This window comes from Enterobacter sp. R-25, from assembly GCF_049913205.1.
Lineage (GTDB): Bacteria > Pseudomonadota > Gammaproteobacteria > Enterobacterales > Enterobacteriaceae > Enterobacter > Enterobacter ludwigii.
The window spans coordinates 1150094-1380779 of the sequence record NZ_CP183982.1 but is presented as its reverse complement, the minus strand read 5'-3'; the positions used below and the strand labels follow the sequence as shown (position 1 = coordinate 1380779).

The window sequence follows — 230686 nt, the reverse complement described above, 5'->3', positions numbered from 1 at the left end:
AAAGCAGTGTAAACGATTCCACTATTTTATCCCATGTCACACTTTTCGCGTCTCTGTTATGCTATGGTTATTACATACCATAAGCCCAATGGAGCGAAATATGCGAGTTCTGGTAACAGGTGGTAGCGGTTACATTGGTAGTCATACCTGCGTGCAGCTGCTGCAAAACGGTCATGATGTCATCATCCTCGACAACCTGTGCAATAGTAAGCGCAGCGTGCTGCCTGTGATTGAACGTCTTGGCGGTAAACAACCAACCTTCGTGGAAGGCGACATCCGCAATGAAGCGTTGATGACCGAGATCCTTCACGACCATGCCATTGAGACGGTGATCCATTTCGCCGGCCTGAAAGCGGTGGGTGAATCCGTCGCGAAACCGCTGGAGTATTACGACAACAACGTCAACGGTACCCTGCGTTTGATCTCCGCCATGCGCGCAGCGAACGTCAAAAACTTTATCTTCAGCTCTTCCGCAACCGTCTACGGCGATCAGCCAAAAATCCCTTACGTTGAAAGCTTCCCGACCGGTACGCCGCAAAGCCCGTATGGCAAAAGCAAACTGATGGTGGAGCAGATCCTCACCGATCTGCAAAAAGCACAGCCTGAATGGAGCATCGCCTTGCTGCGCTACTTCAACCCGGTTGGCGCCCATCCGTCAGGCGATATGGGTGAAGATCCACAGGGCATCCCGAATAACCTGATGCCGTACATCGCCCAGGTGGCCGTTGGCCGCCGTGAGTCTCTGGCTATTTTCGGTAATGATTATCCAACCGAAGACGGTACCGGTGTGCGTGATTATATCCACGTCATGGATCTGGCCGACGGCCACGTGGCGGCAATGCAGCAGCTGGCCAATAAGCCAGGCGTGCATATTTACAACCTCGGCGCCGGGATCGGCAGCAGCGTGCTGGACGTCGTGAATGCCTTCAGTAAGGCCTGCGGTAAGCCTGTGAATTATCACTTCGCACCGCGCCGTGAAGGCGACCTCCCGGCTTACTGGGCCGATGCCTCCAAAGCCGATAAAGAGCTTAACTGGCGTGTCACCCGCACGCTTGATGAAATGGCACAGGATACCTGGCACTGGCAGTCTCGCCATCCACAAGGTTATCCGGACTAAGGATCCGTCATGACTTCGTTCAATCCCGTCGATCATCCGCATCGTCGTTTTAACCCGCTAAGCGGGCAATGGATTTTGGTTTCTCCGCATCGCGCCAAGCGCCCCTGGCAGGGGGCGCAAGAGACGCCTGCAAAACAGACGCTTCCCCAGCACGACCCGGACTGCTTCCTGTGTCCGGGCAACACGCGTGTGACGGGCGATAAAAACCCGGACTACAAAGGCACCTTCGTTTTCACCAACGATTTTGCCGCCCTGATGACCGACACGCCCGACGCGCCGGATAGCCAGGACCCGCTGATGCGCTGTCAAAGCGCGCGCGGCACCAGCCGTGTTATCTGTTTCTCGCCCGACCACAGCAAAACGCTGCCGGAGCTGAGTGTTGACGCGCTGAAAGAGGTCGTCAGCACCTGGCAGACGCAAACTGCTGAGCTGGGTCAGACCTACCCGTGGGTACAAGTGTTCGAAAACAAGGGCGCGGCAATGGGCTGCTCTAACCCGCACCCGCACGGTCAGATCTGGGCCAACAGTTTTCTGCCAAACGAAGCCGAGCGTGAAGACCGTCTGCAAAAAGCCTATTTCGCGGAAAACGGATCGCCGATGCTGGTGGATTACACCCGTCGTGAACTGGCCGATGGCAGCCGAACGGTGGTGGAAACCGAGCATTGGCTGGCCGTCGTACCTTACTGGGCAGCATGGCCATTTGAGACGCTGCTTCTGCCAAAAGCACAGGTTATGCGCATCACCGATCTGAGCGACGCACAGCGCGATGACCTCGCCCTGGCACTGAAGAAACTGACCAGCCGTTATGACAACCTGTTCCAGTGCTCCTTCCCCTACTCAATGGGCTGGCATGGCGCTCCATTTAACGGTGAAGAGAATCAACACTGGCAGTTACATGCCCATTTCTATCCGCCGCTGCTGCGCTCTGCGACGGTACGTAAATTCATGGTGGGCTATGAAATGCTGGCAGAAACCCAGCGTGACCTGACGGCAGAACAGGCTGCAGAACGCCTGCGTGCTGTGAGTGACGTCCATTATCGCGAATCAGGAGTCTAAAAAATGAGTCTGAAAGATAAAACACAATCCCTGTTTGCTGAGAAATTTGGCTACCCTGCCACCCATGTCATTCAGGCGCCTGGCCGCGTGAACCTGATTGGTGAACATACCGACTATAACGATGGTTTCGTTCTGCCGTGTGCCATTGATTACCAGACGGTCATTAGCTGCGCTAAGCGCGATGATCGCAAAGTCCGCGTTATTGCAGCGGATTACAACAATGAGACGGATGAGTTTTCCCTCGATGCCCCCATCGTTACCCACGACAGCCAGCAATGGTCTAACTACGTGCGCGGCGTGGTAAAACACCTGCAGAAACGTAATAAAAACGTGGGCGGCGCTGATCTGGTCATCAGCGGAAACGTGCCTCAGGGCGCCGGGTTAAGCTCGTCCGCGTCGCTGGAAGTCGCCGTGGGTACCGTCTTCCAGCAGCTTTATCATCTGCCGCTGGACGGGGCACAAATCGCCCTGAATGGTCAGGAAGCGGAAAACCAGTTTGTGGGCTGTAACTGCGGCATCATGGACCAGCTGATCTCTGCGCTGGGTAAAAAAGAGCATGCCTTGCTTATCGACTGCCGCTCTCTGGGCACCAAAGCCGTTCCCTTGCCAAAAGGCGCAGCTGTGGTAATTATTAACAGCAACTTTAAACGCACGCTGGTGGGCAGCGAGTACAACACCCGCCGCGAGCAGTGTGAAACAGGCGCACGTTTCTTCCAGCAACCTGCGCTGCGTGACGTTTCGCTCAACGAGTTCAATAAAGTGGCGCACGAACTGGATCCGGTAGTGGCGAAACGCGTTCGTCATGTGCTGACGGAAAATGCCCGTACCGTTGAAGCGGCGTCCGCGCTGGCGAAAGGTGACCTGAAACGTATGGGTGAACTGATGGCAGAATCTCACGCCTCCATGCGCGACGATTTTGAAATCACCGTTCCGCAAATCGATACCCTGGTGGACATCGTCAAAGCCACGATTGGCGATAAAGGCGGCGTGCGCATGACCGGCGGCGGCTTCGGTGGCTGCATTGTTGCCCTGATGCCGGAAGAGCTCGTCCCTGCCGTCCAGCAGGCGGTGGAAAAACAGTACGAAGCGAAAACAGGTATTAAAGAAACTTTCTACGTGTGTAAAGCATCACAAGGAGCAGGACAGTGCTAAACGAAACGCCAACCCTTGCCCCGGATGGCCTGCCGTATCGCCTGTTAACCCTGCGCAACAGCGCAGGAATGGTGGTTACGTTAATGGACTGGGGTGCCACTTTGCTATCCGCTCGCGTACCAATGCCTGATGGCAGCGTACGTGAAACCCTGCTTGGCTGCGCGTCGCCTGAGCAGTATGTCAATCAGTCCGCCTATCTTGGCGCGTCTGTCGGCCGTTATGCTAACCGCATCGCGAAAAGCGCTTTCGAACTTGATGGCGAGCGTTACTCGCTGCTTTCCAGTCAGGGCGAAAACCAGTTACACGGTGGACCTGAAGGGTTCGATAAGCGCCGCTGGAAAATCGTTCAGCAAAACGACCGCGAAGTGCTGTTCTCACTAGACTCGCGTGACGGTGACCAGGGATTCCCCGGTAACCTCACCGCGTTCGCGCATTTCACGCTGACTGACGATAACCGTATCGCCATTGAATATCGCGCGAAAGTTGATAAGCCGTGCCCGGTCAATCTGACCAACCACGCTTATTTCAACCTGGACGGCAACCAATGCGACGTGCGTAATCACACGCTCCAGATCCTGGCCGATGCCTATCTGCCGGTGGATGAAATGGGGATCCCGTATCAGGGACTCAAGGCCGTCAGCGGTACCAGCTTTGATTTCCGCAGCGGAAAAACCATCGCACAGGATTTCCTGAGCGATGACGATCAGCGCAAGGTGAAAGGCTATGACCACGCGTTCCTGCTGCAGGCGAAAGGTGATGTGACTCAGCCTGCCGCGCAGGTCTGGTCTGCGGATGAGAAACTGCAGATGACGGTCTACACCACGGCCCCTGCCCTGCAATTCTATTCAGGCAACTACCTTGGCGGTACCACGGCACGCGAACATGAAGAGTACAGCGACTGGCAAGGTCTGGCGCTGGAAAGCGAGTTCCTGCCGGACAGCCCGAACCATCCAGAATGGCCACAGCCGGACTGTGTGCTGCGCCCGGGTGAAGAGTACGTTAGCGTGACAGAATATCATTTCATCCCGCATTCATAATTCCCAGCCCTCCTTCCGGAGGGCTTTTTCTCTCCGTCTTGCTGAAAATAGCGCCGATCGCAGACAAAATCATAACCCTGGATTCACAAGCATCTTACACTCAGAGACTATTTTCGCTATGGTTAGGGTTAAGCGTTGCTGCTGGCACTGTCACGGCAATATAATGAGAATTGTTATCATTCAATAAAGCTTATGAGGAGTACGATATGGCTGTAACTAAGCTGGTCCTGGTGCGTCATGGCGAAAGCCAGTGGAACAACGAAAACCGCTTTACCGGTTGGTACGACGTTGATCTGTCAGAAAAAGGCGTAAGCGAAGCAAAAGCAGCAGGTAAACTGCTGAAGGCTGAAGGCTTCAGCTTTGATTTTGCTTACACCTCTGTGCTGAAACGTGCCATCCATACTCTGTGGAACGTTCTGGACGAACTGGATCAGGCCTGGCTGCCGGTTGAGAAATCCTGGAAACTGAACGAGCGTCACTACGGTGCGCTGCAGGGTCTGAACAAAGCGGAAACCGCTGAAAAATACGGTGACGAGCAGGTTAAACAGTGGCGTCGCGGCTTCGCGGTAACCCCACCAGAGCTGACCAAAGATGACGAGCGCTACCCGGGCCACGACCCGCGTTACGCGAAACTGACGGATGCTGAGCTGCCAACGACCGAGAGCCTGGCGCTGACCATCGACCGCGTTGTGCCTTACTGGAACGAAACCATTCTGCCACGCCTGAAAAGCGGCGAGCGCGTGATCATCGCAGCTCACGGTAACTCCCTGCGTGCGCTGGTGAAATACCTGGACAACATGGGTGAAGACGAGATCCTCGAACTGAACATCCCAACTGGCGTTCCGCTGGTGTATGAGTTCGACGAAAACTTCAAACCAATCAAACATTACTATCTGGGCAACGCTGATGAGATCGCTGCAAAAGCCGCGGCTGTAGCGAACCAGGGTAAAGCGAAATAATTTTCGCTGGACATAAAAAAAGCGTGGAGCAATCCACGCTTTTTTATTTGGCTCCGGAAACTCAGCCGCGACGCGCTTTTACCGCATTCGCCAGCTGGCGCAGAAGGGCATCCGTATCGTCCCAGCCGATGCAGGCGTCCGTGACGCTCTTACCGTAGACCAGCGGCTCGCTGCCTTCCAGATTCTGGTTACCTTCCACCAGATGGCTTTCGATCATCACGCCAATGATCGCGTTCTCACCGCCGGCAATCTGCTGACAAACATCGGCGCCGACTTCCATCTGCTTTTTAAACTGCTTGCTGGAGTTGGCATGGCTGAAGTCGATCATCACCTGTTGTGGCAGACCCGCTTTTTCCAGCCCGACCTTCACGTCTGCGACATGTTTTGCGCTGTAGTTCGGCTCTTTACCGCCACGCAGAATAATATGACAGTCACCGTTACCGCTGGTATTCACAATGGCGGAGTGACCCCATTTGGTGACGGACAGGAAGCAGTGCGGTGCCCCGGCGGCATTGATGGCGTCAATTGCCACCTTAATGGTGCCATCGGTACCGTTTTTAAAACCAACCGGACACGAGAGACCTGACGCCAGTTCGCGGTGAACCTGAGATTCTGTAGTACGCGCACCGATTGCACCCCAGCTCATCAGGTCCGCCAGATATTGCGGCGTAATCATGTCGAGGAACTCACCGGCAGCCGGCAAACCGCTGTCGTTGATCTCCAGCAGCAGTTTGCGCGCAATACGCAGACCGTCGTTGATCTGGAAACTGTTATCCATATGCGGGTCGTTAATCAGCCCTTTCCAGCCAACGGTCGTGCGCGGCTTTTCAAAGTAAACACGCATGACAATTTCCAGCTCGCCTTGCAGTTCTTCGCGAAGCTGGAGCAATCTTGCTGCGTACTCTTTGGCCGCAGCAGGATCGTGAATTGAGCAAGGGCCAATCACCACCAGAAGACGATCGTCATTACCTTTCAGGATCTTATGGATCGCTTTACGAGCATGAGACACCGTGTTTGCGGCATTTTCAGTGGCGGGGAATTTCTCAAGGAGTGCTACAGGAGGTAATAACTCATTGATCTCTTTAATACGTAAATCGTCGTTCTGATAATTCATTTTCTTTCCAGCTCTGCCATATCTTTAGTAATGAAAGCAATCCTTTCAATCTAACTTGCCGACCAGAAAGTGTAAACACGGTTTTACACTTCACGCAGATAATTCCTGGAATTCACCTAAAAATCGCCACAAAATAGCGAAAAACGAGATCTAACCTAAGCTTTTTAACTGTAACAACCACTTTTGTTTGATTAAACGCGATTCCATACTGACGTAAGTCCGTATGACGGAATCTTTCGCCTCTGAAAAAGATGCACTGTTGGAAAATGTTATCCAGCGTAACGACAAGAACAGGAGCACCAAGATGAAAATGACGAAACTGGCAACCCTCTTCCTCACAGCCTCCCTCACCCTGGCAAGCGGCAGCGTCCTTGCTGCTGAGACGGGCTCAACAGATAACAACGGTGACGCGAATGCCGCGGCGGCGGCGGGACAAGTCGCCCCTGATGCAAAACAGAATATCGCCCCGAATAATGTCGATAACAGCCAGATCAATACCGGGAACACCAATACCGGAGGCACGATGTTGCATCCGGACAGTAGCGGCTCTGGCACCATGAATCATGACACGATGAGTACCGATGAGATGCATAAGAACACCATGTGCAAAGACGGTAAGTGTCCGAATTCGAATGACAAAGTGGGCGACGATGCCAATACCAAAACGGATGGCACAACCCAATAATCCGTGACGGATGTAAACGTAAAAGGAGAGCTCTGGCTCTCCTTTCTTTTTGGAGTAAGCCATTAAAAACGCTACACTAAAAACAATAACAAAAAGGAAAGCTGATATGGCGCACACGCATTCACACACCCCGTCTCCTGGAGATGACAACGCTAAACGCCTTATGCTGGCCTTCGGCGTCACGGCAACGTTTATGGTTATCGAGGTCATTGGTGGCCTGGTTTCCGGCTCTCTGGCGCTTCTGGCGGATGCCGGACATATGCTTACCGATGCCGCCGCCCTGCTCTTTGCCCTGTTGGCCGTGCAGTTTGCCCGTCGTCCGCCTAACGCGCGTCATACCTTTGGCTGGCTGCGACTGACCACTCTGGCGGCGTTTGTTAACGCTATTGCTCTGGTGGTTATCACCCTTCTTATCGTCTGGGAAGCCATACAGCGCTTTCGTCACCCACAGCCAGTCGCCGGAGCGACAATGATGGTTATCGCCGTAGCAGGTCTGCTGGCGAATCTTCTGGCGTTCTGGATTTTGCATCGCGGCAGCGGGGAAAAGAACCTCAACGTGCGCGCTGCGGCTCTGCATGTTATGGGCGATTTACTGGGTTCCGTCGGTGCTATTGTGGCCGCGCTGGTGATCCTTTATACCGGCTGGACGCCCGTCGACCCGATTCTTTCCGTGCTGGTATCGTGTCTGGTATTGCGCAGTGCCTGGCGGCTGCTGAAGGAGAGCGTGAATGAACTGCTTGAAGGGGCACCGGCATCCGTGGACATTGCCGAGCTTAAACGCAACCTGCGTCGTTCCGTACCCGAGGTGCGCAATGTGCATCATGTTCACGTCTGGCTGGTGGGTGAGAAACCGGTCATGACATTGCACGTCCAGGTGATCCCTACCCATGACCATGATGGCCTGCTTGAGCGCATCCAGCACTTTCTCGAACATCACTATGAGATTGGCCACGCCACCATCCAGATGGAGTACCAGCCCTGTAACGGCCCGGACTGCCACCTGAACGAGGCGCAGTCCGGCCATTCACATCATCACCATCATTAGTTCGAAAGCGCGCGAGAGCCTCGCTCACGCGCGCTGTTAATCCACATCCGGCTCCCGTTCAGGGCAATGAAGGTCAGCAGCAGATACTCCAGCGACATCGCATAGACGCCCTGAAGTGCAAAAATAACCACGCTAATGACGTTAATGACGACCCAGAGCAGCCAGTTCTCAACGTATTTACGGGTCATCAGGATCATCGCCGCAATCGATAGCACCATCATGCAGGAGTCCCAGAACGGGAAAGCATCCGGCTGGAGTGATGGCATAGCGACATTCAGCCCGAGGCCAGACATGACCGACACCGCGACACGGGTCAGGAATGCAAACACCGGGTTGATATAGACGGTCATTAAACCAATGGCGACAACGCAGGCGACAAACCAGGCGATAGCTTTCGGTAAGGGCAGCCAGCGGATTTGCAGCTCTGCCTCCTGCTGGCTGTTCTGCCGCGACCACGCGTACCAACCGTAAATGTTCGCCGCAAAGAAGAACAACTGCAAAAGCAGGCTGGCGTACAGCTGGATCTGGAAGAAGATAATCGCAAAGAGCGTAACGTTAATTAACCCGAACGCGTAGTTGCTGATCTTCTCCAGGCTTGCCAGCCAGATACACAATAACCCAGCCAGCGTACCCACGGCCTCAATCCATGACAGGTCATAGCCACCTGCACCAATCGGTATATGAACCAGAATGTTCTGTGTGCTAAAAAAATCCATCTTTTCCCCAGGGCGTATTGAATTAAGTACGTAGTGTAGCCGCAAAATCCAGCATGCGGTTAAGCGGAATTAACGCACCTTCACGCAGAGCAGCATCCACATGGATTTCATGCGTTGCTCCGCCTTTCTCCAGCCCCTCAGCGATAGCTTTCAGGCCGTTCATCGCCATCCACGGGCAGTGCGCGCAGCTACGACACGTCGCCCCCTCGCCCGCCGTTGGTGCTTCAAGCAGCTCTTTCTCAGGCACGGCCTGCTGCATCTTATAGAAGATACCGCGGTCGGTTGCCACGATGAGCTGCTTGTGCGGTAGCGTCCTGGCAGCATTGATAAGCTGGCTTGTGGATCCCACTGCATCCGCCATGTCGACAATGGACTGCGGTGATTCCGGGTGAACAAGGATCGCAGCGTGCGGGTAAAGCGCCTTCATGCGCGAGAGCGCCTGCGTCTTAAATTCGTCATGAACAATACAGGCACCCTGCCAGCAAAGCACGTCAGCGCCGGTCTGCTTCTGCACGTAATGACCGAGATGGCGGTCAGGCGCCCAGATGATTTTCTCGCCCAGGCTGTCCAGATGCTCAATCAGTTCAACGGCGATGCTTGATGTCACGACCCAGTCTGCCCGCGCTTTCACTGCGGCAGAGGTATTGGCATAGACCACCACGGTACGGTCCGGATGGGCATCGCAGAAGGCCGAGAACGCATCAATCGGACAGCCGAGGTCGAGTGAACACTCCGCATGGAGCGTTGGCATCAGAATGGTTTTTTCAGGGCTGAGAATCTTTGCGGTTTCCCCCATAAAGCGAACGCCTGCGACCAGTAACGTGGAAGCAGGATGTCTGGCACCAAAGCGTGCCATCTCCAGAGAGTCAGAGATGCAGCCCCCGGTCTCTTCCGCCAGTTGCTGGATTTCCGGGTCGGTGTAGTAATGTGCAACCATCACTGCATCTCGCTCTTTAAGAAGATGTTTGATCTTCTCACGGTAAAACTGCTTCTCATCCTGACTCAGCGGGACAGGCTTTGGCGGGAAGGGATAGATTGCGGCTTCTGGATCAAACATCACGCTCATTATGGCTTCTCGTTTTACTGGCTTAACATTATTGCCTTTCTTTTGCATGACATAGCAAAACGGACGGCAAATGTGTTTTGTATACTAAACAAGATAGCGAATTTGCGAGAAAAAGTCACTGGAAATAGGTGTGCGTAGCACGCATCGGATGGCGACTTCGCCGGAGCCGACCTGCAAGGTCAAAATATGCGGAATACAGATAGCAAAAAAGCGCCTTTAGGGCGCTTTTTTACATTGGTGGGTCGTGCAGGATTCGAACCTGCGACCAATTGATTAAAAGTCAACTGCTCTACCAACTGAGCTAACGACCCCTTGCGGGATGTACTGCAAATCTATTCAGGCTGGTGGGTCGTGCAGGATTCGAACCTGCGACCAATTGATTAAAAGTCAACTGCTCTACCAACTGAGCTAACGACCCGCTTGGGTGTTGCCTGAATTTTTACTCATACCAATAACCTGGTGGGTCGTGCAGGATGACTCGGCTTTGCCTCGCCCTACGGGCCGTTGCTGTTGCAACGTTATCCTTCACGTTTAACATCTGAGTAAGACATTAAAATTGGTGGGTCGTGCAGGATTCGAACCTGCGACCAATTGATTAAAAGTCAACTGCTCTACCAACTGAGCTAACGACCCGGAGTGGTGGGTGATGACGGGCTCGAACCGCCGACCCCCTCCGTGTAAAGGAGATGCTCTACCAACTGAGCTAATCACCCACTCTGTACTACCGGAACTGCTTTAAGTGGTGGGTCGTGCAGGATTCGAACCTGCGACCAATTGATTAAAAGTCAACTGCTCTACCAACTGAGCTAACGACCCACTTTTACGCTGTTTTCACGTTGTTTGATATCCCGTGGCAACGGCGGCATATATTACTGATTTAAGAATTCAGCGCAACAAAAATTTCGATGAAGATCACTTAACTGCTTACGAATCATGCTGCACGACCAGAAATAACGCGATTTCTGGTCATGCGATAATCATCCCATCGAATTCAGACGTTTTTGCGCCTGCTTCGCACCTTCGGTGCCAGGGAATTTAGCAACCACCTGCTGATAAACCGCTTTCGCTTTCGCAGTGTCACCTTTGTCCTGCATGATGACGCCGACTTTAAACATCGCATCAGGCGCTTTTGGCGATTTCGGGTAATTTTTCACCACTGAGGCAAAATAAAACGCCGCATCGTCCTTTTTACCCTTGTTGTAATTCAGCTGACCCAGCCAATAATTTGCATTTGGCAGATAAGTGGAATCAGGGTATTTCTTCACAAAGTTCTGAAACGCAGCGATAGCGTCATCCTGACGAGATTGATCCTGTACCAGGGCAATGGCCGCGTTGTAGTCCGTATTCGCGTCACCGCTCTGAACAGGCGCTCCCGTCGAGGCCGAAGCATCTGCCGCAGGAGCAGGGGTTGACGTCGCCGCACCGCTCTGATCGCCTGCTGCTGGCTGCGCAGCTGCGCCACCGCTGCTGAGGCTATCCATCTGCAGCAAGATTTGCTTCTGACGTTCCACAACCTGGTTAAGCTGATACTGGCTTTCCTGAATCTGACCACGGAGAGAGTCAATATCGTTTTGGTTGTCGGAAAGTTGTTGCTGGAGTTGGGTTAAAAGCTGACTGTGAGCGTTAGAAATACGCTCGAGTTGAGTGACCCGGTCTTCTACCGAGCCTGAGCCGACACTACTGATTGGTGCCTGAGCAAAAGCGGCCCAGGGGGCCGCTATTCCAACCAGTAACGACAGACTCAACAGATGATGTCTGAAGTTACTGCTCATGCAATTCTCTTAGTAAACCAGTACGGCACGACGGTTTTTGGAGTAAGCCGCTTCGTCGTGACCCAGTACTGCAGGTTTTTCTTTACCGTAAGAAACGATGGAGATCTGGTCAGCAGAAACGCCTTTACCCTGCAGGTACATTTTAACGGCGTTAGCACGACGTTCACCCAGGGAGATGTTGTACTCTGGCGTACCACGTTCGTCCGCGTGACCTTCTACGGTGACTTTGTAAGACGGGTTGCTACGCAGGAAGTTAGCGTGAGCATCCAGCATCGCAGCGAAGTCAGAACGGATGTCGTATTTATCCAGATCGAAGTAAACGATGTTGTTCTGCTGCAGCTGCTGCATCTGAAGACGCGCTTGCTCTTCAGAAGACATGTTGCCATTGCCATTCGCGTCCATACCGGTACCGGCACCCATCATGCCTTCGCCGCTCTGGTCATTGCTTGCATTCTTGTTAGAAGAACACGCTGCGATTGCCATTACAGGCAGAGCGATCATCAGCCCCTTCAGCACTTTGTTCAGTTGCATTTCTATGATTCCTTTAGTAATCAATTAATTATTATTTACAGATACGGCGACCAGGCAGGTGATTTTACCTGTCCATCAGTTGCCGGAATACGCGCTTTGAAACGCCCATCTGTAGAAACCAGATTCAGCACAGATCCCATCCCCTGAGAAGAGCTGTAGATTACCATAGTGCCGTTAGGTGCCAGACTTGGCGTTTCATCCAGGAACGTTGACGACAGAACTTGAACGCCACCCGCTACCAGATCTTGTTTGGCAATGTGCTGCTGCCCACCGTTGGAGCTGACCATTACCATAAATTTACCGTCGCTGCTCACGTCCGCGTTTTGGTTCTGCGAACCTTCCCAGGTAATACGCTGTGGAGCACCGCCGTTGACGTTCACTTTATAGATTTGTGGACGACCTGCCTGGTCAGACGTAAATGCCAGGTTCTGGCTGTCCGGGAACCAGGACGGTTCGGTGTTGTTGCTGCGACCATCGGTCACCTGGCGAATTTGACCAGAGCCAATGTCCATCACGTACAGGTTCAGGCTACCGGTTTTAGAGAGCGCAAACGCCAGTTTGGTACCGTCCGGAGAGAACGAAGGCGCACCGTTGTGACGAGGGAACGACGCAACCTGGCGAACAGCACCGTTAGCCAGCGTCTGGATAACCAGCGCTGAACGACCGCTTTCGAAGGTAACATAAGCCAGTTTAGAACCGTCCGGAGACCAGGCTGGAGACATCAGCGGCTGAGAAGAACGTTTCACCAGGAACTGATTGTAACCATCGTAGTCAGATACGCGCAGCTCATACGGGAACTGACCGCCATTGGTCTGTACCACATAAGCAATACGGGTACGGAACGCACCTTTAATGCCGGTCAGTTTTTCAAATACCGCATCGCTGGCAGCGTGTGCCGCGTAGCGCAGGTACTGTTTAGTGACCTTGTAAGAGTTCTGTGCCAGAACGGTACCCGGTGCACCGCCGGTATCAACCAGCTGCCATGCAACGTTGTAAGAGCCGTCCGGGTTAGGTGTAACCTGACCAACAACGACAGCATCGATACCGAGCGCAGACCATGCGGCAGGCTGTACTTCCTGCGCGCTGCCCGGCTGCTGAGGCAGACGAGAACGATCTAATGGGTTGAATTTACCGCTGTTACGCAGGTCAGCCGCAACGATGCCACCGGCATCTTCAGGCGCAGCGCCAGGACCGGCCCACTGGAACGGAACAACACCGATTGGGCGTGCCGAATCCACCCCCTGGGTGATCTCGATACGTACTTCTGCGTGCAGTACTGCTGCCCACAGCATTAAAAAACCAAATGCTACACGTAATGCCTGCTTCATCATATCTCCCTTATCCGGGTAACCTTACCCACGATAATTTAGCAGAATGTTAACAAACCCAAATAGACAAAACTACTAAACACTCGTTAGGACAATAGACTGTTTTTCATACTTCCGTAAGGACAGTCGATTACAGTTTAAAGTCCAGTTTGGCATCTTTTATCCGTTCATAAACAGCCTCACTAGGCGGTTTAGGAATGTTCGCCGACCTTGCAGCGGCCAATGCTGCCTGACAAAGCGCAGGATCGCCCCCTTCAGAGGTCACGCTTTTCAACCTACCGTCTGGCGCAAGGTTGATATGCAGTACACATTGTTTGCCCTGATAGATGCTTGCATCAAACAGGCGGTTCTGAATCGCAACCTGAATTTGCTTAGCATAAGCGCTGATATCAGCACCCGTCGCCCCACCATTGGCTCCAGAAGTACCACTGTCTTTAGAGGGCTGACCACTGCCTTTCGCACCACCGCCCGCTTTCGGCGCATTCTTACCAGAACTCAGGTCGCCCAGGAGATCGTCAACGCCAGCGGCATCCGCGGCTTTCTCAGCGGCGGCCGCTTTTTTGGCGGCGGCTTTCTCTGCAGCAGCTTTCTTATCGGCAGCGGCTTTTTCTGCTGCAGCTTTTTTGTCAGCAGCCGCTTTCTCGGCGGCGGCTTTCTTCTCTGCTGCGGCTTTTTCAGCAGCGGCCGCTTTTTCTGCTGCAGCCTTCTCGGCAGCAGCCGCTTTCTTCGCAGCATCGGCAGCAGCTTTCTTCTCTGCTTCCTGAGCAGCTTTCTTCGCGGCTTCCGCTTCAGCTTTTTTCTGAGCATCAGCAGCAGCTTTTTTTGCCGCTTCCGCTTCAGCTTTCTTCTGAGCATCAGCAGCGGCTTTCTTCGCCGCTTCGGCTTCAGCTTTCTTCTGAGCATCGGCTGCGGCTTTCTTCGCCGCTTCCGCCGCTAATTTTGCCTGAGCATCAGCTTGTGCTTTCGCGTCCGCCGCGGCTTTGGCTGCCGCCTCTTCCGCCTGCTTCTGCTGTTCCTGAGCTTTCTTCGCGGCCTCTTCAGCTTGCTTCTGCTGTTCCGCCTGCTCTTTCGCCGCTTCCTGCGCCTGCAAACGTTCTTTCTCAAGCTGCTTCAGTCGCTCCTGCTCAGCGGCCTGCTTTTCACGCAGTTCTTCCGCTTGCTGTTGCGCCTGTTTTTCACGCTGCTCTTCAGCCCGTTTTGCACTCGCCTTCTGCTGTTGCTCGCGGTTATAGTTCTGCACTACCGCACCGGGATCCACCATGACGGCGTCAATGGAAGAGCCTCCACCGCCGCCCGATGATGCATCAATGTGCTCGTCGAACGAACTCCAGATCAGCACTGCAAAAAGAATAACGTGCAGCACTGCGGAGACGATTATCGCTCGCTTAAGCTTGTCGTTCTGTTCGGTTGCCTTTGACACTATCGGTTCCCAAAAACTACGCAGATGATCAAATAGGCTGAGTCATTAAGCCAACTGACTTAACGCCCGCGCTATGTAGCAAGTTCAGCGCTTTAATAATTTCATCGTATGGTACGTCTTTCGCGCCACCGATTAAGAAGACCGTTTTCGGATTTGACTCCAGGCGTCGCTGCGCTTCAGCAATAACCTGCTCAGGTGGCAGTTGATCCATACGATCTTTTTCTACCACTACGCTGTATTGCCCTACACCGGAAACCTCAATGATGACCGGAGGATCGTCATTGGTGCTTACCGCCTGTGATTCTGTCGCATCCGGCAAATCAACCTCCACGCTCTGGGTAATGATGGGTGCTGTCGCCATGAAGATCAGCAGCAGTACCAACAGAACGTCCAGCAGTGGAACGATATTGATTTCGGACTTGAGCTCGCGACGATTTCGTCCACGCGATCTGGCCATGGTTTACCCCTTGTTACTCTCGGTACTGGTAAACGCCTGACGGTGCAGAATCGCGGTGAACTCTTCCATAAAGTTGTCGTAGTTCAGTTCCAGTTTATTCACGCGCTGGTTCAGACGGTTGTAAGCCATAACCGCCGGGATCGCCGCAAACAGACCGATAGCGGTCGCAATCAGTGCTTCTGCAATACCCGGGGCAACCATCTGCAACGTCGCCTGCTTCACCGCCCCCAGGGCGATAAAGGCGTGCATAATCCCCCAGACCGTACCAAACAGACCGATATACGGGCTGATGGAACCAACGGTTCCCAGGAAAGGAATATGCGTTTCAAGGTTTTCCAGCTCGCGATTCATGGAGATACGCATCGCACGCGAGGCACCTTCCACAACCGCTTCAGGCGCGTGGCTGTTTGCGCGATGCAAACGAGCAAACTCTTTGAATCCGCTATAGAAAATCTGTTCGGAGCCTACGAGGTTATCACGGCGTCCCTGGCTTTCCTGATACAGACGAGAAAGCTCAATACCCGACCAGAACTTATCTTCAAACGCTTCTGCTTCACGGCCAGCCGCATTGAGGATACGCGTTCTCTGGATGATGATGGCCCAGGATGCGATTGAAAAACCAATCAAAATCAACATGATAAGTTTAACCAGAAGGCTTGCCTTCAGGAACAAATCAAGGATATTCATGTCAGTCACTGCTTAAACTCCGCGACAATAGACTTAGGAAGCGCACGAGGCTTCATTATGGTTGGATCAACACAGACGATCAGGACTTCAGCTGAGTTCAGTACCGTATTTTCTGCATTGACTATCCGCTGCGTGAAAACCATTGAGGTTCCGCGCATTGATGTAATTTCAGTTTGGACTTCGAGCATATCGTCGAGTCTGGCAGGCGCAAAATACTCAAGCGTCATCTTGCGAACCACGAAGGCAACTCGCTCAGCCAACAGCTCCTGTTGACTAAAGTGATGATGGCGCAGCATCTCTGTGCGTGCCCGTTCATAAAAAGCAACGTAGCTGGCGTGGTAAACCACACCCCCGGCATCGGTATCTTCGTAATAGACACGAACCGGCCATCGAAACAGCGTTGTATTCACTTTACATCCCAGTAATGCAACAAAAGTTAGAGCTTTTAAACTTCGCTACTATACGCGCGGGAAAGATGGTTTGGAATGGGAGAAAGTAAACGGAGAGTAAATTTTTATGGGCCAGGGTAAGCCCATATCATTAACGGACATTTCTTATTCAGAAGAAGAAGAAAATCAAGCCAGCGAGAAGCACCAGATCGGCGATAAGTGGGCAGAAAATCCCCTGCCAGTGCAGCGCTTTCGGACGAAAGCCTACGCCGTGGATCACACCTGCGCACACCGCCCACATAATGAGGAAGCCGTGCCAGATCTCAAGCTCGCTGGTCTTCGCTGCAAAGCGCGAAGGGTCCCAGAAGATACAACCTGCCAGCAGTAATGCCATCACTAAAGAAAGCGCCCTTAACGGGCGCTTATCCATTACCGCGTAAAGCGTCGCGATAATGTTCATTAGTGTTTGTCTTCACCTGCTTTAGACGCTTCGACGTGCTCAAGCGCCAGGGCAGTAATGACACCAAATGCACAGGCAAGAAGCGTCCCTAAAATCCATGCGAAATACCACATATTCAGCTCCTTACTTAGTACAGAGAATGAGTGTTGCTTTCAATATCTTCTTTCGTGATACGACCGAACATTTTCCAGTAACACCAGGCGGTGTACAGCAGGATAATCGGTACGAACACGCAAGCAACATACGTCATCAGGTTAAGCGTCAGCTGGCTGGACGTTGCATCCCACATGGTCAGGCTTGCATTCATCATCGTGCTGGACGGCATGACGAATGGGAACATCGCGATACCCGCAGTCAGAATAATGCACGCCAGCGTCAGTGAGGAAAATACAAATGCCAGGGCACCTTTTTCCAGACGTGACGTCAGTATCGTCAGCAGCGGCAGCAACACACCCAGAGCCGGAATAGCCCACAGAACAGGCATATTGTTGAAGTTCACCAGCCACGCGCCAGCCTGACGTGCCACTTCTTTCGTCAGCGGGTTAGACGGTGCCGTGTGGTTAATTGCAGACGTAATGACATAACCGTCGATACCGTACATCACCCATACGCCGGCCAGTGCGAAGCACACCAGGGTAATAAGCGCAGCAACCTGCGCCGTTGCACGAGAGCGAAGATGCAGTTCACCTACGGTACGCATCTGCAGATAGGTCGCACCCTGAGTAATGATCATTGCCACACTCACCACGCCTGCCAGCAGACCAAACGGATTCAGCAGCTGGAAGAAGTTACCGGTGTAGTAAAGACGCATGTATTCATCGATGTGGAACGGTACACCCTGCAGCAGGTTACCGAACGCCACGCCAATCACCAGCGGTGGAACGAAGCTACCAATGAAGATGCCCCAGTCCCACATGTTGCGCCAGCGGGTGTCTTCAATCTTGGAACGGTAGTCGAAACCAACCGGACGGAAGAATAAAGAAGCCAGCACCAGAATCATCGCCACATAGAAACCGGAGAACGCAGCCGCGTAGACCATCGGCCAGGCAGCGAACAGCGCGCCGCCTGCGGTGATCAGCCACACCTGGTTACCGTCCCAGTGCGGGGCGATGGAGTTAATCATGATTCGACGCTCGGTGTCATTACGACCGAGGAAACGGGTGAGCATCCCCACCCCCATGTCGAAACCGTCAGTGACTGCGAAACCGATCAGCAGAATACCGACCAGCAGCCACCAGATAAAACGCAATACTTCATAATCGATCATTTGATGACTCCTGTCTTAGCGTGCCGGCTGAGTAGTCGCACCGGACTGCTCGTAGTGATAGCGACCGGTTTTCAGGCTGCTTGGGCCAAGGCGCGCGAACTTGAACATCAGGAACAGTTCAGCCACCAGGAACAGGGTGTACAGACCACAAATCAGCAGCATGGAGAAGATCAGATCGCCTGCAGTCAGAGAGGAGTTCGCTACCGCCGTTGGCAGCACCTCACCGATCGCCCATGGCTGACGGCCATATTCCGCAACAAACCAGCCGGATTCGATAGCAATCCACGGCAGTGGGATACCATACAGCGCGGTACGCAGCAGCCATTTTTTCTCACCGATGCGGTTACGAATCACGGACCAGAAGGACGCCGCAATGATCAGCAGCATGATGATGCCGCAGCCAACCATGATACGGAATGCGAAGTACAGTGGCGCCACGCGTGGAATGGAGTCTTTGGTCGCCATCTGGATTTGCGCTTCCGTCGCGTCGGAGACGTTCGGGGTATAGCGTTTCAGCAGCAGACCGTAACCCAGATCTTTCTTCACATCGTTGAACTGGTCACGCACGGCCTGGTCGGTAGAACCCGCACGCAGCTGCTCCAGCAGCGCGTAAGCTTTCATACCGTTACGGATACGGCCTTCATGCTGCACCATCAGCTCTTTCAGACCCGTCACCTGCTTGTCGACGGAGCGGGTGGCAATGATGCCGAGCGCGTAAGGAATTTGAATGGCGAAGCGGTTTTCCTGTGCATCCTGGTCGGGAACACCGAACAGAGTAAAGGCAGCAGGCGCGGGTTGGGTTTCCCATTCGGCTTCGATAGCGGCCAGTTTGGTTTTCTGCACGTCACCCATTTCGTAACCGGATTCATCACCCAGCACGATAACAGAGAGGATTGCAGCCATACCGAAGCTTGCAGCGATAGCAAAGGAGCGCTTAGCAAACGCGAAGTCACGACCACGCAGCATGTAGTAAGAGCTGATGCCCAGTACAAACATCGCGCCGCACACATAGCCAGACGCCACGGTGTGAACGAATTTAACCTGTGCGACCGGGTTCAGCACCAGTTCGGCAAAGCTGACCATCTCCATACGCATGGTTTCGAAGTTGAAATCAGACGCGATAGGGTTCTGCATCCAGCCGTTCGCGACCAGGATCCACAGTGCGGACAGGTTCGAACCGAGTGCCACCAGCCAGGTCACCGCCATATGCTGGACTTTGCCCAGACGGTCCCAACCGAAGAAGAACAGACCTACAAAGGTGGATTCGAGGAAGAAGGCCATCAGACCTTCAATGGCCAGCGGCGCACCGAAGATATCCCCAACGTAGTGAGAATAGTAAGACCAGTTAGTCCCGAACTGGAACTCCATGGTCAAACCGGTAGCCACGCCCAGTGCAAAGTTGATACCAAACAACTTGCCCCAGAACTTGGTCATATCTTTATAAATCTGTTTGCCGGAGAGGACGTAGACCGTTTCCATGATGGCCAGCAGGAACGCCATACCGAGCGTTAGTGGCACAAACAGGAAGTGGTACATCGCGGTCAAGGCAAACTGTAAGCGCGACAGTTCGACTATATCTAACATCATGACTCCTTGCTCATCGCATGAAGACTCCGAGAGTGAACCCCGTTAGAAAAGGATTCACACACATGCCCCAATACAAATTATTCGCATCCATGTCGTCGCGCTTAGCCTGAGAAAGGATAAAAGCAATGACGATAGGTTACAAATACGTTAATAAAAAACTCAAATTGATCCCGCAAATATAATACGCTGCAAAACCCTTACAATAAACAGGTTTTTATTGAATCACATTTACGTTTTTCGACGGCGATCAATTTATAGCAAAATTACCACTTTTCAGCCATTTTGATCGGGGACAATTTACCGCCTTTCGACACCTTTTTCCAAGGATTAAACTTTGATTTAAATCAAAAAGCACCGTTTCTGTTAACCATGTTTAAATGTGGTGTAAATGGTAAAAACCTTGTTAATGCTATGTGTACGACGAGATATTTGGAGTTATCAAAAGCAAGAAAGAATATAAACAGACGTGATTTATTTTAACGCTGAAGAACAACGCATCTTTACATTCGCGTTAACGTATAAAGGTAGTCGTCAGCGCGTTTTTTTTCCATTGTGCGACGACAGCCGCAGATAATTACATTTATTTTACCTGCAACACGCTTAAAATTAACACCTCAATGTGACTATTCAATAAAAAAGGCTGCCCTGCGCGCAGCCTTTTGTTCACTTCAGACGCTACCTTTCCGTTTTCAGGCTAAAAGTCCGCGATTGCCCAGGCCTGAACAGGCCCGTAATGCCCTTTTCTTCTCCCCTGCCTGCCAGCACCTGTTCATTTAAATCCGTCTCGCAACAGCCTTTAAGCGCCTGATTCCACGATAAAAAGGCATCACAGGACACAGATTCCGACGGATTGAACAGGCGAAGGATAAGCGCGTCCCGATCCTCCGCCTTTTTTATCGCGCTCATAACACAGCCTGCCGGCGAAAGGGTCAGCAGGCTGTATCTGTCCGGCGTGCTGAACGGCGCACGGTTAAGCTTCATGGCATCCCAGGGGATTTTGTTATAACACTGGACGGGGGTAAGCCACGCTTTCGCCTGCTGAGCAACGCCGGAGTTCTCGGGAGAGCCGCTAAAACTCAGAAGGCTAAAACGGCAATCGAGCCGGCCCCGAAGCTGCGAGTCCGGAACGGCCATTTTTATGCCGGACGGTCGGCCCGGGCGCAACAGCAAATCTTCCTTTCCCAGCACGCCCACACCGCGTAGAAGGGTCAGAGCAAACGCTTTTTCCGCCTCCCCCACCACTTCAAATTCGCGTAACCCTTCTGTGAACAGGGCGAGCCCGTTTCGTTCTTGCTGCAGCACGGCGTAGTTAAGTAAATTCCAGACGGGAACCGGTGCCTCTTTCCAGCCCTCTTCTTGCCAGTTAGCCATCGCGTCATCGCGAACCGGGCGCGTTATGGAGCCAAACTGCGTATCTGACAGTACCTGCTCCGTCATAAACGGCGTCGGGATAAGCACGCGGACCCGGTGATCGTCAGCCTGATTATCCAGACGCGCCACAACATCTACACGTCTGCTGTTATGGCTGAGAGTGACCTCAAATTCCACCGCAAGAGCGCCATTGCGCAGGCGGGCCGACCGCTCGGCCAGGTTTGCCGGAACGGCGATGCGATGCTGGATCACCGCCCTGCTCTGCCAGGCTTCCTGTATCACCTCAACATGATGCTGCCCGTGCGCTGAAGTGAGCCGCCACTCTTCCCGGGAAGGCGAGTAGTCGTACTCATCGCCATCATCCGACCCCTCTTCAATTTCCAGTACGCGGTCATAAATAAGTCCGGATTCTTTATCACGCAGGCGCAGCGTGCCATCGTCATTTATATCAATTTGCCAGAAGGCATTTTCCAGCAAAGCATCCGTTTTTGCCCTCGCGGGAAGCCTCTTTTCAGGAGCCTGGGGCTCGATGTAAAGCGTGCGGTATCCCATCGCGGGCAGGATCTGACAGATTTGGATATCAAACTCCATAAACGGATCGTAATTACCATAGTGCACGATTTGCCGGTCAATCAGCCCCGGGTCTATTTCCCGGGCGCGGCGAATAAAACAGGGGATCTCATTGCCTTTATCATCCCGCAACCGGAACTGGCTCGCGCGCAGACGAAGGGTGGTGTTAATCACCTCTTCACGGGGCCAGGGCATCAGATTGAACATCACCAGCTTATCGGCCTCGCTTTGCGGCATATTGTCGACAATCTTGCGCATCGAGAAGCGCGTGAGGTTATCGGCCATGTCTTCAGCGAGCGCAAACCGGGCCATAATCTCACGATGCACTTTGTCGCTGCAGCAGCAGCCAATACTGTCGTGAGCATGATTCTTGAGGATCTCTTTCCACATTTTCTCCAGCAAACCGTGGTGATACTCGAAGCCCAGCATCCAGGCGAGCGCCGCCAGCGGTTCGAGGATATTCACGATTTTGTTTTCAATGCGGGCATGAGCAATTTTGATGTCCATCCGTGTGGAGCCGATTGTCCGGTGTACACGCATGTATTTGCCGTCGATAAACTCCCCTTTCAGCGTCGCCAGTTCGTCACGGTGCGCTTCAGTATGTTCAAAGACCTCCTCAAATCGGCTCATCACAAATTTCCGCTGCGGGTACATCTTTCGAAGGGTATCCATCACCGCGAAAATGTTCTGCTGGAGGGGCATCTGGTCGTGACCGTTAGGCAGCAGAATCTCTTTCGTCACGGAAGCGTTCTCCAGCAATGTAAGCCAGGTATCGAGCCGTTTACGCAGCCCCGCTTCATCCTCCGGTAAGTACTTACCAATCGCGTAGCCCAGCGGTAGTACCTGCGCCGTAACTTCGCTGCCGTCTGCGCTCTGCCATAAAAATTCTGTTTTATCGGTGCCGTGACGCTCAGAACATCCGCGCCAGAACAGCGTGCGGGTGATACCAAAGCCGTTATAGATATGCGGAAGTTGCCCGGACATGCCAAACGAATCCGGCAGATACCCTATTTTCATCGGCTCACCGAATTCCATGCAGTCGCGCATCCCATACATCAGATTGCGAACGATCGATTCGCCGCTGACTATCGTGGTGTCGGTCTGGGTATACCACGGCCCGATAATCAGCTTTCCGCGCTCAACCAGCGCTTTTACCCGGGGCCGGTTGTCCGGCACAACGGCGAAGTAATCCTCCAGTACCGCGGTCTGTCCATCAAGAACGTAGTATTTATACTCTTCGTCCTGCTCCAGACGGTTCAGGATCTCCTCCATGTTATTGACCAAAAGGATCCGCGACGCTTCGGTGGTGAAATACCACTCACGGTCCCAGTGCATATGTGGCGTGATATGAACGCGAGATACAGCTTTCATCTTCGTTTCCTGTAAATGAATTTATGGCGTGACGTCTTCCGTCAGGTATTTGCCTTTTTTTACGCCCTGACGTCGCCAGAACAGTAAGATGAGCGTAGAGAGCGTCGTTCCCGCCAGCGCAGCGCCAAACCAGCCTGCCGCCGCGATCGCGCCACCCATCCCCGCGTCATGCAGTAAAAAGAGAGAGAAGATGCCCGCCCCCGGCGTAGACAATCCGATACCCATTGCACCGATAATCGCCCCTGTTGCCATCGAGCCAACAACAAACGAGCCAATCACCCGCAGCGGATCTTCAATGGCCATCGGAATTGCCCCTTCGGTGATGCCCGCAAGGCCCAGCAGCCACGTCGACTTGCCGGTTTCGATTTCAAACGGTTTAAAGAGATGCGGTGCCAGCATGGTTGAAGCCGTGACGGTAAAAGCCGAGACCATTTTGACGGAAGCAAAAATGGCATACGGCCCGTAAACGCCGTTGGCCATCGCCCCCAGACAGAACGCATAGGCCGCTTTGTTGACCGGTCCCCCTAAATCGAACGAGCACATAAAACCGAGCAGAGTGCCCAGTAGCAGCGCATTGGCACCGGAGAGCCCGTTAAGCCATGCCGTGAGGGAGGTGTTGATCCACGCGACCGGCTCGCCGATCACGAACAGCATCAGGCTGCCCGCGCCCAGCACGCCAATCACCGGGTAGAGGTAATAGGTTAAAAAACCGTTATAGCGCTGACTCAGACGGATATGGTTTTTCACCCAGCGCATCAGATAGCCGGCAATCAGGCCACCTGCAATCGCCCCTAAAAAACCTGAACCGATCATATTGGCGGCAAGACCGGCCGCAAAACCCGGCGCCAGAGCAGGTTTATCTGCCAGCGAGTAGGCGGTATACGCGGCCAGCACCGGCACCATTAACGTGCCTAACATCCCCCCGCCGAGTTTGCGATACATCCACAGCCATGAGTTCTCTTGCTCAAACAGATGCTGTAATCCCAACATCTGTGCCAGCAATACCGCGACGGCCAGCACCGTGCCTCCCGCCACAATCAGCGGCACGGCAAAGGAAATACCGCTGAGCAGGGCCTGCTTAAGCTCCGTTTTAAGGCTTTTGCTCACATCATTGCCGGTTTGCACATGGCGATGCGTTCCCTCGGGGGGTAAGGCCAACGCACGCTTAATAAGCGCTTCGGCATGGCGAAGCGGTTCCGCGACCGGCACGGACAGCGTCGGGATACCCTGAAAACGCTCGCTCTCTTTGAGGGCCACTTCTGCGGCAATGATACAGGCCTGCGCAGTACGTAACTGCTGCGCGGTCAACCGCCCTTCGATACCGTTCGCCCCCTGCTTTTCCACCACCACGTTTACGCCAAGCTTACGCCCCGCTTTTTCCAGATACTCAGCTGCCATATAGGTATGCGCAATGCCGGCGGGGCATGCAGTTACACAAACGATGGTTGGCGCATCCACGAACGCGACAACGCCATCTTCCTGTGGCACGTCGTCCAGCGCGGCGAGTAGCGCTGCTGCCGTGGTAGCCGCCATGACGCGCGCCCGAAGAGTTTCATCCGCCAGACGAGAAGTAAGTTCCGTCAGCACCTGGATATGGGTTGAGCCAGCTTCAGCCGGCGGAATGGCAAGCAGGAAAATCAGCTCGACATTTTCCGGGCCATCCACACCTTCCCAGCTCAGCGGTTCACATAGGGTGGCTACGGCAAAAGCCGCCTCTTTCACCACCGCTGATTTACCATGCGGGACTGCCAGCCCTTCGCCGAGCGCGGTAGGGCCTAGCGATTCCCGATGAAAGACTTCGGTTAAAAACGCATTGCCGTCGGTAATTTTGCCGAGCGTCACCAGCCGCATCGTGAGCTGGCGTATTGCTTCATCACGACTGGTGTACTGCGCCTGCACGCAGACAGCGTCGGGATGGGTCAGGGTCGTCAGGTTCATCAGGATCCTCACACTCAAGGGTAATTGTTCAGAATCGATTGTGACAGACGGACTGATACCTTTATGTGATCATTTTCACTAACACCAACAATTTGTATTTAATTTGTATTATTTACAAATTCTGTGCTGGAGGCATAATTCCGTGAAAAGGTATTAGAAGGCAGACGACATGGGCAATAAACCGATGTACCGGCAGATAGCGGATGCGCTTCGCGAGAAAATTACCGCCGGTGAGTTAAAACCCGGTGATGCGTTACCGACGGAATCCAGCCTGCAGGAGACATTTAGCGTCAGTCGCGTCACGGTGAGGCAGGCACTGAAACTCCTCACTGAAGAGCAGATTATCGAGAGCATTCAGGGCAGCGGCTCCTATGTGAGAGAGGAGCGCGTCAATTACGACATTTATCAGCTTACCGGCTTTTATGAAAAACTGGCGGACCGAAACGTCGATACCCACAGCGACGTAAAAACATTCGAAGTGATCAAAGCGGATGTGAAACTGGCTGAGACGCTTAACATTCGCCCGGATGACAAAGTGTGGCATGTCAAACGGGTCCGCTTTATTAAGCAAAAACCGGTGAATCTGGAAGAGACGTGGATGCCGCTGGCGATGTTCGCCGACCTCACCTGGGAGGTGATGGAAAATTCCAAATATCACTACATCGAACAGATCAAGAAGATGGTTATCGATCGCAGTGAACAGGAACTGGTTCCGATCATGCCCTCACAGGAGGCGATCGACGCGCTGGCGCTGGATCCGGCAAAACCGATACTGGAAAAGGTGTCACGCGGCTTTCTGAAGGATGGGCGGGTGTTTGAATACAGCCGTAACGTGTTTAACAGCGACGATTACAAATTCACGCTGGTCGCGAAACGCAGGCATTAAAAAAGGCCGCTTTACAGCGGCCAACCATGTCGAAACGGACACTTATTACTTCAACGCTCCCTTTTACAGGGAGCAGAGAGGATTTACTTAATGATGGATTTCAGTGCTTCGCCGATATCCGCCAGGCTGCGAACGGTTTTCACGCCTGCGGCTTCCAGCGCGGCGAATTTCTCATCAGCCGTACCTTTACCGCCTGCGATAATCGCGCCTGCGTGACCCATACGCTTACCTTTCGGCGCTGTCACACCTGCGATATAACCGACGACCGGCTTGGTCACATGTTCTTTGATATACGCAGCCGCTTCTTCTTCTGCGCTACCGCCGATCTCACCGATCATCACGATCGCTTCGGTCTGCGGATCTTCCTGGAACATTTTCAGGATATCAATGAAGTTAGAACCTGGGATGGGGTCACCACCGATGCCCACACAGGTGGACTGGCCAAAACCGTAGTCGGTAGTCTGCTTAACTGCTTCATAGGTCAGCGTACCGGAACGGGAGACGATACCCACTTTACCCGGTTTGTGAATGTGACCCGGCATGATGCCGATTTTACATTCGCCTGGGGTGATAACGCCCGGGCAGTTCGGGCCGATCATGCGCACGCCAGCTTCATCCAGCTTCACTTTCACGGTCAGCATATCCAGCGTCGGGATACCTTCGGTGATGGTGATGATGAGCTTGATGCCCGCGTCAATCGCTTCCAGAATCGAGTCTTTGCAGAACGGAGCCGGAACGTAGATAACGGTCGCGGTCGCGCCCGTCGCTTCAACTGCTTCGCGCACGGTGTTGAATACCGGCAGGCCCAGGTGCGTGGTGCCGCCTTTACCTGGCGTTACACCGCCAACCATCTGCGTGCCGTAGGCAATCGCCTGTTCGGAGTGGAAAGTCCCCTGGCTACCGGTGAAGCCCTGGCAGATAACCTTGGTATCTTTATTAATTAAAACTGACATTATTTCCCCTCCACTGCGGCAACAACCTGCTGAGCTGCATCCGTCAGACTTTTCGCTGCAATAATATTCAGGCCGCTGTCAGCCAGTTTTTTCGCGCCGAGTTCAGCGTTGTTACCTTCCAGACGCACCACAACCGGGACGTTAACACCCACTTCTTCTACCGCACCGATGATACCGTCTGCGATCAGGTCGCAACGCACGATACCGCCGAAGATGTTAACCAGCACGGCTTTGACGTTGTCGTCAGAGAGGATGATTTTGAACGCTTCGGTTACACGCTCTTTGGTTGCGCCACCGCCCACGTCGAGGAAGTTTGCAGGCTCACCGCCGTGCAGCTTAACGATGTCCATGGTGCCCATCGCCAGGCCTGCGCCGTTAACCATGCAGCCGATGTTGCCATCCAGCGCCACGTAGTTCAGTTCCCACTGTGCAGCCTGCGCTTCACGCGGGTCTTCCTGAGACTGGTCGCGCATTTCACGCAGATCCGGCTGGCGGAACAGTGCGTTGCCGTCAGCGCCCAGTTTGCCGTCGAGGCAGATCAGGTCGCCCTGAGTGGTGATGACCAGCGGGTTGATCTCGATCAGCGCCAGATCGCGCTCCAGGAAGATGGTGGCCAGACCCATGAAGATCTTGGTGAACTGCTGAACCAGCTTGCCTTCCAGACCCAATTTGAACGCCAGCTCACGGCCCTGGTAAGGCATTGGGCCTGCCAGCGGATCGATCGCCACTTTGTGGATCAGGTGTGGCGTCTCTTCTGCCACTTTCTCGATTTCCACGCCGCCTTCGGTAGACGCCATGAACACCACACGACGGGAGCTACGGTCAACAACCGCGCCCAGGTACAGTTCTTTCGCGATGTCAGTTGCAGCTTCAACCAGGATCTGGTTGACAGGCTGACCGTTCGCATCTGTCTGGTACGTTACCAGACGCTTGCCGAGCCAATGTTCAGCAAACGCACGAATCTCTTCTTTACTCTTAACAACCTTCACACCGCCCGCTTTACCACGGCCACCAGCGTGAACCTGACACTTAACTACCCAAGGGCCGGAACCGATTTTAGATGCGGCTTCTTCTGCTTCACGCGGGGTAGTACAGGCATAACCCACCGGAGCCGGTAAGCCATACCGGGCAAACAGCTGTTTGGCCTGATATTCATGTAAGTTCATGTGTTCTATCCATCCTTCAGGTAATCGTTAGGTAGTGCTTTTGTAGGCCCGGCAGACAACGCGCCGCCGGGCAAGACTGCTAAAACTAGACGTCCAGCAGCAGACGCGTTGGATCTTCCAGCAGCTCTTTAATGGCAACCAGGAAGCCCACGGACTCGCGGCCGTCGATCAGACGGTGATCGTAAGAGAGTGCCAGATACATCATTGGCAGGATCTCCACTTTGCCGTCTACCGCCATTGGACGATCTTTAATGGCATGCATACCCAGGATCGCGCTCTGCGGCGGGTTGATGATCGGGGTAGACATCAGTGAACCGAAAACGCCGCCGTTGGTAATGGTGAAGTTACCGCCGGTCAGATCGTCTACGGTCAGCTTGCCGTCGCGACCTTTTACAGCCAGCTCTTTAATCTTTTTCTCGATGTCAGCCATACCCAGAGTATCGACATCACGCAGAACCGGGGTAACCAGACCGCGTGGCGTAGAGACTGCCATGCTGACGTCGAAGTAGTTGTGGTAAACCACGTCATCGCCATCGATAGAGGCGTTAACTTCCGGGTAGCGTTTCAGCGCTTCAACAACTGCTTTCACGTAGAAGGACATAAAGCCCAGACGGATACCGTGACGTTTTTCAAACGCGTCACCGTACTGCTTACGCAGGTCCATGATTGGCTTCATGTTCACTTCGTTGAAGGTGGTCAGCATCGCGGTGGAGTTTTTCGCTTCCAGCAGACGCTCAGCCACACGCTTACGCAGGCGAGTCATCGGCACGCGTTTTTCGCTACGGGCACCCAGCGCAGGCTGTGCTGCCGGCGCCGCTGCCGCTGCTGGCGCTTTAGCTTCTGCCTGAGCAGGGGCTTTCGCCAGGTGTTTCTCGATATCTTCACGGGTCAGACGACCACCGACACCGGTGCCTTTAATGGCAGCCGCATCCAGGTTGTGCTCGGCCAGCAGGCGACGGATCGCCGGGCTGAGCGCGTCGTTAGTCTGCTCTTCCAGAGAGGCCTGCTGACGCTGGGCTGGGGTAGACGCTTTTTCGTCAGACTTCGCGCTGGACTCTTTGCCCGCGCTGTTGCCTTCACGCAGGCGACCCAGGATCTGACGGGAGGTTACGGTTGTCCCTTCGTCTTCCAGGACTGCATCCAGAATGCCATCCGCTGAAGCCGGTACTTCCAGTACCACTTTGTCAGTTTCGATTTCTACCAGCACTTCATCGCGCTTAACGCTATCGCCCGGTTTTTTGTGCCAGGTGGCGACGGTCGCATCTGCTACGGACTCAGGCAGGTCGGGAACAAGAATATCTACGCTACTCATTATGTATCCTTTAATTAATCGACGTTCAGCGCGTCATTGACCAGATCTTGTTGCTGCTTCTGGTGAACGGACATATACCCTACCGCCGGAGAGGCGGAGGCCGGGCGACCTGCATAACGCAGGGCAGACCCAAATGGAATGACTTCACGGAAATGATGCTGACTGCAGTACCAGGCGCCCTGGTTGAGCGGCTCTTCCTGGCACCAGACAAAATCATGCACGTGAGCATACGGTTTCAACGCTTCCTGCACCGCCTGGTGCGGGAATGGATAAAGCTGTTCGATACGCACGATGGCGACATCTTTCTGGTCGTTCTTACGGCGCTGTTCCAGCAGGTCGTAATAAACCTTACCAGAACACATCACAACACGCTTAACGGCCTGCGGATCCAGTTCATCAACCTCACCGATGGCAGGCAGGAAGGTGCCGTTCGCCAGTTCGTCCAGGCTGGACACCGCCAGCGGGTGGCGCAGCAGGGATTTTGGCGACATGACCACCAGCGGACGGCGCATACCGCGCAGCGCCTGACGACGCAGCATGTGGTAGACCTGAGCCGGAGTGGACGGCACGCAGACCTGCATGTTCTGCTCAGCGCAGAGCTGCAGATAACGTTCCAGACGGGCGGAGGAGTGCTCCGGACCCTGACCTTCGTAACCGTGTGGCAGCAGCATCACCAGGCCACACATACGGCCCCATTTCTGCTCGCCGGACGAGATGAACTGGTCGATAACGACCTGGGCACCGTTGGCGAAGTCACCGAACTGCGCTTCCCAGATAGTCAGGGTGCGCGGTTCCGCGGTGGCGTAGCCGTATTCGAATGCCAGTACCGCTTCTTCAGACAGGACGGAGTCCCATACCTTGAACTGACCCTGACCGTTATGGACATGCTGCAGCGGAGTATAGGTTGAACCGTTAGTCTGGTTGTGAACTACCGCGTGACGGTGGAAGAAGGTGCCACGGCCCGCATCTTCACCGGACAGACGAACAGGAATGCCTTCATCAACCAGCGTTGCGTAAGCCAGTGTTTCCGCCCCGCCCCAGTCGAACAGCTTCTCGCCCGCTGCCATTGATTGACGGTCAGCATAAATTTTCGCTACGCGAGACTGCATCTCGATAGCGTCTGGTACGGTGCTGATACGTTTAGCCAGCTCCTGCAGGCGCTTCATCTCTACCTTGTTCGGGTAGCTCTCATCCCACTCGTGGTTGAGGTACGGCGACCAGGTAAAGGAGTGCATGTTCATCGGGCGCAGCTCTTTCACTACGCATTCACCCGCATCCAGCGCGTCGCGGTAGAGGTTGACCATTTCGGTCGCATCTTCCAGCGTCGTCACGTTGTCGCCTTCCAGCTTGTCAGCATAGATTTTGCGTGGCGTCGGGTGTTTTTTGATTTTCTGATACATCAGCGGCTGCGTTGCACTTGGCTCGTCAGCTTCGTTGTGGCCATGACGGCGGTAGCAGAACAGGTCGATGAACACATCGCGTTTGAAGGTGTTACGGTAGTCCAGCGCCAGACGGGTGACGAACGCCACGGCTTCCGGGTCATCCGCGTTAACGTGGAAGATCGGCGCCTGAACCATCTTACCGATGTCGGTGCAGTACGGGGTAGAACGCGCATCCAGTGGGTTAGAAGTCGTGAAGCCCACCTGGTTGTTGATAACAATGCGAACGGTACCGCCCACTTCGTAACCACGCGCCTTGGACATGTTCAGCGTTTCCTGAACCACGCCCTGCCCTGTGACCGCCGCGTCACCGTGAATGGTGATTGGCAGGACTTTGTTGCTGCTCGGCTCGTCCAGACGATCCAGACGCGCACGTACAGAACCGATAACCACCGGGCTCACGATTTCCAGGTGTGACGGGTTAAACGCCAGCGCCAGGTGAACCAGACCGCCTTCGGTTTCGATATCAGACGAGAAGCCCATGTGGTACTTCACGTCACCGGTGCCGAGGTGTTCTTTATGTTTGCCCGCGAATTCGTCGAACAGGTCCTGCGGTTTTTTACCCAGCACGTTGACCAGTACGTTCAGACGACCGCGGTGCGCCATACCCAGCACCACTTCACGGGTACCGCTTTTGCCCGCGTGACGAATCAGCTCTTTCAGCATAGGTACCAGCGCGTCGCCGCCTTCCAGCGAGAAGCGTTTCGCACCCGGGAATTTCGCGCCCAGATAGCGCTCAAGGCCTTCTGCTGCGGTCAGTTCGCTGAGGAAGCGTTTTTTCTCTTCAGCAGAGAAATTCGCGTGGCCCGCCACAGATTCGATGCGCTGCTGGATCCAGCGTTTCTCTTCTGTAGAGGTGATGTGCATATATTCCGCGCCGATGGAGCCGCAGTAGGTTTGCTTGAGCGCGTCAATCAGCTCGCCCAACTTCATCGTGTCTTTGCCGATGGCAAAGGAACCTACGTTAAAGCTTTCCTGGAAATCGGCCTCGGTCAGATCGTGATACGCCGGATCGAGATCCGCCACACGATCTTGTTTCCACAGTCCCAGCGGATCGAGATTCGCATGCTGGTGACCACGGAAGCGATAAGCGTTGATAAGCTGCAGGACTTTAACCTGCTTCGCATTGGTGTCAGGGTCGGAAATCGCAGAAGAGTAACGTGAGGCATCCTTCGCCAGACGACGGAAATAATCACGTGTTTTGGAATGGAATTGATCCGGTTTGACTCCAGTGCCAGGTAACTGCTGGAACATGGAACGCCAGTTTGCGTCCACTGAGTCAGGATCGGTTAAGAAGTCTTCATAGAGCTGTTCTATCCAGCTCTGGTTTGAACCAGAGAGGTAAGAAGAGTCCAGCCAGGCTTTCATTGCGCCGTTCTGCATCGTGATCCCTTAAGCATTTTTATGCTTACTTTCGCCGTAGAAACTACCACGTACAACACGTACGTGCCGGGGTTCACCTGCGAGCTCTTATGTTGTCTTGGGCTCGCGAAGGAACCTTTAAAAACTGTCTGCACCTCGGGGCAGTTTTTAGAGGTTTCCTACATTTTATCCCCTCTCCTGTCAGGAGAGGGTCAGGGTGAGGGGAACAACGCTCCCCTCCTGTTACTTATGCACTGCGCTGCAGCAGCATCGACTTAATATGGCCGATGGCGCGCGTCGGGTTCAGTCCCTTAGGACATACACTGACGCAGTTCATGATGCTATGGCAGCGGAATACGCTGAAAGCATCACTCAGTCCTTCCAGACGACTGTCGGTTTCGGTGTCGCGGCTATCGATCAGGAAGCGATAGGCAGCCAGCAGACCGGCCGGGCCGATAAACTTGTCCGGGTTCCACCAGAACGACGGGCAAGAGGTCGAGCAACATGCACAGAGAATACACTCGTACAAACCGTCGAGTTTTTCACGCTGCTCAGGAGACTGTAAGTGCTCACGAGCCGGTGGATTTTGCCCATTATTCAATAAGTAAGGCTTAATCTTCTCATATTGTGCATAGAATTGCCCCATGTCTACCACCAAATCACGAACGACTGGCAGACCAGGCAAAGGACGGATAACAATTTTCTGACCCGCGCGCTGCAACGCTGAAATTGGCGTGATGCAGGCCAGACCATTTTTACCGTTCATGTTCACACCGTCAGAGCCACAAACGCCTTCACGGCATGAGCGACGGAACGACAGTGTCGGATCTTTTTCTTTCAGCTGGATTAAGGCATCCAGCAGCATCATGTCACGGCCTTCTTCCGCTTCCAGGGTGTAATCCTGCATACGCGGAGCATCATCTACATCCGGGTTATAACGATAAACTGAGAATTCGAGTTTCATTATCCTGTCTCCGCATTAGTAAGTACGAATCTTCGGCGGGAACGCCGGACGCAGTTTCGGTTCCATATTGACGCTACGACGCGTCATGGATTCCGACTCTGGCAGATACAGGGAATGGCACAGCCAGTTTTCATCGTCACGATCCGGGAAGTCGAAGCGGCTATGCGCGCCACGGCTCTCGGTACGGAAGTTTGCCGACATCGCGGTAGCGAACGCCGTTTCCATCAGGTTATCCAGCTCCAGACACTCAACGCGCTGGGTATTGAACTCGCTGGACGTGTCGTCCAGACGGGCATTTTTCAGACGCTCGCGGATCGCTTTCAGCTGCTCAAGACCTTTGGCCATCGCATCCCCTTCACGGAATACCGAGAAGTTGTGCTGCATACATTCCTGCAGCGCTTTGCGGATTTCCACCGGATCTTCACCATTACGGTTGCCGTTCCAGCGGTTCAGACGCTCAAGCGACGCATCAATTTCATCGTCGGTGGCATCACGCAGCGCACCCTGCTCGGCAATAGACTCTTGCAGATGCAGACCTACCGCACGACCAAATACCACCAGGTCAAGCAGGGAGTTCCCGCCCAGACGGTTTGCACCGTGTACGGATACGCAGGCAATTTCACCGACGGCAAACAGGCCCGGGATAACAACGTCTTCACCCTGCTCGTTCACGGTCAGCGCCTGGCCGGTCACTTTGGTCGGAATACCGCCCATCATGTAGTGACAGGTTGGGATTACCGGGATGGGCTCTTTCACTGGATCGACGTGCGCGAAGGTACGAGACAGCTCCAGAATGCCTGGCAGACGTGATTCCAGAACCTCTTTACCCAGATGGTCGAGTTTCAGCTTCGCGTGTGGACCCCATGGGCCGTCACAGCCGCGGCCTTCACGGATTTCGATCATGATGGAACGCGCCACCACGTCACGACCCGCCAGGTCTTTCGCATTCGGGGCATAACGCTCCATGAAGCGCTCGCCGTGTTTGTTCAGCAGGTAACCCCCTTCACCACGGCAGCCTTCTGTTACCAGCACGCCAGCACCGGCGATGCCGGTTGGGTGGAACTGCCACATTTCCATATCCTGCACCGGTACGCCGGCGCGGATAGCCATACCTACGCCGTCACCGGTGTTGATGTGGGCGTTGGTGGTAGATTGATAAATACGGCCTGCACCGCCGGTCGCCAGCACGGTAGCACGCGCTTTGAAGTAGACCACTTCACCGGTTTCAATACACAGCGCGGTACACCCCACAACGGCGCCATCGGCGTTTTTCACCAGATCCAGCGCATACCACTCGGAGAAAATAGTCGTGTGGTTTTTCAGGTTCTGTTGATACAGCGTGTGCAGCAGTGCGTGACCGGTACGGTCAGCCGCAGCTGCAGTACGTGCCGCCTGCTCGCCGCCGAAGTTTTTCGACTGGCCGCCAAACGGACGCTGATAAATGGTGCCATTTTCCAGACGGGAGAACGGCAGCCCCATGTGGTCCAGCTCCAGAATCGCTTCCGGGCCAGTCTTACACATATATTCGATAGCATCCTGGTCGCCGATGTAGTCGGAACCTTTGACCGTGTCATACATGTGCCATTCCCAGTTATCTTCATGGGAATTGCCCAGCGCAACGGTAATACCGCCCTGCGCGGAGACAGTGTGGGAACGGGTCGGGAAGACTTTAGAGAGCAGCGCACAGGTCTGGCCGCTCTGGGAAATTTGCAGTGCTGCACGCATACCTGCGCCACCAGCACCAATCACAACAGCATCAAATTCTCTGACTGGCAGTTTCATTACACACCCCACACCACAACGAATCCATAAATAACGTAAACCACCAGTGCAACGACAATGACCAGCTGCAGAGGAAGGCGAATCGCCAGCGGTTTAACGTAATCGGTCAACACCTGCCACATACCAATCCAGGCATGAATAAGGATGGAGAACAGAGCCAGCAGGGTGAACACTTTGGTGAAGGCAGATCCGAAGAACCCACTCCAGATTTCCCACGTCAGCGTGCCGCTGGTCGCGAAGAAACCAATCATATAGATGATATAAAGGGTGAGAACGATGGCGGTAGCACGGACCAGAATGAAGTCATGTACGCCGTTGCGTCCTAATGCGGAGGCGTTGCTTACCATACGAGAACTCCTGCGAGAAGTGAAAGCACGACAGTCAATACAAATGAAATATTAGCGGAGCGTTTACCGGCTTCGAAAGTCTCTTCCAGGTAGCCAAAGTCCATCAGCATATGACGAATGCCCACGACAACGTGGTACGCCAGCGCAGTCAGAATGCCCCACATGATAAATTTCACGAAGAAGCTGTTCATGATGGCAGAGGCCTGGAGGAATCCTTCAGGAGAAGAGAGGCTGGTACCCAGTAACCACAGCAGAATGCCGACCGCCACAAACGTAATCACACCAGAAACGCGGTGCAGAATGGACGCTATTGCTGTTACAGGGAACCGGATCGTTTTGAGATCCAGATTGACAGGTCTTTGTTTTTTCACATTTCTTATCATGAATAACGCCCACATGCTGTTCTTATTGTTTCCTTCCTCCGGACTGCGATGCGGGTCAGACAGCGTTCCTTTTCTATAACTGCGCGTCATGCAAAACATTGCTTCCAAATGCTAAAACGACACGTTACAACGCTGGGTGGCTCGGGATTGCAGGGTGTTCCGGAGACCTGGCGGCAGTATAGGCCGTTCACAAAATCATTACAATTAACCTACATACAGTTTGTCGGGTTTTCTCTGGAACAGTGATCAGGGTCACGATAACAACATCTTTTTAATTTTTAATCATCTGATTTGACAAATGTTAAACAATATTGTTACAAACGTCATCAGAAAAGGCATATAATGCGCAAAAGTTATGAGGTCTCACTTTCACCTGACAAATAGTTATGTAACAGTGTGATGGTATTGACCGAAGTTATCAGGACAGTTATTAGTGATATACAGGTTTGAATAATTCGGACTGCGAAGACACTGATTTGCTGTTGTTTCACTGATTTTTCATGTTTTTACCTGCAAGGCGCCATAGCTCTGTACCCTGGTTTCTCCTCGTGAGCTGAGCGGTAAGCCAAATAACAAACTGGTAACGGTGAGAAATCAGCAGAATGCAAATCCGGTAATTGGCAGTCTTAAGCAATAAGGCGCTAAGGAGACCGTAAATGGCTGATACAAAGGCAACGCTCACCCTAAATGGTGACACTGCTGTTGAACTGGATGTGCTAAAAGGCACGCTCGGTCAGGATGTTATTGATATCCGTACGCTGGGTTCTAAAGGTGTATTCACCTTCGACCCTGGATTTACCTCTACCGCATCTTGCGAATCCAAAATCACCTTCATTGATGGTGACGAAGGTATCCTGCTCCATCGCGGCTTCCCCATCGATCAGTTAGCCACCGAATCCAACTATCTGGAAGTGTGCTACATCCTGCTGAACGGCGAAAAACCGACGCAGGCACAATACGATGAATTCAAAACCACCGTCACCCGTCACACCATGATTCATGAGCAGATCACCCGTCTGTTCCATGCTTTCCGTCGTGATTCTCACCCAATGGCGGTGATGTGCGGTATTACCGGTGCGCTGGCAGCGTTCTACCACGACTCGCTGGACGTGAATAATCCACGTCACCGCGATATCGCGGCGTTCCGCCTGCTGTCCAAAATGCCGACAATGGCAGCGATGTGTTACAAATACTCCATCGGCCAGCCGTTTGTTTATCCACGTAACGACCTCTCCTACGCCGGTAACTTCCTGCGCATGATGTTCTCCACGCCATGTGAAGAATACGAAGTGAACCCGGTACTGGAACGTGCGATGGACCGTATTCTGATCCTGCACGCCGACCACGAACAGAACGCCTCCACTTCCACCGTCCGTACCGCAGGCTCTTCAGGCGCGAACCCGTTCGCCTGTATCGCTGCGGGTATCGCCTCCCTGTGGGGACCGGCGCACGGCGGCGCGAACGAAGCGGCACTGAAGATGCTGGAAGAGATCAGCTCCGTTGAGCACATTCCTGAATTCGTGCGTCGCGCGAAAGACAAGAATGACTCCTTCCGTCTGATGGGCTTCGGTCACCGTGTGTACAAAAACTACGACCCACGCGCTACCGTTATGCGTGAAACATGCCACGAAGTGCTGAAAGAGCTGGGTACAAAAGACGACCTGCTGGAAGTGGCGATGGAGCTTGAGCACATCGCGCTGAACGACCCGTACTTCATCGAGAAGAAACTCTACCCGAACGTCGATTTCTACTCTGGCATTATTCTGAAAGCGATGGGCATTCCGTCTTCCATGTTCACCGTGATCTTCGCCATGGCACGTACCGTTGGCTGGATTGCGCACTGGAACGAAATGCACAGCGAAGGCATGAAAATCGCCCGTCCTCGTCAGCTGTATACTGGCTACGAGCAGCGTGATTTTAAGTCAGATCTGGCTAAACATTGATTTATTCAGCTCATTAAAAAACGCGCCCTTGGGCGCGTTTTTTATTAGTTCAAATTATATTTAAAACCTATGCGGATCTGGTATTCGCTCTTCGTGTCATCCCCGTCTTTATATTCATCAAGATAACCCAGTTCAAAGAAAGGGTAGAATCGCGGTGATGTATGAAAATTAAACACAACGTTATGCTGAAGGGTATGGTTTTTACCATTTGCATACACAAATTCATCTGAATGGGTTTTGCTATAATATGTAGGGTTATATTGCACCCAGAAATTTGGTGTAAAATATTTCGTCAGATAAATATCCACGCGATGTTCAGAAGAGTCATCCCAGTCGCCATGGAGCGTCTTGCTATCATGATTCTGGTGATTATAACGATAGCGAAGCACTGCCCCCAGGGTCGGGTCAAAATGATATCCAATGCCAATATAAGGATCGATGCGCGACCCTGCGTCTTCCCAGTGGAATACGGTTCCAGGTTCCAGCCAGAATGCGGTTGAACCTAACGGGAAAGGTTTATTGAACTCCGCTTCCTGGTAGCTACTCTTCCATTGATCCATGTGCTTACCAAGATCGGCATCCGTCTCAAAGCTCCAGTACAGATTTTTCAGTATGCTCTCTGGATCCTGTACAACTCCCGTTAACATAAGACGCTGTAAAAATGTCTCACTGGCAGTACGGTATTGAGTACGTGGCGCAAAAAAGACAGTGGTAAAGGGCATCGATTTTAGCGGAACTGCAGTCACTAAATCATTATTTTTCGCACATATACCCAATGAGGAAAACATTATTGCAGCTATTAATATGACACAATTTATATTCACAATATTATCCTTTTCCATGACAGAGATAAGCGCTCCCCTGCCTAATAAAAAGCATTATTTATCGACAGTAAGAGCGGGATATTACCAGTAACTATTCCATAAAGACGTAGCCCGGGTGATCGCCTCCATCAGGAAATAATCACCCCAGGCGCAGCATTCATTTACGCCAACGTTACCTTTAAAATAATAAACAGAGTGTTTGAGTAATCCTTCTCCAGGCTGATGGGTCTGATTGAGATAATACTCAATAAGATTGTCAATTATCTTTAGCCCCAGAGCCTCGTAACTCTCACGGTCCGGATGGGTCACCGGAAGCTGTTTTACCAGTTCCAGCAGAGCGCAGGCGAGAATAGCACTGGCGGAGCTGTCCCGCTCGGTGGTCGGGTCGGTCAGAGCCAAATCCCAGTAGCAAATGAAGTCGTCCGGCAGTCGATTGATAAAGTAATTTGCCAGAGTCAGGCTCAACTCAAGCAACTTTTTATCACCGGTATAGAGATAATTCAGCAGGAAGCCATACACTCCCCAGGCCTGCCCCCGAGACCAACACGAATCATCCGAGAACCCCTGGTGAGTATTACCAAAGCGCGGTTGGCCTGTTTTGACATCCATATAATAGGTATGAAAAGTCGAGCCATCTTGACGCACAATATAACGCCGCGCCTGTTCAATATGACTTTTAGCCGCGTCGGCATACCGTGCATCACCCGTTGCAAGACTTGCCTGATATAACAACGGCAAATTCATATTGCAATCAATGATCATCCTTCCCTGCTGATCGGGATTATCCAGTTCTCCCCACGCCTGAATGATGCCACAAATGTGATTATACCGTTCCATCAGAGCATCTGCGGCCTGTAGAGCGATGTATTTCGCCTGCCTGTCCCCGGTTAACTTGCTGGCCGCAATACATGAGAGGCTATACAGAAAACCCAAATCGTGATGATTCGTATGATCGCGTTTTGCAATGCGCTCGCCGAAGGAGCGGACATGCTGCCCGGCGAGCTCACGAAAGACCTCATTACCGCTCCATTCCCATGCTAACCATAACTGCCCGGTCCAGAAACTGGTGGTCCATTCCTGATTATCAATCACCGGATAGATTCCGTTACAACAGGCCGCATCGGGAAAGCGCCCGCCAAAAAAGGGCATATTTCGCTCAACTGCGCTGACAATACATAGTCTGGCATCCTGGAGCTTCCTGGCAATCGCCGCACGCTCACCGTTGCGTAGTACAATGGGAATAATTGGTTCTTTGTGGATATTTTCAGACATGATTTTCTCGTTCTCGTGGTATCAATGAAGGGCTTCTTGACCCGAGGCTGGACGTTCCCGGTTCTTTTTGTGCTGATAACAGGTAGAAAGGGTGAACGCAGAGATGCTCGTAAACACCAGTGCAATTATTCCCATAATCAGATAAGTACGTTCGAATCCTATCGTTTGATAGGCATATCCAGCTGGCGGCGCAACGACAATAGACCCTACATAGATCATCGCCTGATAGCCTAACAGATACATCGTGGCGTTGACCCTCTTATCAAAATGCTCGGCGATGTACTTAAACACCGAGACCAGAATCAAAGCGATTTCGATGCCGTACAGGGGTTTGATAAGACAGATAATGAGCGGGTCGCTAGTCATCCCGGAGACGATCAATCGGAGGCTTATGACTAACCCGGTCAGTAGCATCCCCTGCTTAGCACCAATCCGGTTAATAATGGTGGGTACCAGCATCATGCCGAAAAACTCTGCAGCAGACTGGGTAGTACTCATATAGCCAAACATGGCATTCCCCTCTTCTTTGGTGTTGAAGAAGGTGACGAAGTAACGGGAAAACTGCTGTTCAGCGATAAACATCATCCATGCTACGCCGCTGATATAGAGCGCAAAAGTCCAGAATTTCCGGTTACGTAACAGTTGGAAAACATCGCCAATGACAATTTTCTCTTTCGACAGTACGTTGTTTTCTTCCTGACCGAAATGATCGACTTTGAGTGTCAGCAACACCGCAAACATACAAACCGCGGAGCCGCTGCTGATAACAAAGTTTATCTTTGGGGATATGTTATAGAGATACCCTGAAAATGAGGAGGCAGTGGCCCAACCGAGTGCCGCCCACATACGGATACGACCAAACTCCATGTCATATAACCGGCTGAAGCGGTCAACATAAGACTCTTCCGCTGCCACACCCGCATACCAGCCGAGGCTGAAGAACAGAGCACCCACAATCATTCCGCTGATGAAATGCGTCTGCAAAAGCGGCAAATAGCACCAGATAAAAAACGGTGCCATCAGAGCGGAAACCGCGCAGACAAAATAGAGCAAATGTTTCTTCATGCCCATTTTGTCCATGATATAGCCATACACAGGCTTAAAAATTACGGCAAAGACACCGTTTACAGCGAACACGGTACCAATTTCAATACCGTCTAACCCCGCTTTATCCCCCAGCCAGATTGCATAGAGACCGAAGCTGGCAGCCCAGGTAAAGGTAAAGAGAAATACAAAGAGGCTTAGCTTTATATAAGCCGAACGTGTTGATTGAACAGGATTCATGTTTTTTCTCCGCACGCGTATCGGGTGCGCCAGTTATTTTATGTGTAGGGTTTTGTGGTTCAGCGTGAGCATCTGGTTTTGCCTATCGAAGACCGGCGTCACCGGTGACGGCAGGAAAGAGGCTAACGTTGCCGCGACAGCGCATACGAGCCAATGTGTACCCGGCTCCAGCGAGGAAACCAGGCAAGGGATCTCCCCCGGGGAGGCGTGTAAAATATGGCAGTTCGGTGGCGTCGTGACGGTCATCGCTCGTCGCTCACAGAGAAGATCTGCAATCTGGCTAGCCCCTGACGAAGTAATGAGCGTGACCTCATTAGCTGAGAGATGCGTTTCGGTAAGCAAATGGCCGTTGACGGCAAATCCCCCCTCCACGCAGTCAAGCGAGCGTCGGGTCTCCACCCGATGAAGCCGGACGTGACCTTGCTCATGCGCAATGAGCCAGGTGGTGACATGCACATCTGACCAGGGCTGCCAGGTACTGCGGATCCCGTTATCGAACATTTCAACAGAGGTACATTCTTGACGTCCGCGCCAGCGGTTATCCTTCTCGCTAAACATCAGCATCGAATCACATGCCACATGATTCAGGCGATCTCCACGCGCAAGCGTGAAGCCAAAATGGCTTGAATAGGCAAATTTCGCGTATTTAGAGTCGAAGTTGACGAAGTTATTGCGATCGTACTGCCCCGACATCAGCATCCATGCGTGCCGGTTCTCATCAGCATGGACGATGATTTGCCCGGCCTCTTTAATCGGGTGGATAGTTTCAAGCGCAGGGAGAGGAGCAGGTTTGGCTTGCCAGAATGGGCTCTCTTCCGGCAGCGCCAAAACCAGCAGCGCTTTACATGCCCAGTAAGGTGAGCACGGACTGTTATAGTCCTCGGTCATGACCAGATTCGGGTAGGTATAACCAAGGGTAAATAATCCGTCATGATCGATGAAGGGCTGAACGATCCACCAATTGAGGTGCCGAACGATCAACCCTTTTACGATCCCAGGCGTAAAGACATCAAGTCCGGTATAGGCTACCGCACTCCAGAAGGCACCCTGTACGAAGCGATAGGTCAGGCTGCGCCCAAACGGAATGGCATTCCCGTCGCATGTAAAATAGTGCACATAATCGTTCGCAAACTGACGTGCCCGCTGGCGGTAAAGCTGGCAGCGCGTGGGATCAACATCCTCCATAAAGTGGCTATACAGCAGACTATAAAAATGGAAGCCGCTGGAAATATAGTAATCTCGCGGTTTTCCGACACCGTCAGAATACCAGCCATTACCCAGCCAGAAATTGTCGACTGCATCCAGATGTTTGTTGATCACCATCATGTCGTAATGACGTCCTGCCCGCTTCAGACCAACCTGTACCAGCACCGGGAAGAAATGCCAGTTATTGTCCGGGATCCGTATCTCAGCGCTCTGGCGCAGCCATCGTTCAAGATTGTCCTGTTCTATTGCCGACAATGCTTGCCATAGCCCCGTATCCGGTAAAGCCAGAGCAAGTCCAAATGCCGCCATTTCGACGCAGCGCTGATCGTTGTCAGTAAGATCCCCCCAATAGTCCGGATGTTCAGGATCGCAACCGCATCGTATGCCATGCAGAAAAGTGTCCCGGTACGTCTGCGCCTCGCCCCCACTCAACAAGGGAGCAAAGGCCCACAGGAGTCGAGCAAATCCTTCAACACCCGCAATATCAGCTGAGTACTGCGCTGCTGTCTCCCCAATATGCAACCGCGTGTTTTCCCGAATCAGACGAGATACGGCAGCGGCGATCCACTCCCGTGCTACATCACAATATTTGTCTCTTCCTTGCATAATGAAACCCCGTTTCATTTGATGATTTTGGGGCATCATAAGGAGTAAGATGAACAGACAAATGTGATAATTGTCTTATTTTTAAACAGGACGAGTGATAAAGAACAACATTGACTGCAATTCCGGCGGGAAAATTTGGTTAAGATGATAAAAGTTTAAGTTTATTCACCTCTCTCCTCCGACGTCGTCAAGGGCCTGGCATGCAGCGTTCAGAAGACAGTAGCTATCTCGAACATATCAACCTTACAGAAAGATCGGTTTACTTTAATCGCATGAAAGATATGCCAGCAAACTACTACCACTGGCATCAATGTGTTGAGATTTTATCGGTCTCTCAGGGAGTGGGGATCGCTTTGATGGAGCATCAGCAATATACGGTCAAACCCGGACGTATTTTTATTTTCCCTCCGGGTAAGTTGCATAAGATCTATGTCGAGCAGGATGAACGGAACGTTTACCACCGCACAACATTGCATTTTAACGGTTCGGCGATTGAGCACTACTTACGCGATTTTCCTCGACAGCAAAAATTGCTTCGCCAGCTCTGCGGCCGCGGGGAAAAAGCGCGGGTATTTGACGTTCTGGAGGTGCAGCCCGTCATCGAAAACGTGCTGGGACGCTTTGAAGCGCTAATGAAAAGCGACACCTTCAGCATCAGCGACACCGCCTTTCTGGTGATGCAACTGATCAGCCTATTGCCATATCAGGAACAAGCCACCGGTCAGAATACTTTTTCGGCTAATATCATTCGCTGGATTGAAACCCGCTTTCATCAGCGTTGCTCGCTGGAAGAGATCGCCCGGACTATGGGATGTTCCCGCGGGCATGCTTCTCGCCGGTTTCACGATGAAACCGGCGGGACGATCCAGGAATATCTGATGATGAGACGTATACGCCAGGCCTGTGAGTTGTTGTTGCATACCAGCGCGTCGGTGCGTGAGATTGCAAGTCAGGTTGGCTTCTCAGAGTACGCCTGGTTTATTACCTGCTTTCGCAAAAATATGGGGAAAACACCTTTGCAATATCGCAAGACCTACTCCTCAACCTGAGATCATTTCTGGCAGTGCGGACACCAGTAAAACGGTCTCGACGACAGCGTGGTTTTCGCAATTAACCCGCCGCACCGCTCACACGCCTTCCCTTCACGATGAAACACCTTAAAGCGGAACAATGCCCCATGGTGCTTGTTGTCATCCACCACGCCACGCGTGTTGTACGACAGGCGCGGGATATCCAGCAGCGCGTGGGATAACGCCTCCAGCTGTTCATCACTGAGTTGCGATGCCTTATGCTGCGCCGCCATGCCCACTTCCCAGAGGATTTCCACCCGCAGGTAATTTCCTAATCCAGCCAGAAACGCCTGATCGAGCAACAGTCCGGAAAACTGTCGGTTACGAAACCGAGGTGACACCAGACGGGCTTTCACCTCGCCCGGGGTCAGGCTCATATCCAGCACATCCGGCCCGACGCGCTGCAGGAACGGATGAGTGAGCAGCTGCTCTGGCGTTAACATTTCGATATCGGACGCGCTGTAGAGCAGAATCGCGTTGTCTGCCGTCTGTAGCCTGACGCGCAGCACGCGGGTTGTTTGCGGCTGCTCGTTTGCCTTCACCACGCGCCAAACGCCGTACAGCTGATTATGGCTATATAACGTCAGGTTATGGGAGAAATGCGTGAGCAGCGCTTTGCCGCGCGTTTCAATGTGCGTCACCGTCTGCCCCACCAGCTGGGCTTCAAACGGTTTCAGTTGAGGAAAAGCAAACCAGACATCCGTCAGCGGTTTGCCCTTTATCGCCGCCTCGAGGCTATCCGCTGCACGGCGGATCTCCGGGCCTTCAGGCATTTTTCTGTCCTTATCGTTATGTCATGCACTCACGAGAATACCCTGCTCCGCAAAGGCCGCCCGTAAGCGGCGTGCAAACTGCAGCGCATGCTCACCATCGCCGTGTAAACACACCGTATCCGCCTGGACTCTGGCCGTTGAACCATCAATTGCCTTTACCGACCCCTCACATACCATCGCCAGCGTTTGCGCCAGCGCCTGTGATTCATCGGTAATAAGCGCACCGGGCAGTGAACGGGGAACCAGGCTGCCGTCCGGCTGGTACCCTCTGTCAGCAAAAACTTCCTGACGGGTGGTTAACCCCAGCCGCTGTCCCGCACGAATAAGCTCGCTCCCCGCCAGCCCCACCAGGATGAGCTGCGGGTTGCAGTCCCGCACCGCGCGGGCAATGGCATCTGCGAGAGCCGGATCTTTGGCCGCCTGATTGTAGAGCATGCCGTGGGGTTTCACATGGCGCAGCACGCCCTGCTGGGAACGCACAATCGCCTCCAGCGCGCCCGTTTGATAGAGCGTCTGGGCATACACCGTCTCAGGAGGGAGATCCATTGCCGTGCGGCCAAAATTATCCCTGTCAGGAAAACTGGGATGTGCCCCTATCGCCACGCCGTGCTTAATCGCATTACGCACGCTGACCAGCATGGTTTGCGCGTCACCCGCGTGAAACCCGCAGGCAATATTGACCGAAGAGACCAGCGTCATCAGTTCAGCATCGGCACTTCCGCCCTCACCCAGATCGGCGTTTAAATCAATCTTTGCCATCGAGCCTCCATGCCAGTTGTTCCAGATAACGCTGCTGATCCTGGCGTGCCTTCAGCGCTTCCTCCAGCGAACATTGCACAAAATGAATCGGCTGTCCGAGAGGAATTTGCGCCAGATGGTAGCGATCCGCTTCAATAATGCAGGCAATACGCGGGTATCCCCCCGTGGTTTGCGCATCGTTCATCAGCACGATCGGCTGACCGTTACCCGGCACCTGAATGACGCCAGGCAATAAACCGTGTGAGAGCAATTCCCGATCTGTCGTACGGGTCAATGGCTGCCCCTGCAGGCGGTATCCCATACGGTTACTTTGCGGGCTGATCTTCCACGGCGAACGCCAGAACGTCTCCTGAGCGACTTCATTGAACTCCTGATATTCCGGCCCCGGTAAGGCACGGATCTGGTTGGTCCATAACAGCTGTTTTACCCCCTGGGCCGTCGAGAAGTGGCGCGTTGAGGGTTTAACCGCCAGACGATCGCCGTCACGCAGCAGGCGCCCTTCATGACCGCCAATACCGGCTTTCTGATCGGTGCTGGATGAACCCAGCACCTCTGGCACATCAATCCCTCCTGCGACCGCAAGATAGCTTCGCACGCCGTGCACAGGACGTTTAAGGGTCAGACGCTGCCCGGCTTTCGCCCGCAGCCGCCAGCCTGTCCAGACCGCTTTGCCATCCAGCTCGGCGTCACAAGCGGCCCCGGTTAAGGCAAACCAGGTCTCCTCGCCGAATTCAATCACACACTGGCCAAGCGTAATTTCGAGTGCCGCCGTGCTGCCAGGGTTGCCCACCAGCACGTTAGCAATCTCCAGCGCAGGCCTGTCCAGCGCACCACAGTAGCTCACGCCCGACTGACGCATGCCAAAGCGGCCGGCATCCTGTACGGACGTGTAAAGCCCGGCGCGAATCAGCGTTAACATACCCCCTCCTTCTGCGGGATAAAGCGCAGAGTATCGCCGGGACGAAGGAGTATGGGAACCTCCTGCCCTGGTTCAAATAACGGCCTGGACGTATGCCCGATAAGCTGCCAGCCCCCCGGTGACGTCAGAGGATAAATGCCGGTCTGTTCACCACCGATAGCCACCGTGCCCGCCGGCACGCTCAGGCGGGGTTCGGCGCGACGCGGCGTATGCAATTGCGGTGAGAGCCCCCCCAGATAGGGGAAGCCCGGCTGGAAACCTAAGAACCAGACCACGTAATCAACGCAGGCGTGCAATTCAACCACCTGCTTTTCCGTTAATCCGCAGTGTTCCGCCACTACGCCAAGATCGGGTCCATGCTCGCCGCCATACACCACCGGGATCTCAATTGTCCGGGAATCCGGCTCCAGCGCCTCGCTCTCTTCCCACCAGCTCTGCAAACGTTCAATAGCATCCAGCGCCAGCGTATGCGGATTACGCAGCACCACGGTGATGTTATTCATACCCGGAATCGCTTCAACCACTTCCGGCACATCGGCCAGGCGCTGCGTTAGCCGCCAGATACGCTTTTGCGTGGCAAAGGTCACTGGCGGTTCCAGCTCCAGAACCACTGCCGTTTCGCCCAGAAGATAACAACGCGCTCGCTGCACTCAGATACCTCTCATCAGGCCGGGTTAGGGATATCAATAAACGTGACATCCAGATCGGTATTTTCGGTCAGCCATTCACTGAGGGCGCGAATTCCGCCACGCTCGGTGGCATGGTGACCTGCCGCGTAAAAATGCAGACCTTGTTCACGCGCCGAATGGACGGTCTGCTCGGACACTTCTCCAGTGATGAAGGCGTCGACACCAAAGCGTGCCGCGCTGTCAATAAAGCCCTGACCACCACCAGTACACCAGGCAACCCGCTTCACCGTATCCGGACCGGTGTCACCGCACCAGAGCGGACGGCGTCCCAGACGCGCTTCAATCCAGGAAGCCAGCTCCAGGCCGGGCACCGGCATGGCCAGCTCTCCCCAGGGCACCAGCGGCTCAATTTCACCCATGACGGTAATCCCCAACAGCTGCGCGAGCTGTACGTTATTGCCCAGCTCCGGGTGCGCATCCAGCGGCAGATGGTAACCGTACAGGTTGATATCATTTGCCAGCAGCGTTTTCAGGCGGTTTCGCTTCATACCGCGAATGATCGGTGCTTCGTTTTTCCAGAAATAACCGTGATGGACAATAACGGCATCCGCTTCCTGACGGACGGCTTCGTCCAGCAGCGCCTGGCTTGCCGTCACGCCAGTGACAATTTTCTGCACCGTTTCGCGTCCTTCAACCTGGAGGCCGTTCGGGCCGTAATCGCTGAAGGAGGCGCTGTTCAGTTTTTCGTTAATCAGGCTTTCCAGTTCGCTGTTTTTCATCATCACTCTCTTAAGCTTTGCGGGCGGCCTCGTACGCCGCCAGCGTGGCGACACGCGCCTGTTTATGGTCAACAATCGGACGGGGATAATCGAGCTTCACACCCTGTTTATCCGCCCATGCCCACGGGTCGTGGATCGCTTTTGCAGGGACATTGCTCAGCGCGGGCAACCAGCGGCGGATAAACTCGCCGTCTGCATCAAATTTTTGTCCCTGCGTGGCAGGATTAAAAATACGGAAATAGGGCGCGGCGTCGGTTCCAGTGGACGCCGCCCACTGCCAGCCGCCGTTATTCGCCGCCAGATCGCCATCGATCAGCTGAGAAATAAAATACCGCTCCCCGACACGCCAGTCGATAAGCAGATCCTTCACCAGGAAGCTGGCGGTAATCATTCGCAGCCGATTGTGCATCCATCCGGTTTCATTGAGCTGGCGCATCGCGGCATCAACAATCGGGAAGCCCGTTTCGCCTTTCTGCCAGGCCTGTAAGTGGCTCTCGTTGTGTTGCCATTTTACGTTATCAGTCCAAGGTATAAACGGACGATGCTTACATAAATCAGGGTGATACGTCATCAAATGGCGATAAAATTCGCGCCAGATAAGTTCGTTAAGCCAGACGGAGCCGGGCCCCCCGTCCAATGCCTGCGGTTGTTCCGCCAGAAGACGATGCAGGCACTGGCGCGGAGAGAGCACACCCAGTGCCAGACAGGCCGATAAACGGCTGGTGCCCTCTGTCGCGGGAAAATCCCTGCGCGCGTCGTAATCGCCAGCCCCCGCTTTACAAAACTGGCGCAGCTTCGCGATAGCGTTTTTTTCGGTAGCCGGGAACAGAGTCTCATCAAACGCCTGTTGCGGATAGTCAAACTCCCGCTGGGGTATCTCCGTTATGGCCTCTCCCCTCACGGTGGGTGCAGCCACGCATTCCGGCAGTGCCTCCTTCAGTCTTTTAATGAAGGCATTTTTAAACGGCGTAAAGACTTTATACATCTCGTGGTTGCCGGTCATGACACTGCCCGGCGGCAGCATGACGCTGTCATCAAAACCCTGACACTCTACATCCTGCAGGATTTTCTCCAGCTGACGATCCCGCTGACGTTCATTGAATTCGTACTGATAGTTGTAAAAAAGGTGGGTGACAGCGTACTGCTCACAGATCGCCTGCACGGCCTGGCATTGTGCGGAGAAGTCACTGACCTCTTTATAAATGAGCGGGATCCCTTTTTCGGCAAGCGAACACTGCAAGCCATTCAGATGTGAGCTGAGGTAAGCCGCCTGGCGTGGTGCCATAGCATGCTGCTGCCACTGCCCGGGGGTGGCGATAAACACCGCCAGCACGCGGGCTTCCGGGGAGCGGCAGGCAGCCGCAAGGGCGAGATTGTCATGTACGCGCAGGTCCGCGCGAAACCAAACCAGATGGGTGGGCATAAAACTCCTGGCAATTATCCATTATGTCCGTAAGGCCATGCCACTAAAGAGAAAATGCGGCTGGCTTTTATCTACTTTGCCATGAAGTGTAGACGCGATGAAATAAAAAAGGCCGCCCGGGGCGGCCTTAACGCTACGTGTCCTGCGCCATCATGGTAAAAGCAATAAACAGTGTCGGTTCATCACGTCTTACCACGAGTACGCTGGCGACAATGAACGCAATGCAAAAAGAGCGTTTCATCATGCGGCCCCTGCTGCTAACCGCTCCACCGTTCACCACCGGTGATAAGTCGGTGGACACACGCTCTGACGAGAGCCCAAAAACGGCCCAACGGACCGCGGACCCTGAGGAATAAAAAAAACCGCCACATTGCTGTAGGCGGTTTTTTTTATTGCTGTGTGTCGTCTTCGTATCAGTAAAAATCGCAGGTCGCTTTCTCGGCCTGATCCATCCACACCGGCTTCTCGCTGGTTTTGGCCCAGACGCGGTGCAAATAGCTATAAAAACGTGCGCGGTCTTTCCAGAAGAGCATCACCGGCAGGGCCAGCACGCCAGCCACTACGGCGAAAGTGCGACGCATGAAAACGATATGAGCCGGATACGCTTTATAAAGATCCATATTTTCTCCCCTATAGTTGGCCGGAAACATGCTCCGGAAAATTTGAAATCTGTGATCTGGCTAAAATAATACCGCTTTGTTTGTAATTTTACTACTCATCAGACCAGTTATTTTCATCCATTTAGTGAATATTTACATTTCCGCCGTAAGTAAGTTACAAAAAAGTTAACGATTTACTTACCAATAGTTAAATTGTGCCTTTTCCATTTTTATACTTTTTTTACACCCACCCTGCCGATTTTTGCGAAATCTTTGCGCAATAAATCCTACCGTTAACACAAATACAAATGTCACTCGGAGGTGGATTGTGAGTGCAGGTCTGATTACCGGCATCGTGCTGGTGTTGCTGTTATTGGGTTATCTGGTCTACGCCCTGATTAATGCGGAGGCCTTCTGATGGCTGCTCAGGCGTTTTTACTTATAGCCAGCTTTTTACTGGTCTTATTGGTGCTTGCAAGACCGCTGGGAACGGGGCTCGCGCGGCTGATCAACAACGTGTCCTTACCGGGTACGGGAAGTATCGAAAAAGGGATCTGGCGCGTACTGGGAATACGCGATCAGGAGATGAACTGGCGTCAGTATCTGGTCGCTATTCTGCTGCTGAATATCGTTGGGCTGGTCGCGCTCTTTGTCATGCTGATGTTGCAGGGTAGCCTGCCGCTGAACCCGCAACAGTTACCGGGCCTGTCCTGGCATCTTGCGTTTAATACGGCCGTCAGCTTTGTCACCAATACCAACTGGCAATCCTACGCCGGCGAAACCACGCTGAGCTACTTCAGCCAGATGGTGGGATTAACCGTACAAAATTTCCTCTCAGCAGCCAGCGGCATCGCGGTTGTCTTCGCGCTGACGCGTGCGTTTGCACGTCAGAATATGGGTACGCTGGGCAATGCCTGGGTTGATCTCACGCGCATTACTCTGTGGGTCTTACTTCCGATTGCTCTGCTCATCGCGCTGTTCTTTATTCAGCAAGGTACGCTGCAAAACCTGCTGCCTTACGCCCCTTATACCTCGCTTGAAGGGGCAAAACAGCTTCTGCCGATGGGGCCTGTGGCCTCACAGGAAGCCATTAAGATGCTCGGTACGAATGGTGGCGGTTTCTTCAATGCCAACTCATCGCATCCGTTTGAAAACCCAACGGCACTGACCAACGCAGTGCAAATGCTGGCGATCTTCCTGATCCCCGCAGCGCTGTGCTTTGCTTTTGGCGATGTGGTGAACGATCGTCGTCAGGGTCGCACCCTGCTCTGGACCATGTCGCTCATCTTTGTCGTCTGTGTTGCGCTGGTGATGTGGGCCGAATGGCAAGGTAACCCGCATTTCCTGACGCTGGGCGCTGACGGCACCATGAATATGGAAGGGAAAGAGAGCCGCTTTGGCATTCTCGCCAGTAGCCTTTATGCCGTGGTCACGACGGCGGCATCCTGCGGGGCGGTCAATGCTATGCACGACTCCTTCACGGCACTGGGCGGCATGATCCCGATGTGGCTGATGCAGATCGGTGAAGTGGTATTCGGCGGCGTAGGCTCGGGTCTTTACGGCATGCTGCTGTTTGTTCTGCTGGCGGTGTTCATTGCGGGCCTGATGATTGGTCGCACCCCGGAATATCTGGGCAAAAAAATCGATGTCCGTGAGATGAAGTTAACCGCGCTGGCGATTCTGGTCACCCCCGCCCTCGTGCTGGCGGGTACCGCACTGGCACTGATGACGGAGGCCGGACGCAGCGGCATCTTCAACCCTGGCATCCACGGCTTTAGCGAAGTGCTTTATGCCGTCTCTTCTGCTTCTAACAATAACGGTAGTGCCTTCGCAGGCTTAAGCGCTAACTCACCGTTCTGGAACTGTCTGCTGGCGTTCTGCATGTTCGTGGGCCGTTTCGGGGTCATTGTGCCGGTGCTGGCGATTGCCGGGTCGCTGGTGAGCAAAAAAATTCAACCGACCACCAGCGGGACGTTGCCGACCCACGGCGCGCTGTTTATCGGACTGCTGGCCGGTACCGTGCTGCTGGTCGGCGCCCTGACCTTTATCCCCGCCCTCGCGTTAGGCCCGGTCGCGGAATACCTCTCTTTACGCTGATTTTGCGGAGAATTTGTCATGAGTCGTAAACAAATGGCCCTGTTTGAACCGTCGTTAGTTCGACAGGCCCTCATGGATGCGGTGAAAAAGTTGAGCCCGCGCGTGCAGTGGCACAACCCGGTGATGTTTATCGTCTGGATAGGGAGTTTACTCACCACCGCGCTGGCGATTGCCATGGGAACGGGTCATCTGCAGGGGAATGCAATGTTCACCGGCGCTATCAGCCTGTGGCTGTGGTTCACCGTACTGTTTGCCAACTTTGCGGAAGCGCTGGCGGAAGGCCGCAGCAAAGCGCAGGCCAATAGCCTCAAAGGGGTGAAAAAGACCGCTTTTGCGCGCAAATTACGCGAACCGAAATACGGTGCCCAGATGGACCATGTCCCGGCAGATGAACTGCGTAAAGGTGACGTGGTGCTGGTCGAAGCCGGGGACATTATCCCCTGCGACGGTGAAGTCATCGAAGGCGGCGCGTCGGTAGATGAAAGTGCCATCACCGGGGAATCCGCTCCCGTCATACGTGAATCCGGGGGTGATTTCGCCTCCGTGACGGGCGGGACACGCATTCTCTCCGACTGGCTGGTGATCCAGTGTAGCGTCAACCCGGGTGAAACCTTCCTTGACCGTATGATTGCCATGGTGGAAGGCGCGCAGCGTCGTAAAACACCAAACGAAATTGCCCTGACCATCCTGCTGGTGGCGCTGACGATTGTCTTTTTGCTGGCAACCGCCACGTTGTGGCCATTCTCCGCTTACGGCGGTACCGCGGTCACCACCACCGTTCTGGTGGCGCTGCTGGTCTGCCTGATCCCGACTACCATCGGGGGGCTGCTGTCGGCCATCGGTGTGGCCGGTATGAGCCGTATGCTGGGCGCGAACGTCATCGCGACCAGCGGACGTGCGGTCGAAGCCGCAGGGGATGTGGACGTTCTGCTGCTGGATAAAACCGGGACAATTACCCTCGGTAACCGCCAGGCGTCAGAGTTCTTACCTGCCCCCGGCGTGGATGAAAAAACGCTGGCGGATGCGGCGCAACTCTCTTCCCTCGCCGATGAAACGCCGGAAGGCCGCAGTATCGTGATCCTCGCTAAGCAGCGCTTTAACCTGCGCCAGCGCGACGTTCAGAGTCTCCATGCGACTTTCGTTCCCTTCACGGCACAAACCCGAATGAGCGGCATCAACATTCAGGACCGCATGATCCGTAAAGGCTCCGTCGACGCAATTCGTCGCCACATTGAAGCCAACAATGGTCATTTCCCACCAGAAGTGGACAACCTGGTCGAGAGCGTGGCACGTCAGGGCGCGACGCCGCTGGTGGTGGCTGAAGGGGCACATGTGCTGGGGGTGATTTCGCTGAAGGATATCGTAAAAGGCGGGATCAAAGAGCGCTTTGCCCAGCTGCGGAAAATGGGGATCAAAACGGTGATGATCACCGGGGACAACCGTCTGACCGCCGCCGCGATTGCTGCCGAAGCGGGCGTGGATGATTTTCTCTCGGAGGCAACGCCTGAAGCCAAGCTGGCGTTAATTCGTCAGTATCAGGCGGAAGGCCGCCTGGTGGCGATGACGGGTGATGGCACCAACGATGCCCCAGCCCTTGCGCAGGCCGACGTGGCGGTGGCCATGAACTCCGGTACCCAGGCGGCGAAAGAGGCGGGCAACATGGTCGACCTCGACTCGAACCCGACCAAGCTGATTGAAGTTGTGCACATCGGTAAGCAGATGCTGATGACGCGTGGTTCACTGACAACGTTCAGTATCGCCAACGACGTCGCAAAATACTTTGCCATCATTCCCGCAGCGTTTGCGGCCACCTATCCGCAGCTTAATGCGCTGAACGTGATGCATCTGCACTCGCCAGCATCAGCCATTCTCAGTGCGGTTATTTTTAACGCCCTGATTATTGTCTTCCTGATCCCGCTGGCGCTCAAAGGGGTGAGCTATAAACCGCTGACCGCGGCCGCCATGCTGCGCCGCAACCTGTGGATTTACGGGCTGGGTGGGCTGATTGTCCCCTTCATCGGTATCAAGGTTATCGACCTGTTGTTGACGCTGTTTGGGCTGGTTTAAAAGGTGAATCAAATGACGATGTTACGTCCCGCTATACTTCTGTTTATTCTGTTGTCGCTTATTACCGGCGGGCTTTACCCGCTGGTGACCACCGCGCTGGGCCAGTGGTGGTTTAAGGATCAGGCCAACGGCTCGCTGATCATGCAAAACGGTGAAAACCGCGGTTCGCGTCTGATTGGACAGAATTTTACCGACGCCCGTTACTTCCAGGGACGCCCTTCCGCCACTGCCGAAAGCCCGTATAATCCGATGGCATCCGGTGGCAGTAACCTGGCCGGCAGCAACCCGGAGCTGGATAAAGCCATTGCCGAACGTGTAGCCGCCCTGCGCGCCGCAAATCCACAGGCCAGCCGGGAGGTGCCTGTGGAACTGGTGACGGCCTCTGCGAGCGGGCTGGACTACAGCCTGACGCCGAAGGCGGTGGCATGGCAGATCCCCCGCGTCGCGGCGGCCCGTCAGTTGACGGTGGAACAGGTGAGCAAGCTGGTCGCAGAGCATACGCAAAAACCGCTGGTCAGCTTCATCGGCATGCCCGTGGTGAATATTGTTGAGCTGAATCTGGCGCTGGACGCGCTAAGGAAAAACTAAATGACCGACGAGCCCATGCGCCCGGATCCGGACAGGCTGCTCGAACAGACGGCTGAAGCCCATCGCGGCAAACTGAAAATCTTCTTCGGCGCCTGTGCTGGCGTCGGGAAAACCTTCGCCATGCTGACAGAAGCCCAGCGGCTTCGGGCGCAGGGGCTCGATATTCTTATCGGCGTGGTGGAAACCCACGGCCGGAAAGAGACGGCAGCACTGTTGAAGGGGCTGGCGACACAGCCGCCTCGCCGTATCAGCCATCGTGGGCGTCTGGTCACGGAGTTCGATCTCGACGCCGCCCTCGCCCGCAGGCCCGCGCTTATCCTGATGGACGAACTGGCACACAGTAATGCTTCAGGCTCGCGCCACCCCAAACGCTGGCAGGACGTTGAAGAGCTGCTTGAAGCAGGCATTGATGTTTTCACCACGGTAAATGTTCAGCATCTCGAAAGCCTGAACGACGTGGTCAGCGGCGTGACCGGGATTCAGGTTCGCGAAACCGTACCCGATCCCTTTTTCGACTCTGCGGACGAAGTGGTGCTGGTCGATCTGCCTCCAGACGATCTGCGCCAGCGACTGCATGAAGGAAAAGTCTATATTGCAGGTCAGGCCGAACGCGCCATCGAACATTTCTTTCGCAAAGGCAACCTGATAGCCCTGCGCGAGCTGGCCCTGCGTCGCACGGCGGATCGCGTGGACGATCAGATGCGCGCCTGGCGTGACCTGCAAGGGCAGGAGCGCGTCTGGCATACGCGGGATGCCATTCTGCTGTGTGTGGGTCACGGTAGCGGCAATGAAAAGCTCGTCCGCACCGCAGCGCGCCTGGCGGCCAAGTTTGGCAGCGTCTGGCATGCGGTCTATGTCGAGACGCCGCAGCTTCACGCGCTGCCTGAAAACCAGCGCCGCGCGATCTTAAGTTCGCTTCGTCTGGCACAGGAGCTGGGCGCAGAAACCGCCACCCTCTCCGATCCCCAGGAAGATAAAGCCATTCTGCGCTACGCGCGTGAGCACAACCTCGGGAAAATTGTCATTGGCCGTCGTCAGCATCGTCGCTGGTTTAGCCGCGAATCCTTTGCTGACAAACTGGCCCGGCGTGCTCCCGACCTCGATCTGGTGATTGTCGCACTGGATGACAAACCCACCCCTTTACCCAACCGCGCACCGGACAGCCGCACTTTTAATGATAAATGGCGAATTCAGATCCGCGGCTGTCTTGTCGCCGTCGTGCTCTGCGCGCTGATCACCGTGATTGCCAGCCACTGGCTGATTGCCTTCGACGCGGCCAATCTGGTGATGATCTACCTGCTCGGCGTGGTCGTGGTGGCGCTCTTTTACGGGCGCTGGCCCTCGGTACTGGCAACGTTCATCAACGTCATCAGCTTCGATCTGTTCTTTATCGCGCCCCGCGGAACGCTCGCCGTTTCGGATGTGCAGTACATTCTTACCTTTGCCGTGATGCTCACCGTTGGGCTGGTGATCGGTAATCTGACGGCGGGTGTGCGCTATCAGGCCCGTATCGCCCGCTACCGCGAACAGCGCACACGGCATCTTTATGAGATGTCTAAATCGCTGGCGGTTGGCCGTACGCCGCTGGATATTGTGCAGACCAGTGAGCAGTTTATCCGCTCGACCTTTCACGCCAGCAACCTGATTTTACTTCCGGACGAACATGGGAAACTGCGCCCGCTGACCTCGGCCTCAGGTATGACGCCCTGGGATGAAGCCATTGCGCGCTGGAGCTTTGATAAAGGACTCCCTGCGGGTGCAGGGACGGACACCCTGCCCGGCGTACCGTATCAAATTCTGCCGCTGCGCAGTGCCGATAAAAATCAGGGGCTGGTGATCGTCGAACCTTCGAATCTGCGCCAGCTGATGATCCCCGAACAGCAGCGATTGCTGGAGACATTTACCCTGCTGGTGGCAAGCGCGCTGGAACGGCTGGCGCTTACCGCCAGCGAAGAACAGGCCCGTCTGGCAAGCGAGCGCGAGAGCATTCGTAACTCATTGCTGGCCGCCCTCTCCCACGACCTTCGCACCCCACTCACCGTGCTGTTTGGCCAGTCAGAAATTTTGACGCTGGATTTGGCAGCGGAAGGCTCGAAACATGCGTTGCAGGCCAGCGAGATCCGCCAGCATGTGCTGAACACCACACGCCTGGTAAATAATCTGCTTGATATGGCGCGTATTCAGTCGGGCGGATTTAACCTCAAAAAAGAGTGGCTCACGCTCGAAGAGGTGGTGGGTAGCGCCCTGAAAATGCTGGAGCCAGGCCTCGGTGGACGCCATATTGCGCTGAACATGCCCGAACCGCTGACGTTAATTCACGTTGATGGCCCGCTGTTTGAACGCGTGCTGATCAATCTGCTGGAAAATGCCGGCAAATACGCAGGAGCAAACGCCCGGATTGGGGTGGATGCCACGGTGGAAGATCACACGCTACGGCTTGACGTCTGGGATACCGGGCCGGGTATCCCTGCCGGACAGGAGTTCGCTATTTTCGAGAAATTTGCCCGCGGTAATAAAGAGTCGGCCATTCCCGGCGTGGGTCTGGGTCTGGCGATTTGCCAGGCGATTATTGACGTTCATGGCGGTACCATTTCGGCGGAGAATCGCCCGGAAGGCGGCGCACGTTTTTGTGTTAAACTTCCTCTGGAAGCCCCGCCAGAACTTAATGAATTACCAGAGGATTTGTGATCAACGTTCTGATTGTTGAAGATGAGATCGCCATTAGCCGGTTTCTGCGTGCTGCGCTGGAAGGCGATGGCCTGCGCGTTCATGACGCCGGCACGCTCCAGCGGGGTTTGATTGAAGCGGCCACGCGCAAACCTGATCTGGTGATCCTCGATCTCGGCCTGCCGGATGGCGACGGCATCGATTTTATTCGTGAGGTTCGACAGTGGAGTCAGATGCCCATTCTGGTGCTGTCAGCCCGTACCGAAGAGTCGGATAAAATCGCGGCGCTGGATGCCGGAGCGGATGACTATCTGATTAAGCCTTTTGGTATTGGCGAACTGCAGGCTCGCCTTCGTGTCGCGCTGCGTCGTCACAGCGCCACCACCCCTGCCGACCCAACATACACGTTTGGTGATATTCGGGTTGATCTGGCAGCACGGCGCATCGCTCGCGGTGAAGAGGAAATCCATCTCACCCCCATCGAGTTTCGGCTACTCGCCGTTTTGCTCAATAATCACGGTAAGGTACTCACCCAGCGCCAGCTGTTGAGTCAGGTGTGGGGGCCAAACGCCGTGGAACATAGTCACTATTTACGCATATATATGGGACACCTTCGACAAAAACTGGAAGTTGACCCCGCGCGTCCTCGTCATTTATTAACTGAAACCGGTATCGGTTATCGGTTCATGCTTTGAATAACTATTCAGTTTATTTTTAAATAAACGCCTACCCTCCCATAAAATACGCGCAAAAATAATCTCCGGGTTATTTTTTGGTGTATTTATGTCCATTCAGCACATTCATAACACAATCCGTTAACGCAACATCAACATATCAGCATTTTGATCTGCGATATTCATCAAAAGCGAATATTTATTTCTGATTTGATCGGTTAACGGTGATCTGTTTCACAGTTAATCGCTTTTTCCAGGATAAAATGTCCATGCTTTCAATTACTGAAAGGAAATGAAACATGGAAAACAATAATCGTTTAATGCCCCATATAAGGCGGACAACTCATATCATGATGTTTGCCCACCGAAACTGTTTTGACTTTCATATCTTTAATGCCCGGTAGTCCTTCGACTTCTGGCGCACCCGCTTACAGGTTATCCTGAAACACCCTATTTTACAGGCCTTTGCCTGTGAACCCGTGCGCTCATTCATCTTAATTCAGGCTCATCCGCGACCGGGCGGACTGAATTCTATTCAGCAAAAAACGCATTACTGATTTTTTAATCAGCGGCCTCCTTTTGCTGTTTTCCGGCATATTATCGATTTCTTTTCTGCAAGAAATCGAGGGAATGTTATTACCTAAAATAAAGAGAGAAAGATGAAAAGTTTAAAAATTGCAGCCAGCCGCGCCTGCCCTGATTGCTTTACCACTCACCGTGAACTGGTGGATATCAACGCCACGGATTATATTGATGTTGCCGCCATTGTTCTGGCCGTCAGCGATATTTTCACTGGTCGTATAGAAGAAATAGAAGCAACCGGATTTGGCATTCCTGTTTTTGTCGCGACGCATAAAGAAGAAATTATTCCGGCAGAGTATTTATCGCGGATCCACGGCGTATTCGAAGCATCAGACACCAGCAACGACTTCCACGGACGCCAACTGGAAGCGGCCGCGCAGAAGTATGAAACCCAACTGCGGCCGCCGTTTTTCCGGGCTCTGGTCGACTATGTCAAACAGGGTAACAGTGCCTTCGACTGTCCGGGTCACCAGGGCGGGCAATTCTTCCGCCGTCACCCTGCCGGCAATCAGTTTGTCGATTTCTTTGGCGAAACCCTTTTCCGCTCAGACCTGTGCAACGCCGACGTGGCGATGGGCGATCTGCTGATCCACGAAGGGGCACCCTGCATTGCGCAGCAGCATGCGGCGAAAGTCTTTAATGCCGATAAAACCTACTTCGTGCTGAACGGAACCTCATCGTCCAACAAAGTGGTGCTCAACGCCCTTCTCACTCCGGGCGACCTGGTCCTGTTCGATCGCAACAACCATAAATCCAACCATCACGGGGCACTTCTTCAGGCGGGCGCAACGCCGGTCTATCTGGAAACCGCACGTAACCCGTACGGCTTTATTGGCGGCATCGACGCCCACTGCTTCGAGGAGAATTATCTGCGTGAGCTGGTGTCCGAAGTGGCGCCGGGCCGTGCCCGCGACGCGCGTCCGTTCCGCCTGGCGGTGATCCAGCTGGGTACCTACGATGGCACCATCTATAACGCTCGCCAGGTCGTGGATAACATCGGCCATCTGTGCGACTACATCCTGTTTGACTCTGCCTGGGTGGGTTACGAGCAGTTTATACCGATGATGGCCGATTGCTCTCCGCTGCTGCTGGAGCTGAATGAAAACGATCCGGGGATCCTGGTCACCCAGTCAGTCCATAAACAGCAGGCCGGTTTCTCGCAGACCTCGCAAATCCACAAGAAGGACAGCCACATCAAAGGCCAGCAGCGCTATGTTCCGCATAAGCGGCTGAATAACGCCTTCATGATGCACGCGTCCACCAGCCCGTTCTATCCGCTGTTTGCTGCACTGGATATCAACGCCCGCATGCATGAGGGACAGAGCGGCCGCAACATGTGGATGGACTGCGTGGTGACAGGTATCGAAGCCCGTAAGCTGATCCTGCAGAACTGCCAGTATCTTCGCCCATTCGTGCCGGAACTGGTTGATGGCCGTCCGTGGGAAAGCTGGGACACCGCTGAGATTGCCACGGACCTGCGCTTCTTCCACTTCGTGCCCGGTGAACACTGGCACGCCTTCGAAGGCTATGCCGAACATCAGTATTTTATCGACCCGTGCAAACTGCTGCTGACCACGCCGGGTATTAACGCCCGGACCGGTGAGTACGAGGATTTCGGCGTCCCCGCCACTATTCTCGCCAACTTCCTGCGTGAAAACGGCATCGTGCCGGAAAAATGCGATCTCAACTCCATCCTGTTCCTGCTCACGCCTGCCGAGGATATGGGCAAACTGCAGCAACTGGTCGCGCAACTGGTGCGCTTCGAAAAACTGCTCGAGACGGATGCCCCTCTAAAAGAGGTGCTGCCTTCTGTCTGTAAACAGTATCCGGAGCGCTATGCAGATTACACCCTGCGCCAGATTTGCCAGGAAATGCATGAGCTGTACGCCCGCCACAACGTGAAGCAGCTGCAAAAAGAGATGTTCCGCAAGTCTCACTTCCCGCGCGTCATGATGAACCCGCAAGAGGCGAACTATGCCTACCTGCGGGGTGAGGTCGAGCTGGTCTCACTGCGCGATGCGGAAGGTCGCATTGCCGCCGAAGGCGCCCTTCCTTATCCACCGGGGGTATTGTGCGTTGTGCCGGGTGAAGTCTGGGGCGGTTCCGTGCTGCGCTACTTTGCTGCGCTGGAAGAGGGTATCAACCTTTTACCGGGCTTCGCGCCGGAACTGCAGGGCGTTTACGTTGAGGAGTGTGACGGTCGTAAGCAGGTTCGTTGTAACGTCATCAAACACGCTGCCGCTCAGCCATCGCTGCTGAAAGGAGAAAAATTATGAGCAAGTCCAATAAAATGGGCGTGGTGCAGCTGACCATTCTCACCATGGTAAACATGATGGGGTCCGGGATCATCATGCTGCCCACCAAGCTTGCGGAAGTAGGAACCATTTCGATTATCTCCTGGATGGTGACCGCAGTGGGGTCAATGGCACTGGCCTGGGCATTCGCCAAGTGCGGTATGTTCAGCCGCAAGCCCGGCGGGATGGGCGGCTACGCCGAATATGCCTTTGGCAAATCCGGTAACTTCATGGCCAACTACACCTACGGCGTCTCTTTGCTGATCGCTAACGTGGCGATTGCCATTTCCGCCGTGGGTTACGGTACGGAGCTATTCGGTGTGGCGCTGACCCCGGTGCAAATCGGGCTGGCCACCATCGGCGTGCTGTGGATCTGCACCGTGGCAAACTTTGGCGGCGCGCGCATTACCGGACAGATCAGCAGTATTACCGTCTGGGGGGTTATTATCCCGGTGGTTGGGCTGTGCATCATCGGCTGGTTCTGGTTTAGCCCCACGCTGTACGTCAACTCCTGGAACCCACACCATGTTCCGTTCTTCACCGCAGTGGGCTCTTCCATCGCCATGACGCTGTGGGCCTTCCTGGGGCTGGAATCTGCGTGTGCTAACGCCGAAGTGGTGGAAAACCCGGAGAAGAACGTACCGATTGCCGTGCTTGGCGGTACGCTGGGCGCTGCGGCCATTTACATTGTCTCAACCAACGTGATTGCAGGGATTGTACCGAACATGGATCTTGCCAGTTCCACGGCACCGTTCGGTCTGGCCTTTGCGCAGATGTTTACGCCGGGTGTCGGGAAAGTGATCATGGGGCTGATGGTGATGTCCTGCTGCGGCTCGCTCCTCGGCTGGCAGTTCACCATTGCTCAGGTCTTTAAATCATCCGCTGACGAAGGGTATTTCCCGAAAATCTTCTCCCGGGTCAGCAAAGCAGAGGCACCGGTTCAGGGCATGCTGGCGATTGTTATCTTCCAGAGTGGGTTATCTTTGATGACCATCAGCCCGTCGCTGAACAGCCAGTTCAACGTGCTGGTCAACCTGGCAGTAGTGACCAATATCATTCCATATATTCTGTCGATGGCGGCGCTGGTCATCATTCAGAAGGTGGCGAAGGTGGACGCAGGCAAAGCGAGGGTGGCGAATATTGTGGCGCTGATTGGGGCAATTTACAGCTTCTATGCGCTCTACTCTTCCGGCCAGGAAGCCATGCTGTATGGTGCGATGGTGACCTTTATGGGCTGGACGCTGTACGGTCTGGTATCACCGCGGTTTGAATTGAAAAATAAACACAGTTAATGCAAAAGCAAAACGGCAACCCTGGGGTTGCCGTTTTGACTGCATCGTGAGGGCATCAGCCCACCGCGATTTACGCGTTTTTCAGCACTTCGCTGACAATCTCTACCGCTTCTTTCTCAATCAGCTTACGGTGTTCGTCGCCGAGGAAGCTCTCACAATAGATTTTATATGCATCTTCCGTACCGGATGGACGCGCGGCAAACCAGCCGTTTTCGGTCATCACTTTCAGACCACCGATTGAGGCACCGTTACCCGGGGCCGCCGTCAGACGGGCCGTGATAGGATCACCGGCCAGCGTGCTGGCACTGACCATCTCCGGAGAGAGTTTAGACAGCGCCGCTTTCTGCGCGGAGGTCGCGCCAGCCTGAATACGGTTATAGCTTGGCGCGCCAAAGCGTGCCGCCAGCTCGTTATAGTGTTCCTGCGGATTTTTACCGGTGACAGCGGTGATTTCCGCTGCCAGCAGGCACATGATGATCCCGTCTTTATCGGTAGACCATGGCGTGCCGTCAAAACGCAGGAAGGATGCGCCCGCGCTCTCTTCACCGCCAAAACCGAAGCTGCCGTCGTGCAGACCGTCAACAAACCATTTGAAGCCTACCGGTACTTCCACCAGCTTACGGCCCAACGCCTCAACCACGCGGTCAATCATCGCCGAGGAGACCAGCGTTTTACCTACAGCCACCTCTTTGCCCCACTGCGGACGATGCTGGAACAGGTAGTTGATGGCAACCGCAAGATAATGGTTCGGGTTCATCAGCCCTGCCGGGGTGACAATACCGTGGCGGTCATAATCCGGGTCGTTGGCAAACGCCAGGTCGAATTTATCACGCAGCGCCAGCAGGCCCGCCATCGCGCACTCGGAAGAGCAGTCCATACGGATGGCGCCGTCTTTATCCAGGTGCATAAAGCGGAAGGTCTGATCAACGTGATCGTTAACGATGGTCAGGTTCAGCTTGTAATGCTCTGCGATGCGTTTCCAGTATTCGATACCGGAGCCGCCGAGAGGGTCAACGCCCAGCTTCAGACCGGCTTTCTGGATGGCCGCCATATCGACGATATCCGCCAGACCTTCCACAAATGGCTGTACCAGATCCTGCTCTTTCACATGGCCGGACGCCATGGCCGCATCCAGAGAGAGGCGTTTCACCCCTTTCAGGCCATCCGCCAGCAGCGCATTGGCACGATCTTCAACCACTTTCGTGACGTTCGTGTCTGCCGGTCCACCGTTAGGCGGGTTGTATTTGATCCCACCGTCTTCCGGCGGGTTGTGTGATGGGGTGATCACAATCCCGTCAGCCAGCGCGCCGCCTTTTTTGTTGTGGACAAGGATCGCGTTAGAGACCGCAGGGGTCGGCGTGAAGCCGTTATTTTCCTGAACAATGACGTCAACGCCATTCGCCGTCAGCACTTCCAGCACGGAAATGAACGCCGGTTCAGACAGAGCATGGGTATCTTTTCCCACATAGCACGGACCGGTAACGCCGTTTTTAGCGCGCTCTTCCGCGATGGCCTGAGCAATAGCCAGAATGTGCGGTTCGTTAAAGCTATGGCGCGCCGCGCTACCACGGTGGCCAGATGTACCAAACTTCACTGCGTGTTCTGCGTTGCCCACGACCGGTTTCAGCACGTAATACTGCGCGGTCAGCTGAGCGACGTTAATCAAATCGCTTTGTTGTGCAGGTTGGCCTGCACGGCTGTGATTTGCCATTACCGGGTCCTTCTGATGCAAGGGTTAAATTGTACCGCAAACCTTTTCAATCAATTCCGCCGGGAACTGCATGGACTGCATGATGTGTTCAACCATGCTGCACTTGCGGCCCGTATTGGTATTGGTGATGACCCAGTACGGTGTGCCCGGGACATGTTTAGGTTTGGTTTGGTTGCCATTTTGCAGCAGCGTTTGCTCGTCGCCTGCGAAATAGACGCGGGTACGACCGTGCAGCGACTCGGTCGCTTCAGCAAACGCTTTGTTATCCAGTGAATAGAGTGTAGACAGCACCAGCATGAAGCGGTTAACCGCTTTTTTCTGCTCGGCGTACTCATCAGAGAGCAGCAACTCGCGCATCGCACGTACTTTGTCTTTCACTTGCGCGACGGCAGGTTTTGCTTGTGCAACAACGTTTTGTTGAGACACGACATCTTTAGTGACTGGGGTAGCAGGCTGTGAGGCGGCGGAAATTTTAAGCATGCGCCGTAAAATGTCGGACGCACTCTCCCCGATATGCCGCGTCTGGCTGGCAATATACTGATAGAGTTCGTCATCAACTTCGATTGTTTTCATCTTAATCCAGTGCGATATCTTATCTGAATACAAGTCGTTGGGATTATAAAGTTAAATTCCAACAGCGGATAGCGTCAAACCAGGTTGGCGGCAAAAGTCAGATTAAACTGGAACCTTGCAGCCGGGCGGCAGAATGGTCAACATGATACCCTAACCTGACATACGTAAAAAAAGAACTTTGCCATGAAATTGAATACCCGAGCGCAAACTGCACAATCGCCGAACAATAATTCTCCCATCGTACTGGTTCACGGGCTTTTTGGCAGCCTGGATAACCTGGGGGTGCTGGCGCGCGATCTGGTTACCGATCACGATATTCTGCAGGTCGATATGCGAAATCACGGTCTTTCCGGGCGTTCAGAGGAGATGACCTACGCGGCAATGGCCCAGGATCTGCTCGATACGCTTGATGCCAACCATCTTCAGAAGGTGACGCTCATCGGGCATTCTATGGGCGGCAAGGCGGTAATGGCCCTGACGGCGCTGGCACCGGACAGAATCAACGGTCTGGTCGTGATCGACGTTGCCCCGGTGGATTACGACGTGCGCCGTCATGACGACATTTTTGCTGCCATCACTGCGGTGACAGAGGCTGGGGTTTCAACCCGCCAACAGGCCACAGCCGTCATGCGCGAACATCTTAATGAAGAAGGCGTTATTCAGTTTCTGCTGAAGTCGTTTGTCGACGGCCAGTGGCGTTTCAACGTGCCGGTACTCTGGGCGCAGTACAACAACATCGTCGGCTGGGATACGGTGCCCGCCTGGCAACACCCTACCCTCTTTATTCGCGGCGGTAACTCCCCTTATGTCACCGACGCCTACCGCGACACCTTGCTGGCGCAATTCCCGCAGGCGCGCGCCCATGTCATCGCCGGTGCCGGACACTGGGTTCACGCGGAAAAACCTGACGCCGTGTTACGCGCCATCCGCCGCTATCTCTCTGATACTGCGAATTGATTAAAAAGAGAGCGACTGGAAGGTTGCGGGCTTCCAGTCGTTGGCGTGCCGTTTTTGGTGATGTATGATGGCGCGCTCATCGCCCGGGCAATAGCAGGGCGGCTTGTTTCCCCCGAAGTCTCAGAATCATGGCCAAAGAACAAACGGACCGTACGACACTAGATCTGTTCGCGAATGAGCGTCGACCGGGACGACCGAAAACGAATCCGCTTTCGCGCGATGAACAGCTGCGTATTAATAAACGCAACCAGCTTAAACGCGATAAAAATCGTGGGCTTAAGCGTGTCGAACTGAAGCTCAATGCCGACGCCGTCGATGCGCTTAACGAACTGGCTGAAGCGCGTAATATCAGCCGTAGCGAGCTCATTGAAGAGATGTTGATCGCCCAGCTTGAGACGTTGCGCCGCCAGGCATAAGTCTGAAAATCCCCTTTCTTACCCTTTTCATGTAGCACAGAGTGCAGTCCTGCGCGATAGCTGTTTCCGCGGGGTTGCCAGTTCTGCTATTATTGCCCTTATCCGTGGACAAATTGCGCCACCATACCATTAAGTTTCAAGAGGTTATTTTACTCATGGCAATCATCGGCATTTTCTTCGGCAGTGATACCGGCAATACCGAAAATATCGCAAAAAACATTCAAAAACAGCTCGGTAAAGACGTTGCCGATGTGCATGACATCGCCAAGAGCAGCAAAGAAGATCTCGAAGGCTATGACATCCTGTTGCTGGGTATCCCAACCTGGTACTACGGTGAAGCCCAGTGTGACTGGGATGATTTCTTCCCGACGCTGGAAGAAGTGGACTTCAACGGCAAGCTGGTCGCCCTGTTTGGCTGCGGCGATCAGGAAGACTACGCTGAGTACTTCTGTGACGCGCTGGGCACTATCCGCGATATCATTGAACCGAATGGTGCAGTTATCGTAGGCCACTGGCCGACTGCAGGTTATCACTTCGAAGCGTCTAAAGGCCTGGCCGATGACGACCACTTCGTGGGTCTGGCGATCGACGAAGACCGTCAGCCAGAACTGACCGCAGAGCGCGTTGAGAAGTGGGTGAAGCAGATCCGCGAAGAACTGCACCTGGACGATATTCTTAACGCCTGATTGTTAGTGTGGCGCAACCCCGGTTGCGCCCAGGAACCGGGTCAAACGATTAAATTAATCGCTACAATCTTTTAACTTTTTCGCCCAGACCTGTACAATGTCTCCCAGGTAAAATGGGGTGCCATTGAGTAAGTTTGTCGGTGATACCACGTTTTTATAAGCATACTTTGCCTGAGACTTGCAGTTTTCATTTAGCCATGGCAGTTCTATAATGAGACGCATTATTCCAGGTGCATTTTCTGTCACTTCCTCCAGAAGTGAATCGTTTAGCAACAGGACAGATTCCGCATGACTGACAACAATACCGCATTAAAGAAGGCTGGCCTGAAAGTTACGCTTCCTCGGTTAAAAATCCTTGAAGTGCTTCAGGGTCCAGACAATCACCATGTCAGTGCGGAAGACCTTTACAAGCGTCTTATCGACATGGGTGAAGAGATTGGGCTGGCAACCGTCTATCGCGTGCTGAACCAGTTTGATGACGCGGGCATTGTTACCCGTCATAATTTCGAAGGCGGTAAATCTGTATTCGAACTGACCCAGCAGCAGCACCACGATCACCTGATCTGCCTGGATTGTGGCAAGGTCATTGAATTTAGCGATGATTCCATCGAAGCACGTCAGCGTGAAATCGCTGCTCGTCATGGTATCCGCCTGACCAACCATAGCCTGTATCTGTATGGTCACTGTGCTGAAGGTGATTGCCGCGAAGACGATCACGCACACGACGCCAAATAAGTCGAACTTTCATACTCTGAGCCAGCCGCAAGGTTGGCTTTTTTTTGCCTGTCACCCGGCGAAAAAAAAGCCCGGTAAGCACAGCGCCACCGGGCCTTAACACGCTTAATTAATTTCCGTTGTTACTGCGTATTTCCTTCCAGATCTGGTCGCAACGCTTCGCCACTTCCTGATCGTTACCGGTTTTACGCGCCTGAATACAGGCCTGATAGTCCATTACGCGAACATTTTCCTGCGTCGCAAACTGCTCATGCGCCTTCTCTTTCTTCAGCACATTCAGCACGCTCTGGCAGGCTTCAATTTTCTCCGGTGAGCCTTCAGCGGTGTTAATGCAGGCGCTGTAAGCCTCCTTCAGGCGAGAATCTTCTTTCGGTGCCGGGTCCTGGGCGCAAGCCACCAGCCCCGAGGCCAGCAACGCGACGATTACCATTTTTTTCATCATGTGCAGTCTCCTTTCCGGCGGGACGGAACCCGCCGGAGCGATCATCAGAAGATAGTGAATGGTGCGATAACCATGAATTTCACGTCACGTTCATCCTGGAAGATGTTGCCGTAACCGCCCGCGTAGCTTGGAATATCAGAGTGGTTGTCATACTGCGTGAAGTGCAGCTTGAACATCGTGCCTTTCGCACGTCCGTCCTGCACGGTATAGATGGCATCCAGGCTGTAAGAGGACTCTTTCAGACGGTAGTTCGGATCGTAGTACGCATCCGGTGTGGCCATGTCGCCCGGTTTGGCGTCCCAGGCATACGCGTAGGAGGCGCCCACCGCCCAGCCCGGCAGGTTCCAGTTTTTCAGGTCATACATTGCGCCGAAGAAGACCGCTTTTTCGCCATCGGCGTTGAAGTCAGAGCGGTTATCCCACCAGATATCCAGACGACCGTTGGAAGATGCGTAAGTCGGGGTCATACGCTGCAGGAAGTAGCCCTGCTGCCCTTCCGCCTTCACCCATGTCCCTTCCAGACGCAAATCCACCTGCCCCACTTTGTAGCCAAAGGTCAGCGCCTGCAGCCAGGCCGTGCCGTCATAAATATCGTTGACGCCACCATCGCTGACTTTGTCTCGCGTTCCATAGAACTGGTAACTGGTACTCAACGGACTCCCTGCGATATCAAACTTGTAGCTGGCTTTGGCAAAATACTGATCGATATAGCCTTCAGCCTGACCAAAGGCGGCTTCTAACACGAGGTCGTTTTTAAAATCGTACTTCGCACCCAGCGAGTGGAGGTAATCCACTTTGGTCTTTTTATCGTTCTGGTAAAACTTATCCATTTCGATATGCCACGGGGCTTTGTATTCGTTGGTCCACATATAGGAGAAACTCAACGCACCCGCATCACCGTAGTCAAAGTTAGCGCCAGCTTCAGCGCCCTGGTAAGTACCAGGCATAAAACTCCAGTGTGGCGCTAACAGGGTTTGGCCAGTTGGCTGAATATATCCGCCGCGCGCCCAGACTGGACCATATTTGAATTTTGCAGCGGCTTTATACAGACTGATACCGCTTTTATCGCCGGACCAGTCTTCTTTATAGGCCTTATTGCTGGACGAGAAGGCAATTTCGTTCGGGTGTCCGCTGTCGCCATTTTCCGCCATTTCAATTGCCGTGAATGCGGCAATATCCAGGCCGAACATATCGGCGGCATAGCCTGACTGGAAGTCGAGGTTGGCGTTCCAGGTAGAGTGAGAAAGGTTGGTTTTGTATTTGTCTTCGGTAACGTCTTTACGGTCACGTTCACGCTGCCAGTAATAAATACCGCCCGTGAGGGTAGAATCTTCGATGAAACCTGCTGCCTTAGCCTCTGGCGCAATCACCAGGCCTGACATTGCTGTCACACCGGCGATAGCCAGCGCCAGCGCACTACGTTTGCCACTGAACGTACGCATAGATTATTCCTCTTTGACGAATTAAAACGCCTGAACGGCGAAAAAGATAAAAGACCAAAAGGTCAGGGGTAGTCAGAAATACCCTCGAATTAACTACCGCCTTTAGGTTATTTTTCGCGACGCGAATTATCAATGCTTTTCCGTGGGCAAAAGTCAGGATTATGACGAAGTGCACATAATTAGTAGTGCTTTGTAACATTTAGCGGGAGACGAGATTTGGCGGGGCAAGTCATTAAATTTAAGTCAGTAATTGTGTAAATTACTGGTTATTTTCAGGCCTTCACTATTTTCAGAAATATACAAACTTTTTTTAGAAAAATAAGTAGCACCACATTGACCTGAATATTGCGCAGACATTATTTTTGCTCGCGCTTAACGATATGATCATTCAATAAAAAAACGCCGCATTACGCGGCGTTTGTCTCTCATTGACCAGAGCAGCGTTATTATTCGCCGACTTTAGTCCAGGTATCACGCAGACCAACGGTACGGTTAAACACCGGTTTTTCCGAGGTACTGTGACGGCTGTCGAGGCAGAAGTAGCCTTCACGTTCGAACTGGAACGCTTTGCCCGCTTCAGCGGCTTTCAGAGACGGCTCAGCATACCCCTGCTTGATGACCAGAGATTCCGGGTTGATTGTCGCCAGGAAGTCTTCTGCTGCACCTGGGTTAGGCACGCTGAACAGACGATCGTACAGGCGAATTTCAACCGGCAGCGCATGTGTTGCACTTACCCAGTGGATCACGCCTTTCACTTTGCGGCCATCTGCCGGATCTTTGCTCAGGGTTTCAGCGTCGTAAGAGCAGAAGATGGTGGTGATATTCCCTTCCGCATCTTTCTCAACACGCTCAGCTTTGATCACGTATGCGTTACGCAGACGCACCTCTTTACCCAGCACCAGACGCTTGTACTGCTTGTTCGCTTCTTCGCGGAAGTCAGCACGATCGATCCAGATTTCACCGCTGAACGGCACGTCACGGGTGCCCATTTCCGGTTTGTTCGGATGGTTAGGCATGGAGACCATTTCGCTCGCGCCCTGCGGGTAGTTTTCGATAACCAGTTTAACCGGATCGATGACGGCCATTGCGCGAGGCGCGTTGTCGTTCAGATCTTCACGGATGCAGGATTCCAGAGAGGCGATCTCAATGGTGTTATCCTGCTTGGTCACGCCGATGCGCTTACAGAACTCGCGAATAGACGCTGCAGTATAACCACGGCGACGCAGACCCGAGATGGTTGGCATACGCGGATCGTCCCAGCCCTCAACGTGCTTGTCGGTCACCAGCAGGTTCAGCTTACGCTTGGACATCACCGTGTATTCCAGATTCAGACGAGAGAATTCGTACTGACGCGGATGCACCGGGATGGTGATGTTATCCAGAACCCAGTCGTACAGACGGCGGTTGTCCTGGAACTCCAGCGTACACAGGGAGTGCGTAATGCCTTCCAGCGCATCGCTGATGCAGTGGGTAAAGTCGTACATCGGGTAGATGCACCACTTGTTACCGGTCTGATGGTGTTCAGCGAACTTGATACGGTACAGAACCGGATCGCGCATCACGATGAACGGTGATGCCATGTCGATTTTGGCACGCAGGCACGCTTTACCTTCCTCGAAGCCACCCGCACGCATTTTTTCAAACAGCGCCAGGTTCTCTTCAACACTGCGATCGCGGAACGGGCTGTTTTTACCCGGCGCGGTCAGCGTGCCGCGGTATTCGCGGATCTCGTCAGCAGACAGCTCGTCGACATACGCCAGACCTTTATTGATAAGCTCGACCGCATAGGCATACAGCTGATCAAAATAGTCAGAGGAGTAGCAGATATCGCCAGACCAGTTGAAGCCCAGCCATTGCACGTCATTCTTAATAGACTCAACGTATTCGATGTCTTCTTTTACTGGGTTGGTGTCATCGAAACGCAGGTTGCACTGTCCCTGGTAGTCTTGCGCGATGCCAAAGTTCAGGCAGATCGATTTTGCATGACCAATATGCAGGTAGCCGTTTGGCTCCGGCGGAAAACGGGTATGAACTGTGGTGTGCTTACCACTGGCCAGATCTTCATCGATGATCTGACGAATAAAGTTACTCGGGCGGGCTTCAGCCTCACTCATCGTGGATTCCTCAAAGCGTAAACAACGTATAACGGCATATGATCTTATAAGCCGGACGTAGTGACAACCCTTAAAACGTCTCTGAAGAAAATAATGGGGGCAATTGCTGCAAAAAAAAGCGGCGGAGGAAAACCCCCGCCGCTTAAGGCATGACTCTACTCAGGAGCGATTACTTGCCTTTAATCTCATACAGTGGCGTCTGGCCCGCAACAACCTGACCTTTCGCCTGAATCACCAGGCCGCTGAAGTCGTCGATATTGCTGCAAACTACCGGGCTAATCATGGAGCGCGCGTTAGCGTTCAGGTAATCCAGATCCATTTCCAGAATCGGCTGACCTGCCACCACGTCGGCCCCCTCTTCCACCAGGCGAGTAAAGCCCTGACCGTTCAGCGCGACGGTATCGATACCCATATGGACAACGATCTCCGCGCCCTTTTCAGTTTCGAGGCAGAACGCATGGTTGGTGTTGAAGATTTTAACGATGGTCCCGGCAGCAGGAGACACCACGGTTTTGTCCGTTGGTTTCACCGCCACACCGTCACCGACAGCTTTGCTGGCAAACGCTTCGTCAGGCACCTGCTCAATCGCAACCACTTCACCAGTAATCGGTGAAACCAGCGCGGCAATGGTCGTTGCGTTAGGGACGGCCTGCGGTTTTGCCACCGGGGCTTCCGTCACTGGCGCGCTGTTCGCTGCAGAAGCCGCGATCGGTCCACGGGCAACCACTTTCTTCATTTCATCGCCAATCGATTCCGCTTTCGCACCCACGATAACCTGGATGGTCTGCTTGTTCAGTTTCACCACACCGGATGCGCCAAGGCGTTTACACATGGCATCGTTAACGCGCGCAGAATCACCTACCGTCAGGCGCAGACGGGTAATACATGCATCGATAGCTTTCAGGTTATCCGTACCGCCTACTGCGGCAATATAATTGGTTGCCAGCTGGGTCAGCCCTTCTTCGGTATTGCTGTTAGCTTCGCCAGTAACGATGTCGTCTTTCGTATCTTCGCGGCCTGGTGTTTTCAGGTTAAACATACGAATGACTGCGCTGAACAGAACGAAGTAGATAACGAAGAACACCAGACCCATTGCGACCAGCATCCAGACGTTCTTGCTCGCCGCGGGCAGGTTGTACATCAACACGTAGTCGATCGCGCCGGCGGAGAAGGAGAAGCCCGCATGGATACCCAGCAGCGTTGCAACAAACAGGCTAATACCCGTCAGCACAGCGTGCATGAGGTACAGCAGCGGAGCCAGGAACATGAACAGGAATTCCAGCGGCTCAGTAACACCGGTCAGGAACGCGGTGATGGCAACTGACAGCAGCATCCCGCCAACCATTGGACGACGCGCTTTCGGTGCGGCCAGGTACATAGCCAGCGCCGCGCCCGGCAGACCAAACATCATGATAGGGAAGAAGCCCGACATGAACATGCCCGCGGTGCCGTCACCTGCGTAGAAGCGGTTGATATCCCCGTGGAATACCGCGCCCGCGGCGTTGGTAAACTCACCAATCTGGAACCAGGCAATGGTGTTCAGCACCTGATGCAGGCCGGTTGGGATCAACAGACGATTGATGAAACCGAAGATACCCGCACCCACTGCGCCAGCGGAAACAATCCACTCACCGCCCGCATGGATAGCGTGCTGCACCGGTGGCCAGATGTAGCCAAAGATCGCGGCCAGAATCAGACAGAAGAAGCCTGTCGCAATCGGCACAAAACGTTTTCCACCGAAGAAGCTCAGGAAGTCTGGCAGTTTGATCCCCGCCCAACGGTTATAAACAGCCCCGCCGACCAGACCGGTAATGATACCTGCCAGAACGCCCATGTTAATTTCTGGGTTTATCGTCACCATCGCTTTCGTCAGGATGAAGTAACCGACAGCCCCGGCCAGCGCCGCTGCACCCGCGCTGTCTTTTGACCAGCTGGATGCCACACCGATGGCGAAAATCAGCGCCAGATTGTCAAAAATCGCGCCACCCGCTTGCGCGATAAATGGCACATTAAGCAGATCGGGTTGCCCGAATCGCAGCAGCAGTGCTGCAACCGGTAGCACGGCGATAGGGAGCTGCAAAGCCCTACCGAGGCGCTGGAAAAAACCTAAAATATTCATCCTATTCCCCCTACGAGACCCTTATTAAGGCTCGTGCATAAACTATGTTTTTATTGTGTCGACAACGATAAATACAGTTGATGATTCACTGGCATTGTGAGTGTGTGAAAAATTAATTCGTATCGCAAATTAAACACGTATTTTTTGTGATTTTTGTCACCAAATATCGTTAACAACCCTCCCTTTCTCTGGCTAACAGTGAAAACTTATTTTATCATTCAAAAAATCAAGACGGATTGATCCGGCCTGAAAGGTTCCAGGTTACGCTTAGTTCAGGTTCCGATAGCCATCCGCCCACTCTTCTACTTTAACTCTTGAGGTGAACAATGAGACTGATTCCCCTGGCAACTGCTGAACAAGTCGGTAAATGGGCCGCCCGTCATATCGTTAACCGTATTAACGCGTTCAAACCCACCGCCGATCGTCCTTTCGTTCTCGGCCTTCCTACCGGCGGCACGCCGCTGACCGCGTATAAAGCCCTGGTTGAGATGCATAAAGCAGGCCAGGTTAGCTTCAAACATGTTGTGACCTTCAACATGGATGAGTATGTCGGCTTACCCAAGGATCATCCGGAAAGCTACCATAGCTTTATGCACCGTAATTTCTTTGACCACGTTGATATTCCGGCTGAAAACATTAACCTGCTGAATGGAAACGCGCCTGATATTGACGCAGAATGCCGTCAGTATGAAGAAAAAATCCGTTCCTACGGTAAAATCCACCTGTTCATGGGTGGCGTGGGCAACGATGGTCATATCGCGTTCAACGAACCGGCCTCTTCTCTGGCTTCCCGTACGCGTATTAAAACCCTGACCCATGACACGCGCGTGGCAAACTCCCGCTTCTTTGACGGTGATGTTAACCAGGTTCCAAAATACGCCCTGACCGTAGGCGTAGGCACCCTGCTGGATGCCGAAGAAGTGATGATTCTGGTTCTGGGCGGCGTGAAAGCGCAGGCGCTCCAGGCTGCCGTTGAAGGCAACGTTAACCACATGTGGACCATCAGCTGCCTGCAGCTGCATCCAAAATCAGTCATCGTGTGCGACGAACCGTCCACGATGGAGCTGAAAGTGAAAACGCTTAAATACTTCAACGAGTTAGAAGCTGAGAACATCAAAGGTCTGTAATTGAATAACCGCCTCTTCATCAAGAGGCGGCCGTTTTTTTTAACCGGGGGTCGTTATGTACGCTTTAACCCACGGTCGGATTTATACCGGCCATGATATTCTGGATGACCATGCGATTGTTATCGCCGATGGCCTGATTGAACGTGTTTGCCCGCTGGCAGAGCTGCCGCCGGGGATTGAACAGCGCTCACTCAATGGAGCAGTAATCTCCCCCGGTTTCATCGACGTACAGCTGAACGGCTGCGGCGGTGTGCAATTTAATGACACGGCGGAGGCGGTGACGGTCGACACGCTGGAAATCATGCAGAAAGCCAACGAGAAATCGGGCTGCACCAGCTATCTGCCAACCCTCATCACCAGCAGTGATGATCTCATGAAACAGGGTATCCGCGTGATGCGCGACTACCTGGCAAAACACCCTAATCAGGCGCTGGGTCTGCATCTTGAAGGACCGTGGCTGAACATCGTGAAAAAAGGAACGCATAACCCGGATTACGTGCGTAAACCTGACGCTGAGCTGGTCGACTACCTGTGTGCCAACGCCGATGTGATCACCAAAGTGACGCTGGCTCCTGAAATCGCGGGACCTGACGTTATCAGCAAACTGGCCGCCGCCGGGATTGTCGTTTCTGCGGGCCATTCAAACGCAACGCAAAAAGAAGCGAAAGCAGGTTTCCGCGCCGGCATTACCTTTGCGACGCACCTGTACAACGCGATGCCGTATATCACCGGTCGTGAACCTGGGCTGGTCGGGGCAATTCTCGATGAGCAGGACGTTTACTGCGGCATTATTGCTGACGGCTTGCACGTCGATTACACCAACATTCGCAACGCCAAGCGCCTGAAAGGTGACAAACTCTGTCTGGTAACCGATGCCACCGCACCGGCAGGAGCAAATATTGAGCAGTTCATTTTTGCCGGTAAAACAATATACTACCGCAATGGACTGTGTGTTGATGAAAACGGTACGCTGAGTGGTTCCTCCCTGACGATGATTGAAGGGGTGCGTAACCTGGTTGAACATTGCGGGATTGCGCTTGATGAAGTCCTGCGTATGGCGACCCTTTATCCTGCGCGCGCGATGGGCGTAGATAAACAGCTTGGCGGAATTGCACCAGGTATGGTTGCAAACCTGACGGCATTCACACACGATTATAAAATTATCAAGACCATCGTTAATGGTAACGAGGTCGTCACTGAGTAAGTAAAAGTATGACACCAGGCGGACAAGCTCAAATCGGTAATGTCGATCTCGTTAAACAACTTAACAGCGCGGCGGTTTATCGTCTGATTGACCAACACGGGCCAATCTCGCGCATTCAGATAGCCGAACAAAGCCAGCTTGCTCCCGCCAGCGTGACAAAAATTACCCGTCAGCTCATTGAGCGCGGACTGATCAAAGAAGTCGATCAGCAGGCCTCCACCGGAGGCCGCCGCGCCATCTCCATTATTACCGAAACCCGCAATTTTCAGGCGATCGGCGTCCGTCTTGGTCGTCATGACACCACCCTTACGCTCTATGATCTGAGCAGCAAAGCCATCGCGGAAGAACACTACCCGCTTCCGGAGCGCACTCAGGAGACGCTGGAACACGCGCTGCTGAATACCATTGAACACTTTATCGAGAGCTGTCAGCGCAAAATCCGTGAACTGATTGCGATCTCGGTGATCCTGCCAGGCCTGGTAGACCCCGAAAGCGGCGTGATCCGTTATATGCCCCATATAAAGGTTGAGAACTGGGGGCTGGTAGATGCGCTGGAAAAACGCTTTAAAGTGACCTGTTTCGTGGGGCACGACATCCGCTCTCTGGCCCTGGCAGAGCACTACTTTGGTGCGAGCCAGGATTGTGAAGATTCGATTCTGGTGCGCGTACACCGCGGGACAGGGGCAGGCATCATCTCTAACGGGCGCATTTTTATTGGCCGCAACGGTAACGTCGGTGAGATTGGTCATATTCAGGTAGAGCCGCTTGGCGAACGCTGCCACTGCGGAAACTTTGGCTGTCTGGAGACGATTGCCGCCAACACGGCGATTGAACAGCGGGTGCGCCATCTGCTTGAACAGGGTTACCAGAGCCGCGTCACGCTGGACGATTGCAAGATAGGGACTATCTGCAAAGCCGCCAACAAAGGCGACGCGCTGGCCTGTGAAGTTATTGAGCAGGTGGGTCGCCATCTGGGTAAAACCATCGCCATCGCCATCAACCTGTTTAACCCGCAAAAAGTGGTGATCGCCGGTGAGATTGTGGAGGCCGAGAAGGTCCTGCTGCCCGCCATTGAAGGCTGCATTAACACTCAGGCGCTGAAAGCCTTCCGCCAGAACCTTCCCGTCGTTCGTTCTAAGCTTGACCATCGCTCAGCGATAGGCGCATTTGCGCTGGTTAAACGCGCCATGCTCAACGGTATTCTGTTGCAACATTTGCTGGAAAGTTGATCGGGTCTTATAGTAACGCCTTCTTTTTTTGATGTCGGAATGTCCATGACCATTAAGAATGTAATTTGTGATATCGACGGCGTGCTGATGCACGACAACGTTGCTGTACCAGGTGCTGCGGAATTTCTTCACCGCATCATCGACAAAGGAATGCCTCTGGTTCTTCTCACGAACTACCCTTCTCAGACCGGTCAGGACCTGGCAAACCGCTTTGCCACAGCAGGCGTCAACGTGCCGGACAGCGTGTTTTATACCTCTGCCATGGCCACCGCTGATTTCCTCAAGCGCCAGGAAGGAAAAAAGGCCTACGTGGTGGGTGAAGGGGCGCTGATCCACGAGTTATATAAGGCAGGGTTTACCATCACTGATGTGAACCCGGACTTTGTGATCGTTGGCGAAACGCGCTCCTATAACTGGGAGATGATGCACAAAGCCTCCTACTTTGTTGCCAACGGTGCGCGTTTTATTGCCACCAACCCGGATACCCACGGCCGTGGTTTTTACCCTGCCTGCGGCGCGCTGTGTGCCGGTATCGAAAAGATCTCTGGCCGGAAACCATTCTACGTGGGCAAGCCCAGCCCGTGGATCATCCGTGCCGCGCTGAACAAGATGCAGGCCCACTCTGAAGAAACGGTGATTGTCGGCGACAACCTGCGCACCGATATCCTGGCCGGATTCCAGGCGGGACTAGAAACCATTCTGGTGCTTTCCGGTGTCTCCACGCTCGACGATATTGACGCCATGCCCTTCCGGCCGAGCTGGATTTATCCCTCCGTCGAAGAAATTGATATTATCTGATCCCAAACCACGCCTCAGCGCGTGGTTTTTTATTTTCACGCCCGATAAACAAACCCACATCTAACAAAACAGCCGATTTATTGCATAATCATCAATAAAAGCGTTCATGACGTACTCGTTTTTCACTATTCGGCAATCAGCATTGCACTATTTCCGTTTTATCCCGTAAAACCCTTGCGCGTCCTCCCCCTTTGCGGCATTTTCATAAGCAAGCAACATTACAAAGCAACAGGGTTAACGGAGAAGGTTATGTGTTCAATTTTTGGCGTACTGGATATTAAAACTGACGCAGGCGAACTGCGTAAAAAGGCACTCGAATTGTCCCGCCTGATGCGCCATCGCGGCCCGGACTGGTCCGGCGTTTACGCCAGCGATAAAGCCATCCTGGCACACGAACGTCTGTCCATTGTTGACGTCAACGCCGGTGCGCAGCCGCTGTATAACGAGAAAAAAACACACGCGCTGGCTGTCAACGGTGAAATCTATAACCATCAGGCGCTACGCGCCGAGTACGGCGACCGTTACGCCTTCCAGACCGGTTCTGACTGTGAAGTGATCCTGGCGCTGTATCAGGAGAAAGGCCCGGAATTCCTCGATGATCTGCAGGGTATGTTTGCCTTCGCCCTGTACGACAGCGAAAAAGATGCCTATCTGATTGGCCGCGACCATATTGGTATTATCCCGCTGTATATGGGTCACGATGAACACGGCAACTTTTATGTCGCCTCAGAAATGAAAGCCCTGGTGCCGGTTTGCCGCACCATTAAAGAGTTCCCGGCAGGAAGTTACCTGTGGAGTAAAGACGGCGAGATCCGTCAGTACTATCAGCGCGACTGGTTCGACTATGATGCGGTTAAAGACAACGTGACTGATAAAGCCGAACTGCGTCAGGCGCTGGAAGATTCTGTTAAAAGCCACCTGATGTCAGATGTGCCTTACGGTGTACTGCTCTCCGGCGGGCTGGACTCGTCCGTGATCTCCGCGATCACCAAGAAATTCGCCGCGCGTCGTGTTGAAGATCAGGAACGTTCAGAAGCCTGGTGGCCGCAACTGCACTCCTTTGCTGTGGGTCTGGAAGGCGCACCGGATCTGAAAGCCGCGCAGGAAGTGGCAAACCATCTCGGTACCGTGCACCATGAGATCCACTTCACCGTGCAGGAAGGGCTGGATGCGATCCGCGATGTTATCTATCACATCGAAACCTACGATGTGACCACCATTCGCGCTTCCACACCGATGTACCTGATGTCGCGTAAGATCAAAGCGATGGGCATTAAGATGGTGCTCTCCGGTGAAGGATCTGACGAAGTGTTTGGCGGCTACCTCTATTTCCACAAAGCGCCGAACGCAAAAGAGCTGCACGAAGAGACAGTACGTAAACTGCAGGCGCTGCATATGTTTGACTGCGCACGCGCCAACAAAGCGATGTCTGCCTGGGGTGTGGAAGCCCGTGTTCCCTTCCTGGATAAGAAATTCCTCGACGTGGCAATGCGCATCAACCCGCAGGACAAAATGTGCGGCAACGGCAAAATGGAGAAACATATCCTGCGTGAATGTTTCGAATCCTACCTGCCGGCGAGCGTGGCATGGCGTCAGAAAGAGCAGTTCTCTGACGGTGTCGGGTATAGCTGGATCGACACCCTGAAAGAGGTGGCGGCAAAACAGGTTTCCGATCAGCAACTGGAAACCGCGAGCTTCCGCTTCCCGTACAACACGCCAGGCTCCAAAGAAGCGTATCTGTACCGTGAAATTTTTGAAGAGTTGTTCCCGGTGCCGAGTGCGGCGGAGTGTGTTCCGGGCGGCCCGTCCGTTGCCTGTTCTTCGGCTAAAGCCATTGAATGGGATGAATCTTTCAAGTCAATGAACGATCCATCAGGACGTGCGGTAGGCGTACACCAGTCTGCCTATAAGTAATCGAAAAGCATCCAATCAGGCCCTGCGGGGCCTGATTTTTTTTGCCCCCTATTTCACTCCCCAAAAACGATAAATAACCAATAATTGCCGAATATTCGGTCACGCTGTTCGCAACCTAACCAAACAGTCACATTCCGGCTATTTTCGTTGAAAAAGGTGTTGACGCTGCAAGGGTCTATACGCATAATGCGCCCCGCAACGCCGATAAGGTAACGCGAAAAAAAGATGGCTACGTAGCTCAGTTGGTTAGAGCACATCACTCATAATGATGGGGTCACAGGTTCGAATCCCGTCGTAGCCACCATCTTTTTTGCGGGAGTGGCGAAATTGGTAGACGCACCAGATTTAGGTTCTGGCGCCGCAAGGTGTGCGAGTTCAAGTCTCGCCTCCCGCACCATTCCCAGATAAGCGTTGCACGGATGGGGTATCGCCAAGCGGTAAGGCACCGGTTTTTGATACCGGCATTCCCTGGTTCGAATCCAGGTACCCCAGCCATATTTCTTCGATTTTGCGGTTCTCCGCGGTATTGGGGTATCGCCAAGCGGTAAGGCACCGGTTTTTGATACCGGCATTCCCTGGTTCGAATCCAGGTACCCCAGCCATCGAAGATTGCAGTACTGGCTACGTAGCTCAGTTGGTTAGAGCACATCACTCATAATGATGGGGTCACAGGTTCGAATCCCGTCGTAGCCACCAAATTAATCATCTGTCGAATGATTCGGTAGACGAGAAAAAATTGTTGGGGTATCGCCAAGCGGTAAGGCACCGGATTCTGATTCCGGCATTCCGAGGTTCGAATCCTCGTACCCCAGCCAATTTAAAAAAGTCGTTAAGCGCATTGTTTAACGCAATTGGGGTGTCGCCAAGCGGTAAGGCTCTGGTTTCTGATACCAGCATTCCGGGGTTCGAATCCCTGCACCCCAGCCACTTAGTAACAAAAAAGCCCGCTCTGCGGGCTTTTTTGTTTTTGTTGGATTATGTACCGCATCCGAAAGCCCTCTCCCGCAGGAGAAGGCACTCAGATTAAAGGCCTAACGCGTACTTCAGCGCCTGACGCTTCAGCCCACCGGCACGCTCCGCCGCCATCAACCCAATGTTACGCAGAATGCGCACCGGACCAAGATCGTTACTGAACCCGGCGTAAAACAGATCCATCCCGGACTGCATGATAAAGTTATCCGCCATACGCCGCGTCTGGTAACGTTTCAGTACCGGATGGCTGGCCCAGGCCTCCGCGTGAGCGCGCGCATTGCCCAGCACATCCAGTAAAGCCTCAACGTCACGGTATCCCAGGTTCACGCCCTGCCCCGCCAGCGGGTGAATGGTGTGTGCCGCATCCCCCACCAGCGCCAGCCCTGCACGGGCATACTGCAATGCATGGCGACGGGTAAGCGGAAACGCCCCGGCGGCAACCGGCATGACGTTGCCCAGACGGCGTGGGAAGTGCTGATGGATCTCTCGCTGCAACTGCTCCATTGAAAGCCCCTGCAACTGACGAATGCGCGCCGGTTTGTCATACCACACCAGCGACGCCCAGCGATCAAACAACGGTAAAAAGGCATGCGGGCCATTCGGGGTAAAGTGCTGCCAGGTGCTCTCACCCGGGTCATTCTCACACTGCACGGTGATCAGCATGCACGCCTGCTGGTACTGCCAGGCATGAAAACCAATTCCCGCCATTTGCCTGACCTGTGAGTTGGCACCATCCGCTCCGACAACCAGCTTCGTGGCCAGCTCATCACCCTTATCCAGCTCAAGCAAATACCCGCCTTCGTGGGGATGCAGTGCTTTAAGTGACGCCGGGACGCGCAGCGCCACTTTCGGATGCGCCTCCAGGGCCTGCCAGAGCGCCAGCTGGAGGACCGTGTTTTCCACCATATAGCCCAGGCGGGGCAGCTTCAGTTCAGCGGCATCAAACGCGACATGCGCATTCTCCCACTCCCAGGTTTCGAGACGGCTGTAAGGGTGCGCGCGCATCCCGAGCACGGCATCCCAGACGCCCAGCCCGCGCAGCAGATCGACAGAGGCGGCGCTGATAGCTGAAATTCGCACATCCGGCTTTGCCGTCGGGTCAAACGCAACAGGGGCAGCCTGCTCGATAACCGTCACCTCAAATCCCTGCTGCGCCAGCCCCAGCGCGAGTGCGCCGCCGACCATACCGCCGCCGACAACGGCAATTTCGGTTTGTTGGTGAGTCATGGTCAATTATCCTTAATGGTATATACCTTAAGTTTACCGGATTTTTTCGGTCTTGAGGTTGACAACCTTCATACTGGTCACAACCGCAGCAAAGCATTACAATACGCGCCCTGCATTCCTGAGCATGAGCAAGTCGATGACAAAAAAACTCCATATAAAAACCTGGGGCTGTCAGATGAACGAATACGATTCATCCAAGATGGCCGATCTGCTGGATGCCACGCACGGGTATCAACTGACTGACAACGCGAACGAAGCGGACGTGTTGCTGCTCAATACCTGTTCGATCCGTGAGAAGGCGCAGGAGAAGGTGTTCCATCAACTGGGCCGCTGGAAGCTTATCAAACGCAAAAGACCCGATGTGATCATTGGCGTGGGTGGCTGTGTGGCCTCTCAGGAAGGCAAACTGATCCGCCAGCGTGCTCACTATGTTGATATTATTTTTGGCCCGCAGACGCTGCACCGCCTGCCGGAGATGATCAACGCCGTTCGCGAGAATCGCCGCCCGGTGGTTGACGTAAGCTTCCCGGAAATAGAAAAATTTGACCGTCTGCCAGAACCACGCGCGGATGGTCCAACAGCCTACGTCTCCATTATGGAAGGCTGTAACAAATACTGCACCTATTGTGTCGTACCGTATACCCGCGGCGAAGAAGTGAGCCGTCCGACCGACGACATTCTGTTTGAAGTGGCGCAACTGGCGGCACAGGGTGTGCGTGAAATTCATCTGCTGGGCCAGAACGTCAACGCCTGGCGCGGCGAGAACTACGACGGTACCACCGGCAGCTTTGCAGAACTGCTGCGCCTGGTGGCCGCGATCGACGGCATCGACCGCCTTCGCTTCACCACCAGCCACCCGATGGAATTTACCGATGACATCATTGATGTGTATCGCGACACGCCAGAGCTGGTGAGCTTCCTGCATCTGCCGATTCAGTGCGGTTCCGACCGCGTGCTGAACCTGATGGGACGTCCACATACGGTACTGGAGTACAAATCCATCATCCGCAAGCTGCGTGAAGCCCGTCCTGACATCCAGATTAGCTCCGACTTTATCGTTGGCTTCCCGGGCGAAACCACGGATGACTTTGAGCGCACGATGAAGCTCATTGGCGAAGTGAATTTTGACGTCAGCTACAGCTTTATCTTCTCAGCGCGTCCAGGTACTCCTGCGGCCGATATGGTCGACGATGTGCCGGAAGAAGAGAAAAAGCAGCGTCTGTATATTCTGCAGGAGCGTATCAACCAGCAGGCCAACGCCTGGAGCCGTCGCATGGTCGGCACCGTCCAGCGTATTCTGGTGGAAGGCACCTCCCGTAAGAGCATTATGGAACTGTCAGGACGCACCGAAAATAACCGCGTCGTGAACTTTGAAGGCACGCCAGACATGGTCGGTAAATTTGTGGACGTAGAGATTGTCGACGTGCTGACCAACTCCCTGCGCGCGAAAGTGGTCCGTACCGAAGACGAAATGGGTCTGCGCATCGCACAGTCGCCGGAATCCGTCATGTCCCGCACCCGCAAAGAAAGCGACGCTGGCGTCGGTATTTACCAGCCATAACGCCATCCGGCCTGCCGTTTCGGCAGGCCTTGTATTTCCTCTCATCGCCCCCAATATCTTCCGCAACGCTTGCGCCTTTATTCTATGGCGTGAATAATTTCGGTAATGACCGTTTTATTACGCCAGGTGGCACCGGGTCAGTTAAACAATCAAAGAGGAACAGCTTGAACATAGATACGCGTGAAATTAGCCTTGAGCCAGCAGACAACGCTCGCCTGCTGAGCCTGTGCGGGCCGTTTGATGACAACATCAAACAACTGGAGCGACGTCTGGGTATCGAAATCAATCGTCGCGATAATCATTTCAAACTCACCGGACGCCCTCTCTGCGTCAACGCCGCTGCGGATATTCTGCGTAGCCTGTATGTGGATACCGCCCCAATGCGCGGTGAAATACAGGATATTGAGCCAGAACAGATCCACCTCGCGATCAAAGAGGCGCGCGTGCTTGAGCAAAGCGCAGAAAGTGTGCCGGACTATGGCAAGGCCATCAATATTAAGACCAAACGTGGCGTCATTAAGCCGCGTACGCCAAACCAGGCGCAGTACATCGCCAACATTCTCGACCATGACATCACCTTCGGTGTGGGCCCGGCGGGTACGGGTAAAACCTATCTGGCCGTTGCCGCGGCGGTTGATGCGCTCGAACGCCAGGAGATTCGTCGCATCCTGCTGACCCGTCCGGCGGTGGAAGCGGGTGAAAAACTGGGCTTCCTGCCAGGCGATCTGAGCCAGAAGGTTGACCCTTACCTTCGTCCGTTATACGACGCGCTGTTCGAGATGCTCGGCTTTGAGAAAGTTGAGAAGCTGATTGAGCGTAACGTTATTGAAGTTGCCCCGCTCGCCTATATGCGCGGCCGTACGCTGAATGATGCATTCATTATTCTCGATGAAAGCCAGAACACCACCATCGAACAGATGAAAATGTTCCTGACACGTATCGGCTTTAACTCAAAAGCGGTTATTACCGGTGACGTCACGCAGATTGACCTGCCGCGCAGCACCAAATCGGGTCTGCGCCATGCCATTGAAGTGCTGGCCGACGTCGACGAAATCAGCTTTAACTTCTTCCACAGCGAAGACGTGGTCCGTCACCCGGTTGTGGCGCGCATCGTTAACGCTTATGAAGCATGGGAAGAAGCAGATCAGAAGCGTAAGGCCGAACTGGCCGCAGAACGTAAGCGCGAAGCGCAGGAGCAAGAACAAAAATGAGTCAGGTGATCCTCGATTTACAACTGGCATGTGACGATAATTCCGGCTTGCCAGAAGAGGCACAGTTTCAGACATGGCTGGATGCGGTTATCCCCCAGTTTCAGGAAGAATCAGAAGTCACGATTCGTCTGGTGGATGAAGCCGAAAGCCATGAGCTTAACCTGACCTACCGCGGGAAAGATAAGCCGACCAACGTGCTCTCTTTCCCCTTCGAAGCCCCACCGGGAATTGAGATACCGCTGCTGGGCGATCTGATCATCTGCCGCCAGGTCGTGGAACAGGAAGCTAAAGAGCAGCAAAAACCGCTGGAAGCCCACTGGGCGCATATGGTGGTACACGGTAGCCTGCATCTTCTCGGCTACGACCATATTGAAGATGACGAAGCGGAAGAGATGGAGTCCCTCGAGACAGAGATAATGCTTGCTCTGGGCTATGAGGATCCGTACATTGCCGAGAAAGAATAGTCAGTCGACCGACTGACTAACATGCCGCCGCGTAGGGAAATAGCGCGGCGGTAAACGTTGAACTAACAAGAGAACCCTTAACAAACGCCATGAGCGACGACAATTCACACAGTAGCGACACGACAAACACCAAAAAGGGATTTTTCTCCCTCATTCTGAACCAGCTTTTCCACGGCGAACCTAAAAACCGTGACGAACTGCTGGAGCTGATTCGTGATTCCGGGCAAAACGACCTTATCGATGAAGATACGCGCGAAATGCTCGAAGGGGTAATGGACATCGCCGACCAGCGCGTTCGCGACATCATGATCCCCCGCTCGCAGATGATCACCCTGAAACGTAACCAGACTCTGGACGAGTGCCTCGATGTGATCATCGAATCCGCACACTCGCGTTTCCCGGTCATCAGCGAAGATAAAGATCACATTGAAGGGATTTTGATGGCGAAAGATCTGCTGCCGTTTATGCGCAGCGATGCCGAAGCCTTCAGCATGGAAAAAGTGTTACGCCAGGCCGTGGTTGTGCCGGAAAGTAAACGTGTGGATCGGATGCTGAAAGAGTTTCGCTCTCAGCGCTACCACATGGCGATTGTTATTGATGAATTTGGTGGCGTTTCCGGTCTCGTCACGATCGAAGATATCCTTGAGCTGATCGTGGGCGAAATCGAAGATGAGTATGACGAAGAAGAAGATATCGACTTCCGTCAGCTTAGCCGTCACACCTGGACCGTTCGCGCGCTGGCCTCGATTGAAGACTTTAACGACGCTTTTAGTACCCATTTCAGCGATGAAGAGGTCGATACTATTGGCGGGCTGGTGATGCAGGCCTTTGGCCACCTTCCGGCACGCGGCGAGACCGTTGACATCGACGGTTACCAGTTCAAAGTGGCAATGGCCGACAGCCGACGTATTATACAGGTTCATGTCAGAACGCCGGACGACTCACCGGTGCCAAAACTGGAAGATTAATGTAAATGGCATTTGCCCCATTACTTGAACGCCAGCGCGTACGTTTGCTGCTGGCGCTGTTACTCGGAGCCAGCGGAACGCTGGCTTTTTCTCCTTACGATATCTGGCCTGCAGCCATTCTCTCCCTGATGGGACTTCAGGGTTTAACCCTGAATCGTCGTCCCGTCCAGGCGGCAGCGATTGGCTACTTCTGGGGACTGGGGCTGTTTGGCTCCGGCATCAACTGGGTCTATGTCAGCATCGCTCAGTTTGGCGGTATGCCAGGACCCGTTAACGTCTTCCTCGTGGTACTGCTGGCCGCTTATCTCTCGCTCTATACCGGTCTGTTCGCGGGTATCCTTTCTCGCCTGTGGCCAAAAACCACCTGGCTGCGCGTTGCCATTGCTGCGCCGGTTGTCTGGCAAATTACCGAGTTCCTTCGCGGCTGGGTACTGACTGGCTTCCCGTGGCTGCAGTTCGGTTACAGTCAGATTGATGGCCCGCTAAAGGGGCTTGCTCCGGTAATGGGCGTTGAAGCGATTAACTTCCTGTTGATGGTGGTGAGCGGACTGCTGGTCCTGGCGCTTGTCACACATAACTGGAAGACGCTGGTCGTGGCGCTGGTGTTGGTTGCCCTGCCTTTCCCACTGCGTTATATCCAGTGGTACAGCCTGGTGCCAGAGCGCACTACACAGATTTCAATGGTGCAGGGGAATATCCCTCAGTCAATGAAATGGGACGAGAAAGAGCTGCTGAACACGCTGAAGATCTACGCTAACGCCACCGAGGCGGTCATGGGTAAATCGCAGCTGATCATCTGGCCAGAGTCGGCGATTCCGGATCTGGAAATTAACCAGCAGCCGTTCCTGAACATGATGAACGATCTACTGCTGGCTCGCGGCAGTACGCTGGTTACCGGGATTGTCGATGCGCGTCTGAATCAGCAGAACCGCTATGACACCTACAACACCATCATTACGCTGGGTAAAGACAGCGAATACAGCTACAACTCCACTGACCGGTATAACAAGAATCACCTGGTACCGTTTGGCGAATTTGTACCGCTGGAGTCCATTCTGCGCCCGTTAGCACCGTTCTTTGACCTGCCGATGTCCTCATTCAGCCGTGGCCCGTACGTTCAGCCCCAGCTGCATGCGCACGGTTTTGCCCTGACGGCGGCCATCTGCTACGAAATTATCCTCGGCGAGCAGGTGCGCGATAACTTCCGTCCGGACACTGACTTCCTGCTGACTATCTCCAACGATGCCTGGTTTGGTAAGTCGATTGGCCCGTGGCAGCATTTCCAGATGGCGCGGATGCGCTCCCTGGAGCTGGCGCGCCCGCTGCTGCGTAGCACCAACAACGGCATTACCGCCGTGATTGGCCCGCAGGGCGAAATCCAGGCCATGATCCCGCAGTTCACCCGTGAAGTGCTGACGACCAACGTCACGCCTGCGACGGGCCTGACGCCTTATGCCCGCACCGGCAACTGGCCGCTGTGGATCCTGACCGCGCTGTTCGGATTTGGCGCGGTGCTGATGAGCTTGCGTCAGCGTCGTCGATAATTTCCCCTCCCTTCCCCTCTCCCGTTGGGAGAGGGCATTTCTGGCACGTCTCTTGCTTTATTTCCCCACGTAAACGCAGTTTGGCTTAACGTGCAACTTCGTCGCACCAGCGTAGATCACCGGTAGCACCGAAACGGTGCAACGAGAGATATTTGCCTCTGATTGGTGCGGCGCGCTTCGCAAAAATAAACAATAACGCAGCAAAATCTTTACATTAAGCCAGACTAAATGTTAACAAGCTTGCATAACACTGCACTCGCATAGCGCGAGATATAACAACATCACAATGGGTATCAATGCGTCACTGGCGCTGATAAGAAAGGAGTTGGGTATGCAATTACGTAAACTGGCCACAGCAATGCTGGTTATGGGGATGTCGGCAAGCGTCGTTCACGCTGAAGATGCTCCGGCTGCCGGGAGCACTCTCGACAAGATTGCCAAAAACGGCGTGATCGTGGTCGGCCACCGTGAATCTTCTGTCCCGTTCTCTTACTACGACAACACGCAAAAAGTCGTGGGCTATTCACAGGATTACTCCAACGCTATCGTTGAAGCTGTGAAGAAAAAGCTGAACAAACCTGACCTGCAGGTGAAGCTGATTCCAATCACTTCACAAAACCGTATTCCACTGCTGCAAAACGGCACGTTCGATTTTGAGTGCGGTTCCACCACCAACAACCTTGAGCGTCAGAAACAGGCTGCCTTCTCTGACACCATCTTCGTCGTGGGCACCCGCCTGCTGACCAAGAAAGGCGGCGAGATCAAAGACTTTGCGGACCTGAAAGGCAAAGCCGTCGTTGTTACCTCCGGTACCACTTCCGAAGTGCTGCTGCACAAGCTGAACGACGAGAAGAAAATGGATATGCGCATCATCAGCGCGAAAGATCATGGCGACTCTTTCCGTACCCTGGAAAGTGGCCGTGCTGTGGCGTTTATGATGGATGATGCCCTGCTGGCAGGCGAACGTGCAAAAGCGAAGAAACCAGACAACTGGGATATCGTCGGCACGGCGCAATCTAAAGAAGCGTACGGCTGTATGCTGCGTAAAGACGATCCGCAGTTCAAGAAGCTGATCGATGACACCATCGCTCAGGTTCAGACCTCCGGTGAAGCGGAAAAATGGTTCGATAAATGGTTCAAGAACCCGATTCCACCCAAAAATCTTAACATGAACTTCGAACTGTCTGACGACATGAAAGCGCTGTTCAAATCACCAAACGACAAGGCTCTTAACTAATTAGAACAACAGGGGCGGGATCTCCTGCCCTCTCGATTGTCGGGAAGCATGGACAGACTATACGTTGAGTGGTCGTTCCCCACTCAGCGCGAAAAATGAGCTTCTCACCAATCTTCGAGGGTAGCGCTGCTACCCTTTTTTTTCTGGAGTTTATTATGTCAATAGACTGGAACTGGGGCATATTCCTGCAACAAGCCCCGTTCGGCAACACCACCTATCTTGGCTGGCTGTGGAGCGGTTTTCAGGTTACCGTCGCCTTATCGATCACGGCGTGGATTATCGCGTTTCTTGTCGGTTCACTGTTCGGTATTTTGCGCACCGTGCCTAACCGTTTTCTCTCATCTCTCGGCACCCTGTATGTGGAACTGTTCCGTAACGTTCCGCTGATTGTGCAATTTTTCACCTGGTATCTGGTCGTCCCGGAACTGCTGCCGGAAAATATTGGCATGTGGTTTAAGTCGGAACTGGATCCGAACGTGCAGTTCTTTGTCTCCTCCATGCTCTGCCTGGGGCTCTTCACCGCCGCGCGCGTTTGCGAGCAGGTGCGTGCCGCCATTCAGTCACTGCCGCGCGGACAAAAAAATGCTGGCCTGGCGATGGGCCTGACGCTGCCACAAACTTACCGCTATGTACTGCTGCCTAACGCTTACCGCGTCATTGTTCCACCGATGACGTCTGAGATGATGAACCTGGTGAAAAACTCGGCCATCGCCTCGACCATCGGTCTGGTGGATATGGCCGCACAGGCGGGCAAGCTGCTGGATTATTCCGCCCACGCGTGGGAATCCTTCACGGCGATCACACTCGCCTATGTTCTGATTAACACTTTCATCATGCTGGTGATGAACCTGGTTGAACGCAAAATCCGCCTGCCGGGCAATCTGGGGGGCAAATAATGTACGAATTTGACTGGAGTTCTATCGTTCCATCCATGCCTTACCTGCTGGATGGCCTGCTGATCACCTTAAAAATCACCGTGATTGCTATTGTGGTGGGTATCGTCTGGGGCACCCTGCTGGCGGTCATGCGCCTGTCGGCCTTTAAACCGTTCGCCTGGTTTGCCACCGCTTACGTTAACGTTTTCCGCTCCATCCCACTGGTGATGGTACTGCTGTGGTTTTACCTGATTGTTCCCGGCTTTCTGCAAAACGTGCTGGGGCTGTCGCCGAAAACCGATATCCGCCTGATCTCCGCGATGGTCGCGTTCTCAATGTTTGAGGCTGCTTACTATTCAGAGATTATCCGCGCGGGTATTCAGAGTATTTCCCGTGGGCAGTCCAGCGCCGCGCTGGCGCTGGGGATGACGCACTGGCAATCCATGCAGCTCATTATTCTGCCGCAGGCGTTTCGCGCCATGGTTCCCCTCCTGCTGACCCAGGGCATCGTACTGTTCCAGGATACCTCTCTGGTCTACGTACTGAGCCTGGCAGACTTCTTCCGTACCGCGTCTACCATCGGTGAACGTGATGGTACGCAGGTCGAAATGGTGCTCTTCGCGGGTGGCGTCTATTTTGTGATTAGTTTAAGCGCGTCGCTGTTGGTCAGCTGGCTGAAGAAAAGGACTGTATAATGATTTCCCTGAAAAATGTTTCTAAATGGTATGGGCACTTTCAGGTGCTGACCGACTGCTCAACCGAAGTGAAAAAAGGTGACGTGGTGGTGGTATGTGGGCCATCCGGCTCCGGTAAATCCACGCTGATCAAAACCGTTAACGGCCTGGAGCCGGTGCAGCAAGGAGAGATCCTCGTCAACGGCACCAAAGTCAATGACAGGAAAACCAACCTTGCTCAGCTGCGTTCCCACGTCGGCATGGTGTTCCAGCACTTTGAGCTGTTTCCGCACCTCTCCATTATCGAGAACCTGACGCTGGCGCAGGTAAAAGTGCTGAAACGCGATAAAAAGCTCGCGCGCGATAAAGGTCTGAAGCTGCTGGAACGCGTGGGGCTCTCTGCGCATGCTGATAAATTCCCGGCGCAGCTCTCTGGCGGTCAGCAGCAGCGTGTGGCTATTGCCCGGGCCCTGTGTATGGATCCGGTCGCCATGCTGTTTGATGAACCGACTTCTGCTCTCGATCCCGAGATGATCAACGAAGTGCTGGACGTAATGGTTGAGCTGGCGCACGAAGGGATGACGATGATGGTGGTGACCCACGAAATGGGCTTTGCCCGCAAAGTGGCGAACCGCGTGATCTTCATGGACGAAGGGAAGATTGTTGAAGACTCGCCGAAAGAAGAGTTCTTCGCCAATCCAAAATCCGAGCGAGCAAAAGACTTCCTCGCCAAAATCCTGCACTAATCTCCCCGGTGCGCAATCTGCGGATTGCGCACTGCTTCACGCTTTAGCTCTCTTCTTCTCGTCGGCGTCACATTGCAGCGTTAACCTTGTCACAAAATAATGCTACGTATGGAGCACGCTATGGCACAACCTATCCTTCTCGATTGCGACCCGGGTCATGATGACGCGATCGCCCTCGTCCTTGCACTTGCCTCCCCTGAACTGGACGTCAAAGCCGTTACGTCCTCTGCCGGAAACCAGACCCCGGAGAAAACGCTGCGTAACGTCCTGCGTATGCTGACGTTGCTCAAACGCACCGATATACCGGTCGCCGGTGGTGCCGTCAAACCGCTCATGCGCGATCTGATCATTGCCGACAACGTGCACGGTGAGAGTGGGCTGGATGGCCCGGCACTGCCCGAACCGGGGTTTGAAGCGCAACCCTGCACCGCCGTAGAACTGATGGCGAAAGTGCTGCGTGAAAGCGCGGAACCGGTCACGCTGGTGGCCACCGGCCCGCAAACCAACGTTGCGCTGCTGCTGAACAGCCATCCGGAATTGCACAGTAAAATCGCCCGAATCGTGATCATGGGCGGCGCAATGGGACTCGGGAACTGGACGCCAGCGGCGGAGTTCAACATTTTTGTCGATCCGGAAGCCGCAGAGATTGTCTTCCAGTCTGGCCTGCCGATTGTCATGGCCGGCCTGGATGTCACCCATCGCGCACAAATAATGGCGCACGACATTGCGCGCTTTCGTGCCATTGGCAACCCGGTGGCGACAACCGTCGCGGAGTTGCTGGACTTCTTTATGGCGTATCACAAAGCCGAGAAATGGGGTTTTCACGGCGCGCCGCTGCACGATCCGTGCACCATTGCCTGGCTGCTCAAACCGGAGATGTTTACCACGGTAGAACGGTGGGTGGGCGTGGAAACCCAGGGGAAATACACTCAGGGTATGACGGTGGTGGACTACTATTCGCTGACGGGCAATCAACCCAATACCACGCTGATGGTGGATATTGACCGGGAAGCGTTCGTGGATTTGCTGGCGGAAAGACTCAACTATTACAGCCAGGCCCGGTAAGCGAAGGCCACCGGGCATGATAGACTGCTCTGCGGCCTGATGCCCTCCCCCTGGCCTGCAGGGAGAGGGAGGCTTTTACTTAGGGCTCAAACGGCCGACGCTGGAACTGATCGTGTCCACACTTTGGACACAGCGGCAACACATCCGGCGTATAGACCGCAATGTGGTGATGGCATTTCTCGCACACCAGATTCCCCAGTCCGACCACTTCTCCGCTGTGATAGACCCCGTGGTGGTTGAGATCCTGAAAGACTTCACGCCACTCCAGCTGCGTTTTATCGGTGATATCCGCCAGCTCCTGCCACAGGCTTTCTTTAATTACCCGCATAAAAACGCTGTCGGTAACCTCGTTCTGACTCTCTTCGTAGCTTCGCGCAAACTCTTCCAGGTCGCGGCGTACGGCGCGCGTCACCTCTTCCACTTCGGTTCGCGTTAACTCACCCGTTTGCGTCACGCGGGCCCGCGCCTGTTCCACCAGCGCATCGATATCACGCTCGCCGTTACGCAGCCGTTCCGTCAGTGTTGACACCAGTTCTCGGTAAAATTGAGCAACCTTGTTCATCATTTTGCCTCCCGGGTAAGTAACTGACTCTAATAATAGACCTTATTTAGCCACCGCTTTGCCAGATGAACCACAGACCCGACAAATTCCTCACGCGCGCATTTGTGCGAAAGGCTGTTTTGGCGCGGGCGTTTGGGCTATGCTATGCGGATCTGAATTACCACATCCATTGGCTACATTTGTAGCTGTATTGAAAACAGGACCACTGGCTGCCATGCAAGAGCAATACCGCCCGGAAGAGATAGAATCAAAAGTCCAGCAACACTGGGACGAGAAGCGCACCTTTGAAGTAACCGAAGACGAGAGCAAAGAGAAGTATTACTGCCTGTCGATGCTTCCCTATCCTTCTGGTCGACTACACATGGGCCACGTGCGTAACTACACCATTGGTGATGTGATTGCCCGCTATCAGCGTATGCTCGGCAAAAACGTCCTGCAGCCAATCGGCTGGGATGCGTTTGGTCTGCCTGCAGAAGGCGCGGCGGTCAAAAACAACACGGCACCTGCCCCGTGGACGTACGACAACATCGCGTACATGAAAAACCAGCTCAAAATGCTGGGCTTTGGCTATGACTGGAGCCGCGAGCTGGCGACCTGCACCCCGGAATACTACCGCTGGGAGCAGAAATTCTTCACCGAGCTGTACAAAAAAGGCCTGGTGTACAAGAAGACCTCTGCCGTTAACTGGTGCCCGAACGACCAGACCGTACTGGCGAACGAGCAGGTTATCGACGGCTGCTGCTGGCGTTGTGATACCAAAGTTGAGCGTAAAGAGATCCCGCAGTGGTTTATCAAAATCACCGCCTACGCTGACGAGCTGCTGAACGATCTGGATAATCTGGATCACTGGCCTGATACCGTCAAGACTATGCAGCGTAACTGGATCGGCCGTTCAGAAGGCGTGGAGATCACCTTCAACGTTGAGAACGACGATCGGACCCTGACCGTCTACACTACCCGTCCGGACACCTTCATGGGTGCGACCTATCTGGCCGTGGCCGCTGGTCACCCGCTGGCGCAGAAAGCCGCGGAAAACAACCCGGAACTGGCGGCCTTCATCGACGAGTGCCGCAACACCAAAGTGGCCGAAGCCGACATGGCGACGATGGAGAAGAAAGGCGTTGATACCGGCTTTAAGGCCATCCATCCCCTGACGGGCGAAGCAATCCCTGTCTGGGCAGCCAACTTCGTGCTGATGGAGTACGGTACGGGCGCCGTCATGGCCGTTCCAGGCCACGATCAGCGTGACTACGAATTTGCCACCAAATATGGCCTGACCATTAAACCTGTCATCCTCGCGGCTGACGGTTCTGAGCCAGACCTCTCCGCACAAGCCCTGACCGAAAAAGGCACCCTGTTCAACTCGGGTGAATTCAGCGGTCTGAGCTTTGAAGATGGCTTCAACGCGATTGCCGACAAGTTAGCGTCGCTGGGCGTCGGTGAGCGTAAAGTCAACTACCGCCTGCGCGACTGGGGTGTCTCTCGCCAGCGCTACTGGGGAGCACCTATCCCAATGGTGACGCTGGAAGATGGTACCGTGATGCCAACGCCAGAAGATCAACTCCCGGTGATCCTGCCGGAAGATGTGATCATGGACGGTATCACCAGCCCGATCAAAGCCGATCCTGAGTGGGCAAAAACGACCGTTAACGGCCAGCCAGCGCTGCGTGAAACTGACACCTTTGATACCTTTATGGAATCGTCATGGTACTACGCGCGTTACACCTGCCCGCAGTATCAGGAAGGCATGCTGGATTCCAATGCAGCAAACTACTGGCTTCCTGTGGACATCTACATCGGTGGTATTGAACACGCCATCATGCACCTGCTCTACTTCCGCTTCTTCCACAAGCTGATGCGCGACGCAGGCATGGTCAATTCTGATGAACCAGCAAAACAGCTGCTGTGTCAGGGAATGGTGCTGGCAGATGCCTTCTACTACGTCGGGGCGAACGGCGAGCGTAACTGGGTGTCTCCGGTTGACGCGATCGTTGAGCGCGACGAGAAAGGCCGTATCGTGAAGGCGAAAGACGCCGAAGGTCATGAACTGGTTTATACCGGCATGAGCAAGATGTCGAAGTCTAAAAACAACGGCATCGACCCTCAGGTGATGGTTGAGCGTTACGGCGCAGATACCGTGCGTCTGTTTATGATGTTTGCCTCTCCGGCTGACATGACCCTGGAATGGCAGGAATCGGGCGTTGAAGGGGCTAACCGCTTCCTGAAGCGTGTCTGGAAACTGGTTTACGAGCACACCTCTCAGGGTGATGCTCCGGCAGTGAACGTCGCGGCACTGACTGAAGATCAGCAGGCGCTGCGTCGTGATGTTCATAAAACGATTGCAAAAGTGACCGATGATATTGGTCGTCGTCAGACCTTCAATACCGCAATTGCGGCTATTATGGAACTGATGAACAAGCTGGCAAAAGCCCCGCAGGACGGCGAGCAGGATCGTGCCTTAATGCGTGAAGCGCTGCTGGCCGTCGTTCGCATGTTGAACCCGTTCACCCCGCACGTCAGCTTCACCCTCTGGCAGGAGCTGAAAGGCGAAGGCGATATCGACAACGCACCGTGGCCAGTGGCTGACGAATCCGCGATGGTGGAAAACACCACGCTGGTTGTGGTCCAGGTTAACGGCAAAGTTCGCGGTAAAATTACCGTGGCGGTCGATGCTACCGAAGAACAGGTTCGCGAACGCGCAGGCCAGGAACATCTGGTTGCGAAATATCTTGAGGGCGTTACCGTACGTAAAGTGATCTACGTACCGGGTAAATTGCTGAATCTGGTCGTTGGCTAAGCGCGGGAGGAAACGTGCGACAACTGGCAACAATACTCTTATCTCTGGCGGTGCTTGTCACCGCTGGTTGTGGCTGGCATCTGCGCAATACCACGGCAGTGCCTGCTGAAATGAAAACGATGATTTTCGACTCATCGGATCCGAATGGTCCACTCAGCCGGGCAATTCGAAACCAGCTGCGGCTTAACGATGTTGAGTTGATTGAGAAAGGGACGTTACGTCAGGATATTCCATCCCTGCGCGTTCTGAGCTCAGCCTTAGCTCAAGACACGGCGTCCATTTTCCAGGACGGCCGTACCGCGGAGTATCAGATGGTTCTGTCGGTTAATGCCGCCGTCCTGATCCCGGGTAAAGACATCTACCCAATCAGCACGAAAGTGTACCGTTCGTTCTTCGATAACCCGCAGACGGCTCTGGCAAAAGACGCCGAGCAGCAGATTATCATCAAAGAAATGTACGACAAGGCCGCAGAGCAGTTGATCCGTAAGCTGCCGGGCGTTGCCGCGTCAACGAAACAGGGTTCTGACATCATCGAAAAACCGGATGCCACCACGCCTCCTGTTTCTGCCTCCATGGGTAACTGATGATCAGGCTGTATCCTGAACAACTCCGCGCGCAGCTCAATGAAGGGCTGCGCGCGGCGTATCTGCTTCTCGGAAACGATCCGTTATTACTTCAGGAAAGCCTGGATGCCGTCCGACAGGCGGCGGCCGCGCAGGGCTTTGATGAACACCACACCGTCCAGTTGGATAACAACACCGACTGGAATGCCCTCTTCTCGCTTTGCCAGGCGATGAGCCTCTTCGCATCGCGCCAGACCATCCAGATCCTGCTGCCGGAGAATGGCCCTAACGCGGCCATCAATGAACAGCTGGCAACGCTGGTCAGTCTGCTGCACAGCGATCTGCTGTTTATTGTGCGCGGCAACAAGCTCACCAAAGCGCAGGAAAACGCGGCCTGGTTTACCCGGCTCGCGGCCAATGCGGTTATGGTGACCTGTCAGACGCCTGAGCAAGCCCATCTGCCAAAATGGGTCGCGACAAGAGCGAAGCAAAACAATCTTCAGCTGGACGACGCCGCAAACCAGCTCCTCTGCTACTGCTATGAAGGCAACCTGCTGGCACTGGCTCAGGCGCTGGACAGGCTCTCCCTGCTCTGGCCAGACGGTAAGCTGACACTGCCACGCGTGGAGCAGGCCGTTAACGATGCCGCGCACTTTACGCCCTTCCACTGGGTGGATGCGCTGCTGGCAGCGAAAAGCAAACGCGCCCTGCATATACTGCAACAGCTGCGCCTGGAAGGTAGCGAACCGGTTATTTTGCTGCGCACCCTTCAGCGTGAATTATTACTGCTGATTACGCTCAAGCGTCAGTCTGCACATACGCCATTACGTTCGCTGTTTGATAAACATCGGGTGTGGCAAAACCGTCGGGCGATGACCACCGAGGCCATCAACCGCCTGAGTCATGAACAGCTGCGTCAGGCCGTGCAGCTTCTGATGCGCGCTGAGCTTACGTTGAAACAAGATTATGGTCAGTCGGTCTGGGCGGAGCTGGAAAGTCTCTCTTTGCTGCTCTGCCATAAGGCGCTGGCAGACGTATTTATCGATGGATAGTATGCATTCTTTACAGGCCCTGTACGGTGGTACCTTCGACCCGGTCCATTACGGACATCTGAAGCCGGTTGAAATTCTGGCGAATCTGATCGGCCTTCAGCGCGTAATCATCATGCCCAATAATGTGCCGCCACACCGTCCGCAACCTGAGGCGAGCAGCGAGCAGAGAAAAGAGATGCTCGCTCTGGCCATCGCGGATAAACCGCTTTTTAGCCTTGATGAGCGAGAACTGCGCCGCGACACACCGTCCTGGACGTCGCAAACGCTGCAGGAGTGGCGAGCGGAGCAAGGGCCGGACACGCCGCTGGCCTTTATTATTGGTCAGGACTCCCTGCTCAATTTTCCCACCTGGCACCAGTATGAAACGATCCTGGAAAACAGCCACCTGCTTGTCTGTCGCCGTCCGGGCTATCCGCTGACCATGCGAGAAGAGCAGTATCAGCAGTGGCTTGAGGCGCATCTCACAGACAATATTGAAGACTTGCACAACCAGCCTGCCGGGAAGATTTATCTGGCAGAGACGCCGTGGTTCGATATTTCTGCGACCCTCATTCGCGAGCGTCTGCAGCAGGGATTAGCCTGTGACGATCTGCTGCCATCAGCTGTGCTGGACTACATTCACGCGCATGGGTTGTATCAGAAAAGCGCAGACGCATAGCGGGGGCGCATGAAAAAGCGGCGTAATGATTATCCTGCCTTGACAGGTTAAGCCATACTGTTATCCTCCGCTGCCAGACTTTCCCGCCGATCATTGCTTTACAGAAATTGTTTTACAAAAATGGCGATGCAATCTCAGGCGGAGGGTGGGATGATACCCGCCTTCAAAAGCCCGGCCGGAGACATTTGTCCCGACACTGGCGTCAGTTCAGGTATACTGTCTGGCCACGAATTCATAGTTATACAATCTCATTCACCCCAGGGGGAAAACTTGCAGGGTAAAGCACTCCAGGATTTTGTTATCGACAAAATTGATGACCTGAAAGGTCAGGACATCATCGCTATCGACGTTAAGGGTAAATCCAGCATCACCGACTGCATGATTATCTGCACCGGTACTTCAACGCGTCATGTTGTTTCGATTGCCGACCACGTTGTTCAGGAATCGCGTGCAGCAGGCCTGTTACCGCTTGGCGTTGAAGGTGAAGCGACCGCTGACTGGGTGGTTGTCGATCTCGGCGATGTGATTGTCCATGTCATGCAGGAAGAGAGCCGTCGCCTGTATGAGCTGGAAAAACTCTGGGGTTAATGCGTGAAGTTGCAACTGGTCGCCGTCGGCACCAAAATGCCGGACTGGGTACAAACCGGTTTTACTGAATATCTGCGTCGTTTTCCAAAAGACATGCCGTTCGAACTGGTGGAAATTCCCGCCGGGAAACGCGGCAAGAACGCCGATATCAAACGTATTCTCGATAAAGAGGGAGAGCTGATGCTGGCTGCCGCAGGCAAAAACCGCATCGTCACCCTCGATATTCCAGGTAAACCCTGGGATACGCCGCAGCTGGCGCACGAACTGGAGCGCTGGAAGCAGGATGGTCGTGACGTCAGTCTGTTGATTGGCGGGCCTGAAGGGTTATCTCCTGCCTGCAAAGCGGCGGCAGAACAAAGTTGGTCTCTCTCCGCGCTGACGCTTCCCCACCCGCTCGTTCGGGTACTGGTGGCAGAAAGCCTGTATCGCGCGTGGAGCATTACTACCAACCACCCATATCACCGCGAGTAGTGACTGACCAGGGTAGATTAAGCAGCGGATGAAACTACAGAATTCTTTTCGCGACTATACGGCTGAGTCCGCGCTGTTTGTGCGCCGGGCGCTGGTCGCCTTTACGGGGATTTTGCTGCTTACCGGCGTGCTGATCGCCAACCTCTATAATCTGCAAATTGTCCGCTTTACCGATTATCAGACGCGTTCAAACGAAAACCGTATCAAGCTGGTGCCCATCGCGCCCAGCCGCGGCATTATCTACGACCGTAACGGCACTCCGCTGGCGTTAAACCGCACCATTTATCAAATCGAAATGATGCCGGAAAAAGTCGATAATGTGCAGGATACGCTTGAAGCGCTAAAAGGCGTTGTCGATCTGACCGACGATGATATCGCCGCGTTCAAAAAAGAGCGTGCCCGCTCCCACCGTTTCACCTCAATCCCGGTTAAAACGAACCTGACGGAAGTCCAGGTGGCCCGCTTTGCCGTGAACCAGTATCGTTTTCCCGGCGTGGAAGTGAAAGGTTACAAGCGTCGCTACTACCCTTATGGTTCCGCGCTGACGCATGTCATTGGTTACGTTTCCAAGATCAACGATAAAGACGTTGAACGCCTCGATAAAGACGGCAAACTGGCGAACTACGCAGCGACGCACGATATCGGTAAGCTGGGGATCGAACGCTACTACGAAGATGTCCTGCACGGGCAGACCGGCTATGAAGAGGTTGAAGTTAACAACCGTGGCCGCGTCATTCGCCAGCTCAAAGAAGTGCCACCGCAGGCGGGGCATGACGTCTACCTGACGCTCGACCTCAAGCTGCAGCAGTATATTGAAACCTTACTGGCGGGCAGCCGTGCTGCCGTTGTCGTCACCGATCCGCGTTCCGGCGGCATTCTGGCGATGGTGTCCATGCCAAGCTACGACCCGAACCTCTTTGTCGATGGTATCTCCAGCAAAGACTATTCCGGTCTGCTCAATGACCCGAATACGCCGCTGGTGAACCGCGCCACACAAGGGGTTTACCCGCCAGCGTCAACGGTAAAACCGTACGTGGCGGTCTCTGCGCTGAGCGCGGGCGTCATCAACCGCAATACCAGTCTGTTTGACCCGGGCTGGTGGCAATTACCAGGCTCTGAAAAACGCTATCGCGACTGGAAAAAATGGGGCCATGGTCACCTCAACGTTACCAAATCGCTGGAAGAGTCTGCGGATACCTTCTTCTACCAGGTTGCGTATGACATGGGCATTGACCGCCTGTCAGAGTGGATGAGCAAATTCGGCTATGGACATTACACCGGCGTTGACCTTTCAGAAGAACGTTCCGGTAACATGCCAACCCGTGAGTGGAAGCTGAAGCGCTTTAAGAAGCCGTGGTATCAGGGTGATACCATTCCGGTGGGTATCGGTCAGGGCTACTGGACGGCGACCCCGATTCAGATGAACAAAGCGATGATGATCCTCATCAACGATGGCGTAGTGAAAGTTCCGCACCTGCTGCAAAGTACGGTTGAAGACGGCAAAAAAGTGCCGTGGATCCAGCCGCATGAAGCCCCGGTGGGTGACATTCATTCCGGTTACTGGGAAATTGCCAAAGACGGTATGTACGGCGTGGCGAACCGCCCGAACGGGACCGCACATAAGTATTTCGCCGGCACACCGTATAAAGTGGCCGCCAAATCCGGTACTGCGCAGGTCTTCGGTCTGAAAGCCAATGAAACCTATAACGCGCACCGCATTGCTGAACGTCTGCGTGACCATAAGCTGATGACGGCCTTTGCCCCTTATGATAACCCGCAGGTTGCGGTGGCGATGATTCTGGAAAACGGCGGCGCAGGTCCGGCCGTGGGGACCATCATGCGCCAGATCCTCGACCACATTATGCTGGGTGATAACAACACCGAACTGCCGGCTGAAAACCCGGCCGCCGCTGCGGCGGAGGACCAATAATCATGACGGATAATCCAAATAAAAAATCGCTGTGGGATAAAATCCATATCGACCCAGCCATGCTGCTGATCCTGCTGGCTTTGCTGGTTTACAGCGCCCTGGTTATCTGGAGCGCCAGCGGCCAGGACATCGGCATGATGGAGCGCAAAATCGGCCAGATCGCGATGGGCCTGGTCATTATGGTGGTCATGGCGCAGATCCCGCCGCGGGTCTATGAAGGCTGGGCACCGTATCTGTACATATTCTGTATTGTGCTGCTGGTTGCGGTAGATGCTTTTGGGGCCATCTCTAAAGGCGCGCAGCGCTGGCTGGATCTGGGCGTTGTCCGCTTCCAGCCCTCTGAAATAGCCAAAATAGCGGTTCCCTTGATGGTGGCGCGTTTTATTAACCGTGACGTCTGCCCGCCTTCGCTGAAAAATACCGCCATTGCGCTGGTGCTGATTTTCCTGCCGACGCTGCTGGTTGCGGCGCAGCCTGACCTCGGTACCTCGATTCTTATCGCCCTCTCCGGCCTGTTTGTCCTGTTCCTGTCGGGTTTAAGCTGGCGTCTGATTGGCATTGCAGTCGTGCTGGTGGCAGCGTTCATCCCGATTCTCTGGTTCTTCCTGATGCATGATTACCAGCGACAACGCGTCATGATGCTGCTCGATCCGGAAACCGATCCGCTGGGTGCGGGCTATCATATTATTCAGTCCAAGATTGCGATCGGTTCCGGCGGCCTGCGCGGTAAAGGCTGGCTGCACGGCACCCAGTCCCAGCTGGAGTTCTTACCGGAACGTCACACCGACTTTATCTTTGCGGTTCTGGCGGAAGAGCTGGGCCTGGTTGGCATCCTGATTCTGCTGGCGCTGTATGTGCTGTTGATCATGCGAGGGCTGTGGATCGCCGCGCGTGCGCAAACCACCTTTGGCCGCGTGATGGCAGGCGGGTTGATGCTGATTTTATTCGTTTATGTCTTCGTAAATATTGGTATGGTGAGTGGTATTCTGCCGGTTGTTGGCGTCCCGCTCCCGCTGGTGAGCTACGGAGGCTCGGCACTGATCGTGTTGATGGCCGGGTTTGGTATCGTGATGTCGATCCATACCCACAGAAAAATGTTGTCAAAAAGCGTATAAAAATAAGGGGATCGGAATGCGTAAGCAGTGGCTGGGGATCTGCATTGCGGCAAGTTTACTTGCGGCCTGCACAAGTGATGATGGTCAGCAACAGGCAACCGTCGCGCCGCCGCAGCCTGCGGTTTGTAATGGCCCGATCGTTGAAATCAGCGGTGCCGATCCCGTTTATGAACCGCTCAATGCCAGCGCGAATCAGGATTACGAGCGCGATGGCAAAAGCTACAAAATTGTTCAGGATCCCTCCCGCTTTAGCCAGGCTGGCTTTGCCGCCATTTATGATGCCGAGCCAGGCAGCAACCTGACGGCGACCGGCGAAGCGTTCGATCCGATGCAACTGACGGCGGCTCACCCGACCCTGCCTGTCCCGAGCTACGCCCGTATCACCAACCTGGCGAATGGTCGTATGATCGTGGTACGCATTAACGATCGTGGCCCCTACGGTAACGACCGGGTGATCTCCCTGTCACGCGCGGCTGCAGACCGCCTGAACACCTCGAACAATACCAAAGTCCGTATTGACCCGATTATCGTGGCGCAGGATGGCACCCTCTCCGGGCCAGGTACCGCGTGTACGACGGTGGCGAAACAGACTTACGCCCTTCCTGACCGCCCGAACCTGGACGGCGGCATGGGAAGCGTCTCTTCTCCGGCAGAGCCTTCTCAGCCAGCAGGAGAAGTGCGCCCAATCAGCAATGATACGTTGCAGAGCGAAGACACGACGGGTGCGCCAGTAAAGAGTAGCGGCTTCCTTGGCGCGCCGACAACGTTAGCCACCGGCGTGCTGGAAGGCAGCGAACCTACGCCAGCACCGGCTCCTGTTGCCGCTCCTGCCACAGAGCCTGCGCCCGTAACGGCTCCGGCGACGACGCAAAGCACACCGGTTGCGGCTCCAGCGGCGGCCAGCGGCGGCTTTGTGGTTCAGGTTGGGGCGGTAAGCGATCAGGCCCGTGCGCAGCAGTATCAACAGCGTCTGAGCCAGACGTTTGGTGTTCCGGGACGCGTTGCGCAAAACGGCGCAGTATGGCGTATTCAGATGGGGCCGTTTGCCAGCAAATCGCAGGCAGCGTCTCTGCAGCAGCGCCTGCAAAATGAAGCCCAACTACAATCATTTATCGCTGTTGCGAAATAATGAACTGGCGGCATCCAAAGTGTCAATTTGTGTAAAACACATTCACAAACTCATGCTTAAAGTCGGATGCCTGCCTGAATAGCATTTGCTATAGTAAGGCACTTTTTTTAATTCCATCACGGATGTCGTTGTTCTGACCATGAAGACCACTTTTTCTGCTCGTTTTGTGCAGCGCATGGCGCTGACCACGGCCCTTTGCGCAACTGCTCTCTCTGCAGCTCACGCCGATGACCTGAATATCAAGACCATGATCCCTGGCGTTCCGCAAATCGACGCGGAATCGTATATCCTGATCGACTACAACTCTGGCAAAGTGCTGGCTGAACAGAATGCCGACGCCCGCCGCGATCCGGCCAGCCTGACCAAAATGATGACCAGCTACGTTATCGGCCAGGCCATGAAAGCAGGGAAGTTCAAAGAAACGGATCTGGTCACCATCGGTAACGATGCGTGGGCAACCGGCAACCCGGTATTTAAAGGTTCATCATTGATGTTCCTGAAACCGGGCATGCAGGTTCCTGTTTCTCAGCTGATCCGTGGTATTAACCTGCAATCCGGTAACGATGCGTGCGTGGCAATGGCCGATTTCGCCGCAGGAAGCCAGGATGCCTTCGTCGGTCTGATGAACAGCTACGTCACCGCGTTGGGTCTGAAGAACAGCCATTTCCAGACCGTACATGGTCTGGACGCAGATGGTCAGTACAGCTCCGCACGTGATATGGCGTTGATTGGTCAGGCGCTGATCCGTGACGTGCCGAACGAATACTCCATCTATAAAGAGAAAGAGTTCACCTTTAACGGTATTCGTCAGACCAACCGTAACGGCCTGCTGTGGGATAACAGCCTGAACGTTGACGGCATCAAAACTGGCCATACCGATAAAGCTGGCTACAACCTGGTTGCTTCTGCCACCGAAGGTCAGATGCGTCTGATCTCTGCCGTGATGGGCGGTCGTACCTTCAAAGGTCGTGAGACGGAAAGCAAGAAACTGCTGACCTGGGGCTTCCGTTTCTTCGAAACCGTGAACCCGTTGAAAGCCGGTAAAGAGTTTGCTTCTGAGCCAGTCTGGTTCGGTGATAACGACCGTGCTTCCCTTGGCGTGGATAAAGATCTGTACCTGACCATTCCTCGTGGTCGCATGAAAGATCTGAAAGCCAGCTACGTGCTGAACACCACTGAGCTGCACGCGCCACTGCAGAAAAACCAAGTGGTGGGCACCATCAACTTCCAGCTGGATGGTAAAACCATCGATCAGCGACCGCTGGTTGTTCTGCAAGAAATCCCGGAAGGCAATTTCTTCGGCAAAATCATTGATTACATTAAATTGATGTTCCATCACTGGTTTGGCTAAAAATTGAACACTTGAAAGTGTGATTTTGATCCCCATATACTAGATATCCTGATAACTCCCACCTGTCGTGGGAGTTATTCTTTTTGACGTTACGCCGGAGCTGACATGAAAACCAAACTTAACGAACTGCTTGAATTCCCTACCCCGTTTACCTACAAAGTAATGGGTCTGGCGAAACCTGAGCTGGTTGATCAGGTGGTTGAAGTGGTACAGCGCCATGCGCCGGGTGACTACTCTCCGTCAGTAAAACCAAGCAGCAAGGGCAACTACCACTCGGTATCCATTACCATTACCGCAACCCACATTGAGCAGGTTGAGACGCTGTACGAAGAGCTCGGCAATATCGAAATTGTTCGTATGGTGCTGTAGTCCCTCTGCGGTTACCCGGTTTGCCGGGTAACCCGCCTCCCCGCTTGTGATATACTCTCCCTCACCTTTTGTCCCTCGTCTTCGGAGACGTCCTTTTGTATCAGGATAAAATTCTTGTCCGTCATCTCGGGCTGCAACCTTACGAGCCTGTCTCCCAGGCCATGCATGATTTCACCGATTCACGCGATGACACCACCCCTGATGAGATCTGGCTGGTTGAACACCTGCCGGTATTTACGCAGGGACAGGCGGGAAAAGCGGAACATTTATTGATGACGGGTGATATCCCGGTAATTCAAAGCGATCGCGGTGGGCAGGTCACGTACCACGGGCCTGGGCAGCAGGTGATGTACGTTCTGCTGAACCTGAAGCGCAGAAAGCTCGGCGTTCGCGAACTGGTTACCCTGCTGGAACAAACCGTGGTTAACACGCTGGCGGAATACGGTATTGAAGCCCATCCGCGTGCCGATGCGCCGGGCGTCTATGTGGGAGAAAGTAAGATTTGCTCACTGGGGCTGCGTATCCGCAAAGGCTGCTCCTTCCACGGGCTGGCACTGAATATTAATATGGATCTTACCCCTTTCCAGCGCATAAACCCCTGCGGCTACGCCGGAATGGAGATGACGCAAATGTGCCAGTGGGTTGAAAGCGCAACGCCCGAGAATATTCGTCCTGTGCTTTTGAAGAACGTTTTAGCCCTACTTAACAATCCATCTTACGAATATATCACTGCTTAATATATCATGCATCATGGCTCGATTATTTGACGGGCCACTGTTTATTTACCGCTTTTACGCTTTACAATAATCCGCTTATTCTATATTTTCGAAGCGCCCGAATATTACCGCTACATATTATTTAGCCTCCAGCCAGAACTGCATACAGGGCGTAAGTAACTTGCGTGATAATCACACAACTGTTTGTTTTTGATAAACAAGTGAAACAAAACCAACACTTTACGAATCTCTACAAGCATAATAAATAAATTCAACTATCATTCATAATGTGAATGTATACGGAGTGAAAGCGTGGAGTATAATAATTTACCAGCCAAACGACTGAATGACCCAGGTGGTGAGGACAAGCCACAAATTTTTCGGACTTTACGTAATATTGATCTCAATTTGTTGACTATTTTTGAGGCAGTATATGTCCATAAGGGTATCGTTAATGCTGCGAAAATTCTTAATCTCACGCCTTCAGCAATAAGCCAGTCAATTCAAAAACTGCGCGCTATATTTCCCGACCCGTTATTTATTCGTAAGGGCCAGGGGGTTACGCCCACGGCCTACGCCACCCATCTGCATGAGTACATCAGCCAGGGGCTGGAGTCGATTCTGGGTGCGCTGGATTTAACCGGCAGCTATGACAAACAGAGAACCATCACTATCGGCTGCACCCCGTCTGTCGGCGTGCTGGTGATGCCCGCTATTTTTCAGGCGATAAAAGAGCATGTTCCCCAACTCCTGCTGCGAAATGTACCGCTCAACGAGCCTGATATTCAGCTTGCTCAGTTTCAGACCGACCTGATTATAGAAAGCGGCAGCTTTAGCGCCCGAGCGCTCGGACAACATGTCCTGTATGCGGATAACCTGGTGCTGGTGTGCCGCCAGCAGCATCCCGCCCTGAGCGGGCCGTTGACCATTGAAAATCTGCGTAACTATGATCATTCGTCTTTCATGACCGAAGGACAGTCCAATCATGCGCTGCGTCAGCGAATCGATGAGATATTCCCGGAACGCCAGATCAGCTTCAGTAGTTACAATATGTTCACCACTGCCTCCCTGATTGGCAGCAGCGACATGCTCTGCATCATGCCTTCGCGTCTGTATACCTTGTTGCGTAAATGTTGGCCGCTGGAGAGCATTCCTCTCAACCAGCTCAATGCGGAATCTATCGAGATTTCACTGCATTACAACAAACTCAGCTTGCGCGATCCGGTGCTGGAAAACGTTATCCGCGTCATCCGCCAGGCCTTCTGACTGGTTGATACAGCACAAGCCCCTGCCCCCTGCCGGGCAAAACGCACAAAACAACAACTATTTTACAAATTGGCGACCTGGCAGGCTGCTTTACTGACCGTTTCAATGATATACTGCCTGTCGTTCGTTCAAAAATAGTTGATAAATACAACATTCCCTTGAATAGAAACGCTTTCCTTCGATATTCGCAACTGGAACACGCACGCTATGAGTAAACCCATTGTGATGGAACGCGGTGTTAAATACCGCGATGCCGATAAAATGGCCCTTATCCCGGTTAAAAACGTGGCTACAGAGCGCGAAGCGCTGTTAAGAAAACCGGAATGGATGAAAATCAAACTTCCGGCTGACTCTTCGCGTATCCAGGGGATCAAAGCGGCGATGCGCAAGAACGGCCTTCACTCCGTCTGTGAAGAAGCCTCTTGCCCGAACCTTGCTGAATGTTTCAATCACGGTACCGCGACGTTTATGATTCTGGGTGCCATCTGTACCCGCCGCTGCCCGTTCTGCGATGTGGCTCATGGCCGCCCGGTAGCGCCCGACGCTAACGAACCTCAGAAACTGGCACAGACCATCGCCGATATGGCGCTGCGTTATGTCGTTATTACCTCCGTTGACCGTGACGATCTGCGTGATGGCGGTGCTCAGCACTTCGCTGACTGCATTACCGCTATTCGCGAGAAAAGCCCGAACATCAAAATTGAGACGCTGGTTCCAGACTTCCGCGGCCGTATGGATCGCGCGCTGGACATCCTGACCGCGACGCCACCAGACGTGTTTAACCACAACCTGGAGAACGTGCCACGTCTCTACCGTCAGGTACGTCCTGGTGCGGACTATAACTGGTCTCTGAAGCTGCTGGAGCGTTTTAAAGAAGCGCATCCCCATATTCCAACCAAGTCAGGCCTGATGGTTGGTCTCGGTGAAACGAATGCTGAGATCATCGAAGTGATGCGCGATCTGCGCCGCCACGGTGTGACCATGCTGACGCTGGGACAATATCTGCAGCCAAGTCGCCACCACCTGCCCGTGCAGCGCTACGTGAGCCCGGATGAGTTTGATGAGATGAAAGCCGAAGCGCTGGCGATGGGCTTTACCCACGCAGCCTGCGGCCCATTTGTTCGCTCCTCTTACCATGCCGATATGCAGGCAAAAGGCGAAGAAGTGAAATAAGACTGTAATATTCACTTACAGTAATACAAAAAAACCGGCCTCTTGAGCCGGTTTTTTTTCGCAAGCCCTCAGGCATTGCCGTTACTCTTTGTGAGAAAGCTTCTCTGCCGGGATGTCACCCTCGGCGCTTTTCTTCGCAGCCGCATCATCGTCGTTCATCGCTTTCTTAAAGCCTTTGATGGCGGCACCCAGGTCACCACCCAGCGTGCGTAACTTCTTGGTACCAAACAGCAGGACGACCAGTGCGGCAACCACCAGCAGTTTGGTAATACTAATCTCACCCATAGATACCTTCTTTACATAAACCAGGCTGCATTCAGCGCCAAAAACCTGATTGTATTAACGGTCATTTGACGCGTGCACACAATAGCAATCTGTAACAAGGTGAATCAAGCATTGTTGAAAAAAACATCACAATAATTGCGGTGGCGCAAACCGACGGTTGCGAAGAACCGGTAATTGCTGCCGTGCAAGCGTAATCCTCTCCCGCTGTAACTCTGTCATCAGCAAAACCGGGGCCTCCGCCGCAGCGGCTATCGTAACTCCCAGCGGATCCACCACCCTGCTCTGCCCAATGTTCTTATTGCCGCACTCCCCCGAGGCCACAACATAACAGGTTGTATCCAGCGCACGCGCTGCAAGGAGCGTTGCCCAGTGCTGCTCTTTAAGCGGCCCCTTGACCCACGCGGCAGGCACTACCAGCACGTCAGCCCCCTTTAACGCGAGCGTAAGTGCCAGCTCAGGAAAACGCAGGTCGTAGCAGGTCATCAACCCAATCTTAAAGCCATCGACATCAAGCAGCGGTGGGATGCTGTCTCCCGGATCCACCCGCCGCGATTCCTGAATGCTGAAGGCATCATAAAGATGGAGTTTGGCATAGCGCGCAACGATCGCGCCGTCACGGATGGCCACGAGCGTATTTACCGCCCGTCCCGTCGTCGAGGGGACATGCACCGTAAAGAGGGTGGTCAAACCATTGCCCACGCTTTCCGCCAGCAGGTGCTGCAAAAATCCGCCGTCCAGAGGCTGGGCAGACTTCACCGACAGGTCCGGGTCGTGGTCATCTCTTGCCAGCAGCGCCTCCGGCAGCACCAGCAAGGATGCTTCTTTCAGGCGGGCCTGCCTCATCAGAGAGACACATCTATCTGCATTCTCTTGCCAGTCAGGCGTAACCGCAAACTGTCCTACCGCAACATACATATTTGTCCCCTCAGCAAAAACCGCGTTAAACTCGCCACTCTTACACATCAAATAGCAGGTATTTACAGTGTTACAACTACTTTTAGCCGTTTTTATTGGTGGGGGTACGGGTAGCGTTGCGCGGTGGTTTTTGAGTATGCGTTTTAATCCCCTGCATCAGGCTATTCCAATGGGTACGCTGGCGGCTAACCTGATAGGTGCTTTCATTATTGGCGTGGGGCTGGCCTGGTTTAACCGTATGACGCATATCGATCCCGTGTGGAAGCTATTGATTACCACCGGCTTTTGCGGCGGTTTAACCACCTTCTCCACGTTCTCGGCGGAAGTGGTTTTCCTGTTTCAGGAAGGGCGTGTCGGCTGGGCGCTGATGAACATTGCGATTAATATGCTCGGCTCCTTTGCGATGACGGGGATCGCATTCTGGCTATTTTCTTCCGCCACGACGCACTAACAGACGCTGCGTTAATGTTGGCTTAATTTTTCTCTGTCACTCTGAACGCAATACTGAACGAGGGTGACAGAATGAAACAGAACCTGATGAGCGCAGGTGTGGTGTTGTTGAGCGTGCTGATCGTTGCCAGCTTCCTCAAAATGTATCTGCTTAGCTGATTCAACGCGAAAAAAAACCCGCTCAGTGAGCGGGTTTTGAAATTCTTGCTGACGCGTCTGAATTACAGAGCGATTACGTTAGCAGCAGAAGGGCCTTTGGCACCGTTAGTGATTTCGAACTCTACACGCTGACCTTCAGCCAGAGTTTTGAAACCATTAGACTGGATTGCAGAGAAGTGTACGAACACGTCTTTGCTGCCATCTTCAGGAGTAATGAAACCGAATCCTTTGGACTCATTAAACCACTTAACGTTACCTTTAATCTTAGACATCAAAATTACCTTTACATTAAAAAACGACACAAATGCTGTGTCGGGTACCAGTACATCAATTGTGGGACCTTTTGTCCAGCGGTTCTTTGATAAAAAGTGACTAAAGTCGCGTTAATTTCTGCTGACGGTTTTTTATCTCAACGGAATCAACGGCTGCGCATTTTTTCACCACCACGTGACGTTTTTTCAGTTAAAACTGAAAACGCATCCAGGCGAAGTAAACGTTACCGTTGTTGTATGTCCCCGGGATATAGGTCATCTGGAACGTTGCCGGACCATAGCCGATAGAGGCCAGAGGCAGCAGCACCGGAATCGGAATGTAGTTCCAGTTGTCGCGTGCGGTCACACCGGCGGTGTAGCCCAGCCCCACATGGAAGTTTTCATCGGCTAACGGACGCCAGGTTTTCTCCCAGCCATAACCCCCGATTGGTTCCCACTTGTTAAAGGAATCTTTAAAGGCCATCAGATAGATGCCATGCCAGTTCCCTTTTTCGTCCCAACGCGACTGACCAAAACCAGCCCCCCACGGGCGCTCGTTATATTTGTCAGTCTTTTCTTTGTCATAGGCAAAACGCGCATGCCACGTTATTGCCGGAACATACAGGTCATAATGCTCTGGCGCAGTCCAGGTCTGCGACACATTATCAGTGAAGGTGGAGAACCAGCCTTTATCGGTTGCATTGCTCTCGGCGTGTGCAACAGACGACAATGCTAACTGCCCAAAAATAAACAACAAAATGAGGAAAAATTTATTACGTACAATCACAATGCAATTACCATTCTTAGTATTCGAGGCAAAGTTTACCATAAAATAGTTTAATCAAAGCTTAACAGCATCAGCGTTATTCCTAATTAATCAGCGTCTTCCTGGGAATATTCTGAGAGGAACATACCTTCACCCCATAATAAGCACAATAAAAGTAAGCCTTTATTAGGCTTTTATACGCTGGACAATCCAACCAACGCCAGCAATGACGGTCTCCAGGGCCCGTCCTGGAGGGCTGCCGGCAGCCATTAAAAACCCAGTTCCCAAAGGGTTTTTGCTTTTTCTTTCTGCGGCGAATTTAAACCCACAAAATATTTAACAACCCATTATCATTTAATTGACATATAGTGATATCTATACCGGTCAATATGCGCATGAGATAAATGCCGGGGCGATGGCAAAAATACCGTTAATATCTTCTTTAGTAGTCTGTTTATTGATTTTAATCAGCAAGGACAGAACATTAATTCGGCACATTTCATCCTTCTTTTTTATTGATTATTTGTGCTCTCGGGCAGCAAGGATACAGGGGAAACCATGCTTACGTTTATCGAGCTCCTTATCGGAGTCGTCGTCATTGTCGGTGTAGCGCGCTACATCATTAAAGGTTACTCGGCCACAGGGGTGTTATTTGTCGGCGGGCTAACCCTGCTCATTATCAGCGCCATCATGGGCCATCAGGTGTTACCGGCCAGCGCAGACAGTACGGGCTACACCGCCACTGACATTGTTGAATACATTAAAATCCTGCTCATGAGCCGCGGTGGCGACCTGGGTATGATGATCATGATGCTGTGCGGTTTTGCGGCGTACATGACCCATATCGGCGCGAATGATATGGTGGTTAAACTGGCGTCCAAACCGCTGCAGTACATTAACTCCCCGTATCTGCTGATGGTCGCGGCCTATTTCCTTGCCTGCCTGATGTCCCTCGCCGTGTCGTCCGCCACCGGTCTGGGCGTACTGTTAATGGCCACCCTGTTCCCGATTATGGTTAACGTCGGTATCAGCCGCGGCGCGGCCGCCGCGATTTGCGCCTCGCCGGCCGCCATTATTCTTTCCCCCACCTCCGGTGATGTCGTGCTCGCAGCCAAAGCCGCTGAGATGTCGCTTATCGACTTTGCGTTCAAAACCACGCTGCCCATTTCTATCGTCGCCATTGTCGGCATGGGCATCGCGCACTTCTTCTGGCAGCGCTATCTCGATAAAAAAGAGAACATCAGCCACGAGATGCTGGACGTGAGTGAAATCACCACCACCGCGCCAGCGTTTTATGCCATTCTGCCGTTCACACCTATTATTGGCGTGCTTATTTTTGACGGTAAATGGGGCCCGCAGCTGCACATCATCACCATTCTGGTGATCTGCATGCTGCTGGCCGCCCTGCTGGAGTTTGTGCGTGGGTTTAACACGCAGAAAGTCTTCTCGGGTCTGGAAGTGGCCTATCGCGGTATGGCGGATGCGTTTGCAGGGGTCGTTATGCTGCTGGTTGCAGCAGGCGTCTTCGCCCAGGGCCTGAGCACCATCGGCTTTATTCAGAGCCTGATTTCCATCGCCACCTCGTTCGGCTCGGCCAGTATTATCCTGATGCTGGTTCTGGTGGTGCTGACCATGCTGGCCGCCATGACCACCGGTTCAGGTAACGCGCCGTTCTACGCCTTTGTTGAGATGATCCCGAAACTGGCTCACTCCTCAGGCATTAACCCGGCCTATCTCTCCATCCCCATGCTGCAGGCGTCTAACCTCGGTCGCACCATTTCGCCGGTATCGGGTGTGGTTGTAGCCGTTGCCGGGATGGCAAAAATCTCGCCTTTCGAAGTGATCAAACGCACCTCCGTCCCCGTGATTGTAGGGCTGATTATCGTGATTATTGCCACGCAGGTGCTGGTACCCGGCGCAGCTTAAGCTAAATTCCTGATATCCAGAAAGCGCCTGCGGGCGCTTTTTGTGCTTTAATAATTTCCAGAAATTATTCATGCTCATTCGATCAGGAAATCACATGTTCAGGAAGGATATCGTTATTCCGTCTGGCGCAATCGCGCTGGCACTCTGTGTATTCTCCGCACAGGCCGACCCACTCAAGGCAACGCAGTATGGCGATTTTGATCGCTACGTTCTGGCTCTTTCCTGGCAAACCGGGTTCTGCCAGAGCATGGCCGACCGTAACCGCAACGAGCCCGAAGAGTGCCGTTTACAAAAAGAGAGTGATAACAAAACCGATTTTCTGACCGTGCACGGATTATGGCCGGGGCTGCCAAAATCTGTTGCCGCACGGGGGGTGGATGAACGTCGCTGGATGCGTTTTGGCTGCGCAACCCGTCCAATCCCGAACATGCCGGAGGTGAAGGCCAGCCGCAAATGCGCTGCCGCCGAAACCGGACTGTCGCTTTCAGGTGCTGCGAAGCTGAACAGCGTTATGCCGGGTGCTGGCGGTAACTCCTGCCTGGAACGCTACGAATATGCCAAACACGGCGTGTGCTTTGGTTTTGATCCTGACGCGTATTTCGGCACGATGGTGCGCATGAATCAGGAGATAAAAAACAGCGCGGTCGGCAAGTTCCTCGCCGATAACTATGGAAAAACCGTAAGCCGCAGCGACTTTGACAGCGCCGTGGCCAAAGGCTGGGGCAAGGAGAATGTCAAAGCGTTCAAGCTTACCTGTAATGGCAACCCGTCCTACCTGACTGAAATGCAGATCTCACTGAAGGCAGACACCATTAATAACCCGCTTTCTGCGACCTCATTTGCTCCGCAGCCACACCCGGGTAACTGCGGAAAACAATTCGTCATTGATAAAGCCGGTCACTGATTGACGATCGGTCGGGTCATGTCAAACCGGTGCTCGTCACTGATGCCATAGTAAGCCGTCGGCCCACCCGCACGCAGGATGGGCTGCGCTTTCGCCGTCTGATAAATCCCCTCTTCCAGCAACGTTTCGGCGATGTGAATACCCACCACTTCGCCGAGCACCAGCCAGGTATCAACCGGTGTGCCGTCGGCCCCGGTAAGCTGAATACACTGCGACAGGCGACACTCAAAGTTAACCGGGCTTTCTGCCACCCGCGGGGCGTTCACCAGCTGGCTGGCCGCTGGCGTTAATCCCGCAAAGGTAAATTCATTTTCATCGTGGGGAAGCATAGCCGAGGTCGCATTCATCGCTTCAGCCAGATCGCGCGTCGCCAGGTTCCAGACAAACTCGCCGGTTTCGGTAATATTACGCACGCTGTCTTTCCAGCCGTTGCTGGAAAAACCGATGATGGGCGGACGATAGTTAAAGCAGTTAAAGAAGCTATACGGCGCGAGATTCAGCTGACCGGCGTTGTCGCACGAGGAGATCCAGCCAATCGGGCGTGGGCCAATAATCGCGTTCAGTGGGTCATGCGGCAGGCCGTGTCCCAGAGAAGGTTGATAGAAATACATAGTGCTCTCTTAATGGTGGGGCAGAATGGTGGGGCAGACACGAATTGCGTTTCGCTCAGTACCCTGGATCAGGACACTCAGCGTAACGCAATCCGCCAGGAATTAAGACTGAATAAATTTCAGCAAATCGTCATTGATCTGGTGCTTATGCGTGGTGCATATGCCGTGAGAACCCCCGGCATAGACCTTCAGTTCAGCGTTCGGCAGGATCTCTGCAGCCACCCGACCACAGGTCTCGATCGGGACTATCTGGTCGTCGTCGCCGTGGATCACCAGCGTTGGGATAGTCATCTTTTTCAGATCTTCACGCAGATCGGTTTCAGAGAACGCTTTTACGCAGTCATACAGCGCCTTGATCGACCCCTGAAGCCCCTGCTCAACGAAGCTCTCCCGCACCGCTTTGGACTCTTTCGCCCCCGGGCGGTTATAGCCATAAAACGCCTCGGTCAGCGCATAGAAGAAAGCTGCGCGATCGTTAATCACGCCTTCCCGAATACCATCAAACACCTCTTTCGGCACACCGTTCGGGTTGAAATCGGTTTTGATCATAATCGGTGTCACGGCACCAATAAGTACCGCTTTCGCCACGCGATCCGTACCGTGGCGACCAATATAGCGCGCCACTTCGCCACCGCCGGTTGAATGCCCCACGTGAACAGCGTCTTTCAGATTCAGACGCGCCGTCAGCTCAGCCAGGTCGTCGGCATACTGATCCATATTGTGCCCATCCCACGGCTGCGCTGAGCGGCCATGTCCGCGGCGGTCATGTGCAATTACGCGAAATCCTTTTGATCCCAGGTATAACATTTGGTCTTCAAAGGCATCCGCCGTCAGCGGCCAGCCGTGGCTAAACACCACGGGTTGCCCGCTTCCCCAGTCTTTAAAATATAAATAACTGCCGTCTTTCAACGTAATTTTGTCGTAATCGCTCATGAGATCTCCTGAGAAGAAACACTGAATGCGGATAGTCGCCCACAGGGGGCGCTTAAAAAGAATAATGCAAATTGGCAAGGGAGCACGTTTTTCACCGAAAATTCATATGACCCATGAATGTGACCTGTATCACTTCAAAGTTGTGCGCTCAGCCAGTATCATCAGAAGAGTTAAACCCTCGCTGCCAGACGGCGAGGGTTTTCTTTTGGATTGGTTTCTGCGTTACACGCAGCATTAACGACATGGAGTAAAAAATGTCCAGACCCACCATCATCATCAATGAGCTTGACGCAGAACGTATTGACAGACTGCTGGAAAAAGCAGAATTCGCTTCGCTTCCGGTGGCTGACGCCCTGAATGAAGAGCTTGACCGGGCGCAGATGTGCACGCCTGAATCCATGCCTCACGACGTGGTCACCATGAACAGCCGGGTTAAATTCCGTAACCTGGCCACCGGTGAAGAGCTGACCCGAACGCTGGTCTACCCGGCGCAGATGACCGACAGCAGTGCACAGCTTTCGGTCCTTGCTCCTGTGGGTGCCGCGCTTCTTGGTCTGCGTACGGGAGACACCATCAACTGGGCGTTGCCAGGCGGTGCCGCGGCGCATCTGGAAGTGCTGGAGCTGCTCTACCAGCCAGAAGCCGCGGGCGACTACCTGCGTTAACCCCATCTGAACAAACGCTCCCGCGTTGCACAGAGGATGCACCCGCATCCTCTTTCCGCAAATTCACCCGATTATCCTATATCGCCCGAAAACCCCTTAACCCACGCTTAATCTGTTTGGGTGCCGCGGGGACGGTCATGAGTGAGATAGTGGTTATCACACTTATTTTTCTCATTATTCTGGCGATCATCGTCATGGCGGTGCTTTATCTTGAGCGTCATCGGTAAGCGATAATCTCACACCACCCCACCCGGGAAAGCATTGACCAGGCCTTTCACCTGCTGTGCTGCCGCGTCAGGCGTTTCCGCCCCCGGCACCAGAATGACCTTGCGGCACTCCTCCTCCCGTTTTTCGAAAATCTTGTAGGCGCGTTCCGCATCCGCCAGCGGCAGATAGTGGGTCACAATCTCCTCCGGCGTAAGCAGCCCTTTTTCGATAAGCGGCAGCAACTCGCCCAGCCAGGCGTGGACGTGTGTCTGCCCCATCCTGAAACTCAGCCCTTTATCGAAGGCATCGCCAAACAGGAAGCCGTGAATAAACCCGGCGTAAACGCCAGGGACGCTGACAACGCCGCCGCGCCGGACAGCCGCGATACACTGACGCAGCGCTTTGCCGCTGCTGCCTTCAATTTTAAGGTTGCTGAGGATTGTTTCCGTGGTGCTGCCTTTGGCTTCGAACCCGACGGCATCAATCACCGCATCGACACCACGCTGGCCGGCAGTTTGCTCAATGATTTTTTCGGCGGCATCGTTATCATCATCAAAGTTGACCGGGATTGCGCCGTAGCGCGCCTGAGCGAATCGCAGGCGATACGGGTGATGGTCGATGACGAAGATCTGTTCCGCCCCGAGCAACCGCGCGCAGGCAATGGTCAGCAACCCCACCGGCCCGGCGCCGAACACGGCCACGCTCGATCCTTTTTCGATCTGCGCATTTTTTGCCGCCTGCCAGGCGGTGGGTAAAATATCTGACAGGAACAGCGCTTTGTCATCGGACAACAGCGGCGGCACCTTGAACGGACCAACGTTCCCCTTCGGTACGCGAACATATTCCGCCTGGCCTCCCGGCACGCCGCCGTAGAGATGGCTATAGCCAAACAGCGCGGCTGGCGCGGGAATCTGCTTTTTGTTCAGCGCGGCGCCCTGCCCGGCGTTGGTCGTCTCGCAGGCCGCGTATTGCTGCAGACGGCAGAAGAAACAGTCACCGCAGGCAATCACAAACGGGATAACCACGCGATCGCCCTTCTGTAAATTCTTCACCTCCCTGCCACACTCAACGATTTCCCCCATAAATTCATGACCAAAAATATCGCCGTGTTGCACCTTCGGGATTTTGCCGCGATAGAGATGCAGATCGGACCCGCAAATCGCCGTAGCCGTGACCCGCAGAATAATATCGTCTGGCTGTTCAATGATGGGATCGGGGACATTCTCGACGCGAACATGATGCGGGCCGTGATACGTGAGTGCTTTCATGCAACCTCCGAAAGGATCCAGGACAGTGTATAAAGGGTAGCTACCCCAGAAGACTTGCCTGTGATGACGGATCTTTTGAGATTTTTCCTGGCGAGATCAAAAAGTGGCGCCGCGCTTACAGAAACCATTCATATTTTGTGGTTGAATGAATTCAGCGTTTATAAACAAGGAGAAACGGGTATGTATCAGACAATCATTATGCCGGTTGATGTTTTCGAGATGGAGCTGAGCGACAAGGCCGTACGCCACGCGGAGTTCCTGGCGCAGCAGGACGGGATCATCCATCTTTTACACGTGTTACCGGGTTCCGCCAGCCTGAGTCTGCACCGCTTTGCCGCCGATGTACGTCGCTTCGAAGAGCATCTTCAGCACGAAGCTGAAAATCGTCTACAAACCATGGTCGGGCATTTCAGCATCGACCCTTCACGTATCAAAACTCACGTCAGGTTCGGTAGCGTGCGGGATGCCGTTAATGAACTGGCCAATGAACTGAAAGCAGACGTCGTGGTGATCGGTTCCCGTAATCCTTCCATTACCACCCACCTGCTGGGCTCTAACGCGTCGAGCGTGATCCGCCACACCCACATTCCGGTGATGGTCGTCAGGTAAAAAAAAGAGGCCACCTTTCGGTGGCCTCTTGCTGTTGCAGGTGTAGTCTTGCTTTCTTTTTATGCCGTTTTGGTGCGAATCAGATAATCGAACGAGCTCAGAGACGCTTTCGCCCCTTCACCGGTGGCAATGATGATCTGTTTGTACGGAACCGTGGTGCAGTCCCCTGCCGCGAACACCCCTTTCACGCTGGTTTCGCATTTCGCATCGATAATAATTTCGCCCATGCGGTTGCGCTCAATCGCGCCGTCCAGCCAGGTGGTGTTTGGCAACAGACCAATCTGTACGAAGATCCCCGCCAGCGCCACGCTATGCACGTCACCGCTCACGCGGTCGCGGTATTCCAGACCGGTCACTTTGCTGCCGTCACCTTTCACTTCCGTGGTCTGCGCATTCAGCACGATATCGACGTTTTTCAGGCTACGCACTTTGTCCTGCAGCACCTGGTCCGCTTTCATCTCTGGGGCGAACTCCAGCAGGGTGACGTGTTCAACGATACCCGCCAGGTCAATCGCCGCTTCCACACCGGAGTTACCGCCGCCGATCACCGCCACGCGTTTACCTTTAAACAGCGGGCCGTCGCAGTGCGGGCAGTAGGTGACGCCTTTGGTGCGATACTGATCTTCACCCGGGACGTTCATGTTGCGCCATTTGGCGCCGGTGGCAATGATAATGCTGCGCGCTTTCAGCACCGCGCCGGAGGCGGTTTCAATCTGGTGTAACCCCCCTTCAACCGCGGCCGGAACCAGCTTGCTGGCGCTCTGGCTGTCGATCACATCCACTTCATAATCGCTGACGTGCGCCTTCAGTGCGCCAGCCAGTTTCTGGCCTTCGGTCTTCGGCACAGAGATGTAGTTTTCGATATCCACGGTGTCGAGCACCTGGCCACCGAAGCGTTCGCCCATCAGTCCGGTACGAATGCCTTTACGGGCGGAGTAAACCGCCGCCGCCGCGCCCGCCGGGCCGGAGCCGACAATCAGAACATCATACGCGTCACGTTTGTTCAGCGCTTCTGCCGCACGTTTTTCGGCACCCGTGTCCACTTTGGCAACGATTTCGGTCAGCGTCATACGGCCCTGGCCAAACTCCTGACCGTTCATAAAGACCGCCGGAACGCCCATGACGTTACGGTCGGTGATTTCGTTCTGGAACGTACCGCCGTCAATCGCCGTGTGCTTAATGCGCGAGTTCAGCACCGACATCAGGTTCAGCGCCTGCACCACGTCCGGGCAGTTATGGCAGGAGAGTGAGTAATAGGTTTCAAACTCAAAATCGCCGTCAATGTCGCGGATCTGCTCGAGCAGCGCCTGCGCCTCTTTTGACGGATGACCACCGGTCCACAGCAGTGCCAGCACCAGCGAGGTAAATTCGTGGCCCAGTGGAGAACCGGCAAAACGCGGCCCCTGGTCAGAACCCGGATTGGTGATCAGGAAGGAGGGCTTGCGCACCGCCAGATCGTTATCTTCTTTGAAGGTCACGTTCGGTGACAGTTCGGCGATCTCTGCCAGCAGTTCCTTGATCTCTGCCGATTTAGCGCTGTCGTCCAGCGTGGCAATCAGCTCAACAGGTTTGGTCAGTTTCTCAAGGTAGGCCTTGAGCTGGGTTTTCATATTGGTGTCGAGCATTGTTCTTCCCTCTCTAAAAACGTCATCATGCAAGCTGCCTTATTCGGGCGGCCTGAATGCAACTTGCATCATGGTGCTGGAATAAAATGGGCGCGGGCGCGCCCATTACGACTGTCATTTCCGGAGCCTGTCGCGTCAGAGCAGGCGATGCTCTGCGCGAAAGACGGCGGGAAACTTAGATTTTGCCAACCAGGTCTAAAGACGGTGCCAGAGTCGCTTCGCCTTCTTTCCATTTCGCCGGGCAAACTTCACCTGGGTGAGAAGCAACGTACTGCGCCGCTTTCACTTTACGCAGCAGGTCAGAAGCATCACGGCCGATACCTTCAGCGGTAACTTCGATTGCCTGGATAATGCCCTGCGGGTCAACAACGAAGGTAGCACGGTCAGCCAGGCCTTCATCTTCACGCATGTTGTCGAAGTTACGGGTCAGGGCGCCAGTCGGGTCGCCGATCATCGCGTATTTGATTTTCGCGATGGTTTCAGAGCTGCTGTGCCATGCTTTGTGGGTGAAGTGGGTGTCGGTAGAAACAGAGTAAACGTCTACGCCCAGCTTCTGCAGTTCGTCGTAATGGTCTGCAACGTCACCCAGTTCGGTAGGGCAAACGAAGGTGAAGTCAGCCGGATAGAAGAAGAAGACGCTCCAGCGGCCTTCGGTATCTTTCTCGGTCACTTCGATGAATTCACCGTTTTTGAACGCCTGGTTTTTGAAAGGTTTAATTTTGGTATTAATCAAAGACATCTGTACTTCCTCCGTGTTTTCGTTGAGATGTAAGGTAACCAACTTTCGCCGGGTGGGCTAATGCGTTTGCTTTATCAAATCAATCAGCCATACCTAACAACCCGAACAAGACAACGTGATGAACTGAATTAACGAAAAGCCAAAAGTAAAAAGGCCGCCCTGGTGGGCGGCCCTGATACCTGAACTTTCCACAGGAACTTTCAGTGCCAGCAATTGCTGGCGTTGCGTTGCGCTCTACATACCTCATATCAAGGCCGTAACAGCGCCTTGATTACAACACCCGCACAGCGCGAGGGCAATGCACATGAGCGCCAATCGTATCTATGGCTGTGATAGGTTTCATCGAACACGGTTTATCGCGCAGAACGTAAGACGCGCCGGCGAGGATTAATAAAAATGAATGATAATTATTTGTCTATATATAATTGAGACTATTTTAATGCAAACACCCTCGCAGTTTTAGAGATAAAAATATCTTAATATTCATTGAAGCTCTATTTTATAAATCTGCCATCGTGATATATTAAGTCAACATACAACTCTAATTAAGTAAGTTAATTGCATGGATGGTAAATGATTAACTTCCTTCTATAGTTATCAGTGATGTGTTAACGCAACGCAGTCCACTCAGGATGAAACATGGCTAATCTCTACGATCTAAAAAAATTTGATCTTAATCTGCTGGTAATTTTCGAGTGTATTTATCAGCACTTAAGCATCAGCAAGGCAGCAGAAACGCTCTATATTACGCCCTCGGCGGTCAGCCAGTCGCTGCAAAGGTTGCGTAATCAGCTCAACGATCCCCTGTTCATTCGTTCCGGGAAAGGGATTACGCCCACCACGGTAGGCGTGAATCTGCACCATCATCTTGAGCAAAACCTCAACCAGCTTGAGCAGACGATTAACATCATGCATGGCTCAACGCTAAAAAAGAATTTTGTGGTGTACAGCCCGCAAATCCTGACCACAGAAAACCTGCTGGGCCCGCTTAAATTATTGATGCGAGAGCACAATTACGAGATTGAACTGCATGACATGCTGCTCTCTGCTGACTCCGCAGAGGATCTGCTGGCATACCGTAAAGCAGACTTAATTTTCTCAATGGCCCCGGTTAGTAACCGTTCAATGATTTGTGTGCCATATGCATCCTATTCCGTCCTGCTGGTCTGCAGCCAGGATCATCCGCGGATGAAAGAGGTGGCCACCATGGAAGAGCTTCAGGAAGAGAAGTTTACGATATTCCTCAGTGATGAGCCGGGCGTTAAAACCTATCAATCGATGGCAGAAAAAGTGCATGCGGAAAAGACAATCGGTTTTCGCTGTGACTCTGTATTTACTATTATTTCGATGATAAGTGCCTCTCATTTAATTGGTTACGTACCCGAAATTTTATTTGATAAATACAGTGAAGTGCTAAGACTCAAAAAAATCACTGCACCGTTCACCCTTCCCTCGCTTGACATTTTTATGATTTATAACCGCTCGGCATTAAACAGTACGGCATTCGCGAAATTCATTAACGAAGTAACAGAAAAATAACAGCGACGGGCTGTGTCGCTCACAGCCCGTTTTCTCTGTTAATACATAATTCTGACTTATATTTTATAACGCGCTTTCGCGTTATTTTGACTGATATTACTCTCACTTATTATGCGCAGACCGCCGTTATTCTAACGTGAGAGGGATGACACGCTCAGAGTGTATTCAGCCGCTCCGCCGCCGCGAGAAGCGTCGATTCCTGTTTCGCAAAACAGAGCCGGATCAGCTTATGCGGGAACGGGTCGTCGCAAAATACGGACAGCGGAATGGCAGCAACGCCCACTTCTTTTGTCAGCCACTGGCAAAAACTCACGTCATCCCGATCCGAAATCGCGCTGTAGTCCGCCAGCAGGAAGTAGGTCCCTTCGCAGGGTAAAATCTCCAGACGGCTCTGGCTTAGCGCATTCACAAACAGATCCCGACGCTGACGGTAGAATGCCGGCAGGTCGCGGTAGTGCTCCGGTTCGGCACGCAGCATATCAGCCAGGGCCAGCTGGGCCGGCGTATTTACGGCAAACGTCAGGTACTGATGTACTTTACGCAGCTCAGCGCTGATGGCCGCGGGAGCCACGCAGTACCCCACCTTCCAGCCGGTCATGTGATAGGTTTTACCAAATGACGATACCGCCACGGCACGCTCGCGAAGCTGCGGATGGGCCAGCACGCTGGCATGCCCTTCCTGCGCAAAACAGATGTGCTCATACACTTCATCGCTCAGCACGTAAATTTCACGCCCGGCAATCGCCTGCCAAAGTTTTGCGAAATCGGCTTTCTGCCATGCGGTCGCCGACGGGTTGTGCGGAGTATTGATAATAACCAGACGGGTTTTGTCGCTCAGCAAGGCAGCAAACGCCTGCCAGTCCGGACGGAAATGCGGTGGCTGTAGCGCGATACGTTTCACCACGCCGCCGGAGAGTTCAACCGCCGGCGCGTAGCTGTCATAACTCGGGTCAAAGCAGATCACCTCATCACCCGTGCGCACCAGCGCGGTAATTGCGGCATACAACGCTTCGGTCGCCCCTGCCGTCACCGTGATGTCGCTGGTAGCGTCTGGCTTATAGCCATACAGCTCAGCCGTTTTGTCTGCTATGGCGTCCCGCAGTGCCTGCACACCCGTCATCGGTGCATACTGGTTCGCCCCCTGCGCAACGTGGTACGCCAGACGTTCCTGCAAATAACGCGGGCCATCAAAATCAGGGAACCCTTGCGAGAGATTAATGGCGTTGTGCTGCTGGGCCAGTGCGCTCATTTGCGTAAAGATGGTGGTACCAAGACTGGGAAGTTTACTCTGAGGAATCAATGCGTTATTGCTCATTGTGTTGTGCCTGCATGTAATACTTATGTTGCTGACACTATAACACGATGTTAGTCTTTGGCAATCAAGACGCTTAGACGTCTAAACAATATGAATATTCCTGACCGAGAGGGAAAAAGGAAGATGACCGACAACCTGCAACTCACACACCTGGTCGACGCCTGCCGCTGGATCGGCGCCAAAGGCTGGGCTCCCGCGACCGGAGGTAACATGTCCGTGCGTCAGGATGCACATCTGTGCTGGCTCAGTGAATCCGGTAAAGATAAAGGCAGCCTGACCACCGACGATTTTCTGCAGGTGGAGATTGCGACCAACCGTGCACCGTCTGGCCGCACGCCGTCGGCTGAAACCGGGCTTCACACGCTCATCTATCGTCTGTTTCCCGAAGCCAACGCGGTTCTGCACGTCCATACCGTCAATGCCACGGTCTTGTCGCGGCTGGTCAAAGAGCCTGAGCTGAAGATCACCGGCTTTGAGATGCAAAAATCCCTCTCCGGGCAGAGCACGCATCTGGATACGGTCGCCATCCCGGTGTTTGATAACGACCAGGATATCGACGCACTCGCCGTGCGCATTGCCGAATACGCTCAGGCGCACCCGTTTAATTATGGTTTTCTTCTGCGCGGTCATGGCTTAACCTGCTGGGGACGCGATGTGGCCGAGGCCCGCCGTCATCTGGAAGGACTGGAATTCTTATTTGAATGCGAAATGCGTTTACGACACTGGGAGAGAGTATGATTCGCGCGATTGTGACGGATATTGAAGGGACCACCAGCGATATCCGTTTTGTCCATGATGTTTTGTTCCCCTACGCGCGTGAGCGTCTGGCGGCCTTTGTGTCCGCGCAGCAGTACGCCGAGCCGGTCAAATCGATTCTGGACAACCTGCGTGATGAAATTAACCACCCGCACGCCAGCGTAAGCGACCTTATCGACACACTTTTTACGTTTATGGATGAAGACCGCAAGTCAACCGCGTTGAAGGCGCTACAGGGGATCATCTGGCACGACGGCTACGTTAACGGCGATTTTACCGGCCACCTCTACCCGGACGTACTGCCTGCGCTGGAAAAATGGAAAGCGCAGGGTATTGATCTCTATGTTTATTCCTCAGGCTCCGTCGCGGCGCAGAAACTGTTATTTGGCTACAGCGACGAAGGTGATATTACTCATCTGTTCAGCGGCTATTTTGATACCCACATCGGTGCCAAGCGCGACGTCCAGTCTTACCAGAACATTGCGGCACAAACGGGTATCCCCCCGTCGCAGATCCTGTTCCTGTCGGATATACATCAGGAGCTGGACGCCGCTGAGCAGGCAGGTTTTCGCACCCTGCAGCTGATTCGCGGCGATGATGACGGTGCAAGCCATCACCATCAGGTACACCAGTTCGACGAGATTAACCCGGAGCAGATCCCTTCATGAGCGCATTGACCGTTTATTCCGATAAAGACCCCAGTCAACCTCGCTGGCACAGCACCGACGCTGCCGACATCGCCCAACAGCTCAACGCCAGAGGGGTTCGTTTTGAACGCTGGGCCGCAGACCGCGACTTAGGCCGCGATCCTGCCCCCGATGCGGTTATCGCGGCTTATCAGCATGCGATCGACACGTTAGTGGCAGAGAAAGGTTATCAGAGCTGGGATGTCATCAGCCTGCGTGCCGACAACCCTCAAAAAGAGGCGCTGCGCGCAAAGTTCCTGAACGAGCATACCCACGGGGAAGATGAAGTGCGTTTCTTTGTTGAGGGTGCGGGGCTGTTTTGCCTGCACATTGGCGACGAGGTGTGTCAGGTATTGTGTGAGAAAAACGACCTGATTTCCGTGCCCGCCGGAACGCCGCACTGGTTTGATATGGGCTCAGAGCCGAACTTTACCGCCATTCGTATTTTTGATAACCCCGAGGGGTGGATTGCGCAGTTCACTGGCGATGCGATTGCGGATGCGTATCCGCGTCTGGCATGATTTTTCCCCTCTCCCTCCAGGGAGAGGGGGCGAAAAAACGTCAGTGTTTCAATCCCTTCGTATACGCCACCAGCTGGTCCAGCACAATGCCCCACCCTTCGTGGAAGCCCATCTGTTCATGCTGCTCGCGGATTTCCGCCGTTGGGTGGCGAGCAATGGCGGTATAACGCGTTTTGCCCTCCCCCACATCATCCAGCAATAGAATGGCCGTCATAAACGGCTTTTCGGCGGGCTTCCAGCCTTCCGTATAACCGTCGGTAAAGACCAGCTTCCTGCCGGGATCGATTTCGAGAAACACCCCCCGGTTATCCATCCGTTGCCCGTCTACCTCAAACACCGTGTTAAATCGCCCGCCAACGCGCAGGTCAAGATCACACTCGGTCACTTTGTGCGGAACCGGAATGAAGAAGTTTTTGATGTGCTCGGGTGTCGTCCAGCAGAGCCACAGCAGATCGCGCGGGGCATCCACCACGCGTTCCAGTTTTAAGTCTGTATCAGGATCAAGCGTCACGTGACTGTCCTCCTAAAGGGAACCCCTTAAAGGATAGTCGTCCTCAGGCGAATTTCCCTTTTGCCACCTCTTCCGGCGTGACGATGCCCGTATCCAGCACCCAACCGCTTATCAATGCCGCTGGCGTGACGTCAAAGGCCGGGTTGTAGACCTGCGCGTTTTCAGGAGCCCACTGCACCGCGCCAAAGCTCCCGGCCACGCCCGTCACTTCACTGGCCGCACGTTGTTCAATGGGGATTGCCTCACCGTTCGGGCACGCCGGGTCAAGCGTGGTATGCGGGGCGGCGACATAGAACGGAATACCGTGGAACGTTGCCAGAACCGCCAGAGAATAGGTGCCAATTTTATTCGCCACGTCGCCGTTGGCCGCAATACGGTCTGCGCCCACCCACACCGCGTCAACCAGCCCTTTTGCCATCAGGCTGGCGGCCATGGAATCGGCGATCAGCTGGTACGGCACGCCCAGTTCGCCGAGTTCCCATGCGGTCAGTCTTCCACCCTGCAACAGGGGGCGGGTTTCATCCACCCAGACAGAGCTGACGCGTCCTTCCTGATGCGCGCGGGCAATCACGCCGAGCGCGGTGCCAACCCCTGCCGTCGCCAGCCCGCCGGTATTGCAGTGGGTCAGCAGACGACTGCCGGGTTTCACCAGCGTACTGCCGGCGTTCGCGATGGCCTCGCACAGCTGCTTGTCTTCATCAATCAGACGCAGCGCTTCCGCCACCAGCGCAGGCACAAAATCCTCCTGCCAGAGAGCCAGCTTCATGCGGTCGAGGTTGTTCATCAGGTTCACCGCCGTCGGGCGGGATGCCCGCAGGGTCTCCAGCGCCACAGCCAGTTCATCACGGCTTTTGCCATTTTCCGCCAGAAGGGCCAGCAGCAGGCTTGCAGAGAGACCAATCAGCGGTGCCCCGCGTACGCGCAGGGCGTGAATATGGCCGACCAACGCCTCTACCGTCGAGGCGTCAAGCCAGCGTTTCTCCTGAGGAAGCGCCTGCTGATCGAGAATAAATAACTGATTCTCCGCCACTCGCAGGCTGGTCGTCTGTAATGTCTGCATGTCGTTAATTCCCTGTTGCGTTGTTGTAGCACATTGTGTCAGGATGAAATCCAGATGTATAGACGTCTAAATGTCTTTATTAGCTAAACCAGTGAGGAACAGGCAATGTCGCAATACCGTACCTTTACCGCACAGGATGCCGTGGAGTATGCAAAGCAGTTCGGCGGCCTTGATGACCCCTCATCGCTGGTGGAGGCGCAGGAAGTGGGCGACGGTAACCTCAATCTGGTGTTCAAAATTTTCGATACCGAGGGCGTGAGCCGCATCGTTGTTAAGCAGGCGCTGCCGTATGTGCGCTGCGTCGGCGAATCCTGGCCACTGACCCTGGATCGCGCCCGCCTGGAGGCGCAAACGCTGGTCGAACACTACCAGCACAGCCCGCAGCACACGGTGAAAATCCACCACTTCGACCCTGAACTGGCGGTGATGGTGATGGAAGATCTCTCCAGCCATGCCATCTGGCGCGGGGAGCTGATCAAAAATACCTACTACCCGCAGGCGGCGCGTCAGCTGGGTGAATACCTCGCGCACACGCTGTTCCATACCAGCGACTTTTACCTGCACCCGCATGACAAGAAAGCGCAGGTCGCTAAATTCCTTAATCCGGAGATGTGCGAGATCACCGAAGATCTGTTCTTCAACGATCCGTACCAGGTCCACGAACGTAACAACTACCCTGCTGAACTGGAAAAAGACGTTGCCGCCCTGCGCGATGACGCTCAGTTAAAAATTGCCGTGGCCTCGCTGAAGCACCGCTTCTTCTCACACGCTGAAGCCCTGCTGCATGGCGATATTCACAGCGGCTCGATTTTCGTGGCAGACGGCAGTCTGAAAGCCATCGACGCAGAGTTCGGCTACTTCGGCCCCATCGGTTTTGACGTCGGCACCGCCATCGGCAACCTGCTGCTCAATTTCTGCGGCCTGCCGGGGCATCTCGGTATTCGCGATGCCGCCGCGGCCCGTGAACAGCGTCTGACCGACATTCAGACGCTGTGGAACACCTTCGCGGAGCGCTTCCAGATCCTGGCCAGTGAGAAAACGCGCGATGCGGCACTTGTTGCTCCGGGCTACGCCTCTGAATTCCTGAAAAAGGTATGGAAAGACGCGATCGGATTCTGCGGCACGGAGCTGATTCGCCGCAGTGTCGGTCTGTCGCACGTGGCGGATATCGAGACCATTCAGGATGAAGCAATGCGCCACGAATGCCTGCGCCACGCGATTACGCTTGGCAAGGCGCTGATTGTGATTGCCGACCGTATCGACACCGCCGAAGATCTGGTGGCGCGGGTGCGTCAGTACAGTTAAACGCCTCGGCCCTCTCCCGATGAAGAGGGCCGTCAGAAAAACACCAGCGCGCCGTTACCCCAGATACTCAATCACCGACAATCCACCGTTATAATCCGTGCTGTAGATAATGCCCTGCGCATCGACAAACACATCGCATGACTGGATCACCTGCGGTCGATTCGGCCGCGTATCCATCATCCTCTCAGGCGCCGCCGGCACCAGCGCACCGGTTTCAACCGGACGGTAAGGATTGGAAATATCAAACGCGCGCACGCCCGCATTCTGCCAGGTCGCAAAAATCAGCGTAGAGCTGACAAAGCTCCCCGGCCGGTTCTCGTGCAGGTTGTGTGGACCAAAATGCGCCCCTTTCGCCACATAATCCCGCTCCTGCGGCTGCGGGAATGTGGAAATACTTACCGGGTTCGACGGCTCGCGAATATCAAACAGCCAGATGAACTTCTCACCGTCCTCCTGGTTATCCAGTACCGCTTCATCCAGCACCACCAGCAGGTCACGATCCGGCAATGGCAGCGCGGTGTGCGTGCCACCTCCAAACGGCGGGCTCCAGTTGCGATGGCTAATCAGCTTCGGCTGCGTGCGATCCTTCACGTCCAGCAGCGTCAGTCCCCCGTCGCGCCAGCTCCCGTAAGCGGTATCCCCGGCGATAATCGCGTGGTGCAACGCGTAGCGTTTGCCTTCCGGCCAATTGGGTTGCTCATCGTCGGCCTGGTTCATCCCCGGCAGCCACCAGCGCCCGGCCACCTCAGGCTTTTTCGGGTCGGCCAGATCGATCGTCAGGAAAATATAGTCGGTAAAGCCATCGATCAGCGCCGAAACATACGCCCAGCGCCCACCGACGTACCAGATACGGTGAATGCCGATGCCGCTCAGGGATAAAAAACCGATCTCACGCGGTTTGTCAGGGGTGGAGATATCAAACACCCGCAACCCGGCGCTCCAGCCCTTGTCCTGCACGTCGCGTACGGTTTCCCCTACCTGACGGGTGTAGTAGACCTTTTCGTCAGCGAAACGGGCATCCGCGAACAAGTCTCGCGCGTTAATGACCAGCAGGAGATCGTCGTGCGCCTGAAGATGAACGTTCCAGGTGCCGGGTGGCGCGGGCATATAGCCTGCCGGTTTGGGATGTTTCGGGTCGCGCACGTCCACAATGGAAAAGCCCTGCGAGACCATATGCCCGATGTACGCGAAACCGCGATGCACCATCAGCTGCACGCCGTCCGGGCGACCGCCCTGGTCGCTATGGCCAATCAGCCGCATATTGCGGCTGTATTCAGGCGTGGGAAGCACACTCATTGATGTTTCGCTTCAAGCGTCGCAAACCACGGGGCGATAAAATCTTCGGTCTGACCCCAGCCTGGAATGATTTTCCCCAGCGACGCCACGTTCACCGCGCCTGGCTGGGCGGTCAGCAGCGCCTGCGGGATCGCCGCCGCTTTGAAATCATACGTGGCGGGTGTGGTTTCACCGGCAATCTTGTTGGCAATCAGACGTACGTTGGTTGCACCAATCAGCTTCGGATCCACCGCCACGCTCACTTTCCATGGGCTGCCTGGCTCGCGCATCAGCTGAAGATCCTGGTTTGAGATATCGATGCTGTAGAGTTTGATTTCGGTGCGGCCATTCTCTTTCAGGGCTTTGTAGGCCCCCTGGCTGAAGGCATCCCAGGTTCCCCAGATGGCGTCAATTTTGCCTTTCGGGTATTTCGCCAGAATAGCGCCCACTTTATTCGCGGTATCTCCCTGCACGTCAGACGAAACGGCACCGATAGACTCCAGCTCTTTAATGTCCGGATACTGCTTCTGCAGCGCTTTATAGGCTGCCTGACGACGTTCCATCGGCGGGAAACCGGCAACCCACAGCTTCACGATGTTGGCTTTGCCGTTGAAATCTTTCGCCAGCTGGCCGAAGGAGAGATGGGTCAGAGAAGCATCATCCTGCTGGGTCACGGTCACCCCGGGAATGTCGCCCTGAACGGCGGTATCAAACACCGACACTTTAATGCCGGCATCGACGGCTTTTTTCACGAGCGCGGTCGCATAGGGGTCGCGCCCCTGAGAGAGGATAATCCCGTCATATTTCTGACTGATCGCCTGATTGACGAAGTCCTGGAATTTGGCGTCGTCGCCATTGCTCAAAAAGGTGCTGACCTTAAAGCCGAGCTTTTTGCCTTCCTGAATGGCACCGGCGACAAACTGCGTGGTGTTGTCGTCAGAGCCGAGGTTACGGATCACCGCAATGCGGATGGGGCCGTCATGATTTGCAATGGCGGGCGGAAGCGGTGCGGGGGTTGCCGCAAGGCCTGGCAGCGACGTCAGTAACCCTAATGCCACCAGAGAGAGGGTGATTTTTTTCATTCTGTTTTCCCGTTGTGTTGTGATCAATCGTTAGCGTTTTTGTATGTAGGTAATCGCCAGCGCCACGGCGAGCACCAGCCCTTTTATAATGTCCATCGCATAATAGGGTACGGAAAGCATCACCAGACCGTTCGACAGCACGCCAAGAATGACTGCCCCGACGAGCGTACCCAGCGCGTTCGGTTTTCCGGACCCGGCGAGCGAGAAGCCAATCCACGCCGCCGCAACCGCATCCATCAGATAGCCGCCGCCCGCATTCACCTGTGACGAGCCAATCCGCGAGGCCAGTAAAATGCCGCCTAGTCCGGCGAGCAGAGAGGCAATCACGTAGGCCGCCACCTTGTAGCGCGTGGTGCGAATACCGGAGAGACGTGCCGCCTCCGGATTACCGCCGATGGCATACATGCGTCGTCCATGGGTGGTCAGTGACAGCCCCAGCTGTGCGAGGATCGTCACCACCAGCATGATGATCACGATAGTCGGCACCTGTCCCAGCAGGCTGAACGCCGCCGGAATGGTCCCCTCAGCCATGTCGCCGCTCGGCAGCACCATGTTTTCGGTAATTGACCCGCCGTAGCTGTAGGTCATCGCCACGCCCTGGATAACAAACAGGCTGGCAAGCGTGGCAAGCATGTCCGGGATCCGCAGGATGACAATCAGAAACGCGTTAAACAGGCCAACCAGGGTACAGAGCGCCAGGGTAATCAGTATCGATTCGGTGGTGCCGAAGCCGTACCAGACGAACAGTGACACCACCAGCGCGTTAGCCAGCGATGCCGTTGAACCAACCGACAGGTCAAACCCGCCGATGGTCAGCGAAATTGACACCCCGATAGCAATCACCGTCACGATGGCAATGGAGCGCAGGATATTGATAATGTTGTTCGGATCGAGGAAGTTGTCCGACGCCAGGCCAAAGATGGCTACCAGCGCCACCACGGTCAGCAACATGCCCCACTTGTAGAGAAAATCAAAAATTTGCTGACGGCCAGACGCCGCCGCCGTCACTGAAAGGGCCTTGCTCACGACGCCGTTCCTCCGGTTGAATAATAAAGTAGTGTCTCTTCGTGGGCCTCAGCCCCGGCGATTTCCGCCACGATACGTCCGTCCCACAGCACGCAAATGCGATCGCACAGCCCCACCAGTTCAGCGAACTCACCGGAGGCGTAAATCACCCCTTTGCCCTCGCGCGCCAGGCCGTCAATTAACTGGAACAGATCGGTTTTCGCTTTGACATCGACGCCTTTGGTCGGCTCATCGAAAATCAACACGCTGGCGTCGTTGCGCAGCCACTTGCCGATGGCAATCTTCTGCTGGTTGCCCCCCGACAGACGACGCAGCACCTGCCCCGGCCCACGCGCACGCACGCCGACGCGGGCAATCACCTCTTCCGCCCAGCGCCACGCCTGACGGTGGCCGAACAGGCTCCAGCGCGAGAAGCTGTTATCCGCGGTGACCGCCAGGTTCATGCTCACCGGTTCATCAATAAAAATGCCCTCTTTGCGCCGTTCCTCCGGTACCAGCGCCAGACCGCGCAATACCGAATCCGCCGGATCGCGCGGCTGCCAGGGCTGATGATTTAGCTCACCGCGCGCTACACGGCTTTTGCTGGCCCCAAACAGCGCCTTGCAGAGTTCCGTTTTGCCCGCTCCCGCCAGCCCGGCAATGCCCAGAATTTCGCCTTTTCGCAGGTGCAGGGAGATATCTTTCAACAGCGCGTCATCGTGCAGCCCTTCCACGCGCAGTAATGTCTCGTCACTGTGCGCAGGACGGGCCGGCGGATAGATATCGTTAAGCTCATGGCCAAGCATCTTCTCAACGATTGCGTCACCGCGGAGGTTCGCCATCGGGCCGGATTCAATCAGCTTGCCGTCGCGCAGCACGGTTAAGGTGTCGCAAATAGCGTTCAGTTCGTGAATACGGTGAGAGATAAACACTACGCCAATCCCCTGCTTTTGCAGACGTCTCACTACGGCGAAAAGCCGTTCGCTTTCATGGCTATCCAGCGGCGCGGTCGGTTCATCCAGAATCAGAAAACGGCAGTGGTGTGAGAGCGCCCGCGCCAGCAAAATCTGCTGCTTTTCTGCCAGCGTGCAGGTGTCGACGATGCGTCGCACATCCAGAGCGATACCCAGCTGCGCCAGCGCCTGTTTCGCCTGCTGGCGGATTGCGCGCCAGCGATAGCGATGCCCCGGCTGTGCGAGCTGATCGAGCATGATGTTTTCGGCAATGCTCAGCCCTGGTATCAGCGCGACGTCCACTTCCTGCTGCACCAGGTGGATACCCAGCCGTTTGGCATCAAGCGGCTCGCGGATCGTCACCGGCTGGTTATTAATGCAGATCTCACCTTCGTAGCGATCGTAAGTGCCGCACAGCACCGCCATCAGCGTCGATTTCCCCGCGCCGTTTGCGCCGGTCAGCGCATGCACGGAGCCGCCCATTAACGTCAAATCCACGCGCGACAACGCCTGAAAGCCGGAAAAGGCCAGGCTGATACCGCGCATCTCAAGGCGACTGGAAACCATCCGCGTTAAATCCTTCTTTCATATTGTGATTTATCGAATTTTTCACAGCTCCGGTTGACTGACAACGACGGAAAAGGCATAAGATAAAGCGAAATATTATTAGCCATCCGGATGTCCAGACATAACATCGGGTTAGCGCTTGCTAAAAAAAGGACAACACATGAGCAACACCGATATCCGCGTCGTGCCAGGCCCGGCGAACTATTTCTCGCATCCGGGAAGCCTTGCGCACCTGAATGAATTCTTTACGCCGGAACAGCTCTCCCGCGCGGTGTGGATTTATGGCGAACGCGCCATTGAAGGCGCGCGCCCTTTCCTGCCGGAAAGCTTTCACGCGCCGGGGGCAAAACATCTGCGCTTTAAAGGGCACTGCAGCGAACGTGACGTCACCGATCTGGTGACGGCGTCTGGCAATAACGCCAGCGTGGTGATTGGTGTCGGCGGTGGCGCACTGCTTGATACCGCCAAAGCGGTGGCGCGCCGTCTCGGCGTGCCGGTGGTGGCTATTCCCACCATCGCCGCCACCTGCGCCGCCTGGACGCCGCTCTCCGTCTGGTATAACGATGCCGGTCAGGCGCTGCAGTTTGAGGTGTTCGACGATGCTAACTTCCTGGTGCTGGTGGAACCGCACATTATCCTCAAAGCTCCAGCGGAGTACCTGCTGGCAGGCATCGGCGATACGCTGGCGAAGTGGTATGAAGCGGTGGTCCTGGCCCCTCAACCTGAAAACCTGCCCCTGACCGTACGTCTGGGGATCAACGGCGCGCTGGCGATCCGCGACGTGCTGCTTTCCCGTAGCGAAGAGGCGCTGGCCGACCAGCAGCGTGGCGAAGCGACGCAGGCGTTCAGGGACGTTGTGGATGCCATTATTGCCGGGGGCGGAATGGTGGGCGGTCTGGGCGAGCGCTATACCCGCGTGGCGGCCGCGCATGCGGTGCACAACGGTTTAACCGTTTTGCCGCAAACGGAAAAATACCTGCACGGTACCAAAGTGGCCTACGGCATCCTGGTGCAAAGTGCGCTGCTCGGCCAGGATGACGTGCTGGCCGAGCTGGTGGCGGCCTATCAGCGCTTTACCCTGCCCACCACGCTTCGCGAACTGGAGGTGGATATCAACAACCGCGACGAGCTGGACAAGGTCATTGCCCATACGCTGCGCCCGGTGGAATCTATCCACTATTTGCCGGTCGCGCTCACCCCTGAGGTTCTGCGCGCCGCGTTTGAGAAAGTGGAATCCTTCAGCCGTTAATCGTTCCGACCGACTATACCTAATGATGATTCTCATCACTCTCGCAACGAGGTCATCATGCAGATCGATTTAACAGGTAAGAAGGCGCTGGTTACTGGCGCCAGCCGTGGGTTGGGTCGTGCCATCGCACTTTCACTGGCACGCGCCGGTGCCGATGTGGTTATTACGTATGAAAAATCCGCCGACAAAGCCCAGGCGGTCACCGAAGAGATAAAGGCGCTTGGGCGCCACAGCGAGGCGATCCAGGCCGACAGCGCCAGCGCACAGGCCATTCAGGATGCGGTTACCCATGCGGCGCGCTCCCTGGGCGGGCTGGATATTCTGGTCAACAACGCCGGGATCGCACGCGGCGGTCCGCTGGAGTCCATGACGCTGGCGGATATTGACGCCCTGATTAACGTCAATATCCGGGGCGTGGTGATCGCCATTCAGGAAGCGCTGGTGCATATGTCTGACGGCGGGCGCATTATCAACATCGGCAGTTGTCTGGCAAACCGTGTGGCGATGCCCGGTATTGCCGTCTATTCGATGACCAAATCTGCGCTCAACTCCCTTACCCGGGGTCTGGCTCGCGATCTCGGCCCGCGCGGCATTACCGTGAACCTTGTGCATCCTGGCCCGACAAACAGCGATATGAACCCGGAGGATGGAGAACAGGCTGAATCTCAGCGCCAGATGATTGCGGTGGGACATTACGGCCAGCCGGAAGACATCGCCGCCGCGGTCACCTTCCTGGCGAGTCCTGCCGCCGGACAAATATCCGGCACGGGACTGGATGTCGATGGCGGGTTAAACGCCTGATCGCATGTTGAATGTAAACAAAAGCAGATCAGCCTTTGTTTACCGAAAGAGGGTTAACAGCACTTCGCGCCGCCCTTGCCGCCGTAGCGGGCGTCCTGGCGGTCGCGGAAGAAAGCTTCATAGGTCATTGGCGTCTGGTCAGGGTGGTTGACGCGCATATGCTCGACGTAGTTGTCATAATCCGGAACGCCGATCATCATTTTGGCGGCCTGGCCCAGGTATTTTCCTGCTTTGGAGAGGGTGTCGAACATAGTGGATATCTCGTCTTTTATCCCCTCTCCCCGGCGGGGAGAGGGTGAGGTTGAGCGATTAATGCGCCCCTTTCGCCTGGGTCACAATCTCTTCCAGGTTCTCAGGCATTGGCTCATACGGTGTCTCTTTTGCCGTCGGCTTGTCTTCTTTCAGCGCCGCCAGTGCAGTCTTCAGAGAATACAACGCCAGCACCACAACCACCACCATAAAGAAGATGGTCAGTCCGGCGTCCAGACGGTTGTTAAACACCAGCTGCGACAGTTGTGATTCCGTATATTGCGCCGGGATCTTACCGCTGTCGATCATCGCCTGGAACTTGTTGGCGATAGCCAGGAAGCCCACCTTGTTGTCCGGGCTGAAGGCTTTCTGCCAGCCTGCCGTCAGGGTACAAATCAGCAGCCATGCGGTTGGCAGTAACGCCACCCACGCATAACGCTGACGCTTCATTTTGAACAGCACTACCGCACAGAGCATCAGCGCCATGCCCGCCAGCATCTGGTTGGCAATACCAAACAGCGGCCACAGGGTGTTAATCCCTCCCAGCGGATCGACGACGCCCTGATGGAGGAAATATCCCCACGCCAGTACGCACAGCGCCGTTGCCAGCAGGTTCGCCGGTAATGAATCGGTACGTTTCAGATTCGGTGAAATCACCCCCAGCAGATCCTGCAGCATAAAGCGTGCCGCACGCGTTCCTGCATCCACCGCCGTCAGAATAAACAGCGCTTCAAACAGAATGGCGAAGTGATACCAGAACGACACGTCCATCAGCCCGCCCAGCGCGCCGTGCAGAATATACGCCATGCCCACCGCCAGCGTTGGTGCGCCCCCCGCACGGGAAATAATTGACTGCTCGCCCACTTCACTGGCGATATGGGTCAACGTGTCAGGGGTAATGGCAAAGCCCCAGCCGCTTACCACCTGCGCGGCAGAGGCCACCACGTCAACGGTGCCGGCCGGTGCCAGCAACGCCATTGGGCTGTTCATCGCGAAGTAAACGCCCGGGTCGATAATACAGGCCGAGACCAGCGCCATTATCGCCACGAACGATTCCATCAGCATGCCGCCGTAGCCAATCAGGCAGGCCTGATTCTCATTGGCGAGCATTTTCGGCGTGGTACCGGAGGCAATCAGCGCGTGGAAACCAGACACCGCGCCACAGGCGATGGTGATAAACAGGAACGGGAACAGGTTGCCGGTCCAGACCGGGCCGGTGCCATCAATAAATTTGGTCAGCGCAGGCATGGTCAGCGTCGGGCGCATAATCAAAATGCCGATTGCCAGCCCCACAATCGTGCCGATTTTCAGGAAGGTGGAGAGGTAATCGCGCGGGGCCAGCAGCAGCCACACCGGCAGCACCGCCGCCACAAATCCGTACCCTACCAGCATCCACGTCAGCTGTATGCCGGTGAAATCGAAGAACGGCGCCCACGTCGGGCTCTCGGCCACCCAGCCGCCGGAGATAATGGCAAACACCAGAAAGACCAGGCCGATGACCGACACTTCACCAATGCGTCCCGGACGCAGGTAGCGAATGTAGATCCCCATAAACAGCGCCAGCGGAATGGTAAAGGCCACGGTATAGGTTCCCCACGGACTGTGGGTCAGCGCTTTCACCACGATCATCGCCAGCACCGCGAGGATGATCACCATGATCATAAAGGTCGCGATCAGGGCGATCACCCCGGCCGTGGCTCCCATCTCCTCTTTCACCAGCTCACCGAGCGAACGTCCGTCGCGGCGGGTGGAGACGAACAGCACCATAAAGTCCTGCACCGCACCGGCCAGTACGACGCCCGCGAGGATCCAGATCATCCCCGGCAGGTAACCCATCTGCGCCGCCAGGACTGGCCCCACCAGCGGGCCCGCGCCGGCAATCGCCGCAAAATGGTGACCGAACAGCACTTTCTTGTCGGTAGGCACATAGTCCAGACCGTCGTTATGACGAACCGCAGGCGTCATGCGCGTGCCGTCGACCCCTAACACCGTCTTCGCGATATAGCGGCCATAAAAACGGTACGCGATCAGATAAATACAAACCGAGGCGACAACGATCCACAGCGCGTTGATCTGTTCCCCCCGGTTGAGGGCGATATAGCCCAGGGCAAATGCTCCCACAACGGAGAGCCCTGCCCACGTAAGGTATTTCCCTGAGTTGTTCATAGTTGTTGTCCGTTGTTGTGAAACAGTGAGATGTTACATTTTGTTTCTAGAACAACGCTCAAAATTTAACAACTTTGAAACGCAATAATGCGTGGTCAAACCAGACATTTACACCACATTGTTAAGCCGATCACCTTCCGCTGAAACACCCCTGCCGCCACGGGTCACACTTTTGCCTTTTTCGTCCCGACACCGCCTTACGAAATGATTTGTATCATTTTTTTTGCTCAAAACCTCGCCAGAATGACCCTGCGCAATCGCGTGCATACAAGGAAAAGGATATGAACAGTTCAGTACCTCAGGATCTCAAGGTCGGGCCCGGCGCGTACGTTGCGCTGGCATTCGCAGCCGTTTTCTTCTCTGGCCTGCTGGGCGGAAAAGAGTGGTACGGCGTGTTTGATTTCACCACCCTCAACGGTGCGTTTGGCAAGGTGGTCAGCAAGGCCAGTCTTGAAGACGGCACCCTGACTACCGCCACCAGCGCCTTCCGCGGTACCGGCGGCAGTGGCGCAATGGACGGGTTTCTCTTTGCGCTCGGTTTAATTCCGGCCGTGATGTTTGCCCTCGGGATGATCAACGTGCTGGAGCACTATGGTGCGCTGCGTGCAGCCCGTAAGCTGTTAACGCCGCTGCTGCGCCCGCTGCTGGGTATTCCGGGCACCACCGGGCTGGCGCTGATTGGCAGCCTGCAGAGCACCGATGTGGGTGCATCCCTCACCCGCAACCTGTCCGATGAAGGGCAGATTAGCGAAAAAGAGAAAGACGTTTTCGCCATGTTCCAGTTCTCCGCCGGGGCGATGATCACCAACTTTTTCTCCTCTGGTGCCATCCTCTTTACCCTGGTCGCCGTTGACGGGACGGCCGCGGTGCCGACCTCCATTGGTGCCTGCATCGGCGTGATGTTCATCATGAAGATTGTCGGCGCGAATCTGCTGCGCCTGATCCTGACCGTCATCGGCAAAGATGCCCCCGAGCAACAACCGACACAAGGAGAGACCGTATGAGTGCCCCACAATCTCATCCCGTGATTACCGATGTGTTTGTCGAAGGCGCACGCAAGGGCTGGAGTATTGCCACCGGCAGCACCCTGCCCAACGTGGTCATGGCTTTTATCATCATCAAGGCGCTGGAAATTACCGGGGCACTGAAAGGGCTGGGGATGATCTTCTCCCCGCTGATGGGCCTGTTTGGCCTGCCGGGTGAAGCGGCTGCCGTGCTGATTGGCGGCTGGATGTCGATGGGCGGTGGGATCGGCGTGGCGATCGGCCTGTTTGATAAAGGCATTATTACCGGCGAGCACCTGGCGATTCTGGCACCTGCTATCTATCTGATGGGCTCACAGGTGCAGTATCTCGGCCGCATTCTGGGTGTGATCGGCACCCGCGCCAAACGTATTCCGCTGATGATTGCCATTTCGGTCATCAACGCCTTCTTAGCCATGCTGCTGATGCGCATTATTCTCTGAACAGGACGTTATTATGAACCTTGACCATTATATTGAAGAGCTGAAAACCCTGGTGAACGTGGACTGCGGCACCCGCACTGTCGAAGGCGTCGAAACCGTGGCTGGCATTATTGAAACGCTCTGGCAACGCGAAGGCTGGCACACCGAACGGGTCAATCTGGGCGACAAGGTTGGCCCGGGCGTATTCGTCAGTAATAAGCCACAGGCGGCACAGTTCGACGTTCTGCTGGTCGGCCATCTTGATACGGTATTTGCCCCCGGCACCGTCGCCGAGCGTCCGCTGAGCGAGGACGCCACCCGTCTTTATGGCCCTGGCGTATCGGATATGAAGAGCGGCCTGCTGAATATCTTGTGGGCGATGCGTGAGCTGGACGCAGCCGACCACGATCGTCTGGCCATTGCGATCGCCATGAATCCCGACGAGGAGACCGGCTCCGTCTATTCACACGAATGGATTGGCGAACTGGCAAAACGCGCCCGCTGCGTGCTGGTATGCGAAGCCGCGCGCGCCGACGGTTCGCTGGTGAAGGCTCGCAAAGGGATGGCGGGCTATCACCTGACGTTCAGCGGCGTGGCGGCACACGCGGGTAACGAACCGGAGAAAGGCCGCTCGGCGATAACCGCCCTGGCAAACAGCATTATTGCCATTAATGCCCTGACCGACCAGGAACGTGGCACCACGCTCAACGTCGGCGTGATCCACGGCGGCAGCGCGGCAAACGTGGTGGCCGATAAAGCCGTTGCCGAGCTGGACGTGCGTTTCTGGGAAAACGATGAGTACAGCCGGGTGAACCAGGCGCTGGAGGCATTGTGTGAAAAAGGCTTTTTAGAGGGCGTCACGACCTCGCTGACGCGCGTGAACCACAAACCGGCGATGGCAGCAAGTAAAGCCACGCAGGCGCTGATGCAGCAGGTTGAAGCGGCAGGTCAGGCGGAAGGAATAGCCATTACCTGGCAGGCGGTCGGTGGTGGCAGTGATGCCAACCACACCGCCGCGCTGGGCATTCCGACCCTGGACGGGCTGGGGCCGATCGGTGCCGGGTTCCACAGCCCGGCGGAGTGGCTGGATAAAGCGTCGATTGCGCCGAGAATACGCTTGTTGAAGCGGGTGATTTCGATGCTGTAAGCCTTATCCCTCTCCCCAACGGGGAGAGGGATATTGACCGTGCAACGCTAGCCCAAAATTTGGGTACTCAACCGGCAGGTACAGCACCGCCGTCCCTGCTCGTCGAACACCACAATCTCCCAGCTCTGGCTGGTTCGCCCAAGATGCAAGGGCTGACACACTCCGCGCACCTTCCCATGCGATACCGCGCGATGGTGCGTTGCGTTCAGCTCCGTTCCCACCACGCTTTGTCCGTCGCGGGTCATCAGAAACCCGGCCATCGACCCCAGCGTTTCCGCCAGCGCCGCCGATGCCCCGCCGTGCAGCAGACCGAACGGCTGATGGGTACGCGCATCCACGGGCATTTCGGCCTCAAGCGTATCGTCACCGATGCGGGTATAGACGATGCCCAGATGCGCCACCATGGAGTTCAGACTGGTGGCGTTCATTTCTTCACGCGATAAGTGACGTTTCCAGATCATCTACGCCCCCAGCGTGGAGCCGCCGTCCACCACGATATCCTGCAACGTGATATGGCTGGCAGCATCGGAGGCGAGGAACAGCACCGTGCTGGCAATCTCCTGCGGACGGGCGATTTTGCCCAGCGGAATACCGAGCTTGAACTGCTCGCCAAAGCCGCGAATACGCTGCTGCTCAGCATCGTCGCTTTTCCACAGGGTGCGCTGCATATCGGTATCCGTTGACCCGGGCGACACCAGATTACAGCGCACGCCACTGCCCGCCAGTTCAAGCCCGACGGTCAGCGCCAGGCTTTTTAGCGCCGCTTTCGACGCACCGTAGGCGCTCATGCCGATACGCGGCGTGTGGGCCGCGTCAGACGCCACGGTGACAATCGCCCCGCTTTGCTGGCGACGGAACTGGCCCATCGTCTGCTGGAACAGATTAAATGCCCCGCCGACATTAACCGCGAAGGTCTGCTGCCAGTCCTCCTGCGCAATCTGGTCGGTCGCGCCCATACGCAGAATTCCCGCCGCGTTCACCAGCACGTCCAGACGCTCAAGCCTTGCCAGCGCGCGCCCGCACACCTCGCGGACCTGTGCGGCATCCGCGATGTCCAGCGTTTCGGTGGCAAAGGGATACGCTTCCTGCGGGAAGGCCAGATCAAATCCGGTGACCTGCGCGCCCGCTTCAACAAACGCCCGCGCCGTCGCGTAACCGATGCCCTTACCCGCGCCCGTTACCCAGACGGTTTTGCCGGTAAAATCGAACCCCGCCATCACTTCACCTCGCGGGAGAGCAGCGCCCACCAGGCGTCGAGGGTGGGATTTTTCGCCAGCATCACGAAGTCGATGTCGCCGTGCACTTTGCGCCAGCGGGCGGCCAGCGCCATCATGCGCACCGAGTCCAGACCGTAGTCGATCAGGTTTTCGTCATCCATCGGCTCATCTGATTCATCCAGCAGCGGCAGGATGATGTCACGCAGCGCCGCTTTCGTGGCCGGAATGGACGGCAGCAGGTCGTCCGTCATGACCACCCGGCCGGCGCGCCCTGCGACGTAGTTCAGGGACATCAGGTGCTCATCGCGGGTAAAATCGGCCAGCGCATCGGCGATAAAGAACGGTTTGATATCCCGCATAAAGGCGTCTGTAGCGGTCGTCATGCAGCCAATATGGGCGTAAACCCCGGTGATCAGCAGCTGGTTGCGTCCCGTCTCTTTCAGCATCAACTCCAGCGGCGAGCGGTGGAACGCGCTGTAGCGCCACTTCACCAGTACCGTATCGGCTTCATCCGGTGTCAACTGAGACACAATGCGCTGCTGCTCTGGTGAGCGGGTCAGCCCCGGTCCCCACATATCGTTCAGCAGGGCGCGGTCTTCATCGCTTTGCGCTTTCGGCTGCGCGGTGTAGTAAACCGGAATATTGTGTTGCTTGCAGTAATCGCGAAGTCTGGCGATATTCGCGACCACCTGGGCCATCATCGGGCTGTTTTCGCCCCAGAAGTTCAGGAAATACTCCTGCATATCATGGATCAACAGCGCGGCACGTTCTGGCTCAAACGCCCAGTTCACTTTGTTGTCTGGCAGGTCTGCGGCCGTCGGCAGCGCATAAGCGGTTAATTGTGGAATGGCCATACTCTGTTCCTTAGCCCCGGGCGCGTTCAGCTAGCCACAGGCGCAACTGTTTCTTATCGACTTTGCCGACGGGCGTTAACGGAAGCGCATCAACGCTCTCCACGCGGTCCGGCAGTTTAAATTCTGCAACGCCCTGCTCACGCAGGAAGCGGCGCACCTCCACCGCACGCAGTGGCTCTTTCACCACCAGATACGCGCAGCTCTTTTCACCCAGCAGGCTGTCCTCCATGCTCACCAGGGCCGCGTGGATCACCGCGTCGTGGCGCAGCAGCAGGTTTTCAATCTCTTCAGCGGCAATCTTTTCGCCGCCACGGTTGATCTGATCTTTCTCCCGTCCCTGAACGGTGATGTAGCCCTGTTCGTCAATGGCGATCAGATCGCCGGAGCAGTAAAAGCCGTCCGCATCAAAGGCGCTGGCGTTGTGCTCCGGACTGTTGAAATAGCCGCGGAAGGTATACGGCCCGCGGGTCATCAGACGCCCGACTTCACCGCGCGGGAGCGGATTACCGTGCTCGTCCGCCACCCACACTTCGTCATCCGGGCACATCGGGCGCCCCTGCGTATTGATAATGCGTTCCGGCGTATCATCGAGCGCGGTGTAGTTCACCAGCCCTTCCGCCATACCAAACACCTGCTGCAGCTGGCAGCCAATTTCTGCCGGAATACGCGCCGCGAGCGACGCGGACAGGCGCGCCCCACCGACCTGCAGCAGCGTCAGCGATGAGAGCGGAGCATTCCCTGCACCGTCGGCAATCGCCTGCAGCCACAGGCTGACCGCCGGGGGCACCAGCGAGGTAACCGTGATCTGATGTTTTTCTATCAGCGGGAAGCAGATCGTGGCGCTCGGATCGTTTGCCAGCACCACGCAGCCCCCCGCCGTAAAGACGCCTAACGAGCCGGGTGAGCTCATGGCGTAGTTATGGGCCGCTGGCAGCGCATTCAGATAACGCGTGTCCGCGGTAATCCCGCAGATCGCATTGCTGCGACGGATGCTGTAGTCATAGTCGTTATGCGTACGCGGGATCAGCTTCGGCGTGCCGGTGCTCCCGCCCGAGAGCTGGAAGAACGCCACTTCGTCGGCAGGGGTCGGGTTCGGAATGAAATTTTCTGCCGGATGCGCAATCGCCGCGTCCAGCGCATGTTCACCCTTGTCGCCGCGCAGCAGCACGACGCGTACCGAACGGTGCTCATCGACAAAAGTATTGAGGAAGTCATCCCCTGCAAACAGGGCGTGCTCGCGATCGGCTATCAGCAGCGCAGGTTTGATCTGCGCGGCGTAGGCGTTCAGCTCCGAGCGCTGATGGCTAAAGAGCGCATTGACCGGCGCCACGCCCACCTGCAGCAGGGCGAAAAAGGTCATGTAAAACTCGCACACGTTGCCCAGCTGCACCAGCGCCGTTTCACCTCGATGAAGCCCCAACGCCTGCAGCCGCGATGCCAGGTTATTCACGGCCTGGTTAAACTCGCGGTACGTTATGCGACGGTCACCGTCGACGATCGCCACCGCATCGTTATTCGCCTGATCCGTCAGGATGTGGGTCAGCGGCAGATCCTGCCAGTAGCCTTTTTCACGGTAGCGCCGGGCAAAATCCTCGGGCCAACGGGTAAAGGGAAGGGTCATGAGTGTTCCTTAGTGCAAACCAAAAACATTGAGCATGGTGGAGAGTTTTACGCCGGTTTCACGCCACTCGCCCACGGGTGAAGAGGCCGGGACAATGCCCGCGCCGGCAAACAGGCGAACGGTATTCTGCTGCAGACGTGCGCAGCGGATGGTGACCACCCATTCGCCATTGCCTTCACTGTCACACCAGCCGACGATGCCGCCGAACAGCTCGCGATCGAACGGCTCCAGCCCGGCGATCAATGCCTTAGCAGCCTGATGCGGGAAACCGCTCAGGGCTGGCGTCGGGTGCAGCAGGCAGGCCAGCGTCAGCGCGTTTTCGTTTTCACGCGCCTCACCTTCCACCGGCGTGGCCAGATGCCAGAGCGTGGGGGTGGTGATCAACTGTGGGGAGGACGGCATGCTGAGGTGATGGCTGCGCGGTTTGAGAATGGCTTTCATCGCCTGGGTCACCAGGTCATGCTCGTGACGATCTTTTTCGGACGCCAGCAGCTTGTTACCCGCCTCGCGATCCAGCACGTCATCCGGCTGACGACGCGCGGAGCCTGCCAGCGGCAGAGAGCTAAAATGCGCCCCTTCTTTACGCAGCAGCAGTTCCGGGCTTGCGCCGAGCAGCACGCCACCGTCTTCCAGCGGTACGTGGAAGTTGTAGCTGGCCGGGTTCTGGGCGATCAGCCGCTCCATGAGCGCACCGCTATCAATCGGTTTGTCGGTAACGATATCAATCAGGCGCGACAGCACCACTTTGTTCACCTGCGGCGTGGCGGTGAGGGCAGCCGCGCGGGCGACCATCTCTTCAAATACCGGCTGCGGCGGGATCTCGGTGCGTTTTTCCACCTTCAGCGCCTGTGAGCCAGCAACATAGCGGGCGGACTGCTGACGCGCCGGGCGAGAAAAGGTCTGCCAGCGTTGCGGTATAAACAGAGACGACGGCTTGCGGGTATCAAACGGAATGGCACCCACCATCACAGGATGGGCAATGCCGCTGGCTTTTGCGTTGCGGAAAGCCTGGGCTAATTTCTGCTGAAACTGTCCTGCCGGATCGTCACCCCCGACGGCGGATTCAGAGAAGCGGGAAAAACAGCCGGACGTGGTAAAACTGCGGTAAGGCGACATAAAGAAAAAGCTGTCTGATTGCAGCGTGCTGGCGGTGTGCTGAACTTCCTCAGCCAGGGACGTATCCATTTCATCCTCCTAAAATGATAAAGGCAGTAATAATGATTATCATTTATATTTACGCTCGCTAACCTAATCTCACATCGCGTCGCTGTCAACCGCAGAGCAAACATCTTCTTCGGGTAACGCTTGCATCCCGTCGTTGCAGACATGAAAATGAGAAGCATTAACTTCAACAGAAACAGGATGCCACGTTGTGAAATGTCTTGCCGTCTGCCGTAATCTCCTGCTTTTCATCGGACTTTTTGTTTTAGGACTTACCTCAGCGCTTGCCGCCGACTGGCCGCGTCAGGTGACAGACAGCCGCGGCGTGCATACGCTTGAGCACAAACCGACGCGCATCGTCTCCACCAGCGTGACCCTGACCGGCTCCCTGCTGGCGATTGACGCGCCGGTTATTGCCAGCGGCGCCACCACGCCCAACAACCGCGTGGCGGATGCGCAGGGATTCCTGCGCCAGTGGGGCGATATTGCGAAACAGCGTCAGCTTGCGCGTCTGTACATTGGCGAGCCGAGCGCCGAAGCGGTGGCCGCCCAGATGCCAGACCTGATTTTGATCAGCGCCACCGGCGGGGATTCGGCGCTGGCGTTGTATGACCAGCTTTCAGCTATCGCGCCGACGCTTGTTATTAACTACGACGACAAAAGCTGGCAGGCGCTGCTAAAACAGCTCGGCACAATCACGGGTCAGGAAAAACAGGCCGCCGAGCGCATCGCCGCGTTTGATAAGCAGCTTGCCCAGGTGAAACAGCAGATGACATTACCGCCGCAGCCGGTGAACGCCATCGTCTACACCGCCGCCGCACACTCGGCAAACCTGTGGACGACGGAATCCGCTCAGGGCCAGTTATTACAGCAGTTGGGCTTTACGCTGGCTGAACTGCCTGCCGGATTGCACACCTCAAAAAGCCAGGGTCAACGTCACGATATTATTCAGTTAGGCGGGGAAAATCTGGCAACCGGGCTGAACGGCGAAGGGCTGTTCCTGTTTGCCGGTGATCAGAAAGATGTGGATGCGATTTACGCCAATCCGCTGCTGGCGCACCTTCCTGCCGTGCAGAACAAGCGCGTCTGGGCACTGGGAACAGAGACGTTCCGCCTGGATTATTACAGTGCAATGCGGGTACTGCAGCGTTTAGACGCACTGTTCAGGTAAGAGGCTAACCCGGCCCTCTTGGTGAGAGGGGCGGTGTGAACGCGTCAGGCCGCACTGTCGTTCAACACAACCTCCTGCCTGAACCGACGCAGCTCAACCAGGACCACCAGCAATATCACTCCCAGCATAGCCAGGACAAAGCCGCTGCTGCTCGCTGAAGCCACCGGGGTCATTATCGCCCCCAGCCCGCCGAGGATAGCCGCGCCAATGGCATCGCCCGTCACGTTCTGTGCGGTCCACAGACCGTTGATACGCCCCAGCATCCCTTCCGGCGTCTGGGTCTGGATCAGGGTGTACTGCAGCAATGAACTGATGGCGCTCAGCCAGCCAAAAATCACCAGGCACATTACGCCCAGCGCCCATACCGGCATCAGGCTGAAGAAACCAATCGCAATAAACGACGCCAGGGTAGCCAGCAGCATGATCAGCCCGGGACGCGCACTCTGCGCCAGGTTACCGCTGGTCAACGCGCCGCATGCCGCGCCGAGCGGAATAGCCGCGTACAGCACGCCGATTTCCGACGCGCTCATCTGCCACACGCCCGCCAGCGCCGGGTAAAGCACGCGTACGGCACTGGCCATCGTCAGCAGACCGCCGAGCAGCGCAATACCACCTATCAACGGATTGCTGAACAGAAAACGGATCGCGGCCATCAGTGATGTCAGCGGATGTTCGCGCGGCTGTGGCGGAGGCGGCAGGCGCGGCAAACGCAGGAGCGTGAGCGTAGTGATAAAGGTGCCCGCCGCCGCCAGCCCATAGTTCCACGCCACGTTGCCGGTCGCCAGCAGCAGGCCACCGACCATCGGTGAAATTACCGACCCGAGGCGCACGGTCAGCATGGTGATTGCCCCCGCCTGCATCAGGTTTTCGCGCCCGACCAGCGCGGGCGTGGCTGCCAGCAGCGCCGTGACGCCGAGTGACGCAAAAAAACCGTCCCACAGACCGAGGGCGTAAATGGCAATCAGTGACGGCTCCGGCAGCATGGCGTTCAGACACAGCCCGATAAAGCCTACGCCGCACGTGCCGCGTGCCAGCAGGATCAGTTTTTTACGCTCATACCGGTCCGCCAGCACGCCGCCCACCATCAGGCCGATAAACATCGCCCCACCGGTTAAGGTGACCGAAAGCCCCACCAGCCAGCTGGAGTGGGTCATGGACTGGATCTGCACCGGCACGGCAACGCCAAGCAGGCCGAGGGAGAGGATGGAGATAAAACGGGCGATAAAGACAGCGCGGTATGCGGGGTGCGTCTTCAGCAGGCTGAGGTTGAGCAGCCAGGATTTTTGATTCATGACAAGGCCTTGAGTGTATTTCTACCAATTCCATTGGCGCACATGCTAACATAGCCAAATAAGATAGATAACGATAATCACTATCATTATCAAATCATGGATGTTGCTATGTCGTTTTCCTCTTCCGCGGTGCGCGCCATTGCCGTGCCCGTGTTATTGCTACTGTTAATCCTTGCGATTGCACTCAGTTTGCTGGTCGGCGCGAAGCCGCTGCCCGCGTCCGTTATTGTCGATGCGCTCACTGGCAGCTGTCAGAGCGCCGACTGCACCATCGTGCTCGATGCCCGCCTTCCCCGTACCCTTGCCGGACTGCTGGCCGGGGGTGCGCTGGGTCTTGCCGGTGCCTTAATGCAAACGCTCACCCGTAACCCGCTGGCCGACCCCGGTATTCTTGGGGTAAACAGCGGTGCCAGCTTTGCGATTGTGCTTGGCGCGGCGCTCTTCGGTTTTACCTCTCCGTCTGAACAACTGGTGATGGCCTTCTGCGGCGCGCTGGCGGCGTCGCTGGTGGTGGCGTTTACCGGTAGCCAGGGTGGCGGACAGCTGAGTCCGGTACGCCTGACGCTGGCGGGCGTGGCGCTCGCCGCCGTGCTGGAAGGGTTATCCAACGGCATCGCCCTGCTTAACCCGGATGTTTACGACCAGCTGCGCTTCTGGCAGGCCGGTTCGCTGGATATCCGCACCCTGGAAACCTTAAAAGTGGTGGTGATCCCGGTCTTCATCGCCGCCGCCGTCGCGCTGTGTTTAAGCCGTGCGCTCAACAGCCTGAGCCTCGGGAGCGACACCGCAACCGCGCTCGGCAACCGCGTGGCGCGCACGCAGCTAACGGGTCTTATCGCGATCACCGTACTGTGCGGCAGCGCAACTGCAGTTGTCGGCCCCATTGCTTTTATCGGCCTGATGATGCCCCACATGGCACGCTGGCTGGTGGGTGCCGATCACCGCTGGTCGCTGCCGGTCACGCTGCTGGCTACCCCTGCCCTGCTGCTGTTCGCGGATGTTGTGGGTCGCCTGCTGGTGCCTGGTGAACTGCGCGTCTCGGTGGTAAGCGCGTTTATCGGTGCACCGGTGCTGATCTTCCTCGTGCGACGTAAACGCGGAGGTGGCGCATGATGGCCCCGTCCCGACGTTTAGTCACCAGCGTGTCGTTGCTGGCCGTCGTCATTCTGATGCTGGCGGTCTGGAGCCTGCGCAGCGGCGCGGTCACGCTCGATTTCGCGCAGGTTTTTAACGCGCTGCTTGGCAGTGCGCCGCGCAATGTCACCCAGGTGGTCACCGAGTGGCGACTGCCGCGCGTGGCGATGGCGATTCTGGTGGGCGCGGCGCTCGGCGTCAGCGGTGCCATTTTTCAGTCGTTGATGCGTAACCCGCTTGGCAGCCCGGACGTAATGGGGCTGAACACCGGTGCCTGGAGCGGCGTGCTGGTGGCGATGGTGCTGTTTGGTCAGCACCTGACGGCCATCACGTTCACCGCGATGACCGGCGGGATAGTCACCGCGCTCATTATCTGGGCGCTGGCCTGGCGCAACGGTATCGACACCTTCCGCCTGATCATTATCGGTATCGGCATTCGCGCCATGTTAATGGCTTTCAACACCTGGCTATTGCTGCAGGCTTCGCTCGACACCGCGCTCTCTGCCGGGCTGTGGTATGCCGGTTCACTCAATGGCCTGACGTGGGGCAAAACCTGGCCCGCTGCCCCGCTAATCCTGGTAATGTTTATTGGCGCGGTGTTGCTGGTACGCCGGATGCGCCTGCTGGAGATGGGCGATGACAGCGCCTGCGCGCTGGGCGTGGGCGTTGAGCGCTCGCGCCTGATGCTGATGCTGGTGGCAGTGTTACTGACCGCTGCCGCCACCGCTATCGCCGGGCCGATCTCGTTTATCGCGCTGGTTGCACCGCACATTGCCCGGCGCATCAGCGGCACGGCGCGCTGGGGATTAACCCAGGCGGCGCTGTGTGGCGCAGCGTTACTGCTGGCCGCCGACCTCTGCGCCCAGCGGTTATTTATGCCTTATCAACTTCCGGTAGGCGTCGTGACCGTCAGCCTCGGCGGGATTTACCTCATCGTCTTGTTAGTTCAGGAGTCACGCAAGAAATGACAAACAGCACAACCCGCTTGCGCGGCGAACACTTAACCCTCGGCTATGGCAAAAAAATCATTGCCCGTGACCTGACGGTGGCTATCCCGGACGGCCATTTTACGGCGATTATCGGCCCGAACGGCTGCGGTAAATCGACCCTGCTGCGCACCCTCAGCCGCCTGATGACGCCGGTTGAGGGCTGCGTGTATCTCGACGGCGAGCAGATCCAGCGCTTTGCCAGCAAAGAGGTGGCGCGCCGTATTGGCCTGCTGGCGCAAAACGCCACCACGCCTGGGGATATCACGGTGCAGGAACTGGTCTCGCGCGGGCGCTATCCGCATCAGCCGCTGTTTACTCGCTGGCGTAAAGAGGATGATGAGGCGGTGAAGCGGGCGATGCAGGCGACGGGCATTACCGATCTGGCCCGGCAAAGCGTGGATACGCTCTCCGGCGGGCAGCGCCAGCGGGCGTGGATTGCGATGGTGCTGGCGCAGGAAACCGCCATCATGCTGCTGGACGAGCCAACCACATGGCTGGATATCAGCCATCAGATCGATCTGCTGGAGTTGTTGAGCGAGCTGAACCGCACGCAGGGCTATACGCTGGCGGCCGTGCTGCATGATTTAAATCAGGCATGCCGCTATGCCACACATTTGATTGCGTTGCGCGACGGCGAAATTGTGGCGCAGGGTGCGCCAAAAGAGATTGTGACGCCGGATCTGATCGCGCAGATCTACGGCATGCGCTGCATGATTATCGACGATCCCGTGGCCGGTACGCCGCTGGTGGTGCCGTTGGGCAAGCGTGCAGTCTGATGCCCTCACCCTCTCCTGGAAGAGAGGGTGAGAGTGAGGGGAAACCGCTACCCCAATATCGCCTTCAGCACCGGTCCTATTGTCTCAAACGCCTGCGGTGAAATGATATCCACGTGGTCGCAATCCTGGCTGTAAACCTCCAGTTCCCCCACCCACGGCGCCCAGGCCTGCTGCGGATCCAGCGTTTGCGTGCGCCCGGCAACAAACAACGTCGCTTTACCGTCGAACCGTGAACTGTGCGCCGTTGTCAGAAGGCGGACGGCATCGGCGTAATTCCCTTCGATGGCGTTAAAGAGCTCGCCAGAGCCTTGCCCCTGCTGCGCGGCGATAAACGCCTGACGCTCGCGTTCGATTTCTGCCAGTACGTCCGGATCGAGACCATTGGCCTCTTTCTCTGCCCAGTTCTGGGTTTCCGGCGGCCAGGTATCCAGCAAGCCGAGAAACGCCACCGCGTCACCCTGCTCGCGCAGACGGGCCGCAATGCCCTGCGCCAGCGTGCCGCCAAGCGAGTAGCCGAACAGATAATACGGCCCCTGCGGCTGTTGCGCGCGCAGCGTCTGCAGATGCTGTTCGATCACCTCGTCCAGCGTAGCGCACTGCTGCATCGGCCCTTCCGGACGCGGCGACTGAATGCCGGTGATTGACCAGCGCGGGCTGAGATAGCGCGCCAGCACGCTAAACTGCCAGGCAAAACCGGATGCCGGATGGAAACAGAACAGCGTCGGACCGTTGCTTTCACGCAGCGGCAGAAGGGTCTCGTAGCCCAGTCGCTGTGCCTGTTCGTCATTCATCGATGAATCCAGCAGCGCGCTGAGCATGCTGACCGTCGAGGCCACCATAATCTGCCCCGGCGTGACCCTGCGGGCAAACGTACGGCTGAGCTGCGCGGCCAGGCGCATCGCCAGCAGGGAATGACCGCCGAGGGCGAAGAAATCGGCATCGATGTCGTTCACCTCACAGCCGAGCAGGGCAGAAAATGCCTGCGCGACGGCCACTTCAGCGTCTGTGTCTGGCGCCCGCCCGGACGTCTTGCGGGTCAATTCCGGCAACGGAAGCGCCTTGCGGTCAAGCTTTCCGTTGGCAGAGAGCGGCAGCGCGCTGATTTGCAGCAGCACCACCGGCACCATATGGGGCGGCAATTGAGCTTTAAGCGAGTGCAGCAGCGCATCGCGGTCCAGCGGCAAGCCGGACCCGGAGACGACATACCCTACCAACTGTCGGGCATCGCCCCCGGTTGCCGCCGCCTGATTAAACACGCACGCGTGCGCTACGGCCTGCGCCACGTCAGGCAGCGAAAGCATCGCACGATCGATTTCGCCGAGCTCGATACGCTGACCACGAATTTTGAGCTGATCGTCACTGCGGCCCAGATATTCCACCGCGCCGTTATCCAGCCAGCGCGCCACGTCGCCGGTGCGGTACATCCGCTCGCCAGGTGCAAAGGGATCGGCAATGAAGCGGCTGGCGGTCAGGTCCGGACGACCGAGATACCCCTGCGCAAGCTGGATCCCGGTAAGATAGAGATCACCGGCCACGCCGAACGGCACCGGACGCATCATCGCATCCAGAATGCGCAGCCCCGTATTCCACACCGGGAAGCCAATCGGCACGCTGTTGCCCGCTACCGCCGCCAGTTCCGGACCCGACGCCGGATACCAGCTCACGTCCACCGCCGCCTCTGTTGGACCATAAAGGTTATGCAACGGGACATGAGTAAGGTGTTCCCACTCCCGACACAGTTCTGTCGGCAGCGCTTCCCCACTGCAGAACACCTGCTTCAGGGTCTGACAGCAGTCGGCATTTCCCGGCGTCAGCGAGGCAACGAATGCCGCCAGCATCGACGGCACAAAGTGTGTCGTGGTCACGCCATAATGCGCGAAGAAGTTCTGCATCGCCTGCGGATCGCGGTGCGCGTCCGGCTCGGCCATCACCAGCTTCGCGCCGGCGATAAAGGGCCACCAGAACTCCCAGACCGAGACATCAAAACTGCACGGCGTCTTTTGCGCCACCACGTCATGCGCGTCCAGCGGATAGTGATCCTGCATCCACATCAGGCGGTTAACGATGGCGGTATGCCCTACCATCACGCCTTTTGGCCGCCCCGTTGAGCCTGAGGTAAAGATGATGTACGCCGTGTGCGCCGGCTTTGCCAGCCGCAGCGGTTCACTGCCCGCAGGAGGTAATAGTGTGTTGTAACTAAATACAGGGACCGGCAGATCGCTAAAGCGCGAAAGCTGATCGTCAGAGGCGATCAGCAGGGACGGTTTCGCGTCCTCCAGCATCATGCGCAGACGATCGTCCGGGTAACCGGTATCCAGCGGCAACCACGCGGCGCCCGCCTCCACGATGCCGTGCAGCGCCAGGGTAAGAAACACCGAGCGCGGCAGGGCTACCGCCACGCTGTCGCCAGGCTTAACGCCGCGTTCCCGCAGTAATGTCGCAAGAGCCACCACCTGCTCGCGCATCTGGCGGTAATTCAGTTCGATGTGCGCATCAGCAAGCGCGGGGGCATCCGGCGTTTTATCCGCCTGGTCTGCCACCAGCTGAGCCAGCGTGGTTGACGGTAGCGCCAGCCCGGTATCATTGATACGCGCCAGCTGCTGGTATTCCTGCTCTGAAACGGTTTCTGCTTCGCCGCAGCGCAAATCCGGGTTGGCAGCAAACTGCATCAGCATGGCGTTCAGACGTGCAACGTGGCGCGTTAGCGTCGCTTCATCGTAGCGCTGCTTATTGGCAAGGATTTCAATACTCAGGCCGCCCTGCTCGTCCGGGAACAGCGCCAGTTCAAGGTCATTGACCGGGCCAGTGGCCAGCGTATGGGTGATGGCGTCCACGCCATCCATATCCAGCTGATAATCAAACACCTTGACGTTCAGTACCGGGCCAAACAGCGCGTCATCGCCCGCAGCACGTCCGCTGTCACGCACGATCTGCTCGGCGTCATAACGCTGATGGCGACGCATTTTTTTCAGCTGATTTGCCAGACGATGCGCCAGCGCAGGCAGGCTTTCGTGCGGGGCGATGTTCACCGCCAGCGGCAGCACGTTCAGCACCGGACCGGTTGCCGTTAAGGCCGCCGACCCCATTCGGCGCATAAAGATAAACCCGGCGGAGTAGTCCAGCCGTCCGGTCAGACGCCCGATCCACAGCGCCACCAGCGCAAGCGCCAGATCGGTACGCTGAACCGGCCCCGCCGCCTGAGCAAGCCGGGTAAAGGCGCGGCGGTCAGCCGTCACCTTCAGACGCAGAATATCGGTGGTCGCCGCACGGCCCGGCAGCGGTGCCGACGACAGCGAGACCGGGGAAGGAAGCTGCTTACGCTGCTCCGCCCAGAACGCCCCGTCGCGCTGATACGCTTCGCTGTCGCGATAGCGCTGGTACTCCTCCACCACCTCGACGAAAGGGGTAAACGGCGACGCGGGCGTGGGCTCGCCGTTTTGCCATGCGCGATAAATAGCGGCGATCTGACGGGTAATCGCCGGAAAACTGAAGCCATCCACCACCAGATGATGATATCGCTGATACCAGTACCAGTGCCCTTCGCCTACCTGAATCAGCTGATGGAACGCCAGCGGCTGACCGCTGTCCACGCGCAGGTTCTGGTTTAAATCCGCCGCCATCCAGGCCATCGCCGCGTCATGGGATTCGGCGCAAACCACGGACGGTTCAGGCAGTGACATAGCATCATCCACCCACTGCCAAACCTCGCCATTCTCTTGCACAAAACGCATGCGCAGGGTGTCGGCCTGCCTCATTCCTACAACAATGGCTTTTGCCAGCAGCGGTGCGTCAATATTGCCCTTCAGCTCGGTGTAGTGCGCCACGCTCCAGGCGTTTGGCATGGAGGAAAGCTGCTCCGCCATCCAGATACCCGGCTGGGCGGCGACAAGGGGAAGACGGTTCATGCTTTCTCTCCCGCAAAATAAGACGGTTGCAGGGTTTGCCAGTGGTCGGCGAGCCACTGCTGACAGGCTTCCTGAGACTGCGCTTCACAGACCACGCGCCAGCCCGCCGGCAGCTGGCACTGCTGCGGCCACAGACTGTACTGTCCCTGGTCGTTACGCAAAATAGCAAAGTGACCCTGCGGATTATCGAAAGGGTTGCTGAATTCCATACAGACTCCGTTAGTGAATAAGCGGCTGCCAGAGGGTCATCAGCCCCTGCGTCAGCCCACCGCGCCAGCAAAGCGCGTCGTGTCCGCCGTCAACCTGACGCCAGATAACCGGTTGCTGCGGGTGCAGTTCGGCGTAGATCGCCTGATTCGCGCGGAAGATGAGCGGCTCATTGCGTCCGGCCTCAAGAACGATACGCAGCCCGCGCGCGGTGAGGTCGCCCGCTTTAAGTTGTTCGATGAGCAACCCGTCCTGCTGACCGCCACGGTGCGGCCACCAGTAGGAGCCGGACTGGCTTAATACGCAGCCAAAGCGCTCGGGCCAGTTAAGCCCGGCATAAAGTGAAGAGAGGCCGCCAAAGCTTTGACCCGCGACTACCGTTCGGTCGGCGCGGTCGCTGAACGAAGTGCGGCTGTTCACCCGCGGGAGAAGTTCCTCCTGCACCGCCTGCCAGAAATCCGGGTTGCAGGGCAACTCGTGATTGCGGTGCGCCATGTCGATCACATCGATTAGGACGTAGACGGCAGGCGGCAATTTGCCTGCGTTTGTCAGCGCGGTTAGCGGAGACCACACGGGCATGCTTTCGGCCCAGAACTGGCCGTCGAGCAGTACGGCAAGCGGCCGCTCCGGGCTGTCTTCACCGGTGGTGAAAACCCACACCCGGCGGCGGTTATTCAGACGCACGCTTTCCCATTCAAAGCAGACGGGCGCGTTGCCGGGCGTTGCGGGCGTGTTCCAGCCAGGCTGAACCGGGGCCTCGGGCATTTCGAGCGCCGAGACGGGATTCCCGCGTCCGCCGCGCCAGCTTTGCGGATTTAGCGGATCGGCCATCGCCGCAGGGAGCAACTTTCGCCAGCCTTCACGCAGCGCCAAACGATCGGGTTGCTCGCCGTGGAAGACCGCGTCGGCAAAATCATCTTCGTTCACTGAGGGGATAAAACAGTAGCTGCCGCGCCATTGCGGGGTGAACGCGCCCTGCCACTGCCAGACGTCAGTATCAGGAATGCGCTCAAGGGATTGCGGACGGGCATTTTGATGGTGATCGGTCACGCCGGTGATGTAGAGCCAGACGCGTTTTAGCGGCGAGGTCTTTTGCGTTCCTGCCGGATCACGCCACCAGAAAGTGACGCGATAGTGCCCCTTCTCGCGGGTCCATTCGGGTCCGTTTTTCGACTGCCACCAGGCTTCACTTCCCGTTTTTAACCCCGTCACCCGTATAACCTCATGTTTATCAGTCTTTTTTGTTTCAGGACAAATTTTATTGATAATATTATTGATAACTATTTGCATTTGCAATAGCGTAGTGGCCGCGCTGTGGGAAGCGCGCTCATAAAACAACCATGCCACGCGTTGTGTGCGCTCGAGGACGGGGCTGCTTACGCAAACTGCGGGTGACACCATGCCGCCTCCTCTCCCTTTCGGGAATGGAGCCCGGGGATGCGGCGCGAAAAGCAGGACGTACAATGAATAAGAAGATTCACTCCCTGGCCTTGCTGGTCAACTTAGGGATTTACGGCGTTGCGATGCCAGCGCTGGCAGACGACAACACCGCCAACGCGCAGCACGAAGACACCATGGTGATCACCGCCGCAGAGCAAAACCTGCAGGCACCAGGGGTATCGACCATCACCGCCGATGAAATTCGTAAAAACCCGCCCGCACGTGACGTGGCCGAAATCATCCGCACCATGCCTGGCGTTAACCTGACCGGGAACTCCACCAGCGGACAGCGCGGCAATAACCGTCAGATTGATATTCGTGGTATGGGTCCGGAAAACACCCTGATCCTGATTGACGGCAAGCCGGTCACCAGCCGCAACTCCATCCGTCTGGGCTGGCGCGGCGAGCGAGATACCCGCGGTGACACTGGCTGGGTACCGCCAGAGATGATTGAACGCATTGAGGTCATTCGCGGCCCGGCCGCAGCTCGCTACGGTAACGGTGCGGCAGGCGGCGTGGTGAACATCATCACCAAAAAATTCGACAACCAGTGGCATGGCTCCTGGAACACCTATCTTAATGCTCCAGAACATAAGGATGAGGGTTCCACTAAGCGCACCAACTTCAGCCTGAGCGGCCCGCTGGGCGGCGACTTCAGCTTCCGCATGTTTGGTAACCTGGACAAAACCCAGGCCGATGCGTGGGACATTAACCAGGGCCACCAGTCCGATCGTACCGGTACCTATGCCGACACCCTGCCTGCAGGCCGTGAAGGGGTCGAGAACAAAGACATTAACGGCGTGGTCCGCTGGGACTTCGCGCCCATGCAGTCCCTGGAGTTTGAAGCGGGTTACAGCCGCCAGAACAACCTCTACGCGGGTGATACCCAGAACACCAACAACGACAACAGCTCCAGCGGTCTGGTGAAGAAAAACTACGGTAAAGAGACTAACCGTATCTATCGCCAGAACTTTGCGGTGACCTGGAATGGCGGCTGGGATAATGGGATTACCACCAGCAACTGGGCGCAGTACGAGCACACCCGCAATTCGCGTCTCGGCGAAGGCCTGGCAGGCGGTACGGAAGGATTGTTCAACAGCAATAAATTCACCGACACCGACCTGGCTGATGTGATGCTGCACAGCGAAATCAACCTGCCGATTGATTTCCTCGTCAACCAGAACCTGACGCTGGGCACCGAGTGGAACCAGCAGCGCATGAAGGACTCGACCTCCTTCTCGCAAACCCAGCAGGGCGGGACCATTCCGGGGCTCAGCAACGATCGTAGCCCGTATACCTCGGCGGAGATCTTCTCCCTGTTCGCCGAAAACAACATGGAGCTGACGGACAGCACCATGCTGACCCCGGCGCTGCGCTTCGATCACCATACGATCGTCGGTAACAACTGGAGCCCGTCCCTGAACCTGTCGCAAGGCCTGGGTGACGACTTTACGCTGAAGATGGGTATCGCCCGCGCCTATAAAGCGCCGAGCCTGTACCAGACCAACCCGAACTATCTGTTGTACAGCAAAGGCCAGGGCTGCTACGCCAGTTCCGACGGCGTGGGTTGTTACATGATGGGTAATGACGACCTGAAAGCCGAAACCAGCATCAACAAAGAGATTGGTCTGGAGTGGAAACACGACGGCTGGCTGGCGGGCGTGACCTGGTTCCGTAACGACTACCGCAACAAGATTGAAGCGGGGTATGCGCCAGTCGGCCAGACCTCCACCAGTAAAGTGACCACCGATATTTACCAGTGGGAAAACGTGCCTAAAGCGGTGGTTGAAGGTCTGGAAGGCTCCCTGAACGTGCCGGTCAGCGACACGATCAACTGGACCAACAACATCACCTATATGCTGCAAAGTAAGAACAAGGAGACCGGAGACCGTCTGTCGATCATCCCGGAGTACACGCTGAACTCAACCCTGAGCTGGCAGGTACATCAGGATGTGTCGCTGCAGTCGACCTTCACCTGGTACGGCAAGCAGCAGCCGAAGAAGTACAACTACAAAGGCCAGCCGGTGACCGGGTCTGAGAAAGACGAAGTCAGCCCGTACAGCATCGTTGGCCTGAGTGCGACCTGGGACGTGACCAAAAACGTCAGCCTGACCGGCGGCGTGGATAACGTCTTTGATAAACGCCAGTGGCGCGCGGGTAATGCCCAGACCACCGGCAACGCCACAACCGGTGCCTATATGTACGGCGCGGGTGCATACACCTATAATGAGCCGGGCCGAACCTGGTTTATGAGCGTGAACACGCACTTCTAAGGCAGGCTCTGCCTCCCCTCTCCTGCCGGGAGAGGGGCTGAATGTCTCCCTCTCCCGGCAGGAGAGGAGCGGGGTGAAGGCATCAGGCCGCACTATTCCTCAACGTCAGGACGAGAAAACATGCGTACCACCCACTCCACATTTCGTCTTGCCGGAACCACGGTCCATCAAATTACCTTCGATCCTACCACCTTTACCAACGCCGACCTCCTCTGGCTTCCTCACCAGGCCCAGCTAACCGACGCCGGACGAAAACGAAAAACCGAACACCTTGCCGGTCGCCTCGCCGCCGCCCACGCACTCAGAGCGATTAACGAACGCGCCGTTCCCGGCATCGGTCCCAGCGGGGAACCCCTCTGGCCGGAAGGCATCACTGGCAGCATTACCCACAGCGGTACACAGGCGATGGCGGTGGTTGCGCGCTATCCGCATACGCTAATCGGCATTGATCTGGAAGCCATTCTTTCCGAAAACGAAGCTCACGAAATAAAGGAAGGTGTCATCGACGCACAGGAAGAAACACGCCTTTTGCAGTCGGGCAAGCCTTTCGCGCTTACATTGACGCTCGCATTCAGCGCCAAAGAGAGCCTGTTTAAAGCGCTTTTTCCTGTAGTGAGGGAATATATGGGATTTGAATGCGCACGGGTCAGTGCATTGAATGAGAACACGCTGGTATTAAAACTTGCCCAACCCATAGGGTGTTATTACGAGGGATTGTGTTTTAACCTGGCATGGCAAATTATGGACGAAAGCGTATGCACGTTGCTCGTCGTTCAGGAATAGTTTTGACTTTTTATCCGAAAAATTCAACACCCTACTCTTTTGATAAAATATCATTACTGAAAATAAAACAATTATTAATATAAAACCCAACCACAAAAAAATATCCTTGCAGCTTTATCACGCCTAAAATCATGCATAAAAAATATAGCATCTCACAACCTATCTCGATGTGGGAAACATACACCCCTTGAGTGCAAATGTTAAGAGAATCTATTCCTTCCTACTACTTTTAATAGTTAGATAAAACCAATTTAATTTTAGAACATAATCCACAACTCGCCACCATGCTTTCCATAACAGAATTACGCAACGAAACTTAGAGGTAGATCAAAAACCCAAAGATAAAAAAACCGTGAAAGATGAAATAAGTCATTTCCATTTTCTTTACTTCAGGAACATTATGTTAAGGCTGTTTTACTTTAACTTCATATAACTAAGGAAAGTCTAATGCGTGAATTAAATCAAAATGAAATGAGTATTGTGGCCGGCGGTATTGGTGCCGGTAATGGGAACGGTAATCACAGTGGCAACGGCAATGGCAATAGTGGTGGTAATGGTGGTACCTGTAATGGCGGCAATGGCGGTAATGGTGGCCGCGGCGGTAATGGCGGTAATGGGGGTAACGGCGGAAGCTGCGGCGGTGGCAATAATGGCGGTCGTCGATAGCCATCATTAAAAGCCAAAACGACGACCCGCTGTAAGTTTGTCATGGCGGGTCGTTGTGCGTGATGCATTATTTTATCAGGAGTAAAAATGCGAGAACTACTGAAATCAGAGAGTGAAGGTATTTCTGGGGGTTCGCAATGCGATGGTGGAAGTGGAGGTAACGGGGGCGCAGGCGGTAATGGCGGCCGCGGAGGTAATGGAGGAACCTGTGGTTCTGGAAATGGTGGTAATGGCGGTAACGGGGGACGAGGCGGGAACGGAGGTGATGGTGGAAATGGTGGCCCTGGAGGGAAAGGGGGCAAAGGCGGTAAAGGTGGTCCCGGTGGACACGATGGCCGTAACGGTAGGGATGGTTGAGTCGTCGAAGAAATAGTATTACCGAAGCGCAGCAAAGCAAATTACATATGCAGGAAAAAACACGATACCCCTGGATATGCAGAATAACCAGGTGCAATTGACTTAAAATTGTCACCTGGTGAACCACACAAAATCACGAAATCTTTTAAAAAAAGGAAAAAGTGCGTGTATCGCCAAAAAGCGGTTGATCACAAAAAATTGAGATGGCAAGGAAGAGCCATATTACTGCCTGGGATCCCTGTTTGGTTGGTTGCAGGGCTATCTGTTTTTTTTGTTATTGCTTTTCTAACCTTCGTCCTAACGTTCACCTATACGAGAAGAATAACTGTAGTGGGAGAAATAACCACCTATCCTCGTTCATCTAACGTTTACGCCAGTGTTCAGGGGGTGGTAGTTAAACAATTTGTCAAAGAAGGTCAACTGCTCAAAGTAGGTGATGCTATTTACATGATCGATGTTAGTAAAAGCACACGTAGCGGTGTTGTCAGCGATAATCAGCGTATGGATGTTGACAACCAGCTGACACGTATATCTCAAATCATGTCTCTTCTCCAGGAAAATAAAAAAAACACTCTTGAGATGCTCAAAAAACAAAAAGAACAATATAGCGCTGCTCTCAAACGTTCCTCAGATATTATCACCCAAGCCCAGGAAGGCCTCCATGTAATGAAAACTAACATGGAGAACTACCGGCATTATCAGGCGCGTGGTCTTATTACTCAGGATCAGCTGATTAATCAGATAGCCTTATACTACGAACGACAGAATAACATGATTAACCTGTCTGCCCAGAGTGACCAAAACGCGTTGCAGGTGACAACACTGGAGAGTCAAATTCAGACGCAGGCCGCTGAATTTGATAACCAGATTCATCAAATGGAACTTCAGCGCTATGAATTGCAAAAAGAACGTCTGAGTATTGATGCTGGAGGCGCTATTATTATCCGAGCCATGGCTAACGGGAGGGTAGATTCCCTTAGCGTCACCGTCGGGCAGATGATCAAGCCGGGCGACAGTCTGCTACAAATCATCCCATACAATATCGATCATTTCTCTCTTGTCATTTGGGTACCGAATGACGCAGTCCCCTATCTTAATGCTGGAGACCGCGTGAACATCCGCTATGAAGCCTTTCCTGCTCAAAAATTCGGTATGTTTGGCGGAGCAATTTCTGTCATCTCACGTTCCCCAGCCTCCCCACAGGAAATGCAAACCTATCAAGGGGCGCTTAAAGTGGCCTCATCTTCAGCTGCACCCTACTACAAAGTTATTATCAAACCTGACAGACAAAATATTGCGTACGCGGGTAAACGTCTGAGCTTGGGTAATGGAATGCAAGCTCAAAGCACCTTATTTCTGGAAAAAAGGAAGATCTATCAGTGGATGCTTTCCCCCTTCTACGATATGAAAAATAGCATAGAGGGCCCGATAAATGAGTAAACGTGCTTTTAAAACGCTTCTCGGACAACTCGATCTTCATCTGCGTTCTCGGGTTCCACTAGTTCATCAAACGGAATCCTCAGAATGCGGTTTGGCATGTCTTGCGATGATTTGTAATCACTATGGAAAAAATAGCAATCTCATCTCCTTGCGACAACAATTCAACCTATCTGCACGTGGGACAACACTGGCAGGAATGAAAGAAATTGCTGAACAATTAGGACTTGCATCTCGCTGTTTATCCCTGGAACTTCATGAACTCAACTCGCTTAAGATCCCCTGCATCTTACATTGGGATTTTAACCATTTTGTAGTTCTGGTCGGTGTGAAACAAAATCGAGTGATCCTACACGACCCTGCCAGAGGCCGTAGAACAATAAATCTCGAGGAAATGTCTCAATACTTCACGGGCATAGCACTCGAAGTATGGCCTGGAAGTACATTTACCGAAGAGCAAGAAAGTCACCACTTCAGCCTCAAAGCCCTTGCAGCAAAGGTACATGGTCTTAAGGGTACGCTAGCGAAAATATTTTTCTATTCGCTCATTATTGAATCCATAAATCTTCTTATCCCGATAGGTACTCAGCTTGCACTGGATCATGCTATTCCCGCTGCAGATGTGGGCTTACTGACACTGATTTGTATTGGTCTGTTACTCTTTACTTTCTTACGCCTGGCATTGAGCGCACTGCGTTCATGGTCTTCATTATTAATGACTACGCTCATCAATGTTCAGTGGCAATCCGGGTTATTTTCACATTTACTGCGGCTACCTTTGAGTTATTTTGAGCGACGCAAGTTAGGTGACATTCAGTCGCGCTTTGGATCGTTGAACACTCTTCGGGAAACCTTTACCAGTAGTATCGTTGGAGCACTCATCGATGGAACGATGTTGATCGGTGTTGTCATTATGATGGCACTTTATGGCGGCTGGCTCACAGGCGTTGTTATGTGTTTTACTGCTCTGTATGTCCTCATCCGTCTTATGACGTACAGTACCTACCGCGAATTATCGGAGGAAATTCTCGTTAGAGACGCCCGAACCCGATCTTATTTCATGGAAACGTTGTACGGTATAGCGACCATTAAAATGCAAGGTTTTAGTGAAAGAAGAAGCATCCACTGGCTGAACCTGGAAATTGACACAATTAACACTGAAATAAAAATCACCAAAATGGATTTGCTTTTTGGTGGCGTAAACTCCCTTATCACTGCTTGCGAGCAGATAGCAATGCTATGGCTGGGTTCAAGACTCATTATAGATAACGATATAACAATTGGGATGTTCATCGCTTTCGGTGTATTCAGAGAACAATTTGCCGACAGAATTTGGTCATTAACTAATTTCCTGACTAAGTTGCGCATGATGCACCTTCATAATGAACGTGTGGCAGATATTGCACTTAATACTCAAGAAAAGAAAAAGCCCGATATAGAAATATTAAACACGATGAAACCTGTAGCCCTAGAAATAAATGCATTAAGCTACCGATATGATGACCATTCGGCCGCTGTCTTTCGTGGTCTTTCTTTCCAGGTTTTAGCTGGAGAAAGTGTGGCAATTACAGGCCCGTCAGGTGCAGGTAAAACAACGCTTATGAGGGTTCTTTGTGGATTGTTTGAACCGCAGACAGGTTCAGTAATGATCGATGGTAATGACATTCAACAACTTGGTTTAAACAATTACCGCAAAATAATCGGGTGCGTAATGCAGGATGATAAGTTATTTTCTGGTTCAATTAGAGAAAATATTTGTGGCTTCGATGAAAATGCCGATTACGAATGGATGGAAGAGTGCGCTCGCGCAAGCTTTATCCATGGTGCTATTGTAAAAATGCCCATGGGATACGATACATTAGTTGGAGAACTTGGTGAGGGGTTGTCTGGAGGACAGAAACAACGCATCTTTATTGCCCGCGCACTTTATCGTAAACCCGGGATATTATTTATGGATGAAGCAACCAGTGCCTTGGACGAAGAGAGTGAAACGTATGTTAATCAGGCTATCAAAAAGCTAAACATCACCCGAATAATCATTGCTCACAGACAATCAACCATCGCATCTGTTGAGCGTGTGATTCGATTAATGCCACAGACAGAACAGCATGGACTGCACTCTGAATGAAAAATTGCGTAAGACTGAGTATAAAACCGACATTATTCATAATAGTCATTTTGCTTGGCTGCGTTTTTTTCACTCATGCCCATGGGAGAAACGCTGATGTTGACAACAACGTAGATCCTTATCGCTGGATGGAAACCGACGGACAACAGACAGCTCGTTGGCTAAGCCATCAATCAGACCAGGCGGTTAAAATATTACACACCCTCCCCTGGCGAAATGCACTGGCGAAAAGACTAAGCATACTGGTTAACACAGAACCAACTCTATCTGATATCTATGATGCGGGCGATCGTCGTTTCTACCTACGATCGACAACTGAACATCCTTATCTGCGGCTTTTTGTGCAACAAAAGGGAAAACCTGAACGAGTGGTTATTACCCCTCCCGTCGGATATGGGATTAATTTTTTTAGCCCATCTCCAGACGGTCACTATGTGGCTTTTGGATTATCGAAAAATGGTACTGAAACTACGGCAATAAATGTCATCAGAGTTGCGGATGGTGTCGTATTAAAAGATGAAATTTCCGCGGTTCGCTATCCTAATGTTGTCTGGGCAGCGGATAACCAGTCATTTTATTACAGTCTTAACGATACAACTCATGATACCGGGCGACAAACATGCGGAAAAGTCTACTACCATCATTTAGGGAGCCAAAATGATGTTATGACTTTTGACTGGCATACTCTCCCGGAATTGACACAGAAGAAATGTGAAAACGTTAATTTGTTTGCATCCCCCGACTCTGCATATCTCATCGTTTATTTTTCGAAATCAATCAGCGGTTATGGCGGCTATCTTTTTTCAGCAAAAAACGCTCCCGCACTCAACGGAATATTACACTGGGCCAAAATCATTGATGTTGATGAGAATGTTTCTGCCTTTGTTTGCTCTGGAAAGTGGATTTATTTTGCTAACATGAATTCATCATCAGGTTACGATATCTCAAGAGTCGATCTGAGTACTCCTACTTCAAAACGAGAGCATGTGATGAGCTGGGCAAATGGTGAGCTCACCCAGCTAACCACCAGTCGGGATTCACTTTATATTGCATACCATGACTCTGGTACCAATAAATTCGTACGTATTCCTTTTGAAGACCCGAATAAACACCAGTTCATTCCAGCACCAGCAGATGAAAATGTGAGTGCAATCTTCGCCAGCAATAACCGCAAGGATATCCTCTTCACCCGACAGAGTTGGCTCACGCAACCTGCTATTTTCCAGTATAACCCGGTCAATAATCGCATCAGAGATACGAATTTAATATCACCGGTAAAACAATCCTTTACAGACTATGTGACGGAAGAAATATGGGTTCTCACAGCAGATAACGTCCGCGTTCCGTTAACTTTAATTCATCATAAAGGGATTGAACACAATGGTGCCACCCCCATCTGGTTGACAGCTTACGGCGCTTATGGAGTAAGTACCCTTCCTGAATTTGATATTTCCCGCTTGCTCTGGCTTGAACAAGGCGGAGCCATCGCAATCGCGCATGTTCGAGGAGGAGGTGAACTGGGTCCAGCATGGCATGAAGGAGGTAGAGCGAATAAGAAAGAAAATTCTATTAATGATTTTATTCGTTGCGCTGAATATCTCGTTGATAATAAATACACCTCACCGTCAAAATTGGTGATCAGTGGTGAGAGCGCGGGGGGGATTATAATGGGTATGGCAATGACGCTTCGCCCAGAACTATTTTCAGCTGTGGCGATAGACGTCGGAATACTTAATACCAGTAGACTGGATAAAATTCCAATAGGCGAGATGAATTTTGAAGAGTTGGGTTCACCTTTTACAGAATCAGGTATGCTCAATTTGTTAAAAATAGACGCTTATCAGCATCTGGTTCCAGGTAAACGCTATCCCCCGGTGTTGTTAACGGTCGGCCTGCATGACCAACGTGTCTCCCCCTGGCAGACAGCAAAATTCGCAGCCCGATTGCAGACAATAAACAAACCGTGGAATGTTCCGGTGCTGGTATTAGCTTACAGTCAAGGAGGACACAATGCGGCCACCTACGCAGAAGCTGATTCAAAATTAGTCGACACTGTGAGTTTCTTTATATGGAAAACCGGTATTCATTTTCAGAATCATTAATATTGCGCAGCACGAATGTGCCACGCCATTAAAAAAAGCGGTACCCTGCTCCAGGATACCGCTTTATTCACTTAGTTATCCCGCTCAAACATCCGGGAACATCACGCTATTCCCCGGCGCCTCGCGATGGAGGTGAATAAAGTTCAGGTGCCGCTCATACTGATCCAGTATGTCCGTAATTACCTGTTCCTTACTGTAATCCATCAGGTCATTCCCCTGGCTCCCTTCCAGCAGGAACGTCTCAAGGCGGTAATACGTTGATTTCCCACTGCGTGCGCGATAGGTAAATCCGGGCACCGAATACTGCTGTGGCCAAATCTGGTAGACAAAGTTTTGTTCGTCGCCCATATGCACCAGCAGATCCAGGTGTCCCAGAGTCTCACCGTCATCCGGCGGCAGGTTTTTCAGTTCAACATACGCACCACGCAGCTTCAGCTCCTGCGCCACCTCTTCCATCGCCGGGAAGCAGACCGTTTCCATCATCTGTTTGGTGTAGCGCGTGCCCGGATAGTTCATCAGGCGTGACAACCGCTTTTTCCAGCTCAGTCTGTCCTGCGCACCCATCGGGCGTGGCGCGGTGTCGCGGCTGGCGCTGACGCGGCGGTAATCTTCCACCTTGAGAGATTTATACAGCCCGGCCATCACGAAGAAGATCACGAAACTGAACGGCAGACCCATGATCACCGTGGTGTTCTGCAGGGCAGAAATACCGTTGGTCATCAGCATGCCCAGGGTCAGCAGGCCAATGGCGACAGACCAGAAGATGCGCAGCCAGTTGGGAGCATCGCTGTTGATGTCCTTGAGCTTCGAGGTGAAGTTCCCCAGCACCAGCGCGCCGGAATCCGCCGAGGTGACGTAAAACAGCAGGCCGGTAATGGTCGCAACAGAGGCGCTAAAGGTAAACGCCGGATACTGCGCCAGCAGGCTGTAGAACCCCCGCTCCGGATGCACCATCGCTTCCTGCGCAAACGTCGCATTGCCGTGAATGATCTCGTGCAGCGCGCTGTTGCCGAACACCGACAGCCACAGCAGCGTAAAGGTGAATGGGATAATCAGCGTGCCCATCACAAACTGACGAATGGTGCGTCCACGCGAAATACGCGCCAGGAACAGTCCAACAAACGGCGACCACGCGACCCACCACGCCCAGAAGAACAACGTCCAGTTGTTCATCCACTCGACCGGGCGGTCAAAGGCGAAGCTGTTCAACGTCATACCCATAAAGCGGTTCACGTAATCACCCACGTTCAGCACTAACGCATTGAGCAGGAATGACGTATCGCCCATAAACAGCACGAAGAGGATCAGCCCCAGCGCCAGCGCGACGTTCAGCTCAGAAAGCACGCGAATGCCCTTGTCCACGCCGGAGGTAACCGAAATGGTAGCGATAATCACCGACAGCGCGATCAGCGCCGCTTTGGCCGCCATGGAATCCGGGATATCAAACAGCACGCTCAGACCGTAGTTGAGCTGCACCACGCCGATACCGAGCGTGGTGGCGATCCCAAAGATGGTGCCAATCACCGCCGCAATATCCACGGTGTGCCCAATCGGTCCGTTAATTTTTTTACCGAAAATCGGATAGAGCGCGGAGCGGATCGTGAGGGGTAAATTATAACGATAGCTAAAGTATCCGAGCGCCATCCCCATCAGGGCATACATCGACCAACCGGTTAAGCCGTAGTGGAACAATGTCCAGACCATTGCCTGTCGCGCGGCCTCCATCGTCTGCCCCGCCCCTTCCGGTGGCTGCATATATTGCGTGACCGGTTCCGCCACGGAGAAGAACATCAGGTCAATACCAATGCCCGCGGCAAACAGCATCGCGGCCCAGCTCAGCAGGCTGAACTCGGGTTTTGACTGTTCCGGCCCGAGCTTTACCGAGCCAAAGCGCGAGCAGGCGATGCAGACGACGAAGACGATATAGAGCGTCGCCGCCAGCAAGTAGTACCAGCCGAAGGTCTTCGACACCCAGTTCAGGGTGCGCCCAATCCACTCGGCAGAAAAATCGCTAAAGAAGATCGTCATCAGGGAAAACAACAAAATCAGTCCTGCGGATGTATAAAAAACAACCGGATTGATTTTGTCCTTTTCTCTGTCTTGCGAAAGATCTGTCATCCAGTATCCCCACTTTTTTTTGTAACTATTGAAATCCAAAACCGCAACAATTAAGACACATTTTATATTGAACGTCCAATCAAAAACCGCTTTAATGGTTAACCAACGCTGATGAATGGAGTGGCAAAAATGCCCAAAGTGGGGATGCAGCCAATCCGGCGCAGGCAACTGATCGACGCCACGCTGGAAGCAATAAATGAAGTGGGAATGCATGACGCGACCATCGCGCAGATCGCCCGTCGGGCGGGCGTTTCCACGGGGATCATCAGTCACTATTTCAAGGACAAAAATGGCCTGCTGGAAGCGACCATGCGCGACATTACCGGCCAGCTGCGCGACGCGGTATTGAACCGTTTGCATGCCTTACCGCACGGCAGCGCAGAGCAGCGTCTGCAGGCGATTGTCGGCGGCAATTTTGATGAAACCCAGATCAGCGGCGCGGCAATGAAAGCCTGGCTGGCCTTCTGGGCGAGCAGCATGCATCAGCCAATGCTCTACCGTCTGCAGCAGGTGAGCAGCCGCCGTCTGCTGTCGAACCTGGTGTATGAGTTCCGCCGCGAGCTGCCGCGCGAACAGGCACAGGAGGCAGGTTACGGGCTCGCGGCGCTGATTGACGGGCTGTGGCTGCGCGCCGCGTTGAGTGGCAAACCGCTGGATAAAACCCTGGCCCAGTCGCTCACCAGCCACTTTATTAGCCAGCATTTACCGACCGATTAACCGAGGAGAATTTATGTCCCGAATGGCAGAACAGCAGCTTTATATCAATGGTGGTTATACATCGGCCACCAGCGGTCGCACCTTCGAGACCATCAACCCGGCCAACGGTGAAGTCCTGGCGACCGTTCAGGCCGCCGGGCGCGAGGATGTCGATCGCGCCGTAGAAAGCGCGCAGCGCGGGCAAAAAATCTGGGCGGCGATGACCGCCATGGAGCGCTCGCGCATTCTGCGCCGTGCGGTAGACATTCTTCGTGAGCGTAACGACGAGCTGGCGAAGCTGGAAACCCTCGACACCGGCAAAGCGTACTCAGAAACCAGCACCGTTGATATCGTCACCGGCGCGGACGTGCTGGAGTACTACGCAGGGCTGATCCCGGCGCTGGAAGGCAGCCAGATCCCCCTGCGCGATACCTCATTTGTCTATACCCGTCGTGAACCGCTGGGCGTGGTCGCGGGCATTGGCGCGTGGAACTACCCGATCCAGATCGCCCTGTGGAAATCCGCGCCAGCGCTGGCCGCAGGTAACGCGATGATCTTCAAACCGAGCGAAGTGACGCCCCTCACCGCCCTGAAGCTTGCCGAGATCTACACCGAAGCGGGTCTGCCGGACGGCGTGTTTAACGTTCTGCCGGGCGTGGGCGCAGAAACCGGTCAGTTCCTGACCGAGCACCCGGGCATCGCCAAAGTCTCCTTCACCGGCGGCGTTGCCAGCGGCAAAAAAGTGATGGCCAATTCGGCGGCCTCGTCCCTGAAAGAGGTGACGATGGAGCTGGGCGGGAAATCCCCGCTGGTTATTTTCGACGATGCCGACCTGGATCTCGCGGCGGACATCGCCATGATGGCCAACTTCTTCAGCTCCGGACAGGTATGCACCAACGGCACCCGCGTGTTCGTGCCGGCGAAATTCAAAGCCGCGTTTGAGCAGAAAATTGTTGAGCGCGTGGCACGTATTCGCGCGGGCGATCTGTTCGATGAACGCACCAACTTTGGCCCACTGGTGAGCTTCCCGCACCGCGAAAACGTGCTGCGCTATATCGCCAAAGGCAAAGAAGAAGGCGCGCGTGTGCTGTGCGGTGGCGATGTGCTGAAAGGCGAAGCCTTTGACAACGGCGCGTGGGTGGCTCCCACCGTGTTCACCGACTGCACCGATGAGATGACCATCGTGCGCGAAGAGATCTTCGGGCCGGTGATGTCGATCCTCACGTACGAAACCGACGAAGAGGTGATTCGTCGCGCCAACGACACCGATTACGGTCTGGCGGCGGGCATCGTGACTGCCGACCTGAACCGCGCGCACAGCGCGATCCACCAGCTTGAAGCGGGTATCTGCTGGATCAACACCTGGGGTGAATCCGCGGCAGAGATGCCGGTTGGTGGCTACAAACACTCCGGCATTGGCCGCGAGAACGGCGTAATGACGCTCCAGAGTTATACCCAGGTGAAGTCCATCCAGGTTGAGATGGGTAAATTCCAGTCCATATTTTAACCGGGAGGTTTTTTTGCAATTTGACTACATCATTATTGGTGCCGGCTCTGCCGGCAACGTACTGGCAACACGACTGACGGAAGATCCCAATACCACCGTTCTGCTGCTAGAAGCGGGCGGCCCGGATTACCGTTTTGACTTCCGCACCCAGATGCCTGCCGCGCTGGCGTTTCCCTTGCAGGGCAAGCGTTACAACTGGGCGTATGAAACCGAGCCCGAGCCGCACATGAACAACCGCCGTATGGAGTGCGGTCGCGGCAAAGGGCTGGGCGGCTCATCCCTGATCAACGGTATGTGCTACATCCGCGGTAACGCGATGGATCTGGACAACTGGGCAACTGAGCCGGGTCTGGAACACTGGAGCTATCTCAACTGCCTGCCCTACTACCGTAAGGCAGAGACCCGTGACGTGGGGCCAAACGACTACCACGGCGACGACGGCCCGGTGAGCGTGACCACCTCTAAACCCGGCGTAAACCCGCTGTTTGAAGCGATGGTAGAAGCCGGTGTGCAGGCGGGCTACCCGCGTACTGACGACCTTAACGGCTATCAGCAGGAAGGCTTCGGTCCGATGGACAGAACCGTGACGCCGCAGGGCCGTCGCGCCAGTACCGCACGCGGCTATCTGGATCAGGCGAAATCACGCCCGAATCTGACCATTCGCACCCATGCCATGACCGATCACATAATTTTTGACGGCAAACGCGCGACAGGCGTCGAGTGGCTGGAAGGCGAGAGCACGATTCCGTCAAAAGCGACGGCCAGCAAAGAGGTGCTGCTGTGCGCCGGGGCGATTGCCTCTCCGCAGATCCTGCAGCGCTCCGGCGTGGGTAACGCGGAACTGCTGAAGCAGTTTGACATCCCGCTGGTACATGACCTCCCGGGTGTGGGTGAAAACCTGCAGGATCACTTAGAGATGTACCTGCAGTACGAGTGCAAAGAGCCGGTCTCTCTCTACCCTGCCCTGCAGTGGTGGAACCAGCCGAAGATTGGCGCGGAGTGGCTGTTTGGCGGCACCGGCGTGGGAGCGAGCAACCACTTTGAAGCGGGCGGGTTTATCCGCAGCCGCGAGGAGTTTGAATGGCCGAATATTCAATACCACTTCCTGCCGGTCGCCATTAACTACAACGGGTCGAACGCGGTCAAAGAGCACGGTTTCCAGTGCCACGTTGGCTCCATGCGCTCACCAAGCCGCGGGCATGTACGGATTAAATCACGCGATCCGCATCAGCATCCGGCGATCCTGTTCAACTATATGTCCCACGAACAGGACTGGCAGGAGTTTCGCGATGCGATCCGCATCACCCGTGAGATCATGCACCAGCCGGCGCTGGATAAATACCGTGGACGGGAAATCAGCCCGGGCATTGAGTGCCAGACCGACGAACAGCTGGACGAGTTTGTGCGTAACCACGCTGAAACCGCCTTCCACCCGTGCGGCACCTGTAAGATGGGGTATGACGAAATGGCCGTGGTCGACGGCGAAGGTCGCGTTCATGGGCTGGAAGGATTACGCGTGGTGGATGCGTCCATTATGCCGCAGATCATCACCGGCAACCTGAACGCCACCACCATCATGATTGGCGAGAAAATTGCCGATGCCATTCGCGGACGCGAGCCGCTGGCGAAGAGTACCGCGGCATATTATGTCGCCAACGGTGCACCGGTTCGCCTGTAACGCAGTTTGCTAAGCAGCCCCTCTCCCAACGGGTGAGGGGCATATTTTACAGACGAAACGCCTCCAGCTTTTTACGCTGCCGCCCTTCCCCGTCAAAATTCGCTTCAGCCAGCCAGGCGCGGAGTTCGGCATCCCGCTGTGGCCATTCGCCATCAATGATTGACAGCATGTCGCTGTCGCGGTTGCGCCCTTTGCGCACCAGCTTCTGACGCAGCCGGCCTTCCCAGACAAACCCCAGCCTTTCCGCCGCATTACGCGAGGCAGTGTTCATTGAATCGCACTTCCACTCCAGCCGACGATAGCCATGCTCGAATGCATTCCTGAGCAGCAGCCATACGGTTTCCGTGCCAAGGCGGGAGCCTTTCATCTTGCGTGACCAGGTGACGTGGCCGATCTCCACCGACCCTTGCATGCGCTCTATTGCCATATAGCTCACCAGCCCCACCGCTTGCCCGGTACGTAAATCGATGACGGCGTACGGCACCAGTTCATCATCCAGTACTTTGCCAAGGACCCATTCTGCGGTGTCTTCAACGCTCACGGGCTGGGTGCTGACAAGCCACGTCCAGTCGCTGTCGTCCCCCAGCGCATAGGCCTCATACAAATCCGCGGCGTGGCGTTCGGCATCCAGCGGCTCAAGACGACAATACTGACCGACGAGCGGAGTGCGGGTTAACGCACGGGCGCATTTCCAGTCGGGGACGATATCGTTAACAGTTTGACCATGTTGATTAAGCTCGGGCACGGCGTTGACTCCCGGAAGGATAAGGGTTTTGTTATAGCAGGTTAAAAAGCAGACGAAAAGAGACGCGGCGTATCGCCTGCTCGGGAAAACGGGAGGGAGTGGCGTTTGCACGCCAGGATGACAGCGGTACGCCGGGTAAGACGTCGTCCTACCCGGCAAAGCATTATTTCAGCAGCTTCACCGTAGCGTCGATGTCGATCTCATCTTCCGTGAAGATCATCGTCGTATTCTGGAAGGTGGTGATAGCCAGCTTCTTCACCGTGCGCATTTCACCCGGTTTTTTGTCAGACTTGGGTTTGATGTTGTTCATCAGCAGCCCCACGGACAGTACCGCGTTCTCTTTATCGATGCCGGTATCTGCTGGCTCTTCTTCGCTGAACACCACAAACGATTTGATCGAGGTGAGCTTCACGCGCTCGCCTGCGATATAGAGGTGTTTGCTTTCCGGGATCACCTTCACCGCATAGGCGGAAAGGCCTTTGTTGTTGGTTGTGGGCTCGAAGGTCACCGCTGCGTCTTTCTTAATCAGATCAGGGTTGGCGACCTTAATCACATGAAAATAGCGGTTGTCACCGTTTTCATCTTTGATAAATCCAAAGCCTTTATCTTTAAACCACGTTGTGATTGTACCGTTCATCGCTGTTACCGCCTGTCAGATCTCTAAGACTAAAGTTTTGCAGCGCGCAGTGTAATCCACAATGGCTGAGGAGACAAAAAAAAGCCCCTGCACGGGGGCAGGGGAAAACTCATGTCAGAGCTTATTAGTATTTAGTTGAACACCATACCACCGTCAATCAACAGGGACTGACCGGTCATGTAGTCGGAATCTGGCCCGGCGAGATAAGAGACGCAGGCGGCCACATCTTCGGGTTCGGACAATCTGCCAAGCGTAATGCGTTTGGCAAACGTTTCAGTGCCGTAGCCGAGCGGTTTACCCGCTGCTTCGGAGACCTGGCGGTCAATTTCCGCCCACATCGGCGTTTTGACGATGCCCGGGCAGTAAGCGTTAACGGTGATCCCTAATGGCGCAAGGTCACGTGCCGCCGTCTGGGTTAACCCGCGTACCGCAAACTTACTGGAACTGTAGACCGCCAGTTCAGGGTTCCCGGTATGGCCTGCCTGTGAACAGGCGTTGATGATCTTGCCGCCGTGCCCTTCTTTACGGAAGGCGTCAATGGCGGCCTGGATACCCCAGATAACCCCTTTGACGTTGATGTTGTAAACTTTGTCGACAATTTCCGGGGTGATCGACTCAATTGGCGTGGAAGGCGCGATCCCGGCATTGTTGACGATCACGTTGAAACCGCCCAGCGCAGTGCGGGCTTTTTCCACCGCTGCAAACACCTGCTCGCGGCTGGAGACATCCACCTTCACGGCGACGGCCTTCCCCCCATTGCGGGTGATCTCATCGGCAACGGCTTTTGCCGTCTCTTCGTTGTAATCCGCGATGGCGACGGCAAAACCGTCTTTCACCAGGCGAAGCGCAATCGCTTTACCAATCCCCTGGCCTGAGCCTGTTACGAGAGCAACTTTTTGCATTTCTCTGTCCTTATATTGATTCACAAAATCTGGCTGAGATGGAGCTGGCCCATCAGCAGCGGGTTATCGCTATAGTCGACGGGAATGGCGACCACGGCCGGGCCATCGACATCCATTGCAGCACGCAGCGTAGGCTCCAGCGCATCCGCGCTCTCGACGGCAAAGCCTTTCGCCCCAAAGGCATCGGCATAGACTTTGAAATCGACCGGGCCGAACTCTACGCCGGAAAGGCGCTGGTATTTTTTCTCTTCCTGGATCGCCACCATGTTGTAGGCGTTGTCTACCCAGATGATGTGCAGCACATTGGCGTTAAGACGCACGGCGGTTTCCAGCTCCATGCTCGACTGCAGGAAGCCGCCGTCACCGGACACCGAGACCACCTTGCGTCCAGGATTGACCAGCCACGCACCAATCGCCCACGGCAGTGCAACGCCCATGGTCTGCTGACCGTTAGAGATCATGACCTGACGTGCGCGGAAGCTATAGAGATAGCGGGCGATCCAGATGTGGAAGCTCCCCATATCAACGGTGAGCGTAACGTCGTTATTGACGATGTCCTGCATGGCCCGCACGATGCGCAGCGGATGCAGGGCAAACTGATTAAGCGAGGCGCCACGGCGATCGAGCAGATCCCGTTGATGCTGACGATCGACCAGGATTTCTGACGCGCGCGCGCTGAGCTCCAGCTTGTGGGCGATCCGGCTGGCGAGCAGGTTCAGCGTTTCGGCGATGTCCCCCACCAGCTCGAGGTCAGGCACATAATTGCGTTCTTCATAGGCGGGCAGCACATCGATATGCACCAGCGTGGCGTCGCCGCTGTTCCACATGGACGGTTCGTATTCCACCGGGCTGTAACCGATGCAGATAATCAGATCCGCCAGATGCAGCAATCTGTCGCCTGCCTGGTTGTTAAAGAGGCCGACACGTCCGGCAAAGCGGGTGAAATGTTCCTGATTCACCGCCCCGGCCGCCTGATAGGTACTGGTGACCGGGATGCGGCTTTTCTCCAGCAGCTTACGCAGCGCGGCGCTGTTGGCAGGCTGGCTGGCCATCAGGCCCAGTAAAATGACCGGATTCTTGGCTTTTTCGATAAGCTTCGCCACATCGTTAATGGCGGACTCCGGTGCCGGCCCCATTTTGGCAGTACTGCTGCCCGGCAAAATCGCGCCCGTGGCGGGCTGGTCGACAATATCCTGCGGCAGGCTGACGAACGCGCCCCCGGGCCTGCCGTGCTCGGCAGCGCGAAACGCGTTCGAGACTACTTCGGCAATCGCATCCGGTGAACTCACCTCTACGGCGTATTTCGTCACCGGGCTGAACATGGCGACCGTGTCCATGCTCTGATGCACCAGCTTCGCTTTATCTGCCCGCTTCACGGCACCGCCCAGCGCGACCACCGGATCGCCCTCACTGTTGGCGGTGGCAATCCCGGTGATCAGGTTCGAGCAGCCCGGTCCGGAGGTGACCAGCGCAACACCGGCCTTGCCGGTCAGGCGCCCTACCGCCGCGGCCATAAACGCCGCGTTCGCTTCGTGGCGCACGGGAATGATTTCGATGGAGGAATCGAGCAAGGAATCAAACACTTTGTCGATTTTTGCACCCGGAATACCGAAAACCTGCTTCACGCCCTGCGCTTCCAGCTGGCCTACGACCATATCGGCGCCATGCGCCCACTGACGTGCCTGTTTATCACTGTTCACGGTGGTTCTCCTGTTAGTTTTCGACGGAACGGATTGCAGCATCAAGGTTGCTGGGGTGAAGGTTGGCCTGTAAAAATGCGCTGTCGGCAGGCAGGTCGATCATCAGTTTGTGAATTTCACCGAAGGTCAGCACGCCGCTCTCCAGCTGGTAGTCGAGCAGATGCCCGCCGCCCTGACGATCGTCGGTGATAAAATGTTCGTGATATCCCGCGACGTTAATGCCCTGCATATGCTGCGGCGTGCGGAACCCGACCAGTACCCCTTCTCGCTGGTTAAAGCGGAACACCGGCTGGTCGTCCAGCACGTCGGTCATGGCACGGTATGGCGGCTTCTGACGTGGAACGGTACGGGTGTGGGCGTGGCGGAAATTACCGTCGATGCGTAACGCACAGAACAGGTTATCGGAGGGGATTTGCTGGTCGATCACGTCGTGGATCTGCTGACGGCTGACCGGCGCATCGAAGGTTTTGCGATACTGCGGCTGGAACCAGGTCATCACCGCAAACGGTGTTTTTTGCTCCGGCTTCGCGGCACGGGCACTCCCGTCGGCGCGCAGCTGATACACCTGGCTGCTGAAGGCAATCATTTCGCCATCCAGCTCGTTGAACGTACCCAGACCAAAATCGCCGTGCGCAAGCAGATCGGCGATAGTGGTATCCCCCTCGTACACGCCGCTTAACAGGGCGCTCATTAGCGATGTCTGATAGATCACGCTGTCAGGATGCTGGGCAGAAAACCCACGCAGGGTCTCGCACAAACTGGCCTCACAGTCGCATGCAGATGAATGCACCATCATGCTCGTCCTCTTCAACTTTATTTAGAAAGGTTAAATAAATGTTGACCCGATTCAGCATAGAGTTCCAATATAGAATCCATGCTGGTTTGAGACGTTTTTGATATGGAACTTCGTTATCTGCGGTATTTTGTCGCCGTTGCACGTGAGCGACACTTCACCAAAGCGGCCAAAGCGCTGGGTATTTCACAGCCTCCTCTGAGTCAGCAGATTAAACGGCTCGAGGAAGAAGTGGGCACGCCGTTATTCAGACGCCTGACGCGAGGCGTGGAGCTAACTGAAGCGGGAGAAGCCTTCTATGAGGACGCCTGTAAGATCCTGGCGCTGAGCGACGCCGCGCTGGAGAAAGCCCGGGGCATTGCCCGCGGGCTGAACGGCAGTCTGTCGATTGGGATCACCAGTTCAGACGCCTTTCACCCCAAAATCTTCACCCTTATTCGCCAGTATCAGCTGCAGAACATGGCGGTGAGAGTGCACCAGGTGGAAGCCAATATGTCTTCGCTGACGGCGATGCTGGCGGAGGGTGAGCTGGATATCGCGTTCGTGCGTCTGCCGTGTGAGAGCAGCAAAGCGTTTGAGCTAAAAATTCTCGACCGTGAGCCGATGGTTGTGGCGCTGCATCGCGACCATCCACTGGCGAAGTGTGGATCGCTGGCGCTGGAGCAACTTCGGGATACGCCGGTCGTTTTGTTCCCGCAGGAGGTCGCGCCAGGGCTGTACGATCGCGTTTACGGCTGCTGCGAGCGGGCCGGAATTGACGTGCAGCACACGCTGCAGTCTTCGCAACTTTCCTCTTCCCTGAGCATGGTGTCCGCTGGCGGCGGGTTCGCCCTGGTGCCGAAGTCGATGGCCGCCATTTCGCCCCCCAATGTGACCTACCATGCGCTGACATCACCGGAGCTTTATACCGATATCGCGCTGTGCTGGCGGCGTTTTGAACGTTCGCGGACGGTGAAACGGTTTCTTGCGATGCTGAGTGAAGGGTAATGGCGCGGCGTTGCTTGCGCCCGCTAAGGCCTTTCTGGAAGCCGCCTCGCAAACCTGCAAGTAACCTTGTGTAATTCAGGGTTACTGCTTTTCTTACTCTCCTCCCGGCCGTAAAGTGCCTGCGTTGCGGCACATCCGCAACCGGGCGTAGGAACCCGCATATCACGATACGACAATTATTTTGTCGCGGCAGCGCTCATCCCGTTACACTACGGTCGCGCTGGCGGAGCAACCGAAAGGTTGGCCGTTTTTGTCGTGTGCGGTATTCCTACCTCCGTCAGCGCTACCACCCATGAGCGTAGGAACTTATTGGATGGTCTGGAGTTTTTTTAAAATGGAAAATCACATGACAACTATCCCTTCCCTGTCTTACGCGCTCTCTGAAGAAAGCGCTATACACCATCTGATTCATCTACAACTGCCTGAATCTGCAGATCTCTTCGAACTGGCCGATGCCTGCACCGCATATGTAAGCGTGCTGGTAGAAACCGACGATGCGGTCACTCATGCAACACTGTGCACGCGTTTGCTGGCAGTCCTTAAACGCCTTCGCGCGCGTTGTGATTCTGCCCTCCCGCCTTATCTGGTCGAACAGCTGATTGCAGGAGAGAAGATTGTCTCCTGCGTTCCGGACTGCTGGCAGGATACGTCGCTCCAGGTGGACTATGCGCTGGCGTTAACGCAGGCGGTAATGGGCGGAACATTGCCTGCAAACGTGGCAAAAGAGCTGACCGGTCTGCTACATGATATGGTCTGGCTGCTGGCGGAGTTCGTCAAGGAGCCGTATATCACGGCGCACTAAGGCCAGAGCTTAAGGGCCGAAATTCAGCTGGTCTGTAAGCCAGTATTTCGGCCTTAATAATATAAAAATCCCATGCAGACGAAAGGTTAAAGTACTGAGATAGCCTCGTCCAGCCAGCCGGGAAGCGTTTCTCTGTACCAGTTCAGGTACAGCTCAAAATCTGTTTTATTTCGGTCATAGAGCAGGGACACCACTTCTGACACAATCCATGCTTTAGTAAGGGTTATTTCCGTCGCTAGCTGTCGGGCAGGCATATGCGGATAATGCACGCTGTAACGCTCCGCAAGCTGTAAAATGCTATGCCTGGAGGCCATCCCCTTTACCAGCGGGGCGAGGTCGATAGCCGGACTGCCCGTGCCAAACCTTTCCCAGTCAAAGAGAACCCACTCTCCGTTTTCTCTTCTCCCCCAGTTACCGGCATTGGTATCCCCTGAGAGTAAACATTTCTGCCGAAACAAAACGCTGCCCGCTTGCTGAAAACAGCGCATCTGGTGGGCCGCGCGGGAGCAGGGGCAGAATCCGGACCGCCCTCCCATTCGCAATCCCTGTAGTACGTCATAGGAGAGACGGTGACTTACAAAAAACCGTCGTTTATTTACACATTTTTTACATTTTATATTAATCCTTAACTATTTTGACAATTCAATGAAGTGCTGCTACCAGATGGGTTGAGGGAGATAAAAAGACAGTGAAAAGGAAAAATTTCAATATGAAAATATTCTCATCCTGACATTAAAGAATTTTCTGCTTATAGATAATAATGTTCATGAACCTAAAATCACTTATTCTTTTTAAGAATAGTTAATTACTTATTTTATTAATATTTACTTACAATTAGCTATTTGAAAATAATGTCAATAACCATTTTTAATCTGAGTGTTATCCAGATAATCAAATGTGAGTTCAATATGGATGTTTTTAATTATTCAGCTATATCTTTAAATGAAAATGAAAAAGATGAACTGTCGTTGGTGGTGCGAGGTATTCACAGTGAATGCCCCGGTCAAATTCAGAGTCGTTATCTTTCCAGAATTAAAGAGATAAAGGATAATCTTACAGGTGGAAGAATAGCGAAAGCCTTCGACTTTCATGCCCCTTTGCTTATCCGAAATCTGCCTGAATTTGAAAATATCGAATTAAGTAAAATTCTCCTTCTGATATTGGGTGAGTCAATTGGCAGATGTGTTGCATACTCTGATTATAATCAAAGTTACGTAACTGATATTCGCCCTACCCTGACTTCCAGAGAGTTGAGTAGTAGTTCTGAATTGCTCTCGATGCATAATGATCTATGTTTTGCATCAGACAGGTGCAGACCCGAGTATCTGGTACTGGTACCTCATATAGCGAATGGCGACATACCTAAAACCCTTCTGGCCACTTCTGCACAGTTGGTGGAATATTTTACGAATGAAGAATTATCTATTCTACAAAGTGAAATATTTGAAATGCGTGCCGGTAGTAAATTATTGTGGCCCAATGAAGAAATAAGGAAAATGAAAGTTATAGAACAGGAACTAAATGGGAGAATCAAGATTAAACTTAACTTCTCTAACATTAAACCAGCACTTGGTCTAAGTGAGACCTTGTACAAGCAGGCTGATGAATTACTGGACAAATTGGCTACAATTGCGCTTCAGGCAGGACGCGAAAATGGTCACAGTATTCAGAAAGGGGAAGCTTTAATCATTCCTAATAATTATGCTGTTCATGGTCGTGATATTTTTACGTCAGACAATATCCAGCGCCTTTTATTACGTTCCTATGTCGTGTCACAGAAAGTCGTTGATTCATTTTCTGGTAACACCATGATATCCATTCGAAACTAAGGCAATACTACATACAGGGTTGTATGATGGAAAACGTAATTATTATTGGTGGCGGCCATGTGGGGTCGACACTTGCGGTAGACATGTTCCTGAGAAGAAATGAAACAAACCTTGACCCCCATCTGGTTTTGATGCACTACGGAAATCATCTGTTTCTGCAAAACTCAGGGAAAAAGTCATTCAGATGTGAGAACATCATGACAGGGGAAGTAAATGAAACAATATTTCCTTCTCAGAACGTCCATGCGATAAATCACGACATCAGATATCTGATGCAAAGTGCAGTTGCAGTTATTGTTACTGTACCGGATATTCCATTATTACGTAAGATGCTGATTGAATATCTTGAAGCTTGCCCAATAAATCCGGGAGCTACTATAACGTTTGTTCGGGCAGGCCAGGGTGGACAACTCTGCCTTATGGACAAATGGCGTAAAAGCTCGCGGTTGAATAAATTGCATTTGCTGATGGTGGAAGACAGTTTCTACGGAACCAGGTGTATTGATAACATCATCGAGTTTAAAAGGAAAAACGTCACTCGAGTCGCTACACTCAGTGAAAAACCTGATGAAGCTATGAATTGTGTCATTCAGTTGTTCTCCGGACCGTCCGTACCTGATAATCAACATCAGTTTGAACAAGTAAGACCTTTGGATTTGCAGTTTGATCCACTGGGTTACATTATTCATCTTGCTGTCGCCCTGGATAAAACAAATCTCACAAAGACAGCTTCAGGAACTCAATACCTTCATTATAGTGATGGTGTTCATGAGGAAAATGCCGGTCTGATTGATGCACTTGATCATGAGCGTGTTGCACTCGCTCGTTCTTACGGGGCTGAGACGCGGCTTTTTACCACTATGTTGACTGAACAATATGGGCTTCCTCAGCAACCTACTTTCCTCGAAATGGCAAAGAGCACAAAAAGTATCTATCGCTCATTGTCAGAAAAATCACTCAATTCTCTTAAAACAGGCCGTATGATTCAGGAGGACTATCCTGGGTTATTAACGATGGGTTGGTTTGCTGAAATATCTGGCGAAAATTTTATGGTCACTCGGGACTATGTCAACCAGATTACTCAAATGCTACAGGCCCTGAAGGTGAATACAGATGGCCTTGATTATTATCATAACTATCTGAATGCTCTTAATTTAAACAAATCCGACCTAGTCGGGATGCTTTCGAACTAACATACATGGAGTTAATTATGAAAAATAACGATTTAACAACAGTTTCTTTATTTGGAAATAATACCCGTGTTGATGCTGATTATTATCTTCAGCATGGATTTACGGATGTTAGGGAGTTGATCTCAAAAGAAATGGTAGAGTATCTTCGTGATATTAACAATCAGACGAAAAGCAATAGTGCCTTTGATTCATTCAAAAGAAATACATATAATGTCGCGATAGAAGATGAAAAAATCCTGTCTTTTATACGTACGGAAAAATTTTCTGAACTTGTTAAAAAACTAGGTTATCAGGACTGTGTATTTACTGATGGGATAATTTTTGAAACGGACAGTAACTCTGTTGGTTTTGACTGGCATATCGGTGTAACCAGTTTCAAATATATCTACCCGGAAGACAGGGCTTTCTCTATTTGGATTGCTCTTGATGATGTTGATCCGGAAAAGCAGGATGGTGGGATGAGTCTCCTTTCCACACAGGCATTCTCTGGCCATGAGTTTTACAAATTACAATCAAAAGTAACCAAATCGCTGACTGAGGGGAAGTATAAAATACCTGCAATATTTAAAACCGTGCTTGGACCGAGATTCAGAACTGAGGAACAAAAAAAATTTAAAGAGCTTTATCCATTTATTCAGGAAAAGATCCCACACCTTTTCAGTGAATCTCTTTACATTTCAGGGTTTGCTCGTAACTTATTCGACAGCGAATCGGTACGTTATCGCCTTGCTCCCGGCGATGCAATTGCATTCGATAAAGACGTATTCCACAAAAGCAATCGTTTTTTACCGGGTATTCAGTTATCACGTCGCGCATTTGTAATGCGCTTTATAGATGTAAACTCTCGGTATAATCAGGTGAATTCCGATAAAACGGGGGGCGATGTTTCAGTTCTGGTTAACAAAATGATTGCTGGCAATGGAAAACACTTTGATATACAAAAAGGTACTGTGGTCAGAACAATCTCAGAGGCCAAAAAATGATTACGTATAGCATTAAGAGAACGGGAAATCGATACATAGATATCAACAGTGGTAAGACGATTGACGCTTATTATCCAACCGGAGATATGAATAAGCGTTCCTGCCTTGCCGTTAAATACAAAATTATACGATGCGAATCCTTTGAAATTGAGACAGACATATCAAAGGATATCACGTCAACAGAAGATGCATATCTCCGTTTGCATCTTCTTTCATCCCGTGAATACAAACCGAACGAAATAAATCTGGACGGAATTTTTCAGCACCTTCCGAATGTAGCCTGGACGAGTGCCGGCCCGGTTTTCCCGGAATATGTACAACGTTTACGTCACCTTATTGCGGATGATGATCATCAACTTACCGTATTCAGTGTTGATAAATTTCCAAGGATGGTTGACTACGTGGTTCCTTCAGGCGTGCGTATAGCTGATGCTGACCGCGTTCGTCTGGGAGCCTACATATCCCAGGGAACGACTGTAATGCATGAAGGTTTTATCAACTTTAATGCAGGTACTTTAGGAAAATGCATGGTTGAGGGAAGGATCACTCCGGGGGTTACCGTCGGTGATGGAAGTGATGTCGGCGCAGGAGCCTCAATCATGGGAACCCTCTCTGGCGGCGGTAAACAGAAAAATCAGATAGGTAAAGACTCATTACTGGGGGCTAATGCAGGGATAGGGATCTCTCTGGGAGATTCCTGCATTGTGGAGGCCGGGTTATATGTAACGTCAGGTACGAAAGTGACGCTGCCGGACGGTTCCGTCGATTATGCTCGCAATTTGTCAGGCAAAAACAATCTCCTGTTCCGACGTAACAGTATGACTGGTAGTGTTGAAGTGCTGACTACTGACAGCAGTGTATGGGGAGGAGTAAATGCCGTTCTTCACCAGAACGACTAACACCCAGAATACTTCCGCAGACCGCGTCGCACTGGTTATCGGTGCGACGGGGGGAGTCGGGCAGAAAAGTGTTGATGACTTGCTGGAGAACGGATTCCGGGTCATTGCGGTAGGTCGTGACCGTCACAAACTGGGGAGGCTTGTCGCCAGATTGGAGCAGTACAAAAACAAGCTCCATACTATCTGTGCCGACATTCAGGCTACAGATGATGTCAGGCATATCCGTGACCGAATAGCAGAGTTCGGCTATTTGGATTTGCTGATACTTGCAGCAGGGATCACCTGTAATAAAACCACAGGGGCAACAGAAAACGAAATACATGATGTAATTAACAGTAATCTGCTGGGACCTGTTTTTGTCATAAATGACTTGCTGCCATTGCTTTTGAGAGCGAATGCACCGTTGGTGATCTGCCTTTCCTCAAGAGCGGGAAAAATAGGCTTCGCTGATAAGGGTATTTATGGGGCGTCTAAAGCAGGGTTACAGCTTTATATGTCAGCCTTATCGTCAGATCCTGCGCTTAATAAAATTCGTTTTACAGTTTTATGTCCAGGATGGATCAACACTCCGATGGCTATTAACGGGGGATGTCTGAGAGACAGAGATTCTATACTCCAACCTGGGGATATTTCCTCATTGATGCTCTGGCTTGTTAACTCTCCTGAAAGAGTAAGAATCAAGGATATCGTTATCGAAACGTCCCCTATTGGGCATTAAAACTAGTGATATCTGAACTTTACGCAAATGAAAACAAACCTACTCTATATTATCGGAATCAGCAGGTTGAATAATCCATACCGCTGCCTTTTTTTCACCTCGTTAATCCTGACTGTAGCTAGGGGGATAACATTACCTTTTCTTGTTGTATTTTTGCATGTACAAAGAGGACTGGGAATTGATGAAACCGGTTATATTATTACAGCTGGTATAATGCTAGGGCTGTTCTGCTCACCTTTCTGTGGGAAGGTGATAAAGGTTCTGAACTACAAAAACAGTATTATCCTAGCTATGCTGATATTCAGTGCCAGTAATATTGCCATGTCTGAGTTCAAGAATCCAGTTTTGATAATATTATTTTATGCATTGTTAAATATTGCATATTCTTTATACAGCATAGTTCTTAAGCTTGCGATTTCAGAAGCTGATGAAATTAACAAATCTCGGTTATTTTCGATAAATTACACAATGATAAATATTGGATGGATTATTGGACCTTTACTGGGAGGTCTTTTATCAAGCCTTGATGGTCGAATAGTGTTCTGGATCTCCGGAGCGATAGGAGTTTTGATCGCTACATCATTCATTTTATACACAGTGGGAATAATTGTGGACGGGCGAATAAAAGAAGATATTCAGTCCGCTTCGGTTGAGAGAAGCCATAAAAATCACTCTAATACTACTTTATGTTTGATTATTCTTGCTGGGTTTATTTATTCTTTTTGTTATGGCCGATTTTCATCAAGTATAACACAAGTGCTCACTGTAAAATTTGACCGGGAAACGACTTACCAAATTATTACGTGGCTGATGGTAACAAATGCACTTTTTGTTATTTTATTTCAGATTCCTTTAGGTTCAAAAGTGTCTAAAGATAATATTGGTTTAAGTTCCTTTATTGGTAGTTGTGGCGTAATTATTGGCGTGCTGATTTTCGCAGGCGCTGGGGAGCGTTTAACACAGTGGATTGTAGGCATGATATTCTTCTCACTGGGAGAAGTCCTTCTTAACCCGGCCCAGTACCTGATGCTTGATTCTCTAAAGACAAATACGAACAAAGCAGGTCTTTTTTCATTGCAAATGCTAACCGGTCTGGGGGCTGCAATCAATCCGGCTACAACAGGGTGGTTTGTTGATAATATCAGCTCTGGATCAATATTTATGGTCATTGCTTTTGCCGCGACAATAGGTTTTATTCTGATTGCAGTGTCATTAAAAGACTGGAGAAAATATGCATAGCTTATTTTTCTTATCCTGTGCTTCGTTACTATTCATACCTGGGCCGACAAATATCTTGATTTTAAATTCCGGGTATAACAACGGTTTCAATAAGGCACCATCTTTGGTGCTATCAGAATGGTGTGGTTATATCATGAGTATTACTCTGTGGTCTGTTGCTGCAGGATTTTTTTTTAGTTCTAATGTGTGGATAGATGTCGTCTCTCGATTGATATGCTCGTTGTATCTTTTTGTGCTTTCGCTAAAGTTATGGTTTTCAGGGCGTACACAAAACTCAATGAAGCTAATTATTAATTCAAAAAAAATATTTTTCACAACTTTTCTTAATCCTAAATCGTTTATTTTTGGAACAGTAATTTTTCCGGTAAAAATCACTGATGATCTGTACTTATACTATGAAACTTTAATGTGCTTTACTTTGGTATTGTTAACCGCATCAGTCTTCTGGCTTTGTTCAGGTATTTTTTTAAAAAATGAAGCAAATGGCCAGCCGGTAGAAATTGCTATCCGCTATCTTTCAGTTATGACACTGATGAGTTTCAGTGTTTATATATTTTATCAGGGCGTGATGAAACTATCGTGGACTTAACCATTCGAACGCCAGGTGTCAGGGAATGTGAATACGGGAATTTCTAAAAAATACCTTCATCACAATTTCAAATGACTATCATCAAGTACCATTTTTCTATTATTGAGGTTAATCATGAAACATATTGTAGTTATCAATAGCTCTGAATTCAGTGGCATTGAGCTATTAGATAAGTTACTGAAAAAGAATTACAAAGTCAGTTACTTTCGTAACCTCGCTTATATACGGGACTGGGATTCCCCCAGAACGGACGATGTTCTTCGTCGTCTCCATAATGTTATTGAACTGCCTAATACACATACACCAGAGATTGTCAAAGATGCTGTTGAAGTTTTAAATGTCAGTCAGCCGGTTGACGCACTTATCTGTATCGATGATTTTTCATTAGAAGCTGCCGCCTGTGCAGCCGAGCATATCAAAGTTCCATTCAGCAGTGTGGATGCGGTTAAGGCAACTAAAAATAAATTAATATCACGCCAAATCCTTAAAGGAACAGATAAAAATGCCCCTTGGGTGATCCATGAAAATGATTATAATGAACTTCCTTCTGTTCTGGCGTCAGTTGAATTGCCGGTAATTGTCAAACCTGTTACATCAGCTTCAAGCCGCCTAGCATACATTATTAAGGAGCGTACACAGATCAACACCCTTATTAATGATATTGAGGAAGAAATCCGCGAATTACCCTCTTCCTATACCGATTTTTTTAATCGTGGTTTTCTGGTAGAGAAATATCTTACAGGACCTCTGATTTCCGTAGAGATTGGACGCAAAGGTAATGATTATTATCCATTTATGGTAACAAGCAGAATTCGTTGTGCGAGAGATAATGTCATTGAACTGGGGAGTGTTATGCCTTCTTCTCTTAATAAGGCCGAGGAGCAAGCATGTTTTGAACTGGCAATGTCAGCACTGCGTAAAATTGGGCTCGATAACGGTATTTTTCATATCGAAATGATTTACACTAATTCCGGCCCTGCAATAGTAGAAGTTAACGGAAGGCTCGGGGGGCGTACAATTCCGTTACTGTATGAGCTTGCAACCGGAAATAGTATGTTTGAACATCTGATAGATATTTCTCAATGTGCTGAACCAAAAGCAGAGTCGGTTTTCCAGGGCAGGAAAGCTGTTTCGTTTTTCTTTAAGGCGGAACAAAGTGCTACAGTGCTAAATGGGAGAGGCAAAATCCTACCAAAAAACCTGACCAGTTATATTCAGTCTTTTGAATTTATGAAGAAACCGGGCGAAGCTCTTCAAAAAGGGGATATCCTGGGGTGGACCATTCTTTCAGCACGGCAGGAAGAGATCTGGAACGTACTCCAGCAACTGATTCAGTTTGTTGAAATTTCTTCAGGTGTGAAAGTAAAAAAGCCTTTGGTATAAATATTTTCTGTGCATCTTGTTGATAAAGGAAATACACCCAGCCTGGCAAAGGTACATTTTTAATGCAGCCTCAGCCTTTTCCAGGCTGGCGAACGGGCCCAGGGTCGGCCGGACGGGACGCAGAATGGCGTTGTCCCCACCCCGAACGATCTCCAGCTCGCTACCCTCTCAAAATCCAGATCGTGGGGCAGACGAATAGCACGGTTATTGCCGTTTTTAAGCATCAATACGGTTCGCATGATTTTCTCCTGAACTTTTGCAGATGTTAAGGATTTGCGCATGTTACACCTATGCAGATTCATGGCATCTGCATAGGCCATGGATATGTGATTTTCTCACTTTTTCTGTGCAGATCCGAAAAAAGCTAAAGTCGGATCTGAGTTGATTATTCGTATGGAAGGGCGAAGGAGATACGGCAGGAAGGAGTTCAAGGATAAAGGCTGCTGGGAACGGAAGGTCCGCTTTGAGCGAAAAGCGGACATTAACGCCCAATTAAGGTGTGAAGCACGCAACCACGAAACTCAATTTGATTACTATAACACTCAAATCACCCCAAACCAAAAATGCCAAGATTGCTGAATCACTCTTAAATTATTTGTTAGGTGTCTTCGACACCATACTCAATTAGTTTCAAAATGCCTTCACAATCTAACCTTGTTATTATCTCGATCGTTCTTAAATCATACGTAGTTGGAGACAACCTCATTTCGTTAATAATAATGCCTTTACCTTTAAGCTTTTCAATTAACTTATCTTTTATTTCTTGCGGTACTTGACTTCCAATAAATACTTCAGCAATTTGGTTTTTCTTTAATTTTACCAACTGGGTATCTGTATTAGTGATCAACATAACTGCACGAACTTCATCCTCATACTCCCAAACTTTTGACTTGGTCAATATGAAATCAGGCACTTTTTTATCAATAACATTTTCTACAAAATCGAATTGTGGTGGTCGCACATTACTATACCGTACCGGAAACAATGGAAAGCATGTCTCATTACTCCTAGCTCTGACTTTTTTAAACTGGTCTGTTTCCACATGCAACACGTCATTATTTTCGATATTTTTATGTGTTTTTAATGCGATACATATTCCTTTATGATTATCACCGTAATGAGACCACATTAAAAAATTCTTATGATCTCTCGTAGCACAAAATACTGCGAAATCATCTCTAAATTTTTCAATAAACAGCTTTTCAATTGCTTGCTCAGAAGTGGAAGCTATAGCCTTCTTAAAACCTTCTCCAACTTCAATCGGTAATACTTCATTGCAATATCGTTCGATTTTCTCAGGAGCTAAATTAATTGTGGGTAAAAAGTCATACGGATCATTAAAATTTTCTGCCTTTGAAAAAAATATTCGATTATTCATCAATATATCTAGCGTGTATTTATCCAACTCCATAGTTTCAGAGTCATATAGCTTTCTATACTTAAAAATCAACGACATAGCTTTACCCAGCACAGGATTAATGAAAACAACTTAATTATATGTTTTTATTGTAAATTTAACAAAAAATCCTTCCCATACACAAGTAATTTGGATGAGATCATTCTTCTGAGCAGAACGTTGAACACATACCATAGAAAAATCATTTTGTAGAAAAGTATTCACCCTATTCACCTTTGCTATTTGTGTAATAAATTTCAATAGCTTAAGCGGTGTTCGTTTAGAGCGTGACTCTTCACCACTCTTCACTCCGGGTGACATTCTTATCTCAAAGCCTAAAATCTGGTCTGAGCCTGCTCAGTGGTTTTGGGTGTCTAAGGTGCTCAGACTGAGCTGGTCACATTCAAGCAGAGAGTTAAACCATCGTAAAAATTGTATGATGGTTATGAAGTGGGTGGCTAATCTGTGTCAGGTCATGGGTAGACATCTCAACCTCCGGGTAAAATACCAGCCCGCCGCCATAAAAGGTGGCGGGCTTGATGAATTGTAAATCTTATTTTGGTGGCTTAGATTGAAACGCCGCCGTCGATGATGATTTCTGAACCCACGGTCCATTGCTCTGCTTGAAACAGAGCTACCATATGCAACATCAGATACTTTGAGTTTTACCGGATCACAGCACTTTCTGTCCAAAGCCATATTCAACAGAGCCAAATCGCGCGTCTTACCTTTCAGTTCCAGCCGGATTCGGATCCTCCAGATATGAGATATCTGAAGTGGTCTTTTTGGACGACGATACGGTCTTTGTTCCACGGTAAGTGTTCATCCTCAAATCTCCTGCAATATGGGAGATTTGAGGATGGTTGTCCCTTATGAGCGCGGGGCGGCCATCCCGGACATTTAGGTGGCTTTAAGACGCGAAGATGCATCACACCTTGGCTTTACGCTGCGACCAAGACGTGAGCGGGAATATCGGGCAAGATCACAGCCGCGTTATCGCCTCCTGGGTGCCACCGTGCGCAGCGATGAACATGCCGATGGCCGATCGACAATATGATTCGATTTCGTTGTTGTCCCCTGCTCTGGCCTCATCGAAGCATGCGATAATTAGAAGGTCGGAGCCTTTGAAAGGCGCGGCAAACAAGCGAGCGGACTGAAGAGGATCGGGAACCTTCAGCAGCCCCTTCGCGTGCAACTGACGTAGAAGGGCTTCGATTTGAGCGATGACATGAGCGGGCCCGGCTTCATAATGGAGTTTGCTTAACGACTTTTGATTCGTCTTGTCGGCCATGACCATGGCTTCGACGCTACTTACGTCGGGTCTCAACAGCGTGCGCAGCAGTAATGTTCCCACTGCCATCAGCTGATCTTCAACCGAACCGTCGACGTCTCCGAGAAGGGCCTGCGGTGCAAACAACTGATGGCGGCCGGCCACGATATGGGAGATAGCTCCGGAGCTTTACGTTATGAATGACCTGGGTAGTAACCCTGCACATATCAGCCTTTCGTTTACTCTGAATTGCGAAGATGAGGGACCGAGGAACAACCTGCAATCAGAGCACTATTGAAAGTCGCGAGCGACTGATTGCAGGCCCCCGGGGATTGAATAGCAAAATCCGGCAAGCACGTTACTCCAGCTACGCAAATGAATGACCTGCCCGTAACAAATTACGCTAACACCCGCGAATGTCAGGCTCCCTTCAATAGGTGTAAAAGCGCATCCCCCGACACTTTACGGCGGTGAACGTCATCATGGCAGACATTACAGAGCGTAATTAAGTTATCCAGCGTATTTTCACCGCCGTCAGCATGATGCTCAATATGATGCAGTTCAAGGAACGTTCGGGGGTCATTTGCTGTTTTACGGGCGTGCGACCAGCCACAGTTCCGGCAGGCGTGATGATCGCGCTCGAGGACAGCTACGCGCACCGGGTCAGGGATTTTCCGGTCATGAACCTCCGCCTGACGATCTTCCTCGAGCAGATAGGCTCCCACTTCAAGCTCCGGTCGGCCTGAGTTCCTGGTGGCAATTGGCCAGCCCTCTTCGGTTCGCAGCTCGCGTGTACGGCGGGCCCATTCCTTACTGTCGTTTGCAAGATAACGTAACTCTTCGCCAGTTACCGGGCGACCAACGTTTTTACGCAGATAGGAGAGAATTTTGTCTTTCGTCGAAAGCTTACTTCGCCGCAGAACATTGGCCTCATTCCATCGCAGGGCGGCCTCCCTGTCCTGCTCCGTCGCCATCAGTGCATAGACATCCGTTTTGAGGACGGTCATTGTGCGGGCCTGAAGTTCTTCCAGCGTTATCTCATCCTGTTCAATCATTTCCTTAAGCGTGGTACCGCTTAAGACGGACCAGCCAAACTGAACCCGGAGCTCTCTTATCCGACGCGCATATTCACTTATCCCGGCCACCACCATCAGTTCGTCCCCATGAATGATGACGCGAGGATATTTGAGGAGATATGCCAGAATGCGGTCGCGTGCCGAATTACAGCCCTCCTCATGCATCAGAGAGCTGCCGAGATCCCGCAGCAGATGATTGGCCGGGATGAGAGAAAGAACCTGTTCCCGCAGGGAGTCCTCTGCGAGCTTGTGTTCAAAATCGGTAATTAACGCCAGGAGCTGCTTACGCAGCGTTTCCGGTTCGCTCTTCTTCGATCTTCTCGCCATGTTGAATCTGATATTCCATTAAAGTAAGCACATAGGTCGCAATCTTTTGTGCAAACACGGGCGGAACCGCGTTTCCAATCTGACGCGCGATCTCGGTTTTTGACCCAAGGAAAACAAAATCATCCGGGAAACTCATCAGGCGCGCCGCTTCCCGGTGCGTAATTGGGCGGTGTGATTCCGGATGCAGATAACGCCCTTTCTCGGGTTTGAAGAACTCGGTGCGGATCGTTACGGAAGGACGTTCCCACCACAACCGGCCAAACAAATCCGTACCGCCGGACGTTTTTTTGATCCAGCAGGCAGGCGTAATATCGGGTCTGTTCTTTTGTAAGTCGAAACGGTTCCCGCCGACCGGCACAGCGCGATAACGCTCCTGAGACAGTGCTGTCGGGTTTCGCCCAAAATGCAGATCTAAAGGCGGAGGCAGATCGCGTACTTCTGTACCAACCGGCTCCGGTAAATCACCGATCAATTCTCTGACCGTCAGCCAGGCTGGCAGATCTCCGGCTTTATCGGGATGCCGGTGCGACGGCGCAGGCGGGAAAGCAGGGATGCCCCCCAGCACAAAACGGTCTTTCTTAATGCCGATCGCAATGGCACGCTTGCGCGTCTGGGGGGCACCATAGTCTGCCGTATTCAGCACAGAGGGGTTGAGAAGCAAAAAGCCCATACTCTCCGCACGTTCACGGATATCCTGGAATTCATCACTGGTTAACAGACCCGGGACATTTTCCATCACAAAGACAGAAGCGCCTGATCGCTCAATGATGTCCATGTACGGTTCCCAGAGCGCGCGTCGATGGTCCCCTTCCCGGTTTTTATTGAGTAAACTGAACCCCTGACACGGCGGCCCACCGATAACAATATCCGCTTCAGGCATGGTATTTTCCGTGATCCACTCTTCTATGTTGGCGACGATGCCATGCTCGCCAAAGTTGGCGTTGTACGTTCTGATGGCCGCCTTATCATTGTCCAGAGCCAGAACGCTTTCAAAACGAGCGCCATTCTTCCCTTTCATGAAGCCGCAGGACAAGCCGCCAGCGCCACAAAACAGATCAATGATCTTTAATTTATTGGTTTTACTCATTCAGACAGTATCCCGTTTCCCACTTCAGTCTCGACAGATAAGTCTATCATAAAGCGAATCTGTACGTATGCACAGTACCACCTGTGGAAACCTGACTTAGATGAAGCGCCAGCGCGTATGGGCTGAATGCACTCATAGCAACTCTGACTTAAGGATATGTGGATCATGTGTAGTAATGAATCATCACGTTCAGCCGCAAAATATGGCAGTGCTCATCACCTTCGCTGTTGCGTTAGCATGCAACGCTGATGCCTTTCCCTGATAGTAACAACACGCAAACTTCGGGGGCAACGGGATAGGTGCTACTTATGTCGAAAGGCCTGACGGGCTAAGGAAGAGAAAGAATGAACGAGGAATTTTCCAGAAAAAGACTGCTTCAGGGCATTATCTTTACCCTGCTGATTACCTTTGCGACCGGGATGGGGAATGTCTTATCTGCTTTCTTTATGCTGAATGTGAAAAAGCAGGAGGTGGAAGATACGCAGCTTGCGGAAGCCAGACGCCGGGCAACAGAGCTGCATTGTCTCAAGCTTCAGGAAAGCGCCTCACTGGCTGCAGAGATTGTATTTCGGGCAGATCGGGGCTATCCCAATAACGTCTCCCTGTATGAACTGATGTATGAAGACAGCCGTCCGACAAAGCGCGTGCCCGACGATCAAATCAAAGAAGAACAGAAAAACTTCGAACATCAGGTTTTCGGTTTGCTTCCCTATCTTCGGCCTGACGAAGCTCAGGTCATGAAGCAGGTAACTCTTCAGCATTTCATCGTGACAGCCATGCGGACCAGTAAAGTTCCTGCCGAACGTCGGACATCCCCTGCCGAGGGTGGATTCGATTTCAACAAGGAAATGCAGAAGCTACGTGATGGAGGGGATTTCATGGGTCAGATATTCAGGGAAAGATGCATGCGTATCAGGTAAGACGAAAGCGGCATGAAAGCTGCCCGCCATTAGCGCAAGAGTGGGAAGTTGCATGGCCATGAGCAAATGCTTAATGGACTCCCCTTCCTGAATGTTCCCAAGCGACCCAATGCGTAACGCCAGTTTCCATTAATTCAGAGTATGTATTACCTACCAGCGCTTCACTGGCGTGTGCATCTTTGGGCCGCGACCGTTCAGCCATCAGGCCCCCAGAGGTGGGCTGACCGCTGTTTCACTGAACGGAGGACGGTAAATTCCTTACCGCATTAGCTGTCTTTAACATTTTAATGGCCTGCAGGGTTAAGGCAGACAGTTGTACGAATTTTCCGTGCAGGGACCAGCCATTCACGTAGCCCCCTTATTGTCGCCCTAAATGTGGATAATAAATCCTACATCCATTAGATATGGTCGCTTTAAGCGCGTAGCTGACGTAACAACTGTAAGTATGCACAACGATCGTTCAACCGAGCAGATCGTAGATGTTAGCAATACTTAACAAGTTTTAACGCAGACCATAAGTATAGGTTCGCCAGATTGTCAATGCTTGCACTGAAGATGTTTCACCAATCTTGAAATAGAAAGCATAGGGTCGGTTCGATGAATCATACGGTGACAATTTGAGCAAACAATTGCCAGATCAGTCAGTTCTGTATTCACTACACCATCAGCTTTGGACAACGGCTGAAGGTGATGCACTTTACAAAATCCGCTGCCAATTGCTCCATATACCTCTTTGAAATCGAAACCACACGCCTCGCAGCAGAGTTTTCCTGTGGCAAGGAGAACAGCTTCTTTCTTGCTTTTAACAACTGCAGGGTTTCGCTCTCGTCGCAAATGTGCAACGAGACGCGGGTTACCCTCAAGAAAAGAGCTGGTTTGATCGACATCAGGAAAAACGGGAAAAGCCCCGTTAATGATAAGCGATTTAACGCGGTTCACAATCTCTTGACTTTCCTCTTTATCTGCGAACCAAACGTTACTTTGCCCTATTCCACCCTTTATGCGTCGTGGAATCATTAATTCTCGCTGTTCGACTGGAAGTAATATCGCCTTACTAGAGGGAGCCTTAATTCGAAATGTTATGACACCATTCTTTTTTTGAATCGCATTCGGTTTTACAATCTTCTGAGCATCACGAAAAACAGTTGCATCCTGATACCAACCGATAACAGTTGTCCCCCGGTTTTAGGTCCTGCTGTCCACGCAACAGATACGCCACTTACATAGTCATCTTTTTTACTGGCTCCCAACCTATCTATTTTAATTTGGCCAGTAGGTTGTACATAACCGTATAAAAAGCCAGCATTGTTGCTGAAGTTACAGACTTCATGACCTGTGGAATGTTGGTTGTATTCACCTCCTCGCTCGATTGAGTCACCATCAATACCGTTGTAATGTTTCATCCATCCAATATTGCAAAACAAGATTGCCATGAGATCTCCTAAAGTACCAATTATTTGAATCCATCTTTTTAAAATAAAAATTCAGTAAGCTTAACAAGCTACTCCTGATACAAATTGGATAAGGGATTGCAATAAGCAAGGAGCAGAGCCTGCTTTAAATTATAGACGGGTAACGTTACACAATAACATTACCATAAAAATTTTCTGTCTAACAATTCGCGATATTTTGTTCTTACATACGCAACCAGGAATCGTATGTGAAATGCACTGAATTTTGTCGAGATGCGTTATAAACAATGCTTTTTTCACCATTCAAATCATCTAATACAAACTGACTGGGATGTTTTAATGTAGGGCTTGCACATTGAACAAAATAAGCAGGTTTGATCCTTTTGGAATGTCCTTTCTCCCAGCAACTGGCAGAACCATGATGAGGGATCTGAAACAATCCACAATTCATCCATCGCTCAATTCCCAGATGTAACTCAAAATCATCCAGAACAGGGGTTGTTAGATTAATATCCCCAGTAAATATTAATCCGGAAGAATGAAGTTGATAACTATCATGATCTTGACAGAAGATAAAACTGTGACCACTTGGGGTAATTTTAGGTGATGCATACATACATAAAGAAATATTGTTCTGGGCTTTACTAGTGTTACCAAAATGCTTTTGGTAGCAACTTTTTAACTTTTCCCGCCATTTTACATCAATACTAGAGCTGATACCTCGGTGCAGGTTAATACTCTCAATAGTTTGCTGAATATCCTTTTTAGCATCAGTAAGTTTAATATGAGATTGGCTGGCATAAAACTCATCATTTTTCTCATACACAAGATTGAGTTTTTTAAATGTCCTTTCAGCATTATAAAATACAAACTCAAAAAAACCATTGAGTGCACAAATAGGTTGTGTGTGGTTAATTTTCGATAATTTTACCTCACTGGTATCGATTGGACTGCCTAAATCAAAAAACACATTATCCCTGGCATCATTTATGTGTCTTTCTTGTTCTGAAACGTCTAGACCATCGGAATCATCCCTGAGTATCAAAGGGTCAACAAGATTAATCAGAGGATTGTCAGAAATTTTAGGTTCATCAGGATTCCCAGGTCCACCATTGCCTTGTACTAAAATTATCTTTTCCACACGATTTGAAAGGTTGTTATTATTTAACCACAGCGCCGGGTTTAACTGAAAAAGTGCAACAGAAGGTGATACTCCACGGATTCCATCTATTGATATTTCCCTAACAGCCTGAGTCCAATCACTATAGGGAAGCACTAATCTTTTTATTGTATGCTTTCTTAATAAAGCTATCAATCCATTAACATGGTCATCGTCAAAATGAGAAATAACCATCATGTCTATACTCTCACCGTCTGAGAACTCAACACAAGAGGAATTGATTATATTATTTATGACATTTTGACTGGTAGAGCCACAATCATGACCCCAGTTGAATTCACTGCCATCTTCCCCTCTTATTTTTGATGTAAAAAAAGTGCCATTTCCTACAGCATGAAAACATCCTGATAACTTAATGAACATTCCTACCCCTTAAGTCAAATTCCAACACTAACATATGATGACAGTAAAATATCATCACCTTAATTTATTTCAAAATACATTTTGGTTTTTAATAATTGACCGATACGAAATGATATTTTTACTGTCCGATTCTTACCCTAAGCAGACACCCATTCTCGCATGCAAACACCAATGACATATATCATGCGTAAGATTAGTCCTTCTCGCAGCTAAACCAAACCGCTTACCCTACAGGTCACGCCGATGAAAATGCGCGTGACTCTGCTTTGGTCGTCAGCCCAAGGTAACAGTGTCTAAATTCAGCTATCCTTCACACCGTTTACGATTTGCCATGAAACGTCCGACGGAGAGGCTGGAAGCATTTCGGACACGAATCAACGCTGCAGCAGAGACGAGCGAAGCTGTTTTAGCTGCGTCGGGAAACGACAAAAACTGGCTCCTGGGGCACCGACAGCGTCATAAAGGGTCTTTGCATCAGGATATCTGGCGAGGCACTGCGGCAGAGCTGGCTAACTGTGGGTACCTCGCCGTTTCCCCGGGCCAGGGCTGGTGGAAAACACGACGAGCTCTGAACCGCTATGATTCTGAAGCGCGCTACAGCCTCATCGTCTTCCTGCATGTACCGGAGATAGGTGTCGATCTGCTGACGCCGGTACAGCTTAAAGTGGATGCGCTCATCGCCAGTCAGATCGAAATTTCGTCCTGAAAACAGTGGTGCGTTTTCATCCGGCTCTGAACTCATCCGGCTCTCTCACCGGGAATGCGTCGCCACAAGTTCAATCACCACTGATCCCGAATCACCTTTTTCACCTGGCAGAACACTCTCTGGCAGACTGACCAGAACGTTGACCCTACGGACGATGAGCGGGATACAGGGTTGTCCTTCTGGATTTGCCTCACATCGCCGGAAATGCTTGCTTGTTCCCCGACGGCGGGCACTGCAGTGCTCTCCGTCGCGACAGGCGAAACCTCAAGCTCCAGCGAAAGCTGATCCTCAGCAGGGATGTTATTGCCCTCTGCTGCTGTCTCATCCTGGCGTTTAATCCCCTATGTTCGAGCCACGAGATATCCAGTTGCCAGGCATGACGAGAGCGTTCGCCACACGTCAAAGGCCTCATCCACATAGTCAAATGCGCTCTGAAGGGACACCGTTTACATGGGCAAATGCTCAAACGCCCGCTTCTTGATGCCAGCCAAACCTGTCATGCATCCATTTGATATGGCCGTTTTGAGCGAGAAGCGGACTTTACTTACATCCACTTTCACAAATAAGCAAAACAAATGCTTTATTTTAAAGCAATTAGAACATTTTTATTTACTGAGATCAATTTTACAAACACTCCCCAGTTCTAAATCTTTTTTAACCATTGGCAATAAATCCGGAATGGCATTTATTGATTGTTGTATGTAATTTCTCCCATCATTTACATCTCCTTTCGCACATAATATTTTAGCAGCATTAATGGCCATGTATTTTCTTACTTTATCATTATCACTACCAATCCTAAGCGCAATAGAAATACTATTCATTGCATCAGTATAATTTCCTGCTCTAAAATGTGCATAAGCTTTTTGATTCCACAAAGAAGCATCTACGGGTGTCATTTGAGTTGCCTGAGAGAATGACTCTGCTGCCTCCAGAAATTTTTTATTTTGCAAATAGTTGAACCCAAGACTCTTGTAATGCTCAATGCTGTAATTCGGCTTATCTTGGCTATCAACTGATTTATTATTGTTTTTTGATAAGCAGTTTGTTTGAACCTTTGCAATCATGATATTTTTCTTTTCTGAAGAAGAATAGTAAGCATCAGCATAAGATTTTATTTTCCCAATTGACAACTCTCCATCTTTTTGGCATTCTTCATAGCTTGTTCTTAAAAAATCAATATCTAGCTTCTGTGAATTCAAACCTTGCTCTGCACTTTTTATGAATAACTCTTTATTTTGAACAGAGAGAATACTTTGCGCGTTTTGTCTCTCGAAAGCAAGTCTTTCATCGTTTTGACTTTTTGTTATCAAAATATTTGCTATTCCCATTGGGAGAGTTGCAATAAAGACCATTATTAATTCAGTTATCTTGATTTTAGTTTCAGTGTTCAATGTCGACATTTATTTATCATCCAATTCTAGATTTAAATTATAAATGTTATCGGCAATAGAGTGATTTTCTTTATTTTTAAACCCATTGATGGTGTTAAGTGTATATATTTAGGTGGCATATGTAATGTCCGCTTCACGCCCTGAGACATTCGACAAGCTTTTTATGGCTTCAGTAAGGGCGACTTTCGCGCTTCCAACGCCAGCAAATATTTCGCTTCGTCGTACCAGGTTCTGGTCTTCCAGCAGCGGTAAATGATCCTTATCCATTTAAACGCCAGAGCCGGATTGCTGACTGATGAGATTTCCCTTTTTCTCGCTGCCCCTGGTAATAAAGTCTGGCCCTGTACGTTGAGTTAACCGTCTTCGCAGTCCATTCCACGAATGTCTGTCGGACGAACTTTGCGCACTGTCAACGCCAGTGTACCTAGGATTTTTGACCACTTCGCTCGGTTACTGGTGCGATGCCAGCGTAGTTTTGAATTTCTTATGCGCTGTTGAAGCGGTCGCGGTTATCACCCAGTGCGGCAAGCATCCGAGGGCCCATACACGACCCCATTCCAGGGAGTGATTTGAACAGTTTTGCATCCGGAAGCGTATCGAATAAGGATTCAATACGTTCGTTGTAGGTTCTGATTAGGTCGCCTGCCAGTTTGATTTGGGATGCAAGTGCTGTTGCCATCAATGCATTTGCCTCGATGACAGTTTTATCAGTGGTCAGGGGAATAGCGCTGGCAATACTTGCAACCCGCTGTTCGGTATAAGCAACAGCAGGACCACCTTTAGCATTCATAAAATGACGGACAGTATCGCTGCGAGCCCGTTTGAGTTGTTGCAGACTCGGCCTGCGAATGATTAGCTTGCAGAACAGTGAGCTGCCCCGATGGGAGAACCATTCCAGGGGCTGGGGGTAATACTGCTTAAGCGTATTGATGAGCCGATTAACAAAGCGACGCTTGTCTTCAACCAGCAGTCGGCGCTGCTCTACTAATTGCTGGAGTAATCGGATATCCGGATTGTCGGCTTCAATGGCTTTTATCTTGTGGGGATAACGTAGCATCAGGTCTAATGCCAGCTCAGCATCCTGCGGATCATCTTTCGCACCACTGGGCCAGAAAGCCTGTCGGTAGCGGGCCAGTGACAACGCGTGTACTGGAAAAACAGTGACAAATGGGTACTTCTGGAGTGCATACACCACCGGGCCTTTCTTCAGCTCAACGGCAATAGCAATCCTGCCTTTCGCCCTCTGGTGTAACTCATTGAGCCAGATATCAAGTGCCTCAGGCGTATGTTCAATCACATGAAATATGCGATCACCGTTTTTAAACTGAACGCAGACATCGTGTTTTTTATCCGCCCAGTCCAAACCAACATGAGCAGCAAACTGATCTTTCGCAGCCATCACCAACTCCTTTTTATCGGGGATTGGTATGCATTCCACGCTCTTCGAAAGAAATATAGTCAGCAGTTTTTCTGCATGCCCTGAGTATTCGTTAGCGAACGTGGAGCACTTACTGGCTCGAAAGCAAAGCGGCAATCATCAAATCACATGATTCTGGCACAATATTCGTAATCAATAAGCGCATACCCTGAGTCACTTAAAAGTGTAACTCTCAGGGAGTGAATGACTATATCTGGCACAAAGCGGACCGACATCAAAGCCGCAAGGTTTGCTACGAGCGATAAGCGACCCCACAAACTTAAAATGAGTGCGGAGTAATGCCGCTATTTCAGGCCAGCCCGTCGGCTGGCTTAACTCTCCCCACTTGAGATCCAGAAATCGTTTTCTGCGGTGCGCTCCTGGGACCTTATCCGCTCCCCGCCTCAGGTGTCCCCTGATGGAATACCAGTTTCCATTGCCCGCTCCCGGCTCGCTCCCAACACGAAGAACGCAAAGTCTGGCGAGCGCCGTCCGCATTGAATGTCCTGTAGTGCAATATCGCGACATCCTCTCTTATTTGAATGAGCTGAAAGTCGCTGCTGAGAATGGTCGGGATAACTGTTTCGGCAGAAAGTGCCTCTATTGTCTGCGAACGATCGATCAACACACCTGATCGTGTCATTTCCCTGAACTGGTCGTGAAGTATCTGTTCAAGCCATTCACGATCGTTGCGCCTGCTGCCATGAAGCGTGCGTTCCAGCGTTTTCAACTGTTCCAGAAGCATGGCATTTACCCTCATTCAAATTCGACTGTCAGTTGCATGGCCATAAATGTTTTGCGGCAACTCGTCCGCCAGCATGTGAAGTGTCGTCTTCAGCCATTTGGTTGCCCCTCTCTGGCCACTGCGTTTATGCGAGTAAATCTTTACTTCAAACGGGCTTATGGTGAACGGCAATGAAAAAATCTGAATACTGGCAGCATGTTTCAGCTTCTCAGCAGCAAAACGGGGGATGGCCATTAGCAGGTCACTTTCCGCAACGATAAACGGGGCACTCAGCATGGATGGCGTCTTAAGCGCTATCTGCCGCGTATACCCCAACTGCTCAAGCCGTAAATCCAGTACACCCTGCTTTTCGTTCCAGGGGGTTATCACCAGATGCCGTGCGGCAAGATAATCTTCCAGCGTCAGCTGTGTTCGGCGGGTATTGCTGATGACAACATACTCATCCTCAAACCAGTTTATCTCGTCCAGTTCATTGTGACGGATATCGTCGGGTGTACTGAATCCCAGCGCCAGATCCACTTCTCCTGCCAACAGTTCGTTCAGCGCCGGGCTGTGTGGCAAATAGCGTAAATCAAAGCGCAAGCCAGGCGCTTCCTGCTGCAGCCTCTGCATCAACGTCGGGAAAATGCACAACGCGGTAAAGTCCGTAATCGCAATCTGGATCCGCTCCGTGCTTTCGCAAGCCACGAACGCCGGTTGTACAGTCAGCTCCTGATTGAGAAATTTCAGTGCTGATGCAATAGAGGGCGCGAGCTGGGTGGCATACACGCTTGGGCACATCCGGTGTCCTTCCCGGTAAAATAGCGGGTCATTGAGCGCAATACGCAGTCGGGACAGTGCGTGGCTCAACGCAGAGGTGCTCATCGCCAGTTCATCCGCAGCGAGGCGAACGGAACAGTGCCGATAAATGGCGTCAAAAATGAGCAGCAGATTTAAATCAAGACGTCGCAGCGCTGGATGCATAATATTCATCATTAGGTGATTTCATTGCACTTAATTCTTCTGACAATACCCCCTATGCTTAATGCCATCAATAACGATGCCTTGCAAAAAAGACAGGAAAACATATGAGTATCAGCCTTCGCCAGGCCCGCCCGGAAGATGCCTCCGCTATTTACGATATGATTTATGAGCTGGCGGTTTACGAAAAAGCCCCGCAAGAAGTGGTCACCACACCGGATGAGATTCGCGAAACACTCTTTGGCGACGGCAGCCATACCGAAGCGTTAATCTGCGAGATTGAAGGGAAAATCGCCGGATACGCCGTGTTCTTCACCAGCTACTCCACATGGCTTGGACGTAACGGTATTTATATGGAAGATTTGTATATTTCCCCCGCTTATCGCGGCAAGGGCGCGGGAAAAGCGATGCTGAAGAAAATTGCGCAGTACGCCGTGGAACGGCGCTGCGGACGCCTTGAATGGAGCGTACTGGACTGGAACCAGCCCGCGATTGATTTTTACCTCAGCATTGGCGCATTACCTCAAAACGAATGGGTACGGTATCGCCTGGAGGGGAACGTGCTGTTGAACTTTGCCGAATAACGCGACCGTGTTGCGGCAAATTGCAGATGCAGGCTGCTTCTGTTGAGGGGCAGTCATGTTCGCGTTGAGGGGAGTATCAGGAACACATTGATCAGGCTTCGGGCCTGTTCAGTCGCGGCGAGTTCGTCGGTGGAGTATTTCTTCGACATAATGGTCAATGGCAATATTGTGCTCACGGCTCACGCGCGAAATGAATATGTGCAAAAGCGCCAGCGATGCGTTGAGTGTGACTGCGACCAGATTGTCGAAGTCTTTCTGAGTGAAACGGTCATTCCCCTTCAGTGTCGAATGCTGGAGCAAGGTGTGGGCCGTGATCTCGAGGACGGCTCGCCTGTAATCACTCGACAGCAGGACATCCAGATCGGTCTGGCGAAGATCAAACGTGAAGTTAAAACTGACAAATCCGGAATCGACCGGCAAAGAGTAGGTCAGTCTGTCACCCTGTTGCTCAACGTACGGTTCATACCCCTCCCCCATCAGCCGTTGCGACTGCATATCGCCCTCTCTTCTCTTTCAGGCGCCAGGCACACGTATTGACCAGGGCGCGTCACCGCAGGATTAAACAAGTGTTTCACCCGCTTTGATTGATTGACTGATAAAGGGCGCGGGCTTTCCAAAGAGATATCCTTGTGCCAAATCACACCCTAAACGTTGAAGGCACAACAGTTGATCATTGGTTTCAACGCCTTCAGCAATAATTATCATATCAAGGCATTTCGCCATGCCGACCATTAATTTTGCGATGGTCTGAGTTTCTTCATCCGTGGATATTGTTCGCACAAACGATTTATCGATTTTTATTTTATCAAAGCCTAACTGAATCAATCTTGAAAGGGAGGAATAGCCCGTACCGAAATCATCAATAGAGATTTTTATGCCCAGCACTCTGAGCGCCATAAGGATTTCGATGGGGGTTTCACTGTCAGTAAACAGCGAAGATTCCGTCACTTCCAGCTCAAGCCGGGTAGCGGGCAACCCCGTTTCGGCCAGCACTGCGCGTACTGTATCGACAAAATTCATACTGCTTAACTGCACCGGAGACACGTTGACAGAGATCCTTGCCGGCACCTTCCATGTCGTCGCTTCCTTGCAGGCGATTTCAAGCGCGGCTTTGCCTATCTCATGAATGAATCCCGTTTTCTCTGCTACCGAAATAAAATCATCCGGCGCAATGATGCCCTTAACGGGATGATTCCAGCGCAGAAGGGCTTCATAGCCATATATTTCAGTGGTGTACGAATCAACAATCGGCTGATAGTAAACGACCAACTCTTTATTTGCGACTGCCACTGATAAATCACGCTCCAGGGTTCTGCTTTCCTCGAGCTTTTGTAGCATGATGCGGCGAAACACTTTGATCATGTTTAAGCCTGCACGTTTAGCTTCATACAGAGCAAGATCGGCAAACTTATAAAGATAATCTGAACGTCGTTCTAATTCTGAAACAACAATACCGACGCAGGTACCAATGGTGACGTTAGAGTTACCTATTATGTAAGGCTTTTTAATGCACTCACAGATTTCCATTGCCAGATTAACGGCACTTTCTTCCGTCAGCTCATGCGACAATAATGCAAACTCGTCGCCCCCGAGGCGATAGAATGTATTTGTTTCGTTGCTCATGGAAGATAAACGGTGCGCAACCTCACGCAATAACAGATCGCCGGCATCGTGACCAAAGCTGTCATTGACTTCTTTAAAGCGATCGAGATCAAACAACATGACCGTGACTGGCCTGTGTATGCGGCTCGCTATCGAGATGTTATTAATAAGATCATCCCAGAAATAAAGCCTGTTTTTAAGCCCCGTCAACGAGTCATGGTAAACGTCATACGCCAGTTTTTTATTCTGTTGCTGGAGTATTTCCTTCGATTTCTGAAGTTCATTTGCCAGGCTGGTAACCTGTCGGTGAGTTTTAAGTATCTTCCTGTTCTGGCAGACGTTTAAAACACCTAATATCGCACTTAAAATAATCAGCAGAACCGAAAGGCCTGAATAGATACGATACAGCTTTTGTATATTCTGGTTTGTCTCGTTAATGGAGTTAACATCATTGGAGAGTGCACTGGATGAAAACTGGCTAAGGGAGGAATCAAGCGCATACATTTTCTCAAGATAATCAGCAAGTTGAGCGCGAGTCATCCCTTCCAGATGATGATCAAGGTAATCAAGCGTTTCATGCAGGTTTTTTGCCAGTGCATTATGGCTTTTATTCGACTTTACATATTTCCCTAAATCGCCTTCTTTCAGTAACTCGCGCTGGCTAAGCATGATCTCCAGCCGCATGCGGAGATCGTCCATGGTGATATCAGGATTATTGTCAGAATAACGGCTGATCCACGACTCCAGCCTGTAGTATTCTGAAACCATCTGAGAGACAGACCAGGAGTCTTTATAATGGTTGAGTTTTTGCAGATCCTCCTGCCGCTCATGCAAAAGAAATGAAATATACCCGGTTGTAATGAATAGGAAAAATATAATGCCTACCAGGATCCTGTTCATGCATTTCTCCAGATTATTACTCTACGACCATTTTGCTAATCTGCCATGCTGATCTCGAGTAATAGACCTGGTTATCCAACTCTTTGTTACTTTCATAAGGATAGACAATAAACAGAGGGCCCTTGTCGCGAACGCGCATATATTGGCCGTTCATTTTTATTGCAAGGATCACGTTATATTTTGTGAAGTCTTCAATGGGAATTTCAGTCGTATAATCATTGAGCGCGGTTACACTCAGAACAGTGCCTTTGGCGCCGACCAGTTCCATGAGTTTTTTCATGGGAATACCCTCAAAGCTTGTCTGGTCATTATACCATGGGTTACGGGTACGCATGGTAACGAGGCCGATTTTTTCCAGGCCAGCGATATCAAAGACTGCAGCGCCATTTTGATTACTGTTCTCGATTTTCCCGGAGATGGTTAACACGGGTTTCCCTTCAAGCTTAGGGAGTTCCTTCCCCCAGGAACAGGTCGAAATAATCAAGAAAAGTAGGGTGATTGCCATTCTCATGCGCGATGACTCCATTAAGGAAATAGGTATGTCTTGTCGTCTATTCTGACACAAATTGTTACCAGCCAACCAGATAAGACTCCAGGACGAAACGGTCCCGTTATACTCTCGTTTAACGGTCCATGACAGCCATCCCGACGTTGTTGCTTGCCGTATCGTCATTAACAAAGATTAGCCTTCAGACGTGTCCCTGTCTCCCTTTTACACCATGATAATATGAGACAGAGCAGGTTATTAAAATTGGACGAAGGCGGAATTTGAAAAAATTGTCGTTTCTAATCCCCCGTTGCGTCTTAAACGGTCAGAATTTGTGCGGAGTGGTCAATTATTGGTACGGAATACCCTCAGGAGAGGTGCACATTGCGCCCTTATAAGCAGGTTAAAAGGGCAATGTCGTGCTATCGAGCGATCAATCCGACACAAGAATATTGTCGATAGCTTGCCGGATGGCGGCGCGTCTATCAAGTAACGTAACAGACAATCAACTAACTGAGGCGTGGACATCCTTGCTCATGTTCCTCCCCTGCGTGCCGTTTACCCGTAGCACGTACTCCTGCATCAACCTGAGAAAAAATCATGAAAAAATCGATAGTCCCTGAAGAATTCCAACATTATTTCGATGACTGGCACTTCTCGCCCGTCATCGAAGCAGATGGCACGGTGTATCTCTCTGGTGTTACCGCGGCACGGAAGGACAAACCGATAAGTCAGCATCCGGAAGAACAATTCCATGATGCGTTTTATAAGCTTGGTGTTTATTTGAAAGCCGCAGGCTTAGGGTATGAAAATATTCTTGAGATGACCACTTTTCATATTGATCTTAAAAAACATATAGACGTTTTTTCTAAGGTGAAAGATGAATATGTTAAGGCACCCTACCCGGCGTGGACTGCCATAGGCGTATCAGCGTTCATTCCAGAAAATGCGCTGGTGGAAATGCGGATTGTGGCTAAAAAGTAGTGCCACCGTGTGTCCCCAAATCACCCCGGGTACGAACCGGATCGACTTAAGCGCCGCAAGGTCTGCTACGAACAAACGGCAGACCTCGACGAGACGACAATGTCTTCATCAACTGCTATAGGCTATGTTTAAAGATTCAGAAACCCTGGCAATGGCACTGCGGCCAGAAAATGGGACTTGCCGATGAATGCAGAGAACCTTCCTGTGGTACTTATCCCGGGATTTATGCTTGATGAAACACTGTGGGACGATTTTATCACCGCATTTCCCGAGCGCAGGCTCTTTATACCTGCGAGCCTGGGCCAGGCAACCACAATCCAGGACATAGCCGCTAACATAGTCCAGAAACTACCGGAGCGTTTTGTGCTGGCCGGCTTTTCGCTAGGTGGTTATGTTGCCAGAGCTATTTATGAGGCTTTTCCGGAACGGACAGCGGCGATGATCCTCATTGCCACGTCTCTCAGAGAGGATTCGGCAGAACAGATAAATACCCGTGTTGCTGCAGCGAATATCAATTCCTCCAGAGAATTTAGTGGGCTGAGCACAACGGCCATTAGAAAATCACTTCATGCTGATCTCGCCAGTAATACGGCCATCATTGAGAAAATCCGTAATATGGGAAAAAGGTTGGGAGCCGATGTATTCAGAGTCCAGTCAGGGCTAAACCGCGAGCGAATAACATTAAAACCCATTTCATGCCCGACCTACGTTATTGCAGCGAAACATGATCGGCTGCGTTCAACAGAAGAGGCAGAAGAACTCGCCAGGCTAACCGGAACCTGTGTAGATTATGTCGACGGTTGTGGACATCTTATTCCTCTGGAAAAACCGGATGAACTGGCCCAGCGAGTGTCCAGATGGCTCGATAAAACAGGCCTTTAAAATAACGTTGGTGCAAACAGAGTCCCCCTATTCTCTGCGAATCAAACGCCAGGTTGTTTTACTTATATGTCTGCTTCTGGCCTCTGCTACGCATTTTCGGCTATCTGAGTTGGGAAATCGACAGTGACCAGCAGCCCGCCTTCTGCAGACGTACACAGGCCTACGCTGCTGTTGTGTTGCTGCGCAACCGCGTTGACGATGGCTAGCCCCAGTCCACTCCCGCTTTGCATCTGGTTGGGGTCGCGAAAAAATCGGTCGAACACACGTTCCCTCAATTCAGGCCGAATACCGGGCCCGGCATCTGAGACACGAAGCTGCGTGGCGTTATCCCGCGATCGTATCTCTACTTCAACCCGTCCACCCTCAGGGCTGTACTTGACTGCGTTCTCAATCAAATTGTCAATCAGCGACATCAGGCGCTCCCTGATGCCTGTGATCCAGATTTCATCATCAGAGACGAATTCAAGCTCTATCCTGCGCTCCGTAGCCAGCGGTTCCAGTGCTGCCATTCGCTCCTGAATGAGCGTCGTCAGCGGCACTGGCTGCATAACGACATCAATACGTGCTTCACTGTGCATCATCAGCAATAATTGATTGACGAGTCGGGCAGCCCGGCTGTTGCTGCGAACAATCCCCGCCAGTAATTCCTGTTGAGTTTCATTGCTTACATACGACTGCAGCGCCTCCACGTTGATTCGCATTGCAGCCAGAGGAGTACGCAGCTCGTGAGCGGCATCAGCAATGAAAATCCGTTCCCTTTCCGCGCTTTCGCGCACCCTGGCAAGAAACACGTTTATCGCGTCCACCATTTGACGAAGCTCCCTGTGTTTTGGCATGGCTTTTAATGGAGAGAGATCGTCTGGCGTTCGCAAGGATATTTCATTTACGACCTTGCTCCAGGGTCGCATTGCAATACGAATTGACAGCCACGCGGGAAATAAAAGAAAAGGAATGCATACCAGTAGCGGCAATATGTAATAGCCACGCGAGTTCAGGTAGATAAAGAAGTTCCATCCTCCGGCAGGCGTCACAAGTGTCACCTCCACATCGGAGTTCCCGGATTTTAGCGTACGGCTGGTCCAGGTGCGCCCCTCACTCTCAATGCGCTGTAATTCCCCCAATTGGCTGTTTACGACCCCTGTTGGTGCGCCATCAGATGAATAAATTATCTCGTTATGTTTGCGAATAATGAGGCTGATTGACAGTTCGGGATCTTCACCTCCGCCATATCCCTCCCGCAACGCCTTACTGAACGTGTTCAGCACATCGGTGCGTTCCTGCGGGCGATCGTCCATACTGTCCACCAGCGTAAAAAGGGTTTCGTAGGTCTTACTGCCCGTTAATATCGGGGGACTACGCAAGTCCTCCCACAAAACAAAAGTCAAAAAAAGACACCACAGCAAGGTAAGCAGCAGCATCTGGGCGATGATGATTCGCCGAACGAGCGTGGGGAGTCTCAGGGTGCGCCAGATATTTCGCATCAATCACCGCCTTTGTAGATCGGTACAGTATCAATGACATACCCCACCCCTCTCACCGTTCGCACATAACCGTCCCCGATTTTTCGACGTAAATTCCCCATATGCACGTCGAGAGCATTACTCAGATTTTCTTTGGTGCCGAAGATTCTTTCTTCCAGAAATCGTCGTGTAAGCACACGGTCAGCGCGCAACATTAACGTTTCAAGCAGCGCGTATTCACTTGCCGTCAACTCCACGTGACGGGCACTCACCGTCACGCGACGCGTTGGCACATGCAGAGATAACCCTCTGATTTCTATTGCCTCATTCTGAAAACCGTAACTGCGTCGCGCAAGCGCTCTTACCCTGGCCAACAACTCGGCAAGAATAAAAGGTTTAACAAGGTAATCGTCTGCACCGGCATCCAGCCCACACAAGCGATCCTGTAGCGTGCCTCGCGCAGTCAGGATGATGACAGGGATCCCCTTGAACTGTTGCCGCAAGCAGGTCATCAGGCCCATGCCATCGCCATCGGGCAGTCCCAGGTCGAGCAATATCAGTTCTGGCACGCAGGCATCAAGCTGATGCAGCGCATCCTCTTTGCGGCGAACCCATATGACATCAAACCCTTGATCTGCAAGGGCGATCCGCACGCCATTGCCCAGATCCAGGTCGTCTTCGATTAGTAGAATTTTCACATTGGTAACGGTATCAACAGTGAATGAAGAACGTCTTAAGAAAAAAACGGTTTCGATAAATCTATCAGGTTTACTGCAGCGGTACTTGCTTCAGCGTTTCTTCATTTTCGGCTCATAAGAACCTTAGGGTGCGTATTCAAACTGAGAAAACTGGCGTGAATAACCGCTTGTATCGTCATCATTTGAATCCACAAGGACTTCTTTAATGAGAAACATCGCACTGCGTCATCAGTTTCCTCCTTTGCTCCCGCCTCGCAGCCTGAAAAAAATAGTGCCGGGAGTCGTTCTGGCGTTTCTGACCACCCCGACACTGGCGGCAGAACAGAACCAGGGTAACGTGTTGACCCTGGGGGTAGGTGTGGATATTACGCCTCGCTATTCTGGTTCGGATAAAAACCGCGCCACTACAGCATTAGTGCTTGATTACTCCATGGCAAATGGCGTCTTTATCAGCACCACGCGGGGTATCGGTTACGGTAACAGCGTCGGTAAACTGGAGTACAACGCTGCGCTGAGCTACCGCGCTGGTCGCAAGGATCGTGACGTGAACAGCGATTCAATAAGCTCCGGCAGTGACGACTTGCGGGGTATGGGTGACGTCAAAGGCTCGGCCATCATTGTGCCCGGACTGGGGTACAAGGTGACCGACTGGCTGAGTGTGCAATTGCAGGCTGAAGTGCCGGTTTCTGAAAGAAACAACGGTGAGGCCCTGCACTTCGGTATTATCAGCCCGCTTTATACATCACCGAAAAATTCCCTGACGCTGGCCCTGACCACCAGTTGGGGATCCAGCAAATACATGCAGACTTACTACGGGGTGAATGCCGCACAGTCAGCAGCATCGGGGTTTTCCCGACATGATGCTGGATCCGGTATTTATGCTTATTCGCTGAATGTGGACTGGACCCACAAGCTCACCCCGGACTGGAGCGTAGCTGTCGCAACAGGTGTTACGCAGTTGACGGGAGATGCAGGCAATAGCCCCATTGTTCAACGAAAAACATCGCCCACGGGAAGTTTGAAAGTGACGTACAGCTTCTGATCGTGATGGGATGAGTGCTTCCCGACGACTTCTCGCGCTGAACTCTCAATAAATATGTATTCGTCCCGCCCCTGTCAGATAACGGGGCGGCACTCAACACGCCCTGATGACCCCCTGACTCGGGGCATCAGAATCGATGATGCACTCTGGCGATCAGGCAGCTTTAACGGCTCTGATTTTTTTACTGCCAGCCGCATCTGGCTCGGGGTTATCTATGGCAGTGGCGGCATTGAAATCGGGAAGCTTGCTGGTACGCAGAATATGCTGCACGGCCTCTTTCTGCTCGGCGAGATACAGCCCAAGATTTTCAGCCTGCGTTTCATCCATCTGCATGCCGCTTTGCAACAGCCAGTCGGTGAACGCTTCTGCCATGTCGAGCAGTTTGTCGTGAGCGTCAGCCTCTTTTTTACTGGCAAATGTCATTTTCTCTTCACCTTTTCGTACGACAACATATTTTGTTTCAACAGCCATTATGCACCTCTCATACTGTATTTATATACAGTATAGCATTTCCAGAATTGTGTTGCAGTCAAATTGTACTTTCGTTTTAGCCCGAGCCTGCAGACCACTGTGTCAGTAGCGCATGCAGTTTGGCTGGCTCCAGCGGCTTACGCAACACCAGGTAGCCTTCCTGCTCCGCTTCCAGCAGAACCGGCGAGTTAAACTCCCCGCTGACCATCGCGCCGCTCATGTCGGGCAGACGTTCGAAAAGTGCTTTCAGGATGTCGAACCCGCTTTCGCCGGATCGCAGGCGCTGGTCGCACAGTACAGCAAATGGCGTGAAACCGTCGTCAATGATGGCAAAAGCGTCTTCGGCCGAGGCCGCGCAGCGCACGTTAATCCCCCAGAGGCTCATCAGGCTCTCCCAGGCGGACGTCACCAGCGGATCGTCGTCAACGATCAGGCAGGAGCCATGCAGTGGCGCATAGCGTACCGGTGTAGCGATGTTGTCACCGGCGGGCAGTGGATCCACCGCTTTCACGTCACCCGTGTATTGAGTAAAGCGCATCCAGAAGCGCGAACCTTTGCCTTCAATGGAGTGCATTCCATACTTCACGTTCATCAGCTTGGCACAGCGGGCAACCACCGCCAGGCCCAGCCCGTGCCCTGCGCTGTCGATCTTCCATGCCAGCTCGGGGCGGTAGTAAGGCGAGAAGATTTTGCTTTTTTCGTCGTCGGCGATCCCCACCCCGGTGTCCCATACTTCCACCAGACACTCGGCACCGCGCGGGCGGATGGCAACCAGCACACCGCCCTGCTGCGTGTAGCGAAGGGCATTTTGTATCAGGTTAATCAAGGACTGACGCACCAGCAGCGGGTCCCCCATCACGAAGAGGCGACGTTTGGGCCGCCAGGTTCGCAGCCGCAGGGCGCGACTGTTGGCCTCTTCGCGAAACAGGGTGATCACCGAGTCGAGAAGCGTGCCGATGTCCACGCGTGTAGGGGCGGTCATCACATTGCCAGATTCAATTTTGCTGAGATCGAGCAGGGAATTGAACATCAGGTGCACCGAACGAACGCTCTGTTGCAGGTCAAGCAGCTGTGGCGTCAGGCTGTCGTCCTGGTTTCTGTGGATAATGGCTTCGATCAAAAAGCCCATGGCATGCACTGGCTGGCGCAGATCGTGGCTGGCGGTCGTCAGGAACTGATTTTTATCGAGCAACGCCTGTTCCGCTTCTTCTTTGGCCTGCCGGAACTGCTCCGCCAGGCGTGAGCTTTGCTCTTCCAGCAGTGCTTGCTGGATAAAGAACGCGTGGGACGTTAACGCATGGCGGTAGATTGCGAAGCCGTACAGCAGATTCAGCATCAGCACGATGAACATCAGGTCATCCAGTCGCAGGATGATACCGAGAGTCAGAACCCCCCAGGAGGCAAAGAAAAACCGTGTGAAGGTGCTGATGACCGGCGTCAGATGCGTCGCATTGGCAGCGACAATAGCGGCAATGCTGATATTAAGGAGCAGGAAAAAGTCAAAATTCTGCGTCTGCGGGGTAATTAAATAGAGTGATGAAATCCCCAGCCCGTGAAAAAAGGCCACCTTATTAATGCGCGGAAGCCAGCGGCGCAGGACGGCCTCATCATCATTTTCTTTAACCTCTTGCTGATAGCGCCGATGCACTATTCGGATCGCCACAGCACAGAGCAAGTAAATTATTATCCAGGTAATGGTGGGACCCAGATCGTCCCCCAGCAAATGGATCCAGATAGCGAAAGGAATGCCGACAAAAGGCACAGCGCTAAAGCTGAATACCAGCCGCAGAAACGTATTATTCAGCAGGCGAATTTGCGCGGGGGGAGAGATGCCATCGTTCTGTGAACCCTGGAAAAACCTCATTCCGACGGCTCCCGTTTGCCATGCAGTAGCGTGATGGCTTCCACCCGACTGTTAACGCCTATCTTTTTCAGAATATTGCTGATGTGTTCTTTTACCGTGGGCTCAGAAATAGAAAGCTGGGCGGCAATTCTTTTATTTGGCAGGCCGCGCATAATCATATTCAAAACATCAATTTGCCGCGGCGTTAAGTTAAATTTACTTAACTGCTCATTATTCGTCTTAACGGCACATTCGTTTGCACAAGGAAACCATGTCAGATTATCCGCCAGGGCAAAAACGGCCCGTGAGAATAATTCAGGAGGTTCGCTTTTCAATACGAAACCGTGTCCTCCGGCCGTATGCACTTTCTGCCAGATATCGTTATTTTCATCCCCACTGACGACCAGGAGGCGCACCTGAGGGTAAAGTTGTTTCACTTCTTTGAGTAATTTCAATGCCGTACCGGAAGATAGCCAAAAATCGATTACCAGTAAACGTGGCGGGCCATTTTCCCTAATATGACGGTAGCAATCTTCTTCATTCGTCACAACATACGCCTGTTTGAACCGGCAATGTGTAATCAGAAAATTGGCGATGCCGCTTGCTACCAATGGATGATCATCAACGACCAACGCATAATTCTGCCCCAAAGGAATCTCCTTTCACCTTCGCGTATCTGAGAGTACAGATGAATTATTATCGACCCACCCTACTTTAGGAGGGTTTTTTCAATTAGGAAAGAGAAATATATTACCCGCTGATTTGGGTAATAGAAAACATAAATACAATCAGTGATTTTAACTGGTTGGATATAAAGGATAATTTATGAAAAGACCACTAATCGCTTTAACCGTTACGTTGATGCTAGCCGGTTGTTCCACCCTGAAAACCGATCAGGCTATTCCACTGCTGCAGGCGGAAACCGCTAAAATGCTGGGGCTGGGCTCGTCGGACGAAATAACGGTGACCAACGTGAATGGTGCCCAGCCGGATGCGTTGGGCGGCCAAAAACTTTCTTATCGCGCCACGACAGAAAAAGGGCGAATTTTCGATTGTTCATCAATGATGATGCCTGGAATTTTAGGATCTGCGCCGACGCTAAGCGCGCCGACCTGTACGCCGGTTGTCACGCATAAATAATTTCCTCAATACCAAAAGGCGTACAAATAATAACGCCTTTTAAATTTCCCGACACATTTGAGTTTCATATAAAAACGATTTTCCAGACATCATGCTAATGAGTACGGAGATAGCCCGTGAATAACTCTACATCGCATTCTTTAGCGGTTAAGACACCGCTTTCCAGACTTTACCTCGCTCTATTTTCCGCACCGCTGTTGATGCTCTCCCCTGCCGATTTCGCTCGCGCAGCGGATGCCATTTTTGACGGCGACGCGCGTGTTACCGAATCTTTAGGTTACACCGGCGATGTTTACGTCGGCCGTAACCAACGCGGAAACCTGCTGATCGATAATGGCAAAATCACTGCCTATAACATCAATATCGGTCGACTGTTCAACGGCCAAATTTATGAAAGCGTGGTCACGGTCCGCGGACCAAACGCTGAGCTGAACGCGGTTAACGATCAGTACATTCTGCGTGGTGGCCTGAATCTTGGCCTGGGCACCCTGCGAGTCGAAGACGGTGCGCTGGCCAGCGCGAAGGAGATCGTGGTCGGTACCACCCGTGGCTACGACAGCCACCTTATCGCTACGGGCGCCGGTTCACGCGTCGTCAGTAATTTTCTCAGCGTTGGCACTGACCTGGGAGCCCGCTCCACGCTGGCGATTGAAAACGGTGCGACGCTCAACACCACCTACGATGCCCGTATAGGCAATGGTTCCGGCCCAGATGAAACCGACAAGCTGAGCCCAAAAGCCACCGTCACGGGATCCGGTTCGCAATGGAATGTTGGCCGTACGCTCACGCTTTATGGCGATCTGGACGTGCTCAACGGCGGAGCGGTTAGCGTGGGCAACATTCAGGTGGCGGGCGTCTCTGGCGCACGTAAAACCGCCGAGCTGGTTATCGCGGGCGAGGGCTCGCGTTTTACCAGTGCCAGCAGCGTTAGCGTTGGCGATTACGGCAATGGCGTACTGTCGGTCATGGACGGCGGTGCATTTTCCGCAGGCAGTAATGAGCTGGTAGTGGGGATGACGGGTTCCGGCTCGAACCGGGGCGCGCTGATAATCGGCAGCCGCGGCAATATGGACTCCGGCACCGGTTTAACGGAGCCGACCCTCGGCGCGGCGGGCGGCGCGGGCACTCTTGATGCGAAGACGGCAATCAGCCTTCGGGGTGGGTTATTCGGCAGCTATGTCTACTTCAACCATACCGACGGAAATTACGTTTTCAGCAACAAGATGAGCGGCGAAGGTGAAGTGATCAATACCTCCGGCCAGACCACGCTGAACGGCGATCTTTCAGGGCTCAAGGCGAACGTGACCGCGCGCGGTGGAAAAGTCATTATTGCCAGCAATATCAACACCCAACCCGAAGACGATATTTTTGATGTGCAGACGCTTAGCGCCGAGAACGGCGGCACGCTCATCCTCAACGCGACGGCGGGATCGGAGGTCAGTAACGGACAAGGTTACAGCAGCGCCGCATCGATCAAAGCCGGCGGCACGCTGGGCGGTGACGGCACGCTGGGCCAGACAGAGATCCTCTCCGGCGGCCATATCTCGCCCGGTGATGGCACTATCGGCACGCTGACGCTGAAGCGCTACCTGAACTTTGTGGGTGAATCGTTCTATGACGTTGATATCGCCGGTGACGGCCGCAGCGATCAGTTACTGGTGTCTGGCAAAACGACCATCAGCGATCAGGCTAAAGTACAGGTTACCGCACTGGATCCGCAGACCAGCTACAAAACGGGCCAAAGCTATCGCATTCTAACCTCCGAGGGGGGAATTGACGGCCAGTTCGCCGGGGCCATCTCCAAATCCGCCTTCCTGGACGTGGCACTGAAACAGAGCACCGACGCTGTCGATCTCACCATCGCGCAGAAAGAGACCGGCGGAGAGAATCCTGGGGGTGAAAACCCGGGTGGTGAGAATCCGGGCGGTGAGAACCCAGGGGGTGAAAATCCGGGTGGTGAAAACCCTGGCGGCGAGAATCCAGGTGGAGAAAATCCAGGAAGCGGTAAACCGGGTATTTTCCAGACGGTAGCCAACACCAGCAACCAGTGGAATACCGCCGGCGCGCTTTCCACGCTGACACAAAACGGCCCTTCCCTGGCGCTGTATAACTCTCTGCTGGTACTCAGCGCACCGCAAGCGCGCGAGGCGTTCAACCAGCTGTCAGGTGAAGTTTACCCGTCGGTACAGTCTAACCTGATCGCCGGCAGCACTCAGCTGTTCAACGTACTGAACCAGCGCATGCAGCGCGCGTTCGATAATGACAGTCTGCCGATACCGCCGTTAGCGATGTCGCTGGTACAACAGCCGGAGCAACAAAATAACGGCGTATGGGGCCAGACCTTCAGTTCCTGGAGCAGAACGAGCGGCAACGGTAACGCAGGCAAGCTGGACGGCAACACCACCGGCTTCCTGCTGGGCGCGGATCGCACGTTGGCTGACCATAACGTACGTGTCGGGGGGTACTTCGGCTATAGCCGTGGTGATTACGACGTCGATAGCCGTCGTTCATCCACGGATACCGACAACTATCACCTTGGCCTGTATGCCGCAGCGCAACAGAATGCGTTCTCACTGCGCGGCGCGCTGGGTTACACCTGGCACAAGATTGAAGGCGAGCGCAACGTTGATTTCAGTGGTTTCTCGGACCGCCTGAAGTCAGATTACGACGCCAACTCGCTGCTGGCGTTTACCGAGGCGGGCTACCGTTTTGGCCAGCCGGCGATGAATGTTGAACCGTTTATCAACCTGTCCTGGATTCGACTGCATACCGACAGTTTCAGGGAAGATGGCGGTGCCGCCGCACTGAGCGTGCGTAATGAAACGATGAACACCTTCTACTCCACGCTCGGGATGCGCGGTGTCACCGAGCTGCCGAAAAACGTTAACCTGTATGGTTCGTTGGGCTGGCAGCACGCCTACGGGGATAAAAACACCTCATCGCGGATGTCATTTGCCGGCAGTGACGCGTTCATCACCCAGGGCCAGGCCGTTGATGAGGACGTGATGGTGGGCGATATCGGCGTCAGCGTACAGCTGTCGCGCGCTGCGACGCTGGATGTCGGTTATCAGGGGCAACTCGGTCAAGACACCCGCATCAATTCGGTCAACGCTAACCTGCGCTGGTCGTTCTGATTACCCTTTTCAGCATTTATACAGACCCGCGTACTGCGGGTCTTTTTTTGTCCGTTTTCTGTCCATCGCAAACTGATATCTGGTGAGGCTGACCTGTGCCCATTGGTTAACACACCAAGGTATTCGTCGTGTGCGTTTCGCCACGACAGCACACAATCGGATCTGTCGAATTACGTCAAAACACATATATGCTTAAATCAGAGAGCATCAATTAATGAAAGACATATTCCCGTCAACACATATCAGGAGGTCTGTTTGCGAATTGAAACAACTCGATTGTGCCTTCGCCCGGTAATGGCATCAGACGTAGCCGATCTTTTCAGAATTTATGGTGATCCGGCGACGAACACGTTTAACCCCGCAGGCCCCTACCCGGATATTGATCATGCAAAAACGGTTCTCAATCGCTGGCTCGCCCACTGGCAAACTCACAGCTTTGGTAGCTTCGCCATATCGCTTCTCGAATCCCCTGAAAAAATCATCGGATTTGGTGGTCTGAGCATCCGTAGCTATGGCGATTGTGTGATTAACAATCTTGGGTATCGATTATCGACAGATGCCTGGGGAAAAGGCCTGGCGACAGAATTTGCTACACGCGCGGTAAGGTATGGTTTTGATGATAGGAAACTCACCGAGATCTCAGCCGTTGTCAGAGCTAACCATCTGGCGTCACAGAACGTTCTTGAGAAAACGGGACTGAAATATGTCAGAGATATACATGATATTAAAGACGCACCGCCGAGCCTTTTGTATTCACTCACCTTAACGGAGTGGATGAACAAAATCAGGTAAACATCACCGTCCGTCGTTAAGGTGAAAAATACGCATACAGGTAAATGCCAGTGGGTTATGTTTTCACGTGAGCGTATATTAAAACGACAAACTCGTTGAGTATAAATTCATTTTAAGGCATGGAAGTTGAGGTCCTGGTGAGAAGACGTTATGTGATTGCAGATGTGTTTACTGATAAACCGTTTTGCGGTAACCCGGTAGCTGTCGTTCTGGATGCCGAGGGATTGACCACTGAGCAAATGCAGCTGCTCGCGTCAGAATTTGGCTACAGTGAAACGACGTTTGTTTTACCTCCTGAAGAACCATCACATACGGCTTGGGTACGGATTTTTACCCCAACGCGTGAAATCCCTTTCGCTGGTCATCCCAATATTGGGACTGCTTTTGTCCTGGCGTATCAGGCTGAACTGAATGGCGAATCGCTACCTGAAACGCTGATATTCGAAGAAGCCGCCGGGCGGGTACCTGTCAGGATTATCAGAGAAAATGCAAAGGTCACGGGTGCAGAGCTTCTTGTTCCGCAACCTTTATCCTGCCATTCAGAAGTCAGTCCGGAAAACGTGGCGGCCTGCCTCTCTCTTGAAGCCAGTGATATACGCACTGAAATGCATATGCCTGTCGTCGCCTCTGTTGGCCTGCCTTTTTTGATTGTCGAACTCGCGACCCGAAATGCGCTTCGCTGTTGCGTACCCAATTTGCAGGGTTTCCGGGCTATTTTGCCCCTCGACGGTGCGGTGTCCATTTACGCCTATACGCTGGAAACGGATCCTGAAGACCCGTGTGATTTACAGGCCCGGATGTTTACGCCACGCATGACCGAAGATCCGGCAACAGGCAGCGCGACTGGCGCAGTAACAGCCCTGCTGGCCCAGCTTCGCAATAAAAAAGAGCTCTCTCTTCGCGTAAGCCAGGGCGTTGATATGGGGCGCGCCAGCATATTATTTTCAGGTTATGACGGCACTGCAGAAAGCCCGTCAGTTCGGGTAGGAGGAAAAAGCGTTATTGTCATGGAAGGCTCATTTTCATTGCCCTGACGGCCGCGGTGAATGAGGTGCGGATGTCGCAATTTTTATCACACCCGATGAAGATTGACTCAGAGCATAGTGTATAAATCAATGGAGAGTTGGTCATGAATATTGAGAGTACGAGCCAGTACCTCTTCAGGTCTGGCTCCCATAGCCATGAATTTTCAGTCAATCGGCAGAATAATTTTTAACCAAGAATCATCGTTTCTACTACTTTATATCCGTCCAATTAAATTTCTTACCCGTTGTATCCTTAATTACAATCGGTTTTTGATAGTCCTGTAGCCACTTTTGCAAGCTAACGATATCATTTTCAACCCGATGTATTCCGAGCCATAATTCGGATAGGGTATTCGCATCATCGGTAGACCATGGTGTCTCGTAGTCTCCGATCAACTTATTCTTTCTTTCGACTTTAGGGCTATACCAAATGAAAGTTGGGACAGATAACGCTTCCCGGGGGGGATTAGCCCCTGCATGGTAATATACCACTGAACGTGAAGGATCGCGTATTAAGGCATGGTCAGAAAAGTAAAATACAGAAGAGCGTGTATTTGAAAGTTGGCTAAAAACTTTCCCCATAACATAATCCGTGAAGCGCACAGAGTTATCATAGCAATCATCATCTTTATTTCCATCTTTAAAGACGGAAGCATCTTTTGGGAAGCGCGCGCAGGCAGGTTCGTGGCTACCATATAGATGTAGCACAATTAATTTCTTACCAGATGTTTTCAGCGTTGATTCAAGTTCTGGGAGCAAAGAGTCATCGAACCCCTGATCAATCCACTGATGGTGTTTGGTTTTCATAGCGATACCTGTAATCACATTATTATATGCGCCCCCTTTTCCCTGGTGGCTATACCAGTACGTATCGTACCCGGCTTTGTTCGCTATACTAATAATATTGTCACTGTACTTAGCGGGATCTGCTTCCTGTACTGAATCAGCAGTGAGCGCAAGTGGCACAGCCATAATGGTCACTGGCGCGGGGCTAATGGCATGCTGGAACAACAGAAGATTTTTCCTTTCTGCTTCCAGTTCAGGAGTCGTGCTTCGCTCATATCCATATATGCTCATATTTGCACTGCGCTCAGACTCCCCAATAATAATTACATAATTATCAATTCCGGTATCTGATAGTGATACTGAATAGTCAGGTGTATTATTATTAATACTGGAGGCAATACTCATATCAGAGATGGCTTGCATAAAGACTGTAGCCGTGCTCAGCGGAGTTGAATTGACAACACGTTGAGCAAGGCTATCAACATTGCTTTTTCGTAATTGATGCAGTATACCCTGTACAGTATAGCCAGTTAGCAAAAGCACGAATAATATTGCAGGGTATCGCCTATACTTTAACGGCAGGGTACTTGTGCTACAGTTAATAGTTAAAATAAATAAACACAGCAACCCCATAAAAATTGCACAACTTCTCCAATAAACGCCTAACATTGAAAATGCTTCGCTACCTGTAGTATTTATTACACTTAATGCAAAACCATAGTCAAATTTAGCATTGAAGTGATTCCAGGCATACATCTGAAGAGATAAATCAGCAGCGATTAATGTTAAGGCTATAAAGCCAATAAAGTTTTTTAATACTTTGCTATTAATGCAAAGAAGTGTTAATAACAGAAAGGCAAAAACCAAGGTGCGATTAATGACCAAATTATAACGCGCACCAATAAAATTAACAATAACAACAATGGATACTGAAATTATAAAAAACGCCCCACTTAAAACAAATCTAAAATTATCATAACAAGTTTTTTTAAGAGTTAATAACATTTCATAGCACCTAAACTGGCTCGGTTTTTATCCGTTTTATTTAAATATAGAAAATAGTGTGGTTCTTGTTTATTATATAATCAGCTGAGCTTGATTAATTAATGCAAATATGCTCCATAAGCTCAAAGGGTTCACAGAATCAGGACGCCTTGTTTAGCTTTCTTGAGGACTTTTAGAATATGAAACGCTGCGGGTGCCAGAGTCTATAGTATGCCGGCAATCTTCGGTACTACGAGGATTAGTAGATTTCGATTTTCATACTTCGCTCTTTATCATGCTCCCTACTCCACTCAATGCGTTGTACCTCCGCATAACAGCCTATGGGCAGGGATGCGGCCATGAGGCCATATGCCAATATTCCTCCTTTTCATAATATTGCCCATTATGGGATTGGTTGTGTTCATAATTTAACCCAGACGATATATTCAATAATAGTACCTTGCATTGAATTTAGAATAAGTCGAGAAAAATAATGTCCACTCCCGGCACAAAGCGGACCGAAATAAGAGCCGCAAGGTCTGCTATCAGCAAGGAATGAACATCAACAATTTTCGACCATAAACAAAAATGTACCCGAGCCCCTAGACCTCGCGTTTTTCTGCCCATTTCAGCATCGCATCAAGAGCCGGACACAGCGCCTGCCCCCACTCAGTGAGCCGATATTCGACTTTCGGTGGAACCTGAGGATACACCCTACGTGACACAATGCCGTCGGCCTCCAGCTGCCGCAGCTGTTGTGCCAGCATCTTCTGCGAAATTTCGGGGATCAGTTTTTCAAAATCAGAATAGCGTTGCACCTTTCCGTCGAAAAGATGAAACAGAATAATGAGTTTCCAGCGACCTTCCAGCATTCGCAGAACTTGTTCCACGCCGCTTGCGGCAGATTCCGGGCTATATAACTTACTCATAATTCAGTTGCTCACTTTTTTGTGCGTACTTGTCAATTTTACAGTCTATGTTAAAAATTCCCGTACTGTAAATAACGGGAGTAAGGGCCATGTCATTATCTCTACCGCAAGCTATTTCAACCTATTTTGCGATCGGCAATGGTGCCGATATTGCCAGCGTTAAGCGCTGTTTTACCCTCAATGCCGTCGTGTTCGATGAAGGTAAAACCCATCGGGGGCACGCGGCAATCGAAGCGTGGCAACGCGCGGCGCAGGCTGCGTTCGACTATAGCGCTCATCCCATTGAAGTTCTCACGGAAGGCGATCGGGTAATAGTCACCTCGAACGTTGTCGGTAATTTTCCCGGTAGCCCCGTGATGCTTACACATACTTTCGGCCTCGCTGGCGACAAGATTGCGACTCTGGAGATAATCTGATGCTGATGGATCTTGATTTACAGGGCAGACGTGTTCTGGTTACCGCAGGGACCAAAGGGATCGGCAAAGCAGTTGTCCGCCTTTTAAAACAGCAAGGGGCAACGGTGCTAACCACCGCGCGTCACGAGCCCGCAGAATCTACCGCAGACGCTTTCGTGGCGGCGGATCTGACCACCATCCAGGGATGTAATTTAGTCGTGGACGCCGTTCAGAAATACCTGGGCGGCGTCGATATCATTATCCACGTAGCAGGCGGTTCTACCGCTCCCGGCGGTGGGTTTGCAGCCCTTGGGGAAGAGGAATGGCAACAGGAGCTCAATCTTAATCTGTTGCCTGCGGTACGCTTAGATCGCGCGTTGTTGCCAGGGATGCTGGCGCAACAGGATGGGGTGATCATCCACGTCACCTCTATTCAGCGTGAACTGCCGTTACCGGAATCGACCACCGGATATGCGGCGGCCAAAGCGGCACTGTCGGCGTACAGCAAAAGCCTGTCGAAAGAAGTGTCCCCTAAGGGGATTCGGGTGGTGCGTGTGGCGCCTGGCTGGGTAGAAACCGAAGCATCGGTCGCGATGGCGGAACGACTTGCTCAGCAGGCAGGAACGGACTACGAGGGCGGTAAGCAGATCATCATGAATGCACTCGGCGGAATTCCGCTGGGCCGTCCCTCAAAGCCCATCGAAGTGGCGAACCTCATCGTCTTCCTCGCGTCATCCTGTGCTGCCACTATTACCGGTACGGAATATGTGATCGATGGCGGTACTGTCCCGACGGTATAATTTTATATCTGAAACAGTGCATTATTTTGAGCCTTAACGTTTCCTCACGACAAACGAGTGGCCAGGCGTAACGGCCGCTTAGGGCATAAAGCGGCCTGATATAAGAGCCGCAAGGTCTGACTTGAGGCATAGATGAAGGCAAAAAGTCGCGTGGCGTTGAGTCCATAATGAAACGAAAGCAGCAGTGAATGCCGCCGGGAATGGGTTTCAGCGTCAGCTCATGCTACGGAGCAGAACGCTACGCGCAACTTCAGGCCCGCGTAGAACAAAGGGCAGACGACCTCTTTGCAGACACTCAACATGTTGTGTCCAGCAGTAAGCGATTACCTACCCTACTGAGACGCTTCAGCCAGTAATGCAGCCTGTACAGCAGGTCGGGCATTTATTTTTTCCATGTACGCCGGTAGCGCTGGCCAGCGTTCCAGTTGGATTGAGAAGAATTTACACCAACCCAGCACCGTAAAAAGGTAGGCATCCGCTACGCTGAAGGATGAGCCAGTCAGATAGGTGTTTTCGTCGAGCCTCGCCTGGAGTAAATCGAACTTTCGGAAGAGCTTATCCTGAAAAATCGCTTTGATGTCCTCGGGCAGTGCGGGGTTGAACAGCGGTGCCGAGCCAGCGTGTATTTCACTAGTGATAAAGTTAAGCCATTCCTGCAGACGCACCCGAGCCCAACTGTCTGCGCGCGGTGCCAGGCCATATTCTGGTTTAAGATCGGCGAGGTACTGCACAATGGCTGGCCCCTCAGTGAGTATCTGCCCATTATCCAATTCAAGTGCAGCGACATAACCTTTAGGGTTAATGGTGCGGAAGTCGCGACCATCAGCAGTGAGCTTGCTTTTGTTGTTAACCTTCACCAGTTCAAATTCAATTTCCAGTTCGCGCAGCACAATGTGCGGTGATAACGAACAGGTATCCGGGGCGTAATAGAGTTTCATGTTGTCTCCGTTAAATGTGTAAAGCCATCGAGAAATTCGAAGCAATTCTGAACTCACTGTATTTGACGCGTATTTCGCTGTAAAATTAATGATATAGAATCTAACTATTAGCTGAGCTACTGATAATCATGATGAATCTTTTACACTGGCGCCTGCTGGTGGCCGTCGCCGATGCCGGCAACATCTCGCGCGCCGCAGAAGAGATAGGAATGACTCAGTCAGGTGCCAGCCAGGCCATCGCCCAGTTAGAAGCTTCGCTTGGATTCCCGGTATTTACGCGTGAGCGACGGTATATCGGTATTACCGCGCTGGGTGAGCAGGTTATTGAAAATGCCCGAAACATGCTTTCGCAGCTGAATGCCATCCGCATACTGGCTGATAAAAGCCGAGACTTACACCGGGGGCGCATTCGCCTGGCCAGTTTCCCCTCAGTGACGTCCACATTGTTGCCAGGGCTTCTTCGCGACGTTAAGCGCCTGCATCCGGGTATTGAAATCGTTGTCCTGGAAGGCTCGGACGAGGAAGTCGAGGAGTGGCTTGCCGCCGATACCGTAGAACTTGGGGTGGTCATGAATCCCGGCCCCGGGCGTGCACAGGTTATATTAGGACAGGATGCATGGGTCGCGGTAATACCAGCTAAACATCAGCTGGCACATCATGCCAGGGCTTATGGCATAACGCTAAAGGCGCTGGCAGACCAGCCCTTTATTCTGGCGACAGGCGGATGTGTCGTTAATGGAAAAAGCCTGATGGAAATGGCTGGTTTGCAACTTTCCGATATACGCGTGACAGTACGCGACTGGATTAGCGCCTGTAAGCTGGTCGGGGAAGAGATGGGCGTCGCCCTTGTACCCGAATCAGCCCTGCCGGAGACGCTGCGCAACCTGTGCGTAGCGCCTTTGACGCCTGCTATACACCGGGAATTTGGGCTGGTTTGTTCGTCATCTGGAGCGTCTTCCGATGCAACGCAGACGCTACTTAATGCGCTACATAAGCGAAGATGAGCCAGCTGGTGTTATTCAATTCAGCGCCTTGTTAGATGTCCGCTTCTGGCACGAAGCGGACGAACTGACTGAGCAAAAGGTCCGCTATGAGCAATCAGCAGACGTTCATAATTAAGTCGCCATGGAACTTGCTCACAATGTCGTGTATCAATCAACTGGGAACAGGTCAAACTATATCAAAACTGTTAGTGACACAGTGGTATGCGAATATTTCAGAGACTAATCAGTATGAAGATTGTTTTTATCCCTGCGTTGATCATAGTCCTGATTGATAAAGAACAGGGCATGGGACGTGAATTGACCCGCGATGAGGTTGAGTCCATCCGCGATGACGCTACAGCCATCCGCCTGCCGGCCGAAGCAGCCGAGGAAATAATCAGAGAGCGTGGCTACCGCGATATTGATCCAGAGAATGTCTGGCGCGAGTGGCAGGCGTATAAAGCTGACAGAATGTCGATGGGAACACGCTGCTTTAGTGACACATGAAAATTGTGCACTTACACGGATGCGTTTACTCCGCGCCTGACGTGGAGCTGAGAAGCAACTTTGAGCGAACAGTGGAAGTTCGGCATGCATATTGACATCGAGAGTCTTGAGCAATGGGGAGTAAGTCAAAGGTTCGAAAGATAGCCACCTGGAAATGCTCTCCTTCGTACGTCATTGAGCAAGATCGGTCAGGCAAACTGAATCGCCTTCGAGCATATTAAGCAGCACGGAGGAAGTCATGTGTGATAATAAAACTGATAGTTACGCCAGACGCTTTAAACAGGTCTTTGATTATATTGACCACCATCTCGATGACGCTTTATTACTGGAAAAACTGAGTGAAGTGGCTCACTTCTCGCCATTTCATTTCCATCGTCAGTTTTGTAGTTATTGTGGGATGCCACCTGGCCGTTACATCCAGATGATGCGCTTAAAACGCGCATCTTATCGACTGGCTTTTAATCCGTTAGAGAAAATCACTGATATCGCGTACGACGCCGGTTTCCAGCATTCTGAATCATTTAGCCGTGCTTTCAGACAAATGTTCGGTCTATCACCGACGCAATTCCGCCAGCAGCCCCCCTGGGTGGATTGGCATAAGCGCATATCCGAACCTTACAAAGCCAGGAGACAAACCATGCAAAGCCAGGTCAGGATCATTACTTTCCCCGCGACGTCAGTCGCAATGCTGACGCATTATGGACAACCGGAGCGAATAAACGAAACGGCGGCTCGCTTTATTGAATGGCGAAAAACCACGGGTTTTTCACCGGTTGCCAGTAGCCAGACATACGGTATTGCACCACACGATCCAACCTTAACGCCGCCGGATGAATTTGAGTTCCATATTTGCGGAACCGTCACGTCACCCATTATTGAAGACAATCGCTTCGGGGTGATAAATAGTGACATTCCGGCTGGTCGCTGTGCGGTGTTACGTCATCAGGGATCGCATGATGCGTTAACCGAGTTGGCTAAGTCTCTGTATCGTGACTGGTTGCCAGAGAGCGGAGAGGAACTTCGCGACTTCCCGCTTTTCTTTCATTACCACAACTTTGTGCATGAGGTAGCAGAACATGAATTACTCACGGATATCTTTTTGCCGTTAAAATGAGCTGATTCAGGGTTATTGTTTATCGTTGACCTGCTCCCCATCGATTAAAACCGTGATATTTGCAACGTCCGCTTCTGGCACAAAGCGACCAAACTAATTGATCAGAAGGTCCACTACGAGCGAGGAGCGGACCTTAGTGCTGTCCGCCGATTGGTCATGTTTCGGCGAGCCGAGTGGTAATTCAGCTGGCTGCATAGTCATGCATCCGGATATATTTTACCGGGCGCGTTTCCAGTCGTTTTCCGGGTCAATACATAGCAGTTTTATCTTTTCTCATCGTAAGCGTCGCCAGTAACTCAAAGGCGCTACCGGTAACGACGTTAGGGTAAATCTCCTGCTTTTAACAAGCCGATTGCATGGTCAAGTTGCTTATAGAGTTTGTGTCTCAAATCATCTAACTCGTCATTTTCTCGAATTAGAGGTATTCCATTTTTATGGAGAACAATATCGTTAAATGACCCCATCCCGCCGTAGAGTTTTTTCAATGAGTAAATGGATGACTCACAATCAACATCGAGTTCGATGGCCAGTTTTTCAAATGTTTTTGCCCATGAACCCTCCTCATTTGAGGATAGTATTTTAATGATGTCAGTTACTGTTTTCTTTATTTCATTTTTCATTTCAAACCACTACTTCCAAGTATCTTAACGTCAGGTATTTTCCACGGTGCAGGTACTACAACTTGCTCAGAGCCACCGGAAAAAAGGTCTGTTTGATAGTGTAGTGGCTCATTAAATTTTGTCCTTCGAACAGAGGAGACCGCGTCCGCTCCTGGCACAAAGCGGCCAAACTAACGGAGCAGAAGGTCCGCTGTGAGCGATGAGAGGACGTTGAGTTTCTAGTAAAACTGACATGAAAACGTCCAAAGTCCCTCTGGGGATTTTTGAAAGTAGCCGATACCATTGTCCGCCCACATCCAGTTTACTTTTTCTTCTGACCCCACTTGAAAGACAAAATCTTGAATCCCCACACCATGTTGTATCTCCATTGGATATCCTCCAACCTTGGTTCCCCTGTACCGGTTAAAACCATCATAGAATCTATCACTTGCATCCTCATCATCGTTTACGTCAGACAAGTCAATAATATCCCAAGCATCCTCCCATCCTGGAGCATCATCATTGACACTCACCCACCGAACCGGAAATGCGCGATATGGAGTGTTAATTGCAGGCAATAACTCAAGCCCATCAAGGGTGGCGTATTCTCGTATTAGCCACCCCTCGCCATGAGGTTTATCAAATGGATGGCTTTCCATATTATGATAAAGCACTAAGAGCGCGATCCCCTTCAGTTGTTCAGGAATCACGGGAAGCTCATCTACGCGAATCTGGAGAAGCGGAAACATCGGCTGCCCCTTCCAAACTGGCAACCCTTCACCTGGAAGAGCGACTCCTTTTAAAAACCAGGATGTAATTGGGTCTGCTGTAGGGCGGAAACCACCGACTTGTGCCACAGATGCAGTACGTAATTTGGATCTGAGTTCTTCTAAAACTAACGCACTCTTGGATTTCATAATTGCATCCTTGCGTATGCCCATACTCTTGGATTCTGAAATAGAGAAGTTTTTATTATATATCGTAATTATTACCCAACAGACCTAAATATTTCTGTGCTTCCTCTTCAGAATAGTAACGGAGGTCCGCTTCTTGCACAAAGCGGACCGACATAAGAGCCGTACGATCAGCTACGAGCAAAAAACGGAAGTGACCTAAATTTATCATGGTCATGAGATTCAGTCTGAAGCAAGGTGAAGAATGTCCGATAAATCGATGTGTGAGATAACGCTCTTCGTTAATCACACCATGAGGTGCTTTCTGATGATATGGTTATACCCTCACCATCCTTAAAGAGAGAACACTAATGATTGTAAGGACCTGGCATGGATGTGTTCCGCTTGAACATGCGGAAGGTTTTGCAAAACACCTTGAAAAAACAGGGGTAGAGCATTCCAGGAGCATATCGGGGAACAAAGGCGCGTTCGTTCGCAGAGAAACGCAGGGAAGTTGGGAGCATTTCTTTCTGGCAACTTACTGGCAGGATCTGCAGTCAGTGAAGGCATTTGCTGGAGAAAACTATCATGTGGCGGTCACTTACCCGGATGATGAAGAATTTAAGCTACTTTCTGACCCTTACGTTTTCCAGCATGTTGTTGAGGCAATTTCACCGCTTTAATGTCATCTTCCGGGTATCCTGTCGGTATCCCTGAATTGTCATAATCCCTGATTTGCCATAACCCCCATATTGACTCAACGCATCCACTTAAGGCACAGAGCAGCCTGTTTCATCTGGTATCAACATGCTGCTCTGTGCGTAGACTGTTTTGTTTAACATCACCCGATTTAGACCCTATCACTCAGGTCTTCGCGGGTTGGACCTTGAATGTAGAGGCTACTTATATGGCAACTACGCGGTTGAACCAACACAAAACGAATCGCTTCCCAGACCGATCGCCCGTTCAAGAGCCGCTCTCCCATTCTGCATTGACTATCGACACTCGAATCTAACCCTGTAAGTTCGAAATCAGGAGGGTACAGTCCGGTAACCCGTATATTTTCTTTGGACAATTGCTGTGCGAGTTTTGTTGTAAATCCGCTGAGCCCATGTTTGCTGGCGAAAAAAGCGGGGTGCGCAATTGAATCCGTGAAGTTCGGGATCCCGCAGTAAGAGATAATTGAGACGATATCAGCACTGTCTGAACGTCTTAACCCAGGCAACAGAGCCTGCGTCAGAAGAATCGACGCTGTCAGGCCGGAACTGACGGTATTAATAATGTCGGTATCAGGCTGGTCGTCTAACGTTCCTGACAACCATTGGCCAGCATTGAGAATTAAAATATCTATGGGCTTGTCTGAAGTTAATAGCTGTGAAGAAAATGCAGAAACGGATTCAGGCCGGGTTAAATCACAGATATACCCTTTTGCCATACCGCCTTCAGCAGTGATAAGACTGCAGGTTTGTTGAATATCATCAGCCCGCCGCGCGCAAAATTCTACCTCAACGCCTTCCCGCGCCAGCCATACGCACAGCGCCTGACCAAATCCCCTGCCCCCACCCGTAATAACCGCTCTTTTGCCTCTCAGCATCTCCATACGTCCTTTCATTAATGGGTATGTTTACGGAGATATAGCATGAGGAGAGGGAGTGACATCTTTCCGTGAGTGCTATTTTAGATGCGGACATGGCGTCTGCGATGCGCGATAAACGCCCCTGCAATGAATACCTCCTGAGTTCAGGCCATCATGACCACAATACTTAGCGTTCAAGCGCAGTAAGGATTGCGGCTTCCATTTTCTCGGGGGTGGTGATCGGCGCAAAACGCTTGAGCGGTTTACCGTCGCGTCCGATCAGGAACTTGGTGAAGTTCCACTTGATTCGTCCCCCCAGCACGCCGGGCAATTCGTTTTTCAGATAGCGAAACACCGGATGCGCTGCGGCTCCGTTGACCTCGATCTTCTCGAATATCGGGAAGCTCACACCGTAATGAATGTGACAGGTCCTGTCGATGTCGTCGGCATCGCCGGGCTCCTGTTTACCGAACTGGTTGCAGGGGAACCCAAGCACCACCAGCCCCTGGGCGGCGTATTTCTTATAAAGCGCCTCAAGGCCGCCGTATTGTGGCGTGAAGCCACATTGGCTGGCGGTATTCACGACCAACACCACCTTGCCAGCGAAGTCGAGCATAGCGACAGGCTGTCCATCCAGACGGGTGGCTGTCAGTTGATAAAACGTGGTCATAGCGGGATCCTCAACGCAGAACCTGTTCGACGCCAACATTACCACTTCGCGCACAGCGGCGGGGAAAGGGACGTAAGAAGTCGGTTCTGTTTCTGGTTGCGCGGCAGGTCTGGAAACTTACCCTAAATAATAGCGAAGTATAAAGGCAAACATCACGCCGGAGATCACCGTCACCGGCATTGAAAAGCGCATTGCAACAACCAACGTTAACCCTAACGCGATCAGATCTGCGGGATTTCCGGAGGCAAAAAAAGGCGCAATGAAAGCCAGCATGACACAACCGGGAGAGGATTTAAGTACCGTCATCGCCCTGGGCGTAAGCACCCGGTTTCGTAATATAAGATAAGCGGTCACACGCGTTGCATACGTGGTGAGTGCCATTAATACGATGGCGATGAAGGTCTGATAATCAGGCATCCTCTCCCCCTAAAAATGCGGCAACGGCTAATCCTGCTAAAGGGCCAGCAATGACGTACCACAGGCCGGCAATAAAATGACATACCGCCACGGAGACAACCAGACTGATTATCCAGGGCACGGCTTTACGAATGCCATTCCACATGCCCCTGACCAGCACAAGAAAGACCGCCGGAAAGGCCATATCAAAACCATACTGGTGAACATCGCCCAGCACTGGGCCAATTAACGCGCCGAGTGCGGTACAGAAAACCCACATCGTATAGAAAGATAAAGAGACCGCCATATAATACGGCATGCTGAACAGCGGCGCCGTTTTGTTATTTCTGGAATGCGCGTCATTATAACTGAGTGCCCAACTCTCATCCGTCATAAAAAAAAGCGCAGGTAAGACCTTTCGTTTTGGAAAACGAGAAAGTAAGGGAACCAGCGTCGCCCCCATTAAAATATGACGACTGTTTACCAGTAATGTTACGGCCATAATAAGTAAAAAAGGTGGCGGCGACGTCCAGATTTGTATGGCGGCAAATTCAGACCCGCCGGCAAAATTTAATCCTGTCATCAAGGGAACGTCGAGAGGCGTGAGCCCCTTATGGCTTGCCTGCGCACCCAACACCAGCGCAAACGGGATCACGCCCAGTAATACGGGTAACCCATCTTTCAGGCCACGAAGGATTTCTTTTTTCTTCGTTTCACTCTTATCCAGTAATGGTCTGGCAGAACTGACATCCACACGTTGTTCACTCATGCGTTTCGCTCATTTCGTCTATTTCAAATACTGGCGCCAGAATAAAAGATGTGACACTATCAGTAAATATAAATAGTGTCACATTACACTTATGGTAATCTCATGCGCGAACGTTCTCCGTGGCAACCCCATCTTGCAGAAGGCAATTCATCCCCTACCGATCGGCTGGTCCAGGCGTTGTCAGACGATATTCTTTCAGGCCTGCTGAGGCTCGGCGCGCGCCTTCCGGCACATCGTGAACTGGCAGATACGCTCGGTATCGCGGTGGGTACTGTAACGAAAGCCTATGGGATCCTGGAGAGACGGGGTCTGGTGCGAAGCGTTAAGGGCAGCGGAATGTTTGTCGCGCTGGCCAATTCCAGAAGCCGAACCTTCATCGACCTGTCGCAAAACACCCCGCCGGCAGCA

General features: G+C 53.0%; 213 protein-coding genes, 12 tRNA genes and 3 pseudogenes (1 of these 228 only partly in view). 116 read left to right on the top strand and 112 right to left on the bottom strand.

What is annotated here, in order from left to right:
* The first annotated feature begins 100 nt into the window (after positions 1-100).
* The 5 genes from galE (at position 101) to gpmA (ending at position 5321) form a co-directional block, all read left to right on the top strand.
* A complete protein-coding gene (gene galE / locus ACN9MQ_RS06550; RefSeq protein ID WP_421636403.1) occupies positions 101-1117 on the top strand; it encodes a UDP-glucose 4-epimerase GalE in 1017 nt (338 codons plus the stop codon).
* Between the two features lie 9 nt (positions 1118-1126).
* Positions 1127-2173: a galactose-1-phosphate uridylyltransferase gene (gene galT / locus ACN9MQ_RS06545; protein WP_196355933.1), complete on the top strand. Its 1047-nt coding sequence runs from the start codon at positions 1127-1129 to the stop codon at positions 2171-2173.
* Positions 2174-2176: 3 nt separating this feature from the next.
* Positions 2177-3325, top strand: a complete 1149-nt coding sequence (gene galK / locus ACN9MQ_RS06540; protein WP_025204645.1) for a galactokinase — start codon at positions 2177-2179, stop codon at positions 3323-3325.
* The gene (gene galM / locus ACN9MQ_RS06535; RefSeq protein WP_020884953.1) at positions 3319-4362 is read left to right on the top strand and encodes a galactose-1-epimerase; all 1044 of its coding nucleotides are present in this window, start codon (positions 3319-3321) and stop codon (positions 4360-4362) included. Before galK ends, galM begins: the two co-directional genes overlap by 7 nt.
* Positions 4363-4568: 206 nt before the next feature.
* Positions 4569-5321: a 2,3-diphosphoglycerate-dependent phosphoglycerate mutase gene (gene gpmA, locus ACN9MQ_RS06530; protein ID WP_020884954.1), complete on the top strand. Its 753-nt coding sequence runs from the start codon at positions 4569-4571 to the stop codon at positions 5319-5321.
* 61 nt (positions 5322-5382) lie between these two features.
* On the opposite strand, the gene aroG is transcribed toward gpmA, so the two are convergent.
* Complete coding sequence (aroG, locus tag ACN9MQ_RS06525) at positions 5383-6435, bottom strand: 3-deoxy-7-phosphoheptulonate synthase AroG (RefSeq protein WP_014169194.1); 1053 nt, start codon at positions 6433-6435, stop codon at positions 5383-5385.
* Positions 6436-6739: 304 nt separating this feature from the next.
* Here aroG and ACN9MQ_RS06520 point away from each other — a divergent pair, with 304 nt between their 5' ends.
* Positions 6740-7120, top strand: a complete 381-nt coding sequence (locus ACN9MQ_RS06520; protein WP_025204646.1) for a YbgS-like family protein — start codon at positions 6740-6742, stop codon at positions 7118-7120.
* Positions 7121-7226: 106 nt separating this feature from the next.
* Positions 7227-8165 carry a CDF family zinc transporter ZitB gene (zitB, locus tag ACN9MQ_RS06515; RefSeq protein WP_020884956.1) on the top strand — a complete coding sequence of 313 codons (939 nt, stop codon included), beginning with the start codon at positions 7227-7229 and terminating at the stop codon, positions 8163-8165.
* Here the strand turns inward: zitB and pnuC are convergent.
* The 20 genes from pnuC to mngA form a co-directional block, all read right to left on the bottom strand.
* Positions 8162-8881, bottom strand: a complete 720-nt coding sequence (pnuC, locus tag ACN9MQ_RS06510; RefSeq protein WP_020884957.1) for a nicotinamide riboside transporter PnuC — start codon at positions 8879-8881, stop codon at positions 8162-8164. The genes zitB and pnuC overlap by 4 nt on opposite strands.
* A gap of 22 nt (positions 8882-8903) precedes the next feature.
* On the bottom strand, positions 8904-9947 hold the full coding sequence (nadA, locus tag ACN9MQ_RS06505) for a quinolinate synthase NadA (RefSeq protein WP_426021305.1): 1044 nt from the start codon (positions 9945-9947) through the stop codon (positions 8904-8906).
* Between the two features lie 235 nt (positions 9948-10182).
* A tRNA-Lys gene (locus ACN9MQ_RS06500) sits at positions 10183-10258 on the bottom strand.
* 31 nt (positions 10259-10289) lie between these two features.
* Positions 10290-10365: transfer RNA gene (locus ACN9MQ_RS06495), tRNA-Lys, on the bottom strand.
* Between the two features lie 139 nt (positions 10366-10504).
* Positions 10505-10580, bottom strand: a tRNA-Lys gene (locus ACN9MQ_RS06490).
* 4 nt (positions 10581-10584) lie between these two features.
* A tRNA-Val gene (locus ACN9MQ_RS06485) sits at positions 10585-10660 on the bottom strand.
* Positions 10661-10687: 27 nt separating this feature from the next.
* Positions 10688-10763: transfer RNA gene (locus ACN9MQ_RS06480), tRNA-Lys, on the bottom strand.
* A gap of 161 nt (positions 10764-10924) precedes the next feature.
* The gene (gene cpoB / locus ACN9MQ_RS06475; protein ID WP_040016950.1) at positions 10925-11719 is read right to left on the bottom strand and encodes a cell division protein CpoB; all 795 of its coding nucleotides are present in this window, start codon (positions 11717-11719) and stop codon (positions 10925-10927) included.
* A gap of 9 nt (positions 11720-11728) precedes the next feature.
* Positions 11729-12250, bottom strand: a complete 522-nt coding sequence (gene pal / locus ACN9MQ_RS06470; protein ID WP_003858578.1) for a peptidoglycan-associated lipoprotein Pal — start codon at positions 12248-12250, stop codon at positions 11729-11731.
* A 35-nt stretch (positions 12251-12285) separates the two neighbouring features.
* Complete coding sequence (tolB, locus tag ACN9MQ_RS06465; protein WP_025204648.1) at positions 12286-13578, bottom strand: Tol-Pal system beta propeller repeat protein TolB; 1293 nt, start codon at positions 13576-13578, stop codon at positions 12286-12288.
* Between the two features lie 130 nt (positions 13579-13708).
* Positions 13709-14998 (bottom strand): cell envelope integrity protein TolA, encoded by a 1290-nt coding sequence (gene tolA / locus ACN9MQ_RS06460; RefSeq protein ID WP_014169186.1) that lies wholly within the window; start codon positions 14996-14998, stop codon positions 13709-13711.
* A gap of 28 nt (positions 14999-15026) precedes the next feature.
* Positions 15027-15455 (bottom strand): colicin uptake protein TolR, encoded by a 429-nt coding sequence (gene tolR / locus ACN9MQ_RS06455; protein ID WP_014169185.1) that lies wholly within the window; start codon positions 15453-15455, stop codon positions 15027-15029.
* A 3-nt stretch (positions 15456-15458) separates the two neighbouring features.
* Entirely contained in the window at positions 15459-16151 is a 693-nt protein-coding gene (gene tolQ, locus ACN9MQ_RS06450; protein ID WP_014169184.1) for a Tol-Pal system protein TolQ, read from the bottom strand.
* Positions 16148-16552 (bottom strand): tol-pal system-associated acyl-CoA thioesterase, encoded by a 405-nt coding sequence (gene ybgC / locus ACN9MQ_RS06445; protein ID WP_014169183.1) that lies wholly within the window; start codon positions 16550-16552, stop codon positions 16148-16150. The genes tolQ and ybgC overlap by 4 nt, the downstream gene beginning before the upstream one ends.
* Before the next feature lie 148 nt (positions 16553-16700).
* Entirely contained in the window at positions 16701-16991 is a 291-nt protein-coding gene (ybgE, locus tag ACN9MQ_RS06440; protein ID WP_020884961.1) for a cyd operon protein YbgE, read from the bottom strand.
* Positions 16991-17104 (bottom strand): cytochrome bd-I oxidase subunit CydX, encoded by a 114-nt coding sequence (gene cydX, locus ACN9MQ_RS06435; RefSeq protein WP_014169181.1) that lies wholly within the window; start codon positions 17102-17104, stop codon positions 16991-16993. Before cydX ends, ybgE begins: the two co-directional genes overlap by 1 nt.
* A gap of 14 nt (positions 17105-17118) precedes the next feature.
* Complete coding sequence (cydB, locus tag ACN9MQ_RS06430; RefSeq protein ID WP_014169180.1) at positions 17119-18258, bottom strand: cytochrome d ubiquinol oxidase subunit II; 1140 nt, start codon at positions 18256-18258, stop codon at positions 17119-17121.
* A 15-nt stretch (positions 18259-18273) separates the two neighbouring features.
* On the bottom strand, positions 18274-19842 hold the full coding sequence (gene cydA / locus ACN9MQ_RS06425; protein WP_020884962.1) for a cytochrome ubiquinol oxidase subunit I: 1569 nt from the start codon (positions 19840-19842) through the stop codon (positions 18274-18276).
* A 678-nt stretch (positions 19843-20520) separates the two neighbouring features.
* Complete coding sequence (gene mngB / locus ACN9MQ_RS06420; protein ID WP_426021306.1) at positions 20521-23157, bottom strand: mannosylglycerate hydrolase; 2637 nt, start codon at positions 23155-23157, stop codon at positions 20521-20523.
* Positions 23158-23178: 21 nt separating this feature from the next.
* Entirely contained in the window at positions 23179-25095 is a 1917-nt protein-coding gene (mngA, locus tag ACN9MQ_RS06415) for a PTS 2-O-a-mannosyl-D-glycerate transporter subunit IIABC (protein ID WP_410377479.1), read from the bottom strand.
* Between the two features lie 169 nt (positions 25096-25264).
* On the opposite strand from mngA, the gene ACN9MQ_RS06410 reads away from it, so the two are divergent.
* The gene (locus tag ACN9MQ_RS06410) at positions 25265-25981 is read left to right on the top strand and encodes a GntR family transcriptional regulator (RefSeq protein WP_032681408.1); all 717 of its coding nucleotides are present in this window, start codon (positions 25265-25267) and stop codon (positions 25979-25981) included.
* An 83-nt stretch (positions 25982-26064) separates the two neighbouring features.
* Here ACN9MQ_RS06410 and sucD read toward each other — a convergent pair whose 3' ends face one another.
* The 8 genes from sucD to sdhC all read right to left on the bottom strand — a co-directional run bounded on the left by sucD (position 26065) and on the right by sdhC (position 35704).
* Positions 26065-26934 (bottom strand): succinate--CoA ligase subunit alpha, encoded by an 870-nt coding sequence (sucD, locus tag ACN9MQ_RS06405; RefSeq protein ID WP_014169173.1) that lies wholly within the window; start codon positions 26932-26934, stop codon positions 26065-26067.
* Entirely contained in the window at positions 26934-28100 is a 1167-nt protein-coding gene (gene sucC, locus ACN9MQ_RS06400; RefSeq protein ID WP_006809579.1) for an ADP-forming succinate--CoA ligase subunit beta, read from the bottom strand. The genes sucD and sucC overlap by 1 nt, the downstream gene beginning before the upstream one ends.
* Before the next feature lie 85 nt (positions 28101-28185).
* Positions 28186-29412 carry a 2-oxoglutarate dehydrogenase complex dihydrolipoyllysine-residue succinyltransferase gene (gene odhB, locus ACN9MQ_RS06395; protein ID WP_025204653.1) on the bottom strand — a complete coding sequence of 409 codons (1227 nt, stop codon included), beginning with the start codon at positions 29410-29412 and terminating at the stop codon, positions 28186-28188.
* Between the two features lie 14 nt (positions 29413-29426).
* Positions 29427-32234 (bottom strand): 2-oxoglutarate dehydrogenase E1 component, encoded by a 2808-nt coding sequence (gene sucA / locus ACN9MQ_RS06390; RefSeq protein ID WP_014169171.1) that lies wholly within the window; start codon positions 32232-32234, stop codon positions 29427-29429.
* A gap of 226 nt (positions 32235-32460) precedes the next feature.
* Positions 32461-33177: a succinate dehydrogenase iron-sulfur subunit SdhB gene (sdhB, locus tag ACN9MQ_RS06385; protein WP_014169170.1), complete on the bottom strand. Its 717-nt coding sequence runs from the start codon at positions 33175-33177 to the stop codon at positions 32461-32463.
* A gap of 15 nt (positions 33178-33192) precedes the next feature.
* Positions 33193-34959 carry a succinate dehydrogenase flavoprotein subunit gene (gene sdhA / locus ACN9MQ_RS06380; RefSeq protein WP_014883036.1) on the bottom strand — a complete coding sequence of 589 codons (1767 nt, stop codon included), beginning with the start codon at positions 34957-34959 and terminating at the stop codon, positions 33193-33195.
* On the bottom strand, positions 34959-35306 hold the full coding sequence (gene sdhD, locus ACN9MQ_RS06375) for a succinate dehydrogenase membrane anchor subunit (protein WP_010428702.1): 348 nt from the start codon (positions 35304-35306) through the stop codon (positions 34959-34961). Before sdhD ends, sdhA begins: the two co-directional genes overlap by 1 nt.
* Positions 35300-35704 (bottom strand): succinate dehydrogenase cytochrome b556 subunit, encoded by a 405-nt coding sequence (gene sdhC / locus ACN9MQ_RS06370; RefSeq protein WP_025204654.1) that lies wholly within the window; start codon positions 35702-35704, stop codon positions 35300-35302. The genes sdhD and sdhC overlap by 7 nt, the downstream gene beginning before the upstream one ends.
* A 641-nt stretch (positions 35705-36345) precedes the next feature.
* Here sdhC and ACN9MQ_RS06365 point away from each other — a divergent pair.
* Positions 36346-37632 carry a citrate synthase gene (locus tag ACN9MQ_RS06365; RefSeq protein WP_079231267.1) on the top strand — a complete coding sequence of 429 codons (1287 nt, stop codon included), beginning with the start codon at positions 36346-36348 and terminating at the stop codon, positions 37630-37632.
* A 44-nt stretch (positions 37633-37676) separates the two neighbouring features.
* Here the strand turns inward: ACN9MQ_RS06365 and ACN9MQ_RS06360 are convergent, their stop codons facing one another.
* The 4 genes from ACN9MQ_RS06360 to ACN9MQ_RS06345 form a co-directional block, all read right to left on the bottom strand.
* The gene (locus ACN9MQ_RS06360) at positions 37677-38474 is read right to left on the bottom strand and encodes an oligogalacturonate-specific porin KdgM family protein (protein ID WP_079231268.1); all 798 of its coding nucleotides are present in this window, start codon (positions 38472-38474) and stop codon (positions 37677-37679) included.
* A gap of 63 nt (positions 38475-38537) precedes the next feature.
* The gene (locus tag ACN9MQ_RS06355) at positions 38538-39728 is read right to left on the bottom strand and encodes a glycoside hydrolase family 88 protein (protein ID WP_410377480.1); all 1191 of its coding nucleotides are present in this window, start codon (positions 39726-39728) and stop codon (positions 38538-38540) included.
* Positions 39729-39749: 21 nt separating this feature from the next.
* On the bottom strand, positions 39750-41012 hold the full coding sequence (locus ACN9MQ_RS06350) for an oligosaccharide MFS transporter (RefSeq protein ID WP_410377481.1): 1263 nt from the start codon (positions 41010-41012) through the stop codon (positions 39750-39752).
* A gap of 33 nt (positions 41013-41045) precedes the next feature.
* Complete coding sequence (locus ACN9MQ_RS06345) at positions 41046-42824, bottom strand: DUF2264 domain-containing protein (RefSeq protein ID WP_426024727.1); 1779 nt, start codon at positions 42822-42824, stop codon at positions 41046-41048.
* A 200-nt stretch (positions 42825-43024) separates the two neighbouring features.
* Between ACN9MQ_RS06345 and ACN9MQ_RS06340 the strand changes: the two genes are divergently transcribed.
* Positions 43025-43873, top strand: a complete 849-nt coding sequence (locus ACN9MQ_RS06340; RefSeq protein WP_251884253.1) for a helix-turn-helix domain-containing protein — start codon at positions 43025-43027, stop codon at positions 43871-43873.
* A 2-nt stretch (positions 43874-43875) separates the two neighbouring features.
* Here the strand turns inward: ACN9MQ_RS06340 and nei are convergent, their stop codons facing one another.
* The 7 genes from nei to ACN9MQ_RS06305 form a co-directional block, all read right to left on the bottom strand.
* The gene (gene nei, locus ACN9MQ_RS06335) at positions 43876-44667 is read right to left on the bottom strand and encodes an endonuclease VIII (RefSeq protein ID WP_410377483.1); all 792 of its coding nucleotides are present in this window, start codon (positions 44665-44667) and stop codon (positions 43876-43878) included.
* Positions 44668-44688: 21 nt separating this feature from the next.
* Positions 44689-45426, bottom strand: coding sequence for a 5-oxoprolinase subunit PxpA (gene pxpA / locus ACN9MQ_RS06330; protein WP_020884969.1), 738 nt, complete (start codon positions 45424-45426; stop codon positions 44689-44691).
* The gene (gene pxpC, locus ACN9MQ_RS06325) at positions 45413-46345 is read right to left on the bottom strand and encodes a 5-oxoprolinase subunit PxpC (protein WP_078774861.1); all 933 of its coding nucleotides are present in this window, start codon (positions 46343-46345) and stop codon (positions 45413-45415) included. The genes pxpA and pxpC overlap by 14 nt, the downstream gene beginning before the upstream one ends.
* Positions 46339-46995, bottom strand: a complete 657-nt coding sequence (gene pxpB / locus ACN9MQ_RS06320) for a 5-oxoprolinase subunit PxpB (protein WP_426021307.1) — start codon at positions 46993-46995, stop codon at positions 46339-46341. Before pxpB ends, pxpC begins: the two co-directional genes overlap by 7 nt.
* Positions 46996-47009: 14 nt before the next feature.
* Complete coding sequence (locus ACN9MQ_RS06315) at positions 47010-47753, bottom strand: type 2 GTP cyclohydrolase I (protein WP_086532787.1); 744 nt, start codon at positions 47751-47753, stop codon at positions 47010-47012.
* A gap of 10 nt (positions 47754-47763) precedes the next feature.
* The gene (phrB, locus tag ACN9MQ_RS06310) at positions 47764-49176 is read right to left on the bottom strand and encodes a deoxyribodipyrimidine photo-lyase (protein WP_148576468.1); all 1413 of its coding nucleotides are present in this window, start codon (positions 49174-49176) and stop codon (positions 47764-47766) included.
* A gap of 413 nt (positions 49177-49589) precedes the next feature.
* Complete coding sequence (locus ACN9MQ_RS06305) at positions 49590-49796, bottom strand: YbfA family protein (protein WP_014883027.1); 207 nt, start codon at positions 49794-49796, stop codon at positions 49590-49592.
* 307 nt (positions 49797-50103) lie between these two features.
* On the opposite strand from ACN9MQ_RS06305, the gene kdpF reads away from it, so the two are divergent.
* The 9 genes from kdpF to potE all read left to right on the top strand — a co-directional run bounded on the left by kdpF (position 50104) and on the right by potE (position 62036).
* Entirely contained in the window at positions 50104-50193 is a 90-nt protein-coding gene (kdpF, locus tag ACN9MQ_RS06300; protein ID WP_148576467.1) for a K(+)-transporting ATPase subunit F, read from the top strand.
* On the top strand, positions 50193-51872 hold the full coding sequence (kdpA, locus tag ACN9MQ_RS06295) for a potassium-transporting ATPase subunit KdpA (RefSeq protein ID WP_148576466.1): 1680 nt from the start codon (positions 50193-50195) through the stop codon (positions 51870-51872). Before kdpF ends, kdpA begins: the two co-directional genes overlap by 1 nt.
* Positions 51873-51890: 18 nt before the next feature.
* Positions 51891-53939, top strand: a complete 2049-nt coding sequence (kdpB, locus tag ACN9MQ_RS06290; protein ID WP_014169157.1) for a potassium-transporting ATPase subunit KdpB — start codon at positions 51891-51893, stop codon at positions 53937-53939.
* 12 nt (positions 53940-53951) lie between these two features.
* Complete coding sequence (gene kdpC / locus ACN9MQ_RS06285) at positions 53952-54527, top strand: potassium-transporting ATPase subunit KdpC (RefSeq protein WP_020884974.1); 576 nt, start codon at positions 53952-53954, stop codon at positions 54525-54527.
* On the top strand, positions 54528-57215 hold the full coding sequence (kdpD, locus tag ACN9MQ_RS06280) for a two-component system sensor histidine kinase KdpD (protein ID WP_014169155.1): 2688 nt from the start codon (positions 54528-54530) through the stop codon (positions 57213-57215).
* Positions 57212-57889, top strand: coding sequence for a two-component system response regulator KdpE (kdpE, locus tag ACN9MQ_RS06275; RefSeq protein ID WP_025204661.1), 678 nt, complete (start codon positions 57212-57214; stop codon positions 57887-57889). Before kdpD ends, kdpE begins: the two co-directional genes overlap by 4 nt.
* Positions 57890-58167: 278 nt before the next feature.
* Positions 58168-58272: a leader peptide SpeFL gene (gene speFL, locus ACN9MQ_RS06270; RefSeq protein ID WP_106503839.1), complete on the top strand. Its 105-nt coding sequence runs from the start codon at positions 58168-58170 to the stop codon at positions 58270-58272.
* 255 nt (positions 58273-58527) lie between these two features.
* A complete protein-coding gene (speF, locus tag ACN9MQ_RS06265) occupies positions 58528-60726 on the top strand; it encodes an ornithine decarboxylase SpeF (RefSeq protein WP_020884975.1) in 2199 nt (732 codons plus the stop codon).
* Positions 60723-62036, top strand: coding sequence for a putrescine-ornithine antiporter (gene potE / locus ACN9MQ_RS06260; protein WP_014169152.1), 1314 nt, complete (start codon positions 60723-60725; stop codon positions 62034-62036). Before speF ends, potE begins: the two co-directional genes overlap by 4 nt.
* 70 nt (positions 62037-62106) lie before the next feature.
* Here potE and pgm read toward each other — a convergent pair whose 3' ends face one another.
* On the bottom strand, positions 62107-63747 hold the full coding sequence (pgm, locus tag ACN9MQ_RS06255; RefSeq protein WP_020884976.1) for a phosphoglucomutase (alpha-D-glucose-1,6-bisphosphate-dependent): 1641 nt from the start codon (positions 63745-63747) through the stop codon (positions 62107-62109).
* Positions 63748-63771: 24 nt separating this feature from the next.
* A complete protein-coding gene (gene seqA, locus ACN9MQ_RS06250) occupies positions 63772-64320 on the bottom strand; it encodes a replication initiation negative regulator SeqA (RefSeq protein ID WP_020884977.1) in 549 nt (182 codons plus the stop codon).
* A 183-nt stretch (positions 64321-64503) separates the two neighbouring features.
* Between seqA and ybfF the strand changes: the two genes are divergently transcribed.
* From ybfF to fur, 4 genes are all read left to right on the top strand, one after another.
* On the top strand, positions 64504-65277 hold the full coding sequence (gene ybfF / locus ACN9MQ_RS06245; RefSeq protein WP_047357106.1) for an esterase: 774 nt from the start codon (positions 64504-64506) through the stop codon (positions 65275-65277).
* Between the two features lie 128 nt (positions 65278-65405).
* Entirely contained in the window at positions 65406-65693 is a 288-nt protein-coding gene (gene ybfE / locus ACN9MQ_RS06240; protein WP_014169148.1) for a LexA regulated protein, read from the top strand.
* Between the two features lie 155 nt (positions 65694-65848).
* Complete coding sequence (gene fldA / locus ACN9MQ_RS06235; protein WP_008501067.1) at positions 65849-66379, top strand: flavodoxin FldA; 531 nt, start codon at positions 65849-65851, stop codon at positions 66377-66379.
* Between the two features lie 288 nt (positions 66380-66667).
* Positions 66668-67114 carry a ferric iron uptake transcriptional regulator gene (fur, locus tag ACN9MQ_RS06230; protein WP_014169146.1) on the top strand — a complete coding sequence of 149 codons (447 nt, stop codon included), beginning with the start codon at positions 66668-66670 and terminating at the stop codon, positions 67112-67114.
* 109 nt (positions 67115-67223) lie between these two features.
* Here the strand turns inward: fur and chiQ are convergent, their stop codons facing one another.
* From chiQ to nagE, 4 genes are all read right to left on the bottom strand, one after another.
* The gene (chiQ, locus tag ACN9MQ_RS06225) at positions 67224-67553 is read right to left on the bottom strand and encodes a ChiQ/YbfN family lipoprotein (protein ID WP_025204664.1); all 330 of its coding nucleotides are present in this window, start codon (positions 67551-67553) and stop codon (positions 67224-67226) included.
* 47 nt (positions 67554-67600) lie between these two features.
* Positions 67601-68998 carry a chitoporin ChiP gene (gene chiP / locus ACN9MQ_RS06220; protein ID WP_020884980.1) on the bottom strand — a complete coding sequence of 466 codons (1398 nt, stop codon included), beginning with the start codon at positions 68996-68998 and terminating at the stop codon, positions 67601-67603.
* Between the two features lie 446 nt (positions 68999-69444).
* A complete protein-coding gene (glnS, locus tag ACN9MQ_RS06215; protein ID WP_040016939.1) occupies positions 69445-71112 on the bottom strand; it encodes a glutamine--tRNA ligase in 1668 nt (555 codons plus the stop codon).
* Positions 71113-71281: 169 nt separating this feature from the next.
* Positions 71282-73231 carry a PTS N-acetyl glucosamine transporter subunit IIABC gene (gene nagE, locus ACN9MQ_RS06210; protein WP_032677692.1) on the bottom strand — a complete coding sequence of 650 codons (1950 nt, stop codon included), beginning with the start codon at positions 73229-73231 and terminating at the stop codon, positions 71282-71284.
* Between the two features lie 326 nt (positions 73232-73557).
* Here nagE and nagB point away from each other — a divergent pair, with 326 nt between their 5' ends.
* The 12 genes from nagB to ACN9MQ_RS06150 all read left to right on the top strand — a co-directional run bounded on the left by nagB (position 73558) and on the right by ACN9MQ_RS06150 (position 80430).
* Complete coding sequence (nagB, locus tag ACN9MQ_RS06205) at positions 73558-74358, top strand: glucosamine-6-phosphate deaminase (protein ID WP_008501061.1); 801 nt, start codon at positions 73558-73560, stop codon at positions 74356-74358.
* A gap of 55 nt (positions 74359-74413) precedes the next feature.
* Positions 74414-75562, top strand: coding sequence for an N-acetylglucosamine-6-phosphate deacetylase (gene nagA, locus ACN9MQ_RS06200; RefSeq protein ID WP_044857290.1), 1149 nt, complete (start codon positions 74414-74416; stop codon positions 75560-75562).
* 8 nt (positions 75563-75570) lie between these two features.
* Positions 75571-76791: a DNA-binding transcriptional regulator NagC gene (gene nagC, locus ACN9MQ_RS06195; RefSeq protein ID WP_014169139.1), complete on the top strand. Its 1221-nt coding sequence runs from the start codon at positions 75571-75573 to the stop codon at positions 76789-76791.
* A gap of 45 nt (positions 76792-76836) precedes the next feature.
* Positions 76837-77589, top strand: a complete 753-nt coding sequence (gene nagD, locus ACN9MQ_RS06190) for a ribonucleotide monophosphatase NagD (RefSeq protein ID WP_020884984.1) — start codon at positions 76837-76839, stop codon at positions 77587-77589.
* Between the two features lie 249 nt (positions 77590-77838).
* On the top strand, positions 77839-79503 hold the full coding sequence (asnB, locus tag ACN9MQ_RS06185) for an asparagine synthase B (RefSeq protein WP_010428626.1): 1665 nt from the start codon (positions 77839-77841) through the stop codon (positions 79501-79503).
* A 227-nt stretch (positions 79504-79730) separates the two neighbouring features.
* Positions 79731-79807, top strand: a tRNA-Met gene (locus tag ACN9MQ_RS06180).
* 8 nt (positions 79808-79815) lie between these two features.
* Positions 79816-79900: transfer RNA gene (locus ACN9MQ_RS06175), tRNA-Leu, on the top strand.
* Positions 79901-79923: 23 nt separating this feature from the next.
* Positions 79924-79998: transfer RNA gene (locus ACN9MQ_RS06170), tRNA-Gln, on the top strand.
* Positions 79999-80030: 32 nt separating this feature from the next.
* Positions 80031-80105: transfer RNA gene (locus ACN9MQ_RS06165), tRNA-Gln, on the top strand.
* 17 nt (positions 80106-80122) lie between these two features.
* Positions 80123-80199, top strand: a tRNA-Met gene (locus tag ACN9MQ_RS06160).
* A 44-nt stretch (positions 80200-80243) separates the two neighbouring features.
* A tRNA-Gln gene (locus tag ACN9MQ_RS06155) sits at positions 80244-80318 on the top strand.
* Between the two features lie 37 nt (positions 80319-80355).
* Positions 80356-80430 (top strand) — tRNA-Gln (locus ACN9MQ_RS06150).
* Positions 80431-80526: 96 nt separating this feature from the next.
* Here the strand turns inward: ACN9MQ_RS06150 and ubiF are convergent.
* Positions 80527-81702, bottom strand: a complete 1176-nt coding sequence (gene ubiF / locus ACN9MQ_RS06145; RefSeq protein ID WP_426021308.1) for a 3-demethoxyubiquinol 3-hydroxylase — start codon at positions 81700-81702, stop codon at positions 80527-80529.
* Between the two features lie 136 nt (positions 81703-81838).
* Here ubiF and miaB point away from each other — a divergent pair, with 136 nt between their 5' ends.
* The 10 genes from miaB to rihA all read left to right on the top strand — a co-directional run bounded on the left by miaB (position 81839) and on the right by rihA (position 92047).
* Positions 81839-83263, top strand: coding sequence for a tRNA (N6-isopentenyl adenosine(37)-C2)-methylthiotransferase MiaB (gene miaB / locus ACN9MQ_RS06140; RefSeq protein WP_020884986.1), 1425 nt, complete (start codon positions 81839-81841; stop codon positions 83261-83263).
* 164 nt (positions 83264-83427) lie between these two features.
* Positions 83428-84474: a PhoH family protein gene (locus ACN9MQ_RS06135; RefSeq protein ID WP_020884987.1), complete on the top strand. Its 1047-nt coding sequence runs from the start codon at positions 83428-83430 to the stop codon at positions 84472-84474.
* Positions 84471-84938 carry an rRNA maturation RNase YbeY gene (gene ybeY / locus ACN9MQ_RS06130; protein ID WP_138613530.1) on the top strand — a complete coding sequence of 156 codons (468 nt, stop codon included), beginning with the start codon at positions 84471-84473 and terminating at the stop codon, positions 84936-84938. Before ACN9MQ_RS06135 ends, ybeY begins: the two co-directional genes overlap by 4 nt.
* 89 nt (positions 84939-85027) lie before the next feature.
* Complete coding sequence (corC, locus tag ACN9MQ_RS06125; RefSeq protein WP_014169132.1) at positions 85028-85906, top strand: CNNM family magnesium/cobalt transport protein CorC; 879 nt, start codon at positions 85028-85030, stop codon at positions 85904-85906.
* Positions 85907-85911: 5 nt separating this feature from the next.
* Entirely contained in the window at positions 85912-87450 is a 1539-nt protein-coding gene (lnt, locus tag ACN9MQ_RS06120; protein WP_032681424.1) for an apolipoprotein N-acyltransferase, read from the top strand.
* 331 nt (positions 87451-87781) lie between these two features.
* Positions 87782-88687 carry an amino acid ABC transporter substrate-binding protein gene (locus tag ACN9MQ_RS06115; RefSeq protein ID WP_020884991.1) on the top strand — a complete coding sequence of 302 codons (906 nt, stop codon included), beginning with the start codon at positions 87782-87784 and terminating at the stop codon, positions 88685-88687.
* 155 nt (positions 88688-88842) lie between these two features.
* Complete coding sequence (locus ACN9MQ_RS06110; RefSeq protein ID WP_020884992.1) at positions 88843-89583, top strand: amino acid ABC transporter permease; 741 nt, start codon at positions 88843-88845, stop codon at positions 89581-89583.
* Positions 89583-90257 carry a glutamate/aspartate ABC transporter permease GltK gene (gltK, locus tag ACN9MQ_RS06105; protein WP_014169128.1) on the top strand — a complete coding sequence of 225 codons (675 nt, stop codon included), beginning with the start codon at positions 89583-89585 and terminating at the stop codon, positions 90255-90257. The genes ACN9MQ_RS06110 and gltK overlap by 1 nt, the downstream gene beginning before the upstream one ends.
* Positions 90257-90982 (top strand): amino acid ABC transporter ATP-binding protein, encoded by a 726-nt coding sequence (locus ACN9MQ_RS06100; protein WP_014169127.1) that lies wholly within the window; start codon positions 90257-90259, stop codon positions 90980-90982. Before gltK ends, ACN9MQ_RS06100 begins: the two co-directional genes overlap by 1 nt.
* A gap of 120 nt (positions 90983-91102) precedes the next feature.
* Complete coding sequence (rihA, locus tag ACN9MQ_RS06095; RefSeq protein ID WP_020884993.1) at positions 91103-92047, top strand: pyrimidine-specific ribonucleoside hydrolase RihA; 945 nt, start codon at positions 91103-91105, stop codon at positions 92045-92047.
* A gap of 79 nt (positions 92048-92126) precedes the next feature.
* Here the strand turns inward: rihA and ACN9MQ_RS06090 are convergent, their stop codons facing one another.
* Entirely contained in the window at positions 92127-92609 is a 483-nt protein-coding gene (locus tag ACN9MQ_RS06090) for a zinc ribbon-containing protein (RefSeq protein WP_154818710.1), read from the bottom strand.
* Between the two features lie 214 nt (positions 92610-92823).
* Between ACN9MQ_RS06090 and leuS the strand changes: the two genes are divergently transcribed.
* From leuS to lipA, 14 genes are all read left to right on the top strand, one after another.
* Entirely contained in the window at positions 92824-95406 is a 2583-nt protein-coding gene (gene leuS, locus ACN9MQ_RS06085) for a leucine--tRNA ligase (RefSeq protein WP_063214894.1), read from the top strand.
* A 14-nt stretch (positions 95407-95420) separates the two neighbouring features.
* Positions 95421-95990 carry an LPS assembly lipoprotein LptE gene (gene lptE / locus ACN9MQ_RS06080; protein WP_251884259.1) on the top strand — a complete coding sequence of 190 codons (570 nt, stop codon included), beginning with the start codon at positions 95421-95423 and terminating at the stop codon, positions 95988-95990.
* Positions 95990-97021 (top strand): DNA polymerase III subunit delta, encoded by a 1032-nt coding sequence (gene holA / locus ACN9MQ_RS06075; protein ID WP_251884260.1) that lies wholly within the window; start codon positions 95990-95992, stop codon positions 97019-97021. Before lptE ends, holA begins: the two co-directional genes overlap by 1 nt.
* Complete coding sequence (gene nadD / locus ACN9MQ_RS06070) at positions 97014-97679, top strand: nicotinate-nucleotide adenylyltransferase (protein WP_014169121.1); 666 nt, start codon at positions 97014-97016, stop codon at positions 97677-97679. Before holA ends, nadD begins: the two co-directional genes overlap by 8 nt.
* A 270-nt stretch (positions 97680-97949) precedes the next feature.
* Positions 97950-98267, top strand: coding sequence for a ribosome silencing factor (rsfS, locus tag ACN9MQ_RS06065; RefSeq protein ID WP_003858696.1), 318 nt, complete (start codon positions 97950-97952; stop codon positions 98265-98267).
* Positions 98268-98270: 3 nt separating this feature from the next.
* Positions 98271-98738, top strand: a complete 468-nt coding sequence (gene rlmH, locus ACN9MQ_RS06060) for a 23S rRNA (pseudouridine(1915)-N(3))-methyltransferase RlmH (RefSeq protein WP_003858701.1) — start codon at positions 98271-98273, stop codon at positions 98736-98738.
* Positions 98739-98766: 28 nt separating this feature from the next.
* Positions 98767-100668, top strand: a complete 1902-nt coding sequence (gene mrdA, locus ACN9MQ_RS06055) for a peptidoglycan DD-transpeptidase MrdA (RefSeq protein ID WP_014169119.1) — start codon at positions 98767-98769, stop codon at positions 100666-100668.
* A gap of 2 nt (positions 100669-100670) precedes the next feature.
* The gene (mrdB, locus tag ACN9MQ_RS06050) at positions 100671-101783 is read left to right on the top strand and encodes a peptidoglycan glycosyltransferase MrdB (protein WP_014169118.1); all 1113 of its coding nucleotides are present in this window, start codon (positions 100671-100673) and stop codon (positions 101781-101783) included.
* 16 nt (positions 101784-101799) lie between these two features.
* Positions 101800-102912 (top strand): endolytic peptidoglycan transglycosylase RlpA, encoded by a 1113-nt coding sequence (rlpA, locus tag ACN9MQ_RS06045; protein WP_426262689.1) that lies wholly within the window; start codon positions 101800-101802, stop codon positions 102910-102912.
* Between the two features lie 139 nt (positions 102913-103051).
* The gene (gene dacA / locus ACN9MQ_RS06040; protein ID WP_014169116.1) at positions 103052-104263 is read left to right on the top strand and encodes a D-alanyl-D-alanine carboxypeptidase DacA; all 1212 of its coding nucleotides are present in this window, start codon (positions 103052-103054) and stop codon (positions 104261-104263) included.
* Between the two features lie 105 nt (positions 104264-104368).
* Positions 104369-104632 (top strand): DUF493 family protein YbeD, encoded by a 264-nt coding sequence (gene ybeD, locus ACN9MQ_RS06035; RefSeq protein ID WP_003858718.1) that lies wholly within the window; start codon positions 104369-104371, stop codon positions 104630-104632.
* Between the two features lie 95 nt (positions 104633-104727).
* Positions 104728-105369 carry a lipoyl(octanoyl) transferase LipB gene (gene lipB / locus ACN9MQ_RS06030; RefSeq protein WP_047743938.1) on the top strand — a complete coding sequence of 214 codons (642 nt, stop codon included), beginning with the start codon at positions 104728-104730 and terminating at the stop codon, positions 105367-105369.
* Between the two features lie 291 nt (positions 105370-105660).
* Entirely contained in the window at positions 105661-106614 is a 954-nt protein-coding gene (locus ACN9MQ_RS06025; RefSeq protein WP_020885001.1) for a YbeF family transcriptional regulator, read from the top strand.
* Between the two features lie 207 nt (positions 106615-106821).
* Positions 106822-107787, top strand: a complete 966-nt coding sequence (gene lipA, locus ACN9MQ_RS06020; RefSeq protein ID WP_025204675.1) for a lipoyl synthase — start codon at positions 106822-106824, stop codon at positions 107785-107787.
* 81 nt (positions 107788-107868) lie between these two features.
* Here the strand turns inward: lipA and tatE are convergent, their stop codons facing one another.
* Positions 107869-108072: a twin-arginine translocase subunit TatE gene (tatE, locus tag ACN9MQ_RS06015; RefSeq protein WP_014169112.1), complete on the bottom strand. Its 204-nt coding sequence runs from the start codon at positions 108070-108072 to the stop codon at positions 107869-107871.
* 126 nt (positions 108073-108198) lie between these two features.
* On the bottom strand, positions 108199-108987 hold the full coding sequence (locus ACN9MQ_RS06010) for a deaminated glutathione amidase (protein ID WP_426021309.1): 789 nt from the start codon (positions 108985-108987) through the stop codon (positions 108199-108201).
* 67 nt (positions 108988-109054) lie between these two features.
* On the opposite strand from ACN9MQ_RS06010, the gene crcB reads away from it, so the two are divergent.
* Complete coding sequence (gene crcB, locus ACN9MQ_RS06005; RefSeq protein ID WP_014169110.1) at positions 109055-109438, top strand: fluoride efflux transporter CrcB; 384 nt, start codon at positions 109055-109057, stop codon at positions 109436-109438.
* A 220-nt stretch (positions 109439-109658) separates the two neighbouring features.
* On the opposite strand, the gene cspE is transcribed toward crcB, so the two are convergent.
* Both cspE and pagP read right to left on the bottom strand, forming a co-directional pair.
* Positions 109659-109868: a transcription antiterminator/RNA stability regulator CspE gene (cspE, locus tag ACN9MQ_RS06000; RefSeq protein WP_002439184.1), complete on the bottom strand. Its 210-nt coding sequence runs from the start codon at positions 109866-109868 to the stop codon at positions 109659-109661.
* A 190-nt stretch (positions 109869-110058) separates the two neighbouring features.
* The gene (gene pagP / locus ACN9MQ_RS05995; protein WP_014169108.1) at positions 110059-110676 is read right to left on the bottom strand and encodes a lipid IV(A) palmitoyltransferase PagP; all 618 of its coding nucleotides are present in this window, start codon (positions 110674-110676) and stop codon (positions 110059-110061) included.
* A 495-nt stretch (positions 110677-111171) separates the two neighbouring features.
* Here pagP and dcuC point away from each other — a divergent pair, with 495 nt between their 5' ends.
* Both dcuC and rna read left to right on the top strand, forming a co-directional pair.
* Complete coding sequence (dcuC, locus tag ACN9MQ_RS05990; RefSeq protein ID WP_020885003.1) at positions 111172-112539, top strand: anaerobic C4-dicarboxylate transporter DcuC; 1368 nt, start codon at positions 111172-111174, stop codon at positions 112537-112539.
* 94 nt (positions 112540-112633) lie between these two features.
* Positions 112634-113443, top strand: coding sequence for a ribonuclease I (gene rna / locus ACN9MQ_RS05985; RefSeq protein WP_020885004.1), 810 nt, complete (start codon positions 112634-112636; stop codon positions 113441-113443).
* Here rna and ACN9MQ_RS05980 read toward each other — a convergent pair.
* On the bottom strand, positions 113437-114054 hold the full coding sequence (locus ACN9MQ_RS05980) for a flavin reductase family protein (RefSeq protein ID WP_025204679.1): 618 nt from the start codon (positions 114052-114054) through the stop codon (positions 113437-113439). The two genes, rna and ACN9MQ_RS05980, sit on opposite strands and share 7 nt — an antisense overlap.
* Positions 114055-114156: 102 nt before the next feature.
* Positions 114157-114987, bottom strand: coding sequence for an alpha/beta fold hydrolase (locus ACN9MQ_RS05975; RefSeq protein ID WP_020885006.1), 831 nt, complete (start codon positions 114985-114987; stop codon positions 114157-114159).
* A 254-nt stretch (positions 114988-115241) separates the two neighbouring features.
* Here ACN9MQ_RS05975 and rnk point away from each other — a divergent pair, with 254 nt between their 5' ends.
* Together rnk and yldA are read left to right on the top strand one after the other, a co-directional pair.
* Positions 115242-115652: a nucleoside diphosphate kinase regulator gene (rnk, locus tag ACN9MQ_RS05970; RefSeq protein WP_014169101.1), complete on the top strand. Its 411-nt coding sequence runs from the start codon at positions 115242-115244 to the stop codon at positions 115650-115652.
* 137 nt (positions 115653-115789) lie between these two features.
* Entirely contained in the window at positions 115790-115879 is a 90-nt protein-coding gene (gene yldA / locus ACN9MQ_RS05965; RefSeq protein ID WP_271661446.1) for a small membrane protein YldA, read from the top strand.
* A gap of 9 nt (positions 115880-115888) precedes the next feature.
* Here yldA and ACN9MQ_RS05960 read toward each other — a convergent pair whose 3' ends face one another.
* Positions 115889-117127 carry a zinc-dependent alcohol dehydrogenase gene (locus tag ACN9MQ_RS05960; protein WP_020885007.1) on the bottom strand — a complete coding sequence of 413 codons (1239 nt, stop codon included), beginning with the start codon at positions 117125-117127 and terminating at the stop codon, positions 115889-115891.
* Positions 117128-117307: 180 nt separating this feature from the next.
* Here ACN9MQ_RS05960 and uspG point away from each other — a divergent pair, with 180 nt between their 5' ends.
* Positions 117308-117736 carry a universal stress protein UspG gene (gene uspG / locus ACN9MQ_RS05955; protein WP_020885008.1) on the top strand — a complete coding sequence of 143 codons (429 nt, stop codon included), beginning with the start codon at positions 117308-117310 and terminating at the stop codon, positions 117734-117736.
* 59 nt (positions 117737-117795) lie between these two features.
* Here uspG and ahpF read toward each other — a convergent pair whose 3' ends face one another.
* Both ahpF and ahpC read right to left on the bottom strand, forming a co-directional pair.
* Positions 117796-119361 carry an alkyl hydroperoxide reductase subunit F gene (gene ahpF / locus ACN9MQ_RS05950; RefSeq protein WP_426021310.1) on the bottom strand — a complete coding sequence of 522 codons (1566 nt, stop codon included), beginning with the start codon at positions 119359-119361 and terminating at the stop codon, positions 117796-117798.
* Positions 119362-119536: 175 nt separating this feature from the next.
* A complete protein-coding gene (gene ahpC / locus ACN9MQ_RS05945) occupies positions 119537-120100 on the bottom strand; it encodes an alkyl hydroperoxide reductase subunit C (protein WP_008501015.1) in 564 nt (187 codons plus the stop codon).
* A gap of 639 nt (positions 120101-120739) precedes the next feature.
* On the opposite strand from ahpC, the gene citR reads away from it, so the two are divergent.
* Positions 120740-121639 (top strand): DNA-binding transcriptional repressor CitR, encoded by a 900-nt coding sequence (citR, locus tag ACN9MQ_RS05940; RefSeq protein ID WP_032677673.1) that lies wholly within the window; start codon positions 120740-120742, stop codon positions 121637-121639.
* Positions 121640-121793: 154 nt separating this feature from the next.
* Here the strand turns inward: citR and ACN9MQ_RS05935 are convergent, their stop codons facing one another.
* Positions 121794-122954, bottom strand: coding sequence for a pyridoxal phosphate-dependent aminotransferase (locus ACN9MQ_RS05935; protein ID WP_068795111.1), 1161 nt, complete (start codon positions 122952-122954; stop codon positions 121794-121796).
* 123 nt (positions 122955-123077) lie between these two features.
* Between ACN9MQ_RS05935 and ACN9MQ_RS05930 the strand changes: the two genes are divergently transcribed.
* From ACN9MQ_RS05930 to ACN9MQ_RS05920, 3 genes are read left to right on the top strand one after another with little or no spacing between them, the layout of a single operon-like run.
* The gene (locus ACN9MQ_RS05930; protein WP_020885012.1) at positions 123078-123692 is read left to right on the top strand and encodes a methylthioribulose 1-phosphate dehydratase; all 615 of its coding nucleotides are present in this window, start codon (positions 123078-123080) and stop codon (positions 123690-123692) included.
* Positions 123689-124378, top strand: a complete 690-nt coding sequence (gene mtnC, locus ACN9MQ_RS05925) for an acireductone synthase (RefSeq protein ID WP_032681431.1) — start codon at positions 123689-123691, stop codon at positions 124376-124378. The genes ACN9MQ_RS05930 and mtnC overlap by 4 nt, the downstream gene beginning before the upstream one ends.
* Entirely contained in the window at positions 124375-124917 is a 543-nt protein-coding gene (locus ACN9MQ_RS05920) for a 1,2-dihydroxy-3-keto-5-methylthiopentene dioxygenase (RefSeq protein WP_426021311.1), read from the top strand. The genes mtnC and ACN9MQ_RS05920 overlap by 4 nt, the downstream gene beginning before the upstream one ends.
* A gap of 40 nt (positions 124918-124957) precedes the next feature.
* On the opposite strand, the gene ACN9MQ_RS05915 is transcribed toward ACN9MQ_RS05920, so the two are convergent.
* Together ACN9MQ_RS05915 and mtnA are read right to left on the bottom strand one after the other, a co-directional pair.
* On the bottom strand, positions 124958-125428 hold the full coding sequence (locus ACN9MQ_RS05915; RefSeq protein WP_014169088.1) for an SRPBCC family protein: 471 nt from the start codon (positions 125426-125428) through the stop codon (positions 124958-124960).
* A gap of 43 nt (positions 125429-125471) precedes the next feature.
* Positions 125472-126488, bottom strand: a complete 1017-nt coding sequence (gene mtnA / locus ACN9MQ_RS05910; protein ID WP_025204686.1) for an S-methyl-5-thioribose-1-phosphate isomerase — start codon at positions 126486-126488, stop codon at positions 125472-125474.
* Positions 126489-126593: 105 nt separating this feature from the next.
* On the opposite strand from mtnA, the gene mtnK reads away from it, so the two are divergent.
* Entirely contained in the window at positions 126594-127793 is a 1200-nt protein-coding gene (gene mtnK / locus ACN9MQ_RS05905; protein ID WP_426021312.1) for an S-methyl-5-thioribose kinase, read from the top strand.
* Between the two features lie 54 nt (positions 127794-127847).
* Here mtnK and ACN9MQ_RS05900 read toward each other — a convergent pair whose 3' ends face one another.
* Genes ACN9MQ_RS05900 through ACN9MQ_RS05885 form a run of 4 tightly spaced genes read right to left on the bottom strand, consistent with a single transcriptional unit; the run spans position 127848 to position 132675 of the window.
* Positions 127848-129089, bottom strand: a complete 1242-nt coding sequence (locus ACN9MQ_RS05900; protein ID WP_426021313.1) for an LVIVD repeat-containing protein — start codon at positions 129087-129089, stop codon at positions 127848-127850.
* Positions 129086-130150 carry a sugar ABC transporter substrate-binding protein gene (locus ACN9MQ_RS05895; RefSeq protein WP_020885017.1) on the bottom strand — a complete coding sequence of 355 codons (1065 nt, stop codon included), beginning with the start codon at positions 130148-130150 and terminating at the stop codon, positions 129086-129088. Before ACN9MQ_RS05895 ends, ACN9MQ_RS05900 begins: the two co-directional genes overlap by 4 nt.
* Positions 130151-130180: 30 nt before the next feature.
* A complete protein-coding gene (locus ACN9MQ_RS05890) occupies positions 130181-131176 on the bottom strand; it encodes an ABC transporter permease (RefSeq protein WP_025204689.1) in 996 nt (331 codons plus the stop codon).
* Positions 131173-132675: a sugar ABC transporter ATP-binding protein gene (locus ACN9MQ_RS05885; RefSeq protein ID WP_426021315.1), complete on the bottom strand. Its 1503-nt coding sequence runs from the start codon at positions 132673-132675 to the stop codon at positions 131173-131175. Before ACN9MQ_RS05885 ends, ACN9MQ_RS05890 begins: the two co-directional genes overlap by 4 nt.
* Before the next feature lie 160 nt (positions 132676-132835).
* Here ACN9MQ_RS05885 and ACN9MQ_RS05880 point away from each other — a divergent pair, with 160 nt between their 5' ends.
* The gene (locus tag ACN9MQ_RS05880) at positions 132836-133924 is read left to right on the top strand and encodes an oxidoreductase (protein WP_426021316.1); all 1089 of its coding nucleotides are present in this window, start codon (positions 132836-132838) and stop codon (positions 133922-133924) included.
* Positions 133925-133981: 57 nt separating this feature from the next.
* A complete protein-coding gene (locus tag ACN9MQ_RS05875) occupies positions 133982-134725 on the top strand; it encodes an SDR family NAD(P)-dependent oxidoreductase (protein ID WP_014169080.1) in 744 nt (247 codons plus the stop codon).
* A gap of 53 nt (positions 134726-134778) precedes the next feature.
* Here the strand turns inward: ACN9MQ_RS05875 and ACN9MQ_RS05870 are convergent, their stop codons facing one another.
* Together ACN9MQ_RS05870 and cstA are read right to left on the bottom strand one after the other, a co-directional pair.
* The gene (locus ACN9MQ_RS05870) at positions 134779-134976 is read right to left on the bottom strand and encodes a YbdD/YjiX family protein (RefSeq protein ID WP_014169079.1); all 198 of its coding nucleotides are present in this window, start codon (positions 134974-134976) and stop codon (positions 134779-134781) included.
* A 58-nt stretch (positions 134977-135034) separates the two neighbouring features.
* A complete protein-coding gene (gene cstA, locus ACN9MQ_RS05865) occupies positions 135035-137140 on the bottom strand; it encodes a pyruvate/proton symporter CstA (protein WP_426021317.1) in 2106 nt (701 codons plus the stop codon).
* Positions 137141-137421: 281 nt separating this feature from the next.
* On the opposite strand from cstA, the gene ACN9MQ_RS05860 reads away from it, so the two are divergent.
* From ACN9MQ_RS05860 to ACN9MQ_RS05850, 3 genes are read left to right on the top strand one after another with little or no spacing between them, the layout of a single operon-like run.
* Complete coding sequence (locus ACN9MQ_RS05860) at positions 137422-138144, top strand: nucleoside recognition domain-containing protein (RefSeq protein ID WP_426021318.1); 723 nt, start codon at positions 137422-137424, stop codon at positions 138142-138144.
* A complete protein-coding gene (locus ACN9MQ_RS05855; protein ID WP_014169076.1) occupies positions 138141-138605 on the top strand; it encodes a YjiG family protein in 465 nt (154 codons plus the stop codon). Before ACN9MQ_RS05860 ends, ACN9MQ_RS05855 begins: the two co-directional genes overlap by 4 nt.
* 13 nt (positions 138606-138618) lie before the next feature.
* Complete coding sequence (locus tag ACN9MQ_RS05850; RefSeq protein ID WP_148576454.1) at positions 138619-139731, top strand: M20 family metallopeptidase; 1113 nt, start codon at positions 138619-138621, stop codon at positions 139729-139731.
* 47 nt (positions 139732-139778) lie between these two features.
* On the opposite strand, the gene entH is transcribed toward ACN9MQ_RS05850, so the two are convergent.
* Genes entH through entC form a run of 5 tightly spaced genes read right to left on the bottom strand, consistent with a single transcriptional unit; the run spans position 139779 to position 144608 of the window.
* On the bottom strand, positions 139779-140192 hold the full coding sequence (gene entH / locus ACN9MQ_RS05845; RefSeq protein WP_014169074.1) for a proofreading thioesterase EntH: 414 nt from the start codon (positions 140190-140192) through the stop codon (positions 139779-139781).
* Positions 140193-140948, bottom strand: coding sequence for a 2,3-dihydro-2,3-dihydroxybenzoate dehydrogenase EntA (gene entA, locus ACN9MQ_RS05840; protein WP_020885024.1), 756 nt, complete (start codon positions 140946-140948; stop codon positions 140193-140195).
* The gene (locus ACN9MQ_RS05835; RefSeq protein WP_014169072.1) at positions 140948-141802 is read right to left on the bottom strand and encodes an isochorismatase; all 855 of its coding nucleotides are present in this window, start codon (positions 141800-141802) and stop codon (positions 140948-140950) included. The genes entA and ACN9MQ_RS05835 overlap by 1 nt, the downstream gene beginning before the upstream one ends.
* A gap of 10 nt (positions 141803-141812) precedes the next feature.
* Positions 141813-143423: a (2,3-dihydroxybenzoyl)adenylate synthase EntE gene (entE, locus tag ACN9MQ_RS05830; RefSeq protein WP_020885025.1), complete on the bottom strand. Its 1611-nt coding sequence runs from the start codon at positions 143421-143423 to the stop codon at positions 141813-141815.
* A 9-nt stretch (positions 143424-143432) separates the two neighbouring features.
* Positions 143433-144608 (bottom strand): isochorismate synthase EntC, encoded by a 1176-nt coding sequence (entC, locus tag ACN9MQ_RS05825; protein WP_014169070.1) that lies wholly within the window; start codon positions 144606-144608, stop codon positions 143433-143435.
* Between the two features lie 187 nt (positions 144609-144795).
* Here entC and fepB point away from each other — a divergent pair, with 187 nt between their 5' ends.
* Positions 144796-145755 carry a Fe2+-enterobactin ABC transporter substrate-binding protein gene (fepB, locus tag ACN9MQ_RS05820; RefSeq protein WP_426262688.1) on the top strand — a complete coding sequence of 320 codons (960 nt, stop codon included), beginning with the start codon at positions 144796-144798 and terminating at the stop codon, positions 145753-145755.
* Between the two features lie 44 nt (positions 145756-145799).
* Here the strand turns inward: fepB and entS are convergent, their stop codons facing one another.
* Positions 145800-147047 (bottom strand): enterobactin transporter EntS, encoded by a 1248-nt coding sequence (entS, locus tag ACN9MQ_RS05815; RefSeq protein ID WP_014169068.1) that lies wholly within the window; start codon positions 147045-147047, stop codon positions 145800-145802.
* A 108-nt stretch (positions 147048-147155) separates the two neighbouring features.
* On the opposite strand from entS, the gene fepD reads away from it, so the two are divergent.
* The 3 genes from fepD to fepC are packed head-to-tail and all read left to right on the top strand — an operon-like array spanning position 147156 to position 149946.
* Entirely contained in the window at positions 147156-148160 is a 1005-nt protein-coding gene (gene fepD / locus ACN9MQ_RS05810; protein WP_426021319.1) for a Fe(3+)-siderophore ABC transporter permease, read from the top strand.
* Positions 148160-149149, top strand: coding sequence for an iron-enterobactin ABC transporter permease (gene fepG / locus ACN9MQ_RS05805; RefSeq protein WP_426262728.1), 990 nt, complete (start codon positions 148160-148162; stop codon positions 149147-149149). Before fepD ends, fepG begins: the two co-directional genes overlap by 1 nt.
* A complete protein-coding gene (gene fepC / locus ACN9MQ_RS05800) occupies positions 149146-149946 on the top strand; it encodes an iron-enterobactin ABC transporter ATP-binding protein (RefSeq protein WP_014169065.1) in 801 nt (266 codons plus the stop codon). The genes fepG and fepC overlap by 4 nt, the downstream gene beginning before the upstream one ends.
* A gap of 47 nt (positions 149947-149993) precedes the next feature.
* Here the strand turns inward: fepC and entF are convergent, their stop codons facing one another.
* The 3 genes from entF to fes are packed head-to-tail and all read right to left on the bottom strand — an operon-like array spanning position 149994 to position 155270.
* On the bottom strand, positions 149994-153851 hold the full coding sequence (gene entF / locus ACN9MQ_RS05795) for an enterobactin non-ribosomal peptide synthetase EntF (protein WP_426262687.1): 3858 nt from the start codon (positions 153849-153851) through the stop codon (positions 149994-149996).
* A complete protein-coding gene (locus ACN9MQ_RS05790; protein ID WP_426262686.1) occupies positions 153848-154060 on the bottom strand; it encodes an MbtH family protein in 213 nt (70 codons plus the stop codon). Before ACN9MQ_RS05790 ends, entF begins: the two co-directional genes overlap by 4 nt.
* Before the next feature lie 10 nt (positions 154061-154070).
* The gene (gene fes, locus ACN9MQ_RS05785) at positions 154071-155270 is read right to left on the bottom strand and encodes an enterochelin esterase (RefSeq protein WP_426021321.1); all 1200 of its coding nucleotides are present in this window, start codon (positions 155268-155270) and stop codon (positions 154071-154073) included.
* A 251-nt stretch (positions 155271-155521) separates the two neighbouring features.
* Here fes and ACN9MQ_RS05780 point away from each other — a divergent pair, with 251 nt between their 5' ends.
* The 7 genes from ACN9MQ_RS05780 (at position 155522) to ACN9MQ_RS05750 (ending at position 165244) form a co-directional block, all read left to right on the top strand.
* Positions 155522-157771 carry a TonB-dependent siderophore receptor gene (locus tag ACN9MQ_RS05780; RefSeq protein WP_020885035.1) on the top strand — a complete coding sequence of 750 codons (2250 nt, stop codon included), beginning with the start codon at positions 155522-155524 and terminating at the stop codon, positions 157769-157771.
* Between the two features lie 120 nt (positions 157772-157891).
* Positions 157892-158554 carry an enterobactin synthase subunit EntD gene (gene entD / locus ACN9MQ_RS05775; RefSeq protein ID WP_426021322.1) on the top strand — a complete coding sequence of 221 codons (663 nt, stop codon included), beginning with the start codon at positions 157892-157894 and terminating at the stop codon, positions 158552-158554.
* 505 nt (positions 158555-159059) lie between these two features.
* Positions 159060-159230 (top strand): hypothetical protein, encoded by a 171-nt coding sequence (locus tag ACN9MQ_RS05770; RefSeq protein WP_154815901.1) that lies wholly within the window; start codon positions 159060-159062, stop codon positions 159228-159230.
* 102 nt (positions 159231-159332) lie between these two features.
* Positions 159333-159593: a hypothetical protein gene (locus tag ACN9MQ_RS05765; protein WP_050737410.1), complete on the top strand. Its 261-nt coding sequence runs from the start codon at positions 159333-159335 to the stop codon at positions 159591-159593.
* A gap of 149 nt (positions 159594-159742) precedes the next feature.
* A complete protein-coding gene (locus tag ACN9MQ_RS05760) occupies positions 159743-161017 on the top strand; it encodes an HlyD family secretion protein (protein ID WP_113656473.1) in 1275 nt (424 codons plus the stop codon).
* The gene (locus tag ACN9MQ_RS05755) at positions 161010-163142 is read left to right on the top strand and encodes a peptidase domain-containing ABC transporter (RefSeq protein ID WP_244047758.1); all 2133 of its coding nucleotides are present in this window, start codon (positions 161010-161012) and stop codon (positions 163140-163142) included. The genes ACN9MQ_RS05760 and ACN9MQ_RS05755 overlap by 8 nt, the downstream gene beginning before the upstream one ends.
* Positions 163139-165244 (top strand): prolyl oligopeptidase family serine peptidase, encoded by a 2106-nt coding sequence (locus tag ACN9MQ_RS05750; protein WP_426021323.1) that lies wholly within the window; start codon positions 163139-163141, stop codon positions 165242-165244. The genes ACN9MQ_RS05755 and ACN9MQ_RS05750 overlap by 4 nt, the downstream gene beginning before the upstream one ends.
* An 84-nt stretch (positions 165245-165328) precedes the next feature.
* Here ACN9MQ_RS05750 and betT read toward each other — a convergent pair whose 3' ends face one another.
* Positions 165329-167362 (bottom strand): choline BCCT transporter BetT, encoded by a 2034-nt coding sequence (betT, locus tag ACN9MQ_RS05745; protein WP_014169058.1) that lies wholly within the window; start codon positions 167360-167362, stop codon positions 165329-165331.
* Between the two features lie 129 nt (positions 167363-167491).
* Between betT and betI the strand changes: the two genes are divergently transcribed.
* Genes betI through betA form a run of 3 tightly spaced genes read left to right on the top strand, consistent with a single transcriptional unit; the run spans position 167492 to position 171243 of the window.
* Positions 167492-168079, top strand: a complete 588-nt coding sequence (gene betI, locus ACN9MQ_RS05740) for a transcriptional regulator BetI (RefSeq protein ID WP_020885037.1) — start codon at positions 167492-167494, stop codon at positions 168077-168079.
* 13 nt (positions 168080-168092) lie between these two features.
* Entirely contained in the window at positions 168093-169565 is a 1473-nt protein-coding gene (gene betB, locus ACN9MQ_RS05735) for a betaine-aldehyde dehydrogenase (protein ID WP_426021324.1), read from the top strand.
* A 13-nt stretch (positions 169566-169578) separates the two neighbouring features.
* On the top strand, positions 169579-171243 hold the full coding sequence (gene betA, locus ACN9MQ_RS05730) for a choline dehydrogenase (RefSeq protein ID WP_426021325.1): 1665 nt from the start codon (positions 169579-169581) through the stop codon (positions 171241-171243).
* 46 nt (positions 171244-171289) lie between these two features.
* On the opposite strand, the gene ACN9MQ_RS05725 is transcribed toward betA, so the two are convergent.
* The 5 genes from ACN9MQ_RS05725 to budA all read right to left on the bottom strand — a co-directional run bounded on the left by ACN9MQ_RS05725 (position 171290) and on the right by budA (position 176020).
* On the bottom strand, positions 171290-171988 hold the full coding sequence (locus ACN9MQ_RS05725; RefSeq protein ID WP_014169054.1) for a GNAT family N-acetyltransferase: 699 nt from the start codon (positions 171986-171988) through the stop codon (positions 171290-171292).
* A 163-nt stretch (positions 171989-172151) separates the two neighbouring features.
* Entirely contained in the window at positions 172152-172625 is a 474-nt protein-coding gene (locus tag ACN9MQ_RS05720; protein WP_014169053.1) for a cold-shock protein, read from the bottom strand.
* 131 nt (positions 172626-172756) lie between these two features.
* A complete protein-coding gene (locus ACN9MQ_RS05715; protein WP_020885040.1) occupies positions 172757-173527 on the bottom strand; it encodes a (S)-acetoin forming diacetyl reductase in 771 nt (256 codons plus the stop codon).
* A 20-nt stretch (positions 173528-173547) separates the two neighbouring features.
* Positions 173548-175269, bottom strand: coding sequence for an acetolactate synthase AlsS (gene alsS / locus ACN9MQ_RS05710; RefSeq protein ID WP_086463059.1), 1722 nt, complete (start codon positions 175267-175269; stop codon positions 173548-173550).
* Positions 175241-176020 carry an acetolactate decarboxylase gene (gene budA, locus ACN9MQ_RS05705; protein WP_025204708.1) on the bottom strand — a complete coding sequence of 260 codons (780 nt, stop codon included), beginning with the start codon at positions 176018-176020 and terminating at the stop codon, positions 175241-175243. The genes alsS and budA overlap by 29 nt, the downstream gene beginning before the upstream one ends.
* 105 nt (positions 176021-176125) lie before the next feature.
* Here budA and ACN9MQ_RS05700 point away from each other — a divergent pair, with 105 nt between their 5' ends.
* Positions 176126-177007, top strand: a complete 882-nt coding sequence (locus ACN9MQ_RS05700) for a LysR family transcriptional regulator (RefSeq protein WP_014169049.1) — start codon at positions 176126-176128, stop codon at positions 177005-177007.
* A 346-nt stretch (positions 177008-177353) separates the two neighbouring features.
* Complete coding sequence (locus ACN9MQ_RS05695) at positions 177354-177809, top strand: hypothetical protein (RefSeq protein ID WP_426021326.1); 456 nt, start codon at positions 177354-177356, stop codon at positions 177807-177809.
* Positions 177810-177895: 86 nt separating this feature from the next.
* Here ACN9MQ_RS05695 and ACN9MQ_RS05690 read toward each other — a convergent pair whose 3' ends face one another.
* Positions 177896-178267, bottom strand: a complete 372-nt coding sequence (locus ACN9MQ_RS05690; RefSeq protein ID WP_426021327.1) for a phosphotransferase family protein — start codon at positions 178265-178267, stop codon at positions 177896-177898.
* A gap of 450 nt (positions 178268-178717) precedes the next feature.
* Here ACN9MQ_RS05690 and ACN9MQ_RS05685 point away from each other — a divergent pair, with 450 nt between their 5' ends.
* From ACN9MQ_RS05685 to ACN9MQ_RS05650, 8 genes are all read left to right on the top strand, one after another.
* Positions 178718-179638, top strand: coding sequence for a hypothetical protein (locus tag ACN9MQ_RS05685; RefSeq protein WP_371006322.1), 921 nt, complete (start codon positions 178718-178720; stop codon positions 179636-179638).
* Positions 179639-179661: 23 nt separating this feature from the next.
* Complete coding sequence (locus tag ACN9MQ_RS05680; RefSeq protein WP_426021328.1) at positions 179662-180831, top strand: NAD/NADP octopine/nopaline dehydrogenase family protein; 1170 nt, start codon at positions 179662-179664, stop codon at positions 180829-180831.
* Positions 180832-180848: 17 nt separating this feature from the next.
* Positions 180849-181814 carry a hypothetical protein gene (locus ACN9MQ_RS05675; RefSeq protein ID WP_371006320.1) on the top strand — a complete coding sequence of 322 codons (966 nt, stop codon included), beginning with the start codon at positions 180849-180851 and terminating at the stop codon, positions 181812-181814.
* Complete coding sequence (locus ACN9MQ_RS05670) at positions 181811-182713, top strand: DapH/DapD/GlmU-related protein (protein ID WP_371006319.1); 903 nt, start codon at positions 181811-181813, stop codon at positions 182711-182713. The genes ACN9MQ_RS05675 and ACN9MQ_RS05670 overlap by 4 nt, the downstream gene beginning before the upstream one ends.
* The gene (locus ACN9MQ_RS05665) at positions 182688-183431 is read left to right on the top strand and encodes an SDR family NAD(P)-dependent oxidoreductase (RefSeq protein WP_426262685.1); all 744 of its coding nucleotides are present in this window, start codon (positions 182688-182690) and stop codon (positions 183429-183431) included. The genes ACN9MQ_RS05670 and ACN9MQ_RS05665 overlap by 26 nt, the downstream gene beginning before the upstream one ends.
* Positions 183432-183497: 66 nt before the next feature.
* Positions 183498-184670 carry an MFS transporter gene (locus ACN9MQ_RS05660; RefSeq protein ID WP_426024724.1) on the top strand — a complete coding sequence of 391 codons (1173 nt, stop codon included), beginning with the start codon at positions 183498-183500 and terminating at the stop codon, positions 184668-184670.
* Positions 184663-185259, top strand: a complete 597-nt coding sequence (locus ACN9MQ_RS05655; RefSeq protein ID WP_426021330.1) for a LysE family translocator — start codon at positions 184663-184665, stop codon at positions 185257-185259. The genes ACN9MQ_RS05660 and ACN9MQ_RS05655 overlap by 8 nt, the downstream gene beginning before the upstream one ends.
* A gap of 114 nt (positions 185260-185373) precedes the next feature.
* Positions 185374-186642, top strand: coding sequence for an ATP-grasp domain-containing protein (locus ACN9MQ_RS05650; RefSeq protein WP_371006315.1), 1269 nt, complete (start codon positions 185374-185376; stop codon positions 186640-186642).
* Here ACN9MQ_RS05650 and ACN9MQ_RS05645 read toward each other — a convergent pair.
* The 6 genes and pseudogenes from ACN9MQ_RS05645 to ACN9MQ_RS05620 all read right to left on the bottom strand — a co-directional run bounded on the left by ACN9MQ_RS05645 (position 186610) and on the right by ACN9MQ_RS05620 (position 191798).
* Positions 186610-186881 (bottom strand): annotated as a pseudogene (locus tag ACN9MQ_RS05645) (hypothetical protein). The gene ACN9MQ_RS05650 and the pseudogene ACN9MQ_RS05645 sit on opposite strands and share 33 nt — an antisense overlap.
* Before the next feature lie 359 nt (positions 186882-187240).
* Positions 187241-188098 carry a DUF2971 domain-containing protein gene (locus ACN9MQ_RS05640; RefSeq protein WP_371006314.1) on the bottom strand — a complete coding sequence of 286 codons (858 nt, stop codon included), beginning with the start codon at positions 188096-188098 and terminating at the stop codon, positions 187241-187243.
* 555 nt (positions 188099-188653) lie between these two features.
* A pseudogene (locus ACN9MQ_RS05635) lies at positions 188654-188864 on the bottom strand (integrase); the annotation flags it as partial.
* A 156-nt stretch (positions 188865-189020) separates the two neighbouring features.
* Positions 189021-189473, bottom strand: coding sequence for a TetR/AcrR family transcriptional regulator C-terminal domain-containing protein (locus ACN9MQ_RS05630; RefSeq protein WP_371006313.1), 453 nt, complete (start codon positions 189471-189473; stop codon positions 189021-189023).
* A gap of 254 nt (positions 189474-189727) precedes the next feature.
* Positions 189728-190711: an HNH endonuclease gene (locus tag ACN9MQ_RS05625; protein ID WP_371006312.1), complete on the bottom strand. Its 984-nt coding sequence runs from the start codon at positions 190709-190711 to the stop codon at positions 189728-189730.
* Positions 190668-191798: a DNA cytosine methyltransferase gene (locus ACN9MQ_RS05620; protein WP_426021331.1), complete on the bottom strand. Its 1131-nt coding sequence runs from the start codon at positions 191796-191798 to the stop codon at positions 190668-190670. The genes ACN9MQ_RS05625 and ACN9MQ_RS05620 overlap by 44 nt, the downstream gene beginning before the upstream one ends.
* A gap of 344 nt (positions 191799-192142) precedes the next feature.
* Between ACN9MQ_RS05620 and ACN9MQ_RS05615 the strand changes: the two genes are divergently transcribed.
* On the top strand, positions 192143-192718 hold the full coding sequence (locus ACN9MQ_RS05615; RefSeq protein ID WP_426021332.1) for a hypothetical protein: 576 nt from the start codon (positions 192143-192145) through the stop codon (positions 192716-192718).
* A gap of 537 nt (positions 192719-193255) precedes the next feature.
* Here ACN9MQ_RS05615 and ACN9MQ_RS05610 read toward each other — a convergent pair.
* The 3 genes from ACN9MQ_RS05610 to ACN9MQ_RS05600 all read right to left on the bottom strand — a co-directional run bounded on the left by ACN9MQ_RS05610 (position 193256) and on the right by ACN9MQ_RS05600 (position 195673).
* Positions 193256-193735 carry an HNH endonuclease gene (locus ACN9MQ_RS05610; RefSeq protein ID WP_371006308.1) on the bottom strand — a complete coding sequence of 160 codons (480 nt, stop codon included), beginning with the start codon at positions 193733-193735 and terminating at the stop codon, positions 193256-193258.
* A 98-nt stretch (positions 193736-193833) separates the two neighbouring features.
* Positions 193834-194151, bottom strand: a complete 318-nt coding sequence (locus ACN9MQ_RS05605) for a hypothetical protein (RefSeq protein WP_371006307.1) — start codon at positions 194149-194151, stop codon at positions 193834-193836.
* Positions 194152-194353: 202 nt separating this feature from the next.
* Complete coding sequence (locus ACN9MQ_RS05600) at positions 194354-195673, bottom strand: hypothetical protein (RefSeq protein WP_426262684.1); 1320 nt, start codon at positions 195671-195673, stop codon at positions 194354-194356.
* A gap of 331 nt (positions 195674-196004) precedes the next feature.
* Between ACN9MQ_RS05600 and ACN9MQ_RS05595 the strand changes: the two genes are divergently transcribed.
* Positions 196005-196379, top strand: coding sequence for a hypothetical protein (locus ACN9MQ_RS05595; protein ID WP_371006305.1), 375 nt, complete (start codon positions 196005-196007; stop codon positions 196377-196379).
* 605 nt (positions 196380-196984) lie between these two features.
* Here ACN9MQ_RS05595 and ACN9MQ_RS05590 read toward each other — a convergent pair.
* From ACN9MQ_RS05590 to ACN9MQ_RS05575, 4 genes and pseudogenes are all read right to left on the bottom strand, one after another.
* The gene (locus ACN9MQ_RS05590) at positions 196985-197782 is read right to left on the bottom strand and encodes a tetratricopeptide repeat protein (RefSeq protein ID WP_426021334.1); all 798 of its coding nucleotides are present in this window, start codon (positions 197780-197782) and stop codon (positions 196985-196987) included.
* A gap of 152 nt (positions 197783-197934) precedes the next feature.
* A pseudogene (locus ACN9MQ_RS05585) lies at positions 197935-199172 on the bottom strand (IS110 family transposase).
* Between the two features lie 406 nt (positions 199173-199578).
* Positions 199579-199935, bottom strand: a complete 357-nt coding sequence (locus tag ACN9MQ_RS05580) for a DUF4440 domain-containing protein (RefSeq protein WP_272456383.1) — start codon at positions 199933-199935, stop codon at positions 199579-199581.
* Positions 199936-199950: 15 nt separating this feature from the next.
* The gene (locus tag ACN9MQ_RS05575; protein WP_032677630.1) at positions 199951-200910 is read right to left on the bottom strand and encodes a LysR family transcriptional regulator; all 960 of its coding nucleotides are present in this window, start codon (positions 200908-200910) and stop codon (positions 199951-199953) included.
* Between the two features lie 92 nt (positions 200911-201002).
* Here ACN9MQ_RS05575 and ACN9MQ_RS05570 point away from each other — a divergent pair, with 92 nt between their 5' ends.
* Entirely contained in the window at positions 201003-201479 is a 477-nt protein-coding gene (locus ACN9MQ_RS05570; protein WP_410377497.1) for a GNAT family N-acetyltransferase, read from the top strand.
* A gap of 108 nt (positions 201480-201587) precedes the next feature.
* Here ACN9MQ_RS05570 and ACN9MQ_RS05565 read toward each other — a convergent pair whose 3' ends face one another.
* The 3 genes from ACN9MQ_RS05565 to ACN9MQ_RS05555 form a co-directional block, all read right to left on the bottom strand.
* Positions 201588-201974 carry a hypothetical protein gene (locus ACN9MQ_RS05565; protein ID WP_279256732.1) on the bottom strand — a complete coding sequence of 129 codons (387 nt, stop codon included), beginning with the start codon at positions 201972-201974 and terminating at the stop codon, positions 201588-201590.
* 63 nt (positions 201975-202037) lie between these two features.
* Positions 202038-203981, bottom strand: coding sequence for a putative bifunctional diguanylate cyclase/phosphodiesterase (locus ACN9MQ_RS05560; protein ID WP_059306371.1), 1944 nt, complete (start codon positions 203979-203981; stop codon positions 202038-202040).
* A 16-nt stretch (positions 203982-203997) separates the two neighbouring features.
* The gene (locus ACN9MQ_RS05555) at positions 203998-204492 is read right to left on the bottom strand and encodes a molybdopterin-dependent oxidoreductase (protein WP_020885054.1); all 495 of its coding nucleotides are present in this window, start codon (positions 204490-204492) and stop codon (positions 203998-204000) included.
* Positions 204493-205068: 576 nt separating this feature from the next.
* Between ACN9MQ_RS05555 and ACN9MQ_RS05550 the strand changes: the two genes are divergently transcribed.
* Positions 205069-205452 (top strand): RidA family protein, encoded by a 384-nt coding sequence (locus ACN9MQ_RS05550; protein ID WP_020885066.1) that lies wholly within the window; start codon positions 205069-205071, stop codon positions 205450-205452.
* A 183-nt stretch (positions 205453-205635) separates the two neighbouring features.
* On the top strand, positions 205636-206334 hold the full coding sequence (locus tag ACN9MQ_RS05545; protein ID WP_228176689.1) for an alpha/beta fold hydrolase: 699 nt from the start codon (positions 205636-205638) through the stop codon (positions 206332-206334).
* Between the two features lie 86 nt (positions 206335-206420).
* Here ACN9MQ_RS05545 and ACN9MQ_RS05540 read toward each other — a convergent pair whose 3' ends face one another.
* Both ACN9MQ_RS05540 and ACN9MQ_RS05535 read right to left on the bottom strand, forming a co-directional pair.
* The gene (locus ACN9MQ_RS05540; protein ID WP_426021335.1) at positions 206421-207815 is read right to left on the bottom strand and encodes a sensor histidine kinase; all 1395 of its coding nucleotides are present in this window, start codon (positions 207813-207815) and stop codon (positions 206421-206423) included.
* The gene (locus tag ACN9MQ_RS05535) at positions 207815-208492 is read right to left on the bottom strand and encodes a response regulator (RefSeq protein ID WP_020885069.1); all 678 of its coding nucleotides are present in this window, start codon (positions 208490-208492) and stop codon (positions 207815-207817) included. Before ACN9MQ_RS05535 ends, ACN9MQ_RS05540 begins: the two co-directional genes overlap by 1 nt.
* 205 nt (positions 208493-208697) lie before the next feature.
* On the opposite strand from ACN9MQ_RS05535, the gene ACN9MQ_RS05530 reads away from it, so the two are divergent.
* Positions 208698-209534, top strand: coding sequence for a MipA/OmpV family protein (locus ACN9MQ_RS05530; RefSeq protein ID WP_426262683.1), 837 nt, complete (start codon positions 208698-208700; stop codon positions 209532-209534).
* 153 nt (positions 209535-209687) lie between these two features.
* On the opposite strand, the gene ACN9MQ_RS05525 is transcribed toward ACN9MQ_RS05530, so the two are convergent.
* The 3 genes from ACN9MQ_RS05525 to ACN9MQ_RS05515 all read right to left on the bottom strand — a co-directional run bounded on the left by ACN9MQ_RS05525 (position 209688) and on the right by ACN9MQ_RS05515 (position 212498).
* Positions 209688-210005 carry a YebG family protein gene (locus ACN9MQ_RS05525; protein WP_047955193.1) on the bottom strand — a complete coding sequence of 106 codons (318 nt, stop codon included), beginning with the start codon at positions 210003-210005 and terminating at the stop codon, positions 209688-209690.
* Positions 210006-210081: 76 nt separating this feature from the next.
* Positions 210082-211869: a hybrid sensor histidine kinase/response regulator gene (locus ACN9MQ_RS05520; protein ID WP_047744019.1), complete on the bottom strand. Its 1788-nt coding sequence runs from the start codon at positions 211867-211869 to the stop codon at positions 210082-210084.
* Positions 211866-212498: a response regulator transcription factor gene (locus ACN9MQ_RS05515; protein WP_014169015.1), complete on the bottom strand. Its 633-nt coding sequence runs from the start codon at positions 212496-212498 to the stop codon at positions 211866-211868. The genes ACN9MQ_RS05520 and ACN9MQ_RS05515 overlap by 4 nt, the downstream gene beginning before the upstream one ends.
* A 175-nt stretch (positions 212499-212673) precedes the next feature.
* On the opposite strand from ACN9MQ_RS05515, the gene ACN9MQ_RS05510 reads away from it, so the two are divergent.
* The 4 genes from ACN9MQ_RS05510 to ACN9MQ_RS05495 all read left to right on the top strand — a co-directional run bounded on the left by ACN9MQ_RS05510 (position 212674) and on the right by ACN9MQ_RS05495 (position 217948).
* The gene (locus ACN9MQ_RS05510; RefSeq protein WP_014169014.1) at positions 212674-212988 is read left to right on the top strand and encodes a lipoprotein; all 315 of its coding nucleotides are present in this window, start codon (positions 212674-212676) and stop codon (positions 212986-212988) included.
* A gap of 116 nt (positions 212989-213104) precedes the next feature.
* Entirely contained in the window at positions 213105-216122 is a 3018-nt protein-coding gene (locus tag ACN9MQ_RS05505; RefSeq protein ID WP_426021337.1) for an autotransporter outer membrane beta-barrel domain-containing protein, read from the top strand.
* Between the two features lie 255 nt (positions 216123-216377).
* Positions 216378-216914 carry a GNAT family N-acetyltransferase gene (locus ACN9MQ_RS05500; RefSeq protein WP_426021338.1) on the top strand — a complete coding sequence of 179 codons (537 nt, stop codon included), beginning with the start codon at positions 216378-216380 and terminating at the stop codon, positions 216912-216914.
* A gap of 137 nt (positions 216915-217051) precedes the next feature.
* Entirely contained in the window at positions 217052-217948 is an 897-nt protein-coding gene (locus ACN9MQ_RS05495; protein ID WP_328704298.1) for a PhzF family phenazine biosynthesis protein, read from the top strand.
* Between the two features lie 201 nt (positions 217949-218149).
* Here ACN9MQ_RS05495 and ACN9MQ_RS05490 read toward each other — a convergent pair whose 3' ends face one another.
* Both ACN9MQ_RS05490 and ACN9MQ_RS05485 read right to left on the bottom strand, forming a co-directional pair.
* Positions 218150-219730: a phosphoethanolamine transferase gene (locus tag ACN9MQ_RS05490; protein WP_426262682.1), complete on the bottom strand. Its 1581-nt coding sequence runs from the start codon at positions 219728-219730 to the stop codon at positions 218150-218152.
* A gap of 581 nt (positions 219731-220311) precedes the next feature.
* Entirely contained in the window at positions 220312-220638 is a 327-nt protein-coding gene (locus ACN9MQ_RS05485) for a winged helix-turn-helix transcriptional regulator (RefSeq protein WP_032681484.1), read from the bottom strand.
* A gap of 89 nt (positions 220639-220727) precedes the next feature.
* Here ACN9MQ_RS05485 and ACN9MQ_RS05480 point away from each other — a divergent pair, with 89 nt between their 5' ends.
* The gene (locus ACN9MQ_RS05480; RefSeq protein WP_244047742.1) at positions 220728-221054 is read left to right on the top strand and encodes a nuclear transport factor 2 family protein; all 327 of its coding nucleotides are present in this window, start codon (positions 220728-220730) and stop codon (positions 221052-221054) included.
* On the top strand, positions 221054-221833 hold the full coding sequence (locus ACN9MQ_RS05475) for an SDR family oxidoreductase (protein WP_149376900.1): 780 nt from the start codon (positions 221054-221056) through the stop codon (positions 221831-221833). Before ACN9MQ_RS05480 ends, ACN9MQ_RS05475 begins: the two co-directional genes overlap by 1 nt.
* Before the next feature lie 332 nt (positions 221834-222165).
* Here the strand turns inward: ACN9MQ_RS05475 and gstA are convergent, their stop codons facing one another.
* On the bottom strand, positions 222166-222771 hold the full coding sequence (gstA, locus tag ACN9MQ_RS05470) for a glutathione transferase GstA (protein WP_426021339.1): 606 nt from the start codon (positions 222769-222771) through the stop codon (positions 222166-222168).
* 128 nt (positions 222772-222899) lie between these two features.
* Between gstA and ACN9MQ_RS05465 the strand changes: the two genes are divergently transcribed.
* From ACN9MQ_RS05465 to ACN9MQ_RS05455, 3 genes are all read left to right on the top strand, one after another.
* Positions 222900-223775: a LysR family transcriptional regulator gene (locus ACN9MQ_RS05465; protein WP_426021340.1), complete on the top strand. Its 876-nt coding sequence runs from the start codon at positions 222900-222902 to the stop codon at positions 223773-223775.
* Positions 223776-224003: 228 nt separating this feature from the next.
* Positions 224004-224261, top strand: coding sequence for a hypothetical protein (locus tag ACN9MQ_RS05460; RefSeq protein ID WP_426021341.1), 258 nt, complete (start codon positions 224004-224006; stop codon positions 224259-224261).
* Positions 224262-224499: 238 nt separating this feature from the next.
* Positions 224500-225375 carry an AraC family transcriptional regulator gene (locus ACN9MQ_RS05455; protein WP_044867642.1) on the top strand — a complete coding sequence of 292 codons (876 nt, stop codon included), beginning with the start codon at positions 224500-224502 and terminating at the stop codon, positions 225373-225375.
* A 320-nt stretch (positions 225376-225695) separates the two neighbouring features.
* Here ACN9MQ_RS05455 and ACN9MQ_RS05450 read toward each other — a convergent pair whose 3' ends face one another.
* Together ACN9MQ_RS05450 and ACN9MQ_RS05445 are read right to left on the bottom strand one after the other, a co-directional pair.
* Positions 225696-225995, bottom strand: coding sequence for a DUF6966 domain-containing protein (locus ACN9MQ_RS05450; RefSeq protein ID WP_044867644.1), 300 nt, complete (start codon positions 225993-225995; stop codon positions 225696-225698).
* A 218-nt stretch (positions 225996-226213) separates the two neighbouring features.
* Positions 226214-226891 carry a DUF1963 domain-containing protein gene (locus tag ACN9MQ_RS05445; protein WP_426262681.1) on the bottom strand — a complete coding sequence of 226 codons (678 nt, stop codon included), beginning with the start codon at positions 226889-226891 and terminating at the stop codon, positions 226214-226216.
* 347 nt (positions 226892-227238) lie between these two features.
* On the opposite strand from ACN9MQ_RS05445, the gene ACN9MQ_RS05440 reads away from it, so the two are divergent.
* Positions 227239-227550, top strand: coding sequence for a hypothetical protein (locus tag ACN9MQ_RS05440; protein ID WP_025204747.1), 312 nt, complete (start codon positions 227239-227241; stop codon positions 227548-227550).
* 167 nt (positions 227551-227717) lie between these two features.
* On the opposite strand, the gene ACN9MQ_RS05435 is transcribed toward ACN9MQ_RS05440, so the two are convergent.
* The 4 genes from ACN9MQ_RS05435 to ACN9MQ_RS05420 form a co-directional block, all read right to left on the bottom strand.
* Entirely contained in the window at positions 227718-228461 is a 744-nt protein-coding gene (locus ACN9MQ_RS05435; protein ID WP_244047736.1) for an SDR family oxidoreductase, read from the bottom strand.
* A 169-nt stretch (positions 228462-228630) separates the two neighbouring features.
* Positions 228631-229113, bottom strand: coding sequence for a glutathione peroxidase (locus ACN9MQ_RS05430; protein ID WP_244047735.1), 483 nt, complete (start codon positions 229111-229113; stop codon positions 228631-228633).
* Positions 229114-229230: 117 nt separating this feature from the next.
* Positions 229231-229530, bottom strand: coding sequence for an AzlD family protein (locus tag ACN9MQ_RS05425; RefSeq protein WP_014168994.1), 300 nt, complete (start codon positions 229528-229530; stop codon positions 229231-229233).
* A complete protein-coding gene (locus ACN9MQ_RS05420) occupies positions 229523-230278 on the bottom strand; it encodes an AzlC family ABC transporter permease (RefSeq protein WP_032677597.1) in 756 nt (251 codons plus the stop codon). The genes ACN9MQ_RS05425 and ACN9MQ_RS05420 overlap by 8 nt, the downstream gene beginning before the upstream one ends.
* Before the next feature lie 102 nt (positions 230279-230380).
* Between ACN9MQ_RS05420 and ACN9MQ_RS05415 the strand changes: the two genes are divergently transcribed.
* Positions 230381-230686, top strand: the 5' end (the start) of a protein-coding gene (locus ACN9MQ_RS05415) for a PLP-dependent aminotransferase family protein (RefSeq protein ID WP_244047734.1). It continues 1074 nt past the right edge of the window; 306 of the gene's 1380 nt are visible here — the first part of the coding sequence; the start codon lies at positions 230381-230383; the stop codon falls past the right edge of the window.

What these genes read in the sequence shown, in the direction of transcription:
- galE (WP_421636403.1), top strand. Translation starts at nt 101, where the DNA reads ATGCGAGTTCTGGTAACAGGTGGTAGCGGTTACATTGGTAGTCATACC.
- galT (WP_196355933.1), top strand. Translation starts at nt 1,127, where the DNA reads ATGACTTCGTTCAATCCCGTCGATCATCCGCATCGTCGTTTTAACCCG.
- galK (WP_025204645.1), top strand. Translation starts at nt 2,177, where the DNA reads ATGAGTCTGAAAGATAAAACACAATCCCTGTTTGCTGAGAAATTTGGC.
- gpmA (WP_020884954.1), top strand. Translation starts at nt 4,569, where the DNA reads ATGGCTGTAACTAAGCTGGTCCTGGTGCGTCATGGCGAAAGCCAGTGG.
- aroG (WP_014169194.1), bottom strand. Translation starts at nt 6,435, where the DNA reads ATGAATTATCAGAACGACGATTTACGTATTAAAGAGATCAATGAGTTA.
- ACN9MQ_RS06520 (WP_025204646.1), top strand. Translation starts at nt 6,740, where the DNA reads ATGAAAATGACGAAACTGGCAACCCTCTTCCTCACAGCCTCCCTCACC.
- zitB (WP_020884956.1), top strand. Translation starts at nt 7,227, where the DNA reads ATGGCGCACACGCATTCACACACCCCGTCTCCTGGAGATGACAACGCT.
- pnuC (WP_020884957.1), bottom strand. Translation starts at nt 8,881, where the DNA reads ATGGATTTTTTTAGCACACAGAACATTCTGGTTCATATACCGATTGGT.
- nadA (WP_426021305.1), bottom strand. Translation starts at nt 9,947, where the DNA reads ATGAGCGTGATGTTTGATCCAGAAGCCGCAATCTATCCCTTCCCGCCA.
- cpoB (WP_040016950.1), bottom strand. Translation starts at nt 11,719, where the DNA reads ATGAGCAGTAACTTCAGACATCATCTGTTGAGTCTGTCGTTACTGGTT.
- pal (WP_003858578.1), bottom strand. Translation starts at nt 12,250, where the DNA reads ATGCAACTGAACAAAGTGCTGAAGGGGCTGATGATCGCTCTGCCTGTA.
- tolB (WP_025204648.1), bottom strand. Translation starts at nt 13,578, where the DNA reads ATGAAGCAGGCATTACGTGTAGCATTTGGTTTTTTAATGCTGTGGGCA.
- tolR (WP_014169185.1), bottom strand. Translation starts at nt 15,455, where the DNA reads ATGGCCAGATCGCGTGGACGAAATCGTCGCGAGCTCAAGTCCGAAATC.
- ybgE (WP_020884961.1), bottom strand. Translation starts at nt 16,991, where the DNA reads ATGAACATTATCGCGACGCTTTACGCGGTAATGGATAAGCGCCCGTTA.
- cydX (WP_014169181.1), bottom strand. Translation starts at nt 17,104, where the DNA reads ATGTGGTATTTCGCATGGATTTTAGGGACGCTTCTTGCCTGTGCATTT.
- cydB (WP_014169180.1), bottom strand. Translation starts at nt 18,258, where the DNA reads ATGATCGATTATGAAGTATTGCGTTTTATCTGGTGGCTGCTGGTCGGT.
- cydA (WP_020884962.1), bottom strand. Translation starts at nt 19,842, where the DNA reads ATGTTAGATATAGTCGAACTGTCGCGCTTACAGTTTGCCTTGACCGCG.
- mngB (WP_426021306.1), bottom strand. Translation starts at nt 23,157, where the DNA reads ATGAAAGCTGTATCTCGCGTTCATATCACGCCACATATGCACTGGGAC.
- mngA (WP_410377479.1), bottom strand. Translation starts at nt 25,095, where the DNA reads ATGAACCTGACGACCCTGACCCATCCCGACGCTGTCTGCGTGCAGGCG.
- ACN9MQ_RS06410 (WP_032681408.1), top strand. Translation starts at nt 25,265, where the DNA reads ATGGGCAATAAACCGATGTACCGGCAGATAGCGGATGCGCTTCGCGAG.
- sucD (WP_014169173.1), bottom strand. Translation starts at nt 26,934, where the DNA reads ATGTCAGTTTTAATTAATAAAGATACCAAGGTTATCTGCCAGGGCTTC.
- sucC (WP_006809579.1), bottom strand. Translation starts at nt 28,100, where the DNA reads ATGAACTTACATGAATATCAGGCCAAACAGCTGTTTGCCCGGTATGGC.
- odhB (WP_025204653.1), bottom strand. Translation starts at nt 29,412, where the DNA reads ATGAGTAGCGTAGATATTCTTGTTCCCGACCTGCCTGAGTCCGTAGCA.
- sucA (WP_014169171.1), bottom strand. Translation starts at nt 32,234, where the DNA reads ATGCAGAACGGCGCAATGAAAGCCTGGCTGGACTCTTCTTACCTCTCT.
- sdhB (WP_014169170.1), bottom strand. Translation starts at nt 33,177, where the DNA reads ATGAAACTCGAATTCTCAGTTTATCGTTATAACCCGGATGTAGATGAT.
- sdhA (WP_014883036.1), bottom strand. Translation starts at nt 34,959, where the DNA reads ATGAAACTGCCAGTCAGAGAATTTGATGCTGTTGTGATTGGTGCTGGT.
- sdhD (WP_010428702.1), bottom strand. Translation starts at nt 35,306, where the DNA reads ATGGTAAGCAACGCCTCCGCATTAGGACGCAACGGCGTACATGACTTC.
- sdhC (WP_025204654.1), bottom strand. Translation starts at nt 35,704, where the DNA reads ATGTGGGCGTTATTCATGATAAGAAATGTGAAAAAACAAAGACCTGTC.
- ACN9MQ_RS06365 (WP_079231267.1), top strand. Translation starts at nt 36,346, where the DNA reads ATGGCTGATACAAAGGCAACGCTCACCCTAAATGGTGACACTGCTGTT.
- ACN9MQ_RS06360 (WP_079231268.1), bottom strand. Translation starts at nt 38,474, where the DNA reads ATGGAAAAGGATAATATTGTGAATATAAATTGTGTCATATTAATAGCT.
- ACN9MQ_RS06355 (WP_410377480.1), bottom strand. Translation starts at nt 39,728, where the DNA reads ATGTCTGAAAATATCCACAAAGAACCAATTATTCCCATTGTACTACGC.
- ACN9MQ_RS06350 (WP_410377481.1), bottom strand. Translation starts at nt 41,012, where the DNA reads ATGAATCCTGTTCAATCAACACGTTCGGCTTATATAAAGCTAAGCCTC.
- ACN9MQ_RS06345 (WP_426024727.1), bottom strand. Translation starts at nt 42,824, where the DNA reads ATGCAAGGAAGAGACAAATATTGTGATGTAGCACGGGAGTGGATCGCC.
- ACN9MQ_RS06340 (WP_251884253.1), top strand. Translation starts at nt 43,025, where the DNA reads ATGCAGCGTTCAGAAGACAGTAGCTATCTCGAACATATCAACCTTACA.
- nei (WP_410377483.1), bottom strand. Translation starts at nt 44,667, where the DNA reads ATGCCTGAAGGCCCGGAGATCCGCCGTGCAGCGGATAGCCTCGAGGCG.
- pxpA (WP_020884969.1), bottom strand. Translation starts at nt 45,426, where the DNA reads ATGGCAAAGATTGATTTAAACGCCGATCTGGGTGAGGGCGGAAGTGCC.
- pxpC (WP_078774861.1), bottom strand. Translation starts at nt 46,345, where the DNA reads ATGTTAACGCTGATTCGCGCCGGGCTTTACACGTCCGTACAGGATGCC.
- ACN9MQ_RS06315 (WP_086532787.1), bottom strand. Translation starts at nt 47,753, where the DNA reads ATGAAAAACAGCGAACTGGAAAGCCTGATTAACGAAAAACTGAACAGC.
- phrB (WP_148576468.1), bottom strand. Translation starts at nt 49,176, where the DNA reads ATGCCCACCCATCTGGTTTGGTTTCGCGCGGACCTGCGCGTACATGAC.
- ACN9MQ_RS06305 (WP_014883027.1), bottom strand. Translation starts at nt 49,796, where the DNA reads ATGGATCTTTATAAAGCGTATCCGGCTCATATCGTTTTCATGCGTCGC.
- kdpA (WP_148576466.1), top strand. Translation starts at nt 50,193, where the DNA reads ATGGCTGCTCAGGCGTTTTTACTTATAGCCAGCTTTTTACTGGTCTTA.
- kdpB (WP_014169157.1), top strand. Translation starts at nt 51,891, where the DNA reads ATGAGTCGTAAACAAATGGCCCTGTTTGAACCGTCGTTAGTTCGACAG.
- kdpC (WP_020884974.1), top strand. Translation starts at nt 53,952, where the DNA reads ATGACGATGTTACGTCCCGCTATACTTCTGTTTATTCTGTTGTCGCTT.
- kdpD (WP_014169155.1), top strand. Translation starts at nt 54,528, where the DNA reads ATGACCGACGAGCCCATGCGCCCGGATCCGGACAGGCTGCTCGAACAG.
- speFL (WP_106503839.1), top strand. Translation starts at nt 58,168, where the DNA reads ATGGAAAACAATAATCGTTTAATGCCCCATATAAGGCGGACAACTCAT.
- speF (WP_020884975.1), top strand. Translation starts at nt 58,528, where the DNA reads ATGAAAAGTTTAAAAATTGCAGCCAGCCGCGCCTGCCCTGATTGCTTT.
- potE (WP_014169152.1), top strand. Translation starts at nt 60,723, where the DNA reads ATGAGCAAGTCCAATAAAATGGGCGTGGTGCAGCTGACCATTCTCACC.
- pgm (WP_020884976.1), bottom strand. Translation starts at nt 63,747, where the DNA reads ATGGCAAATCACAGCCGTGCAGGCCAACCTGCACAACAAAGCGATTTG.
- seqA (WP_020884977.1), bottom strand. Translation starts at nt 64,320, where the DNA reads ATGAAAACAATCGAAGTTGATGACGAACTCTATCAGTATATTGCCAGC.
- ybfF (WP_047357106.1), top strand. Translation starts at nt 64,504, where the DNA reads ATGAAATTGAATACCCGAGCGCAAACTGCACAATCGCCGAACAATAAT.
- ybfE (WP_014169148.1), top strand. Translation starts at nt 65,406, where the DNA reads ATGGCCAAAGAACAAACGGACCGTACGACACTAGATCTGTTCGCGAAT.
- fldA (WP_008501067.1), top strand. Translation starts at nt 65,849, where the DNA reads ATGGCAATCATCGGCATTTTCTTCGGCAGTGATACCGGCAATACCGAA.
- fur (WP_014169146.1), top strand. Translation starts at nt 66,668, where the DNA reads ATGACTGACAACAATACCGCATTAAAGAAGGCTGGCCTGAAAGTTACG.
- chiQ (WP_025204664.1), bottom strand. Translation starts at nt 67,553, where the DNA reads ATGAAAAAAATGGTAATCGTCGCGTTGCTGGCCTCGGGGCTGGTGGCT.
- chiP (WP_020884980.1), bottom strand. Translation starts at nt 68,998, where the DNA reads ATGCGTACGTTCAGTGGCAAACGTAGTGCGCTGGCGCTGGCTATCGCC.
- glnS (WP_040016939.1), bottom strand. Translation starts at nt 71,112, where the DNA reads ATGAGTGAGGCTGAAGCCCGCCCGAGTAACTTTATTCGTCAGATCATC.
- nagE (WP_032677692.1), bottom strand. Translation starts at nt 73,231, where the DNA reads ATGAATATTTTAGGTTTTTTCCAGCGCCTCGGTAGGGCTTTGCAGCTC.
- nagB (WP_008501061.1), top strand. Translation starts at nt 73,558, where the DNA reads ATGAGACTGATTCCCCTGGCAACTGCTGAACAAGTCGGTAAATGGGCC.
- nagA (WP_044857290.1), top strand. Translation starts at nt 74,414, where the DNA reads ATGTACGCTTTAACCCACGGTCGGATTTATACCGGCCATGATATTCTG.
- nagC (WP_014169139.1), top strand. Translation starts at nt 75,571, where the DNA reads ATGACACCAGGCGGACAAGCTCAAATCGGTAATGTCGATCTCGTTAAA.
- nagD (WP_020884984.1), top strand. Translation starts at nt 76,837, where the DNA reads ATGACCATTAAGAATGTAATTTGTGATATCGACGGCGTGCTGATGCAC.
- asnB (WP_010428626.1), top strand. Translation starts at nt 77,839, where the DNA reads ATGTGTTCAATTTTTGGCGTACTGGATATTAAAACTGACGCAGGCGAA.
- ubiF (WP_426021308.1), bottom strand. Translation starts at nt 81,702, where the DNA reads ATGACTCACCAACAAACCGAAATTGCCGTTGTCGGCGGCGGTATGGTC.
- miaB (WP_020884986.1), top strand. Translation starts at nt 81,839, where the DNA reads ATGACAAAAAAACTCCATATAAAAACCTGGGGCTGTCAGATGAACGAA.
- ybeY (WP_138613530.1), top strand. Translation starts at nt 84,471, where the DNA reads ATGAGTCAGGTGATCCTCGATTTACAACTGGCATGTGACGATAATTCC.
- corC (WP_014169132.1), top strand. Translation starts at nt 85,028, where the DNA reads ATGAGCGACGACAATTCACACAGTAGCGACACGACAAACACCAAAAAG.
- lnt (WP_032681424.1), top strand. Translation starts at nt 85,912, where the DNA reads ATGGCATTTGCCCCATTACTTGAACGCCAGCGCGTACGTTTGCTGCTG.
- ACN9MQ_RS06115 (WP_020884991.1), top strand. Translation starts at nt 87,782, where the DNA reads ATGCAATTACGTAAACTGGCCACAGCAATGCTGGTTATGGGGATGTCG.
- ACN9MQ_RS06110 (WP_020884992.1), top strand. Translation starts at nt 88,843, where the DNA reads ATGTCAATAGACTGGAACTGGGGCATATTCCTGCAACAAGCCCCGTTC.
- gltK (WP_014169128.1), top strand. Translation starts at nt 89,583, where the DNA reads ATGTACGAATTTGACTGGAGTTCTATCGTTCCATCCATGCCTTACCTG.
- ACN9MQ_RS06100 (WP_014169127.1), top strand. Translation starts at nt 90,257, where the DNA reads ATGATTTCCCTGAAAAATGTTTCTAAATGGTATGGGCACTTTCAGGTG.
- rihA (WP_020884993.1), top strand. Translation starts at nt 91,103, where the DNA reads ATGGCACAACCTATCCTTCTCGATTGCGACCCGGGTCATGATGACGCG.
- ACN9MQ_RS06090 (WP_154818710.1), bottom strand. Translation starts at nt 92,609, where the DNA reads ATGAACAAGGTTGCTCAATTTTACCGAGAACTGGTGTCAACACTGACG.
- leuS (WP_063214894.1), top strand. Translation starts at nt 92,824, where the DNA reads ATGCAAGAGCAATACCGCCCGGAAGAGATAGAATCAAAAGTCCAGCAA.
- holA (WP_251884260.1), top strand. Translation starts at nt 95,990, where the DNA reads ATGATCAGGCTGTATCCTGAACAACTCCGCGCGCAGCTCAATGAAGGG.
- nadD (WP_014169121.1), top strand. Translation starts at nt 97,014, where the DNA reads ATGGATAGTATGCATTCTTTACAGGCCCTGTACGGTGGTACCTTCGAC.
- mrdA (WP_014169119.1), top strand. Translation starts at nt 98,767, where the DNA reads ATGAAACTACAGAATTCTTTTCGCGACTATACGGCTGAGTCCGCGCTG.
- mrdB (WP_014169118.1), top strand. Translation starts at nt 100,671, where the DNA reads ATGACGGATAATCCAAATAAAAAATCGCTGTGGGATAAAATCCATATC.
- rlpA (WP_426262689.1), top strand. Translation starts at nt 101,800, where the DNA reads ATGCGTAAGCAGTGGCTGGGGATCTGCATTGCGGCAAGTTTACTTGCG.
- dacA (WP_014169116.1), top strand. Translation starts at nt 103,052, where the DNA reads ATGAAGACCACTTTTTCTGCTCGTTTTGTGCAGCGCATGGCGCTGACC.
- ybeD (WP_003858718.1), top strand. Translation starts at nt 104,369, where the DNA reads ATGAAAACCAAACTTAACGAACTGCTTGAATTCCCTACCCCGTTTACC.
- lipA (WP_025204675.1), top strand. Translation starts at nt 106,822, where the DNA reads ATGAGTAAACCCATTGTGATGGAACGCGGTGTTAAATACCGCGATGCC.
- tatE (WP_014169112.1), bottom strand. Translation starts at nt 108,072, where the DNA reads ATGGGTGAGATTAGTATTACCAAACTGCTGGTGGTTGCCGCACTGGTC.
- ACN9MQ_RS06010 (WP_426021309.1), bottom strand. Translation starts at nt 108,987, where the DNA reads ATGTATGTTGCGGTAGGACAGTTTGCGGTTACGCCTGACTGGCAAGAG.
- cspE (WP_002439184.1), bottom strand. Translation starts at nt 109,868, where the DNA reads ATGTCTAAGATTAAAGGTAACGTTAAGTGGTTTAATGAGTCCAAAGGA.
- pagP (WP_014169108.1), bottom strand. Translation starts at nt 110,676, where the DNA reads ATGGTAAACTTTGCCTCGAATACTAAGAATGGTAATTGCATTGTGATT.
- dcuC (WP_020885003.1), top strand. Translation starts at nt 111,172, where the DNA reads ATGCTTACGTTTATCGAGCTCCTTATCGGAGTCGTCGTCATTGTCGGT.
- rna (WP_020885004.1), top strand. Translation starts at nt 112,634, where the DNA reads ATGTTCAGGAAGGATATCGTTATTCCGTCTGGCGCAATCGCGCTGGCA.
- ACN9MQ_RS05980 (WP_025204679.1), bottom strand. Translation starts at nt 114,054, where the DNA reads ATGTATTTCTATCAACCTTCTCTGGGACACGGCCTGCCGCATGACCCA.
- ACN9MQ_RS05975 (WP_020885006.1), bottom strand. Translation starts at nt 114,987, where the DNA reads ATGAGCGATTACGACAAAATTACGTTGAAAGACGGCAGTTATTTATAT.
- rnk (WP_014169101.1), top strand. Translation starts at nt 115,242, where the DNA reads ATGTCCAGACCCACCATCATCATCAATGAGCTTGACGCAGAACGTATT.
- yldA (WP_271661446.1), top strand. Translation starts at nt 115,790, where the DNA reads ATGAGTGAGATAGTGGTTATCACACTTATTTTTCTCATTATTCTGGCG.
- ACN9MQ_RS05960 (WP_020885007.1), bottom strand. Translation starts at nt 117,127, where the DNA reads ATGAAAGCACTCACGTATCACGGCCCGCATCATGTTCGCGTCGAGAAT.
- uspG (WP_020885008.1), top strand. Translation starts at nt 117,308, where the DNA reads ATGTATCAGACAATCATTATGCCGGTTGATGTTTTCGAGATGGAGCTG.
- ahpF (WP_426021310.1), bottom strand. Translation starts at nt 119,361, where the DNA reads ATGCTCGACACCAATATGAAAACCCAGCTCAAGGCCTACCTTGAGAAA.
- ahpC (WP_008501015.1), bottom strand. Translation starts at nt 120,100, where the DNA reads ATGTCTTTGATTAATACCAAAATTAAACCTTTCAAAAACCAGGCGTTC.
- citR (WP_032677673.1), top strand. Translation starts at nt 120,740, where the DNA reads ATGGCTAATCTCTACGATCTAAAAAAATTTGATCTTAATCTGCTGGTA.
- ACN9MQ_RS05935 (WP_068795111.1), bottom strand. Translation starts at nt 122,954, where the DNA reads ATGAGCAATAACGCATTGATTCCTCAGAGTAAACTTCCCAGTCTTGGT.
- ACN9MQ_RS05930 (WP_020885012.1), top strand. Translation starts at nt 123,078, where the DNA reads ATGACCGACAACCTGCAACTCACACACCTGGTCGACGCCTGCCGCTGG.
- mtnC (WP_032681431.1), top strand. Translation starts at nt 123,689, where the DNA reads ATGATTCGCGCGATTGTGACGGATATTGAAGGGACCACCAGCGATATC.
- ACN9MQ_RS05920 (WP_426021311.1), top strand. Translation starts at nt 124,375, where the DNA reads ATGAGCGCATTGACCGTTTATTCCGATAAAGACCCCAGTCAACCTCGC.
- mtnA (WP_025204686.1), bottom strand. Translation starts at nt 126,488, where the DNA reads ATGCAGACATTACAGACGACCAGCCTGCGAGTGGCGGAGAATCAGTTA.
- mtnK (WP_426021312.1), top strand. Translation starts at nt 126,594, where the DNA reads ATGTCGCAATACCGTACCTTTACCGCACAGGATGCCGTGGAGTATGCA.
- ACN9MQ_RS05900 (WP_426021313.1), bottom strand. Translation starts at nt 129,089, where the DNA reads ATGAGTGTGCTTCCCACGCCTGAATACAGCCGCAATATGCGGCTGATT.
- ACN9MQ_RS05895 (WP_020885017.1), bottom strand. Translation starts at nt 130,150, where the DNA reads ATGAAAAAAATCACCCTCTCTCTGGTGGCATTAGGGTTACTGACGTCG.
- ACN9MQ_RS05885 (WP_426021315.1), bottom strand. Translation starts at nt 132,675, where the DNA reads ATGGTTTCCAGTCGCCTTGAGATGCGCGGTATCAGCCTGGCCTTTTCC.
- ACN9MQ_RS05880 (WP_426021316.1), top strand. Translation starts at nt 132,836, where the DNA reads ATGAGCAACACCGATATCCGCGTCGTGCCAGGCCCGGCGAACTATTTC.
- ACN9MQ_RS05875 (WP_014169080.1), top strand. Translation starts at nt 133,982, where the DNA reads ATGCAGATCGATTTAACAGGTAAGAAGGCGCTGGTTACTGGCGCCAGC.
- ACN9MQ_RS05870 (WP_014169079.1), bottom strand. Translation starts at nt 134,976, where the DNA reads ATGTTCGACACCCTCTCCAAAGCAGGAAAATACCTGGGCCAGGCCGCC.
- cstA (WP_426021317.1), bottom strand. Translation starts at nt 137,140, where the DNA reads ATGAACAACTCAGGGAAATACCTTACGTGGGCAGGGCTCTCCGTTGTG.
- ACN9MQ_RS05860 (WP_426021318.1), top strand. Translation starts at nt 137,422, where the DNA reads ATGAACAGTTCAGTACCTCAGGATCTCAAGGTCGGGCCCGGCGCGTAC.
- ACN9MQ_RS05855 (WP_014169076.1), top strand. Translation starts at nt 138,141, where the DNA reads ATGAGTGCCCCACAATCTCATCCCGTGATTACCGATGTGTTTGTCGAA.
- ACN9MQ_RS05850 (WP_148576454.1), top strand. Translation starts at nt 138,619, where the DNA reads ATGAACCTTGACCATTATATTGAAGAGCTGAAAACCCTGGTGAACGTG.
- entH (WP_014169074.1), bottom strand. Translation starts at nt 140,192, where the DNA reads ATGATCTGGAAACGTCACTTATCGCGTGAAGAAATGAACGCCACCAGT.
- entA (WP_020885024.1), bottom strand. Translation starts at nt 140,948, where the DNA reads ATGGCGGGGTTCGATTTTACCGGCAAAACCGTCTGGGTAACGGGCGCG.
- ACN9MQ_RS05835 (WP_014169072.1), bottom strand. Translation starts at nt 141,802, where the DNA reads ATGGCCATTCCACAATTAACCGCTTATGCGCTGCCGACGGCCGCAGAC.
- entE (WP_020885025.1), bottom strand. Translation starts at nt 143,423, where the DNA reads ATGACCCTTCCCTTTACCCGTTGGCCCGAGGATTTTGCCCGGCGCTAC.
- entC (WP_014169070.1), bottom strand. Translation starts at nt 144,608, where the DNA reads ATGGATACGTCCCTGGCTGAGGAAGTTCAGCACACCGCCAGCACGCTG.
- entS (WP_014169068.1), bottom strand. Translation starts at nt 147,047, where the DNA reads ATGAATCAAAAATCCTGGCTGCTCAACCTCAGCCTGCTGAAGACGCAC.
- fepD (WP_426021319.1), top strand. Translation starts at nt 147,156, where the DNA reads ATGTCGTTTTCCTCTTCCGCGGTGCGCGCCATTGCCGTGCCCGTGTTA.
- fepG (WP_426262728.1), top strand. Translation starts at nt 148,160, where the DNA reads ATGGCCCCGTCCCGACGTTTAGTCACCAGCGTGTCGTTGCTGGCCGTC.
- fepC (WP_014169065.1), top strand. Translation starts at nt 149,146, where the DNA reads ATGACAAACAGCACAACCCGCTTGCGCGGCGAACACTTAACCCTCGGC.
- entF (WP_426262687.1), bottom strand. Translation starts at nt 153,851, where the DNA reads ATGAACCGTCTTCCCCTTGTCGCCGCCCAGCCGGGTATCTGGATGGCG.
- ACN9MQ_RS05790 (WP_426262686.1), bottom strand. Translation starts at nt 154,060, where the DNA reads ATGGAATTCAGCAACCCTTTCGATAATCCGCAGGGTCACTTTGCTATT.
- ACN9MQ_RS05780 (WP_020885035.1), top strand. Translation starts at nt 155,522, where the DNA reads ATGAATAAGAAGATTCACTCCCTGGCCTTGCTGGTCAACTTAGGGATT.
- entD (WP_426021322.1), top strand. Translation starts at nt 157,892, where the DNA reads ATGCGTACCACCCACTCCACATTTCGTCTTGCCGGAACCACGGTCCAT.
- ACN9MQ_RS05770 (WP_154815901.1), top strand. Translation starts at nt 159,060, where the DNA reads ATGGGAACGGTAATCACAGTGGCAACGGCAATGGCAATAGTGGTGGTA.
- ACN9MQ_RS05755 (WP_244047758.1), top strand. Translation starts at nt 161,010, where the DNA reads ATGAGTAAACGTGCTTTTAAAACGCTTCTCGGACAACTCGATCTTCAT.
- ACN9MQ_RS05750 (WP_426021323.1), top strand. Translation starts at nt 163,139, where the DNA reads ATGAAAAATTGCGTAAGACTGAGTATAAAACCGACATTATTCATAATA.
- betT (WP_014169058.1), bottom strand. Translation starts at nt 167,362, where the DNA reads ATGACAGATCTTTCGCAAGACAGAGAAAAGGACAAAATCAATCCGGTT.
- betI (WP_020885037.1), top strand. Translation starts at nt 167,492, where the DNA reads ATGCCCAAAGTGGGGATGCAGCCAATCCGGCGCAGGCAACTGATCGAC.
- betB (WP_426021324.1), top strand. Translation starts at nt 168,093, where the DNA reads ATGTCCCGAATGGCAGAACAGCAGCTTTATATCAATGGTGGTTATACA.
- ACN9MQ_RS05720 (WP_014169053.1), bottom strand. Translation starts at nt 172,625, where the DNA reads ATGAACGGTACAATCACAACGTGGTTTAAAGATAAAGGCTTTGGATTT.
- ACN9MQ_RS05715 (WP_020885040.1), bottom strand. Translation starts at nt 173,527, where the DNA reads ATGCAAAAAGTTGCTCTCGTAACAGGCTCAGGCCAGGGGATTGGTAAA.
- alsS (WP_086463059.1), bottom strand. Translation starts at nt 175,269, where the DNA reads ATGCTGCAATCCGTTCCGTCGAAAACTAACAGGAGAACCACCGTGAAC.
- budA (WP_025204708.1), bottom strand. Translation starts at nt 176,020, where the DNA reads ATGGTGCATTCATCTGCATGCGACTGTGAGGCCAGTTTGTGCGAGACC.
- ACN9MQ_RS05700 (WP_014169049.1), top strand. Translation starts at nt 176,126, where the DNA reads ATGGAACTTCGTTATCTGCGGTATTTTGTCGCCGTTGCACGTGAGCGA.
- ACN9MQ_RS05695 (WP_426021326.1), top strand. Translation starts at nt 177,354, where the DNA reads ATGACAACTATCCCTTCCCTGTCTTACGCGCTCTCTGAAGAAAGCGCT.
- ACN9MQ_RS05685 (WP_371006322.1), top strand. Translation starts at nt 178,718, where the DNA reads ATGGATGTTTTTAATTATTCAGCTATATCTTTAAATGAAAATGAAAAA.
- ACN9MQ_RS05680 (WP_426021328.1), top strand. Translation starts at nt 179,662, where the DNA reads ATGATGGAAAACGTAATTATTATTGGTGGCGGCCATGTGGGGTCGACA.
- ACN9MQ_RS05675 (WP_371006320.1), top strand. Translation starts at nt 180,849, where the DNA reads ATGAAAAATAACGATTTAACAACAGTTTCTTTATTTGGAAATAATACC.
- ACN9MQ_RS05670 (WP_371006319.1), top strand. Translation starts at nt 181,811, where the DNA reads ATGATTACGTATAGCATTAAGAGAACGGGAAATCGATACATAGATATC.
- ACN9MQ_RS05665 (WP_426262685.1), top strand. Translation starts at nt 182,688, where the DNA reads ATGCCGTTCTTCACCAGAACGACTAACACCCAGAATACTTCCGCAGAC.
- ACN9MQ_RS05655 (WP_426021330.1), top strand. Translation starts at nt 184,663, where the DNA reads ATGCATAGCTTATTTTTCTTATCCTGTGCTTCGTTACTATTCATACCT.
- ACN9MQ_RS05650 (WP_371006315.1), top strand. Translation starts at nt 185,374, where the DNA reads ATGAAACATATTGTAGTTATCAATAGCTCTGAATTCAGTGGCATTGAG.
- ACN9MQ_RS05640 (WP_371006314.1), bottom strand. Translation starts at nt 188,098, where the DNA reads ATGTCGTTGATTTTTAAGTATAGAAAGCTATATGACTCTGAAACTATG.
- ACN9MQ_RS05625 (WP_371006312.1), bottom strand. Translation starts at nt 190,711, where the DNA reads ATGGCGAGAAGATCGAAGAAGAGCGAACCGGAAACGCTGCGTAAGCAG.
- ACN9MQ_RS05620 (WP_426021331.1), bottom strand. Translation starts at nt 191,798, where the DNA reads ATGAGTAAAACCAATAAATTAAAGATCATTGATCTGTTTTGTGGCGCT.
- ACN9MQ_RS05615 (WP_426021332.1), top strand. Translation starts at nt 192,143, where the DNA reads ATGAACGAGGAATTTTCCAGAAAAAGACTGCTTCAGGGCATTATCTTT.
- ACN9MQ_RS05610 (WP_371006308.1), bottom strand. Translation starts at nt 193,735, where the DNA reads ATGATTCCACGACGCATAAAGGGTGGAATAGGGCAAAGTAACGTTTGG.
- ACN9MQ_RS05605 (WP_371006307.1), bottom strand. Translation starts at nt 194,151, where the DNA reads ATGGCAATCTTGTTTTGCAATATTGGATGGATGAAACATTACAACGGT.
- ACN9MQ_RS05600 (WP_426262684.1), bottom strand. Translation starts at nt 195,673, where the DNA reads ATGTTCATTAAGTTATCAGGATGTTTTCATGCTGTAGGAAATGGCACT.
- ACN9MQ_RS05595 (WP_371006305.1), top strand. Translation starts at nt 196,005, where the DNA reads ATGAAACGTCCGACGGAGAGGCTGGAAGCATTTCGGACACGAATCAAC.
- ACN9MQ_RS05590 (WP_426021334.1), bottom strand. Translation starts at nt 197,782, where the DNA reads ATGTCGACATTGAACACTGAAACTAAAATCAAGATAACTGAATTAATA.
- ACN9MQ_RS05580 (WP_272456383.1), bottom strand. Translation starts at nt 199,935, where the DNA reads ATGCTTCTGGAACAGTTGAAAACGCTGGAACGCACGCTTCATGGCAGC.
- ACN9MQ_RS05575 (WP_032677630.1), bottom strand. Translation starts at nt 200,910, where the DNA reads ATGATGAATATTATGCATCCAGCGCTGCGACGTCTTGATTTAAATCTG.
- ACN9MQ_RS05570 (WP_410377497.1), top strand. Translation starts at nt 201,003, where the DNA reads ATGAGTATCAGCCTTCGCCAGGCCCGCCCGGAAGATGCCTCCGCTATT.
- ACN9MQ_RS05565 (WP_279256732.1), bottom strand. Translation starts at nt 201,974, where the DNA reads ATGCAGTCGCAACGGCTGATGGGGGAGGGGTATGAACCGTACGTTGAG.
- ACN9MQ_RS05560 (WP_059306371.1), bottom strand. Translation starts at nt 203,981, where the DNA reads ATGAACAGGATCCTGGTAGGCATTATATTTTTCCTATTCATTACAACC.
- ACN9MQ_RS05555 (WP_020885054.1), bottom strand. Translation starts at nt 204,492, where the DNA reads ATGAGAATGGCAATCACCCTACTTTTCTTGATTATTTCGACCTGTTCC.
- ACN9MQ_RS05550 (WP_020885066.1), top strand. Translation starts at nt 205,069, where the DNA reads ATGAAAAAATCGATAGTCCCTGAAGAATTCCAACATTATTTCGATGAC.
- ACN9MQ_RS05545 (WP_228176689.1), top strand. Translation starts at nt 205,636, where the DNA reads ATGAATGCAGAGAACCTTCCTGTGGTACTTATCCCGGGATTTATGCTT.
- ACN9MQ_RS05540 (WP_426021335.1), bottom strand. Translation starts at nt 207,815, where the DNA reads ATGCGAAATATCTGGCGCACCCTGAGACTCCCCACGCTCGTTCGGCGA.
- ACN9MQ_RS05530 (WP_426262683.1), top strand. Translation starts at nt 208,698, where the DNA reads ATGAGAAACATCGCACTGCGTCATCAGTTTCCTCCTTTGCTCCCGCCT.
- ACN9MQ_RS05525 (WP_047955193.1), bottom strand. Translation starts at nt 210,005, where the DNA reads ATGGCTGTTGAAACAAAATATGTTGTCGTACGAAAAGGTGAAGAGAAA.
- ACN9MQ_RS05520 (WP_047744019.1), bottom strand. Translation starts at nt 211,869, where the DNA reads ATGAGGTTTTTCCAGGGTTCACAGAACGATGGCATCTCTCCCCCCGCG.
- ACN9MQ_RS05510 (WP_014169014.1), top strand. Translation starts at nt 212,674, where the DNA reads ATGAAAAGACCACTAATCGCTTTAACCGTTACGTTGATGCTAGCCGGT.
- ACN9MQ_RS05490 (WP_426262682.1), bottom strand. Translation starts at nt 219,730, where the DNA reads ATGTTATTAACTCTTAAAAAAACTTGTTATGATAATTTTAGATTTGTT.
- ACN9MQ_RS05485 (WP_032681484.1), bottom strand. Translation starts at nt 220,638, where the DNA reads ATGAGTAAGTTATATAGCCCGGAATCTGCCGCAAGCGGCGTGGAACAA.
- ACN9MQ_RS05480 (WP_244047742.1), top strand. Translation starts at nt 220,728, where the DNA reads ATGTCATTATCTCTACCGCAAGCTATTTCAACCTATTTTGCGATCGGC.
- ACN9MQ_RS05475 (WP_149376900.1), top strand. Translation starts at nt 221,054, where the DNA reads ATGCTGATGGATCTTGATTTACAGGGCAGACGTGTTCTGGTTACCGCA.
- gstA (WP_426021339.1), bottom strand. Translation starts at nt 222,771, where the DNA reads ATGAAACTCTATTACGCCCCGGATACCTGTTCGTTATCACCGCACATT.
- ACN9MQ_RS05465 (WP_426021340.1), top strand. Translation starts at nt 222,900, where the DNA reads ATGATGAATCTTTTACACTGGCGCCTGCTGGTGGCCGTCGCCGATGCC.
- ACN9MQ_RS05460 (WP_426021341.1), top strand. Translation starts at nt 224,004, where the DNA reads ATGAAGATTGTTTTTATCCCTGCGTTGATCATAGTCCTGATTGATAAA.
- ACN9MQ_RS05455 (WP_044867642.1), top strand. Translation starts at nt 224,500, where the DNA reads ATGTGTGATAATAAAACTGATAGTTACGCCAGACGCTTTAAACAGGTC.
- ACN9MQ_RS05450 (WP_044867644.1), bottom strand. Translation starts at nt 225,995, where the DNA reads ATGAAAAATGAAATAAAGAAAACAGTAACTGACATCATTAAAATACTA.
- ACN9MQ_RS05445 (WP_426262681.1), bottom strand. Translation starts at nt 226,891, where the DNA reads ATGAAATCCAAGAGTGCGTTAGTTTTAGAAGAACTCAGATCCAAATTA.
- ACN9MQ_RS05440 (WP_025204747.1), top strand. Translation starts at nt 227,239, where the DNA reads ATGATTGTAAGGACCTGGCATGGATGTGTTCCGCTTGAACATGCGGAA.
- ACN9MQ_RS05435 (WP_244047736.1), bottom strand. Translation starts at nt 228,461, where the DNA reads ATGCTGAGAGGCAAAAGAGCGGTTATTACGGGTGGGGGCAGGGGATTT.
- ACN9MQ_RS05430 (WP_244047735.1), bottom strand. Translation starts at nt 229,113, where the DNA reads ATGACCACGTTTTATCAACTGACAGCCACCCGTCTGGATGGACAGCCT.
- ACN9MQ_RS05425 (WP_014168994.1), bottom strand. Translation starts at nt 229,530, where the DNA reads ATGCCTGATTATCAGACCTTCATCGCCATCGTATTAATGGCACTCACC.
- ACN9MQ_RS05420 (WP_032677597.1), bottom strand. Translation starts at nt 230,278, where the DNA reads ATGAGTGAACAACGTGTGGATGTCAGTTCTGCCAGACCATTACTGGAT.